The organism is Flavobacterium sp. KACC 22761 (assembly GCF_034058155.1).
GTDB lineage: Bacteria > Bacteroidota > Bacteroidia > Flavobacteriales > Flavobacteriaceae > Flavobacterium.
Genome location: NZ_CP139148.1, coordinates 980,416 through 1,211,101 on the forward strand (window position 1 = coordinate 980,416; position 230,686 = coordinate 1,211,101).

207 protein-coding genes, 8 tRNA genes, 3 rRNA genes and 1 pseudogene (2 of these 219 running past the window's edge) are annotated in these 230,686 nt (G+C 34.0%); 91 read left to right on the forward strand and 128 right to left on the reverse strand.

The features are described 5' to 3' along the window. Nucleotides 1–282, reverse strand: partial view of a UbiA prenyltransferase family protein gene (locus tag SCB73_RS04345; protein ID WP_320568895.1) — the beginning only. It extends 531 nt beyond the left edge of the window; only the first 282 of its 813 coding nucleotides appear in the window; its start codon is at nucleotides 280–282; its stop codon lies beyond the left edge, outside the window. Between the two features lie 195 nt (nucleotides 283–477). Between SCB73_RS04345 and gcvP the strand changes: the two genes are divergently transcribed. The 6 genes from gcvP to SCB73_RS04375 all read left to right on the forward strand — a co-directional run bounded on the left by gcvP (nucleotide 478) and on the right by SCB73_RS04375 (nucleotide 8,015). Beyond that, nucleotides 478–3,327, forward strand: a complete 2,850-nt coding sequence (gene gcvP, locus SCB73_RS04350; protein WP_320568896.1) for an aminomethyl-transferring glycine dehydrogenase — start codon at nucleotides 478–480, stop codon at nucleotides 3,325–3,327. A gap of 413 nt (nucleotides 3,328–3,740) precedes the next feature. Continuing rightward, a complete protein-coding gene (locus SCB73_RS04355) occupies nucleotides 3,741–4,799 on the forward strand; it encodes a 3-oxoacyl-ACP synthase III family protein (protein WP_320568897.1) in 1,059 nt (352 codons plus the stop codon). A 164-nt stretch (nucleotides 4,800–4,963) separates the two neighbouring features. Next, nucleotides 4,964–5,491, forward strand: a complete 528-nt coding sequence (locus SCB73_RS04360; RefSeq protein WP_320570073.1) for a methyltransferase — start codon at nucleotides 4,964–4,966, stop codon at nucleotides 5,489–5,491. A gap of 88 nt (nucleotides 5,492–5,579) precedes the next feature. Beyond that, nucleotides 5,580–6,428, forward strand: coding sequence for a glycosyltransferase family 2 protein (locus SCB73_RS04365; RefSeq protein WP_320568898.1), 849 nt, complete (start codon nucleotides 5,580–5,582; stop codon nucleotides 6,426–6,428). 79 nt (nucleotides 6,429–6,507) lie between these two features. Then, nucleotides 6,508–7,254, forward strand: coding sequence for an MlaE family ABC transporter permease (locus tag SCB73_RS04370; protein WP_320568899.1), 747 nt, complete (start codon nucleotides 6,508–6,510; stop codon nucleotides 7,252–7,254). After that, nucleotides 7,254–8,015: an ABC transporter ATP-binding protein gene (locus SCB73_RS04375; protein WP_035650552.1), complete on the forward strand. Its 762-nt coding sequence runs from the start codon at nucleotides 7,254–7,256 to the stop codon at nucleotides 8,013–8,015. Before SCB73_RS04370 ends, SCB73_RS04375 begins: the two co-directional genes overlap by 1 nt. Before the next feature lie 82 nt (nucleotides 8,016–8,097). On the opposite strand, the gene SCB73_RS04380 is transcribed toward SCB73_RS04375, so the two are convergent. The 6 genes from SCB73_RS04380 to SCB73_RS04405 form a co-directional block, all read right to left on the reverse strand. After that, nucleotides 8,098–8,817, reverse strand: coding sequence for a hypothetical protein (locus SCB73_RS04380; protein ID WP_320568900.1), 720 nt, complete (start codon nucleotides 8,815–8,817; stop codon nucleotides 8,098–8,100). Nucleotides 8,818–8,967: 150 nt separating this feature from the next. Next, entirely contained in the window at nucleotides 8,968–9,564 is a 597-nt protein-coding gene (locus SCB73_RS04385; protein ID WP_320568901.1) for a SprT-like domain-containing protein, read from the reverse strand. 108 nt (nucleotides 9,565–9,672) lie between these two features. Continuing rightward, a complete protein-coding gene (locus SCB73_RS04390; protein WP_320568902.1) occupies nucleotides 9,673–9,945 on the reverse strand; it encodes a four helix bundle protein in 273 nt (90 codons plus the stop codon). Nucleotides 9,946–9,972: 27 nt separating this feature from the next. Beyond that, nucleotides 9,973–10,650 carry an SDR family NAD(P)-dependent oxidoreductase gene (locus SCB73_RS04395; RefSeq protein ID WP_320568903.1) on the reverse strand — a complete coding sequence of 226 codons (678 nt, stop codon included), beginning with the start codon at nucleotides 10,648–10,650 and terminating at the stop codon, nucleotides 9,973–9,975. Between the two features lie 38 nt (nucleotides 10,651–10,688). After that, a complete protein-coding gene (locus SCB73_RS04400) occupies nucleotides 10,689–11,630 on the reverse strand; it encodes a M28 family peptidase (RefSeq protein ID WP_320568904.1) in 942 nt (313 codons plus the stop codon). A gap of 110 nt (nucleotides 11,631–11,740) precedes the next feature. Next, on the reverse strand, nucleotides 11,741–12,883 hold the full coding sequence (locus tag SCB73_RS04405) for an acyl-CoA dehydrogenase (RefSeq protein WP_320568905.1): 1,143 nt from the start codon (nucleotides 12,881–12,883) through the stop codon (nucleotides 11,741–11,743). Nucleotides 12,884–13,364: 481 nt separating this feature from the next. Here SCB73_RS04405 and SCB73_RS04410 point away from each other — a divergent pair, with 481 nt between their 5' ends. The 3 genes from SCB73_RS04410 (at nucleotide 13,365) to SCB73_RS04420 (ending at nucleotide 16,511) form a co-directional block, all read left to right on the forward strand. Next, nucleotides 13,365–13,940 carry a chalcone isomerase family protein gene (locus SCB73_RS04410; protein WP_320568906.1) on the forward strand — a complete coding sequence of 192 codons (576 nt, stop codon included), beginning with the start codon at nucleotides 13,365–13,367 and terminating at the stop codon, nucleotides 13,938–13,940. A gap of 152 nt (nucleotides 13,941–14,092) precedes the next feature. After that, the gene (locus tag SCB73_RS04415) at nucleotides 14,093–15,319 is read left to right on the forward strand and encodes a Glu/Leu/Phe/Val dehydrogenase dimerization domain-containing protein (protein WP_320568907.1); all 1,227 of its coding nucleotides are present in this window, start codon (nucleotides 14,093–14,095) and stop codon (nucleotides 15,317–15,319) included. A gap of 286 nt (nucleotides 15,320–15,605) precedes the next feature. Then, nucleotides 15,606–16,511, forward strand: a complete 906-nt coding sequence (locus tag SCB73_RS04420; RefSeq protein WP_320568908.1) for an energy transducer TonB — start codon at nucleotides 15,606–15,608, stop codon at nucleotides 16,509–16,511. A gap of 161 nt (nucleotides 16,512–16,672) precedes the next feature. Here the strand turns inward: SCB73_RS04420 and SCB73_RS04425 are convergent, their stop codons facing one another. From SCB73_RS04425 to SCB73_RS04435, 3 genes are read right to left on the reverse strand one after another with little or no spacing between them, the layout of a single operon-like run. Further along, on the reverse strand, nucleotides 16,673–17,032 hold the full coding sequence (locus SCB73_RS04425; RefSeq protein WP_320568909.1) for a hypothetical protein: 360 nt from the start codon (nucleotides 17,030–17,032) through the stop codon (nucleotides 16,673–16,675). A gap of 58 nt (nucleotides 17,033–17,090) precedes the next feature. After that, nucleotides 17,091–17,486: an ExbD/TolR family protein gene (locus tag SCB73_RS04430; RefSeq protein WP_026728937.1), complete on the reverse strand. Its 396-nt coding sequence runs from the start codon at nucleotides 17,484–17,486 to the stop codon at nucleotides 17,091–17,093. Nucleotides 17,487–17,489: 3 nt separating this feature from the next. After that, complete coding sequence (locus tag SCB73_RS04435) at nucleotides 17,490–18,185, reverse strand: MotA/TolQ/ExbB proton channel family protein (protein WP_320568910.1); 696 nt, start codon at nucleotides 18,183–18,185, stop codon at nucleotides 17,490–17,492. Nucleotides 18,186–18,314: 129 nt separating this feature from the next. Here SCB73_RS04435 and SCB73_RS04440 point away from each other — a divergent pair, with 129 nt between their 5' ends. The 4 genes from SCB73_RS04440 (at nucleotide 18,315) to SCB73_RS04455 (ending at nucleotide 20,820) form a co-directional block, all read left to right on the forward strand. Continuing rightward, a complete protein-coding gene (locus SCB73_RS04440; protein WP_320568911.1) occupies nucleotides 18,315–19,550 on the forward strand; it encodes a bifunctional folylpolyglutamate synthase/dihydrofolate synthase in 1,236 nt (411 codons plus the stop codon). 90 nt (nucleotides 19,551–19,640) lie between these two features. Next, nucleotides 19,641–20,450, forward strand: a complete 810-nt coding sequence (locus SCB73_RS04445; protein WP_320568912.1) for a hypothetical protein — start codon at nucleotides 19,641–19,643, stop codon at nucleotides 20,448–20,450. Nucleotides 20,451–20,610: 160 nt separating this feature from the next. Beyond that, nucleotides 20,611–20,685: transfer RNA gene (locus tag SCB73_RS04450), tRNA-Val, on the forward strand. A gap of 54 nt (nucleotides 20,686–20,739) precedes the next feature. Continuing rightward, nucleotides 20,740–20,820 (forward strand) — tRNA-Tyr (locus tag SCB73_RS04455). A gap of 68 nt (nucleotides 20,821–20,888) precedes the next feature. Here the strand turns inward: SCB73_RS04455 and SCB73_RS04460 are convergent. The 5 genes from SCB73_RS04460 to SCB73_RS04480 form a co-directional block, all read right to left on the reverse strand. Next, on the reverse strand, nucleotides 20,889–21,350 hold the full coding sequence (locus tag SCB73_RS04460; RefSeq protein WP_320568913.1) for a hypothetical protein: 462 nt from the start codon (nucleotides 21,348–21,350) through the stop codon (nucleotides 20,889–20,891). 41 nt (nucleotides 21,351–21,391) lie between these two features. Then, on the reverse strand, nucleotides 21,392–22,114 hold the full coding sequence (locus SCB73_RS04465; protein WP_320568914.1) for a hypothetical protein: 723 nt from the start codon (nucleotides 22,112–22,114) through the stop codon (nucleotides 21,392–21,394). A gap of 52 nt (nucleotides 22,115–22,166) precedes the next feature. Then, nucleotides 22,167–22,787, reverse strand: a complete 621-nt coding sequence (locus SCB73_RS04470; RefSeq protein WP_320568915.1) for a hypothetical protein — start codon at nucleotides 22,785–22,787, stop codon at nucleotides 22,167–22,169. A gap of 172 nt (nucleotides 22,788–22,959) precedes the next feature. Then, a complete protein-coding gene (locus tag SCB73_RS04475) occupies nucleotides 22,960–24,018 on the reverse strand; it encodes a serine hydrolase domain-containing protein (protein ID WP_320568916.1) in 1,059 nt (352 codons plus the stop codon). A gap of 207 nt (nucleotides 24,019–24,225) precedes the next feature. Continuing rightward, nucleotides 24,226–25,668: an FAD-dependent oxidoreductase gene (locus tag SCB73_RS04480; RefSeq protein ID WP_320568917.1), complete on the reverse strand. Its 1,443-nt coding sequence runs from the start codon at nucleotides 25,666–25,668 to the stop codon at nucleotides 24,226–24,228. A gap of 125 nt (nucleotides 25,669–25,793) precedes the next feature. On the opposite strand from SCB73_RS04480, the gene SCB73_RS04485 reads away from it, so the two are divergent. From SCB73_RS04485 to SCB73_RS04515, 7 genes are all read left to right on the forward strand, one after another. After that, on the forward strand, nucleotides 25,794–26,189 hold the full coding sequence (locus tag SCB73_RS04485; RefSeq protein ID WP_320568918.1) for a VOC family protein: 396 nt from the start codon (nucleotides 25,794–25,796) through the stop codon (nucleotides 26,187–26,189). 290 nt (nucleotides 26,190–26,479) lie between these two features. After that, nucleotides 26,480–26,836, forward strand: a complete 357-nt coding sequence (locus SCB73_RS04490) for a hypothetical protein (RefSeq protein WP_320568919.1) — start codon at nucleotides 26,480–26,482, stop codon at nucleotides 26,834–26,836. Between the two features lie 222 nt (nucleotides 26,837–27,058). Next, the gene (locus SCB73_RS04495) at nucleotides 27,059–28,153 is read left to right on the forward strand and encodes an efflux RND transporter periplasmic adaptor subunit (protein ID WP_320568920.1); all 1,095 of its coding nucleotides are present in this window, start codon (nucleotides 27,059–27,061) and stop codon (nucleotides 28,151–28,153) included. Nucleotides 28,154–28,203: 50 nt separating this feature from the next. Further along, a complete protein-coding gene (locus tag SCB73_RS04500; RefSeq protein WP_320568921.1) occupies nucleotides 28,204–31,320 on the forward strand; it encodes an efflux RND transporter permease subunit in 3,117 nt (1,038 codons plus the stop codon). Between the two features lie 230 nt (nucleotides 31,321–31,550). Then, entirely contained in the window at nucleotides 31,551–33,041 is a 1,491-nt protein-coding gene (locus tag SCB73_RS04505) for a TolC family protein (RefSeq protein WP_320568922.1), read from the forward strand. Nucleotides 33,042–33,195: 154 nt separating this feature from the next. Beyond that, nucleotides 33,196–33,756 (forward strand): Crp/Fnr family transcriptional regulator, encoded by a 561-nt coding sequence (locus SCB73_RS04510; RefSeq protein WP_320568923.1) that lies wholly within the window; start codon nucleotides 33,196–33,198, stop codon nucleotides 33,754–33,756. 72 nt (nucleotides 33,757–33,828) lie between these two features. Next, the gene (locus tag SCB73_RS04515) at nucleotides 33,829–34,155 is read left to right on the forward strand and encodes a DMT family transporter (protein WP_111376437.1); all 327 of its coding nucleotides are present in this window, start codon (nucleotides 33,829–33,831) and stop codon (nucleotides 34,153–34,155) included. A 158-nt stretch (nucleotides 34,156–34,313) separates the two neighbouring features. On the opposite strand, the gene SCB73_RS04520 is transcribed toward SCB73_RS04515, so the two are convergent. The 6 genes from SCB73_RS04520 to SCB73_RS04545 form a co-directional block, all read right to left on the reverse strand. Beyond that, nucleotides 34,314–34,562, reverse strand: a complete 249-nt coding sequence (locus SCB73_RS04520) for a hypothetical protein (protein WP_320568924.1) — start codon at nucleotides 34,560–34,562, stop codon at nucleotides 34,314–34,316. Between the two features lie 107 nt (nucleotides 34,563–34,669). Continuing rightward, nucleotides 34,670–35,800 carry an FAD-dependent oxidoreductase gene (locus SCB73_RS04525; protein ID WP_320568925.1) on the reverse strand — a complete coding sequence of 377 codons (1,131 nt, stop codon included), beginning with the start codon at nucleotides 35,798–35,800 and terminating at the stop codon, nucleotides 34,670–34,672. A 60-nt stretch (nucleotides 35,801–35,860) separates the two neighbouring features. After that, entirely contained in the window at nucleotides 35,861–36,625 is a 765-nt protein-coding gene (locus SCB73_RS04530) for a helix-turn-helix domain-containing protein (RefSeq protein WP_320568926.1), read from the reverse strand. Nucleotides 36,626–36,649: 24 nt separating this feature from the next. Next, entirely contained in the window at nucleotides 36,650–37,153 is a 504-nt protein-coding gene (locus tag SCB73_RS04535; RefSeq protein ID WP_320568927.1) for an endonuclease V, read from the reverse strand. Between the two features lie 47 nt (nucleotides 37,154–37,200). Continuing rightward, entirely contained in the window at nucleotides 37,201–38,529 is a 1,329-nt protein-coding gene (locus SCB73_RS04540; protein WP_320568928.1) for a sensor histidine kinase, read from the reverse strand. 1 nt (nucleotide 38,530) lies between these two features. Continuing rightward, the gene (locus tag SCB73_RS04545) at nucleotides 38,531–39,877 is read right to left on the reverse strand and encodes a sigma-54-dependent transcriptional regulator (RefSeq protein ID WP_320568929.1); all 1,347 of its coding nucleotides are present in this window, start codon (nucleotides 39,875–39,877) and stop codon (nucleotides 38,531–38,533) included. A gap of 272 nt (nucleotides 39,878–40,149) precedes the next feature. Between SCB73_RS04545 and SCB73_RS04550 the strand changes: the two genes are divergently transcribed. From SCB73_RS04550 to SCB73_RS04560, 3 genes are read left to right on the forward strand one after another with little or no spacing between them, the layout of a single operon-like run. Next, complete coding sequence (locus tag SCB73_RS04550; protein ID WP_320568930.1) at nucleotides 40,150–40,860, forward strand: ABC transporter ATP-binding protein; 711 nt, start codon at nucleotides 40,150–40,152, stop codon at nucleotides 40,858–40,860. A 4-nt stretch (nucleotides 40,861–40,864) separates the two neighbouring features. Then, nucleotides 40,865–43,276, forward strand: a complete 2,412-nt coding sequence (locus tag SCB73_RS04555; RefSeq protein WP_320568931.1) for an ABC transporter permease — start codon at nucleotides 40,865–40,867, stop codon at nucleotides 43,274–43,276. A gap of 1 nt (nucleotide 43,277) precedes the next feature. After that, nucleotides 43,278–45,701: an ABC transporter permease gene (locus SCB73_RS04560; RefSeq protein WP_320568932.1), complete on the forward strand. Its 2,424-nt coding sequence runs from the start codon at nucleotides 43,278–43,280 to the stop codon at nucleotides 45,699–45,701. Nucleotides 45,702–45,780: 79 nt separating this feature from the next. Here the strand turns inward: SCB73_RS04560 and lpxA are convergent, their stop codons facing one another. The 12 genes from lpxA to SCB73_RS04620 all read right to left on the reverse strand — a co-directional run bounded on the left by lpxA (nucleotide 45,781) and on the right by SCB73_RS04620 (nucleotide 55,701). Then, nucleotides 45,781–46,554, reverse strand: coding sequence for an acyl-ACP--UDP-N-acetylglucosamine O-acyltransferase (gene lpxA / locus SCB73_RS04565; RefSeq protein ID WP_320568933.1), 774 nt, complete (start codon nucleotides 46,552–46,554; stop codon nucleotides 45,781–45,783). 64 nt (nucleotides 46,555–46,618) lie between these two features. After that, on the reverse strand, nucleotides 46,619–47,182 hold the full coding sequence (locus SCB73_RS04570) for a Crp/Fnr family transcriptional regulator (RefSeq protein ID WP_320568934.1): 564 nt from the start codon (nucleotides 47,180–47,182) through the stop codon (nucleotides 46,619–46,621). A gap of 194 nt (nucleotides 47,183–47,376) precedes the next feature. Continuing rightward, nucleotides 47,377–47,462 (reverse strand) — tRNA-Leu (locus SCB73_RS04575). Between the two features lie 6 nt (nucleotides 47,463–47,468). Next, a tRNA-Phe gene (locus SCB73_RS04580) sits at nucleotides 47,469–47,541 on the reverse strand. Nucleotides 47,542–47,606: 65 nt separating this feature from the next. Further along, nucleotides 47,607–47,716 (reverse strand): 5S ribosomal RNA (gene rrf, locus SCB73_RS04585). Nucleotides 47,717–47,895: 179 nt separating this feature from the next. Next, nucleotides 47,896–50,777 (reverse strand): 23S ribosomal RNA (locus SCB73_RS04590). A gap of 188 nt (nucleotides 50,778–50,965) precedes the next feature. Next, nucleotides 50,966–51,039, reverse strand: a tRNA-Ala gene (locus SCB73_RS04595). Nucleotides 51,040–51,128: 89 nt separating this feature from the next. After that, nucleotides 51,129–51,202: transfer RNA gene (locus SCB73_RS04600), tRNA-Ile, on the reverse strand. Between the two features lie 129 nt (nucleotides 51,203–51,331). After that, a 16S ribosomal RNA gene (locus tag SCB73_RS04605) occupies nucleotides 51,332–52,845 on the reverse strand. The 16S, 23S and 5S rRNA genes sit together here with 4 tRNA genes alongside, the layout of an rRNA operon. A 621-nt stretch (nucleotides 52,846–53,466) precedes the next feature. Continuing rightward, on the reverse strand, nucleotides 53,467–53,775 hold the full coding sequence (locus SCB73_RS04610; protein WP_320567758.1) for a hypothetical protein: 309 nt from the start codon (nucleotides 53,773–53,775) through the stop codon (nucleotides 53,467–53,469). An 84-nt stretch (nucleotides 53,776–53,859) separates the two neighbouring features. Beyond that, nucleotides 53,860–55,095, reverse strand: a complete 1,236-nt coding sequence (locus tag SCB73_RS04615; RefSeq protein WP_320568935.1) for an ABC transporter permease — start codon at nucleotides 55,093–55,095, stop codon at nucleotides 53,860–53,862. Between the two features lie 111 nt (nucleotides 55,096–55,206). Further along, nucleotides 55,207–55,701: a YkgJ family cysteine cluster protein gene (locus SCB73_RS04620; protein WP_320568936.1), complete on the reverse strand. Its 495-nt coding sequence runs from the start codon at nucleotides 55,699–55,701 to the stop codon at nucleotides 55,207–55,209. A 74-nt stretch (nucleotides 55,702–55,775) separates the two neighbouring features. Between SCB73_RS04620 and SCB73_RS04625 the strand changes: the two genes are divergently transcribed. Next, on the forward strand, nucleotides 55,776–56,483 hold the full coding sequence (locus tag SCB73_RS04625; RefSeq protein ID WP_320568937.1) for a class I SAM-dependent methyltransferase: 708 nt from the start codon (nucleotides 55,776–55,778) through the stop codon (nucleotides 56,481–56,483). Nucleotides 56,484–56,487: 4 nt separating this feature from the next. Then, entirely contained in the window at nucleotides 56,488–57,033 is a 546-nt protein-coding gene (locus tag SCB73_RS04630) for a YfiT family bacillithiol transferase (RefSeq protein WP_320568938.1), read from the forward strand. 72 nt (nucleotides 57,034–57,105) lie between these two features. On the opposite strand, the gene SCB73_RS04635 is transcribed toward SCB73_RS04630, so the two are convergent. The 8 genes from SCB73_RS04635 to SCB73_RS04670 form a co-directional block, all read right to left on the reverse strand. Further along, a complete protein-coding gene (locus SCB73_RS04635) occupies nucleotides 57,106–57,738 on the reverse strand; it encodes a 7-carboxy-7-deazaguanine synthase QueE (RefSeq protein WP_320568939.1) in 633 nt (210 codons plus the stop codon). 100 nt (nucleotides 57,739–57,838) lie between these two features. Beyond that, nucleotides 57,839–59,506 (reverse strand): tetratricopeptide repeat protein, encoded by a 1,668-nt coding sequence (locus SCB73_RS04640; protein ID WP_320568940.1) that lies wholly within the window; start codon nucleotides 59,504–59,506, stop codon nucleotides 57,839–57,841. A gap of 16 nt (nucleotides 59,507–59,522) precedes the next feature. Further along, nucleotides 59,523–60,443, reverse strand: coding sequence for a PstS family phosphate ABC transporter substrate-binding protein (locus SCB73_RS04645; RefSeq protein WP_320568941.1), 921 nt, complete (start codon nucleotides 60,441–60,443; stop codon nucleotides 59,523–59,525). Between the two features lie 2 nt (nucleotides 60,444–60,445). After that, complete coding sequence (locus tag SCB73_RS04650; protein ID WP_053472547.1) at nucleotides 60,446–60,676, reverse strand: hypothetical protein; 231 nt, start codon at nucleotides 60,674–60,676, stop codon at nucleotides 60,446–60,448. Further along, entirely contained in the window at nucleotides 60,676–61,476 is an 801-nt protein-coding gene (locus SCB73_RS04655) for an energy transducer TonB (RefSeq protein WP_320568942.1), read from the reverse strand. Before SCB73_RS04655 ends, SCB73_RS04650 begins: the two co-directional genes overlap by 1 nt. A 38-nt stretch (nucleotides 61,477–61,514) precedes the next feature. Continuing rightward, nucleotides 61,515–62,072 carry an ExbD/TolR family protein gene (locus tag SCB73_RS04660; RefSeq protein WP_320568943.1) on the reverse strand — a complete coding sequence of 186 codons (558 nt, stop codon included), beginning with the start codon at nucleotides 62,070–62,072 and terminating at the stop codon, nucleotides 61,515–61,517. 19 nt (nucleotides 62,073–62,091) lie between these two features. Further along, nucleotides 62,092–62,718, reverse strand: coding sequence for an ExbD/TolR family protein (locus SCB73_RS04665; protein ID WP_320568944.1), 627 nt, complete (start codon nucleotides 62,716–62,718; stop codon nucleotides 62,092–62,094). Between the two features lie 62 nt (nucleotides 62,719–62,780). Then, complete coding sequence (locus tag SCB73_RS04670) at nucleotides 62,781–63,605, reverse strand: MotA/TolQ/ExbB proton channel family protein (RefSeq protein ID WP_142451718.1); 825 nt, start codon at nucleotides 63,603–63,605, stop codon at nucleotides 62,781–62,783. A 379-nt stretch (nucleotides 63,606–63,984) separates the two neighbouring features. Between SCB73_RS04670 and SCB73_RS04675 the strand changes: the two genes are divergently transcribed. Beyond that, the gene (locus SCB73_RS04675) at nucleotides 63,985–65,502 is read left to right on the forward strand and encodes a helicase HerA-like domain-containing protein (RefSeq protein WP_320568946.1); all 1,518 of its coding nucleotides are present in this window, start codon (nucleotides 63,985–63,987) and stop codon (nucleotides 65,500–65,502) included. A 129-nt stretch (nucleotides 65,503–65,631) separates the two neighbouring features. Here SCB73_RS04675 and SCB73_RS04680 read toward each other — a convergent pair whose 3' ends face one another. Next, a complete protein-coding gene (locus SCB73_RS04680) occupies nucleotides 65,632–66,981 on the reverse strand; it encodes an FAD-dependent oxidoreductase (protein WP_320568947.1) in 1,350 nt (449 codons plus the stop codon). Between the two features lie 216 nt (nucleotides 66,982–67,197). On the opposite strand from SCB73_RS04680, the gene SCB73_RS04685 reads away from it, so the two are divergent. The 5 genes from SCB73_RS04685 to SCB73_RS04705 all read left to right on the forward strand — a co-directional run bounded on the left by SCB73_RS04685 (nucleotide 67,198) and on the right by SCB73_RS04705 (nucleotide 72,004). Next, complete coding sequence (locus SCB73_RS04685) at nucleotides 67,198–67,791, forward strand: GNAT family N-acetyltransferase (RefSeq protein ID WP_320568948.1); 594 nt, start codon at nucleotides 67,198–67,200, stop codon at nucleotides 67,789–67,791. Nucleotides 67,792–67,861: 70 nt separating this feature from the next. Further along, a complete protein-coding gene (locus tag SCB73_RS04690; protein ID WP_320568949.1) occupies nucleotides 67,862–68,656 on the forward strand; it encodes a helix-turn-helix transcriptional regulator in 795 nt (264 codons plus the stop codon). Nucleotides 68,657–68,734: 78 nt separating this feature from the next. Further along, nucleotides 68,735–69,811, forward strand: a complete 1,077-nt coding sequence (locus SCB73_RS04695) for a serine hydrolase domain-containing protein (RefSeq protein WP_320568950.1) — start codon at nucleotides 68,735–68,737, stop codon at nucleotides 69,809–69,811. 143 nt (nucleotides 69,812–69,954) lie between these two features. Continuing rightward, complete coding sequence (locus SCB73_RS04700) at nucleotides 69,955–71,406, forward strand: serine hydrolase (RefSeq protein ID WP_320568951.1); 1,452 nt, start codon at nucleotides 69,955–69,957, stop codon at nucleotides 71,404–71,406. A gap of 148 nt (nucleotides 71,407–71,554) precedes the next feature. Then, a complete protein-coding gene (locus SCB73_RS04705; RefSeq protein WP_320568952.1) occupies nucleotides 71,555–72,004 on the forward strand; it encodes a hypothetical protein in 450 nt (149 codons plus the stop codon). A 106-nt stretch (nucleotides 72,005–72,110) separates the two neighbouring features. Here the strand turns inward: SCB73_RS04705 and SCB73_RS04710 are convergent, their stop codons facing one another. Continuing rightward, entirely contained in the window at nucleotides 72,111–74,498 is a 2,388-nt protein-coding gene (locus tag SCB73_RS04710; RefSeq protein ID WP_320568953.1) for a penicillin acylase family protein, read from the reverse strand. A 118-nt stretch (nucleotides 74,499–74,616) separates the two neighbouring features. On the opposite strand from SCB73_RS04710, the gene SCB73_RS04715 reads away from it, so the two are divergent. Then, on the forward strand, nucleotides 74,617–76,173 hold the full coding sequence (locus SCB73_RS04715) for a hypothetical protein (protein ID WP_320568954.1): 1,557 nt from the start codon (nucleotides 74,617–74,619) through the stop codon (nucleotides 76,171–76,173). Between the two features lie 573 nt (nucleotides 76,174–76,746). Next, the gene (locus SCB73_RS04720) at nucleotides 76,747–78,558 is read left to right on the forward strand and encodes a hypothetical protein (RefSeq protein WP_320568955.1); all 1,812 of its coding nucleotides are present in this window, start codon (nucleotides 76,747–76,749) and stop codon (nucleotides 78,556–78,558) included. A 49-nt stretch (nucleotides 78,559–78,607) separates the two neighbouring features. Here SCB73_RS04720 and SCB73_RS04725 read toward each other — a convergent pair whose 3' ends face one another. The 11 genes from SCB73_RS04725 to SCB73_RS04775 form a co-directional block, all read right to left on the reverse strand. After that, complete coding sequence (locus SCB73_RS04725) at nucleotides 78,608–79,033, reverse strand: YMGG-like glycine zipper-containing protein (RefSeq protein ID WP_320568956.1); 426 nt, start codon at nucleotides 79,031–79,033, stop codon at nucleotides 78,608–78,610. A gap of 295 nt (nucleotides 79,034–79,328) precedes the next feature. Then, nucleotides 79,329–80,603, reverse strand: coding sequence for a kynureninase (gene kynU / locus SCB73_RS04730; RefSeq protein WP_320568957.1), 1,275 nt, complete (start codon nucleotides 80,601–80,603; stop codon nucleotides 79,329–79,331). A 316-nt stretch (nucleotides 80,604–80,919) separates the two neighbouring features. Continuing rightward, a protein-coding gene (locus SCB73_RS04735) for an IS3 family transposase (protein ID WP_320566433.1) occupies nucleotides 80,920–82,187 on the reverse strand; the annotation gives its coding sequence in 2 pieces (ribosomal slippage) (nucleotides 80,920–81,848 and nucleotides 81,848–82,187; 1,269 coding nt in all). A gap of 102 nt (nucleotides 82,188–82,289) precedes the next feature. Continuing rightward, nucleotides 82,290–83,339, reverse strand: coding sequence for a tRNA preQ1(34) S-adenosylmethionine ribosyltransferase-isomerase QueA (gene queA / locus SCB73_RS04740; protein WP_073415911.1), 1,050 nt, complete (start codon nucleotides 83,337–83,339; stop codon nucleotides 82,290–82,292). 411 nt (nucleotides 83,340–83,750) lie between these two features. Continuing rightward, a complete protein-coding gene (locus tag SCB73_RS04745; RefSeq protein ID WP_320568958.1) occupies nucleotides 83,751–84,980 on the reverse strand; it encodes a 3-phosphoshikimate 1-carboxyvinyltransferase in 1,230 nt (409 codons plus the stop codon). 133 nt (nucleotides 84,981–85,113) lie between these two features. Then, entirely contained in the window at nucleotides 85,114–85,440 is a 327-nt protein-coding gene (locus tag SCB73_RS04750) for a nucleotide pyrophosphohydrolase (RefSeq protein ID WP_012022600.1), read from the reverse strand. Nucleotides 85,441–85,481: 41 nt separating this feature from the next. Continuing rightward, nucleotides 85,482–87,494 (reverse strand): DUF3857 domain-containing protein, encoded by a 2,013-nt coding sequence (locus tag SCB73_RS04755; RefSeq protein ID WP_320568959.1) that lies wholly within the window; start codon nucleotides 87,492–87,494, stop codon nucleotides 85,482–85,484. A 26-nt stretch (nucleotides 87,495–87,520) separates the two neighbouring features. Then, on the reverse strand, nucleotides 87,521–89,428 hold the full coding sequence (locus SCB73_RS04760) for a DUF3857 domain-containing protein (RefSeq protein WP_320568960.1): 1,908 nt from the start codon (nucleotides 89,426–89,428) through the stop codon (nucleotides 87,521–87,523). Between the two features lie 63 nt (nucleotides 89,429–89,491). Further along, on the reverse strand, nucleotides 89,492–89,944 hold the full coding sequence (gene dtd / locus SCB73_RS04765) for a D-aminoacyl-tRNA deacylase (protein ID WP_320568961.1): 453 nt from the start codon (nucleotides 89,942–89,944) through the stop codon (nucleotides 89,492–89,494). 93 nt (nucleotides 89,945–90,037) lie between these two features. After that, entirely contained in the window at nucleotides 90,038–91,015 is a 978-nt protein-coding gene (rsgA, locus tag SCB73_RS04770; RefSeq protein WP_320568962.1) for a ribosome small subunit-dependent GTPase A, read from the reverse strand. Between the two features lie 139 nt (nucleotides 91,016–91,154). Beyond that, on the reverse strand, nucleotides 91,155–94,565 hold the full coding sequence (locus SCB73_RS04775; protein WP_320568963.1) for a VIT domain-containing protein: 3,411 nt from the start codon (nucleotides 94,563–94,565) through the stop codon (nucleotides 91,155–91,157). Nucleotides 94,566–94,744: 179 nt separating this feature from the next. Between SCB73_RS04775 and SCB73_RS04780 the strand changes: the two genes are divergently transcribed. Beyond that, nucleotides 94,745–95,794: a sialidase family protein gene (locus SCB73_RS04780; protein WP_320568964.1), complete on the forward strand. Its 1,050-nt coding sequence runs from the start codon at nucleotides 94,745–94,747 to the stop codon at nucleotides 95,792–95,794. 297 nt (nucleotides 95,795–96,091) lie between these two features. Here SCB73_RS04780 and SCB73_RS04785 read toward each other — a convergent pair whose 3' ends face one another. From SCB73_RS04785 to SCB73_RS04830, 10 genes are all read right to left on the reverse strand, one after another. Then, nucleotides 96,092–97,174 (reverse strand): bifunctional 3-deoxy-7-phosphoheptulonate synthase/chorismate mutase type II, encoded by a 1,083-nt coding sequence (locus SCB73_RS04785; protein WP_320568965.1) that lies wholly within the window; start codon nucleotides 97,172–97,174, stop codon nucleotides 96,092–96,094. 12 nt (nucleotides 97,175–97,186) lie between these two features. Beyond that, complete coding sequence (locus SCB73_RS04790) at nucleotides 97,187–98,044, reverse strand: prephenate dehydrogenase (protein ID WP_320568966.1); 858 nt, start codon at nucleotides 98,042–98,044, stop codon at nucleotides 97,187–97,189. Nucleotides 98,045–98,221: 177 nt separating this feature from the next. After that, the gene (locus SCB73_RS04795; protein WP_320568967.1) at nucleotides 98,222–99,367 is read right to left on the reverse strand and encodes a pyridoxal phosphate-dependent aminotransferase; all 1,146 of its coding nucleotides are present in this window, start codon (nucleotides 99,365–99,367) and stop codon (nucleotides 98,222–98,224) included. 82 nt (nucleotides 99,368–99,449) lie between these two features. Further along, nucleotides 99,450–100,289, reverse strand: a complete 840-nt coding sequence (locus SCB73_RS04800; RefSeq protein WP_320568969.1) for a prephenate dehydratase — start codon at nucleotides 100,287–100,289, stop codon at nucleotides 99,450–99,452. A 400-nt stretch (nucleotides 100,290–100,689) separates the two neighbouring features. Then, the gene (locus tag SCB73_RS04805) at nucleotides 100,690–101,853 is read right to left on the reverse strand and encodes a DUF1501 domain-containing protein (RefSeq protein ID WP_320568970.1); all 1,164 of its coding nucleotides are present in this window, start codon (nucleotides 101,851–101,853) and stop codon (nucleotides 100,690–100,692) included. A gap of 13 nt (nucleotides 101,854–101,866) precedes the next feature. Then, complete coding sequence (locus SCB73_RS04810) at nucleotides 101,867–103,264, reverse strand: DUF1800 domain-containing protein (protein ID WP_320568971.1); 1,398 nt, start codon at nucleotides 103,262–103,264, stop codon at nucleotides 101,867–101,869. A 313-nt stretch (nucleotides 103,265–103,577) separates the two neighbouring features. Further along, nucleotides 103,578–104,867 (reverse strand): reverse transcriptase domain-containing protein, encoded by a 1,290-nt coding sequence (locus SCB73_RS04815; RefSeq protein WP_320568972.1) that lies wholly within the window; start codon nucleotides 104,865–104,867, stop codon nucleotides 103,578–103,580. A gap of 669 nt (nucleotides 104,868–105,536) precedes the next feature. Continuing rightward, complete coding sequence (locus tag SCB73_RS04820) at nucleotides 105,537–107,927, reverse strand: ribonucleoside-diphosphate reductase subunit alpha (protein WP_320568973.1); 2,391 nt, start codon at nucleotides 107,925–107,927, stop codon at nucleotides 105,537–105,539. 262 nt (nucleotides 107,928–108,189) lie between these two features. Further along, the gene (locus SCB73_RS04825; protein WP_026728414.1) at nucleotides 108,190–109,167 is read right to left on the reverse strand and encodes a ribonucleotide-diphosphate reductase subunit beta; all 978 of its coding nucleotides are present in this window, start codon (nucleotides 109,165–109,167) and stop codon (nucleotides 108,190–108,192) included. A 336-nt stretch (nucleotides 109,168–109,503) separates the two neighbouring features. After that, complete coding sequence (locus SCB73_RS04830; RefSeq protein WP_320568974.1) at nucleotides 109,504–110,073, reverse strand: DUF3109 family protein; 570 nt, start codon at nucleotides 110,071–110,073, stop codon at nucleotides 109,504–109,506. Between the two features lie 322 nt (nucleotides 110,074–110,395). On the opposite strand from SCB73_RS04830, the gene SCB73_RS04835 reads away from it, so the two are divergent. The 3 genes from SCB73_RS04835 (at nucleotide 110,396) to SCB73_RS04845 (ending at nucleotide 111,885) form a co-directional block, all read left to right on the forward strand. Next, entirely contained in the window at nucleotides 110,396–110,974 is a 579-nt protein-coding gene (locus SCB73_RS04835; RefSeq protein WP_320568975.1) for a MarC family protein, read from the forward strand. Between the two features lie 100 nt (nucleotides 110,975–111,074). Continuing rightward, on the forward strand, nucleotides 111,075–111,278 hold the full coding sequence (locus SCB73_RS04840; protein WP_132987565.1) for a hypothetical protein: 204 nt from the start codon (nucleotides 111,075–111,077) through the stop codon (nucleotides 111,276–111,278). 1 nt (nucleotide 111,279) lies between these two features. Next, a complete protein-coding gene (locus SCB73_RS04845) occupies nucleotides 111,280–111,885 on the forward strand; it encodes an FAD-dependent oxidoreductase (protein ID WP_320568976.1) in 606 nt (201 codons plus the stop codon). Nucleotides 111,886–111,987: 102 nt separating this feature from the next. Here the strand turns inward: SCB73_RS04845 and SCB73_RS04850 are convergent, their stop codons facing one another. The 5 genes from SCB73_RS04850 to SCB73_RS04870 form a co-directional block, all read right to left on the reverse strand. After that, a complete protein-coding gene (locus SCB73_RS04850) occupies nucleotides 111,988–112,302 on the reverse strand; it encodes a hypothetical protein (RefSeq protein ID WP_320568977.1) in 315 nt (104 codons plus the stop codon). 87 nt (nucleotides 112,303–112,389) lie between these two features. After that, nucleotides 112,390–112,755, reverse strand: a complete 366-nt coding sequence (locus SCB73_RS04855; RefSeq protein ID WP_320568978.1) for a nuclear transport factor 2 family protein — start codon at nucleotides 112,753–112,755, stop codon at nucleotides 112,390–112,392. A 12-nt stretch (nucleotides 112,756–112,767) separates the two neighbouring features. Further along, nucleotides 112,768–114,351: a S41 family peptidase gene (locus SCB73_RS04860; protein ID WP_320568979.1), complete on the reverse strand. Its 1,584-nt coding sequence runs from the start codon at nucleotides 114,349–114,351 to the stop codon at nucleotides 112,768–112,770. Then, the gene (locus SCB73_RS04865) at nucleotides 114,352–114,783 is read right to left on the reverse strand and encodes a deoxycytidylate deaminase (RefSeq protein ID WP_320568980.1); all 432 of its coding nucleotides are present in this window, start codon (nucleotides 114,781–114,783) and stop codon (nucleotides 114,352–114,354) included. Between the two features lie 5 nt (nucleotides 114,784–114,788). Beyond that, nucleotides 114,789–115,382, reverse strand: a complete 594-nt coding sequence (locus tag SCB73_RS04870; RefSeq protein WP_320568981.1) for a HupE/UreJ family protein — start codon at nucleotides 115,380–115,382, stop codon at nucleotides 114,789–114,791. 170 nt (nucleotides 115,383–115,552) lie between these two features. On the opposite strand from SCB73_RS04870, the gene SCB73_RS04875 reads away from it, so the two are divergent. Continuing rightward, a complete protein-coding gene (locus SCB73_RS04875) occupies nucleotides 115,553–115,984 on the forward strand; it encodes a TerB family tellurite resistance protein (RefSeq protein ID WP_320568982.1) in 432 nt (143 codons plus the stop codon). Nucleotides 115,985–116,258: 274 nt separating this feature from the next. On the opposite strand, the gene SCB73_RS04880 is transcribed toward SCB73_RS04875, so the two are convergent. Then, entirely contained in the window at nucleotides 116,259–116,633 is a 375-nt protein-coding gene (locus tag SCB73_RS04880; protein WP_320568983.1) for a hypothetical protein, read from the reverse strand. Between the two features lie 66 nt (nucleotides 116,634–116,699). Next, on the reverse strand, nucleotides 116,700–117,704 hold the full coding sequence (fbp, locus tag SCB73_RS04885; RefSeq protein WP_320568984.1) for a class 1 fructose-bisphosphatase: 1,005 nt from the start codon (nucleotides 117,702–117,704) through the stop codon (nucleotides 116,700–116,702). A gap of 171 nt (nucleotides 117,705–117,875) precedes the next feature. Between fbp and SCB73_RS04890 the strand changes: the two genes are divergently transcribed. Both SCB73_RS04890 and SCB73_RS04895 read left to right on the forward strand, forming a co-directional pair. Beyond that, nucleotides 117,876–118,364, forward strand: a complete 489-nt coding sequence (locus tag SCB73_RS04890) for a GNAT family N-acetyltransferase (RefSeq protein ID WP_320568985.1) — start codon at nucleotides 117,876–117,878, stop codon at nucleotides 118,362–118,364. 118 nt (nucleotides 118,365–118,482) lie between these two features. Further along, a complete protein-coding gene (locus SCB73_RS04895) occupies nucleotides 118,483–119,742 on the forward strand; it encodes an aspartate kinase (protein WP_320568986.1) in 1,260 nt (419 codons plus the stop codon). 77 nt (nucleotides 119,743–119,819) lie between these two features. Here SCB73_RS04895 and SCB73_RS04900 read toward each other — a convergent pair whose 3' ends face one another. Next, nucleotides 119,820–120,173, reverse strand: a complete 354-nt coding sequence (locus tag SCB73_RS04900; protein ID WP_320568987.1) for a helix-turn-helix transcriptional regulator — start codon at nucleotides 120,171–120,173, stop codon at nucleotides 119,820–119,822. A gap of 152 nt (nucleotides 120,174–120,325) precedes the next feature. On the opposite strand from SCB73_RS04900, the gene SCB73_RS04905 reads away from it, so the two are divergent. The 3 genes and pseudogenes from SCB73_RS04905 to SCB73_RS04915 form a co-directional block, all read left to right on the forward strand. Further along, nucleotides 120,326–120,496: a hypothetical protein gene (locus SCB73_RS04905; protein WP_320568988.1), complete on the forward strand. Its 171-nt coding sequence runs from the start codon at nucleotides 120,326–120,328 to the stop codon at nucleotides 120,494–120,496. Nucleotides 120,497–120,728: 232 nt separating this feature from the next. After that, entirely contained in the window at nucleotides 120,729–120,896 is a 168-nt protein-coding gene (gene tatA, locus SCB73_RS04910) for a twin-arginine translocase TatA/TatE family subunit (RefSeq protein ID WP_320568989.1), read from the forward strand. Next, nucleotides 120,892–121,071: pseudogene (locus SCB73_RS04915) on the forward strand (aspartate kinase); the annotation flags it as partial. The gene tatA and the pseudogene SCB73_RS04915, both read left to right, overlap by 5 nt. Nucleotides 121,072–121,147: 76 nt before the next feature. Here SCB73_RS04915 and SCB73_RS04920 read toward each other — a convergent pair. Further along, nucleotides 121,148–121,501: a helix-turn-helix domain-containing protein gene (locus SCB73_RS04920; protein ID WP_320568990.1), complete on the reverse strand. Its 354-nt coding sequence runs from the start codon at nucleotides 121,499–121,501 to the stop codon at nucleotides 121,148–121,150. Between the two features lie 156 nt (nucleotides 121,502–121,657). Between SCB73_RS04920 and SCB73_RS04925 the strand changes: the two genes are divergently transcribed. From SCB73_RS04925 to SCB73_RS04965, 9 genes are all read left to right on the forward strand, one after another. Then, nucleotides 121,658–121,846, forward strand: coding sequence for a hypothetical protein (locus tag SCB73_RS04925; RefSeq protein ID WP_320568991.1), 189 nt, complete (start codon nucleotides 121,658–121,660; stop codon nucleotides 121,844–121,846). Between the two features lie 566 nt (nucleotides 121,847–122,412). Continuing rightward, on the forward strand, nucleotides 122,413–123,066 hold the full coding sequence (locus SCB73_RS04930; protein WP_320568992.1) for a hypothetical protein: 654 nt from the start codon (nucleotides 122,413–122,415) through the stop codon (nucleotides 123,064–123,066). Between the two features lie 135 nt (nucleotides 123,067–123,201). Then, the gene (locus tag SCB73_RS04935; protein WP_320568993.1) at nucleotides 123,202–123,726 is read left to right on the forward strand and encodes a TlpA family protein disulfide reductase; all 525 of its coding nucleotides are present in this window, start codon (nucleotides 123,202–123,204) and stop codon (nucleotides 123,724–123,726) included. Continuing rightward, nucleotides 123,723–125,639: a peptidase domain-containing ABC transporter gene (locus SCB73_RS04940; RefSeq protein WP_320568994.1), complete on the forward strand. Its 1,917-nt coding sequence runs from the start codon at nucleotides 123,723–123,725 to the stop codon at nucleotides 125,637–125,639. Before SCB73_RS04935 ends, SCB73_RS04940 begins: the two co-directional genes overlap by 4 nt. Before the next feature lie 646 nt (nucleotides 125,640–126,285). Beyond that, nucleotides 126,286–126,513, forward strand: a complete 228-nt coding sequence (locus tag SCB73_RS04945; protein ID WP_320568995.1) for a DUF5808 domain-containing protein — start codon at nucleotides 126,286–126,288, stop codon at nucleotides 126,511–126,513. 616 nt (nucleotides 126,514–127,129) lie between these two features. Then, nucleotides 127,130–127,918, forward strand: a complete 789-nt coding sequence (locus tag SCB73_RS04950) for a hypothetical protein (RefSeq protein WP_320568996.1) — start codon at nucleotides 127,130–127,132, stop codon at nucleotides 127,916–127,918. A gap of 119 nt (nucleotides 127,919–128,037) precedes the next feature. Further along, nucleotides 128,038–131,469, forward strand: coding sequence for a hypothetical protein (locus tag SCB73_RS04955; RefSeq protein ID WP_320568997.1), 3,432 nt, complete (start codon nucleotides 128,038–128,040; stop codon nucleotides 131,467–131,469). Nucleotides 131,470–131,532: 63 nt separating this feature from the next. Continuing rightward, on the forward strand, nucleotides 131,533–132,108 hold the full coding sequence (locus SCB73_RS04960) for a hypothetical protein (RefSeq protein ID WP_320568998.1): 576 nt from the start codon (nucleotides 131,533–131,535) through the stop codon (nucleotides 132,106–132,108). Between the two features lie 238 nt (nucleotides 132,109–132,346). Further along, on the forward strand, nucleotides 132,347–133,417 hold the full coding sequence (locus SCB73_RS04965) for a glycosyltransferase (protein ID WP_320568999.1): 1,071 nt from the start codon (nucleotides 132,347–132,349) through the stop codon (nucleotides 133,415–133,417). Nucleotides 133,418–133,557: 140 nt separating this feature from the next. Here the strand turns inward: SCB73_RS04965 and SCB73_RS04970 are convergent, their stop codons facing one another. The 3 genes from SCB73_RS04970 to SCB73_RS04980 form a co-directional block, all read right to left on the reverse strand. Beyond that, complete coding sequence (locus SCB73_RS04970) at nucleotides 133,558–134,868, reverse strand: porin (protein ID WP_320569000.1); 1,311 nt, start codon at nucleotides 134,866–134,868, stop codon at nucleotides 133,558–133,560. 175 nt (nucleotides 134,869–135,043) lie between these two features. Next, on the reverse strand, nucleotides 135,044–136,114 hold the full coding sequence (locus SCB73_RS04975; protein ID WP_320569001.1) for a sensor histidine kinase: 1,071 nt from the start codon (nucleotides 136,112–136,114) through the stop codon (nucleotides 135,044–135,046). 189 nt (nucleotides 136,115–136,303) lie between these two features. Beyond that, nucleotides 136,304–136,987, reverse strand: a complete 684-nt coding sequence (locus SCB73_RS04980) for a response regulator transcription factor (protein ID WP_026728392.1) — start codon at nucleotides 136,985–136,987, stop codon at nucleotides 136,304–136,306. Between the two features lie 233 nt (nucleotides 136,988–137,220). Here SCB73_RS04980 and SCB73_RS04985 point away from each other — a divergent pair, with 233 nt between their 5' ends. The 4 genes from SCB73_RS04985 (at nucleotide 137,221) to SCB73_RS05000 (ending at nucleotide 143,029) form a co-directional block, all read left to right on the forward strand. Next, nucleotides 137,221–140,025 (forward strand): TonB-dependent receptor, encoded by a 2,805-nt coding sequence (locus tag SCB73_RS04985; protein WP_320569002.1) that lies wholly within the window; start codon nucleotides 137,221–137,223, stop codon nucleotides 140,023–140,025. 199 nt (nucleotides 140,026–140,224) lie between these two features. Then, on the forward strand, nucleotides 140,225–141,418 hold the full coding sequence (locus tag SCB73_RS04990; protein ID WP_320569003.1) for a hypothetical protein: 1,194 nt from the start codon (nucleotides 140,225–140,227) through the stop codon (nucleotides 141,416–141,418). Between the two features lie 106 nt (nucleotides 141,419–141,524). Further along, on the forward strand, nucleotides 141,525–141,866 hold the full coding sequence (locus SCB73_RS04995) for a T9SS type A sorting domain-containing protein (RefSeq protein ID WP_320569004.1): 342 nt from the start codon (nucleotides 141,525–141,527) through the stop codon (nucleotides 141,864–141,866). 182 nt (nucleotides 141,867–142,048) lie between these two features. Continuing rightward, nucleotides 142,049–143,029, forward strand: a complete 981-nt coding sequence (locus tag SCB73_RS05000) for a LuxE/PaaK family acyltransferase (RefSeq protein ID WP_320570074.1) — start codon at nucleotides 142,049–142,051, stop codon at nucleotides 143,027–143,029. Between the two features lie 170 nt (nucleotides 143,030–143,199). On the opposite strand, the gene tyrS is transcribed toward SCB73_RS05000, so the two are convergent. Beyond that, nucleotides 143,200–144,501: a tyrosine--tRNA ligase gene (tyrS, locus tag SCB73_RS05005; protein WP_320569005.1), complete on the reverse strand. Its 1,302-nt coding sequence runs from the start codon at nucleotides 144,499–144,501 to the stop codon at nucleotides 143,200–143,202. A 192-nt stretch (nucleotides 144,502–144,693) separates the two neighbouring features. Here tyrS and SCB73_RS05010 point away from each other — a divergent pair, with 192 nt between their 5' ends. Beyond that, nucleotides 144,694–145,947 (forward strand): porin family protein, encoded by a 1,254-nt coding sequence (locus SCB73_RS05010; RefSeq protein WP_320569006.1) that lies wholly within the window; start codon nucleotides 144,694–144,696, stop codon nucleotides 145,945–145,947. A 150-nt stretch (nucleotides 145,948–146,097) separates the two neighbouring features. Further along, the gene (locus tag SCB73_RS05015) at nucleotides 146,098–147,099 is read left to right on the forward strand and encodes an NAD-dependent epimerase/dehydratase family protein (protein WP_320569007.1); all 1,002 of its coding nucleotides are present in this window, start codon (nucleotides 146,098–146,100) and stop codon (nucleotides 147,097–147,099) included. On the opposite strand, the gene SCB73_RS05020 is transcribed toward SCB73_RS05015, so the two are convergent. Genes SCB73_RS05020 through SCB73_RS05030 form a run of 3 tightly spaced genes read right to left on the reverse strand, consistent with a single transcriptional unit; the run spans nucleotide 147,100 to nucleotide 149,655 of the window. After that, entirely contained in the window at nucleotides 147,100–147,570 is a 471-nt protein-coding gene (locus tag SCB73_RS05020) for a DUF4296 domain-containing protein (RefSeq protein WP_320569008.1), read from the reverse strand. A gap of 9 nt (nucleotides 147,571–147,579) precedes the next feature. Next, entirely contained in the window at nucleotides 147,580–148,920 is a 1,341-nt protein-coding gene (locus SCB73_RS05025; protein WP_320569009.1) for a dihydroorotase, read from the reverse strand. Nucleotides 148,921–148,929: 9 nt separating this feature from the next. Continuing rightward, entirely contained in the window at nucleotides 148,930–149,655 is a 726-nt protein-coding gene (locus SCB73_RS05030) for a polyprenol monophosphomannose synthase (RefSeq protein WP_320569010.1), read from the reverse strand. A 107-nt stretch (nucleotides 149,656–149,762) separates the two neighbouring features. Here SCB73_RS05030 and SCB73_RS05035 point away from each other — a divergent pair, with 107 nt between their 5' ends. The 3 genes from SCB73_RS05035 (at nucleotide 149,763) to SCB73_RS05045 (ending at nucleotide 151,961) form a co-directional block, all read left to right on the forward strand. Beyond that, complete coding sequence (locus SCB73_RS05035) at nucleotides 149,763–150,452, forward strand: DUF4271 domain-containing protein (protein WP_320569011.1); 690 nt, start codon at nucleotides 149,763–149,765, stop codon at nucleotides 150,450–150,452. A 14-nt stretch (nucleotides 150,453–150,466) separates the two neighbouring features. Then, nucleotides 150,467–151,216, forward strand: coding sequence for a uroporphyrinogen-III synthase (locus SCB73_RS05040; protein WP_320569012.1), 750 nt, complete (start codon nucleotides 150,467–150,469; stop codon nucleotides 151,214–151,216). A 274-nt stretch (nucleotides 151,217–151,490) separates the two neighbouring features. Then, on the forward strand, nucleotides 151,491–151,961 hold the full coding sequence (locus SCB73_RS05045; protein ID WP_026728380.1) for an Lrp/AsnC family transcriptional regulator: 471 nt from the start codon (nucleotides 151,491–151,493) through the stop codon (nucleotides 151,959–151,961). Nucleotides 151,962–152,288: 327 nt separating this feature from the next. On the opposite strand, the gene SCB73_RS05050 is transcribed toward SCB73_RS05045, so the two are convergent. The 5 genes from SCB73_RS05050 to leuS form a co-directional block, all read right to left on the reverse strand. Next, entirely contained in the window at nucleotides 152,289–152,975 is a 687-nt protein-coding gene (locus tag SCB73_RS05050; RefSeq protein WP_320570075.1) for a zinc metallopeptidase, read from the reverse strand. A 156-nt stretch (nucleotides 152,976–153,131) separates the two neighbouring features. Continuing rightward, nucleotides 153,132–153,722, reverse strand: a complete 591-nt coding sequence (locus tag SCB73_RS05055) for a hypothetical protein (RefSeq protein WP_320569013.1) — start codon at nucleotides 153,720–153,722, stop codon at nucleotides 153,132–153,134. Further along, nucleotides 153,709–154,182, reverse strand: a complete 474-nt coding sequence (locus SCB73_RS05060) for an RNA polymerase sigma factor (RefSeq protein WP_320569014.1) — start codon at nucleotides 154,180–154,182, stop codon at nucleotides 153,709–153,711. Before SCB73_RS05060 ends, SCB73_RS05055 begins: the two co-directional genes overlap by 14 nt. Before the next feature lie 5 nt (nucleotides 154,183–154,187). After that, nucleotides 154,188–155,030, reverse strand: coding sequence for an alpha/beta fold hydrolase (locus SCB73_RS05065; protein ID WP_320569015.1), 843 nt, complete (start codon nucleotides 155,028–155,030; stop codon nucleotides 154,188–154,190). 421 nt (nucleotides 155,031–155,451) lie between these two features. Beyond that, on the reverse strand, nucleotides 155,452–158,316 hold the full coding sequence (gene leuS / locus SCB73_RS05070) for a leucine--tRNA ligase (protein WP_320569016.1): 2,865 nt from the start codon (nucleotides 158,314–158,316) through the stop codon (nucleotides 155,452–155,454). Nucleotides 158,317–158,643: 327 nt separating this feature from the next. Here leuS and SCB73_RS05075 point away from each other — a divergent pair, with 327 nt between their 5' ends. The 5 genes from SCB73_RS05075 to truB all read left to right on the forward strand — a co-directional run bounded on the left by SCB73_RS05075 (nucleotide 158,644) and on the right by truB (nucleotide 162,216). After that, nucleotides 158,644–158,991 carry a winged helix-turn-helix domain-containing protein gene (locus tag SCB73_RS05075; RefSeq protein WP_320569017.1) on the forward strand — a complete coding sequence of 116 codons (348 nt, stop codon included), beginning with the start codon at nucleotides 158,644–158,646 and terminating at the stop codon, nucleotides 158,989–158,991. Between the two features lie 393 nt (nucleotides 158,992–159,384). After that, nucleotides 159,385–160,260 (forward strand): cell division protein FtsX, encoded by an 876-nt coding sequence (locus SCB73_RS05080; RefSeq protein ID WP_320569018.1) that lies wholly within the window; start codon nucleotides 159,385–159,387, stop codon nucleotides 160,258–160,260. Between the two features lie 111 nt (nucleotides 160,261–160,371). Next, nucleotides 160,372–160,623 (forward strand): DUF3098 domain-containing protein, encoded by a 252-nt coding sequence (locus SCB73_RS05085; RefSeq protein WP_320569019.1) that lies wholly within the window; start codon nucleotides 160,372–160,374, stop codon nucleotides 160,621–160,623. A 106-nt stretch (nucleotides 160,624–160,729) separates the two neighbouring features. Further along, on the forward strand, nucleotides 160,730–161,527 hold the full coding sequence (locus SCB73_RS05090; protein ID WP_320569020.1) for an undecaprenyl-diphosphate phosphatase: 798 nt from the start codon (nucleotides 160,730–160,732) through the stop codon (nucleotides 161,525–161,527). Next, nucleotides 161,527–162,216, forward strand: a complete 690-nt coding sequence (gene truB, locus SCB73_RS05095) for a tRNA pseudouridine(55) synthase TruB (protein ID WP_320569021.1) — start codon at nucleotides 161,527–161,529, stop codon at nucleotides 162,214–162,216. Before SCB73_RS05090 ends, truB begins: the two co-directional genes overlap by 1 nt. A gap of 383 nt (nucleotides 162,217–162,599) precedes the next feature. Here truB and SCB73_RS05100 read toward each other — a convergent pair whose 3' ends face one another. After that, on the reverse strand, nucleotides 162,600–163,217 hold the full coding sequence (locus SCB73_RS05100; protein ID WP_320569022.1) for a thioredoxin family protein: 618 nt from the start codon (nucleotides 163,215–163,217) through the stop codon (nucleotides 162,600–162,602). A gap of 190 nt (nucleotides 163,218–163,407) precedes the next feature. Between SCB73_RS05100 and pyrH the strand changes: the two genes are divergently transcribed. The 3 genes from pyrH (at nucleotide 163,408) to SCB73_RS05115 (ending at nucleotide 167,365) form a co-directional block, all read left to right on the forward strand. Beyond that, the gene (gene pyrH / locus SCB73_RS05105) at nucleotides 163,408–164,115 is read left to right on the forward strand and encodes a UMP kinase (RefSeq protein WP_111425130.1); all 708 of its coding nucleotides are present in this window, start codon (nucleotides 163,408–163,410) and stop codon (nucleotides 164,113–164,115) included. 74 nt (nucleotides 164,116–164,189) lie between these two features. Further along, entirely contained in the window at nucleotides 164,190–164,753 is a 564-nt protein-coding gene (gene frr, locus SCB73_RS05110; protein WP_320569023.1) for a ribosome recycling factor, read from the forward strand. Nucleotides 164,754–164,872: 119 nt separating this feature from the next. Continuing rightward, complete coding sequence (locus SCB73_RS05115; RefSeq protein WP_320569024.1) at nucleotides 164,873–167,365, forward strand: DUF5686 family protein; 2,493 nt, start codon at nucleotides 164,873–164,875, stop codon at nucleotides 167,363–167,365. Between the two features lie 240 nt (nucleotides 167,366–167,605). Here the strand turns inward: SCB73_RS05115 and SCB73_RS05120 are convergent, their stop codons facing one another. From SCB73_RS05120 to SCB73_RS05135, 4 genes are all read right to left on the reverse strand, one after another. Continuing rightward, a complete protein-coding gene (locus tag SCB73_RS05120; protein ID WP_320569025.1) occupies nucleotides 167,606–169,876 on the reverse strand; it encodes a cation:proton antiporter in 2,271 nt (756 codons plus the stop codon). Between the two features lie 212 nt (nucleotides 169,877–170,088). Then, the gene (locus tag SCB73_RS05125) at nucleotides 170,089–170,808 is read right to left on the reverse strand and encodes a LytR/AlgR family response regulator transcription factor (RefSeq protein ID WP_320569026.1); all 720 of its coding nucleotides are present in this window, start codon (nucleotides 170,806–170,808) and stop codon (nucleotides 170,089–170,091) included. Beyond that, on the reverse strand, nucleotides 170,771–171,532 hold the full coding sequence (locus SCB73_RS05130; RefSeq protein WP_320569027.1) for a sensor histidine kinase: 762 nt from the start codon (nucleotides 171,530–171,532) through the stop codon (nucleotides 170,771–170,773). Before SCB73_RS05130 ends, SCB73_RS05125 begins: the two co-directional genes overlap by 38 nt. A gap of 19 nt (nucleotides 171,533–171,551) precedes the next feature. Beyond that, nucleotides 171,552–172,244, reverse strand: a complete 693-nt coding sequence (locus SCB73_RS05135) for a hypothetical protein (RefSeq protein WP_320569028.1) — start codon at nucleotides 172,242–172,244, stop codon at nucleotides 171,552–171,554. Nucleotides 172,245–172,522: 278 nt separating this feature from the next. On the opposite strand from SCB73_RS05135, the gene SCB73_RS05140 reads away from it, so the two are divergent. The 5 genes from SCB73_RS05140 to SCB73_RS05160 all read left to right on the forward strand — a co-directional run bounded on the left by SCB73_RS05140 (nucleotide 172,523) and on the right by SCB73_RS05160 (nucleotide 180,371). Continuing rightward, nucleotides 172,523–174,889 (forward strand): efflux RND transporter permease subunit, encoded by a 2,367-nt coding sequence (locus SCB73_RS05140; RefSeq protein WP_320569029.1) that lies wholly within the window; start codon nucleotides 172,523–172,525, stop codon nucleotides 174,887–174,889. 33 nt (nucleotides 174,890–174,922) lie between these two features. Continuing rightward, entirely contained in the window at nucleotides 174,923–175,459 is a 537-nt protein-coding gene (locus SCB73_RS05145) for an STM3941 family protein (RefSeq protein ID WP_320569030.1), read from the forward strand. Nucleotides 175,460–175,729: 270 nt separating this feature from the next. Next, nucleotides 175,730–177,175 (forward strand): asparagine--tRNA ligase, encoded by a 1,446-nt coding sequence (asnS, locus tag SCB73_RS05150; RefSeq protein WP_320569031.1) that lies wholly within the window; start codon nucleotides 175,730–175,732, stop codon nucleotides 177,173–177,175. Nucleotides 177,176–177,318: 143 nt separating this feature from the next. Next, on the forward strand, nucleotides 177,319–178,779 hold the full coding sequence (rpoN, locus tag SCB73_RS05155) for an RNA polymerase factor sigma-54 (protein WP_320569032.1): 1,461 nt from the start codon (nucleotides 177,319–177,321) through the stop codon (nucleotides 178,777–178,779). 324 nt (nucleotides 178,780–179,103) lie between these two features. Beyond that, nucleotides 179,104–180,371 (forward strand): IS3 family transposase gene (locus SCB73_RS05160; protein WP_320566433.1). Its coding sequence is split into 2 segments (ribosomal slippage): nucleotides 179,104–179,443 and nucleotides 179,443–180,371, totalling 1,269 coding nucleotides; the frame shifts between segments, so codons are not numbered across the junction. Nucleotides 180,372–180,436: 65 nt separating this feature from the next. Here the strand turns inward: SCB73_RS05160 and SCB73_RS05165 are convergent. Together SCB73_RS05165 and SCB73_RS05170 are read right to left on the reverse strand one after the other, a co-directional pair. Further along, nucleotides 180,437–180,874, reverse strand: a complete 438-nt coding sequence (locus tag SCB73_RS05165; protein WP_320569033.1) for a hypothetical protein — start codon at nucleotides 180,872–180,874, stop codon at nucleotides 180,437–180,439. 22 nt (nucleotides 180,875–180,896) lie between these two features. Continuing rightward, on the reverse strand, nucleotides 180,897–181,496 hold the full coding sequence (locus tag SCB73_RS05170) for a thymidine kinase (RefSeq protein WP_320570076.1): 600 nt from the start codon (nucleotides 181,494–181,496) through the stop codon (nucleotides 180,897–180,899). 245 nt (nucleotides 181,497–181,741) lie between these two features. Between SCB73_RS05170 and SCB73_RS05175 the strand changes: the two genes are divergently transcribed. The 8 genes from SCB73_RS05175 to SCB73_RS05210 all read left to right on the forward strand — a co-directional run bounded on the left by SCB73_RS05175 (nucleotide 181,742) and on the right by SCB73_RS05210 (nucleotide 189,766). Beyond that, on the forward strand, nucleotides 181,742–182,791 hold the full coding sequence (locus SCB73_RS05175; protein ID WP_320569034.1) for a hypothetical protein: 1,050 nt from the start codon (nucleotides 181,742–181,744) through the stop codon (nucleotides 182,789–182,791). 114 nt (nucleotides 182,792–182,905) lie between these two features. Then, nucleotides 182,906–183,622: a 16S rRNA (cytidine(1402)-2'-O)-methyltransferase gene (gene rsmI / locus SCB73_RS05180; RefSeq protein ID WP_320569035.1), complete on the forward strand. Its 717-nt coding sequence runs from the start codon at nucleotides 182,906–182,908 to the stop codon at nucleotides 183,620–183,622. A 203-nt stretch (nucleotides 183,623–183,825) separates the two neighbouring features. Beyond that, nucleotides 183,826–184,170, forward strand: a complete 345-nt coding sequence (locus SCB73_RS05185; protein WP_320569036.1) for a HopJ type III effector protein — start codon at nucleotides 183,826–183,828, stop codon at nucleotides 184,168–184,170. A 365-nt stretch (nucleotides 184,171–184,535) separates the two neighbouring features. Beyond that, on the forward strand, nucleotides 184,536–186,239 hold the full coding sequence (gene recJ / locus SCB73_RS05190; RefSeq protein WP_320569037.1) for a single-stranded-DNA-specific exonuclease RecJ: 1,704 nt from the start codon (nucleotides 184,536–184,538) through the stop codon (nucleotides 186,237–186,239). Then, nucleotides 186,226–187,509 (forward strand): MFS transporter, encoded by a 1,284-nt coding sequence (locus SCB73_RS05195; protein WP_320569038.1) that lies wholly within the window; start codon nucleotides 186,226–186,228, stop codon nucleotides 187,507–187,509. Before recJ ends, SCB73_RS05195 begins: the two co-directional genes overlap by 14 nt. 159 nt (nucleotides 187,510–187,668) lie before the next feature. Continuing rightward, a complete protein-coding gene (locus tag SCB73_RS05200; RefSeq protein ID WP_320569039.1) occupies nucleotides 187,669–188,025 on the forward strand; it encodes a hypothetical protein in 357 nt (118 codons plus the stop codon). Between the two features lie 98 nt (nucleotides 188,026–188,123). After that, on the forward strand, nucleotides 188,124–188,480 hold the full coding sequence (locus SCB73_RS05205; protein WP_320569040.1) for a hypothetical protein: 357 nt from the start codon (nucleotides 188,124–188,126) through the stop codon (nucleotides 188,478–188,480). An 83-nt stretch (nucleotides 188,481–188,563) separates the two neighbouring features. Then, entirely contained in the window at nucleotides 188,564–189,766 is a 1,203-nt protein-coding gene (locus tag SCB73_RS05210; protein WP_320569041.1) for a cytochrome c3 family protein, read from the forward strand. Between the two features lie 183 nt (nucleotides 189,767–189,949). Here the strand turns inward: SCB73_RS05210 and SCB73_RS05215 are convergent, their stop codons facing one another. From SCB73_RS05215 to SCB73_RS05230, 4 genes are all read right to left on the reverse strand, one after another. After that, entirely contained in the window at nucleotides 189,950–190,693 is a 744-nt protein-coding gene (locus SCB73_RS05215) for a UDP-2,3-diacylglucosamine diphosphatase (protein WP_320569042.1), read from the reverse strand. 95 nt (nucleotides 190,694–190,788) lie between these two features. Further along, nucleotides 190,789–191,241: a 6-pyruvoyl trahydropterin synthase family protein gene (locus SCB73_RS05220; protein ID WP_320569043.1), complete on the reverse strand. Its 453-nt coding sequence runs from the start codon at nucleotides 191,239–191,241 to the stop codon at nucleotides 190,789–190,791. A 33-nt stretch (nucleotides 191,242–191,274) separates the two neighbouring features. Then, on the reverse strand, nucleotides 191,275–191,451 hold the full coding sequence (locus tag SCB73_RS05225; protein WP_167511651.1) for a hypothetical protein: 177 nt from the start codon (nucleotides 191,449–191,451) through the stop codon (nucleotides 191,275–191,277). 90 nt (nucleotides 191,452–191,541) lie between these two features. Beyond that, complete coding sequence (locus SCB73_RS05230; RefSeq protein WP_320569044.1) at nucleotides 191,542–192,306, reverse strand: enoyl-CoA hydratase/isomerase family protein; 765 nt, start codon at nucleotides 192,304–192,306, stop codon at nucleotides 191,542–191,544. Between the two features lie 144 nt (nucleotides 192,307–192,450). Between SCB73_RS05230 and SCB73_RS05235 the strand changes: the two genes are divergently transcribed. Continuing rightward, a tRNA-Ala gene (locus SCB73_RS05235) sits at nucleotides 192,451–192,524 on the forward strand. Nucleotides 192,525–192,590: 66 nt separating this feature from the next. Here SCB73_RS05235 and SCB73_RS05240 read toward each other — a convergent pair. From SCB73_RS05240 to SCB73_RS05255, 4 genes are all read right to left on the reverse strand, one after another. Next, the gene (locus SCB73_RS05240) at nucleotides 192,591–192,767 is read right to left on the reverse strand and encodes a hypothetical protein (protein WP_320569045.1); all 177 of its coding nucleotides are present in this window, start codon (nucleotides 192,765–192,767) and stop codon (nucleotides 192,591–192,593) included. Nucleotides 192,768–193,865: 1,098 nt separating this feature from the next. After that, nucleotides 193,866–194,825 carry a lipid A deacylase LpxR family protein gene (locus SCB73_RS05245; protein WP_320569046.1) on the reverse strand — a complete coding sequence of 320 codons (960 nt, stop codon included), beginning with the start codon at nucleotides 194,823–194,825 and terminating at the stop codon, nucleotides 193,866–193,868. After that, nucleotides 194,812–195,585 (reverse strand): monofunctional biosynthetic peptidoglycan transglycosylase, encoded by a 774-nt coding sequence (gene mtgA / locus SCB73_RS05250; RefSeq protein WP_320569047.1) that lies wholly within the window; start codon nucleotides 195,583–195,585, stop codon nucleotides 194,812–194,814. The genes SCB73_RS05245 and mtgA overlap by 14 nt, the downstream gene beginning before the upstream one ends. Next, nucleotides 195,585–196,697, reverse strand: a complete 1,113-nt coding sequence (locus tag SCB73_RS05255) for an NAD(P)/FAD-dependent oxidoreductase (protein ID WP_320569048.1) — start codon at nucleotides 196,695–196,697, stop codon at nucleotides 195,585–195,587. The genes mtgA and SCB73_RS05255 overlap by 1 nt, the downstream gene beginning before the upstream one ends. A 346-nt stretch (nucleotides 196,698–197,043) precedes the next feature. On the opposite strand from SCB73_RS05255, the gene SCB73_RS05260 reads away from it, so the two are divergent. Next, complete coding sequence (locus SCB73_RS05260; protein WP_320569049.1) at nucleotides 197,044–198,945, forward strand: S9 family peptidase; 1,902 nt, start codon at nucleotides 197,044–197,046, stop codon at nucleotides 198,943–198,945. A gap of 180 nt (nucleotides 198,946–199,125) precedes the next feature. Then, complete coding sequence (locus tag SCB73_RS05265) at nucleotides 199,126–201,567, forward strand: hybrid sensor histidine kinase/response regulator (protein WP_320569050.1); 2,442 nt, start codon at nucleotides 199,126–199,128, stop codon at nucleotides 201,565–201,567. Here SCB73_RS05265 and SCB73_RS05270 read toward each other — a convergent pair. From SCB73_RS05270 to pdxA, 13 genes are all read right to left on the reverse strand, one after another. Next, complete coding sequence (locus SCB73_RS05270; RefSeq protein WP_320569051.1) at nucleotides 201,564–202,916, reverse strand: sigma-54-dependent transcriptional regulator; 1,353 nt, start codon at nucleotides 202,914–202,916, stop codon at nucleotides 201,564–201,566. The genes SCB73_RS05265 and SCB73_RS05270 overlap by 4 nt on opposite strands. A gap of 149 nt (nucleotides 202,917–203,065) precedes the next feature. Further along, entirely contained in the window at nucleotides 203,066–203,362 is a 297-nt protein-coding gene (locus SCB73_RS05275; protein ID WP_320569052.1) for a PepSY-like domain-containing protein, read from the reverse strand. Between the two features lie 18 nt (nucleotides 203,363–203,380). Then, on the reverse strand, nucleotides 203,381–203,677 hold the full coding sequence (locus tag SCB73_RS05280; RefSeq protein ID WP_132988785.1) for a PepSY-like domain-containing protein: 297 nt from the start codon (nucleotides 203,675–203,677) through the stop codon (nucleotides 203,381–203,383). Nucleotides 203,678–203,696: 19 nt separating this feature from the next. Then, nucleotides 203,697–203,984 (reverse strand): hypothetical protein, encoded by a 288-nt coding sequence (locus SCB73_RS05285; RefSeq protein ID WP_320569053.1) that lies wholly within the window; start codon nucleotides 203,982–203,984, stop codon nucleotides 203,697–203,699. 23 nt (nucleotides 203,985–204,007) lie between these two features. Then, the gene (locus SCB73_RS05290) at nucleotides 204,008–204,304 is read right to left on the reverse strand and encodes a hypothetical protein (RefSeq protein WP_320569054.1); all 297 of its coding nucleotides are present in this window, start codon (nucleotides 204,302–204,304) and stop codon (nucleotides 204,008–204,010) included. Nucleotides 204,305–204,353: 49 nt separating this feature from the next. Further along, a complete protein-coding gene (locus SCB73_RS05295) occupies nucleotides 204,354–204,650 on the reverse strand; it encodes a hypothetical protein (protein ID WP_320569055.1) in 297 nt (98 codons plus the stop codon). 75 nt (nucleotides 204,651–204,725) lie between these two features. Further along, entirely contained in the window at nucleotides 204,726–205,022 is a 297-nt protein-coding gene (locus SCB73_RS05300) for a hypothetical protein (RefSeq protein WP_320569056.1), read from the reverse strand. 294 nt (nucleotides 205,023–205,316) lie between these two features. Beyond that, nucleotides 205,317–206,663, reverse strand: a complete 1,347-nt coding sequence (gene accC / locus SCB73_RS05305) for an acetyl-CoA carboxylase biotin carboxylase subunit (RefSeq protein WP_320569057.1) — start codon at nucleotides 206,661–206,663, stop codon at nucleotides 205,317–205,319. Nucleotides 206,664–206,771: 108 nt separating this feature from the next. Next, complete coding sequence (gene accB, locus SCB73_RS05310) at nucleotides 206,772–207,257, reverse strand: acetyl-CoA carboxylase biotin carboxyl carrier protein (protein WP_026728324.1); 486 nt, start codon at nucleotides 207,255–207,257, stop codon at nucleotides 206,772–206,774. A gap of 23 nt (nucleotides 207,258–207,280) precedes the next feature. Then, nucleotides 207,281–208,279 (reverse strand): beta-ketoacyl-ACP synthase III, encoded by a 999-nt coding sequence (locus SCB73_RS05315; RefSeq protein ID WP_320569058.1) that lies wholly within the window; start codon nucleotides 208,277–208,279, stop codon nucleotides 207,281–207,283. Between the two features lie 173 nt (nucleotides 208,280–208,452). Beyond that, on the reverse strand, nucleotides 208,453–208,647 hold the full coding sequence (gene rpmF, locus SCB73_RS05320; protein WP_008465217.1) for a 50S ribosomal protein L32: 195 nt from the start codon (nucleotides 208,645–208,647) through the stop codon (nucleotides 208,453–208,455). A gap of 9 nt (nucleotides 208,648–208,656) precedes the next feature. Beyond that, nucleotides 208,657–209,199: a YceD family protein gene (locus SCB73_RS05325; protein ID WP_320569059.1), complete on the reverse strand. Its 543-nt coding sequence runs from the start codon at nucleotides 209,197–209,199 to the stop codon at nucleotides 208,657–208,659. A gap of 105 nt (nucleotides 209,200–209,304) precedes the next feature. Beyond that, a complete protein-coding gene (gene pdxA, locus SCB73_RS05330) occupies nucleotides 209,305–210,354 on the reverse strand; it encodes a 4-hydroxythreonine-4-phosphate dehydrogenase PdxA (protein WP_320569060.1) in 1,050 nt (349 codons plus the stop codon). Between the two features lie 57 nt (nucleotides 210,355–210,411). Between pdxA and SCB73_RS05335 the strand changes: the two genes are divergently transcribed. Further along, nucleotides 210,412–211,002, forward strand: a complete 591-nt coding sequence (locus SCB73_RS05335) for a riboflavin synthase (protein ID WP_320569061.1) — start codon at nucleotides 210,412–210,414, stop codon at nucleotides 211,000–211,002. A gap of 32 nt (nucleotides 211,003–211,034) precedes the next feature. On the opposite strand, the gene SCB73_RS05340 is transcribed toward SCB73_RS05335, so the two are convergent. From SCB73_RS05340 to SCB73_RS05360, 5 genes are all read right to left on the reverse strand, one after another. Further along, on the reverse strand, nucleotides 211,035–211,244 hold the full coding sequence (locus SCB73_RS05340; protein WP_320569062.1) for a hypothetical protein: 210 nt from the start codon (nucleotides 211,242–211,244) through the stop codon (nucleotides 211,035–211,037). Nucleotides 211,245–211,420: 176 nt separating this feature from the next. Next, nucleotides 211,421–211,494 (reverse strand) — tRNA-Ile (locus SCB73_RS05345). A 147-nt stretch (nucleotides 211,495–211,641) separates the two neighbouring features. Beyond that, nucleotides 211,642–212,046 carry a methylmalonyl-CoA epimerase gene (gene mce / locus SCB73_RS05350; protein ID WP_320569063.1) on the reverse strand — a complete coding sequence of 135 codons (405 nt, stop codon included), beginning with the start codon at nucleotides 212,044–212,046 and terminating at the stop codon, nucleotides 211,642–211,644. A gap of 10 nt (nucleotides 212,047–212,056) precedes the next feature. Then, nucleotides 212,057–214,417 (reverse strand): hypothetical protein, encoded by a 2,361-nt coding sequence (locus SCB73_RS05355; RefSeq protein ID WP_320569064.1) that lies wholly within the window; start codon nucleotides 214,415–214,417, stop codon nucleotides 212,057–212,059. Next, nucleotides 214,377–215,282: a hypothetical protein gene (locus SCB73_RS05360; RefSeq protein ID WP_320569065.1), complete on the reverse strand. Its 906-nt coding sequence runs from the start codon at nucleotides 215,280–215,282 to the stop codon at nucleotides 214,377–214,379. The genes SCB73_RS05355 and SCB73_RS05360 overlap by 41 nt, the downstream gene beginning before the upstream one ends. A 253-nt stretch (nucleotides 215,283–215,535) precedes the next feature. Here SCB73_RS05360 and SCB73_RS05365 point away from each other — a divergent pair, with 253 nt between their 5' ends. Further along, nucleotides 215,536–217,224 (forward strand): Ig-like domain-containing domain, encoded by a 1,689-nt coding sequence (locus SCB73_RS05365; RefSeq protein ID WP_320569066.1) that lies wholly within the window; start codon nucleotides 215,536–215,538, stop codon nucleotides 217,222–217,224. Here the strand turns inward: SCB73_RS05365 and SCB73_RS05370 are convergent. From SCB73_RS05370 to SCB73_RS05390, 5 genes are all read right to left on the reverse strand, one after another. Then, nucleotides 217,221–217,988, reverse strand: coding sequence for a nitrilase family protein (locus SCB73_RS05370; protein ID WP_320569067.1), 768 nt, complete (start codon nucleotides 217,986–217,988; stop codon nucleotides 217,221–217,223). The two genes, SCB73_RS05365 and SCB73_RS05370, sit on opposite strands and share 4 nt — an antisense overlap. Nucleotides 217,989–218,025: 37 nt before the next feature. Next, complete coding sequence (locus tag SCB73_RS05375) at nucleotides 218,026–218,802, reverse strand: DeoR/GlpR family DNA-binding transcription regulator (RefSeq protein WP_320569068.1); 777 nt, start codon at nucleotides 218,800–218,802, stop codon at nucleotides 218,026–218,028. 346 nt (nucleotides 218,803–219,148) lie between these two features. Next, nucleotides 219,149–219,895, reverse strand: coding sequence for a succinate dehydrogenase/fumarate reductase iron-sulfur subunit (locus tag SCB73_RS05380; protein WP_115887506.1), 747 nt, complete (start codon nucleotides 219,893–219,895; stop codon nucleotides 219,149–219,151). Between the two features lie 51 nt (nucleotides 219,896–219,946). Next, a complete protein-coding gene (locus tag SCB73_RS05385) occupies nucleotides 219,947–221,947 on the reverse strand; it encodes a fumarate reductase/succinate dehydrogenase flavoprotein subunit (protein ID WP_320569069.1) in 2,001 nt (666 codons plus the stop codon). Nucleotides 221,948–221,962: 15 nt separating this feature from the next. Next, nucleotides 221,963–222,628 carry a succinate dehydrogenase cytochrome b subunit gene (locus tag SCB73_RS05390; RefSeq protein ID WP_320570077.1) on the reverse strand — a complete coding sequence of 222 codons (666 nt, stop codon included), beginning with the start codon at nucleotides 222,626–222,628 and terminating at the stop codon, nucleotides 221,963–221,965. A gap of 333 nt (nucleotides 222,629–222,961) precedes the next feature. On the opposite strand from SCB73_RS05390, the gene SCB73_RS05395 reads away from it, so the two are divergent. Then, nucleotides 222,962–224,323, forward strand: coding sequence for a hydroxymethylglutaryl-CoA synthase family protein (locus SCB73_RS05395; RefSeq protein ID WP_320569070.1), 1,362 nt, complete (start codon nucleotides 222,962–222,964; stop codon nucleotides 224,321–224,323). Nucleotides 224,324–224,858: 535 nt separating this feature from the next. On the opposite strand, the gene SCB73_RS05400 is transcribed toward SCB73_RS05395, so the two are convergent. The 3 genes from SCB73_RS05400 to SCB73_RS05410 form a co-directional block, all read right to left on the reverse strand. Continuing rightward, entirely contained in the window at nucleotides 224,859–225,230 is a 372-nt protein-coding gene (locus SCB73_RS05400; protein ID WP_320569071.1) for a hypothetical protein, read from the reverse strand. Between the two features lie 230 nt (nucleotides 225,231–225,460). Next, complete coding sequence (locus SCB73_RS05405) at nucleotides 225,461–225,898, reverse strand: GNAT family N-acetyltransferase (protein WP_320569072.1); 438 nt, start codon at nucleotides 225,896–225,898, stop codon at nucleotides 225,461–225,463. Between the two features lie 34 nt (nucleotides 225,899–225,932). Further along, nucleotides 225,933–226,598 carry a hypothetical protein gene (locus SCB73_RS05410; RefSeq protein WP_320569073.1) on the reverse strand — a complete coding sequence of 222 codons (666 nt, stop codon included), beginning with the start codon at nucleotides 226,596–226,598 and terminating at the stop codon, nucleotides 225,933–225,935. Between the two features lie 353 nt (nucleotides 226,599–226,951). Between SCB73_RS05410 and SCB73_RS05415 the strand changes: the two genes are divergently transcribed. Beyond that, a complete protein-coding gene (locus tag SCB73_RS05415) occupies nucleotides 226,952–228,244 on the forward strand; it encodes an aminopeptidase P family protein (RefSeq protein ID WP_320569074.1) in 1,293 nt (430 codons plus the stop codon). Between the two features lie 62 nt (nucleotides 228,245–228,306). On the opposite strand, the gene SCB73_RS05420 is transcribed toward SCB73_RS05415, so the two are convergent. After that, a complete protein-coding gene (locus tag SCB73_RS05420; protein ID WP_320569075.1) occupies nucleotides 228,307–228,825 on the reverse strand; it encodes a ferritin in 519 nt (172 codons plus the stop codon). 90 nt (nucleotides 228,826–228,915) lie between these two features. Beyond that, nucleotides 228,916–229,269, reverse strand: a complete 354-nt coding sequence (locus tag SCB73_RS05425; RefSeq protein ID WP_320569076.1) for a hypothetical protein — start codon at nucleotides 229,267–229,269, stop codon at nucleotides 228,916–228,918. Between the two features lie 179 nt (nucleotides 229,270–229,448). Here SCB73_RS05425 and SCB73_RS05430 point away from each other — a divergent pair, with 179 nt between their 5' ends. Next, nucleotides 229,449–230,252 carry a TIGR00266 family protein gene (locus SCB73_RS05430; protein ID WP_320569077.1) on the forward strand — a complete coding sequence of 268 codons (804 nt, stop codon included), beginning with the start codon at nucleotides 229,449–229,451 and terminating at the stop codon, nucleotides 230,250–230,252. 168 nt (nucleotides 230,253–230,420) lie between these two features. After that, on the forward strand, nucleotides 230,421–230,686 hold the 5' portion of the coding sequence (locus SCB73_RS05435) for an alpha/beta fold hydrolase (protein WP_320569078.1). It continues 508 nt past the right edge of the window; 266 of the gene's 774 nt are visible here — the first part of the coding sequence; its start codon is at nucleotides 230,421–230,423; the stop codon falls past the right edge of the window.

A 230,686-nucleotide genomic window follows, 5' to 3' on the forward strand; every position in this document is an offset into this window, starting at 1 on the left:
TAAATGGAAAAAACAATAGCCAACCAAAATCACCGAAATAAAACTCAAAACGGCGATAATTTTTAATTGTGTTCCGATTGGATTTTTCTTTACGCGAACCAATGCGTCATATTTTACGAAATTATATCCTACAATTGTTCCGAAAAAAGTAAACAAAGCCATTGGCTCATCGTACTGAATATGAAATACATGAAACGTAATTCGGACCAAAGCATAACACGACAAAGCCACGTGAATACTGCTGTTCAAATAAAAATCAAAAATTTGTTTTAGAAGTTTCATATCTCAAATCTAATCATTTATTAACAAATCATATCATTAGTTAGAAATTTGATAAAAATTGAAGTTAAAAATACCCGTTAAATTATTAATAATACTTAATTTTGCGCCACAAAAAAACAACACATTTACTTTTAAATGTGATTCGTATGTCAAAATGGTGTACGAACACATTAATTAAAAAATTTAGATAGCTACATGAAAACAGATGCTTTTGCTTTAAGACACATTGGTCCAAGAGAAACAGATCTTCAGCATATGCTGAAAACTATTGGAGTTGACTCAATCGAACAACTTGTTTATGAAACCCTTCCGGACGATATTCGTTTAAAAGCGCCTTTGAATTTAGATCCTGCTATGACAGAATTCGAATTTGCCAATCATATTCGCGAATTAGGAAAGAAAAACAAAACATTTAAATCATACATTGGTTTGGGTTATCACCCAACTATCGTTCCGGCTCCAATTCAAAGAAATATCTTTGAAAACCCAGGATGGTATACAGCTTACACGCCTTACCAAGCAGAAATTGCTCAAGGTCGTTTGGAAGCAATTTTGAATTTCCAAACTACTGTTATTGAATTAACAGGAATGGAAATTGCAAACGCATCTTTACTTGATGAAGGAACTGCTGCTGCAGAAGCTATGGCTTTATTATTTGATGTTCGTACGAGAGATCAAAAGAAAAACAATACACACAAATTCTTCGTTTCTGAAGAAATTTTACCTCAGACTTTATCGGTTTTACAAACACGTTCGACTCCAATTGGAATTGAATTAGTAGTTGGAAACCACGAAACATTTGATTTTTCAAATGAGTTTTTCGGAGCTATTTTACAATATCCAGGAAAATATGGTCAAGTAAACGATTACAGTGCTTTTGTTGCTAAAGCAAAAGAAAACGAAATCAAAGTTGCCTTCGCTGCTGATATTTTATCGTTAGCGACTTTAACTTCTCCGGGAGAAATGGGAGCTGCAGTTGTAGTTGGAACTACACAACGTTTTGGTGTACCAATGGGTTACGGAGGTCCTCACGCGGCTTATTTTGCCACTAAAGATGAGTACAAACGTTCTATGCCGGGTCGTATCATTGGTGTTTCTGTTGATGCAAATGGAAACCGTGCTTTACGTATGGCTTTAGGAACTCGTGAACAACACATCAAACGTGAAAAAGCAACTTCAAATATTTGTACTGCTCAAGTTTTATTGGCAGTTATGGCTGGAATGTACGCTGTTTACCACGGACCAGAAGGATTAAAATACATTGCAAATAAAGTTCACGCATCTGCAGTTACTACTGCTGAAGCTTTAAATAAATTAGGAGTTTACCAAACAAACTCGGCTTACTTTGATACTATTTTAGTAAAAGCGGATGCTCAAAAAGTAAAAGCTGTAGCAGAACAAAACAAAGTAAACTTCTTCTATCCTGATGCTGATTCAGTTTCAATTTCATTAAACGAAACAACTTCTGTTGCAGACATCAACCAAATCGTTGCGATTTTTGCTGAAGCTTTAGGAAAAGAAACTGTTACGGTTTCTGAATTAACTGCTACAAGTCAATTACCGGCTTCATTAGAAAGAACATCTTCTTTCTTGACTCATGATGTTTTCAACAATCATCATTCAGAAAGCCAGTTGATGCGTTACATCAAAAAATTAGAGCGTAAAGATTTATCATTGAATCACTCAATGATTTCATTAGGTTCTTGTACGATGAAATTAAACGCAGCTTCAGAAATGTTGCCTTTATCAATGCCAAACTGGAACAGCATTCACCCGTTTGCACCAGTTGACCAAGTTGAAGGTTACCTTACAATGCTTAAAAAATTAGAGCAGCAATTAAATGTAATTACTGGATTTGCTGGAACAACTTTACAGCCCAACTCAGGAGCGCAAGGAGAATATGCTGGATTAATGGCAATTCGTGCTTACCACATGTCAAGAAACGAAGGTCATCGTAATGTATGTTTGATTCCTTCATCGGCTCACGGAACAAATCCTGCTTCTGCAGCGATGGCCGGAATGAAAATCATTGTTACTAAAACTACTCCTGAAGGAAACATTGACGTAGAAGATTTAAGAGAAAAAGCAATTGAACACAAAGATGATTTATCCTGTTTAATGGTAACGTATCCTTCTACTCACGGAGTTTTCGAATCTTCTATTATTGAAATCACAAAATTAATCCACGAAAACGGCGGATTAGTATATATGGATGGTGCAAACATGAACGCCCAAGTTGGATTAACAAATCCAGCAACAATTGGTGCTGACGTTTGTCACTTAAACTTACACAAAACATTCGCAATCCCTCACGGTGGTGGCGGACCTGGAGTTGGACCAATTTGTGTGAACGAAAAATTAGTTCCGTTCTTGCCAACTAACCCAATCTTAAAAGTAGGTGGCGAACAAGCTATTACAGCTATTTCATCTGCTCCTTACGGATCGGCTTTAGTATGTTTAATCTCTTATGGCTACATCACGATGATGGGCGCTGAAGGATTAAAAAGTGCTACAGAGCACGCAATCTTGAATGCAAACTACATGAAATCTCGTTTCGAAGGACACTACCCAATTCTTTACACAGGTGAATGCGGAAGAGCGGCTCACGAAATGATTTTAGATTGTCGTGCATTTAAAGAAAACGGAATCGAAGTGGGCGATATCGCAAAACGTTTAATGGATTATGGTTTCCACGCTCCTACAGTTTCTTTCCCAGTTGCTGGAACTTTAATGATCGAGCCAACTGAATCTGAAGATTTAGCTGAATTAGATCGTTTTTGTGATGCTCTTATTTCAATCAGAAAAGAGATTGAAGCGTCAACCGCTGATGACAAAAACAATGTATTGAAAAATGCACCTCATACATTAGCAATGTTAACTTCTGATGCTTGGGATTTCCCTTATTCAAGAGAAACAGCAGCTTACCCATTAGATTACATCGCTGACAATAAATTCTGGCCATCAGTTCGTCGTGTAGACGATGCTTATGGTGATAGAAACTTAGTTTGCAGCTGTGCTCCTATTGAAGCTTACATGGAAAACTAAGAATTAGTTTTTCTATACATATTTCAAACCCGACAGGTTTTAAAAACCTGTCGGGTTTATTTTTTGTTTCAGGTTTCAAGTTCTTGATAACGTTTAACATGTAACCTGAAACTTGAAACTTGGAACTTGAAACATGAAACAAAAAAAGCAAACTTTTCCTTTTTATAACATTCTCTCCTTTTTTATTTATTTTTATAACATTTCAAAATATCATAGCAAAATAAAAATAAGCTCCTAAATCAATCTCAAACGTTTGAAATCTCGGAAATATTAAAAAAACATTAGAAAATAATCAGTTTATGATTAAAAAATCTGCTATTTCACAATTATATGCGCGCATAGTATTTTTTATGATAGTTATCATTATTTTATTTCTATTTTAGCATCAAATTTATCGGATAATTACGGGAAAAATGAAAATAAAAATTATTGGTATTGGGAGTTATATTCCTAATTTGGAAGTAAAAAACACAGATTTTGACAAGCATGTTTTTTTAAATGAAGATGGAACTCCTTTTGGTTATCCGAACGAAGTTGTTATTAAAAAATTCAAAGGCATCACCGGAATTCAAAACCGTCGTTATGCTGAACCGCAATACACCGCTTCGGACTTGGCATTCTTCGCTGCACAAAAAGCGATTGCAAATGCCGAAATCGATGCTGAAACTTTAGATTATATTATTTTCGCCCACAATTTTGGCGACGTAAAAACGGGAACGCATCAAACGGATGTTTTGCCGAGTTTAGCAACACGTGTAAAAAATAAATTAGGAATCAAAAATCCTAAATGTGTGGCTTACGATATTCTCTTTGGATGCCCAGGCTGGATCGAAGGCGTATTGCAAGCTAATGCTTTCATCAAATCTGGAATGGCAAAAAGAGTGATGGTAATTGGTGCCGAAACTTTATCAAGAGTTGTAGATGATCATGACCGTGATTCTATGATTTATTCAGATGGTGCCGGAGTTTCAATCTTAGAAGCTTCAAGTGACGAAGCTGGACTTTTATCTTATGAGAGTGCTACTTTTGCCAATGATGAAGCCAATTATCTTTTCTTCGGAAAATCATATAATCCAGATTTAGATCCAGATATTAAATACATTAAAATGTACGGACGTAAAATCTACGAATTTGCTTTAAGTAATGTTCCGTGCGCGATGAAAAGCTGTTTAGATAAAAGTGGCATTTCAATTGACGAAGTGAAAAAAATCCTAATTCACCAAGCAAACGAAAAAATGGACGAAGCGATCATCGAACGTTTCTACAAATTATACGACAAAACTGCTCCTAAAGACATCATGCCAATGAGCATTCACGATTTAGGAAATAGCAGTGTAGCAACGGTTCCTACTTTATACGATCTGATTTTACAAGGAAAAATAGAAAACCACGAAATCAATAAAGGCGATGTTCTAATTTTTGCTTCAGTTGGAGCAGGAATGAATATTAATGCTTTTGTTTACCGATACTAGTATTTAGTCGCAGTTTACAGTCACAGTGACCAGTTCTACAAACTGAAAACTGTGACTGTAAACTGAAAACTTAAAAAAGTCCGCATCTTATAGTGCGGACTTTTTTAGTATATTTGCGACCTAATTAAAATCAAGAACGAGAGATTGATTCGTTCGCAATGACTATGTACGAAAAAACGTTTCCGAATAAAAGATTCAAGCTTACTTTAGAATTTTTACAAAAACACGTTAGCACATCTGAAACTATTTTTGATTTTGGAGTTCCAAATCCGTTTTCTAAAATAATGGAAGAAAATGGCTATACGGTCAAAAATACAAAAGGCGAAGATTTAGATAACGATCACACCGCTTTACAAACAGAAGAATATACTGTTTTTACTGCGTTTGAAATTTTCGAACATTTATTAAATCCGTACACGGTTTTAGAAAACGTAAAATGCGACAAATTGCTAATTTCAATTCCGTTACGTTTATGGTTTTCATCAGCATATCGTTCTAAAACGGATATGTGGGACAGACATTATCACGAATTTGAAGACTGGCAACTGGACTGGCTTTTAGAAAAAACGGGTTGGAAAATAACAGATCGTTTACAATTCACACATCCAGTAAAAAAGTTTGGATTAAGACCTTTACTAAGATATTTTACTCCGAGATATTATCTTGTTGTTGCGGAAAAAGTTAAGAACTAAGATTGCTGATTAACGATTTTTGATTTTCGATTTTTAGATGACTTGCGCAGAATCTAAAATCTAAAATCTAAAATCTAAAATTCTTAAAATGAAATATTACATCGTCATTCCTGCACATAATGAGCAAGACTTAATTGGGTTGACATTACAGTCTTTAGTTACGCAAACTGTTTTGCCGTCAAAAGTTGTGGTTGTAAACGATAATTCTACAGATAAAACAGAAGAAGTTATTTTGGGATTTGCAAAGGAAAACCCATACATTTCTGTTGTAAACAAAACTTCAGATGCCATTCATTTACCAGGAAGCAAAGTAATTCAGGCTTTTCAAAAAGGTTTTGAAACATTGGATTCTGATTATGATATTATCGTAAAAATTGACGGCGATTTAATTTTTCCACCTAATTATTTCGAAACCATAATCAAACATTTCGAATCAGATTCTAGAATTGGAATGGTTGGCGGATTCTGCTATATTGATAAAAACGGCGAATGGGTTTTAGAAAACTTAACCGATAAAGATCACATTCGTGGCGCTTTAAAAGCATATCGTAAAGAAACTTTTAAGCAAATTGGCGGTTTAAAACCAGCAATGGGTTGGGATACTGTTGATGAATTATTGTGCAAGTATTACGATTGGAAAATAGTTACCGACCAATCTTTGCATGTAAAACATCTAAAACCAACTGGTGCAAACTACAATAAAACAGCTCGTTACAAACAAGGCGAAGCCTTTTACACTTTAGGTTATGGTTTTTGGATTACGGCAATTGCTTCGGCAAAATTGGCGATGATGAAGAAAAAACCATTTCTATTTTTAGATTACATTAAAGGATTTATGAAAGCTAAAAGCGCCAAAACTCCTTTACTAGTAACTCCTGAACAAGCTAAGTTTATTAGAAATTATCGTTTGCAAAAAATGAAAAAAAAGTTAATTTGATTCGGAAACGTGCCGAAAACTCTTAACTCATAACTCAAAACTCATAACTTCTTTTTACCTTAGCCAATATTTAAAACTTATGATGCTAATTCGTTATTTATCCCAAATAGGAAAATATTTTTTAATGCTGAAAGAAATTTTCAATAAACAGACCAAATGGCCTGTTATGAGAAATTTAATTTTCAAAGAAATAGACGATTTGATTATTGATTCACTTGGAATTGTCTGCTTTATCTCTTTCTTCATTGGAGGAGTTGTTGCCATCCAAACGGCATTAAACTTAACTAACCCATTGATTCCAAAATATTTAATTGGTTTTGCTACACGTCAATCTGTAGTTTTGGAGTTTGCTCCTACTTTTATTTCGGTAATTATGGCCGGAAAAATGGGTTCTTATATTACTTCAAGTATCGGAACAATGCGTGTTACAGAGCAGATTGATGCTTTAGAAGTTATGGGAGTTAACTCAGTGAATTATCTTGTTTTCCCCAAAATTATCGCTTTATTAATGTATCCTTTCGTAATTGGGATTAGTATGTTTTTGGGAATTTTTGGAGGATGGCTTGCTTGTGCTTACGGCGGATTTTCAACAGGTGCCGATTTTATTATGGGAGCTCAAAAAGATTTCATTCCCTTTCATATCACATATGCTTTTATCAAAACTTTAATCTTTGCGATGTTATTGGCAACAATTCCATCTTTTCATGGTTATTATATGAAAGGTGGTGCATTAGAAGTGGGTAAAGCAAGTACAACATCGTTTGTATGGACATCTGTAACCATCATTCTTCTAAATTATATATTAACTCAATTATTACTAGGATAATGATAGAAGTAAAAAATATAGAAAAATCATTTGGCGACAGCAAAGTTTTAAAAGGTGTTTCGACAGTATTTGAAACTGGAAAAACCAACTTGATTATTGGACAAAGTGGATCTGGAAAAACAGTTTTATTAAAAACATTATTAGGTATTCACACACCAGATTCAGGAACAATTGAATTTGACGGAAGAGTTTATTCTGATTTAGACAAAGACGAAAAACGTGAGTTAAGAACCGAAATCGGAATGGTATTTCAAGGTTCTGCATTATTTGACTCGATGACCGTTGAAGAAAATGTGGCTTTCCCACTAAGAATGTTCACTAACAAAAACAAAGCTCAAATTCAAGAACGTGTTGATTTCGTTTTAGAAAGAGTAAATCTAATCGATGCGCATAAAAAATTACCTTCTGAAATTTCCGGTGGAATGCAGAAACGTGTTGCCATTGCACGCGCTATTGTAAACAATCCGAAATATTTATTTTGCGATGAGCCAAACTCTGGCCTAGATCCAAATACTTCAACTTTGATCGATAACCTAATCCAAGAAATCACTAGAGAATACAACATTACAACCGTTATCAACACACACGACATGAACTCTGTAATGGAAATTGGTGAAAATATCGTTTTCCTGAAAAAGGGGTTAAAAGCATGGCAAGGAAATAAAGAAGAAATCTTTAGAACTGACAATAAAGATATTGTGAAGTTTGTTTATTCTTCTAACTTGTTTAAGAAAGTACGAGAAGCTTATTTAAAGGGATAAATCTCCCTAAAATCCAAAATATAAAAATCCCAAATTCCAATTTAGAAAAACTTGGAATTTGGGATTTTTTCATTTTTTCTTGTTACTTTATATCTTTAAAATCTGTTTCTAAAACTGTTACTGTTTGATATGTTATTTCTTCTACATTACTTGCAGGAAACTCATATGACGCTACCTGCCTAATTCCATTTTTCATCCTCGACAAAGTAACTTTTTCCTTATTGTATCGCTGTATATATATGGTTTGCTTAAAAGTCACATTTGCAGTCAGATCAATTAGATTAAGGGCGTTTGTAAAATCGTGCCTAATTTGAATAGGAAAAGTTTCAATATTGTTTAGCATAAATGTTATTTGACATGGGTACAATCGAATTAAATCATTGGTATTAAACTCAAATTGTTTACCAATAAATGTCATATCATTTGCACTTTCTGTAATACGAGCTTTCAATTCTGAAAATATAACTGGAGATTCATGTGGTTTTACTTCTTTACCTATAACCAAATCATAAAAATTTCCTTTACCACTTGTTTTAAAGGTAAAATTATAATCTCCATTAGTATCCGTATGAGTCGAATCAGCCCATTTCACAAACTCATAATCATTATAGGACATGATGTAAGAGCCAGTAGCGGCCACTTTATACTCTCCAACTTTGACAATTAAATTTGAAATCGGAACGTCGTGATCATCTGTAACTTTGCCGTAAACTTTGGTTTCAATTCCTGATTGAATTAATACAGGATCTTTATCACAAGATGCCAATGTAAACAACAAGACTAAAAGCAATATTTTTCTCATAAAAATCGTTTTATCAAAAATGCAAAATTTATTTTAACACACAAAGCGGTACATATTAAATATTTGTAAACGAACAAATTAAAAAAAATCCAAATTCCAATCTTGCATAAAATTGGAATTTGGAATTTTCTATTTTGAAATATTTAACCCTTAATCAATCAGCTCAACTTCAGCATTTGGATTAAAAAGATAGGTTTTGCCTGAGCTTATTTCGATACATTCAAAACGTTTTGTACGGACAGCTAATTTCTTAAAAACTTTACCATTTTTAATTCGGAAAACGCTTCCGTATGGAATTTCGAAAATATAATTTTTGTCACTATTTGCGTCATATTGTTTTAATGCCAATGATAATGTCGTATCAGTATCACTACTCGCAGAAGGATTTTTAAAATGTCTTGCCAACAAAGGCAAAATTTGACTCGGAAATATCTCTGGACGAATAAACGGAACCATCAAACGTTGAAAAGTGTATTTCCACTCATTGCCATGTGGTTTTATATTTCTTCCGAATTTTTCGAATGCAACCAAATGCGAAATTTCATGAATGAGCGTAATTAAAAAACGGTATTTATTCAAACTTGCATTGACCGTGATTTCATGTTTTCCACTCGGTCCTCTTCGATAATCTCCATGACGCGTCTGACGTTCATTTACGATTTTCAAGTGCACCTGATTGGAAACAATCAAATCAAAAACAGGCTTTACTGCGTGTTCGGGAATGTATTTTGCTAAAGTTTCGCTCAATGTAATTATGAATTATGAATTTTGAGTTATGAGTTTTTTCTTTGACGTTATAATTATGCTTTTTATGATTTTTAGTACCTCCTCACACTGATTATGCATTGATTCAAATTAAGGTTTAGAAATATAATTCGTTGCTATTAATATTTCTAACCAATACATTGATTCATCACACTCCTTTTGAGAAATTGATAACTTATGAATAAAATCAGCTTTGCTTTGAGCATTCACAGCTTCCCTAACATTTGCACCAACTGAAGTAATTGAACGCAAAAACTGCTTACTCATTACAAATTCCTTCTTTTCAGAAATCAACCATTTATAAAAATTAACTCCTCTTATAGCTAATTCAAAACTTTTGGTTTTCACAATACTTTCACTCATAATTCAAAACTCATAATTCATAATTAATTACGGATTCGTAGAAGAAACCTCTAATACTTTTCCGTTAAAATATTTATTTCCGTTAAGCGTAAAATCATAAATATAAGTTGCCATTCCTTCTGCAGAAATTGGCGCTTGATAACCTGGGAAAGCTTCGTTCAGCATTTCGGTTTGAACAGATCCTAACGCCAGAACATTAAACGAAATTCCCTTTTCTTTATATTCTTCGGCTAATAATTCGGTTAAAGTGATTACAGCGCCTTTACTAGAACTGTAAGCTGCCAAACCAGCAAATTTCAAACTTCCTCTTACACCGCCAATCGAACTAATGGTTACAACGTGACTTCCCTTTTGCAAATAAGGCAAACAAATTCTGGTCAGATTTGCAACGGCAAAAACATTCACTTTGTAAATATTTTCAAAATCAGTCTGAGTAGTTTCTGCAAAAGGCTTCCAAATCAATGCTCCGGCGTTATGAACAACAGCATCTACTTTTTTCCATGTTGATGAAAGAAAACTTTCTACTTCAGCCAAAGCACTTTCGTCAGCCAAATCAATTGAAAGACAAGTAACATTTTGATGCTCTAATAAAGATTGCGGTATTTTTCTGGAAATCGCTAAAACTTGATTTCCTGCATTGGCAAATTGTAATGCCAATTCATATCCAATTCCTCGGCTGGTTCCTGTAACGATAATATTTTTCATGTTGCAAAAATAAACAAAACCAATAAAAAGCTATGTTATTAATTCATTGTAATTTCTTCCGTTGGAGTAATCGTGATTTGAGTTACCGCTGGCAATAATTCTTGCACAAATGCAGTAATATGCGGAATATTCATTACTTTGAATTCATCTGAAACATGGTGATAAAATTCAAAATTTTCAAAGTCGAAAGTGCTTATCGATTGGCAAGGTTTTCCAAAGGCTTCAAAAAATGAATAATTATCAGATCTGTAAAATAATTTATATTCTGCTTCCTTCGGCAAGAAGCCAATGGTGTTTTTCCCAGTGTATTCATTGATTTTCTGTGCCATATTTGATTTATCAAAACCTGTAACGTAAGCCAAAAAATCGCGCTTCATCGGCACACCAATCATTTCAATATTCAATTGCGTGTACAAATTAAAATCTCTCTTTTTTAATTTTGGAACTAGACTTTTAGATCCCAACAAACCTTTTTCTTCTCCCGCAAAAAACACAATAAGAATACTGCGTTTATTCGATTTTGTCTTTGCAAAATATTTCGCCATCTGAGCAACTGCGGTTACACCCGAAGCATCATCGTTGGCGCCATTATTAATTTTATCAGTCTGTTGTTTTGTATCCAGACCGATATGATCATAATGTGCGCTCAAAACCACAAATTCCTTTTTCAAGACAGGATCTGTTCCTTCTAAAACACCCACAATATTATACGCCGGAGATTTAAAATTCGTTAAAGTATCACGATACGATGCAAAATAAGGTTTGATTTTATTCTTCTTAAAAAAGTCTTCTAAAAAAACTGCCGCTTTTTCAATCCCTTTTGTTCCAGTTTCGCGTCCTTCTAATTCATCTGAAGAAAGATATTTTAAAAAATCAGAAACTTCGGTTTGCGAAACTTTATAATTTACGTCATTTACTTTAGAAGTATTTGATTTACATCCAAATAAAATAAACGGAAGAAGAAAGTATAGTTTTTTCATAAAAGTTTGTTTTTTTGGGTTTGAAATTTAGGTTATGGAAAAGTAATAAAAAAACCCTTCCGAAGCTGCAAAAGCCGAAAGGGTTTCATTTTTATTGAATTAAAATCTAATTATCCCGCGATAACTGATCTTGAAATTACTATTTTTTGAATCTCAGAAGTTCCTTCATAAATCTGAGTAATTTTAGCGTCGCGCATCATACGTTCCACATGATATTCTTTCACATATCCATTTCCTCCGTGAATTTGAACCGCTTCAACAGCCGTATCCATTGCTACTTGTGAAGCAAATAATTTTGCCATTGCACCACTCACATCATAGTTTTTACCTTGATCTTTATCCCAAGCCGCTTTCATACATAAATGACGTGCTGCTTCGATATTCACCGCCATATCTGCCAATTTGAAAGCAATTGCTTGATGATTGCAGATTTCAGTTCCGAATGCTTTTCTTTCTTTAGAATATTTCAAAGCCAATTCATAAGCGCCAGAAGCGATTCCTAAAGCTTGAGAAGCAATTCCGATTCTTCCTCCAGCCAACGTTTTCATTGCAAATTTGAATCCGAAACCATCTTCTCCAATTCTGTTTTCTTTTGGCACTTTTACATCACTAAACATTAAAGAATGCGTATCAGAACCACGGATTCCCATTTTTTGTTCTTTTGGACCAATAGAAAAACCTGGCATATCTTTGGTCATGATCAAAGCATTGATTCCTTTATGTTTTTTTTCTGGATGCGTTTGAGCAATTACTAAATATACTGAAGCCGTGTTTCCATTTGTAATCCAGTTTTTTGTTCCGTTTACCAAATAGTGATCTCCCATATCAACAGCAGTAGTTTTTTGAGAAGTCGCGTCACTTCCAGCTTCTGGCTCGCTTAAACAAAATGCTCCATGAATTTGCCCCGAAGCTAAGCCTGGTAAATATTTTTGTTTTTGTTCTTCGGTTCCAAATTCTTGAAGCCCCCAACAAACTAATGAATTGTTAACAGACATTACCACAGAAGCCGATGCATCAACTTTAGAAATTTCTTCCATAGCAATTACGTATGAAATAGCATCAAGTCCGCTTCCACCGTATTTTGGGTCAACCATCATTCCCATAAATCCAAGCTCGCCCATTTTTTTGATTTGCTCAGTTGGAAAAATTTGTTTTTCGTCACGTTCAATAACTCCAGGCAATAATTCGTTTTGAGCAAAATCTCTTGCTGCTTGCTGAATCATCAAATGCTCTTCGGTAAGATTAAAATCCATAATGTAGTTAGTTTATTGTTTTTCTAAATCCATAATCAAATTGTCGAAAATGGAAATAATTTGTTTTTGTATTTTTTTGTTTTTTGCTTATAAAGGCTTCCAAAGATAATTTTTAAAACCCAAATTAACAATGCGTGCATATAAAATTAATAGATAATCAATAATCACGATAACGTTTTCGTAATAATTCTGATTTTTGAGCAGACAAGCATCAATTTGGCAAAGTTTTTTCTAAAATTTAAGAAGATAATTGTCGATAAAAATGCCCTTTTATTTCAAATTTTAGAAAATTACTGACTAAAAAAAGCGCAACCGATTCGGGAACACGCAAATGTACGTAAAGCAAGTCTTACTAAATTGATTATGAAAGAAATACATTTTGAAAAATTGCAATACTTTGCTAAAAAACATCTATTTTTAGAGAGCAAAATTTAGAAATTAAAAGTATTTTTGCCAAAAAACAAAAATTATCGATAGAAGTATGAAAAAGATTTTACTATTATTTGCATTCGTATTTAGTGTGCTATTTTCGACTGTTTCTGCGCAAACTCAATTAGATGTTAATGGCGTTACAGTTCCAAGAAAAATTGAGATTCAAAATAAAACAATGCAGCTAAACGGTGCCGGCGGAAGATCAAAAATGTGGTTGGAAGTTTATGTTCAGGCACTTTATTTATCACAATTAAGCCAAGACCCAAAATTCATTATCGATAGTGATACTGAAATGGCAATCAGAATTGAAATTACCTCATCGATGGTTTCTTCAAACAAATTGACAAAAGCGATGAATACAGGTTTTGAAAAATCTGCAGGGAGCAATCTTGAGGCTTTGCGCCCAAGAATTGAGCAGTTCAAAACATATTTAAGCGATGCCATTACAGAAAAGGATGTTTTCATTTTATTCTACAATCCGCTTGATCAAACGGTTAATGTAATCAAAAACGATGTTCCAAAAGGAAAAATTACAGGATTTGATTTTAAACAAGCATTATTCGGAATCTGGCTTTCAGACAAACCAGTTGATGAAACTTTGAAAAAACACTTATTAGGAATATAATTCAAATTTCCTTAAAAATATTCGAATTCCGAAAGCCGAAAACCTTATCGTTTTCGGCTTTCTTTTTTTTCTTTCATTAAATTTGCAATAAAATACATTATTCGCATTATTCTATTTTATACTTTTACGCAAAATAAACATATCTCAACAAAATGAAAGATTTATTACAGCAATTTGAAAATAAGGAACCTGAAATTGTTTTTAACTGGAAAGACTCTGAAACTGAAGCTGAAGGATGGACAGTTATTAATTCTTTACGCGGAGGAGCTGCGGGAGGAGGAACAAGAATGAGAAAAGGCTTGGATATGAATGAAGTTTTATCATTGGCAAAAACGATGGAAGTTAAATTCTCAGTTTCTGGACCTGCAATTGGCGGTGCTAAATCTGGAATTAATTTTGACCCAAATGATCCTCGCAAAAAAGGTGTTTTGCAACGTTGGTACAAAGCCGTTTCACCTTTATTGAAAAGTTACTACGGAACCGGAGGAGACTTGAATGTTGATGAGATTCACGAAGTTATTCCAATGACTGAAGAATGTGGCGTTTGGCATCCGCAGGAAGGTGTTTTCAACGGACATTTCAAACCAACTGAAGCTGATAAAATCAACAGAATTGGCCAATTGCGCCAAGGTGTTATCAAAGTAATTGAAAACCCAAAATTCTCTCCAGACGTTACCAGAAAATATACCGTTGCCGATATGATTACAGGTTATGGCGTTGCCGAAGCGGTTCGTCATTTCTATTCTATTTATGGAGGCGAAATTAAAGGCAAAAAAGCAATCGTTCAAGGTTTTGGAAATGTTGGATCTGCAGCTGCTTTTTATTTGGCTGAAATGGGCGCAAAAGTGATCGGGATTATTGATCGCGACGGAGGATTAATCAAAGAAGAAGGTTTTTCATTTGAAGAAATCAGAACTTTATTTTTAAACAAAGACGGAAACAAATTAGTTGCTGAGAATATGATTCCGTTTGAAGAAATCAATTCTAAAATCTGGACAATTGGTGCTGAAATTTTTACGCCTTGTGCGGCTTCAAGATTGGTAACTCAAGCACAAATTGATAGCTTAATCGCAAATGGATTAGAAGTAATTTCATGCGGTGCAAATGTACCTTTTGCTGACAAAGAGATTTTCTTCGGATCAATTATGGAAGAAGTGGATCATAAAGTAAGCTTGATTCCAGATTTCATTTCAAATTGCGGAATGGCAAGAGTTTTTGCTTACTTCATGGAGAAAAAAGTTCAAATGACAGATGAGGCTATTTTTAATGATACTTCTGAAACGATTAAAAATGCGATCGTAAAAGCGCATGCTTTGAGTTCATCAAAAACAAATATTAGTGCAACGGCATTCGAAATTGCATTGAAACAGTTAGTGTAATTTTTTTATACTTCATTTCTAAGCGGGCTAAATATTAGCTCGCTTTTTTTTAACCGCAATGCACGCAAAGTTCACAAAGTTGTTTGTTTTTAAATCTCGCAAAGTCGCGAAGTCGCAAAGGACTTAAAAAGAAAACTTTGCGACTTCGCGACTTTGCGAGAAATAAATTAGCGTTCTTTGCGCAAAACCTTTGCGTGCATTGCGGTTAAATTCCTTCTTTCATTCTAAACAATTTTTACTACTTTTAAACGTTTTTAAAATAATACATTTCAAAATTCAGAATTAAATGAGTTCCCCTATTTTTTCGGACCAAAAGAAATCGTTACTATACACTACGGCTATCTATGCCGTAATAATTCTATCATTGTTTTTTATACGTTTTTGGCCGCCATATAATCCAGAAAATAATGTTGCACTTGCTGATGGCGGTGGTGGCGGTGGCGGAGTAACGGTAAACTTTGGCGATAGTGATTTAGGTTCTGGCAAAAATTATAAAAGCGAAGTTTTGGAAGTGAAAAACAATGTGAAACAAGCACCAGCAAAAGCAACTCCTGAAGAGGAAGCCATAATTTCGCAAGAAAACACAACTACAGACAATGATGTTGTTATTCCAACAAAGGAAAAACCTAAAAAACCTGTACCTGTTGAAAAACCAATACAAAAACCAGTACCTGAGAAACCGAAAGTTTCCAATTCTACAAACGATGCTCTATCAAGCATTTTAAAAGGTTCAAATAAAGGTGGCGATGGAGATGATAAAGTGGCGGGAAATAAAGGAAAATCAAACGGAAGTTTGAATTCGAATGGCTATTACGGAAGTGATGGCTCTGGAGGAGGAACCGGAGGCGGTAACGGAACCGGGCACGGAATTGGAACAGGAAGTGGTTACGGAGCCGGAAGTGGCGGTGGTTCTGGTGGCGGATCTGGATATTCTTTAGGAAACCGAAAAGCTTTATCTAAACCTGCTCCTAAATATACTTGCAATGAGGAAGGAAAAGTTGTGGTTGAAGTTACTGTTGATCAAAACGGAAAAACAATAAGCGCAACGGCCGGAATAAAAGGAACAACCAACACAGCTCCATGTTTATTAGACCAGGCGAAAATTGCCGCGATGAACACCAAATGGGAATCTGATAATGACGCTCCCGCAAAACAAGTTGGAAAAATTATTTATAATTTTAGTTTGAACTAAAAACACTAATTACACAGATTTTCACTAATCATTTTATACAAAAAAGGCTTTCAGAAATTTGAAAGCCTTTTTTGTATTCAGTTTCTAATATTAATACAGAGTCTAAAAAAATCAATTAAGTCAATTTTATAAATCCCATATTTGTGTCATGTTCTGGCAGCTTACTTAAAATTTTCAATTTCCCAATCTCTTAACCATTTTACATCATTCGCCAAACACGATCCCGTTTCACCGTTAAATTTTCTATAGCCAACAACATCATACTCATCGTCATTAGATTCCAACTGAATTACAACAACCACCTCGTGTAAATCATCATTTGGTTCCTCATAATCTATTAGTTGAGCCAGTGTTGGTAAATCTATATCACAAGTAGTATGTTTTTTTGCTTTATTTATACTAAAAGTTGCAAAACCATTTTTAACGTCAATATCTGTTGCAATTCTTCCAGAAATGAATTTTGTTTCCTTCCAATTTTCACGATTAATTGTAAAGAAATTATTAATGTTATTTTTCTCCATAATTGATTTTTAGACAAATGTCGATTCCCCTTACGTGGTCCACACCCTAATGATCATTTTACTTCGGACTAGTAGCAATTACAAACTTCAAATTGTTCTTCACTCCTATCTGCAAAACATCAACTAAATCTTGTACTTGCAAATTAAACGGAATTCGGACTACAACTGTTTGTTCTTTGTCTGTTCCTATTTTAGACATTAAACTCGTTTCCAAATTCTCAAAATCAACTGGTTCTTTGTCGATGTAGAATTTCTTATCTTCAGTAACAGATAAACTAATTAATTGCTTATTTGTCTTTTCATTTGCTTTGGCTTTTGGCAATGTCATTTTAATCACATTCGGATTCGCCAACGTTGAAATAATAAGGAAAAACAACAGCAGGAAAAACATAATGTCGCTTAATGACGAAGTCGCCACCTCAGCATGAAATCTTCTTTTTCTTTTAATCGACATGGCTTATGCTCTTTGAATTATGTTTACAAATTCTAAAATTTGCTTCTGAATTTTCAAGGCGAAATTATCAATTTTTCCGTTTAATAAGTGGTAAGCAGAATACGCAATAATACCCACAATTAATCCTGAACCTGAACTAATCATTTTTTCGTATAAACCTCCAGAAATGTTTCCGATACTGATATTTTCTGTAACCGAAATGCTGTAGAAAATCTTAATAACTCCTGAAATTGTTCCAATAAAACCAAGCGTTGGCGCAATACCCGCGATAAGTCCAAGGTGACCTAAATGCTTTTCCATTTCGCCAATCTCAATATCAGCGGCGCGGTCCATGTTTGATTCGATTTCGGCAATTGGCCTTCCAATTACTAAAACGCCTTCTTTTAGGATATTTCCGGCTGCAGTGTTGCTTCTTTCTACAATTGTTCTTGCTAATTCAATATTTCCCGCATTCAATTTATCTCCAACATCTTGCATCAATCGGCTGTCAATTTTTGATGCTTTGCTGATATACATATAGCGCTCAAAAATGACATAAATAGTATAAAACAATAAAATAGCGATTGGAATAAGAAAAACTCCTCCTTTCATGATGAACCCAAACATTGAAATTTCTTGTTCTGGAGCGATTTTTTCGATAACTACGTTAGATGCTGCGTTTGCGATTGTATCTGCTTGTAATTGAATGAAGCTAAACATATTTTAATTCTGGTTTTTATGATTAATTCTAAAAATTATTTGAAATTTGCACTAAAGATAATTTTCGCTGTAATATTAAACTACAAAAATCGAAATTTATTTCAATCAACCACTATTTTATCTGAATAAATGAACTATCAAGAGACTACAAACTGGATGTTTAATCAGCTTCCAATGTACCAGACGCAGGGCGCTTCTGCTTATAAAGAAGATTTAACCAATATTAAATTACTGGCCACACATCTTGGTAATCCCGAAAAGAAATTAAAATGCATTCACGTTGCTGGAACAAACGGAAAAGGTTCTACTTCGCACATGCTTGCCTCTGTTTTGCAGGAAGCAGGATATAAAGTTGGATTGTACACTTCGCCACATTTAAAAGATTTCAGAGAACGAATCAAAATCAACGGTGAGGAAATTACAGAGGATTTTGTAATTGAATTTATCGGAAAACACAAAAGCTTTTTTGAAGCCAATGATATGAGTTTCTTCGAAATGTCAGTTGGTTTGGCGTTTGATTATTTTGCTTCAGAAAAAACAGATATTGCGATTATCGAAGTTGGTTTGGGTGGACGATTGGACGCTACAAATATTATTACACCTTTGGTTTCTGTTATTACCAATATTGGTTTAGATCACACACAATTTTTAGGAAATACACTTGAAGCAATTGCAGGCGAAAAAGCCGGAATTATAAAACCAAATGTTCCAGTCGTTATTGGCGAATATACCAATGAAACGCAACCTGTATTTTTGGCGAAAGCCAAAGAAAACAACGCCCCGATTTATTTTGCTTCCGATTTGATTTCAGAAGTTTTTCCTTCTGATTTAATTGGCGATTATCAGTTTCATAATAAAAAAACAGTTCAACAAACGATTCAGATTTTAAATCAAACCACCGATTTTAAAGTTTCTGAAGAAAGTCTAAAATCAGGATTATTGAACGTTGTAAAAAACACTGGCCTTCAAGGAAGATGGCAACAGCTTGGAGAAAATCCGAAAATTATCTGCGACACTGCTCACAACAAACACGGTCTTGCTGTTGTTATGAACCAGCTTCAAAAGGAGACTTTTGAAAATTTACATATTGTGTTGGGTGTTGTAAACGACAAAGATCTAGATTCGATTTTACCACTTTTCCCTAAAAAAGCGAAATATTATTTCTGTCGTCCCGATTCTTCGAGGGGATTAAGCACTGAAATTCTGCAAGATACAGCCAAGAAGTACAATTTATTTGGAGAAAAATACGATTCGGTTGAAAAAGCATTTTTGGAGGCAAAGAAAAACGCTACAAAAAATGATTTTATTTATGCAGGTGGCAGTACTTTTGTAGTCGCAGAGTTGCCGTTAAACATAAAAATTTAACGTTTATCGATAAAACGCCACTTTTACAACTACCTGTTTATTAATGAGTTAAATTTGTTTAGTTTTTTTTTTAACCAAACAAATTTAATCATGAAAACAAGAACTACACTTGTAGGGCTCATCCTTTGGATGACCTTATGGTGCGTAACCACGTACGCACAAGAAAAAACACCTGAAAAAGAAAAACCAGTATTTATTACCATGACAACCTTGCATCGCAGTTTGGATGCAAAAGCCAAAGACTGGAAGGCCGCTGAACAGGAATATTTTGACAAAATTACCAGCAAAAATGATCTTATTATTGGATCAGAAATCCTGACTCATTATTACACAGATGACAATACCGAAGTTATTTTAGTCAGTGTCTACAAAAACTGGGAGGACATTGAAAAAGCCAATGCCATCAATGATGAGCTTGCCAAAAAAGCTTGGCCAGATGAAAAGGCTAGAAAAGCATTTTTTGAAAAATACGACGCTTTTTACACCATTAAACATTCCGATGAAATTTACCAGAGCATTACTTCTATTGGCGAAAAAGCGTATAAAGATGTTACTAAAAAACCAATGATCATCTATATTCGAAAATCAGAAATGAGTGGAAAAGGAAAAGGACAGAATCTTAAGGAATTTAATGATAAAATCACCTTCAAGGATCCGTATATAAAAGCGTATTATCCGTTCCGACATTCTTGGGGTTCCAGCAGCACTGATTTTATGGAAGCCTTTTTCTATGATTCCTTAGCCGATATGGAGAAATCAAGTGAAAAAATAGACGAACTCATTAAATCAACTTGGCCAAATGAAAAAGATGCCGATGCTTTTTTTGATGAATTGGAAAAATCTTTCACCGGAAAACACAGTGATTACATCTACAGAAACGTTCCGACGCTTTCAAAGTAAAAAATACCTAAAAAATTTACGCTTATAACATTTTCTGCCTCAGCAAGATAGAAAACACATTAAAAAAAGTTTAATTTTTTAGTGTGTTTTCTTTGCAGAAGTCAAAAACTAGCGTATATTTGCACTCGCAATCACAAAATGATAGCAACCTAGTAAAATAGGGCGATTAGCTCAGCTGGTTCAGAGCACCTCGTTTACACCGAGGGGGTCGGGGGTTCGAACCCCTCATCGCCCACAAAAACTCCTTAAGAAATTAGGGAGTTTTTTTTACGCTTTACCGAGCGTTTATGGGGAGATACTCAAGCGGCCAACGAGGGCAGACTGTAAATCTGCTGTGTGAACTTCGCAGGTTCGAATCCTGCTCTCCCCACAAAATTTAAAAAACTCCAAAGTCATTTGATTTTGGAGTTTTTTTTATGATTCTTTTTTTTGCTAATCCTATCTTTTTAGTTCTTTCCCTTCTCTGCAAATGAAATAAAAAAGAACCAATGAATTCAATTGAAATAAAAACATTCCGTATCTAAATTGTCCAAATGGAATTGTGATGCATAAGAGAACAAAAGCAATAAAAGAGAGGAATGTATTTAAAAATGCAAGCATCGATATTTCGAAATTCCGTAAGGTAAAAACCCAAATAATGAAATTTAGAAACATAATTATCGTAAAAATCGACAACACCGAAATTTCAAAATCTAACGCTAAATCATAACCCGTTACGGTTGCTTTTTCTTTTGCCTTTTCAAAAGCAACGATTTTCTCCCACTCAGAAGAATCTGATTTAGTTTTAAAAATTGTGTTTTTAGATTTAAGAGATTCGTCTGAACAAGTTTGAAAAAATGGAAGAAAGAAAATCAATATTCCAAATGTAGATAAAACTCTTTTTATGTTTTTATAGCTCATAATTTTATCTATTTCTTCATCAAAATTCAAAATCTCTACTATTATTTAACCTTCAAATAAATTCCTTCAATAGTTGCATTGTGCCCAAATTGTCCTTCAAAATCTCCTTTTGTGTATTTTACAACTTCAAATTCAGGATAGAAAGTCACTTTAAATTGATTGCGTTTTTCTTCGGGAAGACTGTAAACAAAACTGTTTCTGGTAATATTGACTTCAGTTTCATCAATATTAGCAATATTTCGAGCTGGATCGCTTGTTACTGAAAAAATACTAAATCGGAATTTGCCATTTTTAAGCTTTTCAATCTGAAAATCGCCTTGCGATCCTTTTTCGCTGTAGCCATAATGGTAATCAGCAGTCGTTATAAAAGCATTTTGAGAAAGCATTTTTTGTTTCTTAATCGGATTTGCTAATTTCAGGCTTAAAGATTTCCTTGATTTTGGCGAAAACCAATCTCCAACAAATTCAGTTTCTGTTGGTTTTCCGGTGATGATTCCAGAAATATTTCCGCTTTTTTCAAATTCTAGAATTCTATAGCTTTTATCATCTTCCACGGTTCCAATCACTTTAATTGGAGTTTTGTTTTTTGTATTAAGATATATGATTTCTCCAGTAATTATTCCGTTAGAAATCGAGTACGATAAAGAAATTGGTATTTTATTGTTTAAAGTTCCTGTCCAATTTAGTTCTGTGACGTTTTGTGCTTTTGTCTGCAGACTTGTCAAAGCGATAAAAACAAAAAGTAGGTATTTTGAAAGTTTCATATTGCTCGTTTCTCGAAAGGTTTATACTTATAGTGCAAAAATTAATCCATTTTTAATTGAAATATATAAAATCAGTATACCTATTAATATTGTATTTTGTTTTAAATCTCTGTAATGCTGCATAATCTAATTGCGATATAATTATACTTTCATCTTTAATTATTTTGGATTCATATAATTTTGGTAAAATTATTTTTTCAAGATAATCCCATAAAAAATTGAATTCTTTAGGCTTGTCAACATAAAAAAGATATTTCAGATTTACATTTTGAAAAGCAAATGCAATATAATTTTCGATTCCGTCATATCTCCCATCTTCATCTTTCCATTTCCCTTTAAACGCAATTAAATTTATTTCTATTTTTTCCAATTCATTCCAATGATAGAAAACAGATTCATCATTTTCGAAGATTTCCAATCCGTTTTCATCAAAAGATATAAATTTATTTCTTTGAATTATTTTTGATGTCGTAAACTTTTCATCTGTAAAAAGATGAAATGTCATTATTCCAAAAATGCCGACTGGCAAACTTAAACAATACACTCCTTGGCTGGTAAAAACACCATAAATAAAAGGAATGAAAATAAAAGCAATTAAAAGCAAACCTAAAAAACGTTCCTTATTTGTTGGGATTGGATCAATTACAATTGGAAAAGTTATTTTATCGTTCATTAAATTGTGCTATAATTTAGTACTTGTTAAAGCGAATATAAGAATATAGATTCTATTATCTATCAACGTAATGAAAACTGAAATCGAATAAATTTCAGTCTGATTTCGTCGAATTTTTCCTTTAAATCATCTAAAAAAAACAACTCCTTAATTTCTTAAGGAGGTTTTTTATTTACTTCAAAACAGTATCATAAATTGTATTCAACAAATCTTGTCTCATTTTTGAATTTCTTTGGTCTAACAATATAATTATACCCCAATTTTTAGCTCGGTTGTAACAGATAATTGAAGATTGCCCCATTGAATCGCCAGATTTCATATAAATGGTGTTTTTATCATCGGTAACAATATTTGTACCTAAGCCCATTTCTCTTTTTTCATCTTTATAAAAAACCTCTTCAGTAATAATTGCAGCTTTACCTATCAAGGTTTTATTATTTAAAACGGCTTTTAAATAGGTAACCATATCAGCCGCGTTTGATTTTACTAATCCGGCTGGCGCAGTAATATTCCATTTAAAGAATTCTTGAATACCTCCTTCAGGATTGTGAGCTGTTGTACTATTTTTTACATTAAAATCTGTGGTTAATGTATTTTTCATTTTTAACGGTACAATTATTTTTTCTCTAATAATTTGATCATAATTCTTGTTATACACTTTCTCCAATATTTGCCCAAGTAAAGTATATCCTATTGTAGAGTAACGATATTTACCATAATCCTTTAGTTCACTGCAATTATTGATTATTTCAGCCAACGTTTCTTGAGTTACATTGCTTACAGGTTGTTGCGGATTTAATTGTATTAATTTTCCAAAATCGATATCAGGCAAACCAGATTGATGAGAAGCCAAATCTGAAATTTTTATTTTGTTTTGAAGATTTTTCTGCAAAACATATTCCTTCGGAAGATAATTGTCTATATAATCATCTACTTTTATTTTATTCTCCATAACGGCTTGCGCAATCAAATTTGAAGTTAAAATTTTAGTAATCGATGCAATTTCGAATAACGAATTTTTATTGATTTGAATTTGACTTTCGGAATTCAAATTGCCATGAGCTGTAAAATATTCGTCATTATCTTTTACAAAACCAACACTTATGCCAACGTTTCGATTTTTTTGATAATTATTCTTTATTATAGAATCGATCTTTTTAGGAATGTCTTGTCCAAAAGAGAAGTTGCTTATTACTAATAGTGCAGCTAAAAATTTTACTGAAGTTTTCATTGTATCGCGTTTTAGGTTAGAAATTTATTTCGATACAAATTTGAGAAAGAAGCAAAAGCTAGGCGACCGAATAAAAAAAGTCGTACTCATTTCTTTAAAAAAAATAGTACGACTTTTTTCAACTCCAAGTATCAATAATTACAAAATATTATTTTACAGTATTTTATATTAAATGAAAATTTCAGTATTATCAAAAATATTTAAAAATCATTTTTTCTTCAAACAGCGTCCTCTAGGTTCATCGCCTTCGCGAAGTACGATTTCAGAATGCAGAAATTGTGCTGCAGCAGCAGAATCTTTCACTTTTACAGCACTGCGTTTTAGCATTTCGGCTTCAAATTCAGTTAAGACACTTTCGCGCAATCCTACTTTTTTCCAATGCGCCAATGATTTGCAACCTTTTGTAATAGCTCGCGCCAATGAAAGTGCGTCCAACAACGCCTGATTGGCGCCTTGTCCTTTAAACGGACTCATTGGATGTGCTGCGTCGCCAATTAGCGTTACATTTCCTCCTTTTTTTAATACTTCGGCACTGAACAATTCGCGGTCATAAACAGGATAACCAGAAATTTGAGCTTCTTGCGTTGCCTTTAAAATTTGAGGAATCGGCTCGTGCCATTGTGTTCTCTTAATTGCTTCTTCTTTTAGTGCCTTGGTTCCTTTTGAACTTAAATCTTTTGCTTCATTTTCTGAGATCGGGAAACTTAATTGCCACATTACAGAATCTGATTTAAAAGGCATAATGTAAATTCGCTCGTTTCCATTTGCGGTTTGAAATACTGTTGCCGAATCCAATAATGAACTTTCAACTCCTTCAAGCGAACTCAAGGGGCAAATTCCTAAAATCACAATACAATCCAAGTATCGCAAAGGAGCAATATCTTCGCCAAACCATAATTTTCGAACTGAACTTCGAATGCCATCGGCTCCTACTACAATATCAGCTTTTGCGCTTTTTATTTCATCGTTTACCGAAAAATTCAGCGTAAAACTTTGATCGTTGTTTTGTTGAAAATCTATTAATTGATGTCCCCATTTTACATTTTCATTTTCTCCAAGTTGGTTTAATAGTTCCAAACGCAAGGATTGTCTAGCAATATGAATGTTGGAACGTTTTTTAAATGTTTTAGCTTCGGCTGGAATCCATTTTCTTACGCCCCATTCGCCAATTACTTTTCCGTCAGTCGTGTGAACCAAATGTCTGGTTGAAACTACACCATCTTTTAAATCTAAAATTCCTAAGCCCGCAATCGCTTTGCTGGCTTGTTGCAAAGTAAGTCCGTACCCTTGCGAACGTGCTTCGAAGTTGTTGTCACGTTCGTAAAGCGTAAAAGGAATACCACGATGAAGACAAGCTACAGCCAGAGCTACACCTCCAATTCCGCCACCAATAATGGCAATGTGAGGATATTTTTCAGCATCAGCCACAGGAAAAAAAACAGACGGAATTATTCCGGTTCCGTTACAAATAGAACATACAATTTTATGGGCTTTTGGACGAATAGGAACTTTGCCTTCTCCATTAGATTTTTCAAATTGTTCTAATTCGAATTGGTATTGAAGCCGTACTTTTTTGCTAAGCCGCTGGCTTTTTTTGCCTCGTCCTTCGCATTCCTTACAAATTGTCCAGTTTGTTGCTTGGTTTTTCACTTTTCCTTTATTTCTGCATCTTAGCAATCGCACAAAATTAAGGCAAAACTTTACAATTTCATTAAAAGTATTAAACCATTAATTTGTTTAACTTAGTTTATTAACTATTCTAAAAACTAAAGTTTATGAAAACTAAAATGATATGGGCAAACTTGGTTTCACATGATTTGCAAAAAACAATACAATTTTATTCGGAGCTGGGATTCAGCCAAAACGGAAAAGAAACAGAAGAATTGGTAAGTTTTACTTATGGAGATAACAACTTTGTGATCAATTTTTTTATTCCAAAAAGATTTGACAATGCCATGCGAGGAAAAGTGGCCGACGCTAAAAATGAAAATGAAATCATCTTTTCCTTATCTGCAGAAAGCCGAGAAAATGTAGATAAATGGTATGAAATCGTAAAAAAAGCTGGTGCCGAAATATTCTCTGAACCCGAAAATTTTCAACAAGGATATACTTTCGGATTTACAGATCCTGACGGACATAAATTCAATTTTTTATATTGGCCCGGAATGTAAACGCTTCACTCAATTAAAAAGCTCCATTAGAAATAATGGAGCTTTTGCAATATTCTTTCCCAATATCTGCAATAAATCCATATTTATTCAAGTCTTTTAAAAAGTATAAACGGCATTGACTCTTTCTTTTTCATAAAAACAACCTCAATTATTATCAAATATTTAAATCTGGTCGGTTTTAAAAAAAAATTAAGAAACCTTATTTTTCAAATTAGTATATTTGGCGCACTTTGAACAATTATAAATCCTCGATTTAAGGAATAAAACTTTATAAATCTGCTGTGCTTTAAATGAAACCTGTAAAGTTCATATATATCGTTTTGCTATCGCTGCTCTCTTTTTTCAGAGGCGCCGAAACGGTTCAGCAATCCATTCCTTTTTCTAATTGTATTACCTTGGATAGTGTTGCGGCAGACGACTCACTTTCCTCTTCTGATTTTTCTTCTTCAAAAAATCTAGAAGTTCATTATATCATCAAGAAGAAAATAAAATCCAGAGCGACTATTTCACAACAAAGTACGATCAAGGCTCCGTATTTTAGCAACTTAATAAACTTCAAGCTTTACAAAAAAAGCTTAATATATGGTATAGCTTCAATATATCAGGTTCAAAGGCATACTTATTTGCATTTGTACCAACTTTTCTAAACTGCAAAATTTTGTTGTTTTTTCAGTTTCAGATGTATTTCTGGGATAATTTTTCATGTCTTTTGGCAAATGAATAACTCGCGCTGTAAAAACATTCTTTAACTCGGTACTTTTCTGAAAAGAGAAGCTTCCGAAGACATTCCTATTTTTCAATTCCAAATTTATACTCCCTGCATTCAAGCAACAAGGGAGCAAATCTATTTATTCAAAAATTAAAACCTAATGATTCGTATTTATAAAAATTCATTCCTTTTATGCGCATTTGCTTTATTCATTTTGGCATCGTGTGGCGACAAATCAAAAAAGGATTCAAAAAACCTAAAAACAGTCCCTGTTTATAAAATTACTTTAAAAGACACCATAGTTTCAAGCAAATTTGTGGCGGATGTACATGCTAAAAACAATGTAGAAATCCACGTCCGAATTCCTGGTTTACTGGAAAAAGTGTACGTTAGCGAAGGACAAAAAGTAAAAAAAGGACAAATCCTTTTCAAAATCAGCGACATTGAACTTCAGATTCAGTTACTTAAGGCCGAAGCCGTTTTTAAAAGTGCAAAAGCCGATTTAAGAATTGCAACAGTAGAATTAGAACAGGCTCAGACCCTTTTCAATAAAAAAGTAATTGCAGACAAAGAATTAGAATTATCTAAAGCGAAATATGAAGCTGCTTCCGCGAAAGTAGCACACGCAGTTGCCGAAAAGAAAGCAATCAACCAACAGATTAGCTTTACCACAATTCTTGCTCCTTTTGATGGAACAGTAGATAGAATTCCGTTCAAAGAAGGTAGTCTTATTGAAAATGGTTCGTTGCTGACCACTATTTCTCAATTAGACGATGTGTATGCGTATTTTTCAATTCCTGAGAATACCTATTTCCAAATGATGGAAGACAAAACCCTAAACACACAGGGCGACATCAAATTGGTTTTACCTAACGGAATGGTTTACGATCAAAAAGGAGAATTAAGAACTGCCGATGGTGAAATCAACAGAGAAACGGGCTCTATTCAATACAAAGCAAAATTTCACAATCCGCAAGGATTTATCAAACATGGAACTTCTGGAAAACTGATTATTTCAGAACCAAAAACCAATGCAATTTTAATTCCGCAGAAAGCTGTTTTCTCTATTCAAGACAAACAATACGTTTTCCGCGTGAACAAAGATGGAGTAGTTAAAATGACGAATGTTACAATCGAAACGACTCTAGATGATGTGTACATCTTAAATGAAGGTCTAAAAAGCGACGACCTGATTGTACAAGAAGGCACGCAATCATTGAGAGACGGCGATAAAATCAACATGAAACAAATGTAGGTTATCGACTTGTAAAACAGTTATTTAATTATTTATCTAAAACATTTAAAATGATAGAGTTATTTATCAGGAGGAAAATATTGTCATTAATCATCTCGGTTATGATAGTCCTTCTGGGATTGCTGGCGTTGTTTCAGCTTCCTATTACCCAATTCCCAGATATTGTACCACCGTCTGTAACCGTTACAGCAAAATATACAGGAGCAAACGCAGAAGTTTCGGCCAATGCCGTTGCCCTTCCATTAGAAAGAGCCATAAATGGAGTTCCGGGAATGACCTATATGTCGACCGTAACTTCCAACGATGGTTTGACCTTAATTCAGGTTTTCTTTGAAGTAGGAACCGATCCCGATTTGGCTGCCGTAAACGTACAAAACCGTGTAACGACAATTTTAGATGAACTTCCTGAAGAGGTTATTCGTGCCGGAGTTACAACCGAAAAAGAGGTAAACAGTATGTTGATGTACTTGAACATTACGAGTACCGACAAAACTCAGGATGAGCAATTTATCTTCAACTTTACGGACATTAATATTCTTCAGGAATTGAAACGTATTGATGGTGTCGGACGTGCTGAAATCATGGGACAAAAAGAATATTCGATGCGTGTTTGGCTGGATCCAGAAAAGATGCTTTCGTATAATATTTCGGCAAATGAAGTCATAAATTCACTTCAAAAACAAAACATTTCTGCCGCGCCAGGTAAAGTGGGTGAAGGTTCAGGACAAATGAACAATCAGCTGCAATACGTAATTAAATACGGAGGAAAATTCTTTGAACCAAAACAATACGAAGAAATTCCGCTAAGAGCCAATCCAGACGGAACTATTTTAAGGTTAAAAGACATTTCGAAAATCGAATTTGGCGCGATGAGTTACGGAATGGTTTCTAAAACCGACGGAAAACCTTCGGCATCGATCATGTTGAAACAGCGTCCGGGTTCAAACGCTTCTGAAGTTATTGCCAGTGTAAAAGAAAAAATGGCCGAATTGAAAGTTTCTTCTTTTCCTCCGGGAATGGAATTTAATATTGCGTACGACGTTTCACGTTTCCTTGACGCTTCGATTCATGAAGTTTTGAGAACTTTGGTTGAAGCCTTTATTTTGGTGGCTTTTGTAGTTTTCCTTTTCCTTCAAGATTGGAGATCGACTTTGATTCCTGTATTGGCAGTTCCTGTGGCGCTTATTGGTTCATTCACTTTTATGTCGATGATGGGATTCTCAATCAACTTGCTGACACTTTTCGCTTTGGTACTTTCCATCGGAATTGTGGTCGATAACGCAATTGTCGTTGTCGAGGCCGTTCACGTAAAAATCTCCGAAGAACATATGTCGCCAATGGACGCTACTATTAGCGCGATGAAAGAAATTACAGGTGCCGTTATCGCGATTACGATTGTAATGGCTGCGGTATTTATTCCTGTTGCTTTCTTGAGTGGTCCTGTTGGGGTTTTCTACAGGCAGTTCTCTTTAACAATGGCAATTAGTATTGTAATTTCGGGTATTAACGCCCTTACGCTTACTCCTGCCCTTTGTGCTATTATGCTGAAAGCGCACGATCCGAACAAAGAGAAAAAATCGCTTTTAGATCGTTTCTTCCATAGATTCAATCATTGGTTTGATAATATTACTTCAAAATACATCAAAGTATTAGTAAAATTTGCTGATCGTAATACGGTTACGGTTGGTTTATTAGTGCTGTTTTGTATTCTAACTTGGGGAACAACCCGTTTTTTAGCATCAGGGTTTATCCCGACTGAAGATCAAGGTATGGTTTACGTGAGTGTTACAACTCCACAAGGAGCAACTGTTGAACGTACTGAAAAAGCCTTGGACGAAGTCACTAAAATTGCACAAGGAATTAAAGGTGTTGACAACGTTACGACTCTTGCGGGATACAGTATTGTGACTGAAATCGCTGGAGCTTCGTACGGAATGGGAATGATCAACTTAAAAGACTGGAGCGAACGTGATATTTCGGTAACCGAATTCATGGCAGAACTTACAGAAAAAACCAAAAACATTTCCGACGCACAAATCGAGATTTTTGCACCGCCAACCGTCCCTGGTTTTGGTAACACAAGTGGTTTTGAGCTTCGTTTGCTAGATAAATCTGGAGGAAGTATTACTAACACTGATAAAGTAACCAAAGAATTTATCAAAGAATTAAATGCTTCGCCAGAAATTCAGAACTCATTTTCGAGTTTTGATGCTACTTTCCCACAGTATTTAATTCATATTGATTATGATCTTGCCGCTAAAAAAGGCATTTCGGTTGACAATGCCATGTCGACTTTACAGACTATGTTGGGTTCATTTTATGCCACCAATTTTATCCGTTTCTCTCAAATGTATAAAGTAATGGTTCAAGCAAGTCCGCAATTCCGTCAAAATCCTGAAAGTATTTTGGATATGTATCTGAAGAATGAGGCTGGTGAAATGGTTCCATTTTCAACTTTCATTAAATTAGAAAGAGTTTATGGGCCTGAGGTTTTAACGCGTTATAACATGTATATGTCAGCCATGATTAATGGTGAACCTGCCGAAGGTTACAGCTCTGGAGATGCCATTGCAGCTGTCGAAAAAATTGCAACAGAAAAATTACCAAGCCGTTTTGAATTAGAATGGTCGGGCATGACGCGCGAAGAGATTCTATCAGGAAACCAAACGATCTACATTTTTGCGCTTTGTATACTTTTTGTCTACTTATTATTGGCTGCACAATACGAAAGTTTACTGCTTCCGTTTCCAGTATTATTAAGTCTTCCTGTTGGGGTTTTCGGTTCTTACATCGCGCTTGTAATGGTCGGACTGGACAATAATATTTATGCCCAAGTAGCACTTGTCATGCTAATTGGTCTGCTCGCCAAAAACGCCATTCTGATTGTAGAATTTGCGATGGCACAAAATAAACTCGGACGTGATATTGTCGAATCGGCGATTGAAGGAGCAAGACTTCGTTTCCGTCCAATTTTGATGACTTCATTTGCTTTTATTTCAGGATTGATTCCGTTGTGTATCGCTTCTGGTGCGGGTGCAATTGGTAACCGTTCGATTGGTACAGCTGCTGCGGGCGGAATGTTAATCGGAACTGTGTTTGGTCTTTTAATCATTCCTGGACTTTACATATTATTTGCAAAATTGGAAAAACGAATGAGCAAATCTTAATGCGTAATTTTTAAACACATAGAATCATAGGATTTGGAAAGCGTGGAAAGGCGTTTCAATTAGCTTAAATAAACATAGCTGTATGACAATCAGCAAATCCCAAAGTTGAAACTTTGGACTATGTTCATTCAGCTATGTGTTAGAAACTAGTTTCTTTCAATTTCCTTTTGATAATAAAAATCTATGTTTCTATGTGTTAAAAAAACAGATTGAACAAATAAAATTAAACAATGAAAGAAATATTAAATCACTATAAAAATGCTGATATGCATTTTCTAAGGACAACCAAAAGTGCCGTTGTAATTACGGGAATTTTACTTTTGACAGCTTGTTCTGCACCAAAAGTCAGTACAAAACTAGACGCTGCAAAACTTCCAGAAAATTTTGATACCCAAAGAAAAGAAGCATCAAACGAAACTTTTATTCCATTAAAAACAGAAACCTTTTTTAAAGATCCTAAATTAGAGGAATTACTAAAAAAAGCAATTGCCAAAAATCCTGACTATTTAATCATGCAGGAAAGAATCTTGATTGCCAATTCACATTTAAAAGTGGCGAAACTGGCGCTTCTTCCCTCTTTAGATTTGGTTGCCGATGTTTCGGGAACACATTTCGGAAAATATACGATGGAAGGTGTTGGTAATTACGATACTAACTTCTCTCAAAATATTACAGACAAACAAAAAATCAACGAGAATGTTTCTCCTAACTTTTTTCTGGGAGCAAAAGTTTCTTGGGAAGCTGATATCTGGGGAAAACTGAGCAATCGTAAAAAAGCCGCTCAACAGCGATTTTTTGCTTCTCAACAAGGAATGCGTCTATTACAAACTCGTCTTTTAAGTGATGTAGCAGACTTGTATTTCAAATTAATCGCTTTAGACAAACAAGCCGCGATTTACGACAACAACTTGAAAACGCAGGAAAAAGCATTGGATATTGTTTCAGCACAAAGATCTGTCGGGAAAGCGACAGAATTGGCTGTGCAACAGTTTAATGCGCAAAACAATAATATTCACGCCGAAGCTTCAGAACTAAAATTAAGCATCGATCAAACTGAAAAAGCTTTGTTGACTCTTTTGGGTGAATATGGCGGAAAAGTTGACCGAAGCAGCGATTTTCTAGCAGGACATCTAGAGGTTTTAAACCAAAAAATCAGCGTAGATTCTATTATTCATAAAAGACCCGATGTATCTGAAGCCTATTTCGAATTATTAGCAAGCAATGCCGATGCAAAATCAGCTCGTGCTGCCTTTTTCCCGACTGTAAATCTGGGCGGTTATGCCGGTTTTAATTCGTTTTCGTTCAACACTTTTTTTGATGCAGGTTCTTTCGCTTGGCAATTACTGGGCGGATTAACCGCTCCTGTTTTCAATAAAGGACAAATCAAACAGGAATTTTATGTTTCGAATAGAAGACAAGAAATCTCATTTCTTCAATATCAAAATGCAGTCACAACAGCTTTCAACGAGTTAAGCTCTTTACTGCATAGAAATGAAGCTTATGAAGATGTTTTAAAATATAAATTGAACGAAATTGATCATCTCGAAATTGCCGTAAATGTCTCAAACGATTTGTATTTGAGTGGTTATGCCAATTATCTGGAAATCATCAATGCACAAAAAAATAAATTGCAAGCCGAATTGGATTTTGTTGATATCCAACTTCGAAATGCAAACTCACAAGTATTGCTGTACAAAGCTTTAGGTGGGGGAATAAATTAGTTTAATTTTTGGTCAAAAATTGCTTCTGTTTATAATAGCTCATCGCAGAGGCATTTTATATCCCATTTCAATTTGAAATGGGATTTTTTTATTAAAATGCAGCTCATTTCCCGTTTACTTTTTACCTTTATTCTAAAATACTAAAATTCCATTGATGGATATTTTCAAAATCCTTGATATTATTTACAAACTTCCCGAGCAGTCAAAATTGGCTTTGCAGCGCAATGTCTCCGAAATTGCTTTCCCGAAAGGACATATTTTATTTAAAGCAAACAAAATAGAATCTAATATTTATTTTATAAAAAAAGGATTGGTAAGAGCTTTTGTAGAAAGAGACAATGAAGTCACATTTTGGTTTGGAAAAGAAGGCGAAACCGTAATTTCAATGAAAAGTTATGTAGAAGATCAACCCGGATATGAAAATATTGAACTTCTGGAAGATTGTGAATTGTACGAACTCAAAACAGAAAATCTTAGAAAACTCTTTAATGAAGATGTTCATATAGCAAACTGGGGTCGGAAATTCGCTGAAAAGGAATTGATCAAAACCGAAGAAAGATTGATTTCGAAGCAATTCAAAAATGCCTCTGAAAGATATTTAGAATTAATGAAAGATCATCCTGAATTATTGCAAAGAGTACAATTAGGACATATTGCTTCATATTTAGGAATTACTCAAGTCAGTTTAAGCAGAATTCGAGCAGAATTAAAATAACTTCATTTTTTATCATTTGTTAAATTTTTTCTGCATTTCATGAAGGAACTTTGCACCTCAAAATTTAACTATATGAACTGGATTATTTTAATCATTGCAGGTCTATTTGAAGTAGCCTTCGCATCATGTCTCGGAAAAGCAAAAGCAACAACTGGAACAGAAATGTACTATTGGTATATTGGCTTCTTCATATCTTTAACGATAAGTATGCTGTTATTAATGAAAGCTACAGAAACGCTTCCTCTAGGAACTGCTTATGCAGTTTGGACAGGAATTGGCGCAGTAGGAACTGTATTGGTTGGAATCTTTATTTTTAAAGAACCAGCGGCTTTCTGGAGATTATTCTTTTTAGCAACTTTGGTTGGTTCTATTGTTGGTTTAAAAGCGGTTTCTCACTAAAAATATATATTTTTTTGTTTCAGGTTTCAAGTTTCAGGTTTCTCAACTTAACGTGAATCTTGAAACCTGAAATTAGTTCTTAGAAATTTCCAATAAAGCTATAAAAACAAAAAACTCCTTAATTTCTTAAGCAGTTTCTTTGTTTTAGAGAATATTTTTTACAATCCTCTGCTTTTTTTCTCTTTCTGCAAAGTCTTTAAATTGTTTGCATTTGCTAATGCGATTATTCCTAATGATAGCGGAATAACTGTTAAAGCACTAAATTTATGTTGTACGATCGTGAGCCAAATTCCCGCCGCAAGCAAGATCAGGGCAAAAAATATCAGCATATAAAGTATCATTTTTATTAGTTTTTCATTCTTAAGCAATTCTTCGTTGCTCATTTCTTCTAGTTTTTTGGTAGCCATAAATTTGTTTTTTAGTATGCTAAAATTACTTTTTTATTTCATAAACAAATAACATTCAAACTAAAAATGAATACAATAGGTTCAAAATTTATGACAATCTCAAAAGTTTAATTGATAAATTTCATAAAAGAAAAATCAGGTTCACGCATTATCAATTCATTAATTCTTGTTTGTTCCTGAGCTTCCTTGGCATAACTAAACATTTGTTTTTCATAATCTTCAATTGCGGTTTCAATACTTTCAAATTTTCCATCTAAAAGATTTTTTGCCAAAATCACTGCGTCAACTAATCCAATATTTGCACCTTGTCCGGCAAAAGGAGGCATTAAATGCGCCGCGTCGCCAATAAGCGTTATGGGCAAAATGCGATTGTTTTTCCATTCTTTTTCTAATGAAATTTTTCGCGTTGGCAATCCAACAAAAAATGATGTGGCACGAAACAATTCTTTATATGTTTCATTCCAATCTGAAAAGCGATTTATCAGAAATGAACTTATATTCTCAGCTTCTTTAAAATTTAATTCATTTCCTGAAATCCATTCTTCAGGCGTTTTAAAAATGACATTATAGCTCAACAAATCTTTATTCTTTGGATTTGCGACCAATAAATTTCCATCAAAAGCCGACATCAAAATGTTATCACAGCATAATTCCAGAAAATCTTTGCATTTTATTTCAGCTTCCAAAACTTCACCCTGAATCATATAAGTTCCAGTTTCTTCAACTGCAGCATCCGTAATATATTTTCTAATTGCAGACATTCCGCCATTTGCACCAATAATAAAATCTGCGGTTGCAGTTTCATTATTTTCGAAATACAAAATCCATTTTCCATCTTTTACTTCAAGTTCATTTACTTTGCTGTTCCAGATAACTGTGTTTTCTTTTAAACTTTCTAACAATAAAGTTCTTAAATCATTTCTGTTGATTTCTGGATTATCTTGAGCTTCTTCCGGAGTTGTTTTTTGAACATATAAAACATTTCCTTTTTCATCAGCAATAGTTCTTCCCATTGGAATTGCGAGTTCAAAATACTGTTCTAACAATCCTGCTTTTTTCATTGCATCTTGTCCCGAACCTTTATGTAAATCTAAAGTTCCGCCCCAAATTCTGGTTTGTGCATCTTTGTCTCTTTCGTAAACTGAAACATCGATTCCTTTCTGTTGTAATAATATTGCCATTGTCAAACCAACTGGCCCAGCGCCAATAATGGCTATTTTTTTATTTTGAAGTAACATATTTGTATCGTTTAATGTGATACAAAATTGCGAAGAAAGCAGTTGCTGAAATAGTAAAAATCAGTCGTTTTGTGGAGGCAGTTTTTTAATCGCCAAAATATCCATGAAACGTTCATCGGTATTTTTGCTGAGTTCTTTTGGCGTAACGCCGGAGTATTTTTTAATTTCTTTGATAAAATGATTTTGATCGGTGAAATTTAATTCAGGATAAAGTTTGCCTTCACTTAAATCTTTAAACGAAGATCCAAAACGCAAAATTTTACAATATTCTTTAAGCGAAATTCCGAATTGCTGATTAAAATAACGGTTGATTTGGCGACTGCTCCAAAACACTTTTTCAGAAAGTTCTTTGACTGTAATTGTTCCGTGCGAAGCATAAATCAATTCAAACAGTTTTTTCTTTCTGTCATCAATTGGTTTTATGGCAATCGAATTGATCTTCTGCGTTACTTTTTTCTGAAAATTTTCTAAGGTTTCCGTATCAAATTCTTCAAATTGCCAAAAGTCGTTCGGAATCGTTTTTCCTCCATTCAAAACATCTTTGACAGAATCTCCAAATAAATATTCTACTGCTAAAAGTTTGAATCCAACAGAAAATATTTTGGCATCTTTAGCAATATTCACCTGACTTGTAACTGTATCCAATCCGCGAATTGACATTTCCCAATCTTCTGAATTCATTTTCATGAGCGTCATATCCACCATTCCGTTTGGAAGAATCGTCCCAGGAATATCCTTTCCCGATTTATTTTCCACCATCCAAAAGCTGTGAACAAAATGCGAAATAGAATCTTCGGGTAAAAAGGATTGGATTGTCATTTTCATCTTCGCGCTGCAATTGAATTCAATTTATATTTCCTTTGTCAAACGATCCATTTCTTTCAATAAAGTCGGAATTCGAAATTCGCCGGCCATGCTTTCAATTTTCTGAAAAGCATCTTCCAAATCAATTCCAATAGAAGTTACATATAAAGGTTTTTTACTGTCGCCTCTAAACAACGGTTTTTTATCTTTTTCAATGCTCGCAAAATTGGTTTTGGCAACGCCAATAATTGGAATTTTCTTATCTAGCTTTTCATATAAATGGCCACCTAAACCATATTTTTTATTGTCATCTAAATATACAAAACCATCAACAATAATTACAGAAACTGATTTTAAATCAATGTTATTTAATAGGCTCAAAATACAAGGCAATTCTCTTTTATAAAATTCGCCGGGAATATATTCTGAGACATTATCAATAATTTCGGTATGAACTTTAAAATCTTTTTCTTGATTCCATTCTGTAAATTCTAAGCAGACTGTTTTGGCTTTATTGTCGTAATAATAAGTATCGAAGGCTAATATCATGATTTGAAAAGATGTTTTATGCGAATATAATTCTATTTCAGCTGAAACTAATTTTCAATCAAACAAATCTCAAAAACTGTTTTTCCATTTTCATTTTTATAATTGATGTAACCGCCGTGCGCTTCAATAATATTTTTAGATAAAGTCAAACCAATTCCCGCGCCTTCATTTCTTGTAGTGAAAAACGGCAGGAAAATTTTGTTTTCAATTTCTTTTTCAATTCCTGTTCCGTTGTCTGAAATTTTCATAAAAGTCCTATTTTCTTTGGCTTCCGCCGAAATAAAAATCTGTTTTTGATTTGTCTTTTTAAGCGCATTTATCGAATTCGTCAAAAGATTAATTAAAACTTGTTCGATTTGCTGTGCATCAACCGTAATGAAATAATTACGCGAAATTGAATTTACAATCTCGATATTTTCCTTTTTAAACATTGGTTCCATAATATCAAGACTATTATTCACCAAATCTTTCAATTCTAGTTTTTGATTTTTAGGCGACGGAAGCATCGCCAGTTTTCGATAACCTTCGACAAATTTCTGCAAATGATCGCTTCGTCTGAGCATGGTTCCAACGCTGTTTTTGATATCTTCCAAATCTTCAGAAGACAATGAATCCTGTTCGACCAAATCCTGCAAATTTTGACAAATCGAACGAATTGGCGTTATCGAATTCAAAAGTTCATGCGAAATCACTTTCATCAAATTAATCCAGGCGTCTTTCTCTTTTTTCTCGACAACATTCTGAATCGAATCCAATAAAACAATAAAATAATCATTCTCAAAAATCTCCGTTCTTGACGCCTGCAAAACAAAAGTTTGTGAATTTTGCTGATTAACACTTATTTCGATTGACGTTTTTATTTCCTGAAAATCGTCTTTTTCAATAATATCGCATAACGAAGGTAAATGACTTTTTAAATATTTCCATTTTGAAAATTTCGGGACATTAAAATGAGTCGAGAAATAATCGTTCATCAAAAAAACGTTCCAATCTTTTTCCTGTTTTTGCAGAATAATAATTCCGGTTTCAATATTATTTAAAATCGAAGTATATATAATGTCTTTCGAAACCTGCTCGTTTTGCTTGTTTTTTAAAATATCATACAACTGAAACAAATCATTTTTTTCCGATTTATGTTTCGAAAAATCAGAACTAAAATCGTTTTGAATAATCGAAGAAATGGTTTTATCATAAAGCAAAATGATGCTTTTTACATAATTATACAATTCAATAATCAGCAGAAAAACAATTAGAAAACCAAAAATCGGTGCAAAAACAAAATTGATTTTATGCAGATAAATAGAAAATTCAATTCCGGCCAAAATCAAAATTAACCGCAAAAAAAGAAGCTGATAGGTTTTTAATGATTTAAGCATATTAATTGGTGCTGATATTATATTTTTCTAAACGACGATATAATGAACCTCTTGACAAACCGAGTTCTTCGGCGGTTTTGCTAATGTTATTATTGTGTTTCAAAAGTGCTTTTTCTACGGTAGCTTTTTCAACCGAAGAAAGCTGAATATCATCCGGATTTTCATATTCGGTGATTTGCTCCAAATCTAAATCAGAAACCGTGATTTTATTGTTTTCGCAGAGAATAATGGCACGCTCGATTTTATTTTCCATTTCGCGGATATTTCCGTTCCAGGCGTGTTTTTCGATTTGTTCCAAAACTTTTTTGTCGAATACAATTTGGCTTCGACCATATTTTTCACTGATTTTTTCCAGCAAATATTCAGCTAACGGAATTTTATCTTCGATTCTTTCGCGAAGCGGAGGCAAAACAATTTCCATTGTATTGATTCGGTAATACAAATCTTCACGGAAATTTTTGTCGGCAACTTCGTTTTTTAAATTCAAATTGGTTGCTGTAATAATTCGGACATTTAAAGATCTTGGTTTTGTTTCGCCCAATCTTGTGACGGTTTTGGTTTGAATAACCTGCAATAATTTTGACTGCAAATGAAGCGGAACATTCCCAATTTCGTCTAAAAAAATAGTTCCGTTTTGTGCCATTTCAAAACGTCCCGGCGTATCGGTTTTTGCATCGGTAAAGGCGCCTTTTGCATAACCAAATAATTCGCTTTCGAAAATATTTGAATTTAAAGCACCCAAATCAACATTAATAAAGGGCTGATTTTTCCTTTCGGATTGCGAATAAATATGATGTGCCAAAACAAATTTCCCGGTTCCGTTTTCACCAAGAATCAAAACATTGGCATCTGTTTTTGCCACTTTATCGGCAAGAGAATACGCTTTTTTTATAATTTCAGAATTGCCAATAAAAAAATCATCAACAATTTCTGGACTTTTAATTTTCTTTTGTTCTTTTCTTGCTTTATCAACTGCTTGTTTTACTGATTCCAATAGTTTTTTATTTTCCCAAGGTTTCAAAATATAATCAAAAGCGCCGGATTTTAAACCTTCAACCGCCGTTTCAACTTTTCCAAAAGCCGTCATTAAAATCACAACTGTTTTTGGCGAAAGCGTTTTTATTTCTTTCAATAAATACAAACCTTCTCTTCCATCTTCAAAACCAATTCTGTAATTCATATCCAACAAAACTACATCAATGGTATTTTTTGCCAATAATTCGACAATATTTTTCGGATTATTAAGCGTATAAATGTTCTCAAAATATTTTTTCAGATAGACTTTTGACGCAAAAAGGATGTCTTCCTGATCATCGATGATTAAAATAGAAGCGTTTGTTTTTTTCATGTTTGTTCGGTTTTGGACGAAAGGTGTCCACTTATGGACAGTGAAACTTTTTTCCAGAAAATAAAATCTTAAAAATAAAGCAGTTACAAAGTTTAAATTTTTGGCATAAAAATCACAATTGTACTGATAAATCATTAATTATTAAGCCCTTTCGAAAGTAAAAATAACAAAAAATTGCATTGTTAATTATCTTAATTTTCAGACGCGTTTCTTTTGCTTCCGAAGGGAAAAATCTAAAAGAGAAAATCAATCAAAACTAAAAACAATCCATTATGATTACCATTAAAAAGCTTTCAAAAGTATTTAGAACTGAGGAATTAGAAACCAGAGCATTAAGTGAAATTTCGTTAACAATCAATCAAGGCGATTTTATTTCGATCATGGGACCTTCCGGAAGTGGAAAATCGACTTTATTAAATATTATTGGACTTTTGGACAGCGCTTCAGATGGAAGTTATGTTTTGCTTGATCAGGAAATGGTTGGCTTGAAAGAAAAATCAAGAGCAAAAGCCAGAAAAGAAAATATTGGTTTCATCTTCCAAAACTTTAATTTAATTGATGAATTGTCGGTTTATGACAATATCGAATTGCCTTTGATTTACAACAACGTTCCATCTTCTGAAAGAAAACATAAAGTAAATGAGATGGCAAAAATTCTAGGAATCTCACACCGATTGAAACATTTTCCGCAACAACTTTCAGGCGGACAACAACAGCGTGTAGCGGTTGCAAGAGCTTTAATCAATAATCCGAAAATTATTTTGGCCGATGAACCAACCGGAAATCTGGACAGCAAGAACGGAAACGAAGTGATGGAATTATTGACTGATCTTCATGCCAGCGGTTCAACAATTTTGATGGTTACACATTCTGATTATGATGCTTCTTTTTCGCAAAAAACTATTTTAATGAAAGATGGTGTTATTCTTTCTGAAAAGCAGAATCATAGAAATGTCGATGTTTTGGTAACTTCTAAAAACTAGAGTCATGCTAAAAAATTGGATCAACACATTTTTTTATCACATCAAAAACAACAAACTGTTTTCGATTCTGAATATTTTGGGATTGTCAATCGGAATGGCGACTTTGATTTTTGCGATTCTTTTTTGGAACGATGAACATTCGTATGACCAATGGAATCCAGAAAAAGACAAGATTTATTCTGTACTAAATGATATTGGAAACCATAATATTTGGACAACAAATACCGCGACAACCGGGCCATTGCTAAAAGCAGTTTCTTCGGACGTAGAAAGCTATTGTTACTTTTATGCCGAGTATGCCAAAGATGTTATTTCTTATAATGGCAAAAAAGAAGTACTAAACAAGATTTTTACCGCACAAAAAAACTTCTTTTCATTTTTCCCTTACCGATTTATTCACGGAAACGGCAAAACCGCAATTCAGGACCGAAGTAGTATTGCTTTATCTGAAAAAACGGCTGAACGACTTTTTGGGACAGAAAATCCAATGGGAAAATTGGTGAAATATAATGGTCAGTTTTTCACTGTTCGAGGCGTTTATGACCTTTCTGAAAAATCATCTGTAATGCCCGAAGCCGTTACAACCGTTATTGATGATGACATCGAGCGAACAAAAAACGAATGGAGTTATCATTACGGACTGATTTTGAAAATTAAAAATCCGAATGCCACGGGTAGAATTATAAAAACGTTAGATAATTTATTCTTCGAAAATTGCACAAAAGTGTACGCAAAACAAGAAGGAATGACCGTGGCTGAATTTATAAAAAAGTATGGCGATCCTGTAAAAGCAAGTTTATTGCCATTACCAGAAGCGAAATTATATACGGGAAGCACTCCGTTTTCTGAACCAAACGGAAACATGCAATATCTATTGATTTTAATGGGGTTGTCGATTTTAATTTTGTCACTTTCGATTGTAAATTATATTAATCTGGCGACTGCGAATGCCATAAAAAGAGCCAAAGAAATTGGAGTAAGAAAAATTACTGGCGCCACAAAAGGACAAATTGTAACTCAGTTTGTTTTTGAAACGGCTCTAATTACGATTTTTTCTGCTTTACTGGCATTGGTTCTTGTCGAGGTTTTATTGCCGTTTTACAATTCATTTCTAGACAAAAATTTGGTTCTTGTTGGCACTCAATTCTATACGCAACTCGTGTTAATTACGTTGCTTGTAATTCTTGTTTCGGGAGTCTTGCCAGCAATTTATGTAGCAAATTTTGAAGTTTTAAAAGTCTTAAAAGGAAATTTCTCCCGAAGCAAAAAAGGAATTTGGCTTCGCAACGGAATGCTGGTTTTACAATTTGCCATTGCAACCTTTTTTATTATTGGCTCTTTTATTGTTTACAAACAAGTAAATTTTATGGCTTCAAAAGATTTAGGATTTAAAGGTTCGCAAGTAATCGATATCACTTTTAAACCTAAAAAAGGGAAAACACAATTTGAAAGATACAAAGTCATAAAACAGGAAGCCTCAAAAATTCCAGGTGTCGAAGCTGTTTCAACGGCATTATTTGCAATGGGGTCTAACGAAAATTCTTGGTCAAGCGCAAATTACAAAAATGAAAAACCCTTTTTAGTACAAGAAATGGCAATGGATTTAGATATGCTTGATCTCTTAGATATCAAAGTTATAAAAGGACGAAAATTAAATCCTGCTATTTCTTCTGATACGATTTCATCGGTACTTATAAATGAAGAAACCGCTAAAATGATTTCGGAAAAAGATATTTTAAACAAAACCATTTTATGGAGAGAGCAAAAAGTCAAAGTTGTTGGTGTAGTTAAAAACTTCAATTATTTCGGACTTGAGAGTCAAATTGCGCCAATGGTTTTCTTCTATGTCACAAAAATTAATGGTGTAAAAGATGACATTAGACACATCTTTATAAAAGTCAAATCTGAGGACATGCCTCAAACTATTGCTGACATCAATAAATTCTGGTCACAAAAAGTAGATACTGAATATCCATTCGAATACAATTTTGTGGATAAAAATTACGCCCGAAATTTTAAGAAATATGAAAACCAAAGAAACTTATTCGCCTTATTAAATATCATCGTAATCCTGATTGCTGTTTTTGGACTGTTTGCTCTCGCCTCTTTCTCAATGGAAAGACGATTAAGAGAAATCGCCATCAGAAAAACGCTTGGTGCCGAAACCAATATTTTGCTCAAAGAATTATCTAGACAATATGTGATTTTTTGTGTAATTGGCTTTCTAATCGGAATAGTTCCAGCTTATCTGTTATTGCAAAAATGGCTTGAAAATTTTGCTTTCAGAATTGATATTCCGGTTTTACCATTCTTAATTGCTTTTGTGTCTTTATTATTCCTGACACTAACAATCGTTTTAGCAAAAGCGTACCAAGTAACAAAAGTTGAAGTTTTACGATATTTAAAATACGAATAAGATGCTGAAAAACTGGCTCAATATATTTATTTACCAAATTAAAAATAACAAGCTTTTTACAGCTTTGAATGTTTTAGGATTGTCAATTGGAATTACAGGATTAATATTCGCTTTGCTTTATTGGAACGACGAACAAAGTTATAATGCCTGGAATCCAGAGAAAGAGAATGTTTATCAAGTTTTAGTGCAACTGACTGATACGCCAGTTGGAACAGATAATACTGTACTATTAAAAGCGCATTTACAAAAAGATACCAACGTAGAAAATATTGTTTTTGCAGATAGTTGGTATCAAAAGAGTAAAATAATTTACAAAGGGAAGAAAGAATTCGTTGATAAGATAATCAATGTCGAAAGTGACTTCTTTTCTCTATTTCCTTTTAAAATCATTAAGGGAAATCTTGGTGGTGCAATAAAAGACGGAACAAGCATCGCGATATCTGAAAATCTTGCAAAGCGTGTTTTTGGAAATGAAAATCCAATTGGCAAACAAATCAATTGTCTTGATAATTTGTTTGTAGTTCGTGCCGTGTATCAAATTCCTGGTAATTCTTCTATTTCACCAAATATTGTGGTAAATCGAATGAAAGATCTTGCTGATCCGGCTCAAAGTCGAAGCTTATTTGCTTTAAAAATACTTTTAAAAGTAAAAGATCCATCAAAAGTAGAACAAACCCGTAAAATGCTCGAAAAAGCATATTATGACGATGTTATCGTGAGAGAAGCAAAACAAGCTGGTTTTACTCCAGAAGAAATGACAAAAAAAGTGGGGCATTTTACCGTTTTCATGGAACCGTTGTCAATAGCAAGATTGCAATCTATTACAGATGGTTATCCTGAAGGTCGTGGCAATTATCAGTTTTTGCTCATTATGGCGGGACTGTCAATTTTGATTCTCATTTTATCTATTGTCAATTATATAAATCTGGCTACAGCCAATGCCATAAAGCGCGCTAAAGAAGTAGGAATCCGTAAAATTATTGGAGCATCAAAAAACAATATTATACTCCAATTTATATTCGAAACAACTTTAATTAGTTTATTATCTATTTTATTGGCTTTAGTAATTGTAGAGGTGACTTTGCCTTATTACAATAATTTTTTAAATAAAAATTTAATGATTATTGGAAGCCAATTTTATTTACAACTCATTCTAATTTTTGTTGCAACTATTTTCGTTGCAGGGATATTTCCAGCCGTTTACGTTTCTAATTTTGAAACCTTAAAGGTCTTAAAAGGCAATTTTTCAAGAAGTAAAAACGGAGTTTGGCTCCGCAACGGAATGTTAGTCTTTCAATTCGCAATCGCCACATTTTTTATCATTGGCTCAAGTATTGTGTATCAACAAGTAAAATATCTAAGCAATAAAGATCTCGGTTTCAAAGGAGATCAATTGATTGCTATAGACTTAAATCTTTTGCCTTCAGATTACGAAGGAGAAAATAGTAACCAAAATATTTTCAATAAATACAATAGAATAAAGCAAGAATTAAGCAAAATTGAAGGAGTTGAAAATGTTTCAACCGGAATTGTATCTTTTGACGGTGCAGACAATTCGTTAGCACCACTTTTATATCACGATGTACTTTTTAAAGCAAAACATATTGGGATAGATTTTGGAATGCTCGAAATGCTAAAAATCAAAATGGCAAAAGGAAGAGGACTCGACAAAAAACTTGCCTCCGATACTATAAACTCCATATTAATAAATGAAACAGCTGCAAAGTTGATGAACATGAAAAATCCTATTGGAGAACAAATTTTGATTCGAAATCAAAAACTGAGTATTATAGGAATTGTAAAAGATTTTAATTTACTAAGCCCTGAAGTTAATGTTCCGCCAATGACATTTTATCATTTAAAAACTCTAGGTATGTCCACAGAAATGAATAGGGTATATGTAAAATTAAATGCGACTAACATAAACAATACGATCTCTGACATTGAAAATTTCTGGAAAACTAAAGTTGATACCGAATATCCGTTTAAATATGATTTTGTTGATAAGGAATACGCACGAACTTACGAATCTTACGTAAAACAAAAGAATTTGTTTTCATTACTGAATGTTATTGTAATTCTAATTGCATTATTTGGATTATTTGCTTTAGCCTCTTATTCTATACAACGACGCATGAAAGAGATTGCGATTCGAAAAACATTAGGCGCTGAAACCAATGTTTTACTTAAGGAATTATCCAAACAATATATTCTGTATTGCATTATCGGCTTTTTAATTGCACTGTTTCCTGTTTACTTTCTCTTGAATAAATGGCTTCAAAATTTTGCATTTAGAATTGACATTACCATAATGCCGTTCGTTACAGGATTTATTGTCTTGTTAATTCTGACTTTAATAATTGTTTTATCGCGAGCTTATTATGCAACTACATCTAATGTTTTAAAATACCTCAAATACGAATAGAAGACTTATCAAGGTATTTTCATCTAATTATAATTCACAGAATGATGAAGCCTCCAATATTTTGTATCGGAGGCTTCGTTTATTCTATAATTCCTTTTACAATTCCTCGGTTTGATGATTTTATAAAATTTAAAATTTCATCTCTTTCATAAGTCGGTTCAAAATTCTGTTCAATTAATTCTAAAGCACTTTTAATATTTCTCTTTTCCTGAAAAATAATTCTATAAATTGCTTTGATCTCTTCAATTTTCTCAGAAGAAAAACCTCTCCTCCTCAAACCAACAATATTTAATCCAGCAAATCGTAAAGGTTCATGCGCTACAGTTATGTAGGGAGGAATATCTTTCACAATTCTGCTCAAACCACTAATCATGCTATGACTTCCAATTCTAGAAAATTGATGTACAGCAGTGAGCCCGCTAATATTGACAAAATCACCTGTAACTACTTCTCCAGCCACGCCAACACTAAAACCAATATTACAATTATTGCCAATAAAACAATCATGGCCAATATGAGCATTTGCCATAATTAAGTTAGAATTTCCAATATGGGTTATTCCCTTTGAAAAAGTACCGCGATTTATAGTCACATTTTCACGAATGATATTATTATCACCTATTTCAAGCAAAGTATATTCATTTCTAAACTTTAAATCTTGAGGAATGCCACCAATTACAGCACCAGAATGAATTTCGCAATTATTTCCAATTCGTGCGCCACTTAAAACAGAAACATTATTACCAATCCATACATTATCACCAATAATAACATCATCTTTAATTGTTACAAAATTTCCAAAATGGACATTTTTACCGACAATAGCATTTGTGTTTACTACAATATTTTTCAAACTTCTTTATTTTAATTATAAAGCAAATATTGAAAAAAAGAAAATTGGATTTTTTGACCTAATGTCAATTAATAGAAGCTCTAATTCTACTCAAAGTTTCCTGACTTACTCCAATTAAAGAAGCAATATGCATCAGCTTTCCTTTTTGAATAATTTTTGGAAAAGACTCCAATAAAAATAAATATTTTTGTTCAGCAGTCATTACATGAAATAAATGATGAAACTCATTAATATTTGAAAGATAGTAACGAAGTTGTTTAATGTGAAATTTTAAAAACAAAGGATATTCCAATAAGGATTGTTCATCAGAATGAGACAAAGAATAAACTATGGTTTCTTCACAAGTTTGAAAAATTTCAAAAGAAGGTTTTTGTTCAAAAAAACTGCTCATCGAAGTCACAAATTGGCCATCAGTATAAATCCATTTCGTAATCTCAGAATCATTTTCAAAACAAAATCTACGAATTGCACCTGATTTAATAAAATAAATTTTTCTGCAAACTTTCCCTTCCTCAATAATGAATTCGTTTTTCTTAAATTTTTCAACTACAAAAAATTTCCGAATAGCCTCTTCAGTTGTAGCATCTATTTTCTGAAAACCATTTATAACAGCTAATAACTCATTCATTGGACAAACATTTAAAAAACAAATTTATCAGTAAATTTAAAGAAAAGAACTCCATAAAGAAGATTAAGACTGCCAATGAATAAATTATTTAATTACAAGTCTTAAAAATAGCGTTAAAACAAATATTAAATAAAGTCAGTAAACCTTGTAGCAAAAAAAAAACTTCAACTAGCAAAAGCCAATTGAAGTTTTAGTACTCAGAGCGGGACTTGAACCCGCACGAACATTGCTGTTCACTGGATTTTAAGTCCAGCGTGTCTACCAATTTCACCATCCGAGCATTCTGTGGTACCTCCAGGGATCGAACCAGGGACACATGGATTTTCAGTCCATTGCTCTACCATCTGAGCTAAGGTACCTTATCTATCAAAAGATAAAATTTTTAATAAAAAACCCTCTATCTTGTGATAAAGGGTTTTCAAAAGAAAGGCGACGACATACTCTCCCACAATGATGCAGTACCATCTGCGCAGGCGGGCTTAACTTCTCTGTTCGGGATGGGAAGAGGTGAGCCCCGCCGCAATAACCACCTTAAGGTTTTTAGTGACTAGTCCTTAGCGATTAGTAATTAGTTTTTAAGCTAATCACTACTTGCTCTTTACTATTCACTGCCCGCGACGGGCAAATATTTTAACATACTGAGATAAAGAAACAGACAAGCTCTGTTATAGAAAGTTTCCTCCCGATCCGCCTGGGCGGATCGGGAAAAGTGTGTACATAAGCTTACGGATTATTAGTACTACTCGACTGTGACATTGCTGCCTTTACATCTGTAGCCTATCAACGTGGTCATCTTCCACGATCCTTAAAAGAAATCTCATCTTGTGGTGGGTTTCGCGCTTATATGCTTTCAGCGCTTATCCCTTCCCAACGTAGCTACTCTGCGGTGCCCCTGGCGGGACAACAGATACACTAGAGGTTGGTCCAATTCGGTCCTCTCGTACTAGAATCAGATCCACTCAAATTTCTAACGCCCGCAGTAGATAGAGACCGAACTGTCTCACGACGTTCTGAACCCAGCTCGCGTGCCACTTTAATGGGCGAACAGCCCAACCCTTGGGACCTTCTCCAGCCCCAGGATGTGACGAGCCGACATCGAGGTGCCAAACCCCCCCGTCGATATGAGCTCTTGGGGGAGATCAGCCTGTTATCCCCGGCGTACCTTTTATCCTTTGAGCGATGGCCCTTCCATGCGGAACCACCGGATCACTATGCTCTACTTTCGTACCTGATCGACCTGTATGTCTCTCAGTCAAGCTCCCTTATGCCATTGCACTCTGCGCACGGTTACCAAGCGTGCTGAGGGAACCTTTAGAAGCCTCCGTTACTCTTTTGGAGGCGACCACCCCAGTCAAACTACCCACCAAGCAATGTCCCCCGCAACGCGGGGTTAGGCCTCAGATAAACAAAGGGTTGTATTTCAACAATGACTCCACAACGCCTGGCGACGCCGCTTCATAGTCTCCAACCTATCCTACACATCATTTATCCAAGGTCAATACTAAGCTATAGTAAAGGTGCACAGGGTCTTTTCGTCCCACTGCGGGTAAACGGCATCTTCACCGTTACTACAATTTCACCGAGCTCATGGCTGAGACAGTGTCCAGATCGTTACACCATTCGTGCAGGTCGGAACTTACCCGACAAGGAATTTCGCTACCTTAGGACCGTTATAGTTACGGCCGCCGTTTACTGGGGCTTCAATTCAATGCTTCTCCGAAGATAACATCTCCTCTTAACCTTCCAGCACCGGGCAGGTGTCAGGCCCTATACGTCATCTTGCGATTTTGCAGAGCCCTGTGTTTTTGATAAACAGTCGCCTGGACCTCTTCACTGCGGCCCCGATTGCTCGGGGCGACCTTTCTCCCGAAGTTACAGGTCTATTTTGCCTAATTCCTTAGCCATGAATCTCTCGAGCACCTTAGGATTCTCTCCTCAACTACCTGTGTCGGTTTGCGGTACTGGTACTTATTGCCTGAAGTTTAGAGGTTTTTCTTGGAAGCCCTTAGGCGCGCTATCTCTTTGTCCGAAGACTCCGAGTACTATCGTATTTCACCAAGCTCTCCGGATTTGCCTAGAGAGCCTATAGCTAGGTACTTCAACGAACTATTCCGTCAGTCCGCGGCGCTTTCATCACTCCGTCACCCCATCACAGCAATAAGTAGTACGGGAATATTAACCCGTCGGCCATCGACTGTCCCTTTCGGGTTCGCCTTAGGACCAGACTAACCCACAGCTGATTAGCATAGCTGTGGAAACCTTAGTTTTTCGGTGTGCGGGTTTCTCGCCCGCATTATCGTTACTTATGCCTACATTTTCTTTTCTGACCGGTCCAGCATGCCTTACGGCACACCTTCAGCCCTGTCAGAATGCTCCCCTACCACTTGCACATACATGCAAATCCATAGCTTCGGTAATATGCTTATGCCCGATTATTATCCATGCTCGTCCGCTCGACTAGTGAGCTGTTACGCACTCTTTAAATGAATGGCTGCTTCCAAGCCAACATCCTAGCTGTCTGGGCAGACAAACCTCGTTCTTTCAACTTAGCATATATTTGGGGACCTTAGCTGATGGTCTGGGTTCTTTCCCTCTCGGACTTGGACCTTAGCACCCAAGCCCTCACTGCTGGGAAACATTATATAGCATTCGGAGTTTGTCAGGAATTGGTAGGCGGTGAAGCCCCCGCATCCAATCAGTAGCTCTACCTCTATATAACTATCCTCAGCGCTGCACCTAAATGCATTTCGGGGAGTACGAGCTATTTCCGAGTTTGATTGGCCTTTCACCCCTACCCACAGGTCATCCGAAGACTTTTCAACGTCAACCGGTTCGGTCCTCCACTGTGTGTTACCACAGCTTCAACCTGCCCATGGGTAGATCACACGGTTTCGCGTCTAACACTGCCGACTAAAGCGCCCTATTCAGACTCGCTTTCGCTGCGGATCCATGGCTTAACCACTTATCCTTGCCGGCAACGTTAACTCGTAGGCTCATTATGCAAAAGGCACGCCGTCACCCCACTAAAGGGCTCCGACCGCTTGTAGGCGCATGGTTTCAGGATCTATTTCACTCCGTTATTCACGGTTCTTTTCACCTTTCCCTCACGGTACTGGTTCACTATCGGTCTCTCAGGAGTATTTAGCCTTAGCGGATGGTCCCGCCGAATTCAGACAGGGTTTCACGTGCCCCGCCCTACTCAGGATACCGCTATCCATTACACTCGTTGCCCATACGGGGCTGTCACCCTCTGTGGCGCTCCTTTCCAGAAGCTTCCGGTTCCTTGTGCATGAAATATCGCGGTCCTACAACCCCAGCTATGCCGCAACATAGCTGGTTTGGGCTAATCCGCGTTCGCTCGCCACTACTTACGGAATCACTTTTGTTTTCTTCTCCTCCGCCTACTTAGATGTTTCAGTTCAGCGGGTTTGCCCACCTATCGGTGTGCTATATCTTCAATATAGCGGGTTGCCCCATTCGGATACCTGCGGATCGATCGGTGTGTGCCCGTCCCCGCAGCTTTTCGCAGCTTATCACGTCCTTCATCGCCTCTGAGAGCCTAGGCATTCCCCATGCGCCCTTGTTTTGCTTATTGTACCAATCATAATATCTATTATGACCGTTTTTTTTGTCTCCTGCAGCAAAACTGCAGAAAACGCTTTCTACTTTCTTGTATTTTCTTATCTCAATATGTCAATGAACTTTAATAAGTATCAAGATTTTTGCATGAAGCATCAAGACTACCGTCTTGATACCCTGTACTATCACCTTTGTACTTTTTTGTGGAGAATAACGGAGTCGAACCGTTGACCTCCTGCGTGCAAGGCAGGCGCTCTAGCCAGCTGAGCTAATCCCCCAATCTAATTATGAATTGTGAATTATGAATTATGAATAATCATTCATAAGAACTCAACCCTAGAATTTCCTTTTTCTCAAGTCAAAATAGTAGTCCCGGGCAGACTCGAACTGCCGACCCCTACATTATCAGTGTAGTACTCTAACCAGCTGAGCTACGAGACTCTGTTTTTTCTTAATTGTTTATCATTTTTTAAATCGACAGCAAGAGTAATCGAATTCCGAGGCCCAAGACCTTCAGGATATCCATCTTGTTTCCTCGCCGTGCCTTGCGGCAAACAATCGAGGCTCTAGAAAGGAGGTGTTCCAGCCGCACCTTCCGGTACGGCTACCTTGTTACGACTTAGCCCTAGTTACCAGTTTTACCCTAGGCAGCTCCTTGCGGTCACCGACTTCAGGCACCCCCAGCTTCCATGGCTTGACGGGCGGTGTGTACAAGGCCCGGGAACGTATTCACCGGATCATGGCTGATATCCGATTACTAGCGATTCCAGCTTCACGGAGTCGAGTTGCAGACTCCGATCCGAACTGTGACCGGCTTTGTAGATTCGCTCCTGGTCGCCCAGTGGCTGCTCTCTGTACCGGCCATTGTAGCACGTGTGTAGCCCAAGGCGTAAGGGCCGTGATGATTTGACGTCATCCCCACCTTCCTCACAGTTTGCACTGGCAGTCTTGCTAGAGTTCCCGACATGACTCGCTGGCAACTAACAACAGGGGTTGCGCTCGTTATAGGACTTAACCTGACACCTCACGGCACGAGCTGACGACAACCATGCAGCACCTTGTAGACTGTCTTGCGAAAGTTCTGTTTCCAAAACGGTCAGTCTGCATTTAAGCCTTGGTAAGGTTCCTCGCGTATCATCGAATTAAACCACATGCTCCACCGCTTGTGCGGGCCCCCGTCAATTCCTTTGAGTTTCAAACTTGCGTTCGTACTCCCCAGGTGGGATACTTATCACTTTCGCTTAGCCACTGAGGTCGCCCCCAACAGCTAGTATCCATCGTTTACGGCGTGGACTACCAGGGTATCTAATCCTGTTCGCTACCCACGCTTTCGTCCATCAGCGTCAATCCACCAGTAGTAACCTGCCTTCGCAATTGGTATTCCATGTAATCTCTAAGCATTTCACCGCTACACTACATATTCTAGTTACTTCCTGGTAATTCAAGTCCTGCAGTATCAATGGCCGTTCCATCGTTGAGCGATGGGCTTTCACCACTGACTTACAGGACCGCCTACGGACCCTTTAAACCCAATGATTCCGGATAACGCTTGGATCCTCCGTATTACCGCGGCTGCTGGCACGGAGTTAGCCGATCCTTATTCTTACGGTACCGTCAAGCTCCTACACGTAGGAGTGTTTCTTCCCGTACAAAAGCAGTTTACAATCCATAGGACCGTCATCCTGCACGCGGCATGGCTGGTTCAGGCTTGCGCCCATTGACCAATATTCCTCACTGCTGCCTCCCGTAGGAGTCTGGTCCGTGTCTCAGTACCAGTGTGGGGGATCTCCCTCTCAGGACCCCTACCCATCGTAGCCTTGGTAAGCCGTTACCTTGCCAACTAGCTAATGGGACGCATGCTCATCTTCCACCGTTGTGACTTTAATTGCAAAGGGATGCCCCCTTGCAATGCTATGAGGTATTAATCCAAATTTCTCTGGGCTATCCCTCTGTGGAAGGCAGATTGCATACGCGTTACGCACCCGTGCGCCGGTCTCTAAATCCGAAGACTTATACCCCTCGACTTGCATGTGTTAAGCCTGCCGCTAGCGTTCATCCTGAGCCAGGATCAAACTCTTCATCGTATATTTTAATATTATCATTCGATGAATTCCAGTCGGTTCTTTTCGAATCTCTCGATTCCATTACTCTTATTCTTTTTTTTGTTCCGATTTGCATCGGAACGGCTGTCAATTCAATATGTCTACGAACGTGTCTTTTTTTGTCTTTGCGCTTGTTTCTCAAAGCGGGTGCAAAACTAAAACTTCTTTTTGTTTCTCGCAAGAAAAACTTGAAAAATCTTTGAAGCTTTTTTTTCGCCTCATCCCTTCTCGTTTTCCTTCCAATACCTCAATGAACTTTCCGTGTTTTGCGGGGTGCAAATGTAGAACGCTTTTTCAAAACCTGCAAGCTTTTTTTGAACTTTTTTTTCGAGAATATCTTCCCGCTTGATCCGTATTGCCTGCCAGTATTTCCGTGAACGTTTTCGCTGTTGCGGGTGCAAAAGTAGCACCTTTTTCCAGTTATGCAAGGCTTTTTCAAATCTTTTTTAATTCTTTTTTTCATTTATTTCATAACTCGCTGATAACGGATTCTTTACATTCCGAAGTTTTTTCAGCAATTGTGGGGTTTTTCCTCGTTTGGCTGTTCTTTGCGCTGTTCTGCCGCGAAGGCGCCAAGCCGCAAAGCCTTGTTTTCTGCCTTTTTTAATCTCGCAAAGGCGCAAAGGCGCTGAGTTTTTTCTTTTTTTCTTCTGAAAATGTCTTCTGCTTCGGAAATCTTCTCCTGAAAACCGAGGCCATAGCCCCGATAGGAGCGGAAATCCTTTTGCTTTTTTCTTTAAAAAGCAAAAGATTGCAGCGGATAGCGGGATTAAGCTCCTGAAAATCCCAATAAAAAAAATCCAAATCCCAATTCTGATGGCTTGGATCGATTTTTGATTTTACCCATCTTGCGCATAAGGCGCACTGCAGTGCGCCTCTGCGGTGAATTGGGGCTCTTTTGGTTTTGTACATACTATATATATGTAGGCTAAAAAAAAAAAAAAAAACCGACAGCTTTTGGGAAACTGGCGGGTTGTTGAGACTTCACTATAATGATTAATCAAAGCGAATTGCTTTGACTGGCGATATTTTGGTTATAATATATGATGGAATCAGTAATACTAAAAAGCAAATTATTATAGTCAGTAGATTTAATGCTATTACATAACCCCAATTCAAATATACTGGCGCTTGATTTACATAATAGTTTTCGGGGTTTAAGTGAACAACTCCAAATTGCTGCTGGATTAATAATATTGAGATCCCGATAAGATTTCCCCAAAACAGCCCTCTTATTATTAAATAGAATGCATTATACAAAAATATTTTCCGAACAGTCCAATTGTTTGCGCCAAGTGATTTCAAAATTCCGATCATTTGCGTACGCTCTAAAATCAGAACCAAAAGTGCTACTACCATATTTATAGTAGCAACTAGAATCATTACACCTAAAATCACTACTATATTAAAATCAAAAAGCTGTAACCAATCAAAAATATAACTATACTTTTCAATAATGGTCTTAGTATCTAATCCTGACGGTGTCTGTTCGTAAATCTGATTGCCTGTTTGCTTAATTTTAGTAAAATCTTTTACAAAAACTTCGAACGCTCCAATTTGATCGGGCGCCCACTTATTGATTCGTTGGATGTGCCGGATATCGCCTATTATAAAAGTCGCATCAAAATCCTGGAAACCTGAACTAAAAATGCCTGCAATTTTAAATCGGCGGCTGTTAGGCATTTTACCTTGTTCTTCTTTTATAAAAAAAGTATTAAAACTATCTCCCAGTTTCAAATTAAGTCGGTCTGCAAGAAATCTAGAAATAATGACTTCTTCATTTAGTGATTTCGAAAAATCAGGCAATTTTCCTTCAACAAGATATTCTTTTATGCTGTTCCAATCATAATCTGCTCCGACTCCTTTAAAAATAATTCCTTCAAAAGCATTTTCAGTTCTAATAATTCCAGCTTTAGTTGCAATTGCTTGAATGTGCGTTACATCTGGAACCGATTTGAAATTGGGATAAAAATCCTGTTTTTTAGAAATTGGCGTTAATGTCGCTTCAGAATTATTATTGTCAAAATTCGATATAATGACCTGCCCGTTAAAAGCAGAAATTTTATCACGGATTTTTTGTTGCAAGCCAATTCCAGTTGCAACTGAAACCAACATCATAATAATTCCAATTGCAATAGCCGAAATGGCAATTTTTATGATAGGCGCCGAGATACTGCTTTTATAATCTTTTGCAGTAATAAGTCTCTTGGCTATGAAATATTCTAAATTCAATTTATTGATCTTGTTTTGATAGTTACGATTTGTATTTTAATCAAGTCAAAAATACATTTAAAAAACCAGAATAGGATTGCTTTAAAAAACTATTAGCAGTTTTTAAACTCCTTATAATGGAAGTTTCTTTTTCATTTCTTCAACAATATTATACGCCGCTGGACAAATAGCAACATTTTTTAAAGTAAGATCTGATATTTGGTGAAACTTCTTGCGGTCTGTATGTGGGAATTCACGGCATGCTTTTGGACGAACATCATAAATCATGCAGTAATTTTCATTATCCAAAAAAGTACAAGGAACACTTTTTAAAACATAGTCTTTGTCTTCATCAATTCGCAAATACTGATCAATAAACTGCTGTGGTTTTTGCCTGAATGATTTAGAGATTCTTTCAATATCAGCCAAAGTAAATAACGGACCTGTTGTCTTGCAACAATTCGCGCATTGCAAGCAATCTGTTTTCTTAAATTCGGCATCGTGCAAATCCTGCATAATATAATCCAAATTTTTAGGCTGTTTCTTTTTAAGCTTATCAAAATACTTTTTGTTTTCGATATGCTTATCTTTGGCTAACTTATTTAAGTTGTTTAAAATTTGTTTCAAGTTTAAAATTTAAAGTTGATCTGCAAAATTAAACAACTTTAAACTTGAAACCCTAATCTTTGAATTAAAATACGATGAAAGATCTTTTTGGGAAAGCGATGTTCGATTTCCAAACAAATAATTCACCCGAGGATATCATTACCGAAACTTCAATTTCTGAAGAAGATGAAATGAGTATTGAATATTTATTTCGCTCCTATAGTGAAATGCCAAAACTAGAGCAAAAGGCACTTCAATTGGCTTTTGGCAGAATTTTAGACGTTGGTTGTGGCGCAGGAAGTCATAGCCTTTCCCTACAAAATGAGAGAAATCTTGATGTGACTTCTATTGATATTTCAGAAAAAGCAATTGAAACCTGCAAATTAAGAGGTTTGAAAAACGCCAAAGTCCAGAATATCCTCGATTTTGAGGATAATAAATTTGACACCATTCTACTGCTAATGAATGGTACTGGAATTTTTGGAAAACTAGAAAACTGCAATGCATATCTATTGAAATTAAAATCACTTTTGAATCCTGGTGGACAAATTTTAATTGACAGTTCAGATATCATTTATATGTTTGATGAAGATGAGGATGGAGGAAAATGGATTCCGTCTGACAATAATTATTATGGAGAATTAACTTTCACCATTTCGTACAAAGGCGAAAAAGAAGAACCTTTTAACTGGCTTTATTTGGATTACAATACACTTCAAAATGCGGCAAACGCAAATGGATTGCAATGTGAGCTAATTTTAGAAGGCGAACATTATGATTATTTAGCTAAACTATCATTATAAAACTATGGAAGAATCAATCTTAGAAAAATTAAAATACCCAATAGGAAAATTTGTAATTCCTGAATCTTATACAACTGAATATCTCAATGAGAAGATTAACGAACTCGCTGCATTTCCTGAAAAGCTAAAAAAAGAAACCATTAATTTAAGCGATGAGCAACTAAATACTCCTTATCGCCCGGGTGGATGGACAATAAGACAAGTAATTCATCATTGCGCAGAAAGCCATATGAATTGCTTTATCAGGATTAAATGGACTTTGACCGAAAATAATCCGGTTATAAAAGCTTATGATGAAGTATTATGGAGCGAGTTGCCAGACAACAAAACAATGCCAATTGAGGCTAGCTTAACTTTATTAACTGGCCTTCATTCCAGATTAGTTTATATTATGCAAAATTTATCATCAGATGATTTAGAAAAATCTTTTATTCATCCTGAAAGCAATCTAGAATTAAAATTAAAACGAATCATCGGAATGTATGCCTGGCATTCCAATCACCATTTAGCACACATTACTACTCTTAAGAAATCAAAAAATTGGGATTAAACTAAATAAATTCTTCTCAAAAAATAGAAACTCAAGCCATAAAAAAAATCTCTTCAGTTGAAGAGATTTTTTTTATGGGATATTCAAATACTTATGTGTTTGTAAAGAAACACGCCATTTTGGATTATTCATTACATAATCAACAATCAAAGGTGTCATTTCTTCTTTTTTACTCCATTCCGGTTGCAAAAACAAAATTGCATTATCATTTACGAGTTCTGCCTGTTCTTCAGCAAAAATAAAATCGTGCTTATTGTAAATAATCACTTTTAGCTCGTGTGCATTGTCATAAACCGTTTGCGTTGGGAGTTTATTTTTTTTAGGAGAAAGACAAATCCAATCCCAAGTTCCGCTAAGCGGATATGCTCCTGAAGTTTCAATATGAACTTTTAGATTTTTATCTTTTAATTGCTGTGTCAGCAGAGTCATATCCCAAGTCAAAGGCTCGCCACCTGTTATTACAACAGTGTCAGCATAAGCAGATGCATTCTGTACAATTAAATCAGTTTTTGTTGGCGGATGCAATTCAGCATTCCAGCTTTCTTTCACATCGCACCAGTGGCAACCTACATCACATCCTCCAATTCTAATAAAATATGCCGCCGTTCCGGTATGAAAACCTTCCCCTTGAATGGTGTAAAATTCCTCCATTAAAGGCAACATTGCTCCTTTATTAACTTCTAATTGTATTTCTTTTGATAACATTATTCAATTTTAAAGTGCAAAGATAGTCATTTAAATACGTAACAAAAAAACCGACAGCTGATTGAACTGTCGGTTTTATAATTAGTTAGAAACTAATTTATTATTTTAAAGCTTTTACAGAATCAGCTGCATATTTATTAGCAGGATCTAAAACTAAAGATTTATTGAAATATTCAATCGCTTTAGCTTTGTCTGTATTAGCATAAGCCGCACCAATACTATTGTAAGACTCAACTATTTTTTTTACTGTTGCAGGTTTTGCTAATTCATCAGCACCTTTAGCAGTCGTTTTTGCAACATACTCTTCGTAGTTTTTGATAATCAAATCATCTTTCTCCAATAAGTTGTTGATTCTTCCTTTGTATAAGTAAGCCTCATCATATGATGGAGAAGCAACAAGTACTCTGTCAAATGCTGCATCAGCATTCGTTAATTCAGTCGCATTCATAGCTGTTTTATCTTTATTTGCATTTGCATAGTAAAGAGAAATACCATAATAGATATTGTCATATACATAATTCTTTTGCTCTGCATTTGTAATACTTAATGCATAAACAGAAGCTGCCTGATCGTATTGTTTTTTACCGAATAATTCTTTTCCGAAATCACCAAGATCTTCAACTGCTAATGGCTCCATTTCAACTGCTTTTTTAATATCAGCCAAACCAGCATCAAAAGCAGAAGCCTCAACTACACCAGCAGCATTTGTTCCTTTTTTGATTTTAGCAAATCCTAAATACAAATAATCTTTAGCGATAATTTTGTTACTAGGAACTTTCATGTAATCTTCTAATGATTTAAGAGCCACATCAATGTTTCCATTTTCGTAAGCAGAATATCCTAAATATCTGTAAATTCTAGGATTAACTTTATCTTCAGCAATCATTTTGTTAGCAACAGTTTCTAAGCTCTTGTAATCTTTAACCAAGATCAAGAAATCTGCGTGACGCATTTTTGAATCTAAAGAGTAATCTGTTAAACTCAAATATTTCTCATAATTAGTGATTGCGTTTTGCAAATTAGTTTTAGAAGTAGAAGGCTTATTTCTAGCCCATTTGTAATATGTTTCAGCCAATTCTCTGTAAACTGGACCATAGTTAGCGTTTATAGCAATAACTTCATTGAAAGCTTTAATAGCTTCATCATAAGATTTAGCACCTTTCAATAAAACACCTAATTGCATTTTTGCTCTTAAAAGTGTTGGATCAGCAGTAAATGCATCACGGTATGCTTTATATGCATCATTTTGATTGTTTGCTCCATAATAAGCATCACCAATTGCCAATAAAGCTGTAGCGTTTTGAGGCTCGATCGCCAATGCACGTTTTAAACTTGTAATTGCACTGTTATAATCAGGGTTAACTGAGTTCATATAAGCTCTACCAATATAGATATACTCATCAACATCCTTACGCTTCATATCTTTAGTAGCCAAACCAAAGTTCGCTTGCGCAGCGGCAGCATTTTTATTATCAAGATCGATTTGACCTAAACCAATATAATTTAGGTTTTTTCTATCCGAAGCTTCAATTCCATTTAAGTAATAAATTTTAGCCGAATCGATAACACTTTGGTTCAAATAGATATTTCCTAAAACAAAATTAGCTTCACCATCTGAAGGTTTTGCTTTTATGATTGACTTAAGCAAAGATTTTGCCTTTTGAAACTGTTCAGCATCGATAGCTTTTTTAGCTTCTTTAATATCTTGCGCTTGTGCAACAGAAGCTGTAGCAACTAAAGCAAGACTAAAAATTTTAAATTTATTCATCTTTATCGTAATTAATTTATTCTTTATCTTTAATAATTTCACTTCTTATTTGAAGCTTTCTACTTGGAGTTTTAATCGGCATTAAGCTGGATTTCAAAACTATTCGTTGGCCAATTTCACCAGCAACAAAAGAAGAAAAACCCATTCCTAAACCAGAATAACCCTGGCAATTTATAACAAACAAATCACGTGCCAAAGGATATTTCCCTTCCATAAGCTCAGTCTGACTTGGATAATGATATTGATTATCTTTCAAACCCTTAATAGCCAAAATATTGACTTTTTGAATATAATTGGCCATATTTTGCGAAGGCTGCGACAGCCAGTTCACACCAATTACTCCAACCATCCCTTCGTTTTCAGAAACGAATTTAATAACTTCATCGTTAGTATTAAAAGAAAACACTCCATTTTTTGGAATCTCTTTAACTTTCGCCAATTCTTTCATATAACGAACCGTACTAGAGTTCGGATTATCAAACACAAGACCTTTAATCTTTGAATCTGGTTTTCCTTGCATGAAATCAATCACACTTTTCAACGCAATTAATGTATCATTATTGCTTTTGCTTGAAATAAAAGCTACCGCATCAACAGCAAAAGGAGTTATCCTAGGATTAATCTTGCTTTTCTCGAATCTTTTCAACTCTTCGTTCGTCAAAGTTCGAGCAGTTACGACAACTTTAGCTTTCTTATTTAATAAATCATTTATAACCTCTGCTTCAGATTTCGGTTTTATATGAATCTTAGCATCATAATAAGTACCTTCAAAAACGGCAACTTGATCATCAACAATAGGCTTTACAGTTTCATCGACCGTAATATCAAGAGATCCTTTCAAAATTGTTTCTTTAGTATCATTCTTGCTTTTTTGGTTGCACATGGCAAACAAAAAGACAAGAAGAACTACTCCCGCAACTTTAGTATACTTTAACATAATTACTCTGTATTTGAATTAATTAACCTCAGAAAACGTATAGCTGAATATACGATTAACAATCCGCCAAAAGCGTATCTGTATTTTGGCTCCATATTTAATGGTAATTTTTCCCAAAACATAATCATTAAACCGAGTACAAGATATATCAAAAAAAACAGTATTCCTAAAACAAGAAGAAATCGCTCTTTGAGCGATTTCTTCTGAATATTATTAAGCATATCTTTTAACATTATTCTGCAGATTGAATAGTAATAGGAAGAGAGTATAATACCCTAACTTTTTTACCATTTTGCTCGCCAGGAGTCCATTTTGGACATTTTTTAAGAACACGAATTGCTTCTGCTCCTGTACCGTAACCGATATCCCTTAAAACTTTAATGTCGGTTAATGAACCGTCTTTTTCAACTACAAACGTAACGTAAACTTTACCTTTTAAACCTTCTTCTTCTGGAGTTTTATAATTGTTTCCTACGAATTTGTAGAATTTATCAATTCCTCCAGGGAAATCTGGTTTTACTTCGATACCAGCTGTGTTATATACTTGGTTATCTTCTTCAACTACTGCAGCAGTTCCAGTACCTACCGGCTCCTCAACAGTTAAAACTGCATCTGGATCTCCTTTGATAGTTTCAGCACCAACCTTCTTATCTTTAAGATCTTCAATTTTTGGTGGATCTTCAGTAACCTCTTCTGCTTTAGCAACAACCGGCTTCACAAACTTCACTTGATCCACTTTTGGTGGCGGTGGCGGTGGTGGCGGTTCGTTAGGTTTTACCTCCTCTTTTTTCTTAACAGGTATTTTAGCTGTTACGATCTTGATATCATTATTCGTATCATCTTCACCAGAATCTGGTAAATAACTCGCAATAAGAGGAGCTGCTACAGCAAAGCTGAAAATGATCGAACCTATGATAAGTGCTCTTACCGTAGTTTTGTTGTTCGATTTTCTCAACTCATATGCACCATATATCTTATTACGACCTTCGAATACGATATCAAGCCATTGATTTTTTATAATATCTAATTTCATTTTTCTAGATTTTTAGTTGACAAAACTCAAGATCACTCTTATTTTTTATCTATAACCTTTGTTTCCTCTGGTGTGAACTCAGGAACAATTGCGTAAGTTTCAACTCCAGTGATAGCCATCTCATCTAAGATATCAACCAAATTACGATAATTTGATTTCTTAGTTGGTTTGATAATGACAATGATTCCATTTTTAGGTTTTCCTAAAGCTGCAGAATATGCCAAAACATTTTGTTTTTGTTTCAACAATTCTCTACGGATACCATCTTTTCCGTAAGCTATATCTTTAGGACCTACTTTAGGACTAGCTAATAATCCCATGTAATAAACCATTTTATTGTCAGCACCCAACATTACTGTCATAGTACGATTTTCATCCACTTTAGTTTTCGTGTCTTCTGGATTCTTATCGTCTTTATCTGGCAATGACAAATCCATTGCTTTAGGTTTTGACAACGATGTGGTCAACATAAAGAACGTGATCAATAAGAATGCCAAATCCACCATCGCCGTTAAATCGACTTTCGAATTTTGCTTTTTACTTCTTACCTTGCCACCTTTTCCGCCACCACTGTCGCCAGTATTTAATTCAGCCATTTTAGTGTATCTTTTTTAATTAAAAGTCTTTTCCTCTTGTACCTGTAACTAAGTTAAAGGAATTGATTTTTTGCTCTTGTAAAATATCCATAATCTTTTTGATTTGAGGATATTGTTCTTTAGCATCTCCTTTGATTGCAATCTCTAACTCTTTATCTTCAAGGTCAATTGTAGCTCTTCTTGAAACCAAAAGCCACTCTTTTAATTGATTATCCAAAGAATCGATTGGAATACCTGGCTGATTTGCTTTAGTTCTATCAGCTGCTTTCATATCAATGATTTGCTTCAAGTTTGCCAATGGAACACCAAAGTCATCCATTAATGCAAATTTAGCTTTGTCATCTTCTGAAAAAGTCACACCTAATTTTGCTCCCATACCTTCAAGAGTTCTTTTACGAATCTCTCTTCCTTTGATATCGAAGAAAACTTTGCTTTTCCCGTCTTTTCCTTGTCCTATTGTAATAATTGCCAAATTAGAATCTGGTAATTTATGTTCTACAGTAGAAGCAGGCATATCTACAGGAAGCGCTTCAGGAACTTTAGCAGTAGCAGTCAAGATAAAGAACGTAAGCAAAAGGAACGCAACATCACACATGGCAGTCATATCTGTCGATGTCGACTTCTTTTTCATTTTAATTTTAGCCATTATCTTTTATTTTATTTTTTTGATATAATTAAATCTTAATTATTTTATATATCAAAAATTAATTATTGTTTTAAACTTCCTCTGAATTTTCTGTAAGTATTCACGATTGTAGTACCAGCCTCATCGATAGAGTAAGTTAAATCGTCAATTTTAGCAGTAAAGAAGTTGTAAGAAACAATTGCAAAGATAGAAGTAGAGATACCTGTTGCAGTGTTGATAAGTGCCTCAGAGATACCTGTTGCAAGAGCAGCTTGGTCAGGAGTTCCAGCAGAAGCTAACGCACCAAACGCTTTAATCATACCTGATACTGTTCCTAATAATCCTCCTAATGTACCTAAAGATACTAAAGTAGAGATAATAGTCATATTTTTTTCCAACATTGGCATTTCTAATGAAGTAGCCTCTTCGATTTCTTTGTGGATTACTTCTGAAGCCTCTTCACTGTTGAAACCTTCTTTTTTAACGTCTTGATATTTAATCAAAGCAGATTTAATTGCATTTGCAACTGAACCTTGTTGTTTGTCGCATGAAGCGATAGCAGCCTCGATGTTTCCTTCTTTAATGCTTCCTTGAACACTTTTCATAAATTTGTCTAAGTTAGCTTTACCAGCAGCTTTACCGATAACGATAAATCTTTCAATAGAAAAAACAACAACCATTAAAAGCATACCTAATAATACTGGTACAATGAAACCTCCTTTGTAAACCATACCTAAAGTATTGATTGGGTGACCTGTTTCTGGATTCCCTCCTTCAAAGTTAGCTGAATCCCCCATAACGAATTTCCAAATACACCAACCTACAAAAACACATGCTGCAATAATGATTCCTGAAATCATTCCTCCCCCATTTGAAGTGCTTTCTTTTTTAACTTTAACGTTTGCCATTTTTTTTAATTTTAATAGTTTTAAATAATTTTTATTTTTTAGTTATATTTAACTTGTAGAGGAGCAAATTTATACGTTTAGTTTAAATAAAAAAACTTTTTTTAATTTTATTGAAGGAAATTTAACGTCAATTTAAAAAATATCTCATTAAATTGCCAGCATCATTTTTTTGATAAAACAAAAAAAAGGTCGAATAGTAAAAAAATTACAACGTTTTAGTAAATATTCAATTAATCCATTGAAATCTTCTTAAAAAGCTGCGAATTTTTTTTTTATACCTTTTTCAATCAAAAAAAGCTTTTTCTTACTAAAAAAAACACAGCTAAATTGTTAAAAACGAAGCAAAACTTTCATAATCATATAAATTACAAAAAAAAACATGAATAAAAAAGATAATTTCATTCAAGACATAAACAACGGTTACCTTTCTAAAGGCGATAGCATTACTTTGGGAAGCGCGATTCTGGATGGAGAAGCTGTTCCTGAAGCTCATGTAAAAATCCCGCTCAAAACCCTTAACCGCCACGGACTCATAGCCGGAGCGACGGGAACTGGAAAAACAAAGACCATTCAGGTTTTTTCTGAGCAATTATCAAATGCAGGAATTCCTGTTTTGATGATGGATATAAAAGGTGATTTTAGTGGTATTGCAAAAGAAGGAAAAGAGCAGAGCTTTATAACGGAGCGCCATGCTAAAATGAACATACCTTATAATGTAGCTTCGTTTCCTGTTGAATTGATGTCTTTATCAAAACAGAACGGAGTTCGTTTGCGCGCAACGGTTTCTGAATTTGGCCCGGTTCTGTTTTCTCGAATTTTAGATTTAAATGATACACAGGCCGGAGTTGTTGCAGTAATCTTTAAATATTGTGATGACACACAAATGCCTTTATTAGATTTAAAAGACATTAAAAAAGTCATTAATTATATTACAGAAGAAGGCAAAGACGAAATTGCGGCGAGTTATGGCAAAATTTCGACAGCAACAACTGGAACGATTTTAAGAAAGATCATAGAGCTCGAGCAACAAGGAGGCGATTTATTTTTTGGCGAATTATCTTTTGAAACCGATGATTTGATGCGAATTGATGAAAACGGGAAAGGCTACGTAAATATCATCCGCTTGACGGATATTCAGGATAAACCAAAATTGTTCTCGACTTTCATGTTGAGTCTTCTGGCTGAGATTTATCAAAAAATGCCGGAAAAAGGAGATGCTGAGCAACCTGAATTAGTAATCTTTATTGATGAAGCGCATTTGATTTTTAATGAAGCGAGCAAAGTATTGTTGGAACAAATTGAAACCATTGTAAAACTGATTCGTTCAAAAGGTATTGGTGTTTATTTTGTTACGCAAAACCCAATGGATGTTCCAAGCGGTGTTTTGGCGCAATTAGGATTAAAAATTCAGCATGCATTAAGAGCTTTTACCGCAAACGATCGCCAAGCAATTAAAAAAACAGCTGATAATTACCCAACATCAGAATATTATAAAACAGATGAATTGTTAACGAGTTTAGGAATTGGCGAAGCATTGGTCACAGCACTAAACGAAAAAGGAATTCCGACTCCTCTCGTGGCCACCATGATGCGTGCACCAATGAGCAGAATGGACATTTTATCAGATGAGGAAATTGAAGAAATAAACGGAAAATCTAAATTGGTAAAAAAATATGCTGAAGAAATTGACCGTGAAAGTGCCTTCGAAATATTAAACAAAAAACTTGCCCAAGCCGCAGAAACAGCAGCTCAACAAGAACAAGAAGCTCCAACAAAATCATCAAAATCAGAACCAAGCACCTCAGAAGTTGTTACAAAATCTGTTCTAAAAGTGGTAACAAGTGCTACCTTTATAAGGGGCGTTTTTGGCGTACTGACTAAAATATTTAAAAAGTAAAAAATTTATTTATACCATATAAGCGATATAAGTTCATTTAATTTTACAAATACAAAACGCGATAGGCTTTAGAAACCTATCGCGTTTATTATTATACATAAACCATTAAACTTATGTCGCTTATATGGTTTATTTCTGCGAATTTTGTAGCAAGGCAAGAATTTTGCTCTCAACTTCTGAAGTATTCCAGATATTCTCAATATTTTCCATTCGGAGCACTTCTTCCATAATTCCGTTTTGATAATCTCCAATTGCCAAAGCTTCAGCATATGGACGATCACTGAAAGTTACTCGACTGTAAAGCGGAATCCACTTATCTGGATGTTTGTCTGAGAAAACTTTTTCTATTTTCTTTTGCAGCAAGAATTTTTCATCTGCTGTTTTGGTACTCATTTCCATGAAATTTCGGTAGGAAAGCTCTGCAATTGCATCTGCATTTGGTTTTCTTGAGATTTGATATTCTGAAAAGATTTTTTTCCAATCGTCTTGGTACTTTTCAATCATTTCGTTTAAAACCGTAATATCTTCAAAACCAGCATTCATTCCTTGTCCATAAAAAGGCACAATGGCATGACAAGCGTCTCCTATCAGTGCGATTTTATCTTCATACGTCCAAGGAAAACATTTCATGGTAACCAAAGTACTCGTTGGATTTTTGAAGAAATCATTTGCTAATTCTGGAATCACCTCGATAGAATCCGGGAAATTTTTCTCAAAGAAATCTTCCACCATTTTACGATCTGTCAATGATTCAAAAGAATTTTCACCCTCAAAAGGCATAAATAAGGTACACGTGAAACTTCCGTCAAGATTTGGCAATGCAATTAACATGTATTCGCCTCTTGGCCAAATATGGAACGAGTTTTTATCTAATTTATGTGTTCCGTCAGCATTTGCCGGAATATTTAATTCTTTGTAGCCCATATTCAAGAATTCTTGCGAATAATTGAACATGCTTTGTCGCTGCATTCTATGGCGGATTCTAGAGAAAGCGCCATCGGCACCAAAAACCATATCGTATTTCCTTTCTTCCCACTCCCCTCTTTCGGTTTCACCAATATGAAGCGTTGCATCGCTTAGTGTTACATCCCAGATTTTCTGCTCAAAATGAAATTCGGCTCCCGCTTCTTCGGCAAGGTCGATCATTTTTCTGTTCAGTTTTCCTCTCGAAATTGAATAAATCGATTCGCCTTCCTGACCATAATTCTGAAAATTCAGTTTATCAACCAAATGAATCGCGCGTTTATCCATAGGAATTGCGATTTCACGAACCGAATCGCCAACGCCAACAGCATCAAGCGCTTTCCAGCCACGATTGGACATTGCAAGATTAATCGAACGTCCTGAGAAATTTATTTTTCTAATATCGGGACTACGATCATACACATGAACGGTGTGGCCAGCTTTTTTAAGATAAATTGCCAAAAGCGATCCTACAAGTCCAGAACCAACAACGGCAATTTTTAATGAAGTTTGCATCGAGGGAAAATCTAAAATATTGGGTCGTAAAAATAACCATTAATTATAGATAACCCTTAAAATAAGTCAATTATTTACAACAAGAGTCCCAAAAGACTGGCCTTATTTTTTTTAAATTTTTAAAAATATAACAAAATGTTATTTTAATAGATTTATTTAGAAAAATCAAACATTTACTTTCGCTTCAGATTTTATTCCATATTTAAATAGAAATTCATGCAAAGCGAAATTTTACAATCAGACATTATTTTAGAAAACGAAAAAGTTCTTCTCCTTCCTTTTGAAAACGAAAGAAACATTGAACTAAAGCAAATAATTTATGACGATGAAATCTGGAAATATATGGGAATGTACGTTCGAAACGACCAAGATTTTGAAAATTACGTTCAACACACATTGAAACAAAAATCAGAAGGAATTTGTTATCCTTTCTTAATTATAGATAAAGCCACAAACAGAGTTGCTGGAAGTACACGCTACGGCTACTTAAATCATGCCAGCCAAAAATGCGAAATTGGCTGGACTTGGTACGGAAAAGATTTTCAAGGAACTGGTTTAAACAAAGCTTGCAAATTTGAGTTGCTGAATTTTGGTTTTGAAAAAATTCAATTTAGAAGAATCCAATTCAGTGCCGATCTTGAAAATCTAAGATCACAAAGGGCTATTGAAAAACTGGGCGCTTTGAAAGAAGGTATTTTCAGAAATAATTATGTTGATTCTGAAGGAAAAAGCAAAGACGATGTTTATTTCAGCGTGATTTTGCAGGAATGGGAAAATACTAAGCGAGATTATTTTGGGGAATTTCTTTAAACAATGATATAGAAAACTGTAATTTAGCCTTCAATTTCAAAACGCTAATCCTTATTATAGGCAAACCAAAATGAACCTTTACTCAGAACATTACGTATCGCAAAAAACGGAAAGGTTCGTCAATAAAATTTGGTGTCTGGATAACAGCATCGGCGAAAGCCAGATTGAAAACAAACTTGTTTTGCCAAACGGCTGTTTCAATCTTGCAATAGTTTCTGGAAATGCCATTGAAGTTCATACCAGCAAACAGAAATATGAAATGAACGAAGGCATTTATTTTTGTTCGCAAATGACCAATAAAGTTCTGGTCAATATGCAACCAAAAACGAAAGTTATTATCATTCAGCTTCATGCTTGGACGCTTTCGATGTTTCCAAAATATGATTTGAGCAATTTTGCTGATTCAATTATTCAAATTGATGCAGGAGAATTGCCTTTTCAAATTCAAATTAATGCTGATATTGAAACTTTCTTAAGCAGTGTAAATTGTTATTTTGAAGAATTGAACAATTCAAATTTGAGTCAAAATACGATTGAAAAAATCTGTGAAATAATCCGAATTCAGGAAGAAGAAATTTCGGTTTCGGAAATTGCCAAAAGATTAAACTCTTCGCAACGTCTTCTTCAAATTAAATTCAAAACGGCAACGGGACTCACCATCAAAAATTATATTCAGATTTTGAAATTCAGAAAATCTGTTGACCAAATGATTTCTGCCGATTTAGAAAAAATGAGTTTAACCGATATTGCGCTCTACAACAAATATTTCGATCAATCTCATTTTATACGAAAGTTTAAAGACGTAACAAAAGCAAGTCCGAAAACGTTCAATCCCAATTCGTATTTTCTTTCTCAAAAAAGATAAGATTTCGCTTTTGTACAATTTTCATAATTTTGATTGCAGTATTCTTGCAAAATCATTAATCATCAATCAATTATCAAAATGAAAATCTTTTATTTTATTGCTTTCCAGTTAAAAATCATTCTACTAGGAATTGCTTTATTCTGCAATCAAACGGTTTTTTCTCAAGAAGAAAAACACGATCTTTTTGACAATGACCAAGAAACTGAAAAATGGCTAAAGGAAAATAATGTTCCAACTTTAGGCATCGGAATTATTTCGGAAGGAAAACTGAAGCAAATTAGAGTTTTTGGAAATCTTAAAAGAGATTCTCCAGCACCTTATAATACCATTTGGAATGTAGCTTCACTAACAAAACCAATCACCGCAATTACAACACTAAAATTAGTAAGCCAAGGAAAATGGGATTTGGATGAACCGTTGGACAAATATTGGATTGATCCTGATATTGCAAATGACCCAAATCACAAATTATTGACTACACGAATTGTTTTAAGTCATCAAACTGGTTTACCAAACTGGCGGTATATGAATAAATCCGGAAAACTGGATTTTAAATTCAAACCTGGAACTCAGTATCAATATTCTGGTGAGGGAATGGAATATTTGAGAAAAGCTTTGGAGAAAAAATTTGGCAAAACTTTAGATCAAATGGCCTCGGAATTAATTTTTCAACCACTAAAAATGAATGACACTCAATTTATCTGGAATGATAAAGTTGATGTTTCACGATATGCTGTCAATTACGACAAAAACGGAAATGCTTACGAACCAGTAAAAAACAAAACCGCAAGTGCTGCCGATGATTTATTGACCACAATTCAGGATTATGGAACATTTTTATGTAGTGTCATAAATGGCGATGGTTTAAGCAAAAAGGTTTTCGAAGAAATGAATTCGCATCAGGTAACGACTAAAAAAGATAAATATTTTGGACTCGGTTTTGAAATCTATGATTTAGGAAACGAGAATTATGCTTTGTCACACGGTGGCGCTGATCAAGGCGTGCAAACGCTGTTTTTTCTGCTTCCAAAAACAAAACAAGGACTGGTTATTTTTACTAATGTCGATGATGGATATAAAGTTTACTTTAAGCTAATTGAGCATTTTTTAGGAGAAAATGGAAAAAAATTGATTGAGATTGAAACCAAATCGTAAATCGATCGTCTAAACTTTAGAACGAATAAATTTATTTGGTATTTTTAAATCAAATTACTGAATATCTAAATGTTACGACGTTTCAATCATCAATCAAAAAACAAATCATTTTATTAATCCTAAAACCATAATCAGCAATTATTATGAAAAAGTCAATCAAATCAATGGCTCTTTGCACCGTCTTGTTTCTTCTGAGCATAACCACATTTGCACAAGACAAGGCCAAACAAATCGAACAACTTTTAAGCAAATACAGCGAATACGGACAATTCAACGGATCGGCTTTAGTGGCTGAAAACGGAAAAGTAATCTTCAAAAAAGGTTTTGGTTCTGCTAATTTTGAATGGAATGTTCCAAATCAGCCCGATACGAAATTTAGATTAGGATCAATTACGAAACAATTTACAGCGCTTTTGATTGTAAAATTAGCTGAAGAAGGAAAAATAAACTTAGATGTTCCGATCACAACTTATTTACCAGATTATCCAAAAGAAAACGGCGATAAAATAACGATTCATCACTTATTGACTCATACATCGGGAATTCCGAATTATACAAACGCGCCTAATTTCTTTAAAGACAAAGCCAAAAATCCTTATACACCTGCTGAGTTTGTAAAAACATTTTCGGCATTGCCACTTGAATTTACGCCGGGCGAAAAATTTAATTACAGCAATTCGGGTTACTTTTTATTGGGTTATATTATTGAAAAAATCACTGGCAAAACGTATGAGCAATATTTGCAGGAAACTATTTTTACCCCTTTAAAAATGGTTAATTCCGGCTACGACCACAGTGATTTGATCATCAAAAACAGAGCGGCTGGATATGAAAAAGATGGCAAAAAAATTGTCAATGCTGCGTATATCGACATGAGTATTCCTTATGCGGCCGGATCTTTATACTCAACGGTTGAAGATTTGTATTTATGGGATCGAGCACTTTATACCAATAAATTGCTTTCAGAAAAATCAATGGAATTATTATTCAAACCTTATATCAAAGCTTGGGACGGTTCGTACGGATACGGCTGGGGCGTTGAGGAAGTTTCTGTTGGCAACAAAGGAAAAGTAAAAATTACAGAACACGGTGGCGGCATAAACGGATTCAATACTATCATTTCCAGAATTCCTGCTGATAAAAATCTAGTTGTTTTGTTAAACAATACTGGCGGAACCGTTTTAGGCGAAATGAATAATTCGATTAGAGCTATTTTGTACAAACAACCTTTTGATCAGCCAAAAAAATCACTAGCGCTTGATTTGTTAGATGCTTATGCACAAAAAGGAGTTTCAGGCGGGAATGAAACCTACAAAAAATTAAAAAATGATCCAACATATGCCATAAAAGAAGGCGACATGAATAGAGTTGGATATCAATTATTGCAAACTGGAAAGAAAAAAGAAGCGATCGAAGTTTTCAAGATAAACGTCGAAGCTTTTCCAAAATCAGGAAATACGTATGACAGTCTTGGCGAAGCTTATTTAGCCGACGGCGATAAAAAATTGGCAATTGAAAATTACTCAAAATCGGTTGAGCTTGATCCAACGAATGAAAACGGAAAAAAAGTATTAGCTGAACTTTCGAAAAAATAAGCTAAATCATAAATTCTTAAAAACTCCGATAAGGCAACTTCAAAACTGCTTTCTCGGAGTTTTTTTGTTATAACTTGTAACATTCAAACAGGATGATTTATCATAAAAAATACTATTTTAGCCGTTCCCAAAAACAACTAAATAACCTATGAAAAATCTAAAAAAGTACAGTTTACTGACTGCATTGTTATGTTTGTTTATTTCTTCAAAATGCTTAGCGCAAAACAATCCGACACCTCCGGCAATGCCTACGCAACAAAATAAAATCATTGTCGATAAAATTGTTGAAGCCGCGCACTATAAAACGTATGTGATTGATTTTTGCTTAACCAAAATTAATGAGGCTTCCGCCAAAGAAGGCTGGAACGAGCAAAAAGCAATGGAAATTACCCAAAGCATCAATTACAAAAATTTTAGAGACGCGATTTATAATTCTTTTGCTTTTTATGACGAAGTTGAACTAGAAACACTTTTAAAAGCCTACGAAAAAGATCCTGCTTATCAAACCAAAAATGTAATGCTTGCAAATAAAGCGCTTGCCAACAATTTGAACATTTTTGCAAATGATATTGTTTTAGGGAAGTATATTTCTAAGTAAAGATGCTAAGATTCTAAGTAAAGGCTCAAAGTGACAAAGTAACAAAGGTTCAAAGGTTTAAAAAAATAAAACTTTTGAACCTTTTGCTATAACTTGAAACATGAAACTAATTTTTCGGTTTCAAAACCAATTTCGTTGACGTTTTTATAATCTCTTCTTTATTCAATTTCATTTTTCTGAATTTGCCTTCATTATACATTTCGGCTTGATCGTGATAATGTTTGCTGAAAGGATTTCCGGATTGTCCAGTTGGCAAAATGCTCCAGCTGTTTTCAATGTCTGAGAAATCGACAATTCTTCTTGTTGAAGGTCCGCCTTTTACGTAATATTTGCCTTCTTCGTTAAAACCAAAAAACAAGTTATTAATCACTTCATTTGATCCTGGCGATTCAAAAGGTCCTACATTAAATAATTTGCGAAGCGCGGCAATTTTACCAAGCGGATGTTCGTGTTCTACAGTATGGACTTTACCCCAATTCCAATCGGAAATTGTGGTTCCTAATTGTTTTTGAAGTGCCGAAATCGCGTCATGAAATGATTTCGAAATAATATCTTTTCTCGTTTCTTTTACGTTTTTGGTCTTGATATTATCCCACCAAACCGAATTTTCATTATCCACTTGTCTGGCAATAACTTGTTTGCCAATATGAGTTCCCAAAAACAAATCGAAATTGTCTTTCCCCATTTCGTCCTCAAAAGTATTTTTCAGATACAGATAAATCCATTTGTTGTAAATCGTTGGTGCAACATCTTCAAGATTTGTGGTTCCTTTCCAAGATTTTAAAACTTCGATTGCTTGTTTTTCTTCCGCAGAAAGCGTTTTGTTGTCTAAACTCGAAATCAATTTTTGAGCAGTTTCTGGCGCAATTAGCGACGTATTGTCATAAATCATTTTGCTGATAGTCTCCTTATCCCAATCTGATTTTGCATTCATCAAACTCGAAATTCTTTTTGCTCGATCTTCTGGCAAATAATAACCTGGATACAAATAACCGTCAATCGCTTCGGGTTGATTATTTGCCGAATAAACATAACCCCATTCTGGATTTTCAGCCGATGGATTTTTAGAAAAATCTAGGTATTCTTTGATATCATCTTTTCCGCTAGCACCATCCAAAATCAAAAAGGTATTTACGCCTTTGTCGTGTTTATACAATTTTCCTGTTGCCCACCACGCTACATTTCCTTTGGCATCGCCGTACATAACATTCAATCCTGGCGCGGCAACCAATTGAACTGCTTTTCTAAAATCGTCTTTACTTTTTGCATGCGAAAGTCCGTAAACCGCATCCAAAATCTGAATTGGTTCACGAGTGAAAGTCCACGACATTGCAATTGGATTTTTCTTGCCCAAACGATCCAAAACATCATTCATTACTGGTCCGTGACGCGTTGACTTAACCGTCAGCACAACATCTGAAGTATCTTTAACTTTTATGGTTTTCGTTCTTACTTCGTAATTTGCAAAACCAGTCGGCGTTTGATATTGATTGGCATTGTTTGGATTATTTTTTTCTTGATAAAAATCAACATCGTCATTTTCAAACATCGTCAAACCATAAGCATAATCGCGATTATGTGCCAATAAAGGAAACGGAGTTCCTGCCAAATAACAGCCATACAATTCGTGTTTTGGCACAATAATATGCGCTTCATACCAAGTTCCCGGTTGCGAAAATCCAATATGTGGATCATTGGCAAAAATCACTTTACCGCTTTTGGTTTTATGTGGCCCAGCAACCCAACTGTTACTTCCGATAAATGGTGGAATTGGCGATTTATCCAACAAAGCTGCAACCGATTTTGAGATTTCTGTGTATTCCTCAACATCTTTTTTTGAACTTTTAAGCTGTGTTGTATTAAATTCTCCGTTTATTCCTAAATCTTTCAAATATGCTACTCCATATTTATTGCGTATTTCTGTCAACAATGGATCTGTTTTTTGAGCCATTGCAAAACTGAAAGACATATATCCGAAGATATTGTAAACGTCCTTGATCGTAAATTTTTGTTTTTTTACACCTACCAAAGTAAACTCGATTGGCGTTGTGCCTTCATCCAGATATTGATTGATTCCGTCTAGATAAGCCTGAGTCAATTTATAGCTTTCACTGTTTTTGTCCAATTTAGCAATGGCTTTCGTCGAAGCTTCTTCAATGCCAATTCCAGAGAAAAATTTATCGTTTTTCAGCGCCACCGATCCGAAAATTTCAGACAAACGTCCTGGCGCAATTCTGCGAAGCAATTCCATTTGCCACAATCTTTCTTGTGCATGAACATAACCCAAAGCTGTCATCGCATCTTTTTCAGAATCGGCATAAATGTGAGGTACTCCAAAATCATCAAAATATACGGTCGTTTCCTTCTGAAGATTTTTCAATTCTAATTCACCTTCATATTTCGGTTTCAAATGGAAAATATAGGCGCACAAACCAATTCCCAAAACTACAATCAAGAGTACTAAAACCAGCAAAAATTTTTTAAATATTCTCATATTTTCGAAAAAAGTATAAATAATAAAGTCTTTAAAATGATGTAACCAAATTGGCAAATAATGTAAATATTCTTCTTTTTTAAAGTCTAAATTTATGTATTTAAAATTAATACTGTAAATGTCAATCTATAAAAAAATAGCAATTGGGATAATTTCGCTTTTCCTCATCTTAATTTCAGTCAATCTTGGCTTGAATTATTGGATAAAAAAACAGCTTCCCATTATTGTTCATGAAAAAAACAAAACAGTTTATAATATTAATTACGAAAAAATTGAAGTTTCACTTTTCTCCAGAAACATCTACGCGCAGACGCTATTGGTGAGTCCGAAAAACCAGCCTAAAGACAGCAAAAATGGACTTTTTTCTAAAATAGAGTCCATAACGATTAAACATTTCAATATTTGGGATTTGGCTTTTCACGATATTATTCAGGCAGAAAGTATTATCATAAACAGACCTCGTGTGATTTTATATAAAAAAGGCGAAAAACTTTTGAATAACAGCAAAAGTATCAAAACCGAAATTGTAGAACCTTTCAGAAAAATAATCGCCGTTTCGAATATTTACTTAAATGACGGAACTATCGATGTGGTTTCTTTAGATACCGAAAAACCCATTCTCAGCATCAAAAAAGTTATTCTTAAATTAGAAGGAATTCTGCTGACCGATGCCACTTTAAAAGAAAAGATCCCACTACATTATAAAAGTTATAAATTGGTAATTGATAGTTTGTTTTACAGACCAAGTGTTTTTTATCATATCAATATTGGCAAAATAAGCACCGAAAAGAATTTCTTGAAAATCAATAATTTCTCCAATATTCCGCAATTTAATCGACGAGATTTTGTTAAGCGTTTAGAAAAGGAAAAAGATATTTATACTTTAAAAGTCGATTCGGCCGAAATCAATAAAATGGATTGGGGATTTAAAAATGATCAATTTTATTTCAAAGCAAATTCGGTTGTCATGAATCATTTTAATGCAAATATTTATCGCAGTAAAATGCCAAAAGACGATTTGAGCAAAAAATATTTGTACAATCATCTGTTACGCAACATCAAATTTCCACTTCAGATTGATACTTTGCAGGTTTTGAAATCGAAACTGGTTTATGAAGAAGAAATCGATTTTTCAAAAGGTCCTGGAGTTTTGACTTTTGACCGATTTAATTTGCAGGCAACAAATTTGCGAAGTGGTTTTGGTTTGAAAAAAACGGACGATGTTAAAATTAAAGTCAAATGTGTTTTTATGAAAAATTCGCCTTTAAGTGTTGACTGGAGCTTAAATGTTTTGGATAAAAGTGACGGTTTTCATATTCAGGGCGTGATTTCAAATTTTGATGTTCGAGCGATGGGACAATTCAGCAAACCTTATATGAACGCAACATTTACGGGAGCATTTCATAAATATCGTTTTAATTTCTACGGAAATGATAATGCGTCAAAAGGAAATACTTCATTAGATTATGACGATCTTAAAGTGAAACTTTATAAAAAGAAAAATCCTGAAAAAGAAGCTAAGCTCAAAACAGCCGTTGCAAATTTATTGGTCAAAAACGACTCAAAAGACAAACCAAAAACCGCCGATGTTGAAGTGGAAAGAATTCAAGAAAAATCATTCTACAACTTTTTATGGCGAAGTATTGCGGAGTCTTTGAAGAAGATTTTGATCTAGATTTTTTTTGGCCACGAATTACACGAATTTCCACGAATTAAGCCTATTTTTTTAGCCACAGATTATACGGATTAAAATGATTTAATCTATGTAATCTTTTTATCCCGATAGTTATCGTCGGGAGTGGCGAAAAATATATGGGTAAGTTTGTCAATATAGCCTGCGATTTCAACCGCAGGAACGCAATGTATTTCCATACTGCATTTTTACAATACGTGCCCCGCGGTTGAAACCGCAGGCTATGTTTACATTGATTCGTAGTTTTTCGCCACAAATTACACTAATTTACACTAATTTTTATTCAAAGAATTTTAAAATTTCATTCGTGTAAATTAGTGTAATTCGTGGCAACAAATCTAGTACTCACGGTTGAAACCATCGGCTACTTTTATTATGATTCGTAGTTTTTCTACACAAATCACACTAATTTACGCTAATTTTTATTCAAAGAATTTTAAATTTAATTCGTGTAAATTAGTGTAATTCGTGGCCACCAATCTAGAAACCTGACAATTATCAGGTTTTAAGAAATTCCTTTTTTCAATATTTGTCTTTATTTTAACTTAAAGACAAATGACAAAAACGCCTTTACACACTTTTCATATTCCTGTAATGGGTCTTGCGTACACAATTGACAGCCCAATTCGTGTGGCGCAGTACGGGATTTCGTCAGTTATTGCACTTGCTGATGACGACTTGATTGAAAAGATGCGTAATTTTTATAGCACCAAATTCAATATCCCGTACGAAGAAATTACACAGAAATTTCACGATTACCGCGCCGAGAGAATTACTTCTTATCTCAATTTGGTTGACAAAATCGTCAAAGAAAAATTCGAAAATTTCAAAACTGAATTAGCCGAAAGCAAAATGGCGCTTGAAAATTTCATGTCAATGCTGCCAAATACTTCTGACATTAAAAAAGGTTTCCAAAATTTACTGGATGACGGAATTGCTCTTAAAGAAAATATGCAGCAGTATATCGAATCGCATCTTTTTCCTGGCGAAATTGATGTAAACATTATGACAAAATTGGACAAAGATAATTTTAACAAAAACGAACAACTTCCAATTGAATTCAACGATGCGCATGCGGCATTGAGAGGTTTTGCAAATAGCAATCTAGAATCTTCTGTTGTACTTTCTGCTGGAATGAATCCGAGATTGTTTGGCTACTTCGAAAATTTCAAAGATTTTTTTCCGAATGAAAATAACGAGTTGAAAAAGAAAATCATCTTAAAAGTCAGTGATTTTAGATCGGCAATGATTCAAGGAAACTTCTTGGCCAAAAAAGGCCTTTGGGTTTCAGAATACCGAATCGAATCTGGATTAAACTGTGGCGGGCACGCCTTTGCAACTGATGGCCTTTTATTGGGCACAATTTTAGAAGAATTCAAGCAAAAAAAGGAACAATTAGTACAATCGGCCCATGATTTAATGATTAAGGCTTTAGAAGCAAAAAATCAATATTTCCCTAACAAACCACTGGAATTAAAAATTACCGTTCAGGGTGGTGTAGGAACTGCCGAAGAACATGAATTTTTACTAAACAATTATCACGTAGATTCTGTTGGTTGGGGTTCTCCGTTTTTATTGGTTCCAGAAGCCACATCAGTAGATCAAGAAACCCGCAATTTATTGATGAATGCGAAAGAAGATGATTTTTATTTGAGCAATATTTCACCTCTGGGAGTTCCGTTCAATACTTTGAAAGGCACGACGAATGAATTTTTAAAACAAAAGAGAATTCACGAAAACAAAGCAGGAAGTTCTTGTCCGAAGAAATTTTTAGCATTAAGCAAAGAATACGATCCGCATGGAATTTGTACGGCTTCGAAAAAATATCAAGATATAAAACTGGAAGAATTAGAAGCCAAAAAAGATTGTTTAACCGATTCAGAATTCGAAAAAAACAAAATCAAGATTACCGAAAAATCTTGTTTGTGTGTTGGTTTGGCAAATGCTTCTTATCTTGAAAATGACATCAAAATAAAAGGCCAAGCACAAGGCGTCGTAATTTGTCCGGGACCAAATTTGGCTTATTTTGACAAAGAGGTTTCCTTAAAAGAAATGATACAACATATTTATCAAGGAAAATCAATTTTGCAGACAAACGATCGTCCAAATATGTTTGTGAAAGAATTGAAAATGTATGTGGATTATTTTAGAAATGAAATCGGAACCATTTCTGGAGAAGTTACAGCCAATCAGCTTAAAAAATGGAATTCTTTTAAAACAAATATTTTAGAAGGAATTGAATATTATCAAAACCTGTTTTCTGAGACTTTTTACTTTAAAACCGATGAAGCAAAAATCAAAAAGCAATTCGAATTTTATAAATCCGAATTAAACGCAATTCACATTCCGACTTTGCAGTTAGCATAAAACAAAACGCCGATTTAAAATGTTTAAATCGGCGTTTCTTTATATAACCCTATTCTTTCTTTTTCTTGTTGCTGTCTATTATGGCCCCTGTTCCAGCTCCTACTCCAGCTCCGGCCAACCCACCAATAATAGCACCTTCACCTTTTTTCTTGCTGACAATTGCTCCAGTCGCGGCACCAACTCCAGCACCAATTACAGCGCCTTTAGCAGTTGAGCTCCAACCTTTCTTTTTTTCCGGCGTTGCAGTTGCTGTTCCATCATTTTGATGAACCACAACTACTTTTTGAGCTTCTGCTTTTTGTTTCTCTTCTACTTTTGCCATTTCTGTCTTCATTGAGTCGATAACACGTTGCTTGTTAATCTCAACTTTCATTGAATCAATACTGGCTTGTTTGGCTCTATTTAAATCTTGTTTGCTTTGATTTTGACAAGAAGTTATAAGTATCACCGCTAATAATATATATAAGCCTTTCATGATTGTAGTTTTTAATAATTATACACTACAAAATAAGCGATATCTGATATATTGGTTGTTACAGAATTTTTTGGAAAGTTTATAAGATTAGAAGATTTTTGTTTGTTTCGTGCTAAATTTTATTTTCCAAGCTGAATGAAATTAATCTCGCAAAGGCGCGAAGACGCAAAGTTTTTGATAAAGTTTCCACAAAATTTTTTCACGCAGATTTAAAAAGATTTAAGCAGATGTTCGCAGATTATTTATAGAAATCATTTTAAATCTGCTAGAATCTGCAAAATCTGCATGAAATAATTTACTTCCCTAAAATTCCTTTTTTTAGAATTTGTCCAAAGTCGTACATATCCTCATATGAAGAATACAAAGGAACTGGCGCAAGACGAATAACGTTTGGTTCACGCCAATCTGTGATTACACCGTTTTTCATTAAATAATCGAACAAACTTCGTCCTTGCCCGTGAAGAAAAACAGATAATTGCGATGCCCTTTCTTCAGGGTTTGAAGGTGTAATAATTTCAAAAGTACTTTCTACTTCTTTATCAATTTCGTGTAGAATAAATTCTAGATAAGATGTAATATGATCGCGTTTTGCAATTAAGGCATCCATCCCGACTTCAGCAAACATTTCTACTGAAGCCAAATATGGCGCTAAAGATAAAACAGGAAGATTGCTAATCTGCCATCCGTCTGCTCCGTGAACGGGATCAAAATTTGGTTCCATTTTAAAACGGCGTTCTTTGTTGTGTCCCCACCATCCTGCAAATCTTGGCAGATTTGAATTATGATGTTTTTCGTGAACGAAACAGCCAGAAGCATTTCCTGGTCCTGAATTCATATATTTATAACTGCACCAAGCGGCAAAATCTACATTCCAATCATGAAGTTCTAATTTGATATTTCCAGCAGCGTGTGCTAAATCCCAACCTACTTTTGCTCCCGCTTTTTGTCCGGCAGCAGTAATGGTTTTTATGTCGAAAACTTGTCCGGTATAATAGTTTACTCCGCCAATTAAAACTAAAGCCAGTTCATCACCAACTTCTTCAATTTTGGCTAAAACATCTTCCAGACGAATATTGTGTTCCCCTTCTCTGCGTTTGATTTCTACAATTGCATCTTCAGGTTTGTATCCGTGAAAATTTACTTGACTCTGAAACATATATTGATCTGATGGAAAAGCTTTTTCTTCGCAGATAATTTTATAACGTTTTCCTTTTGGCTGATAAAAAGAAACCATTAACAAATGAAGATTTACGGTTAAAGTATTCATCACTGTAACTTCTGAAGGAAGTGCTCCCACAATTTTACTTAGTGGTTCAGAAAATCTTTCTTGATAATCCCACCAAGGTTTTTCAGCATAAAAATGACCTTCAACAGCAAGTTCTGCCCAGTCATTCATTACTTCATCTATGTATGCTTTGGTGCGTTTTGGCTGTAGTCCCAAAGAGTTTCCTGTAAAATAGATCACTCGTTTGTCATTCACTTTTGGAAAAATGAATTGATCCTGATAATGGTTTAATGTGTCTTGCGAATCTAGCCCTCGTGCAAATTCGCGTGTATTTTGAAAAGTCATTGTGTTTTTGTTTTGGATGCTAAAATAACAAAAATTGTTTGTTTTGTTTCAGGTTGATATGCTTTGTGTGTTTTTTAACGCAAAGTTCGCAAAGTCTTTTTTTATCAAGGCTAACGTTTACAAACGCTAAGTTCGCAAAGCTTTGCGTTCTTTTTTCTGGTAAACACATACTGAGCAAAGAAACATTGCTCCGGATAGCTATCGGGATTGCGTTTAAATTTCTCAACGAATGTCAAACTTGATCCCGCAGCTTCGGGAGAAACTTGAAACTGAGTTGTCCTGAAAAAGGTTGACTCGATTAGTAATATAAAATTAATTAAATCGGAACAGAATTATTTTTGTTCCGATTTGTTTTTTTCCATCTTTTGAGTTTGATTTGATTTTGTAAATGTGCTTGATTTGGAGTCAGCATATTTATTGATAAATGCACTCTTATTTGATTATAAAATAAAATAGATTCTAGAGCTTGCTTTTTCAGATTTTCAAAATCTTCAAAGATTTCAGATAATCCAAATTCTTCTTTTAAAATACCATTTACTCTTTCTGCAACTGCATTTTCATATGGATCATAGTTTTGTGTCATACTTATCAGAATCTTGCTTTGAGATAAATATTCCGTGTACTCTTTGCTGCAATATTGAAGACCTCTATCTGAATGATGTATGAGATTTCTGCTGTATTTCCTATTACCGACAGCCATCTTTAAAGCTTCTAATGTAGAAGAAGCCATTAAATTATCCGATAAATTATAACCTACAATTTTCTTCGAGTATGCATCTGTTATCAAATGCAGGTAATATGTTTGTTCTTTAGTTCTTAGATAAGTAATATCAGCAACCCAAACCTGCTCAGGCTCATTGAGCTTGATTTCTTTTATTAAATTTGGATATTTACGCATCCAATGTCTTGAATTTGTTGTCTTGTAATATCTTCTAGCTTTAGGGACTAATAAATATTCATCACGTAAAAAATCAAACAATTTATCTCTGCCAATCTTTATTTGATGTCTTTTTAAATCATCTTTCAGCATATAATGCAGTTTTCTGCCACCGGTTTTTGGCAGCTTTTGACGAACCGACATTACCAAAGATTTGAGATGTACTTTGTCGGGAATTGACTTTAATAGATGTGATTTTCGTTTGTAATAAGCTTGTTTACTGTATCCAAACAATCGACATATTTCACAAGGACTAACCCTGTATATACGATTTATTTCTTGGACTGCTTGGAACCAGACTTTTTTACAATCTCGATTTTTAGCTCGCGTTCGGCTATTTCAATAAACTTTTTAAAGACCAATAATTCTTGCTCTTTCTTAGCTAATTGAGCTTCGAGTTCTTTGATGCGTTGAGATTGAGGATCTTTCATAGGTCGTCCCAGTGTTAGTTTTTCCAGATATGTAAATTTACCATATTTTCTTAACCAACTGTCGATACAGCTATGACTTCTGATTTGGTAACGACGGCGAAGATCTGCCTTGCAAAATAATCCCAGTTCAAATTCTTTTACAACCTGTTTTTTGAATGCCTCACTGTAAGTGCAATCAGGCACAATTCTTTTAAATACTTCTCTTGTTAGTGACATAATTAAGTTAATTATAGTCAACTTTTTTCAGGACGAGACATTTCAAGTTCAAACCCGACAGGTTTAAAAACTTGTCGGGTCTTTTTATATGATAAATGCTAATTACAAGATTAACATCGCATCTCCGTAAGAATAGAATTTGTATCCTTCTTTGATTGCTTCTTCGTATGCTTTTTTCATTAAATCGTGACCACAGAAAGCAGAAATCATCATCAATAATGTTGATTTTGGAGTGTGGAAGTTTGTAATCATACAGTTTGCAATACTAAAATCGTGAGGAGGGAAAATAAATTTATTTGTCCATCCTTCGTAAGGATTCAATGTATTTGCAGAAGAAACAGAACTTTCAATTGCACGCATAGAAGTTGTTCCTACAGCACAAATACGTTTTTTCTTTGCTTTTCCTTCGTTTACAATATCACAAGCTGCTTGAGTGATAATTAATTCCTCAGAATCCATTTTGTGTTTCGATAAATCTTCAACCTCAACTGGGTTAAAAGTTCCTAAACCTACGTGCAAAGTTACCTCAGCAAAATTTACTCCTTTGATTTCTAATTTTTTCAAAAGGTGTTTTGAAAAGTGCAAACCAGCAGTTGGCGCTGCTACAGCTCCTTCTTCTTTTGCGTAGATGGTTTGGTATCTTTCAGCATCTTCTGGAGTAACATCTCTGTTGATGTATTTAGGAATTGGAGTTTCTCCAAGTTCAGTCAATTTATTTCTGAATTCTTCATAAGAACCATCGTATAAGAAACGTAAAGTTCTACCACGAGATGTCGTATTGTCGATTACCTCAGCAACTAATGAATCGTCGTCACCAAAATAAAGTTTGTTACCAATACGGATTTTTCTAGCAGGATCTACTAAAACATCCCATAAACGTTGCTCTGAATTTAATTCTCTTAACAAGAAAACTTCAATTCTAGCTCCAGTTTTTTCTTTGTTTCCGTACAAACGCGCAGGGAAAACTTTTGTATTGTTAAGAATTAAAACGTCTCCGTCATCAAAATAGTTGATCACGTCTTTAAACATTTTATGTTCGATAGTGTTTTTTTTACGGTCAATTACCATTAAGCGAGATTCGTCTCTGTTTTCTGCTGGGAATTCAGCCAAAAGTTCTTTCGGTAAGTTGAAATTGAAGTGTGATAATTTCATATTTGAAGTTAGATTTTAAAAAATAAATCTTAGACTTTTTTATCTAAAATTTTAAATCGCTTGCAAATATACGATTGTGAAATAGGCGTTGTCAAGTGTTTTGGCTTTTATTTTCAAAAGTCCTTGATTTTGTGAGGTTTCGAGATGATTTAAAAATGTGTTTTTTCTATAAAAAAGATTTTCAACATATTATTGCCATTTGGACGAAGGAGAAATCGCACAAGAAACTCCGCCTCTAAAATTGCCAATCTTTGTCGATTCACGAGTGTGATTTCTCCTTCAGCAAAATGACAAACTTTGCAATTATAGCCAAATTCAACCATAAAAAAACCTCTGGTTGAAACCAGAGGCTATGTCTTATAAACTATTTATTTAAATGAACTTATATCACTTATATGGTTCAAAAAAATTTTACAATTCTGAAATTTGGAAATTTAAAGCTTTTAAATCATTCCAGAAATCTGGATACGATTTTGAAACTACTCCAGCATCTTCAATAATAATTGGAACTTTGATTGCTAAAGGCGCGAATGCCATTGCCATACGGTGATCATTATATGTTCCGATTTTTACGTCGTGATTTATAGTATCAGATTTCACTAAAGTCAAGCTGTCATTAGTCACCGAAATATTCGCTCCTAATTTTGTCAACTCGATTCTTAACGCTTCTAATCGGTCTGTTTCTTTAATTTTTAAAGTATGAAGACCTGTTAAATGACATCCAATCCCCAAACCTAAACAAGTTACAACAATTGTCTGAGCAATATCTGGCGTATTATTTAATTCAAAATTCACATCTTGATAATTGAAACCAGCAACTTTTTCCAAAGTCATTTTATTGTTTTGGAAAGTTGTTTTCACACCCATTTTTGCATAAAGTGAAACTAATTCCGAATCTCCTTGTAAACTGTTTTCTTTATAACTGCTCAAAGTGATTTTTGCAGCATCAGATAGTGCTACCAAACTGAAGAAATACGAGGCAGAACTCCAATCTGATTCCACAACCATTTCTTTTGTTTCAACAGCTTCTTTCGAGAATACTTTGATTACGTTTCCTTCAAAACTTGTTTTGATATCTAAATCTGTCAGCAAAGCCAAAGTCATTTTGATGTACGGAATCGAAGTAATTTCTCCTTCTAAAGTCAGCTCTAATCCATTTTCAAGTTTTGAAGCTACAAGCAAAAGTGCTGAAATATATTGGCTGCTCACATTTGCTGCCAAAGTAACTTTTGAAGCCGTAACTTTTTTTCCTTTGATTCGAATTGGCGGATAACCTTCTTCTTTTTCATAAGAGATTTCAACTCCCAATTGTCTTAAAGTATCAACCAAAATTTTGATTGGGCGCTCTTGCATTCTGCTAGAACCTGTCATAACCACTTCTCGGCCTTCGTTTACAGCAAAATAAGCAGTAAGAAAACGCATTGCTGTTCCGGCATGGTGAATGTCTACAATTTCGTCATTTCCAGCCAAAGCTTTTTGCATAACTTCGCTATCATCAGAATTTGAAGTATTGGCTAAAGTAATATTTGGAAATAAAGCTTTTAATAACAATAAACGGTTCGTTTCACTTTTTGAACCTGTGATATTTAGTTGCGAATCATCAATTGTAAATGGTGAATTCGTGCTTAATTTTAAATTCATTTTTTTAATGTAAGTTGTGAATTTTGAATTATGAATGATTAGAAATATAATTCAGCCCCGCAATTTACCACTCCCCGTTCATAATTCAAAATTCAAAACTCATAATTCAAAACTTATGAGCGATATTTCACAATTATTTCAATTTATCATTGTTTTTGTGACGATCTTTATCTCTAACCGATTTTAAATCCATTTTTTTGTCAAAAGCGGCTTGTAAATCGATTCCGGTTTGGTTTGCCAGACATAAAACCACAAAAACAACATCGGCCAATTCTTCACCTAAATCTTTGTTTTTATCACTCTCTTTCTCAGATTGTTCTCCGTAACGACGTGCAATAATTCGGGCCACTTCTCCAACTTCTTCTGTAAGTTGCGCCATATTGGTCAATTCATTAAAGTAACGAACTCCGTGTTCTTTTATCCAAGTATCAACATCAAGTTGTGCATTTTTCAAATCCATGATTTCATTTTTTGGACAAAAATAAGCCAAACTTCATTTTTTTAAATACGCTTTAAAACAATTTTTTCTGTTTCTTTCGCAATCATTCCCTTAAAATATTCTTTCAGCATTTCATACTTTTCTGCAGAAAAAATTGCGTCATTAATTTGGCTTGCAATAGAAAATTGCACAGTATTGCCATTTTGAGCAACAACAAATTTAAAGCTTCCTGCATTGTCTTCCATATTTATAGCTGCTGAAGCTGGCAAAGTTTCAACCGTAAATCCATCCGGAATTTGGATATTGATACTGTATTTCTCCAATTGTGGGAATCCAAAATCTACAGGATATTCTCGAACTTCTTGTTTAAACGGATTTTTATCATTGGTGAAAAACAACATCGGACTCACATAAATTTTGCCTCCAATTATTTCGCACAAATCATTTCCTGTAAATGAATAGGTTTCTATAGTAGGCAATAAAATGTCTTTTTCGTTTGTTCGGCTGTAATCGTTGATTTCAATTTTTCCGTTTTTGTTTTCTAATTTCTCCAGATAATCCTCTTGTTTAACACCATCTATTTTTTGTCTAGTTATTAGCGCCATGTGATCAGAACATTGTCTTCTGGTTTTCCCCGAAATTTTTCCTTCGGCATCGATATTGTAACTCATGAAAACAACATCATTTGACGGTTTTTTCGGAGTCAGCTCAATTTCTTCAGAAGTTCCATCTTTACGAATTAATCTTCCAGACCAATTCAATGTTCTAAAAGGAAGAATATTTGGTGTTGAAAATTTATCAGATGCATCTAATAATAAGTAACCAGTTGGCGTTTCAACTGCGGCAATTACATAATCAAAAGCTGTTCTGTTAGGAAATAATGCTATTCCGTTTTCACGTGTACTCACCAAGACCGGATTTGCCTCTAAACCTGAGTAACGAAGCATGGAAGTCAACATTAAATTAATATCACCAATATTTCCCGTTTTTTCTTTGTATGCTTTTTTAACTCCATTATCACAGTCGTAGCCTTTATAACCATTCCATTTCACATTTGATTTAACATGGTTTAAAATCACCCAAATTTTTTCTTCTGGCGTATTTTTTCCTGCTAAAAGGCCTTTTAAATCATCTTCATAATAACCTGTTTTATTTAATTCTGGGCCAAAACTTTCGTAATCATAAATGGTTTTTGCAACTGAATTCCAATCTGTAGAATACATCTTCATTTGTGAATTTGGAAACTTTGTCATCGATAATTCATGCTGAATACTTGAAACATAATTATCCATATTGTTAACAAAAGCTTCCTCTTTAATTGCTGGAAAATCTTGTGCTACATAAGTCGTTCTTGTTTCGGTATAATCAATTTTATCTGTACTAAATGTCGTTGTTGAAACTTGTCCTTGAGATCTTTCTTTATTTGTAAAAATGATCGATTTTGGGCTTTTTTCAACCGTCATTTTAGGAAAAACATATCCTTTTTGTCTTGAATTAAAAACATAATACTCTGGAATAGCCGTCATAAACTCCGAGTAATTTACCGGAATCGTTTCTTGAAATTCCCATTCTCTGATCGATCGGTCACTTGGGCTTTTGATTGTATATTTGTATTCAATTACAGAACCTTCCTTCACATTGGGCATCGTAATTTTCTTTTGAGATCTGTATTTATTCAAAACTTCGTCAAAAGTACCTTCTGTTTTAAGCTTTGTTTTCTCAATTTTTCCATTTACTAAATTGTAGGTGTAAGCATCTGAAAAATATACTTTTTCAGTAAAATTAGACTGTTTATAATACCAAACTGCCTTATTTGCCCAATCGTAACCTTCTTTTTTATAAATTTTGATTCGGGCTTCGACATCGGTCACAGTTACAAAACCATCTGTTTGATCGTACTCAATTCTTGCTTTTCCCTTTTTGTACAAAATAGCCGCTGGAGCTGCCGAGTCTTTAGGATGTGCTTTTTGCTCTAGTTCGGCAACAGTTACTTTTCCTAGTTTGAATTCTTGAGCTGTTATTTTTGAAAAAAGCAATAACGCGATTGCAAGACTAAAAAGTTTAATTGGTTTCATTTTGGTAATTCTTGGTTAGTTTTTTATTAGTTTTTTGTCAGGATAATTTTGGCGTTGTCATTTTTTGAAATCTGTTCCATAAAAAGACGATATTCATCATATTCTTTGTTTGAATATTTTCCTTTGATCAAAAACATACTTCGTTTATAGACTAGCTTATTATTATCTTTTTTAATTATTTCGGTTTTGTATTCTCCAAATTTCCCTTTCAATTCATAATTGGCAGGAAGAAACTCGATTGAAAAACCAGCTGGAAGATTCACTTCAATTTCATCAGAATCCAAATAGCCACGCTGAATTTCAAATGGATTTTTTCTATTTCTGATGCGCTTCACACTTTGATTATTTTGATTGAAAGCATCAAGAGCAAAAATCATTTTGTTAGCCGAAATAGAAGCATAGTTTATTGCGCTTAGCTGTACATCTTCAGTAAAACGAATATTTTCCTTATCGTTTGTAAATGTTATTTTTCCTAACTTAAGATTATTGATATTATCCCAATATTCTTTGTAATGCGCTTCTTTTTCTGTTGGCTGATAAGCTTCAATTCTAAATTTCGAATTGTATTGAGAACCCTCTGATACAATTGAAATTGAACCCGAAAAATGCCCATTTTCATCAATTGTATAAACCCCTTTATCTTTTTGGGTATTTCCTTTGTCATCATATACTTTTGTTCGAACAATTTGGCCACCTTCTGGTTTTACTACCAAAACATCACGGTCATCTGTAAAAGTTCCTTGATAACCAAAAGGATCATCTTGGCTTGTGCATTCCAACCAAGTATAATTGTCTCCGTTTGGAATTGCCAAAATCATATGATTTCCCTGCATCGAAACAAAATCAGATTGAATATTAGATTTGTAACGATCACCATATAAAATGGTATTGTATGAAGGCACATCGACTGCTTCTAAAAGTGCTTTTGTATAATTTGAAAGTGCTTTACAATCTCCATATCCTAAACGATCTACATCGCTTGCCTGCATTGGTTTCCAGCCTCCAATACCAATTGCGATATTTACATAGCGTGATTTTTTCTGCACATAATCGTAAATGATTTTTGCTTTTTTGATTGGATCTTTTTCATTGCCTACAAGCGCTTTCATTTTTGCTTTGGTTTCTTCTGGCAAAGTGGTTGTTCCCGTAAGAATCTTTTCTCCGTACCATTTCCCAAACGCTTCCCAAGTTGTTGCAGTTCCATCAACACCTTCGAGATGAAATTTTTCTAGACCCATTATAATTTTTGGAAATAAATCCCCTGGAGACGGACTCAACTCTTCGGCTTTTTGTGCCAATATATTCGATGCAACATAACTCAGCTTAGTACTGGTTTCTTCTGTCTTTTTTATATTAAACCCAGCAAATTCAAATTCTTTTTTCTTAAAACCTAAATCGCTTGGAAAAGTGACATTTAGAATACATTTTTCGACACTTTCATTATAATCACTTAAAAAATACCATCGTGGCAAAAAAGCGGTGTTTGAAGTTTCTGTTTCACAGGTATAAGCAATCGTAAACGGATATGAAATTGGTGTATAATTTAGATAAACCACTCGGTTATCTGAAAAAAGCGTACTGCCGCTTACCGCGCTCTGATCTCTAAAATCTTTTCGTTTTATTTTTTTGATTTCATTGCCAGTTGCATCATAAACAATTGCCTCGATGCTATTTATTGAAGTCGTTTTGTCGTAGTGTTCATAAGCTTCAATATCCGAAAGCCCCTTGTCGTTTAAAACCGTTACAACTCTTTGTTTCTTGATAACCATGCTTCTTTGCGAAACAATATTAACATCCATTTGGTCTAATCGTACGACCGCATTAGCGTTTTGCTTTAAACTGTCTGGAATTGTAGTAATCGCATAATTTGCCTTTTGAGCATAAAAATTAAGAGTAGTTAAGAATAAAAATAACGTAAAAAAGGGGTTTCTCATTAGTAAGTAATTTCTCCAAATATATATTTTTTTTAGAAATCCTTAACATTTGTTCATATTTTTTTACTCCCTGTTTTTGCTGTCCATAACAATCGTTACAGGACCGTCATTTAAAAGGCTGACTTTCATATCGGCACCAAAAATTCCGGTTTGGATTTTTTTGCCAAACTCTTTTTCTAACGATTTTACGAAGTTTTCATACATCGGAATAGCAAAATCTGGTTTGGCTGCTTTTATGTATGAAGGGCGATTTCCCTTTTTTGTAGAAGCGTGAAGTGTAAATTGGCTCACAGCAATTATATCGCCATCAACATCTTGAACAGAGCAATTCATGACATCATTTTCGTCTCCAAAAATTCTCATTTTGATTATTTTTCCAGCAAGCCAATCAATATCTTCCTGAGTATCGGCATCTTCGATTCCAACTAAAATCAATAATCCTTTTTGAATATCGGCTGTTTTTTGACCGTCAACTGTTACTGACGCTTCGGAAACTCTTTGAATTACAACTTTCATTTATTTAAGTCTAAAAGTTCAAAGTCAAAAGTCGAAAGTCTCGTAAGTTTCCAAAAACTTTATGACATTCGACTTTTGACTTTTAACTAATTTTTATTTTCTCGTTTCATCACTCGCGGCACGATCTTCACCATAAGTATCCGTTCGATAGTGCTCTTCGTCGCCTTCTAAAATTTTAAGATAACTATTGTAACGCGACCAGGCGATTTCATCTTTTTCTAAAGCGGCTTTTATGGCGCAATGCGGTTCTTCTTTGTGTAAACAATTGTTAAACTTGCATTGATCTTTTAATTTGAAGAATTCTGGAAAATAACCGCTGATTTCTGATGGTTCCATATCCACAATTCCGAAACCTTTAATTCCTGGTGTATCGATAATTCTGGCATCAAATGACAAATCGTACATTTCAGCAAAAGTTGTGGTATGCTGGCCTTGCTTGCTTTGCTCTGAAATTACGGAGGTTTTCAAATGAAGACTTGGCTCCATCGCATTCACTAAAGTCGATTTTCCGACTCCCGAATGCCCAGAAAACATACTGACTTTGCCGACCATCATTTCCTTCAGCTTATCAACGCCTTTATTTTCTGTTGATGAAATACGGAGACATTTATATCCAATTTCCTGATAAATATGCTGTAAATAAAGCTGATCGTCTAATGTTTGTTCTGTTAAAGTATCGATTTTATTAAAAACAAGAATCGCTTCAATTCCGTAAGCTTCGGCAGTAACCAAAAAACGATCTATAAAACTTGTAGTTGTTGGTGGATTATCGATTGTAACCAATAAAAAAACCTGATCGATATTCGAGGCAATAATATGAATCTGCTTAGACAGATTAACCGATTTGCGAACAATATAGTTTTTTCTTTCGTGGATATTATGAATCATTCCGGTCACAGCATCTGAAGTTTCCTCCAATTCATAATCAACAATATCGCCTACAGCAATTGGGTTGGTACTTTTTATACCTTTAATTCTAAATTTCCCTTTCATACGGCATTCCAAAAAATCTCCATTTTCAGATTTTACGGTGTACCAGCTTCCTGTAGATTTATAAACGGTTCCTGTCATTCTTTAATTTTAGATTGCAAATTTTAGATTTTAGATTGCTCTTTAACCTCAAAAAATAAAAGGCAAAATTACGTTTTTAGAATGGAACAACGCAATTTCGCCTTTTAAATTTGAAATCTAAGCTTTGGATTTCCGAATTTTACCAAACAATTTCGGCTAAAACGTCATTTTCTTTTACTTTTCCTAACTGAATCGTTTTCAAAGTTCTCGACACTTTTCCGGCTTTGGTTGTATAAATTTCCACCATAATTGTGGCCGGGCCGTCTTCGGTCAATGTCGTTTCGCCAAAGAAATCGGTTTTGATTTGATATTTTCCTTTTACTGCATTTCTTATCAAATATTGCTCTGGGCCGTAACCTTGTGTAAAATCTTTAGAAAATCTTCCGCCAATTTCTGTGTTGGTATGACTATAATAACATTCTTCGCCGGTTGGCTCAATTACATGCAAATCCAAATCAACATCCATTTGGTTCCAGTTCATGATAATTCTGATATCAACTGGCATTTTTGCCATATACTTTTTGTCTAATTTTCCTATTTTCAATCCAGGATGTTCGCTCATTAATCTGTTAATATCCATTAAAACAATATCTTCAACACCTTCATATTGTCCGCTCATTTCTCCGTAATAATTTACTTCAAGTGATTTTACTAATTCATCAAATGCCGCTTGATATTTTCCGGCATCTTCCAATGCTAAAGCATAATCTCTAAGACTTTGCGGTTCATGTTCTCTCCATTTTGCAACCTGTTTTGCGGTAAAAACAGCATCCTCATAATCTTTCCACTGACGCAAAGTATAAGTCAACGTTTTATAAAGTTGATGATTCTCTAAACCTAAATCGGCGATATTGCTAATAATCAGCAATGCTTTTTTAATGTCGCCTTGATTGTAGAAAAAGTGTGCCACATCAAAATAAAAACTCGGGTTTCTCTCTTGTGCTTTTCTCAATTCGAAATACAAGTCATATTGTTTTTCTTTTGATGCCGAAGCCAGCGCCTTTAAATACAATCTATCTGGATTCCAACTTTTTGTTTGAACAACACCACTATTTGAAGACTTCTTTTTCGTTGTGATAATAATAACTCCATTTACACCGCTGCTTCCATATGCAGAAATTCTAGCAGCATCTTTCACAACTTCTTCCGATTCAATATTATCTGACTTTATATCGGTCAATTCGCCATCGTAAAACTGACCATCAACTATAATTAAAGGTTTATTTGTATTTACTTGTATTACTTCATTGTTATTTGGCGACTGCGTTACTTGCAAGCCCGAAACTTTACCTTCGAGTGCCTGTGAAATATCTTTATTTTTTGAAGTCCCTTCTCCAAGAGCACCAACAACATCCGATTTTTTTTGAGTTCCATAGCCAACTACAACTGTTTCTTGAGGTTCTACAATCCTTTCATCTTTACTAATCACTTCACTCCCAACTTTTTTATCTTTTAATTCAGTGATTTTTGGCGTATCCTCAGTAATCTCCTGTGCTTTTGAAACAACTGGTGGAACAAATTTTACTTGATCAACTTTTGGTGCTTCCGTGTTATACACATTATTGTCTTCTTGAATTACTGTTGTAGCCGTTCCCGCACCAACAGGCTCATCAATTGTAAGTGTCGCATCTGGATCTCCTTTTATAGTTTCACCAGCGTGAGTATTTATATCACCATCTCTATATGCAACACTTGTTGGTGCTGGAGCTGATCTTTTATATTTATACTTCGATGCAATTTTCTGCCCATTGTATTTAACGTTCTTTTTCCACCAAACATTTAATCCGTTAAAATAACCCTCAATACTTTCCCAATTATTTTTTTGTTGTGCTAAAGTAGCATCGTGCTCTTGTTTTTTGATTTGATCAAATTCGGCGCGTAATTCTGCCGGTGGTAAAATATCATACATAATATAATCGCGAACATTTTCCAGAACAATCAAAGAAGTATTTTTTGTCACAATTCCGAATTTCTTTCCCAGAAGCTCAATTTCATCTGCATTTTTAGTGTATTGCAATTCAAGATTGGCAATTTTTTTCTGTGCCCAAAGTTTTTCAATATTTATATCCGAAGAATTTTGAACAGTCGCATCAAGCGTAATTTTCTTTTCTGAAACAACCTCATTATTATAGCCAAATAATAATGTAATTTCATTTTGTGGATTCAGCGAAATTCCTGAAAAACTGAAATTTCCAGAAACCGAAGTTCCTTCCATCGGAAATAAATCGGTCACAGTTAAATTCTCTTTTATGCCAAGAAACTTCAAACTTGTATTGGTCAATTTATCCAAAGCCGTTTCCGAATTTATCTGATTTAAATTGATAAAATTGCCACCCGTTTTCACTGAAGAAAAATTCAGAAAAGCAAAATCTGCCGAAACTGAAGATGTAATGGTGTAAATTGGCTTTTTTGTTTTTGGAAGAACATTTTCGCTCAAAGACGATAATCCGTCAGAAAAGAACAAATATTCATCTTGATTTTCAAAATTGATTTGCGAAAAACGAGTTCCACCATCGTATTTTGTTTTTTCTAAAACCATTTTTAGCTCAGACCAATTTCCATTTGAAACCACAAAATCTTTTTGTTTTTCGAAAGTATAATTCAAAAAGTACAAAGTCACTTTTGTGTTTTTTATTTTCTGAAAATAAGCATCCAACAAATCCAATTCTTTTTTCAAATCGCGCGTTTGACAGCTCAAAGAATTATCCCAAATCAAACCTATTGTATTTGGAGTTTTCTTCGCCATTTTGTTTCCATCAACAAAAGTATTTCCATAAAAATAATACTGCCCGCCAACATTCTGCATCACGACACTTGGAATATCTTGCCGAATCGGAATTTTAAAAAGTAATTTTTCAGAAGGCTGATAGTTTTCTTTCTTTTCAGAAGCTTCAAAAGATTGATTCCATTTTGAAAAAACAATTTCTTTTTCAGATTCTCCTGAAACAATTGGTTTTGCCACAGCGCCTAAAACCGAAACATTGATTTCAAATTTATCCAGCTTTTTTGGATAACGGCTCAAAAGCTGATATACCAAATTATCTTTATCTGAAGCTGAAAGTTCTTCTTCATAGCCAATAACTACGATTCTTTCTCCATTTGGCATTAACGGATAAATTCTGGTTTTAAAATTATTTCCATCGACTTTTTCCAATAATCCCGGATCAACACGACGGTGCTCGATGGCTTCAAAAACTTGTTTCCCTTTATTTTTGTTTACTGGAACAGCTTCTCTCAATTTCCCATTAATATCAATTGCATATCTGGAAACAGAAACATTTTCAGGTAACGGAAAAATAAGTTCTGCTTCCATTTGGCGTGTTCCCGAATTAAAAAAATGCATCTCAGCAGCAGTATATGCAATATTGCCTACAATTTTCACATTAACTTTGAGCTGACTCATTCTGACTTTCTCAGCATCATCGCCTTTGACCGTCAATTCTGGACTTTGCGCAAAATTTTTTGTTCCGATAAACAACAAGAAGAAAAGCAATAGATTCCAATTCATTTGACAAATACGCGCCGCAAACGAAAACAATTTTAATTTCATGATACAAAAATTAAGGTTCATATTGTCATAGAGAACAAAAAACAACAAAAGGTTGGGAAGATAATTATTTTATTTTTATCTGTTTAATCTGAATCCAACATAAGTTTATCTTACTGACCTTATGAACCATATCAAAAATCAAATTATTTAATTATATTCAGCAAGTAAATAATAGTAAAATGATATCAAAAACAAAATGCGCTGTAACAGCTTTATTGGCAATCTTTCTTGTTTCTAACGAATTGAAAGCACAAATAAAAGCAATCAATATAGAAAGCATGTATATTGCAAATCCACCCGTGACGACAAACAGCCACGCATCAACTTTAGTGGAATACAAACCAAATGAGATCTTAGCCGCTTGGTTTGGAGGAAAACACGAAGGGGCAAAAGATGTGGGAATTTATATTTCAGCTTATAAAGACAAAAAATGGTCGGCACCAAAAGAATTGATTCAGCCCCTAATAAAAGGTGCAGATACATTGCCTTGCTGGAATCCGGTTCTTTTTAAAGCTAAAAGCCAGAATTTGTATTTGTTTTACAAAGTAGGAAAAAATCCAAGAGAATGGTTTGGCGCTATGATTGTTTCAAAAGATAACGGAACAACTTGGGGAGAACCAAAATACTTTCCAGAAGGAATTTACGGACCAATTCGTAATAAACCAATTGAAACGACTCCGGGCGTAATTTTATGCGGAAGCAGTACAGAAAGCGTTAATACTGATGAATGGAGAATTCATGTTGAAGAATACACAGAAGCAACTGATTCTTGGAAGAAAATAACGGTAGAAAACAATCAGAACTTTAATGTCATTCAGCCGACATTTTTAATTCATAGTGCGACAGATATTCAGATGTTATCCCGAAGCAAACACAATAAAGTAGTTTCAAGCTGGTCTGGAGATAACGGTAAAAGCTGGATTAGAACCAATACAATCAATGTGATCAACTCCAATTCAGGAATAGATGCTTTAACCATAAATAAAAACCTTTTTTTATTGGTAAACAATCCATTACCGCAAGGAAAAGACTGGTTTAACGGAAGAAATATTTTGGACGTAGAATATTCAAAAGATGGATTGAACTGGAAAAAATTATTTGATCTAGAAAAACAGGAAAAAGGCGAATTCAGTTACCCGGCAATCATTCAAACTACCGATAAAAAAATACATATTTTATATACTTACGACAGAAAGTACATCAAACATACCACATTCGATTTGAATTAATCAGTATAATATAAGAGTTCTTAAATCGTATTCGTCTTAATGCGCAGTGTAAAATCTGCGAGCAATTAATTTTTCTAGCAGATTTGCACATTTGCAGATTTCTTCTCCATTTAAAACTAGATCAATATACTAAAAATCAAACAATTATTGATACAAAAAAAATCTCCACCACTTCTTACTTAAGCGATGGAGATTTTACAAAAAACAATCTAATGTAAATTATGCTATAAGAAAACTTAAAAACAAAGTTCAAAAGATTCTAAACCAACTTATATCATAATTATATTTTTAAGAAAATTATGCGTTGAAAATTTTCTCTTGGTGACCAATACTTTCTTGGTGAATTGCTTTGAATAATTTCAAAACAAACTCTTCCGTAAGACCTTTTTTCTCACCTTCCAAAATCATTTTTCCTAAGATTTCGTTCCAACGGTTATTTTGAAGAATTGCAACGTTTGCATCTTTTTTCACTTGACCAATTTCGTCAGCAACTTTCATACGTTTTCCTAACAATTCTAACAAGTTACCATCAAGAACGTCGATGTTGGCTCTTAATTTTTTCATTTTTTGGCTGTACTCATCTGTAGTATCATCCGTTTTTCTGATAGTCAAATCTTTGATAATTTGCTTCAAAGCATCTGGAGTTACTTGCTGCGCAGCATCAGACCAAGCGTTGTCTGGATCGTAGTGCGTTTCGATAATCATACCATCGTAATTCAAGTCTAAAGCTTCTTGAGTTACTTCGAAAATCATATTACGGTTTCCTGTAATGTGAGACGGATCGATGATTAATGGCAAATCAGGGAATTTGTTTTGCAATTCGATAGCAATTTGCCATTCTGGAATGTTTCTGTATTTAGTTTTTTCGTAAGTAGAGAAACCTCTATGAATAACACCTAATTTCTCGATTCCCGCCATGTGTAAACGCTCAACACCACCTAACCATAAAGCTAAATCTGGGTTTACAGGGTTTTTCACCAAAACAATTTTATCAGTTCCTTTTAACGTATCAGCAATTTCTTGAACTGCGAAAGGGTTTGCAGTCGTACGCGCTCCAACCCATAATACGTCGATATCGTGTTCTAAAGCTAGTTTACAGTGAGCCGCAGTTGCAACTTCAGTACCCATTAATAAACCAGTTTCAGCTTTAGCTTTTTGCAACCATTTTAATCCAATTTCACCAACACCTTCAAATCCTCCCGGACGAGTTCTTGGTTTCCAGATTCCAGCTCTGAAAACACTAACTTTTGAATCTTTTAATTCGTGAGCAATTTTCAAAACCTGATCTTCAGTTTCTGCACTACAAGGTCCAGCTATCACAAGTGGGTGATTTAAATTGAAATCCTCTAACCACTTTCTCATTTCTTTTTTATTTTCCATCGTTTTTATAGTTTACTTTTTTATAGTTATTCCGTTTAATATTTCTCTAATTTTATTTACGCTTTCCATTTCTTCAAAAATGGCATCGTAATTGTCGTCTGCCAGCAAATCTCTAAACTGAGTCAAATTTGCAATATAACCTTCTAAGGTTTCCAGAACGTATTCTTTGTTTTGTTTAAAAATTGGTGTCCACATTGCTGGTGAACTTTTTGCTAAACGAACGGTACTTTCAAATCCACTTCCCGCCATATCAAAAATATCTTGTTCGTCTTTTTCTTTTATCATTACTGTTTTTCCTAGCATAAACGAACTGATGTGCGATAAATGCGAAACGTAAGCAATGTGTTTATCGTGCGAAACGGGATCCATATATCGGATTCTCATTCCTATTTCGCTGAAAAGCTGCAACGCTTTTTCCTGCAATTTGAAAGCGGTTTTTTCCACTTCACAAATAATGTTTGTTTTTCCGTTAAACAAACCTTTTATTGCTGCTGAAGGTCCAGAAAACTCTGTTCCTGCAATTGGGTGCGTGGCAATAAAATTTCTTCTTTTCGGATGATTCGCCACCACATCGCAAATTGGCTTTTTGGTCGATCCTACTTCAAAAACAATTGTCTTGTCTCCAACTGCATCCAGAACTTTAGGCAAAACTGTCAGCGCAATATCTACCGGAACCGAAACGATTACAAAATCTGCTTTTTGTAAATCTTCGAAGCTTCCCGCCTCATCAATAACTCCAAGATCAATTGCTTCCTGCAAATGTTTTTCGTTATTATCAATTCCGAAAATAGTCGCATTCGGATGCTTCTCTTTGATGTCCAACACCATCGAACCGCCTATTAACCCTATTCCTATTACGTATACTTTCATAATTTTTTAAAATTCCAAGCTTTAAAATCCAAATTCCAAATCTTACTTTTCGATTTGTCACCCTGAGCGATCCCGAGGCTTCGGGAGAAGGGCGCTCCAATTGGCACGGGGCTTCGACTCCGCTCAGCCTGACAATCTGGATAAAAATCTTAATACTTAATTCTAAAGTCTTAATACCTAAAACCTATCTATCGCTTCTTGTACTTTTTCTTCTTTTACACACAATGAGAATCTGATATAACCTTCGCCGTTGCTTCCGAAAATCGTTCCCGGTGTAATGAAAATATGTTTCTCATATAATATTTCGTCAATGAACTTTTCTGCCGATTCTATTCCTTCTGGAAGTTTTGCCCAGACAAAAAGCCCAACTCCTTCTTTATATACTTTACAGTTTAACTTTTCTGCCAACTTTTCCGTTAACTCTCTTCGGCGTCTGTAAATTTTATTTTGATCTTCAAACCACGATTTATCACATTTTAAAGCTGCGATAGCTCCTTTCTGAATTCCGTAATACATCCCGCTGTCCATGTTGCTTTTTACTTTTAGGACTGCATCGATAATTTCAGGATTTCCTAAAACCATTCCGACTCTCCAGCCAGCCATGTTGAATGTTTTACTTAATGAATTCAATTCTAAAGCCACATCTTTCGCTCCTTCAACTTGCAATAAACTCATCGGATTATCATTCAAAACAAAACTATACGGATTATCGTTGATCAATAATATATTGTGTTTTTTAGCAAAAGCAATCAATTTTTCAAATAACGCTAAACTCCCTCTCGCTCCTGTTGGCATGTGCGGATAACCCAGCCACATAATTTTCACTTTCGAAAGGTCTAATTTTTCAAGAGCTTCAAAATCCGGTTCCCATCCATTTTCTTCTTTCAAGTCATAATAAACTGGAACTGCCTGAACCAAATTGGTTACCGAAGTATAAGTCGGGTAACCTGGATTCGGAATTAAAACATGATCGCCTTCATTTAAAAATGCCAACGAAATATGCATAATTCCTTCTTTTGAACCCATCAGAGGCAAAATCTCATTAATCGGATTTACTTCAACACCAAACTGATCACGATAGAAATCCGCCATCGCCTGTCTCATTTCTGGCAATCCCTGATAGCTTTGATAGCCATGCCCGTTTTCATCTTGAATTGCCGCAGCGACTGCTTCAATTACTGCTTTTGACGGACTCAAATCAGGGCTTCCAATTCCCATGTTGATGATCGGTTTTCCTTCAGACATCAACTGACGAACTTCTCTTAGTTTTGATGAAAAGTAGTATTCTTCAACTGTGTCTAATCGTTTTGCTGTTGTAATCATTTTTTTTAATTTTTGCTGTATGCTTTAAGCTTTAGGCTATATGTTTTTTATTTTTGACTTTAAGACTTTCGACTTTATAACTTTACGACTCGCTTAAAGGTTTTGTATTCTTATATTCTCCCAACACTTTAAAATACTCAGCCATAATGTTTAATAACGTTTTGGCTTTTGCAAAATCTTCGTATTTCTCAAATGTTACATCTACGAAGAATGAATATTTCCAAGGTGTTTCAATTTTTGGAAGCGACTGGATTTTTGTCAAATTCAGTTTGCAGTCGCTCATTACATTTAAAACCGCTGCCAAGCTTCCTCTTTTATGATCCAATTCAAATTTTACAGATGCTCTGTTGATTTCGCTTTCTGGCAAAAATGAATTTTGCTTTTTGATGATTACGAAACGAGTCATATTGTTTTTGATCGTTTGAATCGATGATGCAATAATATCCAGATCATACATTTCAGAAGCGGTTACACTTGCAATTGCTGCAATTCCCGTTAACTGTTTTTCTTGAATTCTTCTTGCTGTTTCAGCCGTATCTTTATCCTCAACCAATTTGATATTTGGATATTGTTTCAAAAAATCCATACACTGCAAAAGTGCCATCGGGTGCGAATGAACTTCTTTGATATCTTCAATTTTTTGGCCTTTTAAAGCCATCAAATTCTGCTGAATGTTTAAATAATGCTCTCCAATTATGTGTAAATTATTCTTGTCAATCAAAGCATAATTCGGAATAATTGGCCCTGCAATTGAATTTTCGATCGCCATAACGGCCTGATCAGATTTTCCGGCAATAAGGCTGTCGATCAATTCTTCAAAAGATAAACATTCATCAATATCCACATTTTCAGAGAAATACTCTTTCACAACCTGATGATGAAATGATCCTTTTATACCTTGTATTGCAATTTTCGTTGTCATATAGTCAAAAAAAAATCCTGATTTGCATCAGGATTGTATATTAGTTTTATTTGTCTTAAAATTTTTCTCAAATAACCATAGCACAATCCTGACTTCTACTAAAGAAGAAATAAAAATTGTTGCTAAAATAAAAACGGTTACTTGGCATTTTGTTTGTGTTTTGTTTTAAATTCTCTGCGAATGTATAAATTATTTTTAGCGCACCAAAAAAAAGATTGCATTTTATGAAACAAAAAAGGATTTCTTAACAAATTTAGCAGGTTTTGTATGATAATATAAAAATATCGGCTTAAAATAAGAATATTAAAACGAGGTTCTAAGGTTCTGAGGTGCTAAGGTTTTTTCGCCACGAATTTAACTCAAATCTTTGTGGTTTCGTGAATTCGTGGCTATTTCACCTCTAAAACAATCCAGAAACTGGTCTATTCGTAATGCCTATTTTAGAATAATCAAAATCCATTTTTTGTTTTAATAATGAGGCGTACACACTTCTAAAATCAATTTCGTATTTTAAATCGCCATTGTCTAGGTCTGCTAAATTTGGATTTTTCCCTAAAATGGTTCCTTTATTATTTCCTCCAATAATAAACATTGGCGCAGCGGTTCCGTGATCGGTTCCGTTTCCGTTGTCTTTTACCCTTCGTCCAAATTCTGAGAAAACTACTATCGTTACGTTTTGCAGTAATTGTGCTTGTTTTAAATCGCTGTAAAAACTGTATAACGCATCATTTAACTCTCCCAATCTTTTTTCGTGAATGGCAAGCTGATTGTCGTGCGTGTCAAAACCACCTAGAGAAGTATAATAAACTTTCGAGTTTAAGTTTCCTTTTATCAATCTTGAAATCCATTCTAGGTTTTTAGATAATTCTGTTTTCGGATAACTTATTTCGTTTTTCGATTTAGCTAATGCTTTCTGGATTTCATCTGAACCCTCTGTTACCGAATTGGCAATTTTTCGAACAAAATCTAAATGCGGATTCTGCGACAAAGTCACATTCTCTTCTTTTGACTTCACCTTAAATCGATCTGGATCTTTTATCGTAATAAAATTAGGTTCAACACCTTTTAAAGCCAAATTGTCAATCGAATCCAAATTTATACCAGCTGTTGCTTGATGTCCGTTGCATTGCAAATCCAGAAACCTTCCTAACCAGCCTTCATTAATATATTTATTAGAATCGGTTGCGGTCTGCCAGATTTCCTGACTTCTAAAATGCGAACGAATTGGTTCTGGATAACCCACATTCTGAATTACGGTCAAATCTCCGTTTTGTTGCATTTGGGCAAAATCTTTTAACGAAGGATGAAATGCCATTCCTTTATTTTTTCCGATAACCAAATCTTTATTTAATGCAATTTTCGTTCGGTAATCATAATACAATGGATCATCATACGGAATAAAAGTATTCAAACCGTCGTTTCCTCCGTTCAATTGTACAAAAACGATGCATTGTTCGCCAACTACTAAATTGGTTTGCAAACTAAAAGCGTGTAAAAAATCAGGAAGAACAAGCATTCCACCTGTAAAAGTTCCTGTCAATGTTAGAAAATTCCTTCTGTTCATGATTCCTTATTTTCTAAATTAATTGATATTCGGGCAATTTTGTAATGTAATTAAACAATCGAATTACAGCGAAATTGGCGTGTTCTTCTTTTGGGTCAAAATCGTATTTGAGTAAATTTTCCATGTCTTTTTGCATCGAATCATTCACATCAAATAATAATCGGTTTGACAATTCAGTAATGATAGTTTTGTTATTTCCATCGGAATCAAAATCGATTTTCACATCAATTTTGTCGAATTCTAGTTTTGGCTTCTCATCTTCTCCCGTCATTGTGTTCAATACTTTCTTTGAAATACTTCTTCCACTGCAAAGCAAATCAGATGTGTTATTTCGCTGTAAATAAATTTGAGAAGTCAGCCACGAGTTCCCTCCGTCCCAGCCTTTTACATTTACTTGATTGTATAAATCCATTCCTTGTTGCCGAAGAAAAAGCGCTATCATCGCGTCATCAAAATCTTTTACTTCTAATTCTTCAATCAACTGAATGATATACACTAATGGATTTTTGATTTTGTTTCCCGAATTCTCTTTGGCATATTCTTCGGTAAAAATTTTTGTTAGCAAAGGTTGAATCTCGAAGTTTTTCTTTCGGAAATAATCGCCATAATAAGTCACCAAATCCTCGGGCGGATTATCATAAATAAACCATTTCAGAATTTTTCGAGTAATGAGATAAGGCGTATTTTTCTGTTCGAAAATGATATCAACAAGATCATCTGCTTTCCAGTTTCCGGTTTTCCCGAAATAGGTTTTATCACTGTTATCTTCCGGAATTTTTCTATAAACACCTCCGTCATCGCCATAATTTAAACCTGCGAGTGCTTTTGCGCCTTCTTTGATATCATTTTCAGAATAATTGCCGATTCCGATAGTAAATAACTCCAACAATTCCCGACTTAAATTCTCGTTGTATTTGCCTTTTTTATTATCGACATTGTCTAAATACTTTATCATCGCATTTGATTTTACGATTTGCTTGGTTAACTCTTTGAAGTTTCCAAAAGCATGTTCGCGCAAAATCATATTGTGCTGATAAATCCAGTAATTGACTTTTACTTTTTGCGAAGTTGAAACGAAATGATTGTGCCAAAAAACGACCATATTTTCGCGAAGCGGAAATTCATCTGTTCGCATTTTATTAATCCACCATCGTCTTAATTCGATGCCTGAATAAATTTCTTTTTTCAGAATTTTCTTTTTAGCATCAGAATCAGCATCTTTTATGGCTTGCTTAAATTCTTTTAATTCGATAAGTGTTTTGGGATCATCTTCTAAAAAAGCAGGAAGCTGTTTATCGAATTTTGAATCATAGGAATGTTTTAGAAATTTCTCTAATCCTAGTTTTTCAATTTTATCAGATTCTTTTCCAGAAAAACCCAATCGCAGTGACCAAAGATTGCTTTTTTTCATAATTCAGAAATTATTACAATAAGACTTGACTTTCTCTTAAAGGTTTAATTTAGAGAAAGTTTCTGAGTTACTTAGTTATTGAGATGGTAAGTTTTAAAAAATCTTTGGTAATAATTAGAACGGGGAATTTTTAGGGATATTGTTTTAGCAATATTGAACAACCATAATCGAATATAGCCCGTGACTTCAACCACGGGAACACAAAGCATTACTCTAATCCGTTTCCCGTGGTTGAAACCACGGGCTATGCTTAAACAGCATTTTTAAAACTATAGAAAAAGCAATATTCTAATTTTGCATTACATGCCTAATTCTATTTTTTGTTCTCTAAATTCTCTTTATAACTTTTTGATTTTTCTCTTATCAATTTAGAAGAAAAAGGAATACCTGAGTTTAATCTTTGTTTATGCGACAAACAATTTTTACTCTCTTTTTTATGTTGATATTTTGTTGGCAATTCATCCAAACTTGCTTTAGTAAATTTCCAACCATATTTACTTAAAGCTAAAAACAGTTGTCTATTAATATAAGAATCAAGTTCATCAGAGTACTTATATAAATTAGTATAAATGAAAGATGATATCCAACCATCATGAATATTAATTACTTTCTTTAGGAGTGAAAAAACGGTATGATCTACTTTTCTTCCATTACAAACATCTCTAATTTTCGATTTTAACCTATTAAAATTAGCTAAAGAAGGATAAATTTGCTTTCCATCAAAAGTTACTGAAAGGAAAGTCAAAAAATCAACATCAATCTTTAGGATTTTAGTTTTTTCACCTTCCTCTAAACTATGAATATCTAATTTTAACTCTTTTAAAATTTTGCAACAATCCTCATAAGCTTTCTCACATTCTTCTTTAGTTTTACAAAGAATTACAAAATCATCCGCATAACGAACTAATTTATAATCTCTTTCAATAAGAAATTGATCAAAAGGCGAAAGGAATATGTTAGAGAATAATGGTGACAAAGGACTGCCTTGTGGAATACCTTTATCTACATCTTTAAAATTGGATCTTTTTTCAACATCAAAATCATCTAATCCTCCTAATTCCTGATTAAGTGCTTTATCCAATAACTTATTAATAGAATCATCTTGAAGCTTTGGATAAATATAATTATTCAATAAATCCTCCTTATTAACCTTTCCAAAAAAATTTATTAAATCTGCTTCTAAAGAATATATGTAACCATTTTTATAATGCTCGATGATTTTGAAAATTGCATCTTTCGTTCCAAGACCTTTTTGATAGGCAAAACTAAAACCATTGCTTTTTTCTAGTAATTCTTTAAATACTTCTTCAAGTTCTACAGCAATAGATTTTAATACAACCCTATCTGAGATCTCAGGAATTTGTAATGGTCTAAATTTTCCATTATTTTTCGGAATTAATACAGCTCTGTTGGGTGAGAAAAAGTATTTTCCTTTTAATAAGAGAGATGATATTGAAGCAATTTTATCATCTTTGTTTTTTTCAAAATCTTCTATTGTTTCTTTAGAAATACCATGAGAAGATTTATTAGTTTTATCTAAATTATCCCAAGCTTTTTTTAAAGATTCGACTGAAGATATTTTTTCCAATAATGTTTTTGACATGTAGTAATTTGATTGTAAAGACCCTTAGAATAACAATTTGTTAGTATGACAGACTCCACAAAATGAGCGCAGAACCCTTTAATGAAATGAATAGCCAAACAACTAATGAAGTTCGAACTAACACTTTGGAAAGGTGTTCTTGGGCAATCCTGACGAAAGATTGAAGAGACAATCTAAAGTCGAACGCTAACTTAAATCGAAATCTAAGCTGGAATTCTTGAGCGTTAAAGACTGCATTTTTTTGGTTTGCTGGGTTTTCTCCAGTTCTGAATTCGATAGTGTATCCATAGTTTTCAAAATTAAGGTTTTTTCCGATATACGAAAGTTTTTTCGAAATTTCGCATGCTTTTTTAAATCCGCAGCTTTCTGCCTGTCCGCCTCACTAAATAAATAGCTTGGTGCCAATGTTTCTATAGGTTTCTGTCTGTCATACACAATGGCATCAAACGAGATAGACACAGAACCCTTTAATGAAATGAATAGCCAAACAACTAATGAAGTTCTAACTAACACTTTGGAAAGGTGTTCTTGGGCAATCCTGACGAAAGATTGAAGAGACAATCTAAAGTCGAACCAAATTAATTCAAAGAACTAAATTTTAAATTAGTTAAGTTTTTCTCTTAAATATTTTAAAAGAAAAACTTAACTATATATTTTGTAAAAAAAGAATTAAGACCCACACATCTCACAATCCTCAGGATCTGCCGCTTGTGCTTTTAAAAGCATTGCTTTGTAATCCTCAACACTGATTGATTCCGTTTCTTGAACTAAAGATGGAGTTTCTTCTTTTTTATCGTTGTTTAATGTGAATTTAATCGCATCTACAGCCGCTTTTGTTCTTAAGTAGTACATTCCTGTTTTTAAACCAGATTGCCAAGCGTAGAAGTGCATTGACGTTAGTTTAGAATAGTTTGCATCTTGCATGAACAAATTCAACGATTGAGACTGGTCAATAAAATATCCTCTTTGGCGAGACATATCAATAATATCTTTCATCGACATTTCCCAAACTGTTTTGTAAAGATCTTTCAAGTCTTGCGGAATAATATCTATATTTTGGACAGAACCATTATGACGCATAATTTCCTGTTTCAATGACTCGTTCCATAAACCTAGTTTTACCAAGTCTTCAAGTAAATGTTTGTTTACTACGATGAATTCTCCAGACAATACACGACGTGTGTAAATGTTTGATGTATATGGTTCGAAAGCTTCGTTGTTTCCAAGAATCTGAGAAGTTGAAGCAGTCGGCATTGGCGCAACTAATAATGAGTTACGAACTCCGTGTTCCATCACTTCTTTTCTTAATGAAGCCCAGTCCCAACGGCCTGATAATTCCTCATCTTTCATTCCCCACATATTGTGTTGGAATTCTCCTTGTGACATTGGCGAACCTTCGAAAGTTGAATACGGTCCTTCTTCTTTTGCCATTTCCATAGAAGCGGTTACAGCAGCGAAATATAATGTTTCGAAAATCTCTTGGTTCAACGCTTTTGCTTCATCACTTGTAAAAGGCATACGAAGCATAATAAAAGCATCTGCTAAACCTTGCACACCTAAACCTACTGGACGGTGACGCATATTTGAATTTTCAGCTTCTTTTACTGGATAGTAGTTTCTGTCGATTACTTTGTTCAAGTTACGCGTTACACGTTTTGTAACATTGTAAAGTGCTTGGTGATCGAATTTTCCGTTTTCAATAAACATTGGCAATGAAATAGAAGCCAAGTTACAAACTGCAATTTCATCTTTAGAAGTAAACTCCATAATCTCTGTACACAAGTTCGAAGAACGAATTGTTCCTAAATTCTTGTGGTTCGATTTACGGTTTGCTGCATCTTTGTACAACATATATGGCGTTCCAGTCTCGATTTGTGACTCAAGGATTTTCTCCCATAATTCACGAGCACGGATTGTTTTTCTTCCTTTTCCTCTGAATTCATAATCTGTATATAAAGCTTCGAATTCATCTCCGTAAACATCATATAAACCTGGACATTCGTTAGGACACATTAAAGTCCATGTTGAATCTTCCTGAACACGTTTCATGAACAAATCTGAAGTCCACATAGCAAAGAATAAATCTCTTGCACGCATTTCTTCTTTTCCTGTATTTTTCTTTAAATCCAAGAATTCGAAAATATCAGCATGCCAAGTTTCGATGTAAATCGCAAAACTTCCTTTACGTTTTCCACCACCTTGATCTACGTAACGAGCTGTGTCATTGAAAACTCTCAACATTGGAACAATTCCGTTTGAAGTTCCGTTTGTACCGCGAATATAAGATCCTGTTGCACGAACGTTATGAATAGAAAGTCCGATTCCTCCCGCTGATTGTGAGATTTTTGCTGTTTGTTTTAATGTATCGTAAATACCATCAATACTATCATCTTGCATTGCCAAAAGGAAACAAGAAGACATTTGCGGTTTTGGCGTTCCTGCGTTGAACAACGTTGGCGTTGCGTGCGTAAAGAACTTTTTAGACATCAAATCGTAAGTTTCAATTACCGATTTTAAATCATCTAAGTGAATACCAACCGAAACACGCATCAACATGTGCTGCGGACGCTCCACGATTTTTCCGTTTATTTTAAGAAGATAAGAACGCTCTAAAGTTTTGAAACCAAAGTAATCGTAATTAAAATCTCTTGTATAAATAATGTGAGAATCTAAAAAAGCAGCATTTTCTTGAATTACTTTGTACACGTCATCTGCAATTAACGGTGCATCTTGTCCGTTTCTTGGATTTACGTAATTGTACATATCTTTCATCGTTTCAGAGAAAGATTTTTTAGTATTTGAATGTAGATTCGAAATTGCCACACGCGCTGCCAATTGAGCATAATCTGGATGCGCAATAGTCATAGAAGCCGCCGTTTCTGCTGCAAGATTATCTAGTTCAGAAGTAGAAACCCCATCATACAATCCTTCGATAACTCTCATGGCTACCTTCACTGGATCTACGAGCTCATTCAAGCCGTAACACAATTTTTTGATTCTTTCTGTAATCTTATCAAACATTACGGGCTCTCTGTGGCCATCTCTTTTTACTACATACATAAGCTTACTATTTATAGTTATTGAAAAAATGAAAGTACCTAGAGAACGAACTCCAGCACTTAAACATTGCGTGTTTTAAAATTAATTTTAGAGAATTGCGAAATTCTCAATAGTTACCCGTTTCAAATTCGGAAATCGAACTTAAATACGTCAAAAATTGCTATTGAATCTGCGATTTGGGAAAGAGATTCAACCTTAAAATATTCTGTTAATCTTTTTTCAGCATTTCTTGAAGAAGCAAATGCTAAAAGTTTTTTGTTGTCTAAAAATCTGCATCAAATGAAATTTTCTGAGCATCACTGTCTGTGTTCATCACACCAGATTTTTGATACTCTGCAACACGTTTTTCAAAGAAATTAGTTTTTCCTTGAAGAGAAATCATGTCCATGAAATCAAACGGATTCGCTGATCCATACACACGCTCGCAACCTAATTCTACTAATAATCTATCAGCAACAAATTCTAAATATTGCGTCATTAAAGTAGCGTTCATACCAATTAAACTCACCGGAAGCGATTCTGTAACAAATTGTCTTTCGATATCTAAGGCATCAACAATGATTTCTTTAATTCTGTCTTTTGGAACTTTGTTAACCAAGTGATGATTATGCAAGTGAACTGCAAAATCACAATGTACACCTTCGTCACGAGAAATCAACTCATTAGAGAATGTCAAACCTGGCATCAAACCACGTTTTTTCAACCAATAAATTGAACAGAAAGCTCCTGAGAAAAAGATTCCTTCAACGGCAGCAAAAGCAATAAGTCTTTCAGCAAATGAATCTGACTCGATCCATTTTAAAGCCCATTCTCCTTTTTTAGCAATTGCCGGGAATACTTCTAAAGCATTAAACAATTCTGTTTTTTCGGCTTCGTCTTTAACGTAAGTATCAATTAATAAAGAATAGGTTTCACTGTGAATGTTTTCCATCATGATTTGGAAACCATAGAAAAATTTAGCTTCAGCATATTGAACTTCGTTTACAAAGTTCTCAGCAAGATTTTCATTTACGATTCCGTCAGAAGCCGCAAAGAATGCTAAAATGTGCTTAATGAAATATCTTTCGTCATCATTAAGTTTATTATTCCAATCTGTCAAGTCTTGGTGCAAATCGATTTCTTCGGCAGTCCAGAAACTAGCTTCCATTTTTTTATACCATTCCCAAATATCATGGTGTTTGATAGGAAAGATAACGAAACGATTTTTATTTTCTTGTAAGATTGGCTCTATTTGCGACATGACAATATTGTTTAATTTTTATACTAAAATTTTGCTTTTTCAGTACACTACAAAGATTGTCAATTGTTGCCAAAAATAAAAGTCAAACTTATTCACAATCGGGAGTAGTTTTTAACAACAGCCCAAAAGCAGCAAACTTTTCAGACAATAATTAATTTATTGTAAATGAACATTTTAAAACCTTATTTTACCCCTTGAAGGGCTGTAAAATATAGACTTTTTGAAATAAAAAGCAAGAAATTTTTAATTGTTTTTAAAAGTTTTTTTGAGGCTCAAGCTTTGTTTTTTTGATTAAAACTCGAGCAATCCCAAGCACGGCGAATGACCGTTGTTTTATTAAGAATTTTTAAGTTCTTCGGCAACTTTTTCAAGCTCCAAATACCAATCTTCACCAAAGCGACGAATCAAAGCTTCTTTGACGAATTTGTAAACTGGAACTTCCAATTCTTTACCCAATGAACAGGCGTCATCACAAATATCCCATTTATCATAATTGACAGCGGCAAATTCAGTAAAGTCCTTTACACGAATTGGATATAAGTGGCAAGAAACTGGTTTTTTCCAATCAACGATTCCTTGATTGTAGGCTTGTTCGATGCCACAAAGCGCAGTTTTTCCATCAAAAATCACGTAAGCGCAATCTTTATTGTCAATAAGCGGCGTTTCAAGATCGCCGTCGGTTCCTTTTACCCAAGTTCCCTGCGCTTCAATGGCAGCAATACCTTCTTTTCTTAAAAAAGGTTTCACTTTTGGGTAGATTTCTTCTAAGATTTTAGTTTCAGCCTCATTCAAAGGCGCGCCCGCATCTCCATCAACACAACAAGCTCCTTTACAAGCAGACAAGTTGCACACAAATTCTTTCTCCAGAATATCTTCTGAAATAATAGTTTTACCTAACTGAAACATGATTCTAAAATACTGTAATTTATAAAGTGCAAAGATAGTCAAAGAAAGGAGATAAAATAGGATGAAAATTTAACCGCAAAGTTCGCAAGGGTTTACGCAATCCCGATAGCTATCGGGAGCAAAGTATTATTAGTTTTTTTATCCTTGCGAACCTTGCGTAATTCTTTGCGGATTTTTGTGGTTAAACCAGCTATTGTTACAAATATCACTTTTTTAACCTATAAAACATATTTTTATAACAAAAATACATCGTAACGAAAAAACACCTAACTTTATTAACTACTTTTGCAGCAGTTTTTTAAACCTTAAAAATCAAAATGATATGTTAGAAATCAATTTCAAAGAAATCATTACTGTTGGTATGGTGCTTTTTGCCGTAATCGATATTGTTGGCTCAATTCCGATTATTGTGAATTTAAGAGCGAAAGTTGGCCACATTGACTCTGAAAAAGCTTCAATTGTCGCAGGAGCCATTATGATTGTTTTTCTTTTTGTTGGGGAAGGTTTGCTGAACCTAATTGGCATTGATGTTCATTCATTTGCCGTTGCAGGATCTTTTGTTTTGTTTTTTCTTGCTTTAGAAATGATTCTAGGAATCCGAATTTATCGTGATGAAGAACCGGGATCAGCTTCTATCGTTCCTTTAGCATTTCCTCTTATTGCCGGAGCAGGAACTATGACTACTTTATTGTCGCTTCGATCTCAATTTCATACTATTAATATCATCATTGCTATTCTGCTGAATATCATCTTGGTTTACATTGTTTTAAAATCATCTAAAAAAATCGAAAATCTATTGGGAGAAAACGGACTTGGCGTAGTCCGCAAGACATTTGGCGTCATACTTTTAGCAATTGCTGTTAAATTATTCGCTGCTAATGTTAAAGGTTTGTTCGTCTAACATTTATTTTTATACTTTTACCCCATAAAATTTCTAAAAACAAAACTTTAAGCCATTTTTTTAAAGTTTTACTTTGATTATTTTAAACAAAAAAAACCAGATGAAAATTTTTACTTCAATATTAGTGCTTTTGGCATTAGCTTTAATTGTTTTTAATATTACGCTATTAGACTTCAAAAATCCATTTCAAGGGGATAGTATGGTAGCTTTTATTGGAATCGCAGCTTCTTTCTGCGCCGTATTGATTCTTTTGATTTTTAGAATATCCAAAAGAATTGAAGAAAAAATGAACGAAAACAGATAACATGTTTGATGTTCTAATTATTGGCGGAGGCGTATCAGGCATGTCTTGTGCTTTAGTCTTAGGCTCTGCAAAAAATAAAGCTTTTGTTACCGATAAAAAAATCGGAATTTTTACACATCAAAAGAATTCTTCGTTACAAGAAGCAATTTTCTACAATGCTTATGGCATTACACCAGGAAAATTAGGTTCTGAACTGCTTACAGAAAGCACACAGGATTTAGCGACAACTTACCCACACATTGTTCAGATTCCTAATGAAAAAGTAATAAAAATTGAGGGCAATTATCCTGAATTTACTGTTGTCACGAATAAAAACTCTTATAAAACAAAAAATATCGTTGTCGGAATTGGTTCTGCCAACACTTTTGACATTGAAGGTTTGACTCAATTTGTTGAACCTCATAAAAAAGCACTCCCAGAAAAACAGCGAATTCAGCTTAAAAACGAAGACCACAAAGTTGCTGATGGAATTTACGTAATTGGGACTTTAGCAGGCTGGAGAAGTCAATTAGCCATTGCTGCCGGAAGTGGTGCCGCAGTTGCCACAGATATTCTAACTTTATGGAATAATGGCATACAGACTCATTCGCACGATAGCATTCGATAAATAAAATTATTAAACCATATAAGTCATATAAGTTCATGTAAATTTATGCGCAAAGCATTAAATGAACTTATATGACTTATACGGTTTAATTTTCGTTTCTAATTATTTCACCGAAATAATCTGAGTTACTTTAATATGGTTTTCGTCTTCGTTTTTCCAGAATTCTCCTTTTACTGAAACTTCATCACCAATTTTTACTTGTTTGTAGTTTTGTGGTCCGCCCACATTTACAATACTGATTGTGGCAAAATACACTTCTTTCTGAGCTGTGTTGATTTTTGCAGTGTAACCGTCTTTTCCGCCTTCAATTGATTCTACTTTTCCTGAAACTGTTCTAGAAGTATCTTTCGCACCAGCACAAGAAATAATAAATGTCATCAAAACAAAAAGGAAACCTATTTTCTTTAAATTTTTCATATAATTGTTTTAGCCCGCAAAATACGTGATAATCATGCTAAATTTGCCAAGTTCTATTTTAAGTTAGTATTAAATTCTTTTCAAGATTTATGCCAATTGAACACAACTTCCAGCAATCACTTTTAAAATACCATCAAATTGTTTCCAAACTCTGATGTAACGAAAAGCACCATCAATAGCAAAATCTCCAAAAGCTCCTTTTAATGAAACCGTTACCGCAACAACTGCAACATTATCAATAATATTGATGTTTTGATCTAATGCTTCGAGGGTGTCAATTTTCATTTTTCCTGAGCGATACGAATCCAAATCAAATTCTTTTGTAATGGTGTTTCCATCTGGCAAATTGAAAAGCAAATCGTCGTGAAGGATTTTTTCTAAAGTTGAAACATCAGCTTTTTTAATTGCTGTCAAAAGTTCTATTTCGGCATTTACAACTTCTTCTATTGTCATCTTTGAACACTTTTAAGATTGTTTCTTCGGACTCAAAATTGATTTTATCATAGCGTCTTCTTTCAAGACCACATTGTAATAATATACTTCGCCAAATAATTGTCTTGCAAACTCTGCTGTAATATAGCGATTTACTAGAGCTTTGGTTTTATCCAATTTTAAATCCAAACCTGTTATTGCCACGTAGTTTTTGAACTTTTTGAAATAAACATCAGACGTTTTCATTTCTTCTAAAAATGAAGCAAAATTCAATCCAGCAAATGCTTTTCGGTTTTTATCCAATTCTTCAAAAACGAAATGTCCTACAATTCCGGTTTGCAACAAATAAGCAACATTTTCATTTCCGTGCTCTGCTTCCATCGGAACAAAAACATCAGGAACGATTCCTCCTCCGCCATAAACGATTTTTCCTTTTGGAGTTTTGAATTTTAAAGAATCTGCTACTTTAATGCTATCTTTTGCATAAAGCTCCCCCGATTTAATTCGAGATTCTGATTCTTTAAAATATTCTTCGTTTCCTTTTTTATAAGGCTTTTGAATCGATCTTCCTGTTGGCGTGTAATAACGCGCTACAGTTAATCTTACCGCTGATCCGTCATTGAAATCCATTTCACGCTGCACCAAACCTTTCCCGAAAGAACGGCGTCCAACAATAACACCGCGATCATTATCTTGAATAGCTCCAGCCAAAATTTCACTTGCCGAAGCACTGTTTTCGTTTATTAAAACATATACTTTTCCGGTTTCAAAACTTCCGGCTTTTGTGGCATATGTTTTTTCAGTTTCACCGTTTTTATTTTTTGTAAAAACAATCAATTGTTTGTCTTTCAAAAACTCATCGGCAATTGCTACGGCTTCTTCCATATAACCACCGCCATTGTCACGAAGGTCGATTACAAGCGATTGAATACCGCTTTGTTTCAATCTCGTTAAACCGGTTTTGAATTCTTTATACGTTGTTTCGGCAAATCGGTTGATTTTGATGTAACCGGTATTGTTTCCAAGTAAAACCGAAGCGTCAACACTTTTTATCGGAATAACATCTCTGCGTACTTTAAATTTCAGTTTCTTTTGTTCCGATTTTCTAAAAACAGTCAATTCAATTTCTGAACCTTGAAGTCCTTTTAATTTCGAAAACAAACTGTCTGAAGGCAATTTTCTTCCAAATAATTTCGTTTTCCCAGCAAATAAAATGCGATCTCCCGATTTAATTCCCGCTTTCGCTGAAGGTCCGTTTTCAATTGGTTTTATAATCGCAACTGAATCTTTATACATGTAAAAATTAATCCCGATCCCAACGAAATCGCCTTTCATGCTTTCGGCAACTTCGGCTTGTTCACTTGGTGGAATATAAACAGAATGCGGGTCTAATTTGGAAAGAATATTATCAACTGTAAGATTTACAATCGAATCTGTATTGATGCTGTCGACATATTCATTATTAATAAAATCGATCAGTTTGTTAAGTTTGGTTTTAGAATAATTTTTGGCCAAAAGCTGATCATCTGCGGGAGCATTCATCAAGCTTCCCAGCACAGTTCCAAGAGCAAAAGTCGCTCCGATCACAATTGGCAAATATTTAGAATTGAATTTCATTTACTCTTCTAAAACAGGAATATGTTCGACTTCAATACCTGCTTTTATTAAAAATTGAATTCCAGAATCATCACGATATCCATCTTTATACACCACTCTTTTTATTCCGGATTGATGTATCAATTTACTACATTCTTTGCAAGGCGAAAGCGTAATATACAACGTTGCGCCTTCACAAGATTGTGTTGACCGAGCTACTTTTAAAATTGCATTTGCCTCGGCATGAAGAACATCCCAACGGGTTAATCCTTCTTCATCTTCGCAACAATTTTCAAATCCCGATGGCGTTCCGTTATAGCCATCAGAAATAATCATTCGGTCTTTTACGATAATGGCGCCTACTTGCTTGCGTTTGCAGTACGAAAGCTGACTCCATTCTTTTGCAATTCTCAAATAAGCCTTATCGTATTTGTTTAATTTTTTTATCTCCATTTATTTTATCTGTTCCAAATTGGGCTTTCAACAATCATTGGAATCACAACTCCAACAATAAAAGCCGACATTACAAGCGCCCAATCGCGTTTTGAAAAACGAAATACCGTTTGCACTATATATGATAGTATCAAAGCTACGAAAACTACAACTAATTGTGCTGCTTCAATTCCTAACGCAAATTCCCCTAAAGGTAATAATTTTGAAGTTGCTGTACCACCTAAAATTGTTTTAAAATAATTTGAGAATCCAAGTCCGTGAATTAGTCCAAAAAACAATGTAACAATGAAAACCAAATTTACACCTTCGTTTTTAGTAGCTTTTCCAGCTGTAAACAAATGATATAAGGCGGTTATTAAAATCGTAATTGGAATTAGGAATTCAACAAGATTTACTTTTACTGCAATTATTCCGAAAACAGAAAGAATTAATGCTACAGTGTGACCGATGGTAAAAACAGAAACCAAGAGCAAAATTCGTTTCCAATCTTTAAAAGTGTAAGGAATCGTTAGTGCGATTAAAAAAAGAACGTGATCGTAGGCGTGGATATCTAAAACGTGTTTTAATCCTATCTGAAAATAAATCCAAAATTCTGACATAGGTGGCATTTCTATTAAATGATTAGGGGATGTAAACTTACGACTTATTTTGAAAATTTCGTGAAGTCCATCTTTAAAACAACGCAGAAAATTACGTTAAATTTTATGAGAAATTTAAAATCGTTAAATTAAAATAAGATTTATATTTGTGTTAATAAAACTTTATAATTATGTCATTTTCAGAATTATTTGATAGCGAATTCAAACAAAGAAACAAAGGGCACTTTTCAGCTATCGTTCGTGTAGCATTAGCAGACGGAGTTGTGTATCCAGAGGAAAAACAATTTTTAGACAAATTAGCTTCACGTTTAGAAATCACAGAGTCTGAATACGAGGAAATCCTAAGCGATCCTTTAAAATATCCTATCAACCCACCGTATTCTTATGTTCAACGCTTGGAACGTTTATACGATTTAACCCGAATGGTTCATGTTGACCACCAACTTGAAGATAAGCAAGAGGTATTATTAAAGAAAATAAGTGTTGCTTTAGGATTTACACCAAGCAATGTTGATTATATTATTGCAAAAGCATTGTCATTAGTTGACAAAAAAGTTGATGCAGATACTTTTATTTACGAAATGCAGCACATGCATAAATAATAGTTTATCAGTTTTCGGTCTCAGTTTGCAATTTTAACTTAATCGAAAATTGAAATAAATTTTAAATTATAAACCCGACAAGTTTTTAAAACCTGTCGGGTTTTATGTTTAGATTTTATACATTCAACTCAACCACAAACCGGACTGAAGTCCGGCCCTACAACATAGGCCGAGCTAAAGCTCTTTTCTAGTTCCGAAGGAACAAATTATATTGTAGAGCTGGACTTCAGTCCAGTTTAAAACCAATCGTTTTTTTTCAAAATTGAATTATACATTAATCCTTAATTAATTTCAAATTCAATTTTCCGTATTGATCTTGAGAATCATTTGCGGTAATCTCATACGTATAATTCCCTTTTTTCAGTGGTATTTCTCCAACATAATCAATAGGTTGTAAAGTATAGGTTTTGCCATCAATTTGCAATTCAACAAATGCGTAGCTATATGCTAACGAAAAAGTTTTATAACCTGACTTCTGTCCAGAATTTATATTCTCAAAATTCACATTACCACTTGAACTATTTACGATAATATTTTGAAAATTAAACTTACTGGCATTCGACAATCGGATTCTTACTTCAGACGAATCGTCATTAGAACAGCCAACTAAAGCAAAAACCAGAACAACCAAAACAAATATATTTTTCATAAGTCTATTTTATTTACATAGATATTGAAAATACAAAAAGGTTGCGTTTGCAAAATAGTGTTATTATTACACTTCCGCCATAAACTCTTCCGCTTTTTCGACCATGTTTTTGCTTCCGCAGAAAAACGGAACTCTTTGATGCAATTCTGTCGGCTGGATTTCCATGATTCTTCCAAAACCATCTGTTGCTTTTCCTCCTGCTTGTTCTGCAATAAACGCCATTGGATTGCATTCGTACAACAAACGTAATTTTCCTTTTGGCGCTTTTGAACTTGTCGGATAAATATAAATACCGCCTTTGATCATATTTCGATGAAAATCGGCAACCAAACTTCCTATATATCTTGAAGTATAAGGTCGATCTTCTTCTTCACGCTGGCAATATTTGATGTAATTTTTTACTCCTTGCGGAAAATGAACATAATTTCCTTCGTTTACCGAATAGATATTTCCATTTTCAGGAAACCTCATATTTGGGTGTGAAAGATAAAATGTACCAATTGCTGGATTTAGTGTAAATCCGTTTACGCCATGCCCAGTGGTATAAACCAACATCGTAGAAGTTCCATAAATTACATAGCCTGCTGCCACTTGATTGATTCCCGGTTGTAAAAAATCCTCGCTTGTTACCGGAGTTCCTATTGGCGTAATTCTTCTGAAAACAGAAAAAATTGTTCCCACAGAAACATTTACATCAATGTTTGAAGATCCGTCAAGCGGATCCATTAAGATCACGTACTTATTATTATGACTGTTGTCGCTCCCCTGAACAGTTATAAAATCGTCGTTTTCTTCAGAAGCAATACCACAGACAATCTCACGGTTTATTAACGTCTGGATAAATACTTCGTTTGCATAGACATCTAATTTTTGCTGGTCTTCTCCCTGAACATTCTGTTCGCCTGCGGCGCCGATGATGTCCACTAGTCCGGCTTGGTTTACTTTATAGTTGACAACTTTTGCCGCCAAACGTATAGAGTTGATAATACGGGAAAGCTCTCCCGACGAATACTGAAATGCTTTTTGGTTCTCAATAATAAACTCTCCCAGTGTTTTATTGCGTTCTTCCATTACTATATCGTTGTAGTTTTATTTTTAAGTCACAAATATCGTTTATTTTGTGAGAATGATTTAAAAATTATGTTGTTAGTTTGCTACTATTGTATATTTGCTAATTATCAGCAAAAAGTACCTAGTAAAAAAACGCTTTTTTAGCTAATAAACACTTAATAATACGAATATATGAATATTAGAAAAGGAAATCCTGAAGACATGAAATCGGTGTTAGGGCTAATTCAGGAGCTGGCGATATTCGAAAAAGAACCCGAAGCGGTCGTTGTTACAGAAGAAGATTTAGTTCGTGACGGTTTTGGCGAAAAACCATTATTTCATGTTTTTGTAGCAGAAATTGAAAACGAAGAAAAACAAAAAGAAATTGTTGGAATCGCGTTGTATTATTACCGCTATTCCACTTGGAAAGGAAAAACAATTCATCTTGAAGATTTGATTGTAAAAGAAAAAATGCGCGGTACCGGTTTAGGTTCTGCACTTTATGCTGAAATCATGAAACAAGGAAAAAGAGACAAGGTAAGACGAGTAGAATGGAATGTCTTGGATTGGAATACTCCAGCAGTTAAATTTTACGAGAATTCTGGCGCAAGAATTCTTGACGAATGGAGAGTCGTTCAAATGGATGAAGCAGGACTAAATTCATTTCTAGAAAAATTGTAAAAAATTATCGCCACAAATTTCCACAAATTAATTCGTGTTAATTCGTGGAATTAGTGGCAAAATAAACAAAGATTTCGCCCCAAACTGAAATCTAAAAACTAAAATCTATAAATTAATAATGAGAGTATTTAAATTTGGAGGAGCATCGGTAAAAGATGCGGATGGAATTAAAAACGTTTACGACGTTTTGCAAAAAGTGGGTTACGAAGATGTGATTTTGGTTGTTTCGGCAATGGGAAAAACCACAAATGCTCTTGAAGTTGTAATCAAAAATTATTTTGACAAATCGCCTGAGCTGAATTCTTCGGTACAGGAAATAAAAAAATATCACAACCAAATATTATTGGATTTATTTGAAGATGAAAATCACCAAGTTTTTGCAGCCGTAAACGAGCAATTTGCTGAACTTGAATATTTTTTAGCGCACAATAAATCACCAAATTACAACTTTGTTTATGATCAAATTGTAAGTTTTGGGGAATTGATTTCTACAAATATTTTAAGCCACTACATGAATTTCAGAGGAATTCAGACACAATGGCTTGATGTTCGTAATTTTATCAAAACGGATGCAAATTATAGAGATGCTGGTGTTGATTGGGAAATTACGCAACAAAATATCAGCAAAAATGTTCCAAGAAAACAACTAAATATCACACAAGGATTTTTAGGTGCTGACGAAAACAATTTTACTACAACTCTTGGTCGTGAAGGTTCTGATTATACTGCCGGAATTTTTGCTTATTGCTTAAATGCAGAAAGTGTTACCATCTGGAAAGATGTTCCTGGAGTTATGAATGCTGATCCGCGTTATTTTGAAAATGCAAGTTTGCTTAATCAAATTTCATATCGCGAAGCAATCGAATTAGCATTTTACGGTGCTACAGTAATTCACCCAAAAACATTACAGCCTTTACAGAAAAAAGAGATTCCGTTATACGTAAAATCATTTGTGAATCCTTTATTAAAAGGAACTTGTGTTTCAAAAGGTGTTGACTTGGAGCCACAATATCCATGTTTTATCGTAAAAAGAGAACAGCTTTTGATTTCGCTTTCATCAATTGATTTCTCTTTCATTATGGAAGAAAACATCAGCGAGATTTTTGGATTATTCCACGAATTTAAAATCAAAGTAAATTTGATTCAGAACTCTGCAATCAGTTTTTCTGTTTGTGTGGAAGATAAATTTGGAAATTTCAACGAATTGAATGCGATTCTTTCCAAAAAATTCAAAGTAGAATACAGCGAAAATGTAACACTTTACACGATTCGTCACTTTACAGAACAAGCTGCAGAAACGGTTGAAAAAGATAAAGAAGTTTTATTGAAACAAGTTAGCCGTGAAACTATGCAGATTGTGACAAAAGAATTAAACTAATTTAGCTTTTTGTAAAAGGTAATTATTCAATTCAAAATATATTTTTAGAAAGGCTTTACTTAATTGTAAAGCCTTTTTTAGTTTTTCCCTTTATTTAACTCACTAATAATCATTTTCAGATCTTCTATTTGCAGTTCATATTGTCTTATTATTTTTCTATAAAAATGAAGCGCTTCACTTTCCGTTTGGAGTTCTGTACTTATTAAATTTTCATAAACAGAATCTCCCACTCCTCTTCTCACTAATTCTTCAGGAGTAATCTTAAATACTTCACAGATTTTATTAAAATGAATAGTCCAAGAAGTACTTTCTCCTCTCTCCATTCTAGCGTAAGCTGACTGCGAAATATTTAAATGATCAGCAACCTCTTCTTGCGACATGTTTTTCGCTTTACGCAATGTTTTTAAATTATTTCCTACAATTCTATTCATAATTAACATTTTTACAAATATAAACATAGGAATTAATTTACAATTATTCAAATTTAGGTTTTTAATAACCGATTTTCGAATAATACAAATTCGAAAAGCAATATAATTTTACCATAAATAACTTATGTATTAACCAATTAATTTTTTAAAAAATGAAAAAATTAGAATTAATTCAAATGGAAAATGTAAATGGAGGTGAATTAAGACCTTTAGGAAAAAGAGATTATGGATGTGGAGCTTATGGCTTAGCCGCGGGTATTGCCGCAGGTTGTAATCCATTAGTTGGAGGCTTAACAACTCTTGGATGTTATTTGTTAACTTAAGAGCATAAAAATGAACAACAAAGTATTGATTCTAACATTGCTAGTAATCATTATTGGTTTAGGTTACAGATACCTAAATAAAAAATGAGGGCATCTAACTTATGAGACCTATCAACATATTAGTGCTTCATATAATTTAGAGTCAAAAATTAACTTTTGCTAATTAATGCTAAACTAGCCTCAAGCATATATTTTGCTTGAGGTTAGTATTAATTAATTTAAAAATAATTTTATGGGAAGATTAGGTATAACGGAAATAATTTTAATTGTTATTGTGCTTCTACTTTTTTTTGGCGGAAAAAAAATTCCAGAATTGATGAAAGGCCTAGGAGAAGGTCTCAAGGAATTTAAAAAAGCCTCAAAAAATGACAACGAAAAAAAAGAGAATTCTGTTAAATGATTTGAATGCGATTCTTTCCAAAAAATTCAAAGTAGAATACAGCGAAAATGTAACACTTTACACGATTCGCCACTTCACAGAACAAGCTGCAGAAACGGTTGAAAAAGATAAAGAAGTTTTATTGAAACAAGTAAGCCGCCAGACCATGCAGATTGTTACTAAAGAATTAAACTAATTTAGCTTTTTGTAAAAGGTAATTATTCAATTCAAAATATATTTTAGAAAAGGCTTCGCTTAAGAGTGGAGCCTTTTTAGTTTTTACCTTTATTTAAATGCTTAATTATCATTTTTAGATCTTCGATTTGTAATTCATATTGTTGAATTATTTTTCGATAAACTCTAAGCATAGCCATATCCGTTTGACGTTCGTTGTTTATCCAACCTTCATACGCAGAATCTCCAACTCCTTTCCTTACTAATTCTTCGGGAGTAATCTTAAATACTTCACAGATTTTATTAAAATGAATAGTCCAAGAAGTACTTTCTCCTCGCTCCATTCTTGCATAGGCAGACTGAGAAATTTTCAAATGATCTGCAACCTCTTCCTGCGACATGTTTTTTGATTTTCGCAGCATTTTTAAATTATCTCCTACGATTTTACTCATAATTAACCTTTTTAAACAAATATAAACATAAGAATTATTTTACAATTATTCGAATTTAGGTTTTTAATAACCGATTTTCGACTAAGGTTTTTCTTCATTGCACAATAAATTTGTAAGAAAGATAGATCAAATATTAACCAATAAATTTAAATTATTATGAAAAAATTAGAATTAATTCAAATGGAAAATCTGGAAGGTGGGGCAGATTCTGTTGATTGTGTAATTGCAGGAGCTGGACTAATTTTAGGCGCACTTACAATTGGAGCGGTAACTGGTGGAATCGGATTAGCAATGTGGGGAGCAGGAATGGGATTAAACATTGTTGGAATGATGAGAAGTTGTTAATTAATAATTTCATGGATAATTTCATGGATAATTTCATGGATAATTTCATGGATAATTTCATGGATAATTTCTTTTCGTCTATTTTAAATAATCATTTAATCTTTAATTAAATTCTTTTTAAAGAAAAAAAAACACTAAACAACTGATTTTAAACCAAAAAAAGGCCCTCAATATGGCATAAATTATTTGATATTAGTATATTAAAATAGACGATCAGAAATTATTATTATTTTTTGTAATCAACGTCTTTGTAACAAAGCAATTAAATTTAAAAAATGAAAAAACAGTATTTGATATTTATATGTGTTTTAGTAATACTACTACAGACATCGAACTATATTCTTTTTAAAGGTGATTTCATTTCTGTCATGATAACTACATCTGGCATTTTACTTATTTTATTAGCAACTTATAAAATAAAAAAATAACATTTTTACATCGGGATGTATATCTAATCCTACAAATTATTTATATGACATTTTCTGAATTTAAATTAAAAGAATTAACATCCAACTATCACTACATTATAGTTTCTAACCTTACAAAAACAAAAACTTTAATAATAATTGAAAAGAGCTCAATATACTATTATTAGATACCCATTTTCAAAATGGTTCATACTTTCTATTATTACAATTATAATAGCTGAATTTTTTAAAAATGCAATTCATTTTGACAAACTATTTTATAACTCTCTTACTGAACAACTGACTTCAAAACAAATTTATACATATTTTGAATTTCAAAAAAAATGGGAATGGCTAAGTTATATCTTTCTTCCAATTTTGTTATTAATCAAAACTTCTATAAGTGCAACTATACTTTATATTGGTTTATTTTTCTTCAATAAAGATTTAAAGTTTAGTATTATTTTAAACTTTGTCATAAAAGCAGAGTTTATTTTTTTATTAGTTCCAATTTTTAAAGTTATTTGGTTTACTTTTTTTCAAATAAACTACGATTTAAATGACGTTCAAAATTTTTATCCCATTTCAGCTTTAAATATTATTGGGTATAGAGGATTGGAGTCGTGGCTTATTTATCCTTTTCAAGTTCTTAATTTATTTGAACTTTTCTATATAATCTATCTTGGAAATCAAATTGGTAAACTAACCAATACAAATACTGATTATGGCTTAAAAATCGTTGCATTAAGTTACGTTCCGACTCTTTTTTTGTGGGTAGTTACAGTAATGTTTTTTACACTTAATTATTCATAAAATGTCAACATTCAAAAAAAGACTTTTCATAATCAATTACTTTTATTATAATACAAAGTTATTCCGAACCTTCTCCGGAATTTTTACAATGCCAATTACGATCATAATAACGCTATTAAAAGAACCAAAAAAAGAATGAAAAAATCGCTCAAAATTATATTTACGTCATTGTTTATAGGAATTTTTCTTTTTTTAAGTAATAAAATAATCTACAAAATAAATTATAAAAAGCAAATTGAACAGAATACCAAAAGCATACCTAAACTCTCTTATCTAAACATAAATGGAGAAAACTTCACTAATGAAAACTTAAAAAAAGTCACTCCTGTAATATTTATTTACTTCAGTACAGATTGTAATTACTGTAATGAAGAAGCACAAATAATAAATAAAAACATTAAAATCTTAAAAGACATTCAAATCATTTTTGTATCATGTGAAAATATTAATCTAATAAAAAAGTTTGCTCAATACAATCACCTAAATAATTATGATAATATTCATTTTCTATATGACGGAAAAGCAAGTTTCGCTCCTACTTTTGATGTAAATTCAATTCCATGTATAGTTCTCTACGATAAAAACCATAATCTAATTGAAAAAATAAATGGGCAAACAAAACCAGAAATTTTGATTAAAAAATTGAATTCTCAACAATGAATTTAAAACACATTCAAAGAACTTATACTCCACAACTTGATCAATCAGATTGTGGTGTAGCTTGCTTATTGTCACTTATAAAATTTTATGATGGCTATAATTCTCTAGAAAAAATCAGAGAACTAAGTGGCACCTCAAAGCAAGGAACAACAATGCTGGGTCTCTATCAAGCTGCAAATAAATTGGGTTTTAATGCCGATGGATGTGAAGCTGATATTCAGGCATTGATTGACCATAAACAACCTGTAATTTTACACATTTTAACCGAAAATCAGCTACACCATTATATTGTTTGTTATCAATACACTGAAAAAGAAGGCTTTCTAATTGGAGACCCTGCAAAGGGAGTTTATACCTTAAGCATTTTGGAATTAGAAAAAATATGGTTTTCTAAAACCTGCTTAACACTTGAACCAAATAACGGCTTTGTTACTGTGAAAACACAAAAAAACAACCAGAAAAAATGGTTTTTAGATTTAGTTAAAAAAGATTATAAACTCATTTGGATTTCTATTTTACTGGGCATCTTCGTCGCTGGATTAGGGTTAGCAATGGCTCTTTTTTCTCAAAAGCTTATAGATGATATACTTCCTTCAAACAACATCAAAAAACTAATTTCAGGAATTGTTCTATTAACTATTTTACTGTCTGCACGTGTTGGTATAATAATCTTACGAGAATACTTTTTATTACAACAATCGAAAGACTTTAACAATCGAATAAATAATGATTTTTTCAGCTCCCTTTTGCAATTACCAAAATCTTTTTTTGACACTCGAAAAACAGGGGAAGTAATTGCAAGATTAAATGATACGCAACGCATACAAAACGTCATTAAAATACTTTCGGCTACATTTGTAATTGACACTCTGGTCACCATCATTTCATTTATTTTTCTTTTTAGTTATTCTTGGCAATTAGGTTTAATTTCATTAATTACTTTACCAATTTATTTCTTTATAATTTATCATAAAAATAAAAAGATAATGAACTCTCAAAAGGAAGTTATGCAAAGTTATGCTCTTAATGAAAGTAACTATATCGATACTATTCAGGGAATTTCGACTATAAAAAATGATAATAAACAGCCTTTTTTCAACAGCTTAAATGAGCAAATTTTCTCAAATTATCAGGAAAAAATGTTCCAGTTGGGAAAAATCAATATTTCACTATCATGGCAATCTGGTATAGCCAGTGTCTTTTTTTTAATTGGCATTATAATTTATACTTCTGTTCAGGTCTTTAATCAAGAAATTAAAATTGGTGAGCTAATGGCTATTCTTGGAATAGTAGGATCATTACTGCCATCAATCGCAAATCTGGCTTTAATTTCGATTCCTATAAACGAAGCTAAAATTGCATTTAACCGAATGTATGAATTTGCATCGATAGAAAAGGAAAACCAAAAGGGTAAAGAACTTTTAGAAATTAATAAAATCTCTATTCAAAATCTTTCTTTTCGGTTTGCTGGTCGCAGTGAACTTTTTCATGGCATTAATTTAGAAATCGAAAAAGGAAAATTTACTGCTATTGTTGGCGAAAGCGGAAGTGGCAAAAGTACTCTGGGACAAATATTACAACGTTTTTATAATTTTGAAAACGGCAACATAATTGTAAATAACACTCATGAATTTCAAGAAATAGGACTTGAAGGTTACAGAGATTTATTAGGTGTAATTCCACAAGAAATTACTATATTCAACGGAACTATAATTGACAACATATTACTTGGAGCAATTGATACTCCCGAAAGCATAGTAACCTTTATTAATGAATATGGCTTTGAACCTTATTTAAGTCAATTACCACAAGGCTTAATGACCGTAGTTGGTGAAGAAGGGATTAATTTAAGTGGGGGACAAAAACAAATTATTGCTTTGGCAAGAGCTTTATATAAAAAACCTCAGTTTTAATTCTCGATGAAGCAACATCTGCAATGGATAGAAATACTGAAAATTTTACAATGCAGCTACTTCAAAAAATAAAGCCCAATTGTGCAGTACTATTTATTTCTCATCGCCTTAACAAACTTAAAAACTTAGCAGACACCATTTATATATTGGAAAATAAAACAATATCTAAATTTGGCAATCATGAAGAATTAATGAAATCCAGTAATTTTTATAGCGAGTATTGGAACGAACAATTAGTATAAATATTTTTTAAATCATGAAATCAAAAAATCATAGACCATATATTTTTATCTATAATTACATTTATAGTCCCCTAGTTGTGTTAGTAATGTTTTGGATATTCTTCTTTAAAGGAGAAAGATTTTCCATCGAAAAAATAATTAATCAGCGTTATGAACCAAGTCTATATATAGCTATAGGATGTGCAATAGGTTTTTTGTTAATTATGAGATATAACAAGAAATTTCCAAAAAAATAAATCAATCAATTCTAAACATTGCTAAATCACATTTTATGATTAAATCTAAAACAAAACTATTGGCGATCTATTTATTTTTTTCTGTTACGTGCTTAACCCTTGGTTGCCAAGCTCAACAGGATTAATTAGTGTTATTTACCAAGAAACAATTGTATTAAAGTAACGAATATGAATAATATAGAACCCTCAGAAGAAGAAAAAAACAATTGGCATAAAGACCCAAACAATTGGGTTTGGGGAATGTTTTATTACAACCCAAAAGACAATAGAATATTAATTCCCAAACGAATAAAAGAATTTGGCTGGACAATTAACTTTGCCAATCCAAATTCAGTCTTTTTATCTGTTGTTCTTATTTTAATTTTAATGATTATCGCTGAAGGAACAAAAAAATAAATAATCTATTCTCTAAAATTATATGACAACAAAAAAGAAATTAATGCTACTTTTTCTCATTATAATTGTGTTATATATTGGCATCGATTTAAGCCCAATACTACAAAAAGAAAGCTTAAATGATATTTCATATTCAGATTTCAAACATTCTATCGGACCCTTTTTTGACGTTAATTGTTGTCATCATAAGTTATAGAGCAGAAATTAAAAAAGAAAAAAATCTCAAAAACCAAAATGATTCTTCATTATAAAGCTCGCCATTTCAGCTTCTAAATTTCCCAATTATAAATAGTACTTTTGTTTTTTAGGCTACAAAGTGCAACTGGGAAAATTATTTCCCTACAACTTAAATGATTATCGGAAATTAATTTTTAGAAAACTTATGTTAGAAAAATATAGATTACTAATTATTTTCACAATTACAGAAACCATAATTGCACTTTTTAGTCTTAGTAATTTTATAAAAAACAACCCTCAACTTATTTCTTTCTCAACAGCAGTTTTTTTAATAATTCTTCCCTTTTTCTACTATTTATTTACAAGAAAAAAACAAACAGAACTCACTTTTTGGTTCGTTTTTTATTCGATATTTAAAATAACACCGTACATATTTCCAATGGGAAACAACTTCTTCGGAAAATTGTTTCAATGGAAAATTTATTTAAATATTGCTTTTTTACTCTTCTTGATTTTGAAAGCATTTTTGTTCTTAAAAAATTTCAGAAAAACAGCCAAACAAACAGAAAATATAGAGCAAGATGCCCATTCCATTATCACGAACTCTTTAAAAAAGTCAGTGCGTTTTCAAAAATTAGGAAAGGTGATTGCCTTTGAAATTTGCTCGTTTTATTATTGTTTTATCAAATGGCAAGGCGATAAAAAAACTAAAAATGACTTTTCTGGATATTACAACAGTGGCGTTGGTGGTCTTTATTTTGGTTTAATGCTTGTTTCTGTTTTTGAAGCATTTGGATTTCATGCCTTGTTAATTTCCCGAAATAAAACCTTAGCCATTTTATTTCTAGTACTTCATGTTTATTTGTTAATCAATTTAATTGGTCACCTGAAAGCTATTTTTTTCAGAACACATCTTGTACTTTCTCAAAAAATCGTGCTTCGTTATGGTCTTTTTGAAACTACTGAAATTCCGATGCATTCCATTTTATCCATCAATAAATTTGAAGGCGATTATGAAAAAAGCCCTGATCTGGTAAAATATGCATTGTTAGGCAAACTGGAACCACACAATATTTCTTTAGAACTAAAAAACAGTCAAAATTTCAAACTCCCTTTCGGAATAACAAAAAACTCAAAAAACGTATTGTTCTACATTGATAATGCAAATGACTTTATAAATGAAACGAGGCTCAAAATAGAAGAAAACCAAAGTCTTAAAAACGCATAAATGCAAAAGCAGTTGTGATTACCTCAAGGCTCATCAATAACTCATTACAAACAAAATAAGCAACCAAACATTTCCCAATTATAAATACTATTTTTGGCTTTTTTAGAGTTAAAGTATTTATGCTGAAAAAATTACTGTTTTTAACGGTTTTCATCTGGTTTTCTGGGCTTCACGCGCAGGAAACTGAATCATCGTATAAAACAAAAAAAGTAATTGCAACGCGCGACACGATTCGACTAGAAAATGTCAGCATAAATTCCAGTTTTTTTGAGCTTTTAAATACCAAAAATCAACGCATTGACTCCAGTTTTTACAAAATCAATTTTGAAAAAGGAACGCTTCTTTTAAACGAAAAATTCACTTCGATTTCAGATACTTTAATCGTCAATTATTTAAAATATCCCGATTTTATCACCAAAGAATACAGTCTTTACAAATTAGATCAAGTAGTAAGCAATGAAGCTGGTTCTGAAAAACTGTATAAAATTGACAACGCCAATACCAAAAAAGTCGTTCCGTTTGACGGCTTAAATACTTCCGGAAGCATTACGCGTGGCGTTACTGTCGGTAACAATCAAAATACCGTTTTAAATTCCAATTTAGATTTACAGATTACCGGAAAAATTTCAGACAAAGTCAGTCTTCGGGCTTCGCTTCAAGACAATAATATTCCATTACAGAATGGCGGTTATTCTCAAAAACTGGATCAGTTTGACAATATTTTCATGGAGCTTTTCAGCGATGATTGGAACATTCGCGCAGGCGATGTCTTTCTGGAAAATCATAAAACTCAATTTCTCAATTTCAACAAAAAAGTTCAGGGACTTTCTGCGAGTTTTGATTTTGATACAGGAAAGAGCAAAACAAATGTTTTTGCTTCCGTCGCCTTTGTAAAAGGGCAATATGCAAAAAGCACTTTTATCGGTCAGGAAGGAAATCAAGGTCCGTATAAATTAAAAGGACAAAACGGCGAATTGTATGTTTTGGTCATTTCGGGTTCAGAACGTGTTTACGTGAATGGTGTTTTGCTAAAACGTGGTGAAAACAATGATTATGTAATTGATTATAATGCCGGCGAAATTGTTTTTACGTCACTTTTTACGATCACTTCTGAAATGCGCATCAATATCGAATACCAATATTCGGAACGAAATTATAACCGATTGGTGACTTACGCCGGTGGCACGCACGAAAACAAAAATTGGAGTTTTGGCGGTTATATTTATTCTGAAAGCGATTTGAAAAATCAGCCTTTGCAACAAAATCTTTCTACAAATCAAGTTCAAGTTTTGAAAGATGCTGGAGACAATCCGGATTTGATGAAAGCGCCTTCTGCTTATGAAGACAAGTATGCCGACAATAAAATTTTGTATAAAAAAACATTGATCAACTCAGTTGAAGTTTATGAATATTCGAACAATCCTGCCGATGTTTTGTACAATGTAAAATTTAGTTTGGTTGGAAATAATGCAGGAAATTATATTATTCAGAACAATAATTCGGTTGAAAGAATTTATGAATATGCACCGCCAGTAAACGGAATTCTGCAAGGAAATTACGAGCCAATTGTGCAATTAGTACCGCCAATAAAACTTCAGGTTGCGACATTTTTAGGAAAATACAATCCGAACGAAAAAACATTGGCTGATTTTGAACTCGCCATAAGCAACAATGATAAAAACTTATTTTCGAGCATTGACGACGGGAATAATGAAGGAATTGCTTTTAAGACCAATCTCAAAAAACGTCTTTTTACCAAAACTTGGACATTGGATGCCTTTGCAAATTATCAATATGTGGAGGAAAATTTCAAGTCGGTGGAGCGATTGTATAATATTGAATTTAGCCGTGATTGGAATTTAAATGCGACGCTTTTTGGCAATCAAAGTCTGCTGACAACGGGAATCAATTTTGATTTATTTGCGAAGAAGAAAACTTCAAATATTGGTTTGTTGACCTACCAATTTGAAAAATTAGATTTCAGCGAAAGTTATTCGGGAACGCGCCACACCACATCGGCTTTTTTCAAAATAAAAAAATGGACTTTTGAAAATCAGGGAAGCTTTTTGAATTCAGATGCAACCACTTCAACATCAAAATTCATTAGAAATCAAACCCGAACGAAATATCATTTTGGCAAAAACTGGATTGGTGCCAGCATGCAACTCGAAGACAATCAGGAAAAAGATAAAACAACCAATCAGTTTTCGGCCTTGAGCCAAAGATTCTCAGAATATGGTGCTTTCATAGGCCGTGGTGACAGCACAAAAGTTTTTGCAGAAATTGGCTTTTTACAACGCCGAAACGACAGTTTGCAAAACGGATTACTGCAACATGTAAACAATTCTCAGACTTATTATTTGAGATCAAAACTGATTCAAAATAAAAAAACAAATTTGGCAGTTTATATGAGCTATCGAAATCTGGATTTTACCGATCCGAATCGAAGCAACGAACCTTCCTTAAATTCGAGAATCCTATACAATGACCGATTTTTTAATCAGTTGATGCAAATCGGAACCACCTATGAAACCAGCTCTGGAACTATTGCCCAGCAGGAATACACCTATATTGAAGTGCCAACCGGACAAGGAGTTTATACTTGGAATGATTATAATGGCAATGGAATTCAGGAATTGGAAGAATTTGAAATTGCTCAATTTTCAGATCAAGCGCGATTTATCAGAATCTTTTTGCCGAATCAGATTTATATAAAAACCAATCAGAATAAATTTTCGCAATCGCTGACACTAAATCCAGCACAATGGCAAAATGAAAAAGGACTCAAAAAATTTGCTTCTTATTTCTACAATCAAACGTCGTTTATTATGGACCGAAAAGTGAAAAGTCAAGGCGAGCGATTGGAACTGAATCCGTTTGATTCTTCAGAAGAAAATATTTTGGGATTGAATTCGAGTTTACGAAACAGCTTGTATTTTAACAGAGGAAAACAAAAACATTCTGTCACTTATTCTTATCTGGTCAATAAAGGAAAAAACCTGCTTTCCGTTGGCTCGCAAAATGTCACGAATAATTCGCATCAAGTACAATACACACATTTGGTTCAGAAAACGTGGCTTTTTAATTTTTTCACCAAAACCATAAAAACCAATTTAGTTTCAGAAGATTTTGTCGAGAAAAATTATGATCTAAGAGGCTATCAGCTTGCGCCAAAAATCAGTTATTTGTTTTCAAAAAACACTAGTTTGGATTTCTTTTATGAATTTCAGAATAAGGAAAATCAGATTGGCAATTTAGAAACTTTAGTTCAAAATAGACTTGGCACTTCATTTTCATTTGCTGGAGAAAAAAAAGTGGCTTTAAATGGCGAGTTTTCATTTTATCAAAACAAGTTTAATGGAAACGAATTTTCATCTGTTGGATTTCAAATGCTTGAAGGACTTCAAGCGGGACAAAATTTAGTTTGGAAATTGCTTTTACAGAAAAATATCACCTCATTTTTAGATATCAACTTAAACTATCAAGGGCGCAAAAGTGAGACGGGTGCAACCGTACACACAGGAAATGTAAACCTTCGTGCATATTTTTAGTGAGTTGCGAAAAAGATGACAATAAATTGATTAATTTTAATTGAAATTTAAACATGTAGCCTTATGAAAAAATTATTATTGCTTTGCTTTTTAGTGGCTTTCTCATCTAATTTTTATGGACAAGATGCCGCAACAAAAGCAACTAAGAGCCAAACAGAAGCCGCTGCAAAAAAAGCAAAAGCTGACGCAAAAAAAGAAGCTGATAAATCGAAGAAAGCAGCAGATGACGCAACAGCTGCAGCATCAAAAGCTAAAAAACAATCAGCAAGCGAAGCTAAAAAAACTGCTGACAAATCTAAAAAAGCGGCTGATGATGCAACCGCAACAGCAACAAAGGCAAAAAAAGATGCTAGCGACGCTAAGAAAACAGCCGATAAAGAAAGCGCAAAAGCAAAAACCGAAGCTGACAAAGCTAAAAAAACTGCCGTAAAAGCTGATGCTGCAAGCAAGTCTGCAACAAAAGATGCCACTGCAGCAAAAAAATCTGCTACTAAGACTTTAAAAGAAACTAATGAAAAAGCGCCAAAAACACCAGACAAAGTAACTGGAGAATATAACGGCAAAAAAGTATATACTGGTCCTAAAGGCGGCAAGTATTACATCAATAAAAATGGTAATAAAACTTATATCCAAGATTAAAAAAAAGTTGCTAAGTTGCTAAGGCTCTAAGATGCTAAGCTTTTAAAACACCAAATTTTAAGCCGAACTTACGTTCGGTTTTTTTATTTAAGCGATTTTCAATCTCTAAAAACTTAGTGTCTCAGGAGCTTGGCATCTTAGAATCTTAAATAAAATATTCAGTTAATAATTTAGTAATATGTCCGAAATCTCATAAGAAACATATTTCTTTATATTCGCTTTTAAAAAGCGTTAAACTATGAGCATTGACTATTCTGCTAACAAAACAATTTTAGTTGCTCCATTAAACTGGGGATTAGGCCACGCCACCAGATGCATCCCAATTATCAAAGCGCTTCAGGAAAACAAATTTATTCCGATTATCGCTTCTGACGGAGTTGCACTGGCTTTGTTGCGAAAAGAATTTCCGTATATACAAACTTTAGAATTGCCTTCTTATCATATTGAATATGCCAAAAACGGCAAAAATTTTAAATGGAAGCTGATTAAGAATCTTCCTAAAATGATTACAGCCATTCTGGACGAAAAAAAGATTGTTAATTCCTGGATAAAAAAACACGGAATTGATGGTATTATTTCAGACAACCGTTTGGGCGTTTTCAGCAAAAAAGTTCCTTCTGTATTTATGACGCATCAATTGAATGTCATGACAGGAAACACAACTTGGTTTACAAGCAAATGCCATCAGCATATTATTAAAAAATATACGGAGTGCTGGGTTCCTGATTCGAATGAAGAAACGAATCTTACGGGAGATTTGGGGCATTTGAAAACAAATGATCTGAATTTAAAATACATTGGGCCTTTGAGCAGAATGAAGAAAAAGGAAACGCCAATAGTTTATGATTTAATGATTATTTTATCAGGTCCTGAACCTCAACGAACGTATTTAGATCAAAAACTTCAAAAGGAAGTGGCTAATTTCAAAGGAAAAGTAGTTTTTGTTCAAGGTATTGTTGAGAAAGTTCAGAGCAAATGGCAGGCAGGAAATGTTACCTATTACAATTTCATGAATTCGAAACAGCTGGAGCAAACCTTCAACGAAAGTGAATTTGTACTTTGTCGTTCTGGTTATACAACTGTTATGGATTTGGCAAAATTGGGCAAAAAAGCCTTTTTTATCCCAACTCCTGGACAATATGAACAAGAATATTTGGCCATAAAACTTCAAAATGAAAATTTAGTGCCATATGCAATGCAAGACGACTTTACCATTGAAGATCTTTCAAAAGTAAATTCGTTTAAAGGATTGACACAATTTAAAAGTGATATTGACTGGGATAAATTATTTTCGGTTTTTGAAGAATAATTCTCAACTATAAAAAAAATCCGTATTAATTAGCGCTTTTGCGAATGCACATCTGTTTTACCTGTGCTCTGATTTTAGACGCAGATTAAACGGATTCACTTCGTGAAAACGCGGATAAATACGGATTTAATTTTTATTTTTTAGAAGTTAAACTGTGCTTGCAAACGCAGCAAATTTCCTTCTTGTCTATTAATTGGACGGGCACTGTCTTCAAAAGTTCGATCAGCAATAACATATTCGGCTGTTAATTCGAATGCTTTGATTGGTTGCCATTCGATTCCAAATTGGTAATCTCTCACCACATAACTTCTAGCGTCTTTTTCATATTTCTTGCCTCCGTCATAATATTGAAATTGAGCGTACGGATAAATATGCTGTTTCTTGTAATCCCATTTGTAATTAAGCAAAACATAACCTCCATTCAAACTCGTTTCGTCAACCGTATTTGTTGCTGGATTATAACGAGGTCCTTTACCAATATTATATTCCGTTTGGATTCCGAAAGGTTTTGGATACAAAACAAAAGTTGCACCTACTCTTTCATCTTTCACATATTTAGGATTGTTTACAATAACACCTGTAGAAATTTCGTCGGTGAAAGCCCATTTTCCGTCATAAGCCTGAATTCCAGTCTCGATAATCTGGCTTCCAATTACAAAAGGATAAGATACTCTAGCAACAACATTCAAATCTCTGTTTGCATCGATTTTATTTGCAATTTGTCCGTTATAAACTCCAAAAGCAAATACTCCAAAATCGCCTGAACCTTTATAACCATCTTTTACCAACATAGCAAAACGCTCTCTGATTTCGGCTGGTGCCCAATAAAAAATCAGTCCTAAATCACGCTCATTTGCTATTGAGCTGTTTATTGCATCTGGACGATCCAAAGTTAAACGCTGTGAACTTGATTGCATATTTATAAATCCATACGGAATTTTGCTTTGTCCGACACGAACACGATATTCTCTTTTCTTATCAAAAGAAAGGTCAAAATACAAATCGCGAATTTGAACGAAATTTTGAATTCCAGTAACTGGAGAACTAGCAAAATCGGGCTGGAAATAGAAAAATACATTTGGATGAACCTGACCAGAAAACACTAAACGTGCACGACGAATAAAAAGTCCGTTGTTTGCTTTTGCGTCTGGAGCTGTTGAAGTTGTTCCCCAAGATCTGTCACATTGGTCGCACGCCACTTTATCATTTGTAGAAAACAAACCGTTGTATCGAATTTGAGCATAACCTCTTAAAGAGATTTTATCGTACCAATGTTCTTCAATACCTCCTCCAGACTTTGTTTCTGGAAGTTTTGCTTTATTGATAGAATCTAAAATACGAAGTACTTCGTTTTTTACTTCCTGTTTATTTACATTTTGCTGATTTACATCTTGTGCATTTACTGCTGTTGCAAGCAATATTGTCATCACAAGAACTAATTTTTTTATCATTTTTCTTTTACCCTTAGTTTCAGGATGCAAAGATGAAGCACCTATGTTAAGAAATCATTAACAAGATGTTACTATAATAAAAATTTAATGTTAGGCACTGAAGCCTAATGTTTATTTATTGTTAAAAGTCTTGTTTTACGGCTTTTAGCACAACTCAACTTACAATAATTTAACTTCAGGATTTTATTGTTTTATTGGCTTTTTCAAGCGTAAAAGAGAATTCTGAACCAATTCCGAATTCACTTTCAACATAGACTTTCTCTTTATGAGCCTCAATAATATGTTTTACAATTGCTAATCCTAAACCAGAACCACCTTCAGATCTTGTTCCGCTTTTATCCACTCGGTAAAAACGTTCAAAAAGTCTAGAAATATTCTGTTTTTCGACTCCTTCCCCGTTATCACTGATTCGGATTAAAACTTTTTTCTTGGTAAGATTTACAACACCAACTTCGGTCAAACCGCCTTCTTTTCCATATTTAATAGAATTCACAATCAAGTTTTCTAAAACTTGCTGAATTCTATCCTGATCTCCACGAATAATAACCGACTGCACATTTTTGCTTTCAAAAGCCAATTTGATTTTCTTTTTATCCGCTTTCATTTCTAGCAAATCAAAAACATTCTGAATCAATTCGACAATATCAAAATCGGTCATATTCAAATCTAAATCTCCCGATTCTAATTTGGTGATCATATCCAAATCTTCTACAATATATATAAGACGTTCTACACCTTTTTCGGCACGTTTTAAATATTTTTTTCGAATGTGTTTGTCGTCCATAGCGCCGTCAAGCAAAGTCGAAACATAACCTTGAACTGTAAACAATGGTGTTTTAAGTTCGTGCGAAACGTTTCCTAAAAACTCTCTTCGGTATTGTTCACGAATTTCGAGCATTTCAATTTCCAGCTTTTTATCTGTGGCAAACTTTTTCACTTCTCGTGAAAGTGTTTCCATATCGGTTGTTATGGGCTGATTGATAAGAGGTGTTGATTCTAATAAAGAAACCTCATCGTAAATTTTCTTTACTCTTCTATAAATGAAGCGTTCAACGCGATATTGCAAAACCAAAAAAGAAAAAATATAAACTGAAATAATAAATACTATTCCAAAAGCAATTTGATGTTTTAATTGGTTTTTATAAAATAAAGACATCAGCATCAGCACAAATCCTGTCGAGAAAAGACTGATATACAATGCCGATTTTATGGCGAATTTGTATGTTTTTTTAAAATTGATTTTCATTGATATTATTTAATTCAACCATTACGATATTAAGAAAAATTAAGCTTAACTCAAAAACCATATAAGAAATTAAAGTTCATATAAATGTAATGAACTTCAATTTCTTATATGGTTTAAATTTTAACTGAGATTCGTTTTGAATTAAACCTTAGAATCTAAGCATCTTAGGACCTTAGCGTCTTAAAAGGATTATACTTCAAATTTGTAGCCTACTCCTTTTATGGTTTTAAAAAGGTCTTCGCCAATTTTTTCACGAAGTTTTCTGATGTGAACATCGATTGTTCTTCCTCCAACTACCACTTCATTGCCCCAAACTTTATCAAGAATTTCATCTCTTTTGAAAACTTTTCCTGGTTTAGAAGCCAACAAATAGAATAGTTCGAATTCTTTTCTTGGCAAAGCAATTTCGACATTGCCTTTTATGATTTTGTATTCTTCACGATTAATTTCGATTCCGCCAACATTTATAGTATCCGTAACGATTTCTTGTTCTTTTAACCTTCTTAACAAAGCCTTTACTTTGCTGACCAATAATTTTGGTTTTATTGGTTTTGTAATATAGTCATCAGCACCTGCATCGAAACCAGCTACTTGCGAATAATCTTCGCTTCTTGCGGTTAAGAATGTTATGATAACATTATTTAGTTCTGGAATTTTTCTGATGTGTTCACAAGCTTCCATCCCGTCCATTTCGGCCATCATTACGTCCATAATGATCAATTCTGGCAATTCTTTCTGAGCCTTTGCTATAGCTTCTTTTCCGTTTGAAGCTGTTACAATTTGATAGCCTTCTTGAGCAAGGTTATAGCCAACGATTTCTAAGATATCTGGTTCATCGTCAACTAATAAAATCTTAGTTTGTGTTTTTTTCATAAATAGCAAAAATTGAGATTTGAACATCAAATTTTCATTAATATATATTCGATGTTTTTTATTTCACAGCGTAAAGATAGTAACAAAATAACTGTTAAAAATTACGGTTAACGGTAATTTAATCTGGTAACAATTTGATAATCTTAGCAACACAAAAACATAACAAGTGGCTAACATGAACTTTACAATGCGGTTCTTTCTTTGCACCAAAATAAATTAAACACAACACTGAAATGAAATTCAATTTAAAATTTCTATTAATCACATTATTTATCTGTTCGATTTCGATCGCGCAAAACAAAGGTACGATTTCTGGTGTATTAACCGATAAAGAATCTAACAATCAAGCACTTCCTTTTGCAAATGTTTTATTAAAAGGAACAAACATCAGTGCAAACACTGACATTGACGGAAAATATTCGTTGACTGTAAATCCTGGAACTTATACTATAGTATTCAGTTTCGTTGGATATGAAAATGTAGAAAAACCTGTTACTGTAAAAGCTGGAGAAACAGTTACTGTTAACCAAGTACTTTCATCAGGAAGCTATACTCTTAAAGATGTTGTTGTAAAATCGACAGCTAATAAAGAAAAAGAAACTGCTTTACTTTTAGACCAAAAAAATGCTGTTGTAATCAAACAAAGTATTGGTGCTCAGGAAATGTCTAGAAAAGGTGTAAGCGATGTTGAAGAAGGTTTGACAAAAGTAACCGGAATTTCAAAAGTAGGTTCAAGAGGAATTTTTGTTCGTGGTCTTGAAGATCGTTACAACAACTTATTGATCAATGATCTTGCCGCTCCTTCAAACAGCCCATATTCAAAAATTGTTCCCCTTGATTTGTTCCCAACAAACATTGTAGGTGTAATTGATGTTTACAAAACTTTCAACCCGAACATTTACGGAGATTTTGCTGGAGGAACTTTTAATATCCAAACTTCAAAACCAACAAAAAATATTACTAAAATAAATCTTGGAGCAGGATATACAACTGGAAACAGTTTCAAAGATTTCTTGCTTTCTGGAGATGCAGATACTGCCGCAGGTTTCTTCGGATTTAATGGAAAAGATAGAGAATTGCCAAGTTTCTTAGGTGAAACTGCCGGAAGAACAACTTTCACACAAGATCAAGCATTAAACTCTGTAAGCGGAGACAAAGGTTTTAACGTAAGCAAAAGCAAAAGCCCGCTTAACTCAAGCTTCAACTTTTTGCACGCAGAAAAATTTGACTTAAGCAATAACCGCAACGTTTCTTATTTATTATCTCTTAATTTCGATAATAGCTTTGCAGTTAGAGAAGGTGTTAACAGAACACTACAAACGCTTGGTGATAAATACAACAATGATTTCATCAATACAGAATACCGTTTCAAAACGAGTACTTCGGCCTTAGTGGGTGTGAACTATTCAGCTGAACGATACAAATTATCTTTCAATACTATATACTTAAAAACAACATTAAACTCGATCTTAGATCAATACGGGGTTTTAAGCAATAATGGTATCAACAATAACTTTATCCGTACAAATCAATTGGATAAAACAGATTATTTAAATGCGCAATTATTAGGCGAATACAATTTGACAGAAGATAAAAACCAAACTTTAAAAGGTGGTGTATCTTATGCAAATACGAAATACGGTCAGCCTGACAGAAAATTCTACACTGGTACTCAAGAAACTGACAACCAAATCAACACTTCTTATGGAGCAAACAATTTCTTACGTCAATATTTAAGTGTTGATGGCAATGTGTATGTTTCTGGATTATTAGAGTACAACTTAAAATTTGGAAAAGAAAAACAAAACAAATTGACTGTTGGTTATAACGGAAACTTTTCTAAAATGGAATCTTCTTACCGATTTGTTGCAAGTTATGGTAGTGCATTTTCATCAAATGACATAAACAATATTGATAGCAAAATTAGAACTGACATCAGCAACGGTTCTGTATATTTTGCTGAAAGCTCAAACGCAACTTACAAAGTAAAACTTAACGAAAGCGCTAATGCAGGTTATGCAAACTTATTCTGGAAATTTGCTGACAAGTTTGAACTTAATGGAGGTTTAAGAGTTGAAAACACGATCAAAGAAACTCATTTCAGAACTTTAGGTTCTTTTGATGATCCATTCAAAGTAAAAACATACAATAATCTTTATGTTTTACCTTCTGTAAACTTGAAATATCTTATGACAGAAACGTCTAATATTCGTTTCGCAGCAAGTAAAACCTATACAAAACCAGTTGTTATGGAAGCTTTCCCGATCTCATACATCAATGCGGATAACACTTCTACACAAGGTAACTCATTATTGAAAAATAGCGACAACTATAATGTTGATTTAAAATATGAAATATTCCCAACATCTAAAGAAATGTTAGCTTTTGGTGTTTTTGGAAAATATATTGACAATCCAATTGAAAGAACGTTTATTGCAAACGCTACGTCAGGAACAGTAACTACTTTCTTAAATTCAGACAATGCAACTTTATACGGAGCAGAAGTTGAGTTCCTTTTAGGCCTAAACAGAATTAGCGACAAACTAGAGCATTTCTCTTTTGGATTGAACGCTTCATTAATGTCAACAAAAGTAAATGTTGCCAAAACTTACGAATCTCAAGATGAGGATGGAGTAGTGACTGTTAAAAATTCTATCGAAACGCACCAAACAAGATCATTACAAGGTGCATCAGATTGGTTAGTGAACTCTGATTTGAAATACGAATTCAATTTAGGTAAAGATTGGACAAATACTATGTCTCTTGTTTATGGTGTATTCGGAAAAAGAATTTATGCAGTAGGAACAAACGGTCAAGACAATACTTATGAATTACCTGTATCTCAATTAGACTTTGTTTGGGGAAGCAAAATTTCAGACCACTTCGACGTGAAATTTACAGCAGACAACTTACTAAACCCTGCAAGACAATTAGAATTTGGAAACAACGGAACAGTAAAAGTTGACGAACCATCTTTATTAGCAAACAGCTACAAAAAAGGTATAGGATTCTCAGTTAAAGTTGGCTACACATTCTAATATTAAGAACACAATATACTTGAAAGCTCCAGATATCTGGAGCTTTTTTTATGGCTACAATTTGCAAAGATTCACTTAACATTCTCTTCACATTTTAATCAATTTTTGGTAACTGTAATGTAATGTTCAGGTAACACCTCAAAGAGATTAACATCCTAATTTTGACAAAAATAAAAACGAATAATACAACACAAAAACTATGAAAACTAAAATTCTTGCTTTAGCACTTGCTGCAGGTTTATTTTTTAATTCTTGCTCAAGCAGCGATGACTCAACTCCTGTTACACCTCCTGCTACAGGCGAAATTACAGGTCCTATCACTGCAAACAAAACTTATGCTTACGGAAACTACACTTTAAAAGGAATTGTAAAAATCAATTCAGGTGTAACTGTAACTTTTGACGCAGGATCTACAATCACTATAGACAAAGCTACCGGAGACAACGCTTTAGTTGTTTTGAACGGAGGAAAACTTATCATCAATGGAACTGCTGATAAACCAGTTGTGTTTACAGAAAAATCTAAAGTTCCAGGTTCTTGGGGAGGTATCATCATGTATGGTGATGCACCTGCAAAAGTTGCTGGAGGAGGAACTTCTTCAACTTCTGAAGACGGAAACAATATTTCTTACGGAGGATCTAACGCAACTCACAATGGTGGTTCATTAAACTATGTTAGAGTTGAGTACGCTGGTTCTAAATTAGCAGACGGTAACAAAGAAAACAACGCTTTCACATTCTACTCTGTAGGCTCTGGAACAACTTTAGATCACTTAGTAGCTTACAAAGGTGCTGATGACGGATTCGAATTCTTCGGAGGAACTGTTAGTATGACGAATGCTATTTCTTACGGAAATACTGATGACTCTTTTGACTGGCAAGATGGATGGCAAGGTCAAGCTAATACTAACTGGTATGCTTACCAAACTGGAAAAGGTAACTACGGAATGGAAATCGAAGCTTCTGCTAATGACAATGCTTTCGGACCAAAAGTTTCTAACATTACTTTAAAAAGAGAAGCTGGTAACGTTCCTGAAGGTGCAGACAACCAAGTTGATGCGTTCCAATTCAAAAGAGAAGGTAATGGAGAGTACAGCAACATCGTTGTTGATGGTTACGGAAACTTCACAGTTCCAAATAGCACAACTACTTATCAGGGTGCAGTAGTTAGTATTTTAGATGCTGCTACAAACGATCATCAAGTAAAAACATCTAAAATTAAAATTTTAAACATCAAAATTTCTAACACAACAAACATCATCCCAATCGCTGGTGCTTCAACTTTTACAGTTGCTTTCCCAACTGGAACTTTCACGCCAAGTTCTACAGCTACTGGAGCTTCATTAACTGCTGGAGCTTGGGCAACTGTTGACGGTGCAAGCTTGATCAAATAATTTACTTCGAACATAAATTGTTAAAAACATCCTAAATATTTAGGATGTTTTTTTTTGGCGTAATTTTTGTAATTTTTTTTGTATATTTACGTATCAAATAAATGCGATGGCAAAAAACTACTTTTATATTACATTCTTATTGGCTTTTTTCTTTACTGTAAGTGTTTCGGCACAAGACAGTAAGCAATTACCAAAACCTCAGGAATCTACTGCTTCTATTGAGGGTCTAAGCTTGTACCCTAACCCAGTTACCAGCGGAAAAGTATATATTTCGACCAAAAACGATTTGGAAAAAGAAATCATCATCTTTGATCTTCTGGGCAAAAAAGTATTACAAACGCATTTAACTTCACGAGAATTAAGCGTTTCTGATTTAGTTCCAGGCGTTTATATCATCAAAATAAGTGAAGAAAATGCCTCAGCAACCCGAAAGCTCATTATTCGGTAAAATATAGAAAAAAGCTCCTTGACGGAGCTTTTTTTAGTTTACAGTGTATTCAATGTTCAGTTTTTTAGTATTCAGTCGCAGTTTACGAACTTTGTCGCAAGCTTTAAAACGAGACCGAAAACTGAACATTAAAAAACTGAACACTGAACACTAAAAAATAAATATCTTTGCAAAAAAAAGTTTTGATTACAGCCAACGATATATTCACCATTTCGAGTCAGAAACAATTTGAGAAAATAGCACTTAAAGTGTTTCGTTTTCAGCATGAGAACAATAAGGTATATCGAGATTTCTGTGACTTTTTAAATGTAAATCCGCAGCAAGTCAAAACCTTGAAACAAATTCCGTTTCTACCAATTCAGTTTTTCAAAAGCCACGAAGTCGTTTCTAATACCGATTTTCCTCAAGTAACATTTACCAGCAGTGGCACCACCGGAATGGTTACAAGCCGCCATTTAGTTACCGATGTTTCGCTTTACGAAGAAAGTTATCGCCAGGGATTTGCGCAGTTTTATGGCAATATTGAAGATTACGTTGTTTTAGCACTTTTGCCGTCTTATTTAGAGCGCGACGGCTCTTCGTTAATTTATATGGTAGAAGATTTAATAAAACGCTCGAATCAGCCTGAAAGTGGGTTTTATTTACACAACTACGGAGAACTTACCCACAAGCTAATCGAATTAGATCAAGCTGGACAAAATATAATTTTGATTGGAGTAACTTATGCGTTATTAGATTTAATCGAAAAACATCAGTTTCAGCTTCAAAATACCATTATTATGGAAACCGGCGGCATGAAAGGAAAACGCAAAGAAATGATTCGCGAAGAACTTCATGAAATTCTTTGCAAAGGTTTTGGAGTTTCTTCAATTCATTCAGAATATGGAATGACAGAACTTTTGGCACAAGCTTATTCTTTAGGAGATGGCATTTTTGAATGTCCGTCTTGGATGAATATCTTGATTCGCGATCCAGAAGATGCCTTGACTTATATAAACGATGGAAAAACTGGCGGAATCAACGTTATCGATTTGGCCAACATCAATTCATGTTCCTTTATTGCAACGCAGGATTTAGGCAAAAAATATCCCAACAACTCTTTCGAGGTATTGGGGCGTTTTGATAATTCTGATATTCGTGGTTGCAACTTGATGGTTCTTTAAAGGTTTAATCGTTGATTTGGTTAATCGTTTAATCGTCAAAATGATCAAATAAAAAAAAAATATATTTTTAACATTAGAAATTTCAAAAAAAATCCCAATAACTCTTCGAGGTATTGGGATTTCATATATCTAAATTTAACTTTGCAAAAATCGATTAAACAATTAACCGATTAAACAGTAACAATTCTAATCACAAAATAATTTTTCTTGCCGCTTTGCAATAAAACAAACTGATTATTGATCAAATCATTTGTTGTTAAAACAAAATCTTCTTTGATTTTTTCTCTGTTTACAGAAATCGAATTTGCAGTCAAAGCTCTTCTTGCTTCACCATTTGATTTAAAGAAACCTGTTTTTTCATTTAAAACAGAAATAATGTCTAATCCATTTTCTAAATCTGCTTTAGCAATTTCCGCTTGCGGCACTCCGTCAAAAACTTCTAAGAAAGTTTTTTCATCCAATTTTTTCAAATCATCAGCAGTAGAGTTTCCAAACAAGATATTTGAAGCTTGAATTGCTTTTTCTAATTCTTCTTTGCTATGAACAAAAATGGTAATTTCTTCAGCCAATTTCTTCTGTAAAACTCTTAAATGTGGAGCTGCTTGGTGCTCAGCAATTAAAGCGTCAATAGTTTCTCTATCTAAGAAAGTAAAGATTTTGATATATTTTTCTGCATCTGCATCTGTAGCATTTACCCAAAATTGGTAAAATTTATAAACAGAAGTTTTATCAGCATCCAACCAAACGTTTCCTCCTTCAGATTTCCCAAATTTAGATCCGTCAGCTTTTGTGATTAATGGAGTTGTTAATGCAAAAGCTTTCGCATTTTCGCCTCCCATTCTGCGTACTAATTCTGTACCTGTGGTAATATTTCCCCATTGGTCAGAACCTCCCATTTGCAAAAGGCAGTTGTTGTTTTTATATAAATGATAAAAATCGTACCCTTGAATTAATTGATAGGTAAATTCAGTGAAAGACATTCCCTCACCTTCTCCGTTAATTCTTTTTTTAACAGAATCCTTCGCCATCATATAATTTACAGTGATTCGTTTTCCAACTTCACGTGCAAAATCAATAAACGAGAATTCCTTCATCCAATCATAGTTATTCACCATAAGTGGAGCATTTGGTTCATTTGAATTAAAGTCTAAGAAGCGAGACAGAACACTTTTAATTCCGGCCACATTTTTAGCCAAAGTTTCTTCGTTCAACAAATTTCTTTCGTCAGATTTCCCAGAAGGATCACCAATCATTCCGGTCGCGCCGCCCACAAGAGCAATCGGCTGATGACCAAAATTCTTTAAATGAACCAATAAAATAATCTGAACCATACTGCCAATATGCAGTGAATCTGCCGTTGGATCAAAACCAATATAAGCCGATGTCACCTCTTTTAGCAATTGTTCTTCCGTTCCTGGCATGCTATCATGGTACAAACCGCGCCACTTTAATTCTTCAACTAGATTCTTCATTTTTAAAATATTTTGCGCAAATATAATCAATGCCAATGGCAATATCAAAAAGCAATACTAAATAGAAAACAATAAAAGCGAACAATACCTGAACCTTTAAAACTTTTAATTCAAAAAAAATCCAAAAATGAGGAAACCCGTAAAAATCAAGACTCTTTTTTATCTAGTTTCGCCGGCATTAAAATTACAACAATGAAAAAATTATTACTATTTACTCTTTTACTTTGTAGCTCATTTATTAATGCTCAAATTACATTTGAAAAAGGGTATTTTATTTCCAATGAAGGAAAGCGAACAGAATGTTTTATCAAAAATCTAGACTGGAAAAACAACCCAACGGATTTTAAATACAAAACCGATCTTAATGAAAAAGATTTCAAAACTGAGACCATCGCTAATGTCCAAGAATTTGGCATTACAAATGAAAGCACTTACAAACGATTTAAAATAAAAATTGATCGTTCTAGCAATGACATCAAAAAAATGTTATCTCACAAAGACCCTCTTTGGAGTGAAGAAGTAATTTTCCTTAAAATATTGGCCAAAGGCGATGCCATTCTATACAGCTACAGCGATGAAAATATCACAAGATATTTCTACGAAACTAAAACAATTCCGACCGAACAGCTTATTAATGTAAAATACATTCAGGCAGACAATAATGAGGGAGCTGAAAAAATTCTCGAAAGCAGTGAATACAAAACACAACTATTTAAAAATGTAAATTCAGACAACATAACTGATAACGATATTGCAAAACTAACATATAAAAAAACAGATCTTGTTAAGTATTTCAACAAGTACAACTATGCAACAAATCCTACTACTGCTGAAAAAACTGAAAAAGAAACAACAAAAGGAGCTTTACAATTAAAGGTAACTCCTGGTGTAAGCTTTGCATCTTTATCTGTCGAAAATGTAAACAACATAAATTTTAATACCGAGTTTGACAGCAAAGCAATCTTCAAAATTGGTGTCGAAGTTGAATATATTTTGCCATACAACAAAAACAAATGGAGCATTTTCACAAATCCGATTTATCAAAAATATGAAAATGAAAAGTCATATATGGTCCCATCAGGCTTTGTATCGATTCCAGAAAAAGAATACAAGGCAAAAGCAATCTACAATACAGTACAATTACCCCTGGGCATTAGACATTATATGTTTCTAAATCAAATCTCAAAACTTTTCATTACCGCGGCATATGTCGTTGATTTAGGTTCAAAAGCAACAATTACTTATACAGATGTATCCAGTAATAGCATAACCGAATTCAAGAGTGATACAGGCGCTAACTTTGCATTGGGATTTGGTTATAATTTTAAAAAGAAATTTTCGGGAGAACTTAGATTTAATACAAAAAAACAACTGATGCGTGATTATATGGCCTATTCAACCAATTACACTTCAATTGACTTGATAGTAGGCTACACTATTTTCTAGTATCAGAACTAGCTATGCAAAACCCAAAAGCAATTGAAATGTTTTAATACAAATCATTTCAGTTGCTTTTTTTTATAAATTTCTTATAAGTGATTTCGCTTGCAGAATAAATAACTTTGCACCTTCCAACCAAAAACTTATATTTACAACATGGTATTAGTAACTGGAGGAACAGGTTTAGTAGGCTCGCATTTATTGCTTCATTTAATTGAAAATGGAGAAAATGTCCGGGCTATTTACCGAAATAAAAGCAGCATCCAAAAAACAAAATCGGTTTTTGAACTTTATAAAAAAGGCTATTTATTTGAGAAAATAGAATGGCTTGAAGCCGATATTTTAGATGTTCCTTCCCTCGAAATCGCTTTTGATAATATCGATTATGTTTATCACTGCGCAGCATTAATTTCATTTGACCCAAAAGATGAAGATGCGCTTCGAAAAACCAATATTGAAGGAACTGCCAATATGGTTAATTTTTCGATAGCACGAGAAATCAAAAAATTCTGTTTTGTCAGCTCTATCGCCGCTTTGGGAGATTTAGCTTCTCATGAAAACTATATCACAGAAGAAACCGATTGGAATCCCGAAAAACCTCACAGCGATTATGCCATTTCAAAATACGGCGCCGAAATGGAAGTTTGGCGCGCTGTTCAGGAAGGTCTTGATATTGTAATTGTAAATCCAGGTGTAATTCTTGGACCAATTCCGAAAACAAAAGAACCACAACAAGGAAGTGCCGAATTATATTCAAAAGTCGCTAACGGACTGCCATTTTATACACTCGGAAGTACTGGTTTTATTGCTGTTGATGATGTTGTAAAAACTGCTTTTCAACTAATGAAAAGCGACATTAAAAACGAGCGTTTTACCTTGATAGCAGAAAATGTCGTTTTTAAAGATATTCTCGATACCATTGCGACAGTTTTGAAAGTCAAAAAACCATACATTCACGCAAAACCATTTTTAATGAATGTACTTTGGATGACCGATTCTGTTTTTGCTACTCTGTTTTTCCAAAAAAGACGCCTGACAAGAGCCACAGCAAAATCTTCGTATACGAAAGATTTGTATTCTAATGAAAAAATAAAAACCGCACTAGGAACGGTTTTTCAGGATGTACACGAGTACATTGTAAATATTTCAAAACTTTAATTACTGATCTAAAAGTCTTTCTCTTCCCCTCGGATTAACGTTTTCTGGGTGCTCTGGACTTTTTATCGAATCTTTTGGTTTTTCAGTTGCTTTCTTTTTAGCAGCTTTCGCTGCTTTTTTCTCTTCAATTTGAAGAATCGAATCAGTAGCTCTTTCCTTTACTTGCAATCGTTTCCCTAACTCATCATACAGATCCTTATAGGTTTCATAATCGGAAGCATAATAAATATTGCTTTGGGCAAATTGCAGACTATCAACTTTGTATTTTTTGAAAATAAACTTCTTAGGATCTGATTCAACAGAATCTAAAGACAACGGATTTTGATATTTCATTGCCTCCAAAAGAGATAAATCATACATAATATCAATCATTTTCCCTCTTTCGATAAGTCCTTTTGGCTCTTTTACAATCTCCTTTTTACAGCTTACAGAAAGAAACAAAACCAATATTATAAATACAAAATTCTTCATTTCAGTTTTTTATCTGTCAAACAATAATCTTTTTCCGGCGCGTACATCTTTTACCTTAAAATTGTTGTACACCATTTCTCCGTTTACAAAAGTGTGCGTAATTCTCGATTTGAAAGCCATATTTTCAAAAGGAGACCAACCACATTTATACAAAATATTATCTGAGTTTACACTCCAAGGCAAACTCGGATTTACGATTACCAAATCGGCATAATAACCTTCTTTGATAAACCCTCTTTTTTCAATTTTGAAAATTTTAGCCGGATTGTGGCACATTTTCTCTACAATTTTCTCCACGCTGATTTTCCCTTGATGATGCGCTTCAAACATTGCCACAACAGCATGTTGCACAAGCGGACCTCCAGAAGGCGCTTTTAAATATTTTTGTTGTTTTTCTTCTTTCGTATGTGGCGCGTGATCTGTTGCAATAACATCGATTCGGCCGTCATTCAAAGCTTTCCAAAGTTCTGCGCGGTCTTCAGCAGTTTTAACCGCTGGATTCCATTTTATATAATTCCCTTTTGTTTTATAATCTTCATCGGTAAACCAAAGATGATGCACACAAACTTCAGCAGTGATTTTTTTCTCTTCTAACGGAATTTTATTGGTAAACAATTCCATTTCTTTTGCAGTCGAAAGATGGAAAATATGAAGTCTCGCTCCCGTTTTCTTCGCTAAAGCAACTGCTTTTGAAGATGAAATATAACAAGCCTCAGCACTTCTGATCAAGTGATGCGCCGTTACCGGAATATCCTCTCCATATTGTTCTTTAAAAGCCGCAAGATTATTTTGAATTGTAGTTTCATCTTCACAGTGAACCGCAATCAACATTGGCGTGCTTGAAAAGATTTTCTCTAAAGTCTCTTCTCTATCGACCAACATATTTCCAGTTGACGAACCGAGGAAAATCTTAATTCCTGCAACATTCTTTGGATTTGTTTTTAAAACTTCCTCCAAATTATCATTAGTCGCTCCCATCATAAACGAATAATTCGCAAATGATTTTTGAGATGCAATTTGGTATTTTTCTTCTAATATTTCTTGCGTAACCGCATTCGGAACCGTATTGGGCTGTTCAATAAAAGAGGTAATGCCTCCTGCAACAGCCGCTCTCGATTCAGATTCGATATCGCCTTTATGCGTTAGTCCTGGCTCTCTAAAGTGCACTTGATCATCAATCGCGCCCGGAATCAAATAATTCCCTTCGGCATCGATTACTTTGCAGTCAGAAGTTTTTAGGCTGATGCTGTCTGAAACCTCAACAATCAAATCATTTTCGATTAGCACATCACCTTCAAAAATAGATCCCTCGTTTACAATTTTAGCATTTTTAATTAAAATCCTGTTCATCGCCTTTTTTTATAATGTGTTGAATAATTTTTTTAATCGAAGAGAAATTACCCCAAGAATAGCTTCTTTAATAATGGCATTGCTCATTTTTGAGACTCCTTTTGTTCGGTCCGTAAAAATAATCGGCACTTCCGATATCTCAAATTTACCACAATAAGTTCGATATTTCATCTCAATTTGAAACGCATATCCAACAAATTTGATTTTGTTCAGGTTTATCTTCTCTAAAACCTCTCTTTTATAACAAACAAAACCTGCAGTAGCGTCGTGAATTTTCATTCCGGTAATAAACTTAACATAAACCGAAGCAAAATAAGACATCAAAACGCGGCTCAACGGCCAGTTCACCACATTTACGCCTTTTACGTAACGTGATCCAATAGCAAGATCTGCGCCTCCAAAATGACAGGCGTCATACAATTTTTCGAGATCATTCGGGTTATGTGAAAAATCGGCATCCATTTCAAAAATGAAATCATATTTGCGTTCAAGCGCCCATTTAAAACCGTGTACATAGGCCGTTCCTAAACCTGATTTTTTTGCTCTTTTTTCCAAAAACAATCGATCAGGAAATTCTTCCTGTAAAGCAATGACTTTATTGGCGGTATGATCAGGAGAATTATCATCAATAATTAAAAGATGAAAAGGCTTATGTTGCGAAAGAACAGCTCTTACTATACTTTCTATGTTCTCAATTTCGTTGTAAGTAGGAATTATGACAATACTATCACTCATTTTTTTCTCGGTAATTTCACCGCAAAAGTAAACTTTTTATAGCATTTGCTTCATAATAAATACATAATAAAACTATTGAAATAAAAAATTGCTAATTTTGTGACATTATGATTGAACACCTGCATCCTCGAATTATTGAAAACAAAGACTGGGCAACTGCTTTATTTGTCCTGACCTTTGCTGTTGTTGCCATTACAAAATCAGCTTATGAGACTCGATTTTCAGAATTTAGCAAGCTAATTTTTTCTGATAAATATGCCAAAATCTACCGCGACAACAGCCATATGAAAAGCAGTTTTACGGTTGGATTATTTTTTGTGCAAGTCATCTCGTTTGCCTTTTTTATTCAGTTGACAATGCATATATTTTCACAGCATTCAAAAGCGGCAGAAATTGTATTAAAAACCGACTGGATTTTATTTATTCAAATTGCAACATTTCTTCTTTATTTCATTTTGGCAAAATATTTAATCGAGAAAATCGTTGCAACTTCTTTCAATATTGAAGAATTTGTGGATCTTTTTAACCTACAAAAAGTCACTTATCGAACTTATATTGGCGTATTATTGCTTCCTATTAACGCCGTTTTATTTTATTATGACAATATTCCAACAATTGTTCCGTTGGCAATCATAGGTATTTCACTGTGTATAAGCCTGTACTCCTATTTTATTTCAATTAAAACGTATCAAAATGCAATAATCAGTAAGTTATTTTATTTTATTTTATATCTTTGCGCTCTTGAAATAGCCCCTTATTATTTTCTTTATTATTGGTTAACAAAAGGGAGTGCTTAGAAAATGTTTATAATATGAAAGTGAAAACAATTTTGGTGTCACAGCCTGAACCTAAAGTGGAGAATTCTCCTTACTTTGAGCTCCAACAAAAACACAAAATAAAAATTGATTTCAGACCATTTATTCATGTGGAAGGGGTTAGCGCAAAAGAGATTCGATTACAAAAAATCGATCTTAATCATTACACTGCGATCATTTTAACAAGTAGAAATGCTGTAGATCATTTTTTTAGAGTGGCTGATGAAATGCGTTACAAAGTTCCTGAAGGATTGAAGTATTTTTGTCAATCTGAAGCTGTAGCATTTTATTTGCAAAAGTATGTTGTGTACAGAAAACGTAAAATTTACGTTGGAGCAAAAGATTTTGCAGACTTGTCTCCGCTAATCAAAAAGTACAAAGACGAGAAGTTTTTGCTTCCTGCATCTGACCAATTAAATGCAGATGCACCTATCACATTAAACAATCTAAAAGTAGATTGGGCACAAGCTATTTTTTACAGAACTGTAATGAGCGACTTGTCTGATTTAGCCGATGTTTACTATGATGTTTTAGCATTTTTTAGCCCAACAGGAATTAAATCTTTGTTTAAAAACTTCCCTGATTTTAAACAAAACAATACTAGAATCGCAGTATTTGGAAGCACAACTCAAAAAGAAGCTTTAGATCATGGTTTAAGAATCGATATTCTTGCTCCAACTCCTGAAACGCCTTCTATGACAATGGCTTTAGAAAAATACATCGCCGAAGCAAACAAAGGAAAATAAAACTAAGAATATACAATATTGAAATTCCAAATTCCAACTTAATCACTTGGAGTTTGGAATTTTTCTTTTTGTAAACTTTTGATTCCCGTGGTTGAAACCATGGGCTATCTTTTTAAATTTTGTTTCTGATAGCTTTAAGGACAATACATTTATGTTTTATTTTTTTATTGGAATTTGGGATTTAAAAATTGGAATTTCTATTTCTGAAGCATTTTAACTACATTTGATTTCTATTCTAAACCCAAATCACTAAAATAGTTTCAAATTTTAAGTTATGAAAATTAATTCCCTTTTAATTGAAATTGACGGTATCGATAAGGAGATTCTTCGTTATTTAATGGATGATGCCCGAAAACCCATATTACAAATCGCTAACAAAATTGGCATTTCTGGCGCTGCAATTCATCAGCGTTTAAAAAAACTGGAGCAGTCTGGCGTTATTTCGGGATCAAAATTTACTGTAAATCCGAAAGTTTTAGGATATAACACAATGGCTTTTATTGGCGTTTATCTCGACAAAGCTTCCCGAAACTCAGAAGCCGTAAAAGAATTAAGAAAGATTCCAGAAGTTTTAGAGTGTCATTATACAACTGGAAACTGGTCGGTATTGATTAAAATCATTTGCCGTGACAACGAACATTTAATGTCTCTTTTAAATAATAAAATTCAGGCTATTGAAGGTGTTTCAAGAACGGAGACTTTTATTTCTCTGGATCAGCAAATTGATAGACAGATTCAATTGTAAATTAGAAAATGTGTCAATTTGATAATTAGAAAATTTATTATAATAAACTGGAATGAAGTCCAGCCCTACAATATAATCTTGTTCCTTCGGAACGGTTAAAAATTCTTGATTTCATCCCTATTCTAAACCGGACTAAAGTCCGGCCCTACAATATGATTTGTTCCTTCGGAACGTAAAAGAGCCTTGGCTCGATCCATATTGTAGAGCTGGACTTCAGTCCAGTTTAATTTGTATCGATATGCAAAAACAAAACCCGACAGATTTAAAAACCTGTCGGGCTTGCTATAAATTATCTAATTGACTAATTATCTCAATTATCAAATTAAATTAGTTCCTCCTGTTTCCCGAATAAATTGAGATATAATACAACAGCGTCGCAATCGAGCCAATCGCGGCAACCACATAAGTTCTCGCGGCCCATTTTAAGGCATCTTTTGCTCCAGCTTGCTCTTGCTGTGTCAACATGTGTTTGTTTTCAAGCCAAGCCAATGCTCTGTTGCTCGCATCATATTCAACTGGCAATGTAATAATCGAAAATAAAGTTGTTGCCGCAAAAAGAATAATTCCGACTAATAATAACTGTGGAAAAGCTTTGATCATCAAGATTCCCGCAAGCAAAATCCATTGCATAAAACTTGATGCAACGTTTACAATTGGAACTAATTTTGAACGCATTGTTAGCCATTCATACCCAACAGAATGTTGCACTGCATGTCCGCATTCGTGTGCCGCGACTGCCGCTGCTGCTGCATTTCGATGATTGTAAACTGCTTCGCTTAAATTCACTGTTTTGTCTGACGGATTATAATGATCGGTTAATTGACCTGGTGTCGAAATAACACGAACATCTGTAATTCCGTTATCAGCAAGCATTTTTTCGGCAATTTCTTTACCGCTCATTCCGTTTTGCAATTGCAATCTTGAATATAATTCGAATTTACTTTTAAGTTTTGAACTTACCATCCAGCTAAAAAGCATTATCGCTCCGGCAAGTAATAAATATCCACCTCCCATATTTGTATTTTTTTGATTGATTTTTAAAGTTACAAAATCAATCACAAATTATGAACCATTTTAACAAAATGACATTTTGGCACTACATTTTAAAGTCCGAAATTCCAAATTCCAAATTCCAACTATTATTGGAATTTGGAATTTAAACATTAGAATTTAAGACAATTGACTATTTACTTCCTCAAACTTTTCAATCAAGCTATTTATTTTTGATTGTTGTTTTTTAATTTGTTTTGGACGAATATAAAACCAATTGAACAAAATCCACAGCAAAGTGATTCCGTAAGTCAAACTCGCACCCAGAACACTCATTCTGCTAGCGTATTCATACATGTACAAACAAATCCCTGCAGTTAACATCAAAAAGTACAAACTCATCATATTGGTCTGCAAAAATTGCTGTTTCTTTTGAATTGAAACAAGCTTTTGAAGATATTCATGATTGTCTTGTGTTGCATCAATATCTTTATAATTCCCAAATAATTTATTGGATGCAAAAAGATAAATCACCATTCCAAGAACAACCAAAATGATTCCTATTTTAGTTGAAATAAATTGTGGCTGATAATAAATCCATATAAAAATGATGAAAGCACTAGTAGCCAAAAGCATAATATTTGTTTTCCACAAACTGCGCACCGATGCTTTTTTAAATTGGCTTACACGCTCAAGCAAATCCTCCATATTGGGCTGACTTACGGCTTGTTTTTTCCATAAATCTTTGAAATCTATATTATTGTTTTCCATTTTCTTTAAATTTTTGAGTCAACTTTTCTTTAATCCTGTGAATTTTCACTCTTACATTTGCTTCTGAAAGACCAACGATTTTGGCAATTTCAGCTTGCTTTACTTCTTCTAATTCCAGCGAAATGATGATACGATCGGTTTCTGGTAATTCGGCGATGCATTTATATAAAAATTGAATCTGCGGTTCGATTGATTGTTGTTTCTCTTCAGAAAGATGAATCGGCAATTCTGATTTTGGAAAACGTTTTTGCTTTTCTATCTGCCTCAGACAATTGTTAGAAGCAATTCTAAAAATCCAAGTCCCAATAGCCGATTCGTTTCTAAAAGTATCCAGCTTTTGCCAAACAATTATAAACGTTTCCTGAGCGAGATCTTGTGCAATGTCATAATCATTGACAAAACCCATACAAAGCCTGAATATTCGATCCCAATATGTTTTATAGATTTGTTCAAATTCCATTCTTATTATTTTATAAAAGTGTTTAATTGTGCCAAATACCAATCTTTGTCATCATACATAATAAAATGAAGACCTTTGTTTGCATATTGAAAATTAGCTGTTTTTAAATTTTTATATTGCTCTTCAATAGCAGGTTTTAAATTTATAAAATAAGACTCTAATAAAATTAAAGCTGGACATTTTATCTGTGCGATTTTAGCTCTTAAATCGGTATTCGAGAAATCACAATACATTTGCCCGAATGTTTTTCTGTCTGATTTTACACTCCAATCAACGACCATATCCATTTTTGAGGCATCAGCCAAAAGTCTTGGCATTGTTTTTTTCTGCATATCAAGAAATTGAGCGTCTGTCATCGATGTCATTTGATTTACCGTTGCAACGCAGTCATTTTCTTTTGATTTAAAAGAAGGATCCATCAACGCCGCCAAACACGGAAGCGCATCCACAACCACAATTTTTCCAACCAATTCTGGATAATCGGCTGCAATGGCAAGCGCCAATCCTCCACCCATACTATGGCCAATTACAATTGGCTTTTCAATTTTATTATCTTTTATATAAGCTGCGATTTCGTTTTTCCAATTTTCAAATGAAGGATTTGGCTGTGGTTTTACTCCAGCAAAACCTGGCATTGTAAGTGTATAACAAGTAAAATCTTTTTCGAAAGCTGTTTTGGTATCATTCCAAACTTCTCCAGAAGAAGCAAAGCCTGGAATAAATAGTATAGATTGTTTCCCTTTTCCAGTTTTTAAAACTTCAAATGGATATGATTTTGTTTGTGCAAAAACATTTAGACATAATGCTGAGAATAAGAATGCGATAATTAAGATGATATACTTTTTCATTTTTAATAGTTTTAAGTTGTTAAAATTCTAATAGCAACAAATTGTTAATTAAATCGGATCCATGCTTTTGATACGGCAACTATTAAAATGTTACAACTTAATTTAAAATTTCAATAAAAAAATTCTAAATCCCAATGTTTACGGGGTATTTCGAATGAAAAAAAATAATTATGTTTAGAGTTTTGTGCGTCTGAGCGAAGTCGAAGACCAAGCCAGAAGCTCCCCAATCAAAATCGTCAATCTTTGTAGAATTACTTGTGCGGTCTTCGACTTCGCTCAGACTGACAAACCATACGCATTTCAGAATAAAATTTGTGGAAATTCGTGCAATTCGTGGCGAAAAAAATAAGCATAAAAAAAATCCCAAACCCCAATCGTAAAATTGGAATTTGGAATTTTAAATATTGGGATTTTAAAACAATTAACCCACTAGGTTAATTATTTTCCCAGGAACAATAATCACTTTGTTTGGAGTTCTTCCGTCTAAGTGTTTTTGAGTTCTTTCGTCTTTCATTACGATTTCTTCGATTTGTTCTTTGGTTAAATCCAAAGGCAATTCGATGGTGAAACGCATTTTTCCGTTGAAAGAAACTGGATATTCTTTATTTGTTTCAACTAGATGTTTTTCTTCAAAAATTGGGAAAGCAACTTCTGAAATTGAAGTTGTATGCCCTAATTGTGACCATAATTCTTCTGCAATATGCGGCGCATAAGGCGAAACCAAAATGGCTAACGGCTCTAAAATCGCTCTTGAATGACAGTTTTGAGAAGACAATTCATTTACACAAATCATAAATTGAGAAACCGAAGTATTGAAAGAGAAATTCTCGATATCTTCTGCTACTTTTTTAATTGTTTTATGCAATGATTTCAAGTTGTCTTTTGTTGGTTCGTCGTTGTTTACGATTAAGCCATTATCATCAAAATACAATCTCCATAATTTTTTCAAGAAACCAAAAACTCCTGAAATACCAGCAGTATTCCAAGGTTTTGCTTGTTCTAATGGTCCTAAGAACATTTCGTATAAACGTAATGTATCAGCTCCATACTCAGCACAAATATCGTCTGGCGTAACTACATTATAGTATGATTTCGACATTTTTTCGACTTCACGTCCTACAATGTATTTTCCGTTTTCATCTAAAATAAATTCTGCTGTATTGAAATCTTCTCTCCAAGCTTTGAACTTTTCGATATTTAATTCATCCGAAGAATTCACAAAATGAACATCAACGCGAATTGGCTGTACATTTTGACCTTCAATTTTATTTTTAGATACAAAAGTATTTGTTCCTTCCAATCTGTAAACATAAGCTGTCGTACCCAAAATCATTCCCTGATTGATCAGTTTTTTGAATGGTTCTTCAGTTGGAGCAAAACCTTTGTCTTTTAAGAATTTATTCCAGAAACGAGAATATAATAAGTGTCCGGTTGCGTGTTCGCTTCCTCCAATATATAAATCTACACTTTCCCAATACGCTAAAGCTTCTCTGCTTGCAAATTCATTTTCATTGTGTGCATCCATATAACGCATCCAGTACCATGAACTTCCTGCCCAACCTGGCATTGTATTTAATTCTAAAGGAAAAATGGAAACATTGTCAACTAAATCTGTATTAACAACTTTGTTTTGATTAGTATCCCAAGCCCAAACAGCTGCGTTTCCTAATGGAGGCAAACCGTCTTCTGTTGGCAAATATTTTTCCACTTCTGGCAAAATAATTGGCAAATGCTGCGTATCAATCATTTTAGGTAGTCCGTTTACATAATAAACTGGGAATGGTTCTCCCCAATAACGCTGACGAGAGAAAACAGCATCACGCAAACGGTAATTCGTTTTCCCAATTCCCTTGCCTATTTTTTGCAATTCGCTAATCGCAACATGCGTTGCATTTTTATAATTCAATCCGTTTAAGAAATCAGAAGCAGCGATTTCAACGTTATCTTTAGATCCGTAAGCCGCTTCAGAAACATCAACATTAGCGAAGATATTTTTGATTTCCTGCATTCCTTTTTGACCTTTAAAGAAATTAGCAAAAGCGTAATCTCTTTCGTCTCCGCAAGGAACCGCCATTACAGCACCTGTTCCGTAACCAGCCAAAACATAATCACCAATCCAAACCGGAATTGGCTCTTTTGTAAATGGGTGTTCTGCATATGCTCCTGTAAATGCACCAGAAATAGTTTTCACATCGGCCATACGCTCACGCTCCGAACGTTTTGCTGTTTTTTCGATATACGCTTCAACAGCTTCTTTTTGTTCTGGAGTTGTAATTTTAGCTACCAAATCATGTTCTGGTGCCAAAGTCATAAAAGTAACTCCAAAAATAGTATCAGGACGAGTAGTGAAAACCTCGATTACTTCATCATGATTTTTCACATTAAAAGTTACCAAAGCTCCAACCGATTTCCCGATCCAGTTTCTTTGAGATTCTTTGATTGACTCACTCCAGTCGATATCATTTAGACCTTGAAGCAAGCGTTCGGCATAAGCAGAAATTCGCATACTCCATTGTGTCATTTTTTTTCTTATAACAGGAAAGCCTCCACGTTCCGAAACTCCGTTTACAATTTCGTCATTTGCCAAAACAGTTCCTAAGCCCGGACACCAGTTTACTTCGGTTTCTGCCAAATAGGTCATTCTGTATTGCAACAAGATTTTTTCTTTTTGATCTTCAGAATAAGAATTCCATTCATCCGCAGTAAAAATTGCAACGTTGTCATCGCAAACTGCTTCGACTAATTTATTTCCTTCTCCTTCAAATACTTTTACAAGCTCAGAGATTTCAAAAGCTTTTCCTTGTTTTCTGCAATACCAAGAATTGAACAATTGGATAAAAATCCATTGCGTATGTTTGTAATAATCCGGATTTGAAGTACGAACTTCACGTGCCCAGTCAAATGAGAATCCGATTTTATCTAATTGTTTTCTGTAACCCGCAATTTGTTTTCCTTCTTTGTCAACACCACCGTCAATATTTACGCGCGTTGTATCTTCTGGGCGTTGTCCTGTTTGAATTGCATATTGTTCTGCAGGCAATCCGAAACTATCGTATCCCATTGGATGCAAAACATTGAACCCTTGATGTCTTTTGAAACGAGAATACACATCTGAAGCAATATACCCCAGCGGATGTCCTACGTGTAATCCTGCTCCAGATGGATAAGGAAACATATCGAGAACATAATGTTTCGGCTTTTCAGAGTTGTTTTTTGCTGCAAAAGTTTGATTTTCTGCCCAATATTTTTGCCATTTGGCTTCAATTTCGTTTGGATTGTACTTCATTTCTAAGTGACTAAGATTCTAAGCTACTAAGGTTCTAAGCTTTTCACTAAATTAATTATCGCGCAAATTTACATTTATTGTGGCTTGTTCCAAAGCTATTTCATTGACAAACAAATAAAATAACAAATTACTTAATCTTAATTACGTAAAAATACATATTTTTGAATTTAAATACTTAGAAAAATACTATTTAATAAATATTACAAACCATATAAGCACTGAACGAACAAAATGCTATTATAGAGCTGGATTTCAGTCTAGTATAGACAAAGAATAAGCGAAAGAATAATATGCGTATTTTTGAATAGCACTAAAAAAAAAATCAAAATGGCTGACCGTAAAAAATACAATGTTGAAGTCCGCGTTTGGATTGAAGAAGCCGAAGGCGCATTTCTTGGAATTGGAAAAATATGGCTTCTTGAAAACATCAGGAAAACCGGATCAATTACCAATGCAGCAAAAGAGATGAAAATGGCGTATCGTCAGGCTTGGCAATTGGTTGAAGAAATGAATCAGCGGGCTGAAAATCCATTAGTTGAAAAACTTCTTGGTGGAAAAGGTGGGGGTGGCGCAAAATTAACCGAAGCCGGTGAAAGGGCAATTTCGGTTTTTTATGAAATAGAAAAACGTATTAAAGAATTTGCTCAAAAAGAAACTCTAAACCTGAAATTTTAAAATAAATTTCTTTAAAAAACTTTGAGAGTTGAACCGCAACGCATCATACAATTTTTATTTAAACTTACGCTACTACCATAGAGTTGACAAAACAATATAAATACAAAGCTTTGCGTTTTTTTGCTAAAGATTAAATGATTTACACAAATTTAAAAATCATTTTAAACGTTTTAAACTTGTTGCTATTCTCTTTTATTTTACTAACTCTTCGAAAGTCTTAGCGAACTTTGGAGTTAAATCACTTTATTTAGAAAATTTATTGAAAATTTGTGCACTTTTCGATGAAAGACAAATTTATTCAATATCTAATTGTACATTTATAGTATAAAAGTTCGTTAATAACTTTAAATAAAGAAATTCTTTATTATTTTTACCACATAATTTAAGCATACTATGAGTTCTAACTTTGATAAATTTCAAAAGCGCAGGTTAATTTCCTCTTATTTTTCGGTAGTATTAAGTGTATTCTTGGTTTTATTCCTTTTGGGAGTGCTGGGATTATTCATTATTAATTCTAAAAAATTGGCTAATGATTTTAAAGAAAAAATCGCCATGACGGTTTTCTTTAAAAATGAGGCTAATGATAGCGTTATCAAAGCATTCAATGCAAATTTAAAAAGAGCACCTTTTGCAAAATCTTTTGTTTATGTTTCTAAAGAAAAAGCGGCAAAAGAACATACGGATATCATTGGAGAAGATTTCTTGACTTTCTTAGGTGAAAATCCCTTATTAAACTCATACGACATTCACCTAAAAGCGGATTATGTTGAAAGAGACAGCATCTCTAAAATTGAAAGCAAATTGCGTCAAAATACGATGATCGAAGATATTGTTTACGACAAACAGTTGATAAACTTGGTAAATGATAACATTAAAAAAGTAAGTATGTGGATCTTAATTATCAGCGGTTTCCTTGCTGTAATTGCGGTTTTATTAATCAATAGTTCACTACGACTTTCTATACATTCGAACCGTTTTATTATCAAAACCATGCAAATGGTTGGTGCAACAAAATCGTTCATCCGCAAGCCTTTTGTAATGCGTAGCGTAAAATTAGGAATGCTTGGTGCAGTTTTAGCAATTATTGCATTGATTGCACTATTAATTTATGTAGAAACGAATTTCCCTGGTTTAGGAATTTTAGAAGACAAAGCTTTAATTGGATTGGTTTTAGTAGCCGTTTTCGGATTTGGAGTTTTGATTACATGGGTAAGCACCCATTTTGCAACACAACGTTTCTTGAATTTAAGAACTGACGATCTTTATTAATATTCAGTCGCAGTTTTAAGTTTTCAGTAAAAAAAAATGCCCTTCGACTTTGCTTAGGGTGACAAATAAATAAAACATCTTGGGCGAGCTCAAGACAGCAAAAGAAATAAAATGAAAAACAATAATAAAGAAGAAAAACAAGATAATCACGAATTTCTTTTTGATGGCATCAATTACAAAATCTTATTAGTTGGAATTGGCGTTATCGCGCTAGGATTTATTTTAATGTCTGGCGGAGGAAGTACAGATCCAAATGTTTTCAACGAAGATATTTTTAGTTTTAGACGTATTCGTCTAGCTCCAACAACCGTTTTAATTGGTTTTGGAATCACGATTTATTCGATCTTCAAAAAATCTAAATAAATAGATTTATAAATTTCCAATTGGAATTCCCTTCGACTCCGCTCAGGATGACAATCTGAAATCTAAAATCTGTCCCGATAGCTATCGGGACTAAAATTTAAACTTAATGAACACATTACAAGCTATTGTTCTTGCCATTATTGAAGGAATTACAGAATTCTTGCCTGTTTCTTCAACTGGCCACATGATTATTGCCTCTTCTTTTTTTGGAATCGCGCATGACGATTTCACTAAACTTTTCACCATCGTAATTCAGCTTGGCGCGATACTTTCGGTCGTAATTTTATACTTCAAACGTTTCTTTCAAACTTTTGATTTTTACTTTAAACTTCTTGTTGCTTTTATTCCTGCAGTCGTTTTAGGATTGTTATTAAGCGATTTTATCGATGGATTGCTAGAAAATCCTGTAACAGTTGCAGTTTCACTTTTATTAGGAGGAATTATTTTATTGAAAGTGGACGAATGGTTCAACAAACCAAATGATCCTGAAGTTTCAACTGAAATAACTTATGCAAAAGCGCTAAAAATTGGATTATTTCAATGTTTGGCTATGATTCCTGGAGTTTCACGAAGCGGCGCAAGTATCGTTGGAGGTATGTCTCAAAAATTGACAAGAACTTCAGCTGCTGAATTTTCTTTTTTCTTAGCTGTTCCGACCATGTTGGGCGCAACAGTAAAAAAATGCTACGATTACTATAAAGACGGCTTTGAATTGACGCAAGATCAAACCACTTTATTGATTATTGGAAATGTGGCTGCATTTATTGTAGCACTTTTAGCAATTAAAACTTTCATTGGATTTTTGACTAAAAACGGATTTAAAGTTTTTGGTTATTACCGAATCCTTGCTGGAATCATCTTATTAGTGATTCACTTTTTCATTCACCCGCTTACGATTATATAATGACACCTGAAGAATATTTAAACGGACAAGTTTTATTGATTGACAAACCATTAAAATGGAGTTCGTTTCAAGCTGTCAATAAATTAAAATACCTTTTAATTAATAAAGTTGGACTTCCAAAAAAGTTCAAAATTGGTCACGCTGGAACTTTAGATCCATTAGCCACTGGACTTTTATTAATTTGTACTGGAAAATTCACTAAAAATATTTCTGAACTTCAAGGTCAAGCCAAAGAATACACTGGAACTTTTTATATTGGAGCCACTACTCCATCGTACGATTTAGAAACCGAAATCGACCAAACTTTCCCAACAGATCATATTGATGAAACCTTGATTCATGAAACAGTAAAGCAATTTTTGGGAGAAATTGACCAAAAACCGCCTATTTTCTCGGCAATCAAAAAAGATGGCGTTCGTTTATATGAACACGCTCGGGCAGGAGAATCCATAGAAATTGAAAGCCGAAAAACTACGATTCACGAATTTGAGATTACTAGAATTGAATTGCCAGAAATAGACTTTAGAGTAGTTTGTTCAAAAGGAACCTACATTCGTTCTCTAGCTTACGATTTTGGAAAAGCAATGAATTCTGGTTCACATTTAACGGTCTTGCGCCGTACTAAAATTGGTGATTACGATGTAAAAAATGCGATTGACATTACTTTGTTTGAAGAGAGCCTAAAATAAAAATAAAATGCATAAAAAAGCACATTACAAAATGATCGTAATGTGCCAAGCTCGTAAATCAAAGTACAGTTATTCCATACTCATTCCCTCTGAGTTAATAGTGAGGCACATTTTTCCCTCCAAATAAAAATTGTGAAAAGAAATCATAAAATCTTTCGAATAACTTTTTCATAATAGTGCATTTTTTAATAGTTGAACATTAAATAAACACCAATAAAAAGAGTAAATCAGAAAATTAATAATAGAAGTGGGATAGTTTTACTAAGATACGAAATTTTAAACAAAGCAAAAATTTTAGACGCATTATTTAACATATTATTTGATTTATTATCAACACGTTATCAACAATTATTTTATCAAATACTTTCCCCAAGTAATGGTTATTATAGTCGATTGTACTTAATATTTTCCATAATCTCAACCAGTTCTTCCTGAACCGAAATCCCTTTGTCAGCAAGATACCACAACTGCAAATCAGTTTTGATTTTTTCGTCGATTGGCCCAACTTCTCTTTTGTGTTTTGCCATTAATTCGGTGGCGCCTTTTGGTCTTGGCCCCCAATCTGCACGAACGATTCCGGCTTCTTTGCAAATCACAATCACTTTTGGGATTGCTCTTCCACCGTTTGTCAAATAATGGTTCATCAAATCATCGTTTTCATCGCGAAAAACAATTCTCAGATCTATTTTTTTATCTGAAGCTAATGCCATTTTATTTAAAATTGGAAGAATCTGAGCCGCATCGCCACACCAACCTTCTGAAATTACAAGCCAGATATAATGATTATCTAAATGCTGTAGTTTTGATTTTATATTTTCAGAAATCTGTATCGTCTTTTCCAGTCGATTCATTCTGGCTTCATTCAATTTTGAATAATTCGTCAAACTGTCAGATTGCTCATTTCCAGTTGATTTTCCTTCAGACAATAAATCGGTTACTATTTTTCGGTATTCAATATAAGAGTGGCTATTGAACAACGCTTTGGCTACGATGCTTTTCATAGATAATTATTTTGCTTAGCATAAATTTACGGATTTTCTTTAGACCGAGATATGACTTTTATCAGATTTGATATAAAAACCCAATAAAATTCTTTATAAATTTAAATATATCGCCCAATTATTTTTTTGTAAACATTATTTTTAAAAATCAGAATATGTCTATATTTGCACAAATTAACGCAACACAAACATGAAATATAAAAGAATTCTTCTGAAACTTAGCGGCGAGGCCTTAATGGGTGATTTACAATACGGAATTGACCCGAAAAGATTAGGCGAATATGCAGATGAAATCAAGCAAATTCACGATAAAGGAGTTGAAATTGCTATTGTTATTGGAGGAGGAAATATTTTTAGAGGCGTTGCTGGAGCAAGTTCAGGGATGGACAGAGTGCAAGGTGATTACATGGGAATGCTTGCAACTGTTATCAACGGAATGGCTTTGCAAGGCGCACTTGAAGACAAAGGAATGAAAACGCGTTTGCAAACTGCTTTGAAAATGGAATCTATTGCAGAACCATACATCAAAAGAAGAGCAGATCGTCATCTTGAAAAAGGAAGAATCGTAATTTTTGGTGCTGGAACTGGAAATCCATATTTTACAACCGATACAGCAGCAGTTTTAAGAGGAATTGAAATCAATGCTGATGTTATCCTTAAAGGAACTCGCGTTGACGGAGTTTATGATTCTGATCCAGAAAAAAATGCATCAGCTGTAAAATTCGATTTTATCTCTTTTGATGATGTACTGAAAAAAGGATTAAATGTAATGGATACTACTGCTTTTACATTAAGCCAAGAAAATAAATTGCCAATCGTTGTTTTTGATATGAACAAAATTGGAAATCTTTTGAAAATCTGCGAAGGCGAAAATATCGGAACTGTAGTAAATATATAGTCATCAGTAACAGTTTACAGTCACATAATTAGACTTTAACTGAAAACTGAGAATCAAACTGAAAATCAAAAAAAATGAGTGAAGAAATAGATTTCATATTAGAAAGTACAGAAGAATCAATGAATGGTTCTATTGCGCATTTAGAAAAAGAATTTCTAAATATTCGTGCAGGAAAAGCTTCTCCAGCAATGCTTGGAGGTGTTTTTGTTGATTATTACGGAGCGGCTACACCACTTTCTCAAGTATCTAAAATCAGTGTTCCAGATGCTAGAACAATTACTTTGCAGCCGTTTGAAAAAAACATGCTTTCGGTAATTGAAAAAGCAATTTTGGTTGCCAATATTGGTTTCAACCCAATGAACAATGGTGATGTTATTATCATCAGTGTTCCGCCTTTGACAGAAGAGCGTCGTCGTGATTTGGCAAAACAAGCAAAAGCTGAGGCTGAAGATGCTAAAATCGGTATTCGTAATTCTCGTAAAGATGCAAACACTGAAATCAAAAAATTAGAAAAGGAAGGAACTTCTGAAGACATTTGCAAATCTGCTGAAGAAGAAGTCCAAAACTTAACAAATGCTTTTACAAAAAAAATTGATGAATTATTGGCTGCAAAAGAAGCCGAAATCATGAAAGTGTAATTTTATTTGGCACAAAATAAAAAAATCCGTTTGGTGTAATTTTGCCAAACGGATTTTTTTATTCTTATTTTTGCATACCAAAAGTAAAATCTTTCCGTTTTTGAAACTATAACACCTTTATGAAGCTATTTTGTTTGTTGACTTTGTTTTTTACGCTTACGATTCAAGCGCAATTTCAAATAAACGGAATTGTTACTGATCCGCACAACAAACCGCTTCCTTTTGCAACCATTACTACTGCAGACAATAACAACACTATTACTGATGTTGATGGAAAATTTGAACTTAAAATCAATTCGAAAACGACCACTTTTGCCGTTTCTTACATTGGATTTCAAACAAAATTAGTTCCAGTTGTAGAGAAGAAAAAATTCTATGCGATTTCGCTTTCTCAAAAAACAGATGATTTAAAAGAGGTTCTTGTTTCAAATGAAAATCCTGCATTAACAATCATAAAAAAAGTTATCGCTAACAAGAACAAAAACAATCCGCAGAAAAAACTAAGCAGTTTTGAATATAAAACCTATAACAAGCTAATTGTTACGGCAAATCCGGATTCTATCGATGGCCGAATTGATTCTTCTGCCGCTTACAAAGATTTCAATAAAAAGACAATCAATATTGATTCTTCTGATTATAAGTTTAAAGAAATTATAACCAAACAACATTTATTTCAAACCGAGAAAGTTTCGCAGTATCAATTTGGAAATAATAAATTAAAAGAAACCATCTTAGGCACAAAAATGGCCGGTTTTAAGCAACCTGTTTATGAAATTATCGCCTTTAATCTGCAGTCTATTTCGATTTACGATTCGAAATACGAATTGTTTGAAACCAAACATCAAAGCCCAATTGCTGACAACGCATTTTCTGATTATAATTACAAGCTTCTGGACACCGTTCCCATTAAAGGTCGAAATACCTTTATGATTTACTTTAAAAACAAGAAAAGAAAAACAAATGCACTAGAAGGTGTTTTATATATTGATCAGGAAAATTTTGCTATAGCGAAAGCGGTAATGCGCATCAAAGCTGTTTTAGACATTAGCGGTATTCATGAATTTGAATATGTTCCTGAAGAGAAAATCTGGTTTCAAAGCAATACTACTTTCAAAATTGTAAAAGGGAAGAATGACGATGATATTAAAATTTTAGGCGGAACCATTCAATTTGATGGCGACGTTGAAGATAATTATGAACGAAGAAAAAAAGTTGCCTCTGATTTTACATATTTAATTTCTGAAAGCAATAATTTTGACATCCATTATAACACACATTCTTCAATAAAAAATCCATCGCTTTATATTGAAATTAAAGACGATGCAAACAAGCAACCAGAAGAATTTTGGAACAAATACCGAAAGGAAAGCTTAGATCTAAAAGGCCAAAGAACTTATCAATTAATAGACAGCTTATCACTCAGCAAAAGAATTGAAAAACGTCTTGGTTTAGGCCGAAAAATCATCAACGGTTATCTTCCAATCGGCCCTATTGATTTGGATTTAAAAAAAATCATCAGTTATAACAATTATGAAGGTTTTCGTTTAGGTCTTGGCGGTGTTACTAACGATCGTTTTTCTAAGCATTTTAGAATTGAAGGTTATGGCGCATACGGAACAAAAGACGGCGTTTTTAAATACAATCTGGGCGCTGGCGTTTTATTAGACAAAAACACCAATACTTGGCTAAATGGATCGTACACCGATGATGTCCGCGAGATTGCGAGTACCGTTTTTGCTGTTGATAAACGCGTTTTCAAGATTTATGATCCGCGCCCAATCAACATTAGTACTTTTTATAAATACATTGCCTGGAAAGCAAATATTCAAACCAAATTTATTCCGAAAACAGAAGCTGTTTTCGAGTTAGCCAGAACGTATGTTGAACCAAAATTTGATTATCTTTTCAACTATAATGGGCAATTGTATTCGAATTATATTATGACTACTGCTATGGCTTCAATTGTTTGGGCGCCATTCAGCGAATTCATGCAGACTCCAACGGGAAGGACAGAAACGGATAAAAGATTTCCAAGATTTACTTTTCAATATACACAATCATTGCCCAATGTTTTAGAAAACGACTTTACATTCAGCAAAATTGATTTCAAAACCGAATATGAAAAAAAATACCTGAACGGACAAAAAACAAGTTTACTTCTACAAGGCGGTGTTGCAATGGGCGATGTGCCAATTACGCATTTATACAACACAATGCCGAACAATCTAACCAAAGAAACCGTTATTCAACGTATAACTTTTGCCGGAAGAAACAGTTTTGAAACAATGTATTTTAATGAGTTTTTCTCTAGTCAATATGTCTTTTTTCAAATAAAACATGGTTTTGACCGAATTAAAATCATGAAAAAAGTCCGCCCTTCATTGGTTTTAGTTACCAGAATGGCTTGGGGAAATATGGAAAAACCTGAACAGCATGTTGGACCTGATTATAAAACTTTAGATAAAGGTTATTTTGAATCTGGAATTGAATTAAACCGAATTTTCAAAGGTTTTGGTTTAGGCGGATTTTATCGTTACGGACCGAATCAGTTGCTGAAATTTGAAGATAACATCGCAGTTAAGATTTCTTATGTTATTGATCTCGGTCTTTAATTTTAAATCCCAAATTTTATAGCCACTAATTCAAGAATTTGACTTCTTAACTTTGTTATTTTTTTTCCGCTGAATTTCACAAATTGTAACAAAATAAATTTATGAAAATTTGTGAAATTTGCCGTTAATAAACTGCGCAAGGAAATTCGATAAATTCGTGAATTCGTGGCTATAAAAAATCCCAAACCCCAATCAAAAAATTGGAATTTGGAATTTAATACATTGGAATTTCCAAAACTTTTATGGCTTGAGAATCAAAACAGACGGCGTATTATTCAGCCAGGTACTTTGAGATTCAATTAGTTTTTTCCAGCTGTCCAAACTAATAATCATTAAGTTTTGCGTTTCTAAAAACTCTTTTTTGATTGTTCTGTCATGCATAATCATAATATGATTTGGTGCAATTTGCTCAATCGAGCGAATGGTTTCCTGAATATCTCTTGTATTTTTCACTTCACCGCTGGCATCTAAAACTGTAATTTGAGAACCATTGTTGTTGATTAATTTTTTAGCATATTCAATAAGGAAAGCATCTTCTTTGCTAAAAACCGGCATAAAAACCTGATCAACTTCTTCTAAATCTTTATCAATAAAAATTCCGACTGGCATTTTACTTTTCGTAATAATATGACGCGTTCTTTCATCAAAAGGATTATTCTCAAACAAACCTTCTTTTCCTGTAAACTTATCAATCAAACGATCTGGATTTACAATTCGAGTAGTAAAACCAAGAATTTTTCCAAGCAAAGTTCCCTCAAAAATAGATTGTCCTAAACCAACCAGCAATAAATCATATTCGCCTTGGTTAGCCGTATCGATAATATCGGCATCAATATCATTTGTTACTTTGAAAACACTGTTTATACTTTGATTCAAATTCTTTGACTCTTCAATAACAGGGACAAGCATTTTTCTTTCGTGATCTTTAACATCAAATGAATGTATTTCTGTGCTCAACGACAAATGCATTGCCGTAACTACCGAATTATCTCCTTGTTTCTTGACTAAACTATTGGCAATTTTAAGTAATTTTTTACCTCTTTCAGGAGTTGCAAATGAAAGCAAAACCTTGTATTTGCTTTTGCTTCCAATCTCTTCTGGAACAACAGTTGCTTTATCTTTAAAAACAAAATTGATAAAATCTAAAGCTGGTCCCGTCATAAAAGTTGTCACTAAAGCCATGATGACCATCATTGTAAAAATTTCAGTAGACAGTACACCTAAATCGTAACCAATATTCAAAACAACCAATTCCATCAATCCGCGGGTATTCATCAAAGCACCAATGGCTAAACTGTCTTTCCAGTTTTGCCCTACGAATTTTGCTGCCAAAGCGCTTCCAAAAAACTTCCCTACAACGGCTACAACAATAATCAAACCTGTGATTTTCCATAACTCAGGATCATTCAACAATCCAATTTGTGTGCGCAAACCTGTAAATACAAAGAATAATGGCAAAAGCACAATTATCGAAACGTCTTCTACTTTTTCGATAAATATATTTCTGAATTTATTGTTTTCTGGCATAATCGCTCCCGCTAAAAATGCACCGAATAAAGCGTGGATTCCAATTAATTCTGCGGCATAAGCTGAAAATAAAAGTGTCAAAAAGAAAATAGCAACGACAGGTTTATTTAAACTTTCGCGAGTCGAATTTAAGTCTCCAACGCGTTTCAAAAACGGACGAACAATTTTCAACATGATAATCACGTATAAAATTGCCAGACCAATTACATAAAGCGAACTCGTCAAAGAGCCTGCTTTTACGATTGCAATTACAACCGCCAAAATACACCAAGCCGTAATATCATCGGCCGCGGCACAAGTAATAGCAATAGTTCCTAATTTCGTTTTTTGAAGACCTCGTTCCTGCACTATTCTTGCCAAAACCGGAAATGCCGTAATACTCATGGCGATTCCCATAAACAATCCAAAAGAAGAAAAAGCAACTCCTTCAGGTGCAAAAGTTCCGTAAATAAAATAAGCCAAAACTAATCCTAAAGCAAACGGAATAACAATACTCGCATGACTGATTACAACAGCGTCATGTGCCTTATTCTTCAGTACTTTCAAATCCAATTCCATTCCGATTACGAACATGAAAAGGATCAAACCAATCTGGCTTAAAAATTGAAGATTTCCTAAAGATTCTTTTGGAAACAAAGCTGCCGAAAACTCCGGAAAATACATTCCAACCAAAGATGGCCCAAGAACAATCCCAGCAATCATTTCTCCGATTACTGACGGCTGTCCTATTTTTCTAAAAAACCAGCCGAACAAACGGGCAACTAAAATAATAGTAACAATCTGAGCCAATAAAATAGCTAACGGATGCTGTAAGTTTTCAACCATTGAATGCAGAAAATCATTCCAATGATTGCTTTCTATTTTTTTCTCTACTACATTTCGACCTGCTTCAAGAGATGAACCTTGAGAAATGATCCAATATATCAAAGTTGTAAAACCACCAATAACTGTAATGTAAAATAAGGAGTTTTTAAAGTTATTCATAACTCGTTTTTTAAAATTATGAAACAAATATCAGAAGTCCATTTTACGTGAAAAAGCAATTTTGCAGCTAATTTTTCATGTATGTAATAAGTCCGAAAAACTTTGTAATAAGTTATAAAAATGATTGTCACTCTGAGCGGAGTCGAAGGGCAAACCAACCTGATCGGGCTTCGACTCCGCTCGGCCTGACACGATTTTGACTTATTTTCACCTTATATTTTCACCTTTCTCAAAAAATCTGAGCGATAGGTTTCGCTCAAAATCATAGTGGCATTTTTGTTGTTTTCTTCCAAGTGATGCAATACGATTTCGTTATGATTAAAAAATTTTATTGCTTTTACTGCAACAATTTCTTTTTTGTTCACGCGACAAAAATCGGCTTCGGGCAATTCTTTTAAAAGTGTGTCGAATTTTATGTTTTTCAAATTCAAGAAACTGCCGTCGGTCAGCAAAACTATTTTATCGCGGCTGTCGCTCAAAGCTGTTTTGATGTATTGAATTTGGTTAAAATAAAGCAACGTTTTGCCTTTGTCGGTATTCAGCTGCATGAATTTTTTCTTAGCGTCTGGTTTTTCAAATCGCTCAATTGCTTTTGAAATTGCTTTTTGCAAACGCTCTAATTTTACAGGTTTTGTAATATAATCTACAGCATCAATATTAAAAGCATCTGCTGCATATTCTTTATACGCAGTGCAAAAAATTACCAATTTGTTTTGAAACATTTCGGCTAAATGAAGTCCGTCGATTCCGGGCATTTCGATATCCGAAATCAGCAGATCAAAATCAAGATCGGCAAAATCAGATAAAAGTTTTTCAGGATCGTTGCAGGTTTTTACAATTTCCAATTCTGGAATTTGCTCACATAACATTTTCAAGTACGTCAATCCCGGAAGCTCATCGTCCAGTAGCAAGCATTTCAGTTTTGTATCCAAGTAAATCTATTTTTAAATGAGCAATATAAACATCGTTTTCTACAAACTTATCCAATTTGAAATTATTCTTGTAGATAATTCGCAAGCGGTGTTCTAAAGTTGCGTGACCAAAACCGCTTCGTTCTTTTTTTAGAACTTTTTTATCCGAAATTTTATTCGAAACCGTCATAAAAAAAGCGTTATCTCTAAACTCAAAAACAACCGAAATAAAAGCGTCAGCACTTTGAAGATCGGCATGTTTAAAAGCATTTTCAATTAAATCGATAGAAATTAAAGGCGCCAATAAAGGCTGATCATATAATTTATCTTCTTTATTGATATTGGTTTTTATCTTCAATTCAAAAAGCGGACTAATTTTGATTTTATTGATTTCGATTAAATTCAGTGCAAAATCAATTTCTTCTTTCGCAGTGACAAATTTCTTTTTGCTTTCGTATAAAATATAATCCAAAACGTTTGCCAGTTTGTCTAAAGCGAAATACGTTTGATACGCATGGGACTGAATCGAATTCAAAATATTCTTAAACAAATGCGGATTCAGTTTTGATTCTAAAGTTTCGAGTTGCAAATCATTCACTTTTACTTCCAGCGCATAAAAACTTTTTTCGGCATCATCTTTTGCTTTTTTGGCCTGCATCAACAGATAAATCATAAAACAAATAATAATGACAAGCAATAAAAGAATTGCCAGAAAAATAAAAGTTGTGGTATTGTTTTCCTGCATAATGGTTTGAATAAAATAACTAACTAGAAAATACGACTCTTTTTGAACCGCAACAAATTGCGCCCTCAAACACGAACAAAACTAATTCATAGTCTTTATTCTTTTGATAAAATTTCACTTTATACTCTTGAAAAATCTGTGTTGCAGATAAAAACTCAATTAACCTAAAAGAATTATTGAAACCATAATTTTGAATAAAATCTAAATTAATCCATTTTAGATTAATGGGATTATTACTCAAATCTTCTAAAGAAAATTCATTGTTTTTAAAAAATGACAAAGTCTTTCTTTCATTCTTAAAAAACGTGTCAAGTTCAGATAAAGATTTTTTAAAATGATCCATGATTTTAGCTTCAATCTGTTCCGAAATCGCAGCTTTACTAAATTCAACACTTAAATAATCGATAATTTCTTTTAACAAATTAAAATCATCTGTTTTTTCGCTGATGTAATCTCCTCTAAAGTTCATCTTCAAAAAACGCATCAACAACTGGTTATCAATCTTTTTGAGATTAATCGTGTATTCCAGTATATCAAGTTTGAAAACTTCTTTAAAACGAATGTTTAGATTTGAACTAAAATCGTCCTCATGAAGAGTTACTTTTGTATTATCGTTTAGCACATAATTATAAATGATACTAGACTCTGTAGCAGAAGAATAATCCCCAAATCTTCTAGTTTCATTTAAAATCAAAATTACTTTTTCTACCATTATCAATTTTAATTCTTTTTAATGATTAGAGACGGATTTCAATCTAATAATTGAAGTGAAAGAAAACCAACCAAAAAAATCTATTCTCCAATTCGTTTTCTTTTCATCTGTAAAATTAACTACAAATATGAGAAAAGCTAACGATTAAACAGCAAAAAACAGGAAAATCATTACAACTGAAAAACTTGCAAAATTGTGTTAACATTGCGTAAAATACAATCGATTGTTTATGATTTTGAGGCATTTTCACTACATTTGCAACCATTTTTAAAGAATTTATGAAAAACGCTATTCAAGTTGGGTTCTGGGAGAAATTGGCCCGAATTATACTTAAAAACAGAATAACAATTCTGATTTTGCTTTCTGCATTAACCATTTTTCTTGGTTTTCAGTGGAAAAACCTTTCTATGACTTATACTGAAGCAAACTTGCTTCCAAAAGATCATGTGGCCAATAAAGACTATCAAAAATTCTTGGACAAGTTTGGCGAAGAAGGAAATCTAATTGTTATTGGTTTTCAAGATAAAAACTTTTTTACTCCAAAAAACTACGCTGCTTGGAACGAATTGATGACAGGTTTAAAAAAATCGAAAGAAGTTGATTTAGTCGTTTCATTAAATGATTTGAAAAAACTTGAAAAAGATACGATTAACGAAAAATTCGTTTTAAGTCCATTTATTGATCAAACTAAAGCGTTGGATCCTTCTTACTTAAAAAGCGTTCAATACGATTTGTTTCATAATTTGCCTTTTTACGAAGGATTATTATTCAATAAAGAAAGCGGCAGCGTCCGTTCGGCAATTTACATCAATAAAGCTTTAGTTAATACGCCAGAAAGAAAGACTTTTATTCTTGAAAATTTAGTTCCGAAAATCAATAAATTCGAAAAAACGACTGGAATTGATTTGAAAGTTTCAGGAATGCCATACATCAGAACCATCAATGCTGATGACATGAAAGGCGAAATCGGGCTTTTCATTGGTGCTGCTTTATTGACGGTTTCTTTGATTTTCTTTTTCTTTTTCCGTTCGTTTAGAGCGACTTTTATTTCGATTTGTATTTTAATTGTCGGCGTAATCTGGTCATTCGGAACGCTTGGTCTATTTAACTACAAAATCACAATTCTTACGGCAATTATTCCACCGCTGATTATTGTAATCGGAATTACAAACTGTATTTTCTTGATCAACAAATATCAGCAGGAAATCAAGTTACACAACAATCAAGCTAAAGCGTTGCAACGTGTCATTTCTAAAATTGGAGTTTCGACTTTGATGACGAATTTGACAACGGCGATTGGTTTTGCAACGTTTATGATTACTGGAAACGATTTGCTTTTTGAATTCGGATTGGTAACTTCAATCAACGTAATTTCTGTTTATTTATTGACGCTTTTTATTGTGCCAATTATTTACAGTTTCATGCCTCTACCTAAAGAAAAGCATTTATATCACTTGACGAAAACCTATATTTCGACTTTATTGAATGTTGTTGAAGACTTGGTAAAAACAAAACGTAAAATTGTCTATATCGTTTATGGTTTGCTTTTGGTTTTCAGTGTAATTGGAGTTTCACAAATGAAAGTTTCAGGAAGTTTGATTGGCGAAATGCCAAAAAGCGCTTCTTTCTTTAAAGATATTCTATTTTACGAAAAAGAATTCAACGGCGTAATGCCATTGGAAATCATGATTGATACCAAAAAGAAAAAAGGTGTCATGAAAGCTTCGACAATTCGCAAAATGGATGAACTGCAAACTACAATTGCCGAAATTCCAGAATTGGCAAAACCAGTTTCGATTGTGAATTTGGTTAAATACTCAAAACAAGCTTTCTATAATGGAAATCCAGAATATTACCAATTGCCAACCTCGCAAGAGCAAGCTTTTATTTTGAGTTATGCTAAAAATGCCACGAAAAACAGCAAAGAAAACCTAATGAAAGCTTACGTTGATTCAACTGGACAATATGCCCGAATCACGACTTTCATGAAAGATATCGGAACGGATGAAATGGCAAAAGTGGAGAAAAAGCTAAACGCAAAAATTGCTGAAATTTTCCCAAAAGACCGTTATGAAGTTACCGTTACCGGAAAAGCATTGGTTTTCCAAAAAGGAACATCGTATTTGGTAGACAACTTGATAGAATCATTGATTTTTGCAATTGCAGTAATTGCTATTTTGATGCTGTATTTATTTAGATCTTTCAAAATGGTAATGGCTTCGGTAATTACGAATGTTTTACCGCTTTGCATTACTTCTGGATTGATGGGTTATTTCGGAATTCCGTTAAAACCTTCTACGATTTTGGTATTCAGTATTGCTTTCGGAATCTCGGTTGATAATGCAATTCAGTTTATGGCGAAATACCGACATGACTTCCTTCAAAGTGGTGGAAAAGTGAAAAAATCAGTTTTCAGTGCTTTAAGAGAAACTGGAATCAGTACTTTTTATACTTCAGTAGTTTTGATTTTAGGTTTTGCGACTTTTACATTGTCAAGCTTTAGCGGAACAATTGCTCTTGGAGGATTAATTTCTTGTACTTTGGCTTTTGCGATGTTTGCGAATTTAGTTGTGTTGCCTTCTTTAGTTTTGACTTTTGAGAAGAAGAAAACTAAGAAAGAGGAATTATTGGAGAATTTGGAATAATAAAAAGTCAGCCACGAATTCACGAATTAATAAATGGAAAAAATAGAACTATTTTCAAGTAAGAAAAAATCTTTTTTACACTTAATTGGCGGTCTATTATTTGTTTTTATAGGGGTATATTTATTTATAAAATCAGAGAGCAACATTAGTTCTAGATCACCAAATCCAATATCCATAAAAGCACTAGGAATAATTACAATATTATTTTTTGGATTAGGAGCCTTTATCGCTATACGGAATTTAATAAAAGAAAGGCTTATCCTCATTATTGATGAGAATGGAATTGATGTCAACCCAAAAAAGAATTCATCAGGATTTATAAATTGGAATAATATCGAAGGCTTTAGTGAATTAAAAATACAAAACCAAAAAATGGTGCTTATTAAAGTTAACAACACTGATTATTGGATTGAAAACGAAAAAAACATACTAAAAAAAAAGTTAATCGAATTTAATTTTGAAAATTACGGTTCGCCATTTTGTCTTTCAGCAGTTTCCATGCAAATAAATCATGCTGAACTCATGAAAGTATTAAATGAGAATCTTGAGAAATATAAAAAATTCGCATAAGGATTAACGCTTAGTTTGTGATTCCTCATTCCTAGGAATGACAAAAATTAAGAAGTAAAAAAAACTTCTCCTGAAAACGAGTGCCCTAGCCCCGATCGAAGCGGCATCCTTTTTCTTGCTTCTTTAGCAAGAAAAAGATACAGCGGAGAGCGGGAAATAGCTTCAAAAATTAATTATTATCGTTTATATTTGCAATTCGATATAAAAAACACTGATTTTAAATTAATCAAAATCAGTCCCGATGCTTCGGGACTAAAATCTAAAATTAAAATGAAACACACAAAGGTTAAAGACTTATTAAACAGTACGACGACGCTACAGGAAGTGAATGCAAAAGGATGGGTGAGAACTTTTAGAAATAATCAGTTCATCGCGCTTAATGACGGTTCTACAATTAATAATATTCAATGTGTTGTTGATTTTGAAAATACACCTGAAGAGACTTTAAAAAGAATCACGACTGGAGCTTCGGTTTCTGTAATTGGAACTTTGGTTGAAAGTAAAGGTGCGGGTCAGAAATATGAAATTCAGGTAAACAAACTTGAGATTCTTGGAGATTCTGATGCGGAGAAATTCCCAATGCAGCCTAAAAAACACTCTTTGGAATTTTTACGTGAAAACGCTCACTTGCGCGTACGTACAAATGCTTTTGGTGCGATTATGCGTGTGCGTTCGGTATTGTCATTTGCAGTTCACAAATATTTTCAGGAAAAAGGATTTGTGTATGTAAATACGCCAATTATCACTGGAGCTGATGCTGAAGGTGCTGGAGAAATGTTTCAGGTAACTTCATTGCCTTTGGATAATCTTCCAAAAAATGAAGAAGGAAACATTGATTTCAAAAAAGATTTCTTCGGAAAACACACAAACTTGACCGTTTCTGGGCAATTAGAAGGTGAAACTTTTGCAATGGCTTTGGGTCAGATTTATACTTTTGGACCAACGTTTAGAGCAGAAAACTCAAACACTTCTCGTCACTTGGCTGAATTCTGGATGATCGAGCCGGAAGTTGCTTTCAACGACCTTGATGACAACATGGATTTGGCTGAAGATTTTATTCAGTATGTAATTAAATATGCTTTAGACAATTGTCAGGATGATTTGAAATTCTTAGAAGGAAGACTTCTTGAAGAAGAAAAATCAAAACCACAGGCGGAAAGAAGCGAAATGAGTTTGTTAGAGAAATTGAACTTCGTTTTGGAGAACAACTTCAAACGTGTTTCTTATACAGAAGCAATTGATATTTTAAGGGATTCAACTCCAAACAAAAAGAAGAAATTCCAATATTTAATCAACGAATGGGGAGCTGATTTACAGTCAGAACACGAGCGTTTCTTAGTTGAAAAACACTTTAAATGTCCGGTAATTTTATACGATTACCCAGCAAACATCAAAGCGTTTTACATGCGTTTGAACGACAACACAGAACCAGGAAGAGAAACCGTTCGCGCAATGGATATCCTTTTCCCTGGAATTGGAGAAATCGTTGGTGGCTCTGAAAGAGAAGAGCGTTATGATGTTTTGGTTGAGAAAATGGAAAAACTTGGAATTGATAAAGAAGAATTATACTGGTATTTAGACACCAGAAGATTTGGATCAGCAACTCACGCAGGTTTCGGTTTAGGATTTGAGCGTTTGGTATTGTTTGTTACAGGAATGACAAACATTAGAGACGTAATTCCTTTCCCAAGAACTCCTGGAAGTGCGGAATTTTAATAGAAAGTTATGAATTATAAATTATGAGTTAGGAGTTAAATCTTAACTCATAATCATTTAAGAGAAATATTTAACTGTTATAGGTTGCAAGTATATGGGTGTAAAAACTCATAACTCATAACTTATAACTCTTAACTCAAAATATGCTAAAGCAATTTTTAAATTTAAAATTATCCCAAAAATTATCTCCACAGCAAATACAGCTGATGAAGTTAATTCAATTGCCTACGCAAGCTTTTGAACAGCGTTTATTAGAAGAAATGAACGAAAATCCGGCTCTTGAAGCAGGAAAAGAAGACGATTACGAAGCTGATGAATACGCTAATGAAGACTACGACGATTATGATGATGCAGAATCTGACAGAATCGAAGCAGACGACATTAACATTGATGAATATTTAAGCGACGACGATACACCCGATTACAAAACTCAGGTAAATAATTACAGTGACGACGAAGAGCGCGAAACGCCTTTTGCGGCTCCGATAAGTTTCCATCAGGATTTGATCAATCAGTTGAATACTTTTATTTTGAACGATGAAGAGCGTGAGATCGCTGAATTCCTTGTTGGAAGTATTGATGACATGGGTTACATCCGCAGAAGCATTCCGGATATTGTAGACGACATGGCTTTTACTCAGGGAATTTATACTGATGAAGCGATGGTCGAAAAAATGTTGACCGTAATTCACGAACTTGAACCTTCGGGAGTTGGTGCACGTGATTTACAAGAATGTTTATTACTTCAATTAAAACACAAAACACCAACTGAATATGTTGATTTAGCCATTGACATTATCGAAAATCAGTTTGATGCTTTTACGAAAAAACATTACGATAAATTATTGCAAAAATACAGCATTTCGAACGAACAGCTTAAAAAAGCGATTCACGAAATTGAAAGACTGAATCCAAAACCTGGTGGTTCTTTTACAGGAAACAATAAAGTTACTGAAAATGTGGTTCCAGATTTCGCTATCAGAATTGTTGACGGAGAGTTAGAACTGACTTTAAACGGAAGAAATGCTCCTTCCCTGCACGTTTCTAAAGATTATCAGGAAATGATGCAGACGTACAAAGAATCTCGTGATAAATCGACTGCGCAAAAAGACGCCGTTCAGTTTATCAAACAAAAACTGGATTCTGCTAAATGGTTTATCGATGCGATTAGACAACGTCAGGAAACGCTTTTTGTAACCATGAATGCAATTATGCATTATCAGGAAGAATATTTCTTAGACGGTGACGAAACCAAACTAAAACCGATGATCTTAAAAGATATCGCTGATATGGTTGGTTTAGATATTTCGACGATTTCACGTGTGGCAAACAGTAAATATGTTGAAACGCCATATGGGACAAAACTAATCAAAGAATTTTTCTCTGAAGCGATGAAAAATGATCAAGGAGAAGATGTTTCAACTTTGGAAATCAAAAAAATTCTTCAAAATACAATTGAAGAAGAGGATAAAAGAAAACCGCTTCCAGACGATCAGCTAGCAGAAATCTTAAAAGAAAAAGGTTATCCAATCGCAAGAAGAACTATTGCAAAATATCGAGAACAGCTTGATATTCCGGTAGCGAGAATGAGAAAGAAGATTTAATTCTTTTTTAAACCATATAAGAAATATAAGTTCATTTAAAAAAACCGCCCCGACAAACGAAAATTTGTCGGGGCGGTTTTTTTTAAATATAAAACATTCTTTATTTAGACTGGACTGAAGTCCAGCCCTACAATATGAACCGAGCCGAAGGCTCTTCCTAAGTTCCGCAGGAACGAATTATTTTGTAGAGCTGGACTTCAGTCCAGTTTGGCTTAATGTTGGTATTTTGATTTCAAAAAACAAACCCGACAGTTTTTAAAAACCTGTCGGGTTTAATTTTAATATGTCTCGTCCTGAAAAAAGTTGACTATAATTAACTTAATTATGTCACTAACAAGAGAAGTATTTAAAAGAATTGTGCCTGATTGCACTTACAGTGAGGCATTCAAAAAACAGGTTGTAAAAGAATTTGAACTGGGATTATTTTGCAAGGCAGATCTTCGCCGTCGTTACCAAATCAGAAGTCATAGCTGTATCGACAGTTGGTTAAGAAAATATGGTAAATTTACATATCTGGAAAAACTAACACTGGGACGACCTATGAAAGATCCTCAATCTCAACGCATCAAAGAACTCGAAGCTCAATTAGCTAAGAAAGAGCAAGAATTATTGGTCTTTAAAAAGTTTATTGAAATAGCCGAACGCGAGCTAAAAATCGAGATTGTAAAAAAGTCTGGTTCCAAGCAGTCCAAGAAATAAATCGTATATACAGGGTTAGTCCTTGTGAAATATGTCGATTGTTTGGATACAGTAAACAAGCTTATTACAAACGAAAATCACATCTATTAAAGTCAATTCCCGACAAAGTACATCTCAAATCTTTGGTAATGTCGGTTCGTCAAAAGCTGCCAAAAACCGGTGGCAGAAAACTGCATTATATGCTGAAAGATGATTTAAAAAGACATCAAATAAAGATTGGCAGAGATAAATTGTTTGATTTTTTACGTGATGAATATTTATTAGTCCCTAAAGCTAGAAGATATTACAAGACAACAAATTCAAGACATTGGATGCGTAAATATCCAAATTTAATAAAAGAAATCAAGCTCAATGAGCCTGAGCAGGTTTGGGTTGCTGATATTACTTATCTAAGAACTAAAGAACAAACATATTACCTGCATTTGATAACAGATGCATACTCGAAGAAAATTGTAGGTTATAATTTATCGGATAATTTAATGGCTTCTTCTACATTAGAAGCTTTAAAGATGGCTGTCGGTAATAGGAAATACAGCAGAAATCTCATACATCATTCAGATAGAGGTCTTCAATATTGCAGCAAAGAGTACACGGAATATTTATCTCAAAGCAAGATTCTGATAAGTATGACACAAAACTATGATCCATATGAAAATGCAGTTGCAGAAAGAGTAAATGGTATTTTAAAAGAAGAATTTGGATTATCTGAAATCTTTGAAGATTTTGAAAATCTGAAAAAGCAAGCTCTAGAATCTATTTTATTTTATAATCAAATAAGAGTGCATTTATCAATAAATATGCTGACTCCAAATCAAGCACATTTACAAAATCAAATCAAACTCAAAAGATGGAAAAAAACAAATCGGAACAAAAATAATTCTGTTCCGATTTAATTAATTTTATATTACTAATCGAGTCAACCTTTTTCAGGACAACTCAATATCACTAAAACCTTAATTTATTTATATTGATCTGGCAGAATTTTCACATCAAATAAAAATGCTTTCTTTTTATCGCTGTAATGATAAATCAAAGTATAATCATTATCCCTAAAAACCTGAAGTCCAGAGTTTGCTTTGGCAGTACTTACAAGACTTTTTTCAATTTCACTTTGAATCACATCAACTTCAGCAGTTTGCTTTTCTACGTTTAACAAAGTCAAATTATATTGCACGAATTCTTTCTGAGGCAAATTCACACTGTCTAAACGAATTCCTTCCTGAATATTCAACGGACAGTTTTTATTGTATTTCTCAACTAATTCTTTTACTTCAGTCTTTACTTCGCTTACATTTTCAGAAAGGTAAAATTGAAAAAAGGCTGTCAAAGCTATCGCAATTCCGATTAAGATAAATAATAAAATATTCTGCTTTCTTCTACTTTTCTTTTCTTCCATCGTTTAGTAAAGTGTATTGCGTTTATTTATTTTCTTTTTCCTGAAGTTTTTTCATTGCATTAAAATACGCGGCACGGCTAAGTGGCTCATATTCCTCAGTTTCCCCTAACATGACCAGCTTGTCATTATCTGTTTTTCTGAAGCTATAATTTGCCAAATTTCCTGTTCTGGTGCAAACGGCGTGAACTTTTGTAACATATTCGGCAGTGGCCATAAGTCCCGGCATTGGCCCAAATGGATTTCCTTTAAAATCCATGTCCAATCCAGCCACAATTACACGAATTCCTTGATTTGCCAAGTCGTTGCAAACGGTAATAATTTCGTCATCAAAAAACTGCGCTTCATCAATACCAATTACGTCACAACCTTGAGCCAAAATCAAAATATTTGCCGCTGCCGGAACCGGTGTCGAACGAATTTCGTTAGCATCATGAGATACTACCATTTCGTCATGATAACGGGTATCAATAGCGGGTTTAAAAATTTCGACTCTTTGTTTAGCAAATTGCGCGCGTTTTAATCTACGGATTAATTCTTCGGTTTTACCCGAAAACATTGATCCACAAATAACTTCAATCCACCCAAATTGTTCTTTGTGATTTACTGTATTTTCGAGAAACATTTTGTATTTTTCTACCTTTAAAAATGAATAGTTTTTATTACTTTGTACTGGTAATAAATCGACGTAAAAATGTGCTGTTTTACATTTTTTCAAAAGTAGAAAATTTTTATCAAACGGGAGATTGGGAAATGCTTATTAACAGAAATAAAAAACATCTTTAAAATATCTCTCGGTTTTATTCAGGATTAAAGACATTCAGGCATCAAATACACTAAAATACCTTATTCACTATAATTTCAACAGTTATGAAAAAAAAATTGGAAGCTGATTTAATCAGCATTGCACATCGAATTTTAAAACTTAAAAACAAATCCGATATCAATCAATTATATCTTGAAACACAGAAATTATATGAAAAACTGGCTATTTTAAAATTTGTTGATGAAAATTTTGACGAAGCAAAACCAACAATCAGCTATAGCGAAATCAGCTCTGAAATCGAAACTATTTTTGACAAAGAAGAAGAAATAGTTTCAGTTGATGACGAAACTCCAATTCCTGTTGAAGAAATTAAAGCAGAAAAAGCTCCAAAACCAGCAATTGTTGAAGAAATAGTTGCCGAAATTCCAGAAGAAACAACTCCAGAGCCAATTGAAGAAGAAACTCAGGAATCCATTGAAGAACCAATTGTTGAAAAAGAGGAAGAAGCTGAAGCAGTGAAAGAAACTGAAACTGTGGAAAGTGTTAAAGATCCAATTATCGAAAAAATCCAAGCAGCTGTTTCTGAAGCTAAAAAAACGATCGAAGCAAATGATCTTTCATTTAAAACAGTCAACGATTCAAATCCGATTCCAGATTTCAAGCCACTTTTTGAATTAGAAAAACCGGAAGAGAAAATTGAAGAAAAAGTAGAATCTAAGATCGAAAGTTCATCAAAACCTACAATTGCATTTGAAGATTTTGGAATTAATTATGCCGATACACAGTTTGTAAAAGTAGATAGTTTTGAAGCTGTTCCTTCAACTCCTTTTCCATCACTTAACGAAATTCAAGAGACGAAAATCGAAACTGAGGTTCTGGAAACTCCGGCCGAACCAAAACCTGTAACCCTAAATGAAAAACTGGCAAAAGGTTTCCATATTGATTTGAATGACCGAATTGCTTTTACCAAAAATCTTTTTGGAAACAGCACCGAAGATTATAGCCGAGTTTTAAATCAGCTTTTGACTTTTGATTCTTACGCCGAAGTGAAAGAATTTATTGAAAACATGGTAAAACCAGATTATAATAATTGGGAAGGAAAAGACGATTACGCTGAGCGTTTTCTAGGAATTATCGAGAAAAAATTTGCATAAAAAGCAAACACTAATTACACAAATTAACACTAATTCATTTGCTTGGCGGAATTTCATACACATTAAAAATTTGTGCCAATCTGTGTAATTCGTGTTTAAATATCAAAATTAAATATGTCAAAATTATATATCGTTCCAACGCCAATTGGCAATCTTGAAGACATGACTTTCAGAGCCATTCGGGTTTTGAAAGAAGTCGATTTGATTTTGGCCGAAGACACCCGCACAAGCGGAAAATTGTTGAAGCATTTTGAAATTGGCACGCACATGCACAGCCATCATATGCACAACGAACACAAAACAACCGAAAACCTAATTGCCCGTTTAAAAGCTGGCGAAACCATCGCTTTGATTTCAGACGCAGGAACTCCGGCGATTTCAGATCCTGGCTTTTTATTGACGCGCGCTTGTGTAGAAAATAAAATTGAAGTTGAATGCCTTCCGGGCGCAACGGCTTTTGTTCCCGCGCTTGTAAACAGCGGACTACCAAATGATAAATTTGTTTTTGAAGGTTTTCTGCCTGATAAAAAAGGCCGTCAGACTCGATTTTTGGCTTTAGCCGAAGAAACCCGAACGATGATTTTATACGTTTCTCCTCATAAACTCGTTAAGACTTTAGCAGAATTTGTTCAATATTTTGGAGAAGACCGACAAGTTTGTGTTTCAAGAGAATTATCAAAATTACATGAAGAAAATGTACGCGGAACTGCAAAAGAAGTTTTGGCACATTTTGAAAAAACAGCACCGCGTGGCGAAATTGTCGTTGTCGTTGCTGGAAAAATAATAACAAAAGAACCTAAGAAAAGTAAGTTTTCTAAGGACGAAGAATAATAAATAATTATTTCAGCCACAGATTAAAATGATTAACACTGATTGATTAAAAATCCGCCACGACCCGAGCGATAGCGAACAGGAGAAGCAATTTCACGAATTTACACGAATTGAATTTGTGAAAATTTGTGCAATTCGTGGCAAAAACAAAAATCCTTTTTAATCTTTTCAATCTGTGGCAAAAAAAAAATTAAACTATAATCATGAGCATACAAGCCTTTTTAGAAAAAGTAAAACAAACTCCAACACAAATCACATTTCCTGAAACTATTGCAGTAATCGAAGAAAACTACAATTTTACTCCAACTGCTTTTCAAAACGGAACACAGCATAACGCAGCAGGAGAAAATTCTGGTTCTTGCAAATTGTTTTCTTTTGCAAAACTGCAAAACTTAAGCAAAGAAGAAACATTAGCATGTTTTGGCGCTTTCTATTTTGAAGAAGTTTTAGGTGATCCAAATGGAACAAATCATCAAAACATTAGAAACTTCATTAACTTAGGTTGGGACGCAATTCAATTTGAAGGAAATGCTTTAGAAGCAAAATAATTTTAGATTTTAGAATGTAGATTTTAGATTTACCAAACTCTACTTTATTCTAAACTCAAAAAAACTTTGTCAAAGCTTAAAACTTTGACAAAGTTAAAAAACCAAATAGTTCTGTCATTTTCGATAACCATCGAGACTGATTAGAAAAAAAATAAACACATAGAAACATAGATTTTATTTTTAATTAAAAGAAATTAGAAAGAAACTAGTTTCTAACACATAGAGCTATGTGAATTTATGCAAGTGAAACACCTTTTTTAAAGTTTCCAATGAGCTATGATTCTATGTGTTTTAAAAAAAATTCACCTACCAGATTAAACGATTTCACGAATCTGAAATCTAAAATCTAAAATCTACAATAAAAAATGCGTTGGACCTTAAAACCAAAACCTTCTGAAGAAAAAGTCAAACATTTGGCACAAGCTTTAAATGTAGAAGATTTTGTTGCAACGCTATTGATTCAGCGCGGCATTGAAACTTTTGACGATGCGAAGAATTTCTTTCGCCCTTCTTTAGAGCATTTGCATGATCCGTATTTGATGAAAGATATGGACAAAGCCGTTGCCCGAATTGAATTAGCGATTGAAAATCAAGAAAATATTCTGGTTTTTGGCGATTATGATGTTGACGGGACAACAGCGGTTTCTTTGGTTTCTTCGTATTTAAAATCACATTATCCAAATATAGCTACTTACATTCCGGATCGTTACGACGAAGGTTACGGAATCTCTTACAAAGGAATTGACTACGCAGACGACAACGGAATTTCTTTGATTATCGCTTTAGACTGCGGCATAAAATCAATTGATCATATCGCTTACGCGAAAGCAAAAAACATCGATTTTATTATTTGCGATCACCACCGTCCCGGCGACATTCTTCCAGATGCGGTTGCTGTTTTAGATCCAAAAAGAGAAGATTGCAATTATCCTTATGATGAATTATGCGGTTGTGGTGTTGGTTTTAAATTGATTCAGGCTTTAGGGCAAAATAGAAATGAAACTACGGAAGACCTGATTCCATATCTCGATTTGGTTGCCACTGCAATTGCCGCCGATATTGTTCCGATTACAGGAGAAAATCGTGTTTTGGCCTATTTCGGATTGAAAGTAATCAACAGCGAACCAAGACCCGGAATTAAGGCTTTAGTTCATCAAGTAAAAAAGAAAGTTCTTGATATTACTGATGTGGTTTTTATTATTTCACCCCGAATTAATGCCGCCGGAAGAATCAAACACGGAAATCATGCTGTAGAACTTTTAACCGAATTTGATCTTGAACAAGCACAGCAATTCGCATCGGAAATAGAACAATATAATGCCGACCGAAAAGATTTAGACAAAAAAATTACCAAAGAAGCATTTCAGCAAATTATAGAAAATAAGGAAGAAGAACGTTTTTCAACCGTCGTTTTTCAAGAAGACTGGCACAAAGGTGTAATCGGAATTGTAGCTTCAAGATTGATTGAAACCTATTATCGTCCGACTTTGGTTTTCACAAAAAGTGGCGACAAATATGCCGCTTCGGCTCGATCAGTAAAAGGTTTTGATGTTTATAATGCACTTGATGCTTGCGCAGAACATTTGGAACAATTTGGAGGCCATATGTATGCAGCTGGAATGACTTTAAAAGCTGAGAATTATCAAACTTTCAAAGATGCTTTTGAGAAACAAGTTTCAGAAACAATTTCACCAGAAATGCTGACTCCAGAAATTGAGATCGATGCCGAAATAAATTTCTCGGATATAACGCCAAAACTCATTCGGATTTTAAAACAATTTGAGCCTTTTGGCCCACAGAATATGACGCCGGTTTTTATGACAACAGATGTTAAAGATACGGGTTATGCAAAAACCTTAGGTTCAGAAGACGAACATTTAAGACTCTTCGCCAAACAATCTAATTCAGACGGAATAGCTGCAATTGGTTTTGGACTCGGAAAAAAAATAGATATTACAAAAAATCAAAATACGTTTCAACTAGCATATACAATTGCCGAAAATGAATGGAATGGAACGGTTTCAACACAGCTTATGCTGAAAGACATTAGAACAAATGGAAGAAATTAAATCAAATAAACCAGATCCGTATCAAGCGCTTCGTTATAGAGAATTCAATGTGTATTTATTACTGCGCTTCTGTATGGTTTTTGCCTGGGCAATGCAGTTTATCGTGATCGAATGGGAAGTTTATAGCTTGACTAAAAACCCGCTTTCGTTAGGAATTATTGGTTTGATGGAAGTAATTCCAGCTGTTGGAATGGCATTATTTGCCGGACATATTGTCGATCAAAGCGAAAAGAAAGGACTATTGGTAAAATGTATTCTGGGATTTTCCGTAATTAGTTTTGGATTGTTTTTATTAACCTGGCCAAAAGTTGTCAGTGGTTGGCCAACCAATTCAATTCTGTATTCAATTTATTTTTTGGTTTTTCTTGGCGGTTTAGTTCGTGCCTTTCTTGGTCCAACTACTTTCTCTCTTCAATCGCTTATTATTCCAAAAAAAGTATATCCAAATGCTTCAACTTGGAGCAGTTCGGTTTGGCAAATTGGAGCCGTAATGGGTCCTGCATTGGCTGGATTTTCAATCAACTGGATTGGCGTGCACTGGTCAATGTGTCTGGTTTTCGGATTTTCAATTCTCGCCTTAATTGCCTTGTCACAAATCAGTAAAAAACCAATCGTAAACCCGAAGATTGGAGAATCAATAAAAGACAGCCTTACAGAAGGCTTGACTTTTGTCTTCAAAAATCAAGTAGTTTTAGGTGCTTTATCGCTTGACATGATTGCTGTACTTTTTGGAGGTGCCGTGGCTTTATTGCCGGTTTTTGCTCAAGACATCTTAAAAGTTGGTTCTGAAGGATTTGGAATATTAAGGGCCGCGCCCGCTGTTGGTTCTTTTATTACAATGCTCGTTTCTGCTTATGTGCCTTTATATAAAAATGCTGGAAAGAAACTGTTAGTTGCCATTTTTGTTTTTGGATTATCGATCATTTTATTTGGTCTTTCAACTTATTTCTGGCTTTCTGTTTTTGCTTTATTTTTAAGCGGATTGGCTGACGGAATTTCTGTAGTTATTCGTCAAACCATTTTACAGCTTAAAACTCCCGATCACATGCGTGGGCGTGTTGGCGCAGTAAATTCTATTTTTGTCGGATCTTCTAATGAATTAGGTGCTTTCGAAAGTGGGGCAACTGCCAAATTAATGGGAACTGTGACTTCAGTTGTTTTTGGAGGAAGCATCACACTTTTGACCGTTTTAGGTTTTGGATTTATATCGCCTACTTTTAGAGATTTAGATTTGAAAAGAGATATGGAAGATCACCATAAATTGGATTAGAAAGAATATCTATTTTAAGAACGGTATTTTCATCTTTATTCTTTTTACCTAACCAACTAAAAATCAATTATTAACAAGATTTTTTAGCATTTTTTTATGCTTTTATTAATCAAGTGTTAATACAAACAGTATGTACCTTTGCAGCGTAAAAAAAATACCATGAAGGACATCGAACAAATATACCGCAACGATTTTGGAATTTCATTTTATTGGAAAAAAGGCAACGAAATTGTATCAGATAAAATTCAGCTGCTTTTTAAACAAATGGGATTTTATTTTTCAATTCAAGAATTAAATGAATTTCACGATCTAATTGAAGACTGCGTAACTGATCATAATGATTCTGATAGGTATAGTACAAAACGGGTTTTTGATAAGTTTTTATTAAAAACGCCTTACGTTGCGTTAGATTTAGAGATCTCACCAATTGAATTAAATTCCATAAAAGACTTGGTTGACGGTTCATTATTCCGACTTAATCTCAACGAATATATTTACGGTTCGGGTATGAACTAAAACCTGCTGAAAAAAGATTTTTTTTCAAACTTTTATGATTTTTTTATTTAGAATTAATATAAATAATATTTATATTTGTTGAAATAAAAGGATTTACAATGAGAGAAATAGAACAAATCTCTCATAACAATTTCGGAATAGCTTTTTACTGGAAACAAAACAGTCAAACCATTCATGACAAAGTGCAATTGGTTTTTAAAGAAACGGGCTTTTATTTTACCATACCAGAATTGAATCATTTTTGCGATTTAATCGAAGATAGCTTAATCGAAAATGCTTGTTGCGAAGCTTGTGAAATGAAATATTCTTGCCATAAATTTTTACTAAAAACACCATGCAATTCAATAGATTTGGCTGTAAATATGACCGAATTGAAATCAATAAAAGATTTGGTTGAAGGTTCGTTATTCAAAATTGAATTAGATGAATATGTTTACGGCGCAGGCATGAATTAAGAATTATTCTAAATATTTTAACATCATTTTTTCATTATTGAAATATATTTTGATTTGCTTCAAAAAAAAGTATATTTACGGCAATGAAAAAAACACGCATTCTCTTTGTCCTTTTACTTTTGGCAGTATGTTTAACCAACTGCAAAAACTCGTCTGACGATTATATTGACCCACGCGGTACTGATTATGCTGGATCTGAAAGCTGTATTCAATGCCATCAAACGCAATATGACATGGCTTTGAAAAGTTCTCATTTTAAAGCCACAGCAGAAGCAACTTCAGAAAATGTTTTGGGAGATTTTGACAAAGGCAATCATACTTTCATTTATGATAAAAATACCAAATTGGTCATGGAAAAGCGTGGAGATAGTCTATTCCAAGTTTTATACAAAAACGGAAAAGAAGTTCAAGCACACCGATTTGACATTGTATTTGGAGCAAAACATGCACAAACTTCAGTTTATTGGCGCAACAATAACACTTATGAGCTTCCGCTCTCCTATTATACTTCAATTCATAATTGGGCAACAAGCCCTGGATTTCCTGCAGACAAACCATACTTTGATCGAATGGTAGTCAAAGACTGCTATTCTTGCCACGCTTCAAATGCCAGCAGCAGAATGGTGAATCAAAATTCTCAAGAGCGAAATATGATGTCAATGGATGTTGAAGATATTATCAAAAAAGAGACAATAGTTTACGGAATTGATTGCGAGCGCTGTCACGGCCCAGCAAAAAAACATATTGAATTTCATCTCAAAAATCCAAATATAAAAGTTGCAAACTCAATAACAAGTTTTAAAAACCTAAACAGACAACAAAGATTGGATGCCTGCGCTCTTTGTCACGCCGGAAATGACGGAATGAAAATGAAATCACGTTTTGATTTTAAGCCCGGAAATAATTTATCTGACTTTTACAGAGATACTCGAAGCATTACCGATACCGCAAAATTTGATGTACACGGAAATCAATTCCGTTTGATGGCACAAAGCAAATGTTTCATTAAAAGTGAAAAAATGGATTGCATTTCATGTCATAATCCTCATGAAAATGCTTCTAAAAATATGGCTTCGTATTCTAAAATTTGCATGAGCTGTCATCAAGGTTTGAAGCATAAAGAAACCACTTTAAAAACAATGCCTGAGAAATTATTAGCGAGCAATTGTGTAGAATGCCACATGCCGAAAAAAGCTTCTGGAGCAATTAAATTTCAGCTTTCAAATAGCAAACAGCTTTCAGAATATATTTTGCGAACGCACAAAATTGGAATTTATACAAAATAAGCGCTAGATAATTTCGCTAGTATTACGCCATTTACAGACTTTCAACTTTTGACTTTCGACTTTCGACTTTCGACTTTTGACTTTCGACTTTTGACTTTCGACTTTTGACTTTCGACTTTTGACTTTCGACTTTCGACTTTTGACTTTCGACTTTCGACTTTCGACTTTTGACTTTCGACTAAATTATTTCTCGAATTTTTTAAGCTCAAATTTTTCTCCGTCAAAAACTCCGTACGTAAAATAGCCAATCCAGTCGCCTAGATTTACATAATTTGAATCTTCGCCAACCGGAATAATCATTGGCAAATGACGATGTCCGAAAATGAAATAATTGTAGTGTTTGGTTTCGAGTTTTCGTTTCGCGTATAAAACCAACCATTCATTTTCCTCGCCTAAAAATTTTACATCTTCATCGCCAGAAATCAATTTGTTTTTAACTGATAAATATTGAGCCAAACTTACACCAACATCTGGATGAAGCCAACGAAAAAGCCATTTTGAAAACGGATTTGTAAATACCTTTTTCATTCTTTTATAGCCTTTATCGCCAGGACCTTTTCCATCTCCGTGACCAATTAGGAACGTTTTTCCGTTAAAAGTAAATGCTGCATTATCATGATAAACCGGAATATTTAATTCGGTTTCAAAATAATCATTCATCCAAAGATCATGATTTCCAACAAAAAAATAAACTGGGATTCCGCTGTCACGAATTTCGGCTAGCTTGCCTAAAATTCGAACAAAACCTTTCGGAACAACCGTTTTATATTCAAACCAAAAATCAAATAAATCTCCCAATAAAAAAATCGCTTCCGCATCTTCCTTAACCTCATCAAGCCAAGCCACGAATTTTTTTTCACGCGGTAAACTCAATTCTGGAGTTGGCGCACCAAAATGCTGATCTGAAGCAAAATATATTTTTTTCATTTAGAGTTTTAGATTATAGACTCCTTAGAATTTTAGACTTTTGTCACTCTAAGCAAAGTCGAAGGATTGGAATTTGGAATTTCTTTTTTGGAATTTTAGATATTATCTGAAGCGTACCACTCTGCAAAAGACGACTCTGTTTCCTGAAGTTTTAATGAGAAAAGAGAAATTCCGGACGGCAAACGATTTTTAATTCTTTCAGCAAAATCAACCACCATATTTTCACTTGTTGGCTGATAATCTACCAAAATCACATGATGACCGCGGTTTTTCAATTCATTTGCCAATTCGATATGCGGTGTGGTCTGATTGAAAACAGTTGCATGATCAAATTGATCGACGATTTCTTCTTTTACAATTTTCTTTAGGTCAGAAAAGTCAATCACCATTCCGAACTTTACATTCGATCGATCTGTAATTGGCGAACCAATAACTGTTACCGATAATTTATAACTGTGTCCGTGAACGTTCTTGCATTTTCCGTCGTAACCGTACAAAGCGTGACCGGTTTCGAAACTAAATTGTTTTGTAATTCTGATATTACTCATCGATTTTTAATTTTAAGCTTGCAAATTTACAAATTAATTGCCGTTTTTAGCTCTTTTTTTAGCTCTAAGATACATCCACAAAGCAATTCCGCCCAAAACTAAAAACGGAATAAAAGATCCAATGACAACCCCAATTTGATAACCGCTATCTGGAGCATCTTTAATTTTCTCTGCAATGTCAACTTTTTGCATTAACGAAATAATAGTCATGTTCAATGATTTATATAGTGAAAACTTGATTTTAAAATATTTTTCAAAACTATGCTCGTATTTTTCTAAAATCAATGACTTATATCATACCTATTTTTTAAACTGCAACAAAGCATTTTTAGTAAAATCAGACAAAACCAATTTACCAGTAATCGCCGCACGTTCAAACAAAAGTGATTCCCATTGCTCAGTTCCTTCCCAAATAATCTTTTTCATTTCATAAAGCGCTTCAGGATTATAAGAACTTAATCTTTGGGCAAAATTTTCAACATCTTTATCTAAATTTTCGAAATCACTTATAACCGAATAAAGCCCTTTCTGAAAAGCCCAATCTGCCGATTTCCATTCGTGAGCTGCTAGAGTCATTTCAGTCATTGCCGTTTTTCCTATTTTACGAGAAACGGCTGGTTCAATCACAAAAGGACCAATTCCGATGGCTAATTCAGACAGTTTTACATCACTTTGCGGTGTTGCAAAAACATAATCGCAAGCCGAAATAATTCCGACACCGCCTCCAACAGCTTTTCCTTGTACACGGCCGATTATAATTTTATTGCAATTTCTCATGGCATTCAGCAAATGTGCAAATCCCGAAAAGAATTCTACGCCTTGTTCTTCATTTTCGACTTTTAAAAGTTCATCAAAAGAAGCACCAGAACAAAAGGTTTTTTCTCCTTCACTTTTTAAGATAATAACCGAAACATTTTCATTTCGGCTCAACGAATTAATTTCTGCTGTAAGGCGATCCAATAATTGGCGCGGAAAAGAATTACTCGCTGGATGCCCAAACTGAACGGTTGCAATAGTATTTTTAAAAGAAGTTTCTAAACTTCCGTTTGCATTTTCTAGGCTCATAAAAATTACATTTAAAGGTAAAGTTACGCTTTTGAAAATAATTCATCCGAAACTTCTGAAAATTTGTTTTTTGAGAATTAATTGACTTTATTTGTTAATGCTTTGGGGGATTAGTTCATTTGGTTTTTCAACGCATATTAAAAAGGGGGATTAGCTCATTTGGCTAGAGCGCTACGCTGGCAGCGTAGAGGTGATCGGTTCGAATCCGATATTCTCCACAATATAAAAAACCCTTGTAAATTCTGTTTTACAAGGGTTTCATTTTTTAGAAAAACTAATTCTAATTATTTCTCATTTGCTGCATCATCAGCATCCACTCTATCTTTTTCTGCTTTTTTGAAATCGTTGTTCAGCAAATTTTCCAATTTCTTTTTCTCTCGTTGATTTTTTCTGATGGTCAACACAACCAAAATCACAACCAAGATTGCCACAATTCCTATTATATTCCAATTAATATCCATAATTTAAATTTTATACTAAATATAACCTTTTAAACTATATTACATATTATCAGAATGTTAAGTATTACGCTTAGAAATTAGAAGCAGAAAATTTCGTTTTCAAAACAAGCCCCGTCCCGCTGTCCACTATATCTTTTCCCTGCTAAAGAAGCAGGAAAAAGGATGCCGTTTCCATCGGGGCTATAAGAGATTTTTTTGGGTTTCTGTAGATCTTTTTTTATTTCGATTGTGGCATTACTTTACAGGCACATATTGCAAATTCCCTCAATCGAATTCTAATCCATATCTTACATGAATTTTATACTAAGCAGAAAGCTTTTTTTACTCAAAAATTAACTATTAAGCAATTTTGTAGTTATTTTTGAATTCCATTTTAAATAAAAAACAAAAATTTAACCTTAAATTGAGAATTAATCAACATTTCATTTGTACTTTTGCAAAAAATTTGAGTACAATATGAGCCTAAACAAGGCTGAAGCATACTCAAATCTTTAAAAAAAAAGAATAAATATCTGTTTTTGAATTAAGTATCATTTTTAAATATTTCTGAATTAGTACCCCGAAATTATTAAGATAGAAAATTCATATTCTAGATAAATACCCCAAAAAGCCATAACAAAAAGTTATGGCTTTTTTTTTATTAAAAAATCTACCTCAATAAAAAAACCATTCTGATAACCTGCCGTCCACTTTATCTTTCTCTTGCTAAAGAAGTAGAAAAAAGGATGTCGATTCTATCGTAGATATTTCGTAGAAATTAAATATTGGTAAACAACATTACACGCAACTATTTGTTCCGTAGGAACTTTATAAAATTAGAAGAATTAAAACAGATCAAATATATAATCCATATTCGTGACTAATAAATAATTACTTATTTTTTAATCTATCAACATAAAAGAAAACTGATGCCCAAAGTAAGCTGACAAAAAGGATAAATATTCGAATCGAAACAAGTTTTACATCCGCATAACCTCTGAAAGTTCTAATTTCAAAAGCATTGGTGCTAATAAATTGCCAGATGCAATAAATAAAAAAAAGTGCAAAAATTAGAGACAATATTTTATATATATCGATTCATTTTTTAGTTTATAAATTTTACCTAATCAAAAACCCCATTCGAATACTTCCATAAAAATACCCAGAATTCGTATCAATCCCAGGATCTTTCAATTCTCGGCCTCGGTACAGAAAAGAATAGGATATATTGAATTTGTTGTGGCGGTATTTAATTCCTGCTTCGGCATTGAAACGAAGTGGTTCCAAATCAAAAGTTACCGGACTTGTATTACTGAACATGCTTCCCTGAATTGTCGCATCATAAAACTGATAATTGACCATCGGCATCGCGTAAAAATAAAATTCACGAATTTCATATTGCGGTTCTGAACTAACAGATGCATCATGCAAATTGGAATCGTAAATAGGCAAAAGTTTTTTAAAACCAATTCTAGTTAAAAATCCTGTTGAAACACCCGTAAAAATAGTTCCCAAATTTGCTTCCGACTGAAAATGAAGATCTATAAAATCATTGTGCCAACTTGAAAACAATTTTTTGGAATAAATCGCATGCGCTTGTACAGCAAACGCATTATGAAGCTGATTTTCCCAGCCAAACACTTTTTTATAACCAATAAGATGATGAAAACTTTCCTGAGTTTCGCGACCAAAAGCATTTGGCCCCATATAACCCAATTGAAAATCTGTTTTTAAAACCGATTCGCTTTGATAGAAAAAACTGCGTCCGGCTTCGGCAAAAAGATAACCAGTAAAAGGGCGATCGTTGATATCTACCGCCGTTTCATTAATAAACCTTGGGTTATAAATGTATTGTCCTAAACGAAATTCGGTTATTTTTTTATTGATTTTTACGTTTTCGTTTTTGGACAAATATCGAAAGAAGAGCTCTAAACCATTGGTATAATACATGTCATTTTTTGACGATGTATATAAATCATTATCCGAGATAAAACCGAATTCTTTTGTATTCCCCTGTCCGAAAACCAAAACTGTTCCCAACAGAAAAATAGCAAAAAAGAAGTTTTTATTTCCCATCATAATTTAGTTTGCCAACATAACGCATTTCACGAACAATTCGCTCTTTTCGTCTGTTGATATAGCTTGAAGAACCTGTAGCTTTGAATTTTCTTGGATTTGGAAGAATTGCGGCAATTCCTGCTGCTTGCATTGGCGTCAAACTCGAAGCATCACGGCGGTACCAATGTTCTGTTGCCGCATAAGCTCCATAAACGCCGTCGCCCATTTCGATACTATTCAAATACACTTCCATAATTCTTTCCTTGCCCCAAATTATCTCGATCAAAACAGTAAAATAAGCTTCTAAACCTTTACGCAAGTAACTTTTTCCTTGCCATAAAAAAACGTTTTTTGCGGTTTGTTGCGAAATGGTGCTTCCGCCACGGATTCGGCGTCCGCGTTCGTTGCTTTTATATGCTTTTTGAAGTGCTTTAAAATCGAAACCGTTGTGCGTCAAAAACGTTCCGTCTTCACTCGCAATTACAGCTTTTTGAAGATTCTTCGAAATTTTATCAATTGGCTCCCAGTCATGATCAAAATAAACTTCTTTTCCAGCCCATTTATTTTCGATGGCGCGAATCAGCATCAAAGGCGTGAAAGGCACTGGCACATATTTAAAAAAGATCACCGAACCAATTGACAATCCAAAAAACCACAACATTGCTTTGATAAAAAACCATTTGACCTTTTCGCCAAACGTTCGATTGCTTTTCTTTTTTCCTGCTAGTTTTGGTTTACTTGTTGCCGGCTTTTTTGGTGCTGGTTTTTTGGTTGCTGCCATTATATTAAATCTGCTAATTCTGTTCCTATTAAACTGCCAATCGCCACTCCCATTCCGCCTAAACGCACTCCACAAAACACGTTTTCAGAAAGTTGTGACACGACAGGATTCTTGCTGTTTCCTATTCCCATGATACCGCTCCAACGATGCGCTATCTGAAAATCCTGATTTGGTAAAATTACATTTTTCAGCAAATCTTCCAATTTATTTTGAATAATTTTCGTGTTACCAAATTCGGTTGTGGTTTCGCCTTCAAAATCCAAATTTCGGCCTCCGCCAAATAAAATTCGGTCACCAATATTTCTGAAATAATAATAACCACGATCTAAATGAAAGGTTCCTTTGATATCTAAATTGTGAATCGGTTCTGTAATTAAAACCTGTGCCCTAGCCGGTTTTACAGCTCCATTTGTCAAAGATCCTGCAAAACCATTGGTTGCAAAAAGCAGTTTTTTGGTTTTAAAGCTAAAATCATTCAACACTACTTCAACATGATTTCCTGAATCTTGATAAGAAGTTACGGTTTGCTGATTTAAAATTAAAATATCGGCCGAAACGGCTTGCTTCAATAATTCCTGCATCATATTTCCGGTATCAATCTGTGCTTCAAACGGATTAAAAATCAAATACTCGTGAATGTTTTCAAAACCAAAACGGTCCACTTCTTTAGAAAAAACATCGGCTTTGAAAAGCGGTTTTAAAACTTCATTTATAAAAGGAATTTTCGAAATGCATTCGTTATAGCCCAATTCGTCTTCTTTCAAAAACAATTCATATCCGCCGTGAGGTTTGAAATCAATGGCCGAATCACCTAATCTTTTTCGGAGCAACTTCAAACCTTTCCAACGCTTTTCGATCAAATTCACCACATCATCTTCTGAATGCGTTTTTAAATCGTCCATTATTTCCGAAAGACTTCCAAAGCAGGCAAAACCGGCATTTTTTGTACTTGCGCCTTGTGGCAACATTCCTCTTTCTAAAACCAAAATCTTAGAAGCTGGAAATCTTTCGCGCAAGCGCAATGCCGCATGAAGACCAACAATGCCACTTCCTACAATGGTGTAATCAACATTTGTAAACCAATTTTTGAGTTCCCAATAACTTAATTCCATCTTTCTTAAAAATAAATTCCAATATTTTAAATTCCAAATTCCAAACTTGGGTTAAATTACAATTTTTTTAAATTCCAAATTCCAAGCTTTGGGTTAAATTACAAAACTAAATTCCAAATATAAAATCCCAAATTCCAAAACTTCATAAATTAAAAAAACACTTATATTTTCAGGCTGAGCGTCCCGAAGACTTTTGGAGAAGCCTCTTACGTTGCGCCCTTCTCCCGAAGTCTCGGGATCGCTCAGGGTGACAATTGGAATTTGGAATTTTCTTCATTGGAATTTTAACAATTAATTGGAATTTAAATGTTGTATTTTTAGCGTCACAAAAAAAGAATATTAGATTATGAAAAAAGTATTATTAACAACCTTAATAATGATGAGTTTAAACGCTATCGGGCAGAATGTGATGTCGCCAGAATTGTTGTGGAAATTAGGGCGAGTTTCGCCACTTGGACTTTCAAAAGATGAAAAAAATATTGTTTTCAAAGTTTCTACACCATCTGTGGCCGATAACAAATCGACTTCAAAATTGTATATTATTCCCGTAAACGGAGGAACAGCAACTGAAATTAAAGACACAAGAGAGGTTTTGAAAGACAAGAATGTTTCGCCTGACGGAAAATTTATTGTTTACAATGACGAAGTAAAAATCGAAAAAGTTTTAGGGAAAGATTTCTACCCAAATCTTGATAAATCTGATGCACAAATTTACAATGGATTAGATTACCGTCATTGGGATACTTGGAATGAAGGCAAATACAACCATGTTTTTTACAAAGAAAACAAAGATGGCGCAAAAGGAATCGACATTTTAAAAGGTGAAACTTTTGATTCTCCTCAAAAACCTTTTGGTGGAGACGAAGATTACATCTGGTCGCCTGACGGAAAAAGCATTTTGTATGTATGCAAGAAAAAAGCGGGAACTGAATATGCAATTTCTACAAATACAAACATATATGAGTACAATTTAGAGACTCAAAAAACTACAAACAGAACTGAAGATAATCTTGGTTACGATACTGCTCCGCAATTTTCTCCAACAGGAAATTTGACTTGGCTGCAAATGAAACGTGACGGTTATGAAGCGGATAAAAACGACATTATTGTTGAATTCAAAGGAATTAAAACCAATTTGACTGCAAACTGGGATGGAACTGTAGATCATTTTATCTGGAGCAAAGACGGTAAAAATGTATTTTTTGTTGCCGCAGTTGACGGAACAAAACAACTTTTTACAGTTAATTTCCCTGGTTTGACTAAAATGGCAATCAACGTTCGCCAGATTACAAACGGTGATTTTGATGTGAACGATTTAGTAGGTTTTTCTGGAGATGATATCATTGTTACCAGAACAGACATGAATCATGCTGCTGAGATTTATTCTTATAATTTAAAGAAAAACACTTGGAAACAAATTTCAAATGTAAATACTGACACTTATAAAACAGTAACGCCAAGTAAAACAGAAAGACGTTATGTTACTACAACTGATGGCAAAAAAATGCTGGTTTGGGTAATTCTTCCTCCAAATTTTGATGCTTCAAAAAAATATCCAACCTTGTTATATTGCCAAGGCGGACCACAAAGTGCATTGACTCAATCCTATTCTTACCGTTGGAATTTCTCTTTGATGGCAGCTAAAGGTTATGTAGTGGTTGCGCCAAATCGTCGCGGAATGCCAGGACATGGTGTTGCATGGAACGAGCAAATCAGTAAAGATTGGGGCGGACAAGTGATGGACGATTACCTTTCTGCAATTGATGATGTTGCAAAAGAAAGTTATGTTGATAAAAGCCGTTTAGGATGTGTTGGTGCAAGTTACGGAGGATATTCAGTATTTTATTTGGCTGGAATACACAAAAACCGTTTCAAGACTTTTATTGCTCACGATGGCGTTTTCAACACAGTTTCTATGTTAGGAACAACTGAAGAAGTTTTCTTTAACAACTGGGATTTTGGTGGCGCATATTGGGAAAAAGACAACGCCGTTGCTCAAAAATCGTACACTACTTTCAACCCTGCAACTTTGGTACAAAACTGGAATAAACCAATTTTGATTTTCCAAGGAGGAAAAGATTACCGTGTGCCAATCGGGCAAGGACAAGAAGCTTTTCAAGCGGCACAATTAAGAGGAATCAAAAGCAGATTTGTTTATTTCCCAGATGAAAATCACTGGGTTTTAAAACCTCAAAATGCTCAAGTTTGGCAAAGTGAATTTTTTAAATGGCTAGACGAAACGCTATAAATTACTCCTAAATATTAAAAACAGCCTCAGATTTATTACATAATCTGAGGCTGTTTTCTTTTTAAAAACGTTGAATTATGTAACACTTTCGCCTGCATTTCTCTTTTTAAAACAGATTTTTTTAAATAAATTGCAGTGATTTCGAATTTTACACCTTCTCAATTTCAACAATAACAATCTATGGAGAGCAAAAAAAGTTATACAGCAATCAAAGTGCTCTTTAGTTATGTTGCATTATTGGCATTAGTGGTTACCGTAGGATGGTTTTTGTATTCTGAAAATGTCGTTTACAATAAATTAGAAGACAAGATTGCATTCGAAAAAACCAAAATTTTAAGAGTCAGCAAACTTTTTTCGAATGTATATAAAACAGAAAGTTTGGCACGAAAAACAATACAAACCAATTCTGATTCAGATTTTAAAAGTTATGTTATTGAAACCGATTCGCTCCGCGCTCGAATCGATACTTTAAAACAAATTGTTACTACCGAATATCAAAAAGTTCTCTTAGACAGCGTAACGTATTTATTGGCAGAAAAAACCAAAAATATCCAGCAACTCAAAACCATAAAAAACAAGGCCGATGATGAAGTTTCGGTAAATTCTGCTATTGATGAAATTACCAAAATGGAGTTTAAGCTTCGCAAATTAGAACTTCAGGATTTTACCAAAAATCCGAATCAGCTTGGGGCTTACCAAAAAAATGTGCTTCAAAAATATGTCGATTATCTCAATCAGAATATTCCCGATGATAGTACAAATACGCTGAGCAAAAAAGCTTCGGATTCGATTTTGGCCAATTCCAAAAAACTTTTGAGCTCCGTAAAATTAAGAGCCGAAAAGAAAAAAGAATCTTTGAATTTTGAGGAAAACAAATTGCTGAAAAACGAAATTGCTATTTCGGAACAACTCCGAAAAGTACTCCGAATTATCGAGCGAGAAATTATCATCAACTCCATAAAAAACAATTCATTAAAAGAAAAATCACTTAAAAAAGTCAATGAAATTGTTACAGCATCGGCAATTATTGGTTTGGTGCTGACTATTTTCTTTTCTATTTTGATTGTAAGCGATTATTCAAAATCGCAGTTGTATAAAAAACAGCTTGAAATCGCGAATTTCAAAACAAAAAACCTCCTAAAAAGCCGCGAACAATTGATCTCGACCGTAAGTCATGATTTAAAAACGCCGTTGAGCACCATTGTCGGTTATTCCGAACTTTTAGGCAATTCTGATATCAATACAAAACAGTCTTATTTCATTAAAAACATCAAAAATTCGTCTGAATACATCACACAATTGGTTCAGGATTTACTTGATTTTTCGCAAATTGAAGCAGGAAAAATTACGATTGAAAAAGTTCCGTTCCTTTTACCCGAAATAATTGATGAAGTTGCCAAAAGCATTCAAACAGTTTACAAGCAAAAAAAGATTGATTTAATAATTAATGTTGATGAAAAACTAAATGCAAAAATTGTTGGCGATCCTTTTCGATTGAAACAAATTTTGACCAATATCATTGGCAACGCTTATAAATTTACCGAAGAAGGCTACATCAGAATCAGTGCTTTTTTGACTGAAAAAAATGATTATTTCGCGATTACTATTGAAGATACCGGAATTGGAATTGAAAAAGGAAACCAAAAATTTGTATTCGAAGAATTTGCGCAAGCAAATGAAAACATCGAAAAAAAATATGGCGGAACAGGTTTAGGACTTTCCATTTGCCAAAAAATAATTTCGATTCTTGGCGGAAGTTTGCAACTTGAAAGTGTTTTTGGACAAGGAAGCACTTTTGAAATTCAGTTGCCATTATTATTTGATACAAGTATAAATCCAACCGAAGAAATCAAAAAACCTATAACTCAAAATCAAAGTATCAAGCCACAAACTTTTATTGTTATAGACGACGACATCAATCTTCTGAATTTAACGAGTGGCGTTTTAAGACAGGAAAAACATCAGGTTTTGTCTTTTAACAGTGCTAGCAAAGCTTTAGAATCTATTGAAAAAACTAGTTTTGATTTTGTAATTACCGACATTCAAATGCCGGAAATGGATGGCTTTATGTTTTTGAAAAAACTCAAAAGCATTTCTTTTTATCAAAATCAACCTGTGATCGCTTTGACTGGAAGAACCGATTTAGAAACTTCGGTGTATTCAGATGCCGGTTTTACAACCGTAATCAAAAAACCATATTCGCCACGAATATTGCTGGATACAATTAGAATTATCTCCGAAAATGAAATTTTGCCAAAAGAAATTGAAAATGGTGCCACAGAAAAATCGGCTAATCAATTGTATTCTTTAGACACGCTAAAAGAGTTTTTAGCCAATGACAAAAATGCTTTAAATGATGTTTTAAGATCTTTTATAGAAAGCACTAATGAAAATTTAGCTTCTTTAGAAAATGCAATTGCAGACGAAAATAAAGCTGAAATAAATGCCATCGCCCATCGCATTGCTCCCATGTTCAAGCAAATTGAAGCAAATGAAATTGCACGCATTTTATTAAATTTAGAAAAAAATGAATTTGAAATTGTCGCTATAAAAGACATTCAAACCGATTTAAAAACGAAAATCAAATCACTTTTTGAAGCCTTAGAAAAAGAAATCGTTTAATCGATGTTGTATTGCTTTAATTTATTATAAAGCGTCTTTCTGGTAATTTTAAGCAGTTTTGCAGCTTCAGACTTATTGTTTTGAGTTTTTGACAAGGCGTGAATGATCGTTTCCTTTTCATTTTCTGATAGCGAAAAACTTTCCATTGTTTCCGCTGGATTTTGCTTTTGAATCTGAAAAAATTCTGCCGGAAGCACGTCACTTTCAATGTAATCTCCTCGAGTTAAAAGTGTCGCACGTTTTACGCAATTTTGAAGTTCACGCAAATTCCCTGGCCAATTGTATTTTTGAAAAATTGCCACAACTTCTGGCGAAAACCCTATGATATCTTTATTCAATTGCTGATTGGCTTTTTCAAGAAAATAATCGGCGAAAACCATCAAATCTTCTTCTCTGTCTTTTAATGAGGGAGACAGAATAGAAAATTCATTGATTCTATGGTATAAATCTTCTCTAAAATCGCCGTTTTTTACTGCTTCACGCAAATCTTCGTTTGTTGCCGTTATGATTCGAATATCGACGTTTATTTCTTTATTGCTTCCAACAGGTTTTATTTTTCGTTCCTGAAGCGCTCTCAAAAGTTGGATTTGGTTTTCATACGAAAGATTTCCTATTTCATCCAAGAAAAGCGTTCCACCATTTGCGGCTTCAAAATAGCCCATTTTGTCACTGATAGCTCCGGTAAAAGATCCTTTTAAATGCCCAAAGAATTCACTTGCCGCTAATTCTTTCGGGATCGCTCCACAATCAACTGCAATAAAATTATTGTTTTTGCGAGTGCTTTGCTGATGAATACTTTTGGCTATAATTTCTTTTCCCGTACCGCTTTCGCCGATAATCAAAACCGACATATCTGTTGGACTTACCAATTGAATATGATCTAGCAATTTTCGAGAAGCAACAGAAATTCCTTTTACAAATTCATTTTCTGAAGAAACTTGTTTTTTCGTTGATTTTTTTTCTTTAGAAACAACTTCCTCAACTTCATTATTATTTTGCAATGCATTTGTAATAACCAATAAAACCTCATCAGGATTGAATGGTTTCGAAATATAGTCAGCTGCGCCATTTTTGATTGCTTTTACAGCTGTATTTACATCAGAGTAGCCTGTCATCATGATAACAGGAATTTGCGGATGCGAATTTTTAAATTCTGTCATAAGTCCTATGCCATCAGAATCTGGCAAACGAAGATCTGTCAAAATCAAATCAAACGATTCGTTTTTGATTGCTGCTCTGGCTTCTGCCGCAGAGAAAGCTATAGTTACATCGTATGCTTTTTTTATTAGAAACTTCTCTAATAATTTGCAAAACGAAATATCATCTTCTATCAATAATATTTTTGACATTTGTTTTTTAAGGACTTTTTTTGCTAAAATAACACTATTAAAGTTGTATTTTCACAAAATTATGCAAAAAAAAAGAGACTGCTATAAGCAATCTCTTTTTCACCAAAAACATAAATCTAATTCACCTAATTATATTTATAATATATTTATTATATTTTCAGCCAATTGCCATTGACATCTGAGTAAACAGTAGCCTTTTGGTCCTTCACTGATATTTCTAATTTGTATTCTTTTTTCTCGTTTACATACGCTTTTTCCAACTTTGCATTTGGATAAGCAGTTTGTAGAGCAGTTTTCACAGCCGCCGGAACAGCGTCTAAAGTTACTTCTGTATATTCTGTTTGAACCGAAAGTGACATGGCTGTTTTATTTGGAGTAGTTGCTGCATTTACGGGAACAGATAAACTCGCTAGAATAACGACTGCTGCTAGGGCTAACTTTTTCATATTGCTCAAGATTTCGAATTATTTTTTAATAATGTTTCCAGAAGCATCTGTAAAAACAGTGTACTTTTTATCTCCACTAGAAATTTCTAGTTTGTACTCATTCTTTTCGTTTTTATATGCTTTTTCAAGCTTTGTATTTGGAAAAGATTTCTCAATCGTAGATTTTACAGCAGCCGGAACAGCATCTGCACCAATTTCAGTAAATTCATTTTGAATATGAACTGATTGTACCATTTCATTTGTTACTGCAACATTTGTTGCCTGCATTGACAAAGCTCCTAAAAGAACTGCTGCCGATAAGATTAACTTTTTCATAGTGGGGATAATTTATTAGTTACTTTTTAAGAATGTTTCCTTGTGCGTCAGTGTAAACAGTCGATTTTACATCACGAACGATAATTTCGATTTTGTATTCTTTTTTATCGTTTACATAAGCTTTTTCAAGTTTTACACCAGGATAAGCATTATCCAAAGCTGTTTTTATAGCTGCAGGAACAGCATCAACTTCTTTGTACTCATCTTGAAATTTTACTAATTCTGTTGTTGATCCAACAGCAATCGGTGTGGCTTGTATTGACAGTCCTCCTAAAAGGATAGCTGCCGATAATAATATCTTTTTCATAATGATAATTTTTTAGTAAGTGATTATTTTTTCACCCAAGATCCATCGGCGTTAGCATATAATGATCCAACTTTGTCGCCTACAGTAATCTCTAATTTATATTGAGAAGAAGCATTTTTGTATGCTTTGTTCAAAACTGCATCTGGATACGCTTTTTTTAGTGCATTTGTTACTGCTGTTGGAACTTCTTCATTTTTGATTTCTGTAAATTCTTCTTGGATTGAAATTGATTTTACGGTTGTAATTGCGATTGGCGAAGTTGAAGCAAATGATGTTAAACTTCCCAAAACGATAGCGGCTGATAAAAATAAATTTTTCATAGTGTGGATATTTAATAGAGTTAATTAATTTGATTGGAACAAAAAGGGATTATTTTTTAATCCAAGTTCCATCTGCATTAGCGTAAAGAGATCCAACTTTGTCTCCTACTGCGACTTCTAGTTTATATTGCGATGCAGTATTTTTGTAAGCTTTGTTTAAAACTGCATCTGGATATGCTTTTTTAAGAGCATCTGTTACTGCAGAAGGAACTTCTTCTAATTTAATTTCAGTGTATTCGTCTTGAATTGAAATTGTTTTTACGATTGTATTTGCGATTGGCGAAGTTGAAGCAAATGATGTTAAACCTCCCAAAACGATTGCGGCTGATAGAAATAAATTTTTCATGATAATAGTATTTTAAAATCGTTAATTTAATTTTAGTATTTTTTATTTGTAAATACACGGAGCCTGTGGTTTAGATTATTTTTGAATCCAAGTTCCGTCTGCGTTAGCAAAAAGATTTCCTTCTTTGCCTCCAACTGTTACATCTAATTTATACTGTGCTTTTTCATTTTTATATGCTTTAGAAACTACTGCATTTGGAAATGATTTTTTTAATGCCTCAGTTATTGGAGCTGGTAATTCTTCTAATTTGATTTCAGTATATTCCTCTTGAATAGAAACTGTTTTTATAATAGAATCTTCAATTGAAGAATTTGCAGCGAATGAAGTCAAACTTCCCAAAACAATAGCGGCTGATAAGAATAGCTTTTTCATAATGTATATTTTAGTTTTGTTTGTAGTTGTTTACGCTTTAGATAATGAAATTATTATGCCGCAAACCAAAAACTGCACTCCATATCGCTCAAACCCCTACAAATAAAGGAATTATGCTCGTCGTGACAAAAAAAAGACATTCTAAAAAAGTGTGTAATCCTATGGAGACGTGTATAATTTTTATACACTTTTAGTGTTTCCTAACCGTTTAAAACAACAAAACCCAACGAGAAATAAAACTCGTTGGGTTGAGATAAAATAAAAAAGGCTGCCGAAAATCGACAGCCTTTAAAATTATTCTGGACTATTCATTTTGAATGTTTCCATAAAAGCAGTAGTATAATCCCCTGCAATATATTTTGGATCATCCATTAATTGTCTGTGGAAAGGGATTGTAGTTTTCACACCTTCAATCACGAATTCGTCAAGAGCTCTTCTCATTTTGCTGATAGCTTCTTCACGAGATTGTGCCGTTGTAATCAACTTAGCAATCATTGAATCATAGTTTGGCGGAATACTGTAACCAGAATAAACGTGAGTATCTAAACGAACTCCGTGTCCTCCTGGCATATGAAGTGTAGTAATTTTTCCTGGTGAAGGGCGAAAATCGTTATAAGGATCTTCAGCATTAATACGAACTTCGATAGCATGTAATTGTGGCAAGTAATTTTTTCCAGAAATTGGAATACCAGCTGCTACCATAATTTGCTCGCGAATCAAATCGTAATCAATTACTTGTTCTGTAATTGGGTGCTCAACTTGAATACGAGTATTCATTTCCATGAAGTAGAAATTTCTGTGTTTATCAACTAAGAATTCTACAGTTCCAGCTCCTTCATATTTAATGAATTCAGCAGCTTTTACAGCAGCTTCTCCCATTCTTGTACGAAGTTCGTCTGTCATGAAAGGTGAAGGTGTTTCTTCAGTAAGTTTTTGGTGACGACGTTGAACAGAACAATCTCTTTCAGAAAGGTGACATGCTTTTCCGTAAGAATCTCCAACAACTTGAATTTCGATATGACGTGGCTCTTCAATAAGTTTTTCCATGTACATTCCGTCATTTCCAAATGCTGCAGCAGCTTCTTGACGTGCACTTTCCCAAGCTTTTAAAAGATCTTCTTCTTTCCAGATGGCACGCATTCCTTTTCCACCACCACCAGCAGTAGCTTTCATCATTACTGGGTAACCAATTTCTGCTGCTGTTTTTTGTGCATGCTCATAAGATTCTAATAATCCATCTGAACCTGGCACGCATGGAACTCCTGCTGCTTTCATTGTAGCTTTCGCAGAAGCTTTATCTCCCATTCTGTCGATCATTTCAGGAGCCGCACCAATAAATTTGATTCCGTGCTCTTGACAAATTTTTGAGAATTTAGCATTCTCAGAAAGGAAACCGTATCCTGGGTGTATTGCATCTGCATTTGTAATTTCTGCAGCGGCAATAATATTTGACATTTTTAAGTACGATAAGTTACTTGGCGGGGGACCAATACAAACCGCTTCATCAGCAAACTTAACATGCAAGCTTTCTGCATCGGCTGTAGAGTAAACGGCAACCGTTTTAATTCCCATTTCCTTGCATGTACGAATTACACGAAGTGCAATTTCTCCTCTATTCGCAATTAATATTTTTTTAAACATCTTATTTTAATTAGATAATTAGACAATTTGATAATTAGATAATTTTAGATGGTTAAAAATTTCTCTTTCGAACCATTCTAAAATCTAAAATCTAAAATCTAAATTTATTTATGATGGATCTACTAAGAATAAAGGTTGATCAAATTCAACTGGAGACATATCGTCAACAAGAATTTTAACAATTTTTCCTGATACTTCAGATTCGATTTCGTTGAATAATTTCATTGCTTCAATTACGCAAAGAACATCTCCTTTAGATACAGTACTTCCAACTTCAGTGAAAACAGGTTTGTCTGGAGATGGTTTTCTATAGAATGTTCCAATGATTGGAGATTTTATAGTAACATATTTAGAATCGTTAGCCGCTGGTGCTTCTGGAGTTACATTTACAACAACTGGCGCAGCAACTTGCGGAGCAGCCGCTTGTGGCAATGCAGCTTGAGCTGGCAATTGCTGTACATAAGTAGCTTCAGTAACATTTGTTTCTAAAGTTGTTCTAATAGTGATTTTTACATCATCCATTTCTAACTTTACTTCAGCAACTCCCGAATTTGCTACAAATTTGATTAGGTTTTGAATTTCTTTTAAATCCATAATGATTCGTTTTTAGTTTTAATTTATTTCTTATCGTAAGCCCACTTTAAATAGATAGATCCCCAAGTGAATCCACCACCAAAAGCAGCAAAGATTACATTATCTCCTTTTTTAAGCTTGTCTTCAAAATCAGCCAATACTAATGGCAAAGTTCCAGAAGTAGTATTACCATATCTTTCAATGTTTACCAAAACTTTAGATTCTTCTAATTCTAATCTTCCGGCAGTAGCATCAATAATACGTTTATTAGCTTGGTGTGGCACTAACCAGTCAACATCTTGATTTGTCAAATTGTTTCTTTGCAAAATCAATTCGCTGGCATCTGCCATATTTGTAACAGCATATTTGAAAACAGTTTTACCGTCTTGCATAATATTATGCTGTCTGTTTTTTATAGTTTCTTCTGAAGGTGGAATCAAAGAACCTCCGGCTGGGATTTTAAGAAAATCGCGCCCAACACCATCACTTCTTAAATATTCATCCTGCAAACCTAAGCCTTCATAATTTGGTTCAAAAAGGACTGCTCCAGCTCCATCACCAAAAATAATACAAGTTGCTCTGTCTTTGTAATCTACAATTGATGACATTTTATCTGCACCAATTAAAAGCACTTTTTTGTAACGTCCAGACTGCACATAAGCCGCAGCAGTTGACATTCCGTATAAGAAACTTGAACATGCAGCTTGCAAATCGTATGCAAATGCATTTGTTGCTCCAATTTCTGTGGCAACATAAACTCCTGTAGAAGCCACCATCATATCTGGTGTTGCTGTTGCCATTATAACCATATCAATCTCAAGCGGATCAATATTTGCTTTTGCAATTAAATCCTGAGCTGCTTTTATTGCAAGATATGATGTTCCTTTATCAGCATCTTTCAGAATTCTTCTTTCTTTAATTCCTGTACGAGTGGTAATCCATTCGTCATTGGTATCTACCATTGTTTCCAATACTTTGTTTGAAAGCACAAAGTCTGGAACGTAGCCTCCAACAGCGGTAATTGCGGCTGTGATTGTATTCATTATATTCTATTATTTCCTCTCAAATACGAGGTATTTGAAAAATTTTTAAAAGACTTGAAAATTACAAAAAAAAACGTAACGAATTTGTCTATATTTTCCTAAAAAACGAAAATTATAACCAACAAAAAAAACTCTCACTATGTGAGAGTTCTAGTATAATTTACAAAAACGTATTAAGCAACCGCTTCAGATTTATCGATAACAACTTGCCCTCTGTAGTACATTTTACCTTCATGCCAGTAAGCTCTGTGGTATAAATGCGCCTCACCTGTAATAGGACATGTAGCGATTTGAGCTACAGTAGCTTTATAATGTGTTCTTCTCTTATCTCTTCTTGTTTTCGAGGTTTTTCTCTTAGGATGTGCCATTTTACTATATTATTTATCCGTTAATAGTTTCTTTAATTTTTCCCAACGCGGGTCAATATCTTCTTCTTTGTTACTCTCTTCCTTTTGTTCTTTTACACTTAATTCATTCAGTTTTGTCAAAGCTTCTGTTTGCAGACTTCCGTCTTTAACACCTGGATGAATTCTTTTTTGAGGTACAGAAAGCGCGATCATTTCATAAATATATTGCGCCACATCAATCTCATGCTCACCATGTGGTAAAATCAACAACTCTTCATTATCATCATTGAATTCTTCTCCAAAACGAACAATCAACTTCATTTTCCCTTTTATAGGTAAATCAAAATCTTCGCCTGTTACATCACAAGGTACATTTACTGTTCCTTTATGTTTGAATTCTAGCTCTAACATATTACTTTTCTTATCGAAAAGCAAATTGACTTTAATATCTGAACTTTGAAACTCATCGTATTCAAAGTCCTTAAAGAACGTGTTATTTATTTGATACTCAAAATGGTGTTTTCCTAGTTTTAATCCTACGAAAGGAATTAAAAATTCTTTTGTTTTGCTCATTTCAACATCAATTTGAACCATTCGATTCTGTAAACAGATATCCGAATTGGGGTGCAAAGATATAAAATTATTATAAATCTAATAATCTTATTGACCTTTTTTTGTTTATAACTGTTTTTCTTTTATTTTTAGAGGCTTTTGGCTAATCTCCTCATACTGATTACGCGAGCGAAAAATATCGATCGCAAGATAAACCGCTTCTTTAAACGAATTAAAATCTGCCATATCTTTTCCAGCAATATCATAAGCGGTACCATGATCCGGCGAAGTCCTTACTTTATTTAGACCTGCTGTATAATTCACTCCTTTTCCAAAAGACAATGTTTTGAAAGGAATTAATCCTTGATCATGATATGTTGCAACAATTGCGTCGTATTTCTCATATTGTCCACTTCCAAAAAAACCATCTGCCGGAAACGGACCAAAAACCATTGTTCCTGCATCAAATATTTTTTTCAAAACTGGTTTCAAAACCAAATCATCTTCTTTTCCAATAACCCCGCCATCACCTGCATGCGGATTTAATCCTAAAACTGCAATTTTCGGCTTAACAATGCTAAAGTCCTGAATCAATGATTTTCTGATTGTTTCAATTTTTCTAGTAATTAACTCTTCCGTCAAATGTGATGAAACTTCATTTAATGGCACATGATCTGTCAAAAGGCCTACTCTTAAATTATCTTGCACCATCATCATAAGCGCATTTCCCTCCAATTCTTGATCTAAATAATCAGTATGTCCAGGAAATTTAAATTCTTCTGACTGGATATTGTATTTATTAATTGGCGCTGTAACCAGAACATCAATTGAACCCTCTTTTAATGCTTTTGTTGCCGCTACAAAAGATTTGATTGCATATTCGCCAATTTTTTCATCATTTTTCCCAAGATTAACATCAACTCCTTCTTTCCAAAGATTGAAAACATTCACTTTTCCTGGCAAAACTTGCTCTAATTTATCTACGCCATGAAATTGAACCGAAGATGTAAAACTCTTTTTTACAAAAGACAATATTTTGGCATTTGCAAAAATAACCGGCGTACATAGCTCCAGCATACGAGAATCCTCGAATGTTTTCAATATAACTTCGCTTCCAATACCGTTTAAATCTCCTACTGAAATTCCAACAATTATATTTTCTGCTTTTTTATTCATGAGCTCAGTTTATTTATTACTAATTTTGATGTGCAAATTTAGTAAAATAAAACAACAATGTTCACAGGAATTATAGAAACCCTAGGAAGGGTTCATGAAATACAAAAAGATCAAAACAATCTTCACATCACAATCGATTCATCTTTTACAAATGAATTGAAAATTGACCAAAGCGTTTCACATAACGGAATTTGCTTGACAGTTGTTGCTATAAAAGATTCTTTTTACACGGTAACAGCGATTGATGAAACGATTTCAAAAACCAATATTGGAGACTGGAAAACAGGCGACATTGTTAATCTTGAGCGCGGCATGAAACTTGGCGATCGCCTAGACGGCCATATTGTACAAGGACACGTTGATCAAACTGGAACCTGTGTAAAAATCGAAGAAGCGAACGGGAGTTGGAATTACACTTTTGAATACGACAAAAACCTGAACAACATTACAATAGAAAAAGGCTCGATTACAGTAAACGGCGTAAGCCTTACGGTTGTAAATTCAAAAACAAACGAATTTAGCGTTTCGATTATCCCTTATACGTTTGAAAACACAAACTTTAAAGACTTTAAAGTTGGAACAAAAATAAATCTAGAATTTGATGTTGTTGGCAAATACATTTCAAGATTATACGCCATAAACAAGTAAATCAAAATCATCCCACAAAAAAAAGCTTCAATTTATATTGAAGCTTTTTTTGTTAAATTATATCTGCGAATTGCATAAATTCCAAATAATACTGCACATACAACCAAAACAATCAAATTCTCATCAATTGGTCCTCCTGGCGGCGGTGGCGGTACAGTTGGAGGCGGAGGATCTGCCAAGACACTTGAAACAGTCATTAAGGCAATACAACATGCAAAAAAAATATTTTTCTTTATCTTCATAAGTTTAAACTTGCCTAGACAAGCGGTTTTAAATTAGACTTGGGGTCTTTTATGAAATTTCGTACAAGCCTTATAACAAAGAGCTTCACCTGACAAATGTAGAAGATTTTTACAGAAATACAACCCTAAAAACAAAAAAAGCTTCATAAAAATTTTATGAAGCTTTTGTACTAATGTGGTCCCACCTGGGCTCGAACCAGGGACCACCTGATTATGAGTCAGGTGCTCTAACCAGCTGAGCTATAGGACCGGTTTAGAGGATGCAATATTACTACTATTTTTCATTCACTCCAAATATTTTAAGACATCATTTGTATTTAATTTTTAAAACTTCCTTTAATTATCAAAAACGAAATTGATTTTCAATGCCTTATTTAAAAATTAAAATGATATTTTTTTATCTAATTTCTTGGCAAAGTTCTACTAAAACGCCATTTGTATTCTTCGGATGCAGAAAAACAACCAATTTATTATCGGCTCCCTTCTTCGGAACTTCATTAATCAAAACAAAACCCTCATTTTTTAGACGGATAATTTCTGCTTCAATATCATCAACATCAAAAGCGATGTGATGAATTCCTTCTCCTTTTTTTTCCAAAAATTTCGCAATCGGGCTTTCTGGATTTGTTGCTACCAAAAGTTCGATTTTATTATTTCCTGTTTGAAAAAAAGAGGTCAAAACACCTTCGCTTTCTACCGCTTCCATTTTATACGATGGAACGCCCAGCATTTTTTCGAACAAAACATTCGCATCGTCCATATTTTTTACTGCAATCCCAATATGCTCTATTTTATTTACCATCTTCTTAAATTTATTGACTCACATACGTATTAAAGTAACCGCATTCTGCAATTACGTCTTGATAATATTTGGTATCTGAATACTCTTTTCTTAAAACCTTAAATGAATTCCACGCAATAAAATTAATTTTATCATCTTGAATTTCCCAATAATTATTAATCGTATTGTATTTTTTATTATAATAATCATTTCGTTCGCATTTCGAAATCAAATACAAACATTTCGCTTTTTGCTCTTTATTTGTAGCCACTTCAAAAGCTTTTTGATAATACATTTTCGAAACCGAATTATTGGTAATCATTTCCTTCATTGTATTTCTAAAAGAATATGGACCTGACCCATAACCTACAATATTATTCTCATAAAAAGTTCTGCCGTTTCCAAAGTGCGAAATATTATAAAAAGCATTTCCCAACAATAAACTATTGGTATAAACATCTTCTTTTTGTGCCAATTTATCTTGCATTGATTTTATGGTCGTCAAGAAATCCATATAAGTATATTTCTTTTTTTGATACGCCGCGTGTTCGCAATCATGGCAATCTTTTATATTTCCGTTAAACGGATTTCCCAAAAATTTATAATTTTGAACCGAATCTGTTTTTTGCATAAACGCGATAGCTTCCGTAATCTTATTATTGAAAGTAGCCTGAACCGCTTGGAAATTATTAATATCTTTCAGTTTCAAACTATAAATTCCTGCTCCAATTTTCTCGATTTCTGTTTTATTATTTTTTTCCAAAAACGACTTTATGCCTAACAAATTCTTCTCATTATCATAAAATGAGTTTCCGTCATTCCAATAACTGTATCGAGTTTCGCCGAAAATTTCAGCCATTACTAGATCTCCTTTTTCTTTATAAAGCGTCGAGAAATAGCTTCTGCTCCATGACGAAGCATTTTGATAACGAAATTCCCCTTCTTTATACGTTTTTGGAAGTTCATAATACAGCCAATTCAAATCGGATAAAACTGTTTTCACATTTGAATCTGTTAATTTATCAATTTTGCTCAAATTGTTTACAAAACGTAACAATCGGATTTGAAATCCAGCCAATTCTGTTTTTGGAAGCGTTTTTTCTGCTTTATCAAAACTTTTATCTGCATTTGCATAATCGCCTTTCAACGTTTGAAGATACCCCAACGACAAATCCCACAAATATGGTTTTTGCGTATTTCCAGCAGCAGAAATTTTTGCAATCAAATCAACTGCAGCGTTTTCTATTTTTGTTTTGTTCTCCGTCTTATTGTCTGCAAGAGTTTGTGGTGTTGGCGGTTTACTGTAATCATCACTTCTTACCTGAAACGAATTATTTATTTTTTGCTCCAGCACATTAACCAATCTCGTTCCTAAATAATTCAAATGCTCGCTTTTTGGATCTAATTCATAAATTTTTTCAATGGCTTGTTTTTCATCTTTGTAATAGCCATGAATTGCCCAAAGCGCCGCTTTTTGCTTGTTATCTTTAGCCATTGCCAAAGATTTAGTCCAATCTGATTCATTTTTTGGACGAAAACTATATGCGGTTACCACGCGCAATTCTGGACATTTATCAAAAACCTGTGCATACAAATAATTAGAAACAGCATATTTTTTCTGTTTATAATTAATTCCCGCAACATATGAAAGCGCTCGATAATACAAAACGTTTTTTGGAACCGAATTTTCGGTTTTATTAAAAAAGTCAATCGCTTTTTGTTTGTCATTGCTGTAAAAACGAGCTTTCATCGTCAAAAACCAGTAACGGTTTTTCAAAAACGGATCAGCGTTCGTATTGTAAACGTTCTCGATCGACTGAATCAATTTTGCGTTGTTGAACGTTTTTGCTACAACCGGCTCGTAACTCCAATAATCGTTATTGATAGAAACCGTTTCTATTTTTTGTGCCAAATACAAAAACTCAACAAAAGCCTTTACTTTATCGTCTTTCAGATTTAGTTTTTTGGCCCATTTTAGAGAAGTTTTATTCTCTTTTTTATTCTTGTAAAAAACATGAAGAGCCGCAATTTCTTCTTTGTTTTTAATCTCATTTTTATCGTCCGAATAATATCTTGGCTTTTCATCTCCAATCAAAAAATAATTCACCGTTGTAGTATCGGCTTTTCCTTTTAAATAAGAAGCCCAATCTGATTTTATATTTTTATTAAATCTGGAATTATGTTCGGTATCAAAACCGATTCCGTAAAAAATGGAACCCGACAAAAACAACGGCGAATACGATTTATCAGCAAAAGTTTCTGGCGTAAAATTCGAATTATACCCAAAAAAATCCCAATCGTCCCCACCGGCACAGGCATAAATTACGCCATAAATCGAAAGTAGGCCAATACTAAAAGTAAGAAACAGTTTCTTTGAAAATATTCTTTTCATAATTATTTAAATTGAATTCGTCTAAATCGTAAAATATAATTTCTTTTGGAGGCTGCATGCTGTTTTCGCTTAAATCTTCGGCCATTTCTTTTAAATCATTTGGCGAAATTGCCTCAATTTTGAGCAAATCATTTTCTTCATAATAAACTCCATTTTTGTAATTGGATTGCTTGACTTTAAAAAACATCGGACTTAGTTGTTGAAAGTTTTTGTCTTTTTTAAGTGTTCCAAAATTCAATTTTGATCGAAGTCCTAAAACTTTTTTATTTCGAATATGAATCGCCCAAGAATATATTGGAAGCGCATAATCCAAGTGAAGCGGATATCTTTTCAAGCTTTTGAGGTATTTTCCTGAAATGCTTCTGCTGTAAATTGAATTCAGAGAATCCGGCGCAATACTTCCCATATTATAAAACATCAAAACGCCAGAATCGACATTTGGTATTTTCGTTTTCTTAAAATACTTGACTTGATGCAATCGAATTGTAGCTGAGAGTTTTTTCTGCGAAAGCTTCTTAATTTGTTCAATAAAGTGAAGATAATTCTCTTTGCTTTTTAATGTCCAGTCACAATCAATCTGAATTTGCGTACAGCTTATTTTATTTGCCGAATTAATTTCATCAATTAAACGAATGGTCTTTTTTGCTAAATCCTCAACCTCAAGATTTGGTTGGAGCATTACTTTATTTTGAATAAAAACTACCGGAACAACATCAAAATGTTGCATGTTTTCCTTGAAATGAATTGGACTTATAGGAACCGGAATTTGTGTTTCTGGATGCAAACCAATATCAAAATACCGAATATAAAGTTTGCAAACATTGTTGTCTTTCAAAACTTCTTTTTCTGTCTCTGAAAATTTCAAGTTGGTTTTCCAATAATAAAAAGCGATTGCGGGCGGGTCATTTTTACTGCAGGCGGTCAGCAAAAGAAAGAATGAAATCCAAAAAAACCTTTTTAACAAAACTAAGCAGTATTACATTTTGAAACCAAAAGTAAGAAAATATTACCGTAAAAAAGTAGAAAAGGCAAAATTTGCAAATCCTAATAAATAGATAAAAAATTTCAATTAAAGCAATAATAATCGTTATTTTGTGCAATCAAATTCAAAAACGATTATGTTGAAAAACACGCTGAAATACATTTCACTTTTACTGGTATTTTTAATGATGAGCTGTGCCAAAAGAGGCAGTATTACAGGCGGGTTAAAAGACACAATTCCTCCAACACTGGTTTCAAGTTATCCGAAAAATTTCAGCACTAATTTTAAAGAAACCGAAATCAAATTGGTATTTGATGAATATGTAAAGCTGAAAAACTTAAACAAACAGCTGATCATTTCGCCTCCAATGAAGCATGAGCCGCTTATTCTTCCAACAAATGCGAGCAAATTTATCACTATAAAAATCAAAGATACTTTACAGCCAAATACGACTTACAGTATAAATTTTGGCCAAAGTCTTGCAGACAATAATGAGGGAAATGCAATCAATCAGTTTAAATATGTTTTTTCGACGGGATCCTATATCGATTCGCTTTCTGTAAAAGGAATCATCAAAGATTCTTATGAAAAATATGTCGATAATTTTGTGTCGGTTATGCTTTATGAAGTAAATGACAAATACAAAGATTCGACTGTTTATAAAGAATTTCCACGATACATTACAAACACTTTGGACAGTTTGCGCACCTTTCAATTAGAAAACCTAAAGGCCGGAAAATATCTTTTGGTTGCTATGAAAGACAAATCAAACAACAATAAATTCAATCCAAAAGATGACAAAATTGGCTTTATAAAACATCCAATCACCGTTCCAAATGATACGATCTTTGAATTGGAATTATTTAAGGAAACTTTGCCTTTAAAAACATTCAAACCAATTCAGGCATCTGGAAATAGATTGTATCTTCCGTACGACGGAAAACAGAATTTCAAGGTTTTAAAACCAAAAATCACGCTTAAAAATCATTCTGAAACTCTAGAGACAATCGTAACGCAATTTCCTAAAAAAGATTCGTTGCAAATTTGGTACAAACCAATAAAAACCGATTCGCTTTCTTTAGAAGTTAACACCGAAAAATACAACAAGAAATTCGGTTTCAAAATTAAAGACCTTAAAAAAGACACGCTGAATATCAAACCGGCTCAAAATGGCGTACTTAATTTTAGGGAACGATTTACGCTTGAATCGGAGACGCCTTTGGTGAAATTTGACAATACAAAAATCGCCTTAGTCAATAAAGATTCTGTTGCCGTGAAATTCACCACAGAATATGATGAATTTGAGCAGAAATTATATTTCGATTTCAAAAAAGAACCTTTAGAAAAATACCATTTCACGTTATTGCCAGGCGCCTTAACCGATTTTTATGACAAAACGAATGATACTTTGTCATACAAATTAACAACGAAAGAAGTCGAAGATTATGGGAATTTAGTTTTGAATTTACAAAATGTAAAACGTTTCCCTATTATTGTTGAAATCACCAACAAAAAGGGCGATAAAGTTTTGGCAAGCGCTTATTCTGAAGGCGAAACCAAAATCGAGTTCAACTTGGTAGAACCCGAAGCATTTTCCGTACGTGTTATTTATGACGACAACAAGAACAAAATGTACGACACTGGTAATTTCTTAGAAAAGAAATATGCTGAAGAAGTCTTTTATTTTCAAAAAGAAGTCGATGTCCGCGCCAATTGGGATGTCGATCAACCTATTGATTTAAGCATTCCTTTTAGTCCGGAAGTCGAGAAAAAAACCGACAAGAAAAAACAAAAAGAAGCCGAAAAGAAACGAAAAGCTTTCTAAAGTTTAATATCGAAAATATCTTGATCGCTTAAAAAATCAAGTTTTTTTCGAGTTTCCAGCATTTTATCCTTATCCAATTCAACCACAAAAACGCCTGGTATTTCTTGTGGTTCAAGAATATAATGCCCTAAAAAATCAACTGCCTGCGAATGGCCGATGTGCTCGTAATTATTGGCATCAAGACCAAGTCGGTTAACACCAATCGTATAACTCAAATTTTCAATTGCTCTCGCTTTAAGCAAGGCATCCCATGCATTTGTACGCACTTTTGGCCAATTGGCAACATACAAAAGTAAATCGTAGTTTTCAGCATTTCGGGCAAAAACCGGAAATCTCAAATCATAACAAACCTGAAGGCAAATTTTCCAATCTAAATAATCTACAATTACTTTTTCGGTACCTGCGGTATAAAACTGATTTTCTCCAGCCAATGTAAACAAATGGCGTTTGTTATAATATTGAACTTCTCCCGACGGAAAAACGAACAACATTCGGTTATAATATTTTCCGTTTTCAACAATAACAAGACTGCCTGTTATGGCTGCGTTTTTTTGTTTTGCTTTAAATTTCATCCAACCAATGGTTTCTCCTTGCATTGTTTCGGCAACTTCAGAAGCATTCATTGTAAATCCGGTCGAAAACATTTCAGGAAGCACAATTAAATTTACTTCCGAGCTGATTTCATTGATTTTCGAGTCAAAATTTTCTCGATTTTTAGAAGCATTCTCCCAAAAAAGATCGGTTTGGATTAAAGCAATTTTCATTTTTATATGGGTATGAAAGTCAAAAAACAGTTTGACGTTAGATTACAATTAAACTCGGAACAGCTTTTTTATAAGGTTGTAATTTTTCGTGATTTGGTTCTTCTTCGGTAATTACATAATTAACGTCAGACAAACTTGCAATTTTCATTTTAAGAACTGTATTTAGCTTTTCAGTAATGGTTAAAACTGCAGTTTTTTTAGAAGCCTGAATCATTGCTTTTTTCACTTGAACAGTTTCCCAATCTGAATCAGAATAACCACCATCTACGTCCAAAGCATTTGTTCCTAAAACCAAAAGATCGGCTTTTATGTTGGCTAACTGATGAAAAGTTTCTCCGCTTATACACATTTGGCTATATGAAGAAATGCTTCCGCCAATCATAATGGTCTTGATATTCGGTTTATCCAAAAGCTGTACCGCCGTTAAAGCAGTAATCGTAAAAACAGTCAAATTAAGATCATTCGGAATCAAACGGATAAATTCTCGAATCGTAGTTCCGCCATCCACAACCAAAACCATTCCGTCATGAAGAAGACCAACGGCTTTTTGTGCAATGACTTGTTTTGCCTCAACCGCATAAGTTTGATTCGATGAAGAATAGTGATATCCTTTAGTCATTGCACCACCTTTTACTTTAATCAAAAGCGATTCAGCGTCTAATTCATTTATATCACGTCGAACAGTATCTTCAGAAACGCCAAGTTTTGCAGAAAGAGTTTCAAAACTGACACGTGTGTGCAGATTGATTTCTTTCAAAATATGATTTTTACGTTCTTCCTTGCTGTAATTTAAAACTTCATTTTCAGTACTCATGGCATTATTTTTTTCTACTTACAAAAATAATGATTATCATTTGATATTTCATTGAATCCAAAAATCGTATTGCTAATATTTTTGTAGCAATCAAATTCCTAAATTTTCACTATATCATTCAATCTTTCCCGCAATGACTTTGAAAATATTCCTTTACAAATCATTTTCATTTGCTATGCCTTATATTTAAAGGCTTTCATGTTTTATTTATCAAAAAATGATATTAATAATTTTATAACAAAATTATTTTGGCATAACTTAAACGTTGCTATATGGAATCTAAAGTAAATAAAAAAGCATCCCATTCTGGACGGGATGCTTTTTTAATTTTATCTAAAAAGATCTATTATCCTTTCAAACTTGCTGCTAAATATTCACGATTCATACGTGCAATATTTTCAAGAGAAATTCCTTTTGGACATTCTACTTCGCAAGCTCCTGTATTTGTACAGTTTCCAAAACCTTCCAAATCCATTTGGTGAACCATGTTTAATACACGGTCAACTGCTTCAACTTTACCTTGAGGCAATAATGCATATTGAGAAACTTTTGCAGAAACGAATAACATAGCTGAAGAGTTTTTACAAGTTGCCACACAAGCTCCACAACCAATACAAGCCGCAGCATCAAATGATTTATCAGCATCGTCTTTGTTGATTGGAATAGTATTCGCATCGATTGTATTTCCTGAAGTATTTACAGAGATAAATCCTCCTGCATGTTGAATTCTATCGAAAGAACTTCTGTCAACTACTAAATCTTTAATTACAGGGAAAGCTTTTGCTCTAAATGGCTCGATAAAGATCGTATCACCATCTTTAAACATACGCATGTGCAACTGACAAGTTGTAACACCTCTGTCTGGTCCGTGTGCTTCACCGTTGATGAATAAAGAACACATTCCGCAGATTCCTTCACGACAATCGTGATCAAATGCTACTGGCTCTTCTCCTTTGTTGATTAAACCTTCGTTAAGAACGTCTAACATTTCAAGGAAAGACATATCTGGTTCGATTCCATCGATAGGATATTCTACAATCCCTCCTTTATCTTGAGCGTTTTTTTGACGCCATATTTTTAATGTAAGTTTCATTTTGTATACGTATTAAGTATTAAGAAAAAAGTATTAAGCCTTTTCTAAATACTATTTATAGCTTCTTTGAACTAATTTAATGTTTTCGTAATTAAGAGGTTCTTTGTGCAACACTGCATCACTTGGTTTTCCTTTGTATTCCCAAGCTGCAACGTATGCAAAGTTTTCATCGTCACGAAGTGCTTCTCCTTCTTCTGTCTGGTATTCCTCACGGAAGTGACCTCCACAAGATTCGTTACGGTGTAAAGCATCTTTTGCGAACAATTCTCCCAATTCTAAGAAATCGGCAACACGAGTCGCTTTTTCTAATTCTTGATTAAATTCGTAAGCGCCTCCTGGAACTTTTACATCTTTATAAAACTCTTCACGTAAAGCAGCAATTTCTTCGATAGCTTCAGTCAAACCTTTAGCGTTACGAGCCATACCTACTTTATTCCACATTATTTTACCCAATTTTTTATGGAAATAATCTACAGAATGTGTTCCGTTATTATTGATAAATTTATTGATTTGATCTACAACCGCTTTCTCAGCTTCAACGAATTCTGGCAAGTCTGTAGAAATTGGTCCCATTTTAATATCCGGAGCTAAATAATCTCCGATAGTGTATGGCAATACGAAATATCCATCAGCTAAACCTTGCATTAAAGCAGAAGCTCCAAGTCTGTTTGCTCCGTGATCAGAGAAGTTAGATTCTCCAATTGAGAAACATCCAGGAATTGTAGTCATTAAGTTATAATCAACCCAAGTTCCACCCATTGTATAGTGAACCGCTGGGTAAATCATCATTGGCGTTACATAAGGATCTTCGTCAACGATTTTCAAGTACATTTGGAATAAGTTTCCGTATTTACTCTTAACGATATCAGTTCCTAATTTAGTAACTAAAGCTTTGTCATTTTCATTCAATCCTTTTACGTGAGCAGCCTCTTTTCCGTAACGTTCGATAGCGGCAGCGAAATCTAAATAAACTGCTTCTCCAGTTTTGTTAACTCCAAAACCAGCATCACATCTTTCTTTAGCCGCACGAGACGCAACGTCACGAGGAACTAAGTTACCAAAAGCAGGATATCTTCTTTCTAAGAAATAATCTCTTTCGTCTTCAGATAAATCAATTGCTTTTTTCTTTCCTTCACGGATTGCCTGAGCATCTTCTAATTTTTTAGGTACCCAAATACGACCGTCATTACGTAAAGATTCAGACATCAAAGTCAGTTTAGACTGGTGATCTCCTGAAACCGGAATACATGTTGGGTGAATTTGCGTATAACAAGGATTTGCGAAAAACGCTCCTTTTTTATGAATTTTCCAAGCTGCTGTTGCGTTACTTCCCATAGCATTTGTTGAAAGGAAAAATACGTTTCCGTATCCTCCTGAACCAATTACTACCGCGTGAGCAGAATGTCTTTCTATTTTTCCTGTGATTAAGTCACGAGCGATAATACCTCTCGCTTTTCCGTTCACGATTACAATGTCAAGCATTTCGTGACGGTTGTACATTTTGATTTTTCCACGACCAATCTGACGGTTCATTGCAGAATAAGCTCCTAACAATAATTGCTGTCCAGTTTGTCCTTGTGCATAAAATGTACGAGAAACCAAAGTTCCTCCAAAAGAACGGTTATCTAAAAGTCCGCCGTATTCACGAGCCAACGGCACCCCTTGAGCCACACATTGGTCAATAATATTTGCAGAAACTTCAGCCAAACGGTGAACGTTTGCTTCACGTGCACGGTAGTCACCTCCTTTTACAGTATCGTAGAACAATCTGTAAACTGAGTCACCGTCACCTTTATAGTTTTTTGCCGCGTTGATACCTCCTTGTGCCGCGATTGAGTGCGCACGACGTGGAGAATCTTGGAAGCAGAATGCTTTTACGTTATATCCTAACTCAGCCAAAGTAGCCGCAGCCGAACCTCCAGCTAAACCTGTCCCAACAACGATAATATCTAAATTACGTTTATTAGCAGGGTTTACTAAATTAATATGATCTTTATAATTTGTCCATTTGTCCGCTATAGGACCATTTGGAATTTTTGAATCTAATGCCATTATAATTGATATTAATTATTGTTTGAAATGATGAAATAAAGCGATAATTATGAAAAGCGCTGGAACTACAACTGCAAACCAGTATCCTACTTTACTTAAAAATCTAGAGTATTTGTTGTGCATTCCCATTGATTGAAGAGAAGATGCAAATCCGTGCCAAAGGTGGAAACCTAAAAGTACGAAAGCCACACAATATAATCCTGTACGGATTGGATCGTGGAATTTATGAACTAACTCGCCATAATACCTTGTCGCATCTGGTGCTGTACCTGCTATGTACTTGTAAGTAACTTCAGGAAACCAAAAATCATAAAAATGCAATCCTAAGAAAGCCAAAATAACCAATCCAGAAATAATCATATTTCTAGAACTCCAAGAAGCATTCGCCGCTCCATTGTATTTTGCATAAGCAATTGGCCTTGCAGCGCTGTTTTGAGCGGTCAGAACAAATCCCATTACGAAATGGAAAATTACTCCGAATGCCAAAATTGGTTGCATTACATACTGAATCAGCGGATTGTATCCCATAAAGTGAGAAGCCTCGTTGAAAACGTCTTCACTAATTATAGAAATAAAATTTAAGGAAACATGCAGCGCTAAAAACGTGATTAAGAATATTCCCGAAAGAGCCATAGCTACTTTCTTTAAGATGGAAGCATTCAACTGTGCAGATTGTGCCATAAGTGTTAAGTAGTTTGTTTTAAAAATTACACAAAAATAACTCAAATACAAAAGAACTACAACCATTTCGTTGTTATTTATAATCATTTTAAAATAGACTACTTATAAGTATTTTTACGTATAAATTTAGTATGCGAAACGTAAAAAATTGCTTCACAGTGATTTTGCGACATTTCAATACGTATTCAGATTACTAAAAATTTATCATATTGTTATTTTATTCAAACTTTTGGTTTGATTTCTTTAAAAGTGCTCCTTGCTCCTAATTTTATCCAAGCAAAAAATTGTCATTCCATAACATAGTTTTACCTTTAGCGGCTCAAAAATTTAAGAATGAAAACAGGAATTGATGCTATTTCTTTCGACGTAGCAAACATACATTTACCCATAAAAACTTTGGCGATTGCCAGAAATATTGAACCAGAAAAACTAGAAAAAGGTCTTGGATTACTAAAAATGACTTTCCCAGACGTTCATCAGGACGCAGTTGTTTTTGGAGCAAATGCTTTAACCAAATTGATCATTGACAATAAAATTGACCTAAAAGAAATCAGTCGAATTTATGTTGGTACCGAAAGCGGTATTGATAGTTCGAAACCAATTGCTTCTTATTTGATCAGCTTAATGGAGCAAAAATTTGGAGAAGATGCTTTGGCAGAATGCGATGTTGTTGACTTTACTTTCGCTTGTATTGGCGGAGTTGACGCGATGCAAAACTGTCTTGATTTCGTAAAATTGAATCCGACGAAAAAAGCAATCGTCGTTACTTCTGATTTTGCAAAATATGATTTGAATTCTGGCGGAGAATATACGCAAGGTGCTGGTGCTGTTGCGATGTTAATTTCGGCGAACCCAAAAATTATTGCTTTTGACGACAATTGGGCAACAAGCACAAAAGGTGTTTTTGATTTCTTTAAACCATACAGAACGATTTCTAAAGAAGAAATTACTAAAAACGCCAACAACGATTCTTGGTTTGACAATCTAGAAGCTGAAATTGAAATCCACAAAGACCAGCCTGTTTTTGATGGACAATATTCCAACCAATGTTATATGGATCGTACGCGAAATGCTTACTTTTCATTCAAAAAACTAAAAAACACAACCGAAACTTTATACAACACCTGGCATAGTATAGTGATGCATTTGCCATATTCTTTCCAAGGAAGAAGAATGCTTTCTGAAATTTATGCTCTAGACAGTGCCGAAAAAATTATTGCCGATGATATTGCTCCAGCAGATTATCAGACAAAAATTAAAGAAGTGGCAAAATCGGAGGATTACAGAAGTTTTGTAACCGAGAAATTACAGCCTGCAGAATTGGCTTCTTCATTGATTGGAAACCTTTATACAGGTTCTATTTTCATGGGATTGTTATCGACTTTGGCTCATTTTTATGATACAAACAAAGAAGTTGCCGGAACTAAATTCGGTTTCTTAGCTTACGGAAGCGGATCGAAATCGAAAGTTTTTGAAGGAACTATTCAACCAGAATGGAAATCGGCTTTAGAAAATGTAAAACTTTTCGAAAACTTAGCCGAAAGCATTGAAATTGATTTCAACACTTACGAAAGTCTTCACAAAAAAGAACAAAAACAAAGCGTTAGAACTCCAAAAAACGAATGGGTTTTAGATAGAATCGAAAAAGAAATCCCTGTTTTGATTGGAGCGAGATATTATAAATGGGTGGATTAAAAATTAAATTCCAATTTTTAAAATACCAAATTCCAATAGAAAACCGAAGCTTTTGCTTCGGTTTTTTTATTATCACCCAAAGTTTGTCATCCTCAGCGAAGTCGAAGGACACTTTAGTAGCTCCACAAAGATTGTGAATTTTGCATGCGGAGTTACTTGCGCATCCTTCGACTTCGCTCAGGATGACAAGATTGCAAAAAAAACCTTTATCAAAGTTTTAAACTTTGACAAAGGTCTCATGACAAGAAAAGCATTCTCTAATTATCAAATTGACAAATTCTCTAATTAAAAAATCAATCCTTCTTATGCTGTTCCGTATAATTTTGATTCCCTTTAATTCGGTTATCCTCCGTATGCATTCCGTTTGCCATTCCTAACATAAAGGCTGTAATTATAATTATAAATTTTCTTTTTATCCAATGAAAAAGTGGCCGCTTGGATTGCTCCAAACGTGGTTGTTTATTTTGTTTATACATTTTGAAAATGATAAATGATTAGACATTATTGAATCATTTATGCTTAGAAATAAATTTTCTTAAGCGCTGTATAAACTTTTACTAAAGTATTTTGAGGTAATTATTTCATTTATAAAAACCGATTGATTTATAAATGATGTTAGTTTTTGATGAAGCAGATTTTGCAGTTTCAATAGTTTTTTGATTCGAAAAGTAAAGACGTTTTCGGTTTTAAGAAAATTCAAAACAATTGAAAAGCTTGTTTTTTCAGAAGAAAAAGCTTGTCCGAATTTATATAAACGAGAACTTTTAAGATTTAATTCTCTTCTTAAAACTACAAATGAAGACTGGTAATATTCTGCCGATTTTGATTGAGAATACAAAGTACCATCACCCGCAATCACGACAAATGTCAGAAAGAGCGTAATTAGGTATTTTATATTTTTATTCAATCTTGTTTTTAATTTTAAATATTTAAATTCTTTAAACGAAAATACAAATTTAAAAATAAAAAAAGCATCGCACTCGCTGCGGTTTTCGATTTCACAACATATAGTTTGTCATTTCGACGAAGGAGAAATCTCCACAAGTAGCTCCGTACAGAATGTCGCCAATCTTTGTAGAGTTACTCGTGGAGATTTCTCCTTCGTCGAAATGACAAACTAGACTGATAATTACATACTTATTTATAAATCGTAAACTTGTTATGACTCAAAGTAAAACCAAGATTTTCATAAATCGCCACATTTTCTATTCGCTTTTTATTTGTCGTCACTTCGATACTTTTTAAATTATGTTGCTCTGCAAAATTCAAAATCTCATTTATTAATAATCGTCCAACACCTTGACCACGATGTTTTTGATGAATAAAAAATTCCTGAATTTCACCCACCAATCCACAATGGTGTAGAAGATTTTGAGTATGAAAACTAATAAAACCTAAACCTTCATTTTCATTTTCGGCAATTAGATAAAGATTTTTTGGGTTTGAAATGTTTTCATGAAAAATTTCTTTGAATAGTTCAAAATCTAAAATTTCATTTTCGAGTTCGCAGATTGCTTTGTAGATGAAATTTAGGTCACGATTTTCTGTTTTTCTAATTTTGACGTTTCGTTTCATTATTTAGCAATTTTAAATTTCAGATTTTCACTATTTATTCCTCAGTCTCCTTTTTATTTTTTATTTGAATAAAATCAAACTCCGCTTCCAAATCGCCTGTCAAATTACCCACAGCTTTTCTCATTAAAACAAACAGGAATGCAAGCATCAAAACATAAAAAATCGTAATATTTCTAAAAAAAATCCAAAAATCTTCTGGAAAATGAGAATACCAATAAAATGAAAATCCTATATAAAGTATCAAAAATACAATTGGCGCAAAAGTATTATTATCGTTAAACGCCGTTACTGAAGTACTTACCAAAACAGTATTATCTTTTACATTAATTTTTCCTAATGCAACTGAACTATTATTATTAAAAAGCTTATAACGTTTTCTTATTCTGAAATCATTCTTAGAAACAGATCCGATATAATCGTTATCACCATCCACAAATCGATCAAACTGCCTAGAAGCAAAATCACTAGAAGAGCCTTTATCCACTATTTCACTTAGGTTTTCAAAAAAGACATCTTTCTCTATTTCTAAAGCATAATCAAATTGATCTTTCAGTTTTAATCTTTCAAAAAGTTTTTCCATAAATTTCGCTGTGTGATTTATTATAAAGAATAAATTAGAATATTTTTCATTGTTTAATATTGCGGATAAATATTGAATTCCGGTAGACAATATACAAATTCCTATACTTAAAAAAGTCATTTCCTACATAAACAATAAACCTTTTTCGAAACCGTACGCGTGAGGAATAGAGGCGGTATCTCCCGATTTAGCCGAAAGCCCGATTCGCCACGGCGAATACACCCAAATTAAGATTCTGAGATGCTAAGATTAAAAAATCTGCCAAATCTGCGTGAAACAAACTTACCAATCTTTGTAGAGTTTCAAGTGTGATCTCTCCTTTGTCGAGATGACAAAACTTTGTGTAAAAACCTTATGTCTTAGCGCCTTCGTGGCAAAACCAAAACAAATAATAAAACTTTAAGAAATCAACTGCACGCCACTTATACAAAAATCATTAATTTTGAAATTCGAAGTTCAAAAACGAAATAATTATGAAATATCATCAAATAAACAGCGCTCTTTTTGTAAAAAACCGCAGAAAATTCATGGCAGAAATGAAACCTAATTCGGTTGCCGTGTTCAATTCAAATGACATTTACCCAATTAGTGCCGACAGTACTTTGCCGTTTGCACAACACAGAGACATTTTTTATCTGAGCGGTGTCGATCAAGAAGAAAGTGTTTTGCTTTTGTTTCCAGATGCGCCTTATGAGCATCAAAGAGAAATTCTTTTCCTGAGAGAAACTAACGATCATATTGCAGTTTGGGAAGGTGAAAAACTGACTAAAGAACGTGCTTTTCAGGTTTCTGGAATTAGAACCGTTTATTGGTTGCAAGATTTTCATAAGATTTTGAACGAAATGATGACGTATGCCGATACAATGTACATCAACACCAACGAACATTATCGTGCAACTGTAGAAACAGAAACTCGCGAAGCTCGTTTTGTAAAATGGTGGAAAGAGCGTTACCCAGCACACAATGTGGCGAAAAGCAACCCAATTTTACAAAGATTGCGTTCTGTGAAAGAAAGCGAAGAAATCGATTTGATTCAGCATGCTTGTGATATTACAGAGAAAGGTTTCCGCAGATTATTAGGATTCGTAAAACCAAATGTTACAGAATACGAAATCGAAGCCGAATTAGCTCACGAATTCATCCGCAACCGTTCTAAAGGTTTTGCTTATACGCCAATTATCGCTTCTGGAAACAATGCGAATGTTTTACATTATATCGAAAACAACCAACAATGCAAAGAAGGTGATTTGATTTTGTTAGATGTTGCTGCAGAATATGCAAACTATTCAAGCGACATGACCAGAACAATTCCGGTTTCAGGACGTTTTTCTGATCGTCAAAAAGCGGTTTACAATGCGGTTTTAAGAGTTAAAAATGAAGCTACAAAAATGCTTACGCCTGGAACGCTTTGGAAACAATACCATATCGAAGTAGGTAAAATTATGACTTCTGAATTGCTTGGTTTAGGTTTATTAGACAAAGCCGATGTGCAAAACGAAAATCCAGAGTGGCCTGCTTACAAAAAATATTTCATGCATGGAACTTCTCACCATTTGGGACTTGACACACACGATTACGGATTGCTTCATGAGCCAATGAAACCAAATATGGTTTTCACGGTTGAACCAGGAATTTATATTCCAGCAGAAAAATTCGGAATCCGTTTAGAAGATAATGTTGTGGTTCAAGAAAAAGGTGAACCTTTCAACTTAATGCGTAATATTCCTGTTGAAGTAGATGAAATCGAAACTTTGATGAATGAATAAATAAACAAAGCCCTTAATAATCTAACTTATTAAGGGCTTTTTTAATTTTATAAATCGGTTACTTATCCGATTTTTGAAATCTGTACGTCCAATTGGAATTTTCCGTCAGCTTCATTTCCGTTGATTAGATCAAAAAGTTCTAAAGCTCTTCTAGCGTTTTTCTCTTCTTCTCTCTGCTCAGCAACATACCACATCATAAAATCTTCTGTAGCGTAGTCGTTTTCAGCTCTACATTTTGCAATCACTTTATTGATTGCCTGAGTAACTGCAATTTCGTTTTGCAAAGCAATTTCGAATACTTCTTTAAACGAAGCAAATTCTTGCTGCACTTCTGGAACAGATGGCGTAATGGCAATCCCTCCCATATCTGTAATGAATTTGAAAATTTTCAGAAAATGCTCTCTTTCTTCTTCGGCTTGTTTGTATAAATACGATGCTGTATTTGCATAACCATTTCTATCTAACCATGCTGCCATAGCTAAATATTTGTTAGAAGCATCACTTTCTAATTTTGCCTGTAAATTCAATATATTTTCTACACCTTCAGTTAATGAAGTACGTGTTCTTAGTAAATCTTTCATAACCTTCAATTTTTATTACGTGTAAAATTACAAAAATTAAAGCAGGCATCTCTAACTGCCTGAAAATTTGGATTTAATCTAAGTAAGAATCTAAATAAGCTCTACGTTTACCGTATTGCAAAGCAGAGAATGCAAATTGAGAGTAAATTTTGTTCCGTTTAATAAATCTCTTAACTGCACTATTTCGCAGATCGTAAGATTTCTGGAAAAATTTCTTTTGGTAGTTTCAATCAACTGTGCATCTGATTGATCAGATAAGTCATAAAGCATATTAAGGATATCAACACTATTAACCTTTCTTTGAAAAATCAAAAAATCCTGAATCTTATAACTTGACACTGTATCAACAAAATTGATAACTATACTATTGGTCAAATCACATTGATAACTGTATCCTTTTTCGGTTTCAAATAATACTTTGGTGGTCAAATCACTAACTAACATTCTGATAAAATATAATAATGGTGCAAAAATATAGAATTTAATGCAATAAAGAATATAATTAAGACTAATTTAAAATAACAAAATCATATAATATTCTTAAAAACAGTTGAAGTGCACTAAGGACTGTAACATTTTAAAGCATTATGTGTCTAATTTCAAAAACAAATAACTAAGAAATCATGCAAGCACACGAAATAGATTACCAGATTTTTGGAGAAGAAATGCAATATGTCGAAATAGAACTAGATCCACAGGAAATTGTAATTGCCGAAGCTGGCAGTTTTATGATGATGGAAAATAATATCCAGATGGAGACCATATTTGGAGACGGCTCTCAGCAACAGGGCTCTGGTTTGTTTGGAAAACTTTTAAATGCAGGCAAAAGAGTTCTTACTGGCGAAAGTTTGTTTATGACCGCATTTTTAAATCAAGGCAATACTAAAAGCAAAGTATCGTTTGCATCGCCATATCCTGGAAAAATTCTTCCAATTGATTTAAGAGAATTTCAAGGCAAGTTTATCTGTCAAAAAAGTTCGTTTTTATGTGCGGCCAAAGGCGTTTCTGTCGGAATAGAATTTTCTCAGAAATTAGGACGAGGCTTATTTGGAGGAGAAGGTTTCATCATGCAGAAAATCGAAGGAGACGGAATGGCATTTGTACATTCGGGAGGAACAATGGCTAAAAAAGTATTAGGTCACGGCGAAGTCCTAAAAGTAGATACGGGATGCATTATTGGTTTTACCAAAGATGTAGATTATGATATTGAATTTATCGGCGGCATCAAAAATTCTATTTTTGGTGGCGAAGGATTGTTTTATGCGACTTTAAAAGGTCCGGGAACTGTTTATATACAGTCGTTGCCATTTTCAAGATTGGCTGACAGAATTATTGCATCGGCACCAAGATCTGGCGGAAACAGCCGTGATGAAGGAAGTCTTCTAGGCGGACTAGGAAATCTTTTAGATGGTGACAATAGATTTTAATTTAGAATGGCTTTCAGACACGGAAGCCATTTTTTATTTTTTCACAATAATTATCCTGTTATAAATAAATCTATAGCTGTTTTAAAGATTTCCCAATTAAATCAAGACATTTCGATATTTCACTGCAGCTTTCTTAACTTTGTGTTTCAAAACAAAAAATCTTTCATTTTGAAAACGCTTTTATATAAAAATACCAAAATATCATACTCAGATACGGGAACTGGAAACACGATTGTTTTACTTCACGGCTTTTTGGAAAACAAAAAAATGTGGAAGGAATATGTTGATCTTTTCTCAAAAAACAATCGCGTTATTACAATTGATTTATTAGGTCACGGCGAAACTGAATGTCTAGGTTATGTTCATGAAATGCAAGACAACGCCAATGTTGTCAATGAAGTTTTGGAACATCTACAAATTGAAAAAGCTATTCT

What these genes read in the sequence shown, in the direction of transcription:
- SCB73_RS05055 (WP_320569013.1), bottom strand. Translation starts at nt 153,722, where the DNA reads ATGGAAAACAATAATATAGATTTCAAAGATTTATGGAAAAAACAAGCC.
- SCB73_RS05340 (WP_320569062.1), bottom strand. Translation starts at nt 211,244, where the DNA reads ATGAAGATAAAGAAAAATATTTTTTTTGCATGTTGTATTGCCTTAATG.
- SCB73_RS05335 (WP_320569061.1), top strand. Translation starts at nt 210,412, where the DNA reads ATGTTCACAGGAATTATAGAAACCCTAGGAAGGGTTCATGAAATACAA.
- SCB73_RS04675 (WP_320568946.1), top strand. Translation starts at nt 63,985, where the DNA reads ATGAATAAAAAAGATAATTTCATTCAAGACATAAACAACGGTTACCTT.
- SCB73_RS04835 (WP_320568975.1), top strand. Translation starts at nt 110,396, where the DNA reads ATGTTAGAAATCAATTTCAAAGAAATCATTACTGTTGGTATGGTGCTT.
- SCB73_RS04790 (WP_320568966.1), bottom strand. Translation starts at nt 98,044, where the DNA reads ATGAAAGTATACGTAATAGGAATAGGGTTAATAGGCGGTTCGATGGTG.
- mce (WP_320569063.1), bottom strand. Translation starts at nt 212,046, where the DNA reads ATGGTAAATAAAATAGAGCATATTGGGATTGCAGTAAAAAATATGGAC.
- frr (WP_320569023.1), top strand. Translation starts at nt 164,190, where the DNA reads ATGAGTGAAGAAATAGATTTCATATTAGAAAGTACAGAAGAATCAATG.
- SCB73_RS04975 (WP_320569001.1), bottom strand. Translation starts at nt 136,114, where the DNA reads ATGAAAATCAATTTTAAAAAAACATACAAATTCGCCATAAAATCGGCA.
- SCB73_RS04490 (WP_320568919.1), top strand. Translation starts at nt 26,480, where the DNA reads ATGAAACCTGTAAAGTTCATATATATCGTTTTGCTATCGCTGCTCTCT.
- SCB73_RS05365 (WP_320569066.1), top strand. Translation starts at nt 215,536, where the DNA reads ATGTTGAAAAACACGCTGAAATACATTTCACTTTTACTGGTATTTTTA.
- SCB73_RS04805 (WP_320568970.1), bottom strand. Translation starts at nt 101,853, where the DNA reads ATGAACAGAAGGAATTTTCTAACATTGACAGGAACTTTTACAGGTGGA.
- SCB73_RS05200 (WP_320569039.1), top strand. Translation starts at nt 187,669, where the DNA reads ATGAAGGACATCGAACAAATATACCGCAACGATTTTGGAATTTCATTT.
- SCB73_RS04470 (WP_320568915.1), bottom strand. Translation starts at nt 22,787, where the DNA reads ATGAACGATAAAATAACTTTTCCAATTGTAATTGATCCAATCCCAACA.
- rpmF (WP_008465217.1), bottom strand. Translation starts at nt 208,647, where the DNA reads ATGGCACATCCTAAGAGAAAAACCTCGAAAACAAGAAGAGATAAGAGA.
- SCB73_RS04475 (WP_320568916.1), bottom strand. Translation starts at nt 24,018, where the DNA reads ATGAAAACTTCAGTAAAATTTTTAGCTGCACTATTAGTAATAAGCAAC.
- SCB73_RS04780 (WP_320568964.1), top strand. Translation starts at nt 94,745, where the DNA reads ATGATATCAAAAACAAAATGCGCTGTAACAGCTTTATTGGCAATCTTT.
- SCB73_RS04760 (WP_320568960.1), bottom strand. Translation starts at nt 89,428, where the DNA reads ATGAGAAACCCCTTTTTTACGTTATTTTTATTCTTAACTACTCTTAAT.
- leuS (WP_320569016.1), bottom strand. Translation starts at nt 158,316, where the DNA reads ATGAAGTACAATCCAAACGAAATTGAAGCCAAATGGCAAAAATATTGG.
- SCB73_RS05425 (WP_320569076.1), bottom strand. Translation starts at nt 229,269, where the DNA reads ATGTTAGTTAGTGATTTGACCACCAAAGTATTATTTGAAACCGAAAAA.
- SCB73_RS04645 (WP_320568941.1), bottom strand. Translation starts at nt 60,443, where the DNA reads ATGTTAAAGTATACTAAAGTTGCGGGAGTAGTTCTTCTTGTCTTTTTG.
- SCB73_RS04680 (WP_320568947.1), bottom strand. Translation starts at nt 66,981, where the DNA reads ATGCAAACTTCATTAAAAATTGCCGTTGTTGGTTCTGGACTTGTAGGA.
- SCB73_RS05115 (WP_320569024.1), top strand. Translation starts at nt 164,873, where the DNA reads ATGAAGCTATTTTGTTTGTTGACTTTGTTTTTTACGCTTACGATTCAA.
- SCB73_RS04365 (WP_320568898.1), top strand. Translation starts at nt 5,580, where the DNA reads ATGAAATATTACATCGTCATTCCTGCACATAATGAGCAAGACTTAATT.
- SCB73_RS05265 (WP_320569050.1), top strand. Translation starts at nt 199,126, where the DNA reads ATGGAGAGCAAAAAAAGTTATACAGCAATCAAAGTGCTCTTTAGTTAT.
- SCB73_RS04415 (WP_320568907.1), top strand. Translation starts at nt 14,093, where the DNA reads ATGAAAGATTTATTACAGCAATTTGAAAATAAGGAACCTGAAATTGTT.
- SCB73_RS05015 (WP_320569007.1), top strand. Translation starts at nt 146,098, where the DNA reads ATGGTATTAGTAACTGGAGGAACAGGTTTAGTAGGCTCGCATTTATTG.
- SCB73_RS04965 (WP_320568999.1), top strand. Translation starts at nt 132,347, where the DNA reads ATGAGCATTGACTATTCTGCTAACAAAACAATTTTAGTTGCTCCATTA.
- SCB73_RS04825 (WP_026728414.1), bottom strand. Translation starts at nt 109,167, where the DNA reads ATGTCGCAAATAGAGCCAATCTTACAAGAAAATAAAAATCGTTTCGTT.
- SCB73_RS04875 (WP_320568982.1), top strand. Translation starts at nt 115,553, where the DNA reads ATGTCATTTTCAGAATTATTTGATAGCGAATTCAAACAAAGAAACAAA.
- SCB73_RS05300 (WP_320569056.1), bottom strand. Translation starts at nt 205,022, where the DNA reads ATGAAAAAGCTATTCTTATCAGCCGCTATTGTTTTGGGAAGTTTGACT.
- SCB73_RS04945 (WP_320568995.1), top strand. Translation starts at nt 126,286, where the DNA reads ATGAATAATATAGAACCCTCAGAAGAAGAAAAAAACAATTGGCATAAA.
- SCB73_RS05275 (WP_320569052.1), bottom strand. Translation starts at nt 203,362, where the DNA reads ATGAAAAAGTTAGCCCTAGCAGCAGTCGTTATTCTAGCGAGTTTATCT.
- SCB73_RS04820 (WP_320568973.1), bottom strand. Translation starts at nt 107,927, where the DNA reads ATGTATGTAGTAAAAAGAGATGGCCACAGAGAGCCCGTAATGTTTGAT.
- recJ (WP_320569037.1), top strand. Translation starts at nt 184,536, where the DNA reads ATGCGTTGGACCTTAAAACCAAAACCTTCTGAAGAAAAAGTCAAACAT.
- SCB73_RS05355 (WP_320569064.1), bottom strand. Translation starts at nt 214,417, where the DNA reads ATGAAAAGAATATTTTCAAAGAAACTGTTTCTTACTTTTAGTATTGGC.
- SCB73_RS04750 (WP_012022600.1), bottom strand. Translation starts at nt 85,440, where the DNA reads ATGGATTTGAAAAATGCACAACTTGATGTTGATACTTGGATAAAAGAA.
- SCB73_RS05075 (WP_320569017.1), top strand. Translation starts at nt 158,644, where the DNA reads ATGGCTGACCGTAAAAAATACAATGTTGAAGTCCGCGTTTGGATTGAA.
- SCB73_RS04390 (WP_320568902.1), bottom strand. Translation starts at nt 9,945, where the DNA reads ATGAGTGAAAGTATTGTGAAAACCAAAAGTTTTGAATTAGCTATAAGA.
- SCB73_RS04870 (WP_320568981.1), bottom strand. Translation starts at nt 115,382, where the DNA reads ATGTCAGAATTTTGGATTTATTTTCAGATAGGATTAAAACACGTTTTA.
- SCB73_RS04485 (WP_320568918.1), top strand. Translation starts at nt 25,794, where the DNA reads ATGAAAACTAAAATGATATGGGCAAACTTGGTTTCACATGATTTGCAA.
- SCB73_RS04555 (WP_320568931.1), top strand. Translation starts at nt 40,865, where the DNA reads ATGCTAAAAAATTGGATCAACACATTTTTTTATCACATCAAAAACAAC.
- SCB73_RS05315 (WP_320569058.1), bottom strand. Translation starts at nt 208,279, where the DNA reads ATGAATACAATCACAGCCGCAATTACCGCTGTTGGAGGCTACGTTCCA.
- SCB73_RS04725 (WP_320568956.1), bottom strand. Translation starts at nt 79,033, where the DNA reads ATGAAAGGCTTATATATATTATTAGCGGTGATACTTATAACTTCTTGT.
- SCB73_RS04420 (WP_320568908.1), top strand. Translation starts at nt 15,606, where the DNA reads ATGAGTTCCCCTATTTTTTCGGACCAAAAGAAATCGTTACTATACACT.
- SCB73_RS04950 (WP_320568996.1), top strand. Translation starts at nt 127,130, where the DNA reads ATGGGAAACAACTTCTTCGGAAAATTGTTTCAATGGAAAATTTATTTA.
- SCB73_RS04495 (WP_320568920.1), top strand. Translation starts at nt 27,059, where the DNA reads ATGATTCGTATTTATAAAAATTCATTCCTTTTATGCGCATTTGCTTTA.
- SCB73_RS04445 (WP_320568912.1), top strand. Translation starts at nt 19,641, where the DNA reads ATGAAAACAAGAACTACACTTGTAGGGCTCATCCTTTGGATGACCTTA.
- SCB73_RS05040 (WP_320569012.1), top strand. Translation starts at nt 150,467, where the DNA reads ATGAAAGTGAAAACAATTTTGGTGTCACAGCCTGAACCTAAAGTGGAG.
- SCB73_RS05220 (WP_320569043.1), bottom strand. Translation starts at nt 191,241, where the DNA reads ATGAGTAATATCAGAATTACAAAACAATTTAGTTTCGAAACCGGTCAC.
- SCB73_RS04940 (WP_320568994.1), top strand. Translation starts at nt 123,723, where the DNA reads ATGAATTTAAAACACATTCAAAGAACTTATACTCCACAACTTGATCAA.
- SCB73_RS04845 (WP_320568976.1), top strand. Translation starts at nt 111,280, where the DNA reads ATGTTTGATGTTCTAATTATTGGCGGAGGCGTATCAGGCATGTCTTGT.
- SCB73_RS04405 (WP_320568905.1), bottom strand. Translation starts at nt 12,883, where the DNA reads ATGGATTTTAATCTTACCGAAGAGCATTTGATGATTCAGCAAGCAGCA.
- SCB73_RS04535 (WP_320568927.1), bottom strand. Translation starts at nt 37,153, where the DNA reads ATGATATTAGCCTTCGATACTTATTATTACGACAATAAAGCCAAAACA.
- SCB73_RS05390 (WP_320570077.1), bottom strand. Translation starts at nt 222,628, where the DNA reads ATGGCACAATCTGCACAGTTGAATGCTTCCATCTTAAAGAAAGTAGCT.
- SCB73_RS04860 (WP_320568979.1), bottom strand. Translation starts at nt 114,351, where the DNA reads ATGAAATTCAATTCTAAATATTTGCCAATTGTGATCGGAGCGACTTTT.
- SCB73_RS05205 (WP_320569040.1), top strand. Translation starts at nt 188,124, where the DNA reads ATGAGAGAAATAGAACAAATCTCTCATAACAATTTCGGAATAGCTTTT.
- SCB73_RS05185 (WP_320569036.1), top strand. Translation starts at nt 183,826, where the DNA reads ATGAGCATACAAGCCTTTTTAGAAAAAGTAAAACAAACTCCAACACAA.
- tatA (WP_320568989.1), top strand. Translation starts at nt 120,729, where the DNA reads ATGGGAAGATTAGGTATAACGGAAATAATTTTAATTGTTATTGTGCTT.
- SCB73_RS05255 (WP_320569048.1), bottom strand. Translation starts at nt 196,697, where the DNA reads ATGGAATTAAGTTATTGGGAACTCAAAAATTGGTTTACAAATGTTGAT.
- SCB73_RS04670 (WP_142451718.1), bottom strand. Translation starts at nt 63,605, where the DNA reads ATGGCAAACGTTAAAGTTAAAAAAGAAAGCACTTCAAATGGGGGAGGA.
- SCB73_RS04460 (WP_320568913.1), bottom strand. Translation starts at nt 21,350, where the DNA reads ATGAGCTATAAAAACATAAAAAGAGTTTTATCTACATTTGGAATATTG.
- SCB73_RS05285 (WP_320569053.1), bottom strand. Translation starts at nt 203,984, where the DNA reads ATGAAAAAGATATTATTATCGGCAGCTATCCTTTTAGGAGGACTGTCA.
- SCB73_RS04465 (WP_320568914.1), bottom strand. Translation starts at nt 22,114, where the DNA reads ATGAAACTTTCAAAATACCTACTTTTTGTTTTTATCGCTTTGACAAGT.
- SCB73_RS05270 (WP_320569051.1), bottom strand. Translation starts at nt 202,916, where the DNA reads ATGTCAAAAATATTATTGATAGAAGATGATATTTCGTTTTGCAAATTA.
- gcvP (WP_320568896.1), top strand. Translation starts at nt 478, where the DNA reads ATGAAAACAGATGCTTTTGCTTTAAGACACATTGGTCCAAGAGAAACA.
- SCB73_RS04640 (WP_320568940.1), bottom strand. Translation starts at nt 59,506, where the DNA reads ATGAATAAATTTAAAATTTTTAGTCTTGCTTTAGTTGCTACAGCTTCT.
- SCB73_RS05240 (WP_320569045.1), bottom strand. Translation starts at nt 192,767, where the DNA reads ATGGATATTAATTGGAATATAATAGGAATTGTGGCAATCTTGGTTGTG.
- mtgA (WP_320569047.1), bottom strand. Translation starts at nt 195,585, where the DNA reads ATGGCAGCAACCAAAAAACCAGCACCAAAAAAGCCGGCAACAAGTAAA.
- SCB73_RS04430 (WP_026728937.1), bottom strand. Translation starts at nt 17,486, where the DNA reads ATGTCGATTAAAAGAAAAAGAAGATTTCATGCTGAGGTGGCGACTTCG.
- pyrH (WP_111425130.1), top strand. Translation starts at nt 163,408, where the DNA reads ATGAAATATAAAAGAATTCTTCTGAAACTTAGCGGCGAGGCCTTAATG.
- SCB73_RS04895 (WP_320568986.1), top strand. Translation starts at nt 118,483, where the DNA reads ATGAGAGTATTTAAATTTGGAGGAGCATCGGTAAAAGATGCGGATGGA.
- SCB73_RS05045 (WP_026728380.1), top strand. Translation starts at nt 151,491, where the DNA reads ATGAAAATTAATTCCCTTTTAATTGAAATTGACGGTATCGATAAGGAG.
- SCB73_RS04625 (WP_320568937.1), top strand. Translation starts at nt 55,776, where the DNA reads ATGAAAGATCTTTTTGGGAAAGCGATGTTCGATTTCCAAACAAATAAT.
- SCB73_RS05140 (WP_320569029.1), top strand. Translation starts at nt 172,523, where the DNA reads ATGAAAAACGCTATTCAAGTTGGGTTCTGGGAGAAATTGGCCCGAATT.
- SCB73_RS04530 (WP_320568926.1), bottom strand. Translation starts at nt 36,625, where the DNA reads ATGAAAATGACAATCCAATCCTTTTTACCCGAAGATTCTATTTCGCAT.
- SCB73_RS04700 (WP_320568951.1), top strand. Translation starts at nt 69,955, where the DNA reads ATGAAAAAGTCAATCAAATCAATGGCTCTTTGCACCGTCTTGTTTCTT.
- SCB73_RS04925 (WP_320568991.1), top strand. Translation starts at nt 121,658, where the DNA reads ATGAAAAAATTAGAATTAATTCAAATGGAAAATCTGGAAGGTGGGGCA.
- SCB73_RS04800 (WP_320568969.1), bottom strand. Translation starts at nt 100,289, where the DNA reads ATGACAACGAAAATTGCAATACAAGGTATAAAAGGATCATTTCATCAT.
- SCB73_RS05030 (WP_320569010.1), bottom strand. Translation starts at nt 149,655, where the DNA reads ATGAGTGATAGTATTGTCATAATTCCTACTTACAACGAAATTGAGAAC.
- SCB73_RS05195 (WP_320569038.1), top strand. Translation starts at nt 186,226, where the DNA reads ATGGAAGAAATTAAATCAAATAAACCAGATCCGTATCAAGCGCTTCGT.
- SCB73_RS05260 (WP_320569049.1), top strand. Translation starts at nt 197,044, where the DNA reads ATGAAAAAAGTATTATTAACAACCTTAATAATGATGAGTTTAAACGCT.
- SCB73_RS05410 (WP_320569073.1), bottom strand. Translation starts at nt 226,598, where the DNA reads ATGACTTTTTTAAGTATAGGAATTTGTATATTGTCTACCGGAATTCAA.
- SCB73_RS04355 (WP_320568897.1), top strand. Translation starts at nt 3,741, where the DNA reads ATGAAAATAAAAATTATTGGTATTGGGAGTTATATTCCTAATTTGGAA.
- SCB73_RS04525 (WP_320568925.1), bottom strand. Translation starts at nt 35,800, where the DNA reads ATGTTACTTCAAAATAAAAAAATAGCCATTATTGGCGCTGGGCCAGTT.
- SCB73_RS04850 (WP_320568977.1), bottom strand. Translation starts at nt 112,302, where the DNA reads ATGAAAAATTTAAAGAAAATAGGTTTCCTTTTTGTTTTGATGACATTT.
- SCB73_RS04985 (WP_320569002.1), top strand. Translation starts at nt 137,221, where the DNA reads ATGAAATTCAATTTAAAATTTCTATTAATCACATTATTTATCTGTTCG.
- SCB73_RS04785 (WP_320568965.1), bottom strand. Translation starts at nt 97,174, where the DNA reads ATGGAAAATAAAAAAGAAATGAGAAAGTGGTTAGAGGATTTCAATTTA.
- SCB73_RS04375 (WP_035650552.1), top strand. Translation starts at nt 7,254, where the DNA reads ATGATAGAAGTAAAAAATATAGAAAAATCATTTGGCGACAGCAAAGTT.
- SCB73_RS04880 (WP_320568983.1), bottom strand. Translation starts at nt 116,633, where the DNA reads ATGAAAAATATATTTGTTTTGGTTGTTCTGGTTTTTGCTTTAGTTGGC.
- SCB73_RS04380 (WP_320568900.1), bottom strand. Translation starts at nt 8,817, where the DNA reads ATGAGAAAAATATTGCTTTTAGTCTTGTTGTTTACATTGGCATCTTGT.
- SCB73_RS05395 (WP_320569070.1), top strand. Translation starts at nt 222,962, where the DNA reads ATGAAAACAGGAATTGATGCTATTTCTTTCGACGTAGCAAACATACAT.
- SCB73_RS04685 (WP_320568948.1), top strand. Translation starts at nt 67,198, where the DNA reads ATGCAAAGCGAAATTTTACAATCAGACATTATTTTAGAAAACGAAAAA.
- SCB73_RS04425 (WP_320568909.1), bottom strand. Translation starts at nt 17,032, where the DNA reads ATGGAGAAAAATAACATTAATAATTTCTTTACAATTAATCGTGAAAAT.
- SCB73_RS04720 (WP_320568955.1), top strand. Translation starts at nt 76,747, where the DNA reads ATGACAAAAACGCCTTTACACACTTTTCATATTCCTGTAATGGGTCTT.
- SCB73_RS04370 (WP_320568899.1), top strand. Translation starts at nt 6,508, where the DNA reads ATGATGCTAATTCGTTATTTATCCCAAATAGGAAAATATTTTTTAATG.
- SCB73_RS05165 (WP_320569033.1), bottom strand. Translation starts at nt 180,874, where the DNA reads ATGGAAGAAAAGAAAAGTAGAAGAAAGCAGAATATTTTATTATTTATC.
- SCB73_RS04540 (WP_320568928.1), bottom strand. Translation starts at nt 38,529, where the DNA reads ATGCTTAAATCATTAAAAACCTATCAGCTTCTTTTTTTGCGGTTAATT.
- SCB73_RS04520 (WP_320568924.1), bottom strand. Translation starts at nt 34,562, where the DNA reads ATGGCTACCAAAAAACTAGAAGAAATGAGCAACGAAGAATTGCTTAAG.
- SCB73_RS04435 (WP_320568910.1), bottom strand. Translation starts at nt 18,185, where the DNA reads ATGTTTAGCTTCATTCAATTACAAGCAGATACAATCGCAAACGCAGCA.
- SCB73_RS04815 (WP_320568972.1), bottom strand. Translation starts at nt 104,867, where the DNA reads ATGTCAAAAACATTATTGGAAAAAATATCTTCAGTCGAATCTTTAAAA.
- SCB73_RS05325 (WP_320569059.1), bottom strand. Translation starts at nt 209,199, where the DNA reads ATGAGCAAAACAAAAGAATTTTTAATTCCTTTCGTAGGATTAAAACTA.
- SCB73_RS04695 (WP_320568950.1), top strand. Translation starts at nt 68,735, where the DNA reads ATGAAAATCTTTTATTTTATTGCTTTCCAGTTAAAAATCATTCTACTA.
- SCB73_RS04410 (WP_320568906.1), top strand. Translation starts at nt 13,365, where the DNA reads ATGAAAAAGATTTTACTATTATTTGCATTCGTATTTAGTGTGCTATTT.
- SCB73_RS04395 (WP_320568903.1), bottom strand. Translation starts at nt 10,650, where the DNA reads ATGAAAAATATTATCGTTACAGGAACCAGCCGAGGAATTGGATATGAA.
- SCB73_RS05020 (WP_320569008.1), bottom strand. Translation starts at nt 147,570, where the DNA reads ATGAAGAATTTTGTATTTATAATATTGGTTTTGTTTCTTTCTGTAAGC.
- SCB73_RS05225 (WP_167511651.1), bottom strand. Translation starts at nt 191,451, where the DNA reads ATGACTATTATTTCGTTAATGCAAAAAGTTGACATTGCAGAGAAAATT.
- SCB73_RS04745 (WP_320568958.1), bottom strand. Translation starts at nt 84,980, where the DNA reads ATGAATTTAAAATTAAGCACGAATTCACCATTTACAATTGATGATTCG.
- SCB73_RS04795 (WP_320568967.1), bottom strand. Translation starts at nt 99,367, where the DNA reads ATGATTACAACAGCAAAACGATTAGACACAGTTGAAGAATACTACTTT.
- SCB73_RS05420 (WP_320569075.1), bottom strand. Translation starts at nt 228,825, where the DNA reads ATGAAAGATTTACTAAGAACACGTACTTCATTAACTGAAGGTGTAGAA.
- asnS (WP_320569031.1), top strand. Translation starts at nt 175,730, where the DNA reads ATGAAACACACAAAGGTTAAAGACTTATTAAACAGTACGACGACGCTA.
- SCB73_RS05375 (WP_320569068.1), bottom strand. Translation starts at nt 218,802, where the DNA reads ATGAGTACTGAAAATGAAGTTTTAAATTACAGCAAGGAAGAACGTAAA.
- SCB73_RS05080 (WP_320569018.1), top strand. Translation starts at nt 159,385, where the DNA reads ATGAGTTCTAACTTTGATAAATTTCAAAAGCGCAGGTTAATTTCCTCT.
- SCB73_RS04665 (WP_320568944.1), bottom strand. Translation starts at nt 62,718, where the DNA reads ATGGCTAAAATTAAAATGAAAAAGAAGTCGACATCGACAGATATGACT.
- SCB73_RS04755 (WP_320568959.1), bottom strand. Translation starts at nt 87,494, where the DNA reads ATGAAACCAATTAAACTTTTTAGTCTTGCAATCGCGTTATTGCTTTTT.
- SCB73_RS04400 (WP_320568904.1), bottom strand. Translation starts at nt 11,630, where the DNA reads ATGAAAAAACTATACTTTCTTCTTCCGTTTATTTTATTTGGATGTAAA.
- SCB73_RS05050 (WP_320570075.1), bottom strand. Translation starts at nt 152,975, where the DNA reads ATGGGAGGTGGATATTTATTACTTGCCGGAGCGATAATGCTTTTTAGC.
- SCB73_RS05120 (WP_320569025.1), bottom strand. Translation starts at nt 169,876, where the DNA reads ATGAATAACTTTAAAAACTCCTTATTTTACATTACAGTTATTGGTGGT.
- SCB73_RS04830 (WP_320568974.1), bottom strand. Translation starts at nt 110,073, where the DNA reads ATGTTTCAGTTAGGTAAAACTATTATTTCAGAAGATATTCTGGAGAAA.
- rsmI (WP_320569035.1), top strand. Translation starts at nt 182,906, where the DNA reads ATGTCAAAATTATATATCGTTCCAACGCCAATTGGCAATCTTGAAGAC.
- SCB73_RS05380 (WP_115887506.1), bottom strand. Translation starts at nt 219,895, where the DNA reads ATGAAACTTACATTAAAAATATGGCGTCAAAAAAACGCTCAAGATAAA.
- SCB73_RS04840 (WP_132987565.1), top strand. Translation starts at nt 111,075, where the DNA reads ATGAAAATTTTTACTTCAATATTAGTGCTTTTGGCATTAGCTTTAATT.
- SCB73_RS04500 (WP_320568921.1), top strand. Translation starts at nt 28,204, where the DNA reads ATGATAGAGTTATTTATCAGGAGGAAAATATTGTCATTAATCATCTCG.
- SCB73_RS04960 (WP_320568998.1), top strand. Translation starts at nt 131,533, where the DNA reads ATGAAAAAATTATTATTGCTTTGCTTTTTAGTGGCTTTCTCATCTAAT.
- SCB73_RS05210 (WP_320569041.1), top strand. Translation starts at nt 188,564, where the DNA reads ATGAAAAAAACACGCATTCTCTTTGTCCTTTTACTTTTGGCAGTATGT.
- SCB73_RS04630 (WP_320568938.1), top strand. Translation starts at nt 56,488, where the DNA reads ATGGAAGAATCAATCTTAGAAAAATTAAAATACCCAATAGGAAAATTT.
- SCB73_RS05065 (WP_320569015.1), bottom strand. Translation starts at nt 155,030, where the DNA reads ATGAAAAAGTATATCATCTTAATTATCGCATTCTTATTCTCAGCATTA.
- SCB73_RS04775 (WP_320568963.1), bottom strand. Translation starts at nt 94,565, where the DNA reads ATGAAATTAAAATTGTTTTCGTTTGCGGCGCGTATTTGTCAAATGAAT.
- SCB73_RS04515 (WP_111376437.1), top strand. Translation starts at nt 33,829, where the DNA reads ATGAACTGGATTATTTTAATCATTGCAGGTCTATTTGAAGTAGCCTTC.
- SCB73_RS05010 (WP_320569006.1), top strand. Translation starts at nt 144,694, where the DNA reads ATGAAAAAATTATTACTATTTACTCTTTTACTTTGTAGCTCATTTATT.
- SCB73_RS04550 (WP_320568930.1), top strand. Translation starts at nt 40,150, where the DNA reads ATGATTACCATTAAAAAGCTTTCAAAAGTATTTAGAACTGAGGAATTA.
- pdxA (WP_320569060.1), bottom strand. Translation starts at nt 210,354, where the DNA reads ATGAATAAAAAAGCAGAAAATATAATTGTTGGAATTTCAGTAGGAGAT.
- dtd (WP_320568961.1), bottom strand. Translation starts at nt 89,944, where the DNA reads ATGAAAGTTGTAATTCAAAGAGTTTCCGAAGCGTCAGTAACAGTTGAC.
- SCB73_RS04920 (WP_320568990.1), bottom strand. Translation starts at nt 121,501, where the DNA reads ATGAGTAAAATCGTAGGAGATAATTTAAAAATGCTGCGAAAATCAAAA.
- SCB73_RS04655 (WP_320568942.1), bottom strand. Translation starts at nt 61,476, where the DNA reads ATGAAATTAGATATTATAAAAAATCAATGGCTTGATATCGTATTCGAA.
- SCB73_RS04570 (WP_320568934.1), bottom strand. Translation starts at nt 47,182, where the DNA reads ATGAATGAGTTATTAGCTGTTATAAATGGTTTTCAGAAAATAGATGCT.
- SCB73_RS05035 (WP_320569011.1), top strand. Translation starts at nt 149,763, where the DNA reads ATGATTGAACACCTGCATCCTCGAATTATTGAAAACAAAGACTGGGCA.
- SCB73_RS04705 (WP_320568952.1), top strand. Translation starts at nt 71,555, where the DNA reads ATGAAAAATCTAAAAAAGTACAGTTTACTGACTGCATTGTTATGTTTG.
- SCB73_RS04905 (WP_320568988.1), top strand. Translation starts at nt 120,326, where the DNA reads ATGAAAAAATTAGAATTAATTCAAATGGAAAATGTAAATGGAGGTGAA.
- SCB73_RS05135 (WP_320569028.1), bottom strand. Translation starts at nt 172,244, where the DNA reads ATGGTAGAAAAAGTAATTTTGATTTTAAATGAAACTAGAAGATTTGGG.
- SCB73_RS05025 (WP_320569009.1), bottom strand. Translation starts at nt 148,920, where the DNA reads ATGAACAGGATTTTAATTAAAAATGCTAAAATTGTAAACGAGGGATCT.
- SCB73_RS04635 (WP_320568939.1), bottom strand. Translation starts at nt 57,738, where the DNA reads ATGTTATCAAAAGAAATACAATTAGAAGTTAATAAAGGAGCAATGTTG.
- truB (WP_320569021.1), top strand. Translation starts at nt 161,527, where the DNA reads ATGACACCTGAAGAATATTTAAACGGACAAGTTTTATTGATTGACAAA.
- SCB73_RS04610 (WP_320567758.1), bottom strand. Translation starts at nt 53,775, where the DNA reads ATGTACAAAACCAAAAGAGCCCCAATTCACCGCAGAGGCGCACTGCAG.
- SCB73_RS04900 (WP_320568987.1), bottom strand. Translation starts at nt 120,173, where the DNA reads ATGAATAGAATTGTAGGAAATAATTTAAAAACATTGCGTAAAGCGAAA.
- SCB73_RS04890 (WP_320568985.1), top strand. Translation starts at nt 117,876, where the DNA reads ATGAATATTAGAAAAGGAAATCCTGAAGACATGAAATCGGTGTTAGGG.
- SCB73_RS04660 (WP_320568943.1), bottom strand. Translation starts at nt 62,072, where the DNA reads ATGGCTGAATTAAATACTGGCGACAGTGGTGGCGGAAAAGGTGGCAAG.
- SCB73_RS05290 (WP_320569054.1), bottom strand. Translation starts at nt 204,304, where the DNA reads ATGAAAAATTTATTTTTATCAGCCGCTATCGTTTTGGGAAGTTTAACA.
- rsgA (WP_320568962.1), bottom strand. Translation starts at nt 91,015, where the DNA reads ATGACAGGAACCGTTTATAAATCTACAGGAAGCTGGTACACCGTAAAA.
- rpoN (WP_320569032.1), top strand. Translation starts at nt 177,319, where the DNA reads ATGCTAAAGCAATTTTTAAATTTAAAATTATCCCAAAAATTATCTCCA.
- SCB73_RS04360 (WP_320570073.1), top strand. Translation starts at nt 4,964, where the DNA reads ATGTACGAAAAAACGTTTCCGAATAAAAGATTCAAGCTTACTTTAGAA.
- SCB73_RS05215 (WP_320569042.1), bottom strand. Translation starts at nt 190,693, where the DNA reads ATGAAAAAAATATATTTTGCTTCAGATCAGCATTTTGGTGCGCCAACT.
- SCB73_RS04505 (WP_320568922.1), top strand. Translation starts at nt 31,551, where the DNA reads ATGAAAGAAATATTAAATCACTATAAAAATGCTGATATGCATTTTCTA.
- SCB73_RS05175 (WP_320569034.1), top strand. Translation starts at nt 181,742, where the DNA reads ATGAAAAAAAAATTGGAAGCTGATTTAATCAGCATTGCACATCGAATT.
- SCB73_RS05245 (WP_320569046.1), bottom strand. Translation starts at nt 194,825, where the DNA reads ATGATGGGAAATAAAAACTTCTTTTTTGCTATTTTTCTGTTGGGAACA.
- SCB73_RS04955 (WP_320568997.1), top strand. Translation starts at nt 128,038, where the DNA reads ATGCTGAAAAAATTACTGTTTTTAACGGTTTTCATCTGGTTTTCTGGG.
- accB (WP_026728324.1), bottom strand. Translation starts at nt 207,257, where the DNA reads ATGGATTTAAAAGAAATTCAAAACCTAATCAAATTTGTAGCAAATTCG.
- SCB73_RS05060 (WP_320569014.1), bottom strand. Translation starts at nt 154,182, where the DNA reads ATGGAATTTGAACAAATCTATAAAACATATTGGGATCGAATATTCAGG.
- SCB73_RS05405 (WP_320569072.1), bottom strand. Translation starts at nt 225,898, where the DNA reads ATGAAACGAAACGTCAAAATTAGAAAAACAGAAAATCGTGACCTAAAT.
- SCB73_RS04855 (WP_320568978.1), bottom strand. Translation starts at nt 112,755, where the DNA reads ATGACAATAGAAGAAGTTGTAAATGCCGAAATAGAACTTTTGACAGCA.
- kynU (WP_320568957.1), bottom strand. Translation starts at nt 80,603, where the DNA reads ATGACTTTTCAAAATACACGCGAATTTGCACGAGGGCTAGATTCGCAA.
- SCB73_RS04990 (WP_320569003.1), top strand. Translation starts at nt 140,225, where the DNA reads ATGAAAACTAAAATTCTTGCTTTAGCACTTGCTGCAGGTTTATTTTTT.
- SCB73_RS05230 (WP_320569044.1), bottom strand. Translation starts at nt 192,306, where the DNA reads ATGAGCCTAGAAAATGCAAACGGAAGTTTAGAAACTTCTTTTAAAAAT.
- queA (WP_073415911.1), bottom strand. Translation starts at nt 83,339, where the DNA reads ATGAAATTATCACACTTCAATTTCAACTTACCGAAAGAACTTTTGGCT.
- SCB73_RS05130 (WP_320569027.1), bottom strand. Translation starts at nt 171,532, where the DNA reads ATGCAGGAAAACAATACCACAACTTTTATTTTTCTGGCAATTCTTTTA.
- SCB73_RS04710 (WP_320568953.1), bottom strand. Translation starts at nt 74,498, where the DNA reads ATGAGAATATTTAAAAAATTTTTGCTGGTTTTAGTACTCTTGATTGTA.
- SCB73_RS04560 (WP_320568932.1), top strand. Translation starts at nt 43,278, where the DNA reads ATGCTGAAAAACTGGCTCAATATATTTATTTACCAAATTAAAAATAAC.
- SCB73_RS05145 (WP_320569030.1), top strand. Translation starts at nt 174,923, where the DNA reads ATGGAAAAAATAGAACTATTTTCAAGTAAGAAAAAATCTTTTTTACAC.
- SCB73_RS04690 (WP_320568949.1), top strand. Translation starts at nt 67,862, where the DNA reads ATGAACCTTTACTCAGAACATTACGTATCGCAAAAAACGGAAAGGTTC.
- SCB73_RS04935 (WP_320568993.1), top strand. Translation starts at nt 123,202, where the DNA reads ATGAAAAAATCGCTCAAAATTATATTTACGTCATTGTTTATAGGAATT.
- SCB73_RS05415 (WP_320569074.1), top strand. Translation starts at nt 226,952, where the DNA reads ATGAAATATCATCAAATAAACAGCGCTCTTTTTGTAAAAAACCGCAGA.
- SCB73_RS05430 (WP_320569077.1), top strand. Translation starts at nt 229,449, where the DNA reads ATGCAAGCACACGAAATAGATTACCAGATTTTTGGAGAAGAAATGCAA.
- SCB73_RS05280 (WP_132988785.1), bottom strand. Translation starts at nt 203,677, where the DNA reads ATGAAAAAGTTAATCTTATCGGCAGCAGTTCTTTTAGGAGCTTTGTCA.
- SCB73_RS05090 (WP_320569020.1), top strand. Translation starts at nt 160,730, where the DNA reads ATGAACACATTACAAGCTATTGTTCTTGCCATTATTGAAGGAATTACA.
- SCB73_RS04865 (WP_320568980.1), bottom strand. Translation starts at nt 114,783, where the DNA reads ATGGAGATAAAAAAATTAAACAAATACGATAAGGCTTATTTGAGAATT.
- SCB73_RS05085 (WP_320569019.1), top strand. Translation starts at nt 160,372, where the DNA reads ATGAAAAACAATAATAAAGAAGAAAAACAAGATAATCACGAATTTCTT.
- SCB73_RS05100 (WP_320569022.1), bottom strand. Translation starts at nt 163,217, where the DNA reads ATGAAAAGCATCGTAGCCAAAGCGTTGTTCAATAGCCACTCTTATATT.
- SCB73_RS04995 (WP_320569004.1), top strand. Translation starts at nt 141,525, where the DNA reads ATGGCAAAAAACTACTTTTATATTACATTCTTATTGGCTTTTTTCTTT.
- SCB73_RS04970 (WP_320569000.1), bottom strand. Translation starts at nt 134,868, where the DNA reads ATGATAAAAAAATTAGTTCTTGTGATGACAATATTGCTTGCAACAGCA.
- accC (WP_320569057.1), bottom strand. Translation starts at nt 206,663, where the DNA reads ATGTTTAAAAAAATATTAATTGCGAATAGAGGAGAAATTGCACTTCGT.
- tyrS (WP_320569005.1), bottom strand. Translation starts at nt 144,501, where the DNA reads ATGAAGAATCTAGTTGAAGAATTAAAGTGGCGCGGTTTGTACCATGAT.
- SCB73_RS04650 (WP_053472547.1), bottom strand. Translation starts at nt 60,676, where the DNA reads ATGTTAAAAGATATGCTTAATAATATTCAGAAGAAATCGCTCAAAGAG.
- fbp (WP_320568984.1), bottom strand. Translation starts at nt 117,704, where the DNA reads ATGGAAGAACGCAATAAAACACTGGGAGAGTTTATTATTGAGAACCAA.
- SCB73_RS04440 (WP_320568911.1), top strand. Translation starts at nt 18,315, where the DNA reads ATGAACTATCAAGAGACTACAAACTGGATGTTTAATCAGCTTCCAATG.
- SCB73_RS05370 (WP_320569067.1), bottom strand. Translation starts at nt 217,988, where the DNA reads ATGAAAATTGCTTTAATCCAAACCGATCTTTTTTGGGAGAATGCTTCT.
- SCB73_RS05295 (WP_320569055.1), bottom strand. Translation starts at nt 204,650, where the DNA reads ATGAAAAATTTATTTCTATCAGCCGCAATCGTTTTGGGAGGTTTAACA.
- SCB73_RS05170 (WP_320570076.1), bottom strand. Translation starts at nt 181,496, where the DNA reads ATGTTTCTCGAAAATACAGTAAATCACAAAGAACAATTTGGGTGGATT.
- SCB73_RS05385 (WP_320569069.1), bottom strand. Translation starts at nt 221,947, where the DNA reads ATGGCATTAGATTCAAAAATTCCAAATGGTCCTATAGCGGACAAATGG.
- SCB73_RS04545 (WP_320568929.1), bottom strand. Translation starts at nt 39,877, where the DNA reads ATGAAAAAAACAAACGCTTCTATTTTAATCATCGATGATCAGGAAGAC.
- SCB73_RS04810 (WP_320568971.1), bottom strand. Translation starts at nt 103,264, where the DNA reads ATGAAAAAAAGCAATCTTTGGTCACTGCGATTGGGTTTTTCTGGAAAA.
- SCB73_RS04510 (WP_320568923.1), top strand. Translation starts at nt 33,196, where the DNA reads ATGGATATTTTCAAAATCCTTGATATTATTTACAAACTTCCCGAGCAG.
- SCB73_RS04715 (WP_320568954.1), top strand. Translation starts at nt 74,617, where the DNA reads ATGTCAATCTATAAAAAAATAGCAATTGGGATAATTTCGCTTTTCCTC.
- SCB73_RS04980 (WP_026728392.1), bottom strand. Translation starts at nt 136,987, where the DNA reads ATGAAAAAAACACAAACTAAGATTTTATTAGTTGACGATGAACCAGAT.